Below are 227603 nucleotides of genomic sequence, written 5' to 3'. Positions count from 1 at the left end.
TATACCAAGCTGGCCAGCGATAGCAATCCGCAACTGGCCTCGGTCTCTGCCGGCGAGTTGATGCGGGTGACACCGCGGCTGATCCACGAGCCGGACCAGCCGGAAAGGGTATTGCTGACGTTGAATATCCAGGACGGTCGGCAAGCGCCGCCGGTCAGCGAGGTCGAGTCTCTGCCCCAGGTGCAGAATGCCGAGATCAGTACCCAGGCCACGCTGCAAACCGGCCAGGCGCTGTTGTTGGGCGGCTTTGTCGAAAACGAAGCGGTGCAGGGGGAGCGCAAGGTGCCACTGCTGGGCGACCTGCCGCTGTTGGGGGGCCTGTTCCGCAGCAAAGCGACCAGCGGACGCAGCATGCTGCGCCTGTTCCTGATCCGTGCCGAACCACGCGCGGTCTAGCCCGAGATGGATCCACGACCCGCCTGTCCTTACCAACTCCTGCTGCTGAGCGGCCCGCTGGCCGGTCGTACCCTGCCGCTGGCGATTGGCACCCTGACCGTGGGCGATGAGGCGTCCGATCTTGCCCTGGGCCTGGAGGGCGGGTGCCAGGCACACTTGCAGATCGATGAGGCAGGCATCGCGCTGTCAAACGCCATTCCTTGCTGGGTGAATGGCCTGCCCCAGCCGCCCGGACTGCTTCCCCTGGGCAGCCTGATTGATCTGGCGGGCCTGCACTTTGTACTGGCGGCGGAGGGCGAGACGGTACAAGCCCTGCCGCTGCTGCCCAGAGCGGTCCGGGCAGCGTCCCGGCCGCACTGGTCCCTCTGGCTGGGGCTGAGTCTGCTGCCACTGCTCATCGGCAGCGCATGGCTGCTGTTCGCGCCGCCGCCGGCATCGGATCTGCGCTGGCTGCAGCAAGCCAGTGCGCACTGGCCAGGTCTGCAATGGCAGACCATGGCGGATGGCAGTCTGCAAATTACCGGGCAGTGCACAGACAGTCGCTCTCTGGCCGGTTTGCGGCAGCAACTGGCTCGGCACGGTGTTCGCTACCGCTGGCAGGTCTCCTGCCAGGATGAATGGATGGCCAGTGTGCGGGCGCTGCTGCAAAACCATGGCTATGCCCAGGCTCAGCTGACGATCACGGCCGACGGCATTCTGCAGATTGCTGCCCCCTGGCGCCAGGGAGGGCCCCTGGCAAGTCTCATGGCGGGGCTGGATCAAATACCGGGCTTGCCTCACTGGCAATTGCAGCCACCGGATGGCGTTCCGCTGGCGAGCATCGTGGCAGCCCTGCAGCAACTTGGCCAACTCGATGGCCTGAGTGCCCGGCATGGCGTACAGGGCTGGTTACTTTCCGGTGCCCTGTCGCCAGGGCGCTGGCAACGACTGCGACAAGCCATGACCGATCCGCAGTCCCCTTTGTACGCCAGTCGCTTGCTCGATGCGCCCGAGGCGCCGACCTACGTCGAGGGCTTGTCAGATCAGATGGCCGCCATCGGCGGCAGCCGAGAATCCCCATTCCTGATCATGCGTAACGGCCTGCGGCTGCAAGTAGGTAGTCAACTGGCGGGCGACTGGCAGATTCTGGCCATTTTTCCCGATGGGGTGTCCCTGCTCGGGGGTGACAGCCTGCTGTTCTGGCGTGTCGATGGCTGAGTGCGATGCCGTTTGCCTGACTGCGCTGGAGACACGGCTGGCCGGGGATGTCTCGGGGCGGGTTTGTGCTGAATGGCTGCGCCTGCTGGAGGGGGCGTCGCTGGCCTGCCGGCGCCAGATGCGTCAGGGGATGAACGCCAGTGCACTGGCGGCCTGCCAGCGGCGCTGCCAGTCGCTGGAGGCGGCGATGTCGGTGATTCGTGCTTTGTGGGCCCGTCACCATGGTGCAGCGCGCTAATCAGGTGATGACCCGATAGGGGGGCGCCGGGCATGTCGCCATGATGTTGCCCATGCAGATCATCAAGGAGCCGACATGCTCAATGTCTATATCATTCTGGCCAACGACAGTGGCTTTATCCGACATGAAGCGCTTCGTCAGCCGGTTCAGCCGGGTTACGTTTACTGGCTGCTTGACCGGGATACCGCGCTGACGGTCAGCGCCCAATGTCAGTGCTATGTCTTTTCCTCCCTGGAGTTGCAGACGATCTACCGGGACATTCGTCACCTGATTCGTACCCCGGCGCAAAGTTACACGCGGCTGCCCAAGGTGCATGCGGTGGCCGTGGACGCCGGCATGCAGCGGGCTATCAGCCAGATGGCCGGACTGAGCAAGACGGCGATGCTGCATTTCCTCTGCATGTACTGTCTGCTGGCGGACAAGGGGCAATGGGCCGGACTGTTGCAACGTGCCATCGCCGCCGATGGCGATATGTTCGAGTTCATCCACCAGCATCGACTCGAGTCCTGGCCGGTACAGCGTTACGCCGATGAGATGGGCTTGTCGCTGCGAAAATTTAATCAGCTCTTTCGCGAGAAGTTCGGCCAGTCGGCCAAACAATGGCTGACTGTCCAGCGTCTGGAGCATGCCCATCATCTGCTGCAAAGCACAGACAAAAAGGTGATTGATGTGGCGGTAGAGTGCGGTTTCTGTAACCACGCGCACTTCTCCGACAGTTTCAGGCGCCACTTCCAGATGTCGCCGAGCGCGGTCCGGCGTCAGTCGGTCTTGCCCCGCCTGGCCGCCACCGTGCCGATGGGGTGTGCCGCATGAATATCGATGCCATCGTTTCCAGCCTGAACGCCCAATTGGCACAGGCGGCCAGCCAGATGGCCGCGGTGACCGCCAGCGATGTCACCGAGAATCCGGCCGCCATGCTGCAGATGCAATATGCCATGCAGCAGTACAGCACCATGATCAACTACGAAAGCTCGGTGATGAAGGCCTTCAAGGACATGATGGCCGGCATCATCGCCAAATTGTGAGCCAGGCACCCCTGCCCGGCGAGACGGGTCTGCTGCGCAAGCTGGTTGTCGAGGCAGGGTTTGCCGCGGTACAGCATGGAATGCGATGCGAAATGCGCCAGATTGAGCAGGCCTTGGCCGACTGGCTGGACGATGCAGATCTTTTGGCACTCTGTCGCGCCATCCTGTTGTTTGGCCTGGGTGAGTATGGCCAGGTCGAATCGTTGATCGCCGGGCTGGATCCTGCCCTCTGTGCCCCCTTGCGAGCGGTGTTGCCGCTCGCTACCGATGAAGGAGAACGCCATGACCATCGAACCTCTGGCGGGTGCCCGCCCCCTCTCCGCCCTGGATCGCCCCCTGCCACCGCCACCGTCGGCACAAGCCGTGGATCGCTTTGCCGCCCTGTTGTCGGCCGAGGCGCCGGGCTCGCCGGAGGGCATGCTGCAGGCACAGGGTGCGTTGACGCAACTGACGCTGGGCAGTGATCTGACGGCCAAAGTTGCCGGGGCGCTGACGCAGGCCATCAACAAGCTGGTCAACCTGCAATGAGACAGATGCGTCTGGGCGTCGTCTGTCTGACCTTGCTGCTCACGGCCTGCAAGGCCGATCTGTATGGACAGCTGGGCGAGGTGGAGGCCAACCGAATGCTGGCACTGTTGTTATTCCATCAGATTCCCGCTGAGAAGGTGCGCGACAAAGAGGGCTATTTGCTGCGGGTCGATCCCTCGCGCTTTGTCGAGGCAGAAGAGTTGCTGCGGCAAAGCGGAATGCCTCACCGGCAGCGAGTCGGCATTGCCGATCTGTTTCCGGCCGGGCAACTCGTGTCGTCACCCGAGCAGGAAGCGGCCAAGCTGCGATTCATCAAAGGGCAGGAGATGGAAAATCTGCTCAGTCGCATCGAGGGTGTGATCAGTGCTGACGTCTCCGTGGCCGAAAGCGTGGCGCGAGAGGGAGAACCGGCGACCTCGGCCAGTGCCGCGGTGTACATCCAGTACAGCCCGGCATTCAACCTCGCGCCACGCGAGGCTGAGCTGCGCGCTCTGGTCAGTCACGGCATTCCGGGGCTGAGCCCGGAGCAGGTCAGCCTGGTCATGCAGCAGGCCGACCTGCCTCTGACCGATCCGCCTCCCCCCGCCTGGCGCGAGCGTGTGCTGCTCTGGGGCGGCGTGGGGGGAGTGTTGTCTGTGGTACTGGCCCTCACGGGCTGGTGGTTCTGGCGCAAGCGCCGTTGAGCATGCTGCCCGAACCGCTCTATCTGACACTCTGGTTCCAGCCCGGTGCCTGCATGGACAGCTCATGGTGGCATCACCTGGGTCTGCAGGCCTGGCAGACGGCCTATGAGCAACATGCCGGGCTGCGACCGGTGCTGGATCAGCGCCTGGGCAACCTGCTGGCACAGCAGGGCCCGCCGCCTGAAGTGGGGGATGCTGTCCTGTTGTCCAGGCTGTGTGCGGCCAACAGTCGTCAGCGCTGTGTGACGGCGTTGGGCCTGCAGGCGCTTGGCTGTGCTGATTATCTGCTGCGCAAACCCTGGCGCCAGGCCCTGGCCGGCGTGTTCACCGGTGACGAACTCTCCCGACTGCAGTTGCTGTTGCCGCCCGGCACCCGTGCCATGCCGACATTGGCGCCAAGTGAACTGGCCGAGGTGGCTGAGCGCCTGGGGGCGGGCCGTCTCGCGGCGGCCAGCGAGCCTTTTCTGTCGCTGTTTCGCCTGCTGTGGCCGTTGCCTGACATGCTGCCGGCCAGACAGTCCCTGCAACCGCTGCTGACGAGGATCGTGCGTTGGATGTGATGGCCAATCCCCTGATGCTGCACTGGGAGAGTGTGCCCTTGCCCTGCCCGGCGCAGGGGGTGCTGCGCGCCAGTGAGCTGGCGAGTGTACGTTCGCTGGTCCGGGCCATCGACATGGCGCAGCAGCAGCTGACGGATTTGCAGCAGGCTGTCGAACAGCTGCAGCATGAGGCCGAAGTCCGGCAACAGCGCTGGCAGCAGCAGGCGGTGGCACGAGTCCGGGCCGAATGTGCCGCTTTGCGGCAGGAAGCCCGTGATGCGGCGGTGGCCGAGACCGTGCATTGGATGCAGGCGGAAATGGCGCTGGAACAGCAAGTGGCCCGGCAACTGCTGGCACGATGGCGACCGACGTTGGCGGCAGGACTGCACGCGCTGCTGGGACAGCAGGATCAGGTGAACTGGCTGTTGCAGCAATTGGATCAACAGATGCCGGCTTTGCTGGCACAGGGCCGCCTGTTGCTGAGTGTGTCGCCGGAGCAGGTCGATCAGATTCGGTGCGCGCTGGCTGGTGAGCCGTTGCTCAGAGTCGCGGCAGATGTCAGCTTGCAGCCTGGTCAGGCGGTTCTGGATAACGGATTGGTACGCGTGACGCTGGATGTGCCGGCCCAGCTGACCTGGTTGCTGCAGCAACTCGCCGGCTGTGATGAGGAAGGCCGCCATGCTGGATAGCCTGCGTGGCACGAGCGGGCCGTCCTTGCCATCCCCCATGCCGACGGTGTCGCTTCCCGCCGGCGTGGTGGCTGTTGCCAGCGATTCGGTGTGGTTACAGGCGGGGGCGACGCTGGCGGAGGATCAGACCGATGCCCTGTCGGAAACCTTTGAGGATCTGGGCTTTGCGCTCGGTTCGCAACGCAGTGGCGAGGCCGCCCGGCGCAGCGGCAAAGAGCCGGGGCGGGTGCTGGCCCAAAAACTGATACTGGAAATTCAGGCCATTGAGGCCCTGACGCTGGAAAGTGCGCTGCAGGACATGGGCAACTGGCAGGCTGCCTTGCACTCCCGTCAGGCCCTGGCTCAGTTTGTGCAGCAGGATCCGGTGCGCATGGCGCTGTTGTTGTCGCTGGTGCTGGCGCGTACGCGTCAGGATCCGGCGCAGCGTGCCCGTCTGGAGGCTTTGTTGGCCAGCTTGCTGGACGGCGAAGAGATGAGCTTGTCGCTGTTTGGCCTGCTGATCCTCGGGCCTCGCACCAGTGCCTGGCGTGATGGATTGCGGCGACTGTATCACCGTGCAAGCGAACAGCGGCCGCGTCTGTCTCAATGGCTGGCGGATCTCGGTCCGCGTCCGCAGCGACGGCCGATGCTTGTGTCCATGATCCGTGTGCTGTCCTTCGAATTGTCGGCCAGCGGCAAACCGATCGCCGGCAGCCACCTGGCAGCGGTGATCGGTGATCTGCAGCGCCTGCTGGGCATCCTCGGCCTGAGCGGCGCGTGTGATGAGCGTGCTGCCGCCCTGTCGGGATGGGATGATGGTGAGCCCTTGCTGTATGCCCTGGTGCAGATGCTGGAACAGCTCTGGCCCGATGCGGCGTTGATCGAGCCCCTGTTGCCGGAAGGGATGCCGACGCAGCGTTATGCGCTCTGCCAGTGCTTTTACCGTCTGGTGCAGGCCTTGCCCTGGCACTGCTTTGTGGATGCCGAGCACAAGGAACGTCTGCAGGGTGTTCTGTCGGTCTTGCGTGATCAGGCCGCGGAGATGTAGGCGGACGCAGCATGGCTGAAGGGGAGGTCTGGCACGTGAGCCTGGTTTAGGAATGGTCGTAATCGTAGCCTGTTGAGGGCTGGTTAGAATCCGCTGAGATGCCTGCTCAAGGAGGGTGTGGATGAAGAGTCCCGGGATACGCCTGCTGATCGTCGAGGATCATGCCCTGATGGCAGACGGTATCTGCCAGCTATTGCGCGCCCTGCCTCATGTGCAAGTGCTCGGGGTGGTGGCGGACGGGCTGGTCGTTTACGAGCAATGTCTGCGCCTGCAGCCGGATGTGTTGCTGCTTGATCTCGGTCTGCCCGGCATGGATGGTCTGGATGTCATCCTGCATTTGCGTCGTCGCTGGGCAGCCATGCCCATCCTGATTTTCTCTTCCTGCCGCGAGTCGCAGCGCATTCAACGGTGTCTGGCCGCCGGTGCAACCGGCTATGTGCTCAAGCAGAGCCAGCCAAAGGTCTTGTTGGCAGGATTGTCCGAGCTGCTCGCCGGCAAGTGTTTTGTCGATCCGGCGATCAGCATTGCCCCGGTGTCGTCCCGTCGTGCTTCCCTGCCTGCCGAGCATGGCCTGACGCCCAGAGAGCGGCAAGTGCTCAAGCTGATTGCCGAGGGGCGTCGCAACCGCGAAATTGCCCAACTGCTGCTGTTGAGTGTCAAGACCGTGGAGACCCATCGCCTGAACCTGATGCGCAAGCTGGATGCCCACAATGCCGCGACCTTAAGTACCTGGGCGCATCGACTGGGGCTGGTCGGTCACCAGGGGTAAGGCGGGTGGATCGCCAGTGGTCTGCATCAGCCAGCGCAACACTTCGGCGACGGCGGCGAACAGGGATTCCGGGATGTAATCGCCAGGTTTGCAGTCCGCAAACAGCGCCCGGGCCAGCGGCACGCGCTCCACGACCGGGATGCCATGGCGTTCGGCCAGGCGGAGGATATGCCGTGCACGATGATCTCGTCCCATCGCCGTGATCTGAGGCAGCGGTGTATCTCCTGGCACGAAACGCAGGCAGACGGCCAGACGGGTCGGGTTGCGCACCACGACCGAGGCGGCGGCGACTTTGCCAGCCAGCGAGCCGCTCAGCAGCTCCTGATGCAGGTCCTTGCGGCGCTGCCGGATCTCCGGATCCCCTTCGGTGTGCTTGTACTCCTGCTGCAGATCCTTGTGCGACATGCGCAACTGCTTCAGCCACATGAAGCGTTGATAGCCGTAGTCGGCGATGGCGAATACCATGCCGGTGGCCAGCTGAATGCCCCACATCCACAGCAGTAGTCTGGCGCCGACCAGCAAGCCGGCCTGAACACTGGCGCCGGGCAGGTAGGCGAGCGAGGGGCCGTATTGGCGAATCAGATAGGCAAAGGTCAGCCCGAGAATCAGCACCTTGCACAGCGACTTGAACAGCTCGATCAGATTTTTCATCGACAGCAGGTTTTTGGCATTGCTCAGCGGGTTAATGCGCTGGCCGGAGAGCTTGAGCGCCTTGGGGGCGAACAGAAAACCGGTCTGCAGCAGGCCGCCCGAGATCAGACACAGCACCAGCACCAGGGCAAGGCCGCCGCAAAAGCGCAGCCAGAGCCAGCCCAGATGAGGCAGATAGCGTGCCAGTGCGCCGCCCAGATCTTGCTGCCCGACCGCGATGACCAGCCAGAGATCCTCGGCCAGGGCGTCGTAAAGCGCCTTGCCTTCCAGCATCAGCCATAGCAATACCACGCCACTCTGTATCACCAGACCGACATCCTGGCTGCGTGCGATTTGCCCCTCCTTGCGCGCGTCGCGGAGGCGCTTGGCGGTTGGTTTTTCCTTCTTTTCTTCGCTCATGGAGACGTGAGCAGTCCCTGCAACAGCGGCGCGTCAAAATGGACAAACCGGTCGTCGACCTGTTGCAGGCCGTACTGCAGCGCCAGCAGCAGCATCAACAGGACGGCCAGGCTCTTGATCGGCATCGACAGCGAAAAGACATTGAGCTGCTGCACCGTGCGGTTGATCAGACCGAGACCCAGATCGATCAGCACCATGATGACCACGCCCGGCATGGCAAAGCGCAGCGCCAGCGCATACATCATTTGCCAGGAGGTATCGAGTAGTCGCAGAAAGCCGGGACCAAACTGCCAGTGGCCCCCCGGCGGCAACTGCCGATAGGAGTCGAGCAAGGCATTGATCAGCGCATGAAAGCCGCCACTGACCAGAAACACGGTGGCCAGCAACTGGGCGAACAAGATGCCGAGCGCCGAGGACTGGCTGCCCAGCAAGGGGTTGAGCACGCTGGCCATGGATGCACCGCGCATGGTGTCGAGCACGAAGCCGGCCATGTCGAGGGCCCAGAACGGCAGCGCTGCCGCAAACCCCAGCAACAGCCCAATGGTCAGCTCGCCGGCCAGCAGCAGAGCATAAGCCAGGGGCTGCGTCCCCGGATCGGGCAAGGAAACGTCCCAAAAAAAGGGCAGCGACATGAATGCGGCCATCAGGGCCAGGGTGTTGCGGATCAGGCTGCCCCCCAGCATGCCGGGGGCGAATAGTGGCACCAGCAGCATGGCGCCCAGCGGTCGCATGGCAGCCAGCAGGGTCAGTGCCACCAGGGCTGTCAGTGGTGGCATGTTCATCTCATGCGTCCGATCAGCGACAGGCAGTGATCGGCGTAACGCATCAGAACATTGCCCATCCAGTGGTAGCTGATGGCCAGGGTCAGGCTGGCCGCCACCAGCTTGATCAGGAACGGCACAGTCTGGTCCTGAATCTGGGTCAGTGCCTGAAACAGGCTGACCAGCATGCCGACCAGCGCGGCGACCAGAATGACTGGCAGAGACAGAATCAGCACCAGCCACATGAGTTCGCGTGCCAGCTGAATGATCAGGGACAGGGCCATGGTCGCTATCACTGATACGACAGCAACAGCTGATCGAGTAGCTTTCCCCAGCCGCCAATCAGCACGAAGATCAGTAATTTGAACGGCATCGATACCGTCATGGGAGACACCATCATCATGCCCATGGCCAGCAAGATGTTGGACACGATCAGATCGATGGCGATGAAGGGCAGAAACAGCAGCAGGCCGATCTTGAAGGCCTCGATCAACTGACTGACGGCAAAGGCCGGCATCAGGATCAGCAGGGAGTCGTCGCTGAGCTGCGCCCGCAGAGAGGCTGGCCAGGTACGCCGGGTGGCATCGCGAAAATAGCGCAGTTGTTCTGCCGCGGTGTACTTGCGCAGGAACTGGCGGTAGGGGTCGAGGGTGTCGTCCTGCAGCCTTTCCCAGCGCAGGCCCTGCTTGTCGGGATGTGCAGCGAGACGTTGCTGCACCGCCTGTCCGACCGGCGCCATGATGAACAGCGTCAGGACCAGTGCAAGGCCGTACAGCGCCATATTGGGCGGGATTTGCTGGATGCCCAGGGCATTGCGCAGCAGCGAAAAGACCACTGCCAGCTTGAGAAAGCAGGTGCCCATGACGACCAGCAGCGGCAACAGGGACAGCAGGGACAACAGCAAGATCAATTGCTCGGAAGATGGGGGCAGGGCGATGGTCGGCATCGGCGCTTTCTCTCGGTCAGGTGAGGCATTGTTGTCGCTGCGCCGCGCCAGGGGTATCAGGTGTGTACCTGATGTGAGCGAGGCCGTCGCTGCGGCATCATCCAGGCTCCGCGAGCTGAGCTGGGTGTGAGATGGATCTGCAATGGCAACGAGAGATGGAAGTCTGGCAGCGTTTGTGGGGCTGTCAGCAGATTGTGCAGGCCGAGTGTCTGTCCCTGTCTCTGAGTGAGGGCGAGCGGCTGCAGGTCGAGCCGTTGCAGGACCGGGCGCTGATCAGCTGCGCGCGTCGTGTCTCGCCTGTCTCGCAGATGACGATGCTCGGGCATGTGCTGAGTTTGCTGACGCCGGAGGCCGCGGCCGGTTTGCCCCTGCGTGCCTGGCTGGGGCAGGGCAGTCTGTGGCTGGCCGTGACCATGCCCCCCGGCGCTGGCGCCGAAGCCTGGTATGGACTGGCCCGCCAGATGAAAAGTCTGCTGGATCGCGCCATACGGATGTCGGCATGAGGGCGCTGCATGCCTGGCTGAGCCAGCTCAGGGGCCGGCAGGATATGGCCCTGGCCGCGGTGCTGTTGCTGGCCGTATTCATGATGATCCTGCCTTTGCCGACCCCGCTGGTGGATCTGTTGATTGCCATCAATCTCGGTTTGTCGATTCTGCTACTGATGGTGGCGCTGTATCTGCGCGAGCCGATGGAGTTCTCGGCGTTCCCTTCTGTGTTGCTGATCACCACGCTGTACCGGCTGGCGCTGACCATCAGTACCAGTCGTCTGATTCTGTTGCAGCATGATGCCGGCGAGATCGTGCAGACCTTTGGCAATTTCGCCATTGGCGGCAATCTGGCGGTCGGTCTGATCGTGTTTGCCATCATTACCGTGGTTCAGTTCATTGTCATTACCAAGGGGTCGGAGCGCGTGGCCGAAGTGGGCGCCCGCTTTTCTCTCGATGCCATGCCGGGCAAGCAGATGAGCATCGATGGTGATTTGCGCAATGGTGCCATCGATGCGGCGGAGGCACGGCGCCTGCGGGCGCAGGTGCAGAAGGAGAGCCAGCTGTATGGCGCCATGGATGGCGCGATGAAGTTCGTCAAGGGCGATGCCATTGCTTCGATTGTGGTGATCCTGGTGAATATTCTCGGCGGGATCACCATCGGGGTGTTCCGCGAAGGCATGAGTGCCGGTGAGGCGGCGGCGACTTACGCCATTCTGTCCGTGGGCGATGGGCTGATCGCCCAGATTCCGGCCCTGCTGATTTCGATTGCCGCCGGCATCATCGTGACCCGTGTGCCGGGAGAGACACGCCGCAATCTCGCCGTGGAGTTGTCCGGCCAGATTGCGCGCCATCACAGTGCCTTGTGGCTGGTCGCCGGGGTGCTGGTGTTGTTTTCCCTGTTGCCCGGTTTCCCGACCTTGATCTTCCTGCTGCTGGCGGCCGGTGTCGGCGGTGTGGCGTATTCCGTGCCGCGTCAGCCCGCGCCCGAGGCCGCCGGTGTCGCCGATCGCGCCAGTGCCGCTACGGGCGAAGCCAGCGACCATCTGGTGGTGGGCGCCGTGCCTTTATTGCTGCGGGTGGATGTCCGGCTGGGACAGGACGAGGGGCTGCGCCAGCGTCTGCAGGCCTTGCCACAAGGGTGGTTCGAGCGTACTGGCCTGCCGCTGCCCGAGATTGAGTTGCGCGGAGAGGCGACACTGGCCCCAGGCGAGATCGATGTGCAGTTGTTTCAGGAGTCCCTGTTGCGCCTGATATTGCCGGATCTGGCCTTGCTGGATCCCCGGCAACAGGATGTCCCTGATGACCCCGTGATGACGACGCCCTTGCCGCAGTATGGCGCGATGCGGCTGCACTGGTATGCCCCCTCCGCGCAGCCTGGCTTGCTGCAGGGCCATGAGCGCATCACCGGCTTGCTGAGCTGGTTGCTGTCGCGGCATGGGGCGGAGCTGATTGGCGTGCAGGAGGCGCGTTTCCTCATGGATCGGATGGAGCAGCGCTATCCGGAGCTGGTCAAGGAGCTGCAGCGTCATCTGCCGGTGGTGCGGGTGGCCGATGTCTTGCGGCGCCTGGTGGCGGAAGAGGTGGGGATTCGCGATCTGCGCGCGGTCTTCCAGGCGCTGGTCGAGTGGGCGCCGATTGAGAAGGATCCGGTGATGCTGGCCGAGTATGCCCGGCTCGGGCTGGCCCGCCACATTCTGGGGCGATATCGCCAGGATACGGCGGTGATTCAGGCCTGGCTCATCGGCAGTCAGATCGAAGAGCAACTGCGCGAGTCGGTGCGTCAGACCTCCGCTGGCTCGTATTCGGCGCTGTCGGCTGAAGAGAACGAACGCATTCTTGCGCAGATACGGGCCGCGCTGTCGCCTGCCTGCCCGCCCGGTACGCTGCTGGTGACCGCCATTGATGTGCGCCGCTTCGTACGCAAACTGATCGAGCGTGAACTGAGCCATGTGCCGGTACTGTCGTTTCAGGAGATCGGCAACGAGGTGGAGATGCAGGTATTGGGCCATATCGAGTTAAAGGATGAGGTGGATGCGTTTACCGGATATTGAGGCGGTGCTGTCGCATCTGTCGCTGCCGGACTTGCCGCTGGCGTGGTCGTGCCGGCGCGAGGGGCGCCTGACCGAGGTGGGGGCGGCATGTCTGCAGGCGCCATTGCCGGGGGCGAAGCTGGGGGAGTTGTGTCGCTTCGGTGAGCGGCATCTGGCCGAGGTGATTGCCCTGCGTGGCGAGCAGGCGCTGCTCTCGCCGTTTTGTGAACCGCTGGGTGTGGGGCTGGGCGATTGGGTGCTGGCCACCGGCCAGACATTACAGGTGCCGGTCGGCGAAGCCTTGCTCGGCAGGGTACTGGATGCCCTGGGCGAGCCGCTGGATGGTCAGCCGCTGCATCCGCAGGCATGGCGTGCGGCGGAGGCCGACCCGCCGTCCCCCTTGCAACGTGCGGTGATTTCCCGGCCCTTGCCGGTCGGGGTGCGCGCCATTGATGCGGCGCTGACCGTCGGTGAGGGCCAGCGCATGGGAATCTTTGCACCGCCAGGCTGTGGCAAGAGCACGCTGCTGGGCATGTTGAGTACCGGGGCCGAGGTGGACGTGGTGGTGCTGGCACTGATCGGTGAACGGGGCCGGGAGGTGCGCGAGTTTTTGCAGCATGTCCTGAGCCCGGCTGTGCGCGCACGCAGTGTGCTGGTGGTGGCCACCTCGGATCGCCCTGCACTGGAGCGTATCAAGGCCGCCGCCACGGCGACCACCATGGCCGAGGCATTTCGTGAGGCCGGCATGAAGGTGTTGCTGCTGGTGGACTCGCTGACGCGCTATGCACGCGCGGTGCGCGAGGTGGCGCTGGCGGCAGGGGAGCCGCTGGTAGCCGGCGGGTATCCCCCCAGTCTGTATGCGCGTCTGCCTCGTTTGCTGGAGAGACCCGGCTGTCTGGCTCAGGGCAGTATCAGCGCCTTTTATACCGTGCTGATGGAGGACCGGGCCGATCCGCTGGCCGAGGAGGTGCGTTCGCTGCTGGATGGGCACATTGTCCTGTCGCGCAAGCTGGCCGAAGCCAATCACTATCCGGCGATTGATCTTCTGGCCAGTATCAGCCGGGTGATGCCGCTGGTGACCTCGCCAGCGCAGCGCGAGCAGGCGGCCAGGGTGCGCCAGTGGCTGGCGACCTGGCAGGAGATCGAGTTGTTGTTGCGCATCGGGGAATACCAGCCAGGTCAGGATGCCCTGGCGGACGAGGCGGTGGCTCGCCGCGAAGCGATTCGGGATTTGCTGTGTCAGCCGGTGACACTGCATTGCGGATTTGACGAGACACTGGCCATGCTGGATGAGGTGGCGAGCGGCGCATGCTGAACCAGCTGCAAGCCATCAAGCTGCGGCGTGCTCAGGGGGTGCGGCGTGCCATGGCGCAGACCCAGCAGCGTCAGCAGAACCTGCTGGTGCAGCAGGCGGCGCTGCAGCAGGAGATCGGTCAGCAGCGCCATGTCTTGTTGCATTTGCTGGGCGAGCAGGGCACTTACAGTCAGGGGGCGCTGGCGCGGCTGCGCGCTCGCATCGTCAGCACGCAGCAGACTTTGCAGGGCCTGCGGCAGACGCGGCAGCGTCTGCAAGCAGAGATGGCAGCCCTTGAGCGGACGCTGGCGGAGCAAACAGGACACTGGCGACAGTTGCAGCGTCAGCTGGAAAAACTGCTGTGGATGAAAGAGAGGGAATGATGGCGTACTGGCACCGAACATCGCTGCTGCCGGCGACCGTCCATGCTGTCGAGACCGAGGCGCCGGCCCGCTCCGGCATGACGGCGCGGCAGGCGGCTTTTCAGCGCGAAATGCTTGCTGGGGGCGCGGCCGGACCGGCGGATGACTTGCTGCCGGGGCTGGTGAGCGATGCCGAACCTCTGCGCTGTATGGTGAGCGATGGCCCGCTGGCGGGACTGCAACTGGTGCTGGCATGGCGTCATCCTCGCCTGTGTCTGTCTCTGAGCTCGCCGGACCCGGCGTTGCGCCGCCGGCTGCGGCAGCAGCGCGATGGGCTGCGCACGGCACTCGAACAGGGGTTGGGCGTGCCGGTCGAGTTGCAGGTGGCGGGGGAATCCAGTGATTGAGTTGCCCAGGCTGCTGGCACTGAGCCGCCAGGGCGCTTCTGCCCCCTGGCGCGACGGCTTGCAGCATGCCCATTACCGCCAGGCTCAGGGGCCGGGTGTGCGGTTGCGCGCTTCCTGTGAAGGGGTGCCGGTGGCCTTCTGGGTGCCAGAGCCAGAGTGGTGTCACTGGTTGTCTCCGCTTCTTCCCGTGCCGAACCTGTCGGCGCTGGCGCCTGACTGGCAGGCCGCGGCGGCCGCCTGGACACTGGCGGTTCTGGAGCCGGTCTGGCAGGCGCTGGCGCTGCCGCTGTGTCGCGAGGCGCAACTGGACGCGGCGCCGGCGCCAGACAGTGCCTGCTGGTGTTTGTGCTTCGAGGCGGCAGGCAGACGATTGCCGCTCTATATCGAGGTGCTGCCGGGGGAGTGGCTGATGCGCTGGCTGAGTACCATGTCGCCGCCGGACATCGGGCTGAATTTGCCGCTTGGCATAGGCTGGTGTGCCTGGCCACCGGGGGGGGCTCAGCTTGGCGATGCCTTGCCGGTGCAGGCTGCGGCCGAGGCACTGGATGTGTTCTGGCTCGATCCGCTGGCTTCGCCGGGGCGGGTGCAGTTGTTATCGCCGGATCGACTGCAGGTCGTGGATTCGATGGTGCCGGCCATGCCGGACGATGAGAGAGCGGGCTGGCTGGCGGTCGAAGTGGGGCAGGTGCAGCTGGCGGCGCAGGATGTCTGGCCCTGGCAAGCCGGAAAGATCATGGCGGTGCAGTCTGCCGCCAATCCGCTGGTGCGTCTGAGTAGCGCGCGCGGGGTGGTGGCACAGGGGGGGCTGCTGCAATGGCAGCAGGGCTGGGCGGTCTGCCTGGCGGAGACGCCGGCGGCGCCAGACTGAGTCCGGCTCAGGGCCCTGGCGGTACCAGGCGGGCGTTTGACAACGAGGCCACTTCGGGGTGATCCGGCTCGATCTGTCCGTCTTCATCCACCAGCCGCAAGGGCAGACGCGCCAAGTCGGCCATGACGTCGCCCTCCTTGCCGGTTTCCGGGTCGCCGAGCAAGGCCAGCAGCGACAGGCGGTAGGCGGTTTCGTTATAGGTTTCCGCCAGCACCGCCTCGCTGAGCGGTGTGGCCTCGCGCAGTCCGGCCAGCGCTTCGTACAGCGACTCGGCCGCCAGCAGGCGCTCGATCTCCACGCCTTCGGACGCCGGGGCCGCCGCTGCACCGGGCAGGACGGCCTCTTCGGCCCGGGCGCGTTCACGCGCCAGCAGTTCAAACTCGGCGACATCGGCCATTTCTGCCCCGGAGAGGAAGGCCGGTTCGGGGCAGAAGGACAGCCGTTCGGCCAGCAGGGTGGCCAATTGCTCGGCGGACAGGTGGCGCAGATAGTCGGCGATGTCGGTCGAGGTCAGCCCCGAGGTGCCCAGATGAACACGTTGGGCCGATAGTTGTGCCAGCCGCCGCTCGAAGGTGCCGGCCAGCGCCAGCATGCGGCTTTGGGCCAGGGCAATGGCCTGGGCCTGATTCAGCGTGGCGAGGCTGAGGTCTTCGCTGGCGGTCAGTGAGCGGATGACTTCGGTGGACTTGCCGACCCAGCGCCAGACCGCCTCCAGCCGATGCTGGGCGGCACGAATGCGGAATTCAGAGCGGGACTCGAGGGCATCCTCGAATTCGGCATACAGCTCGTTCAGGCGGGCCAGCAGATGTTTGAGCGCTTCGTCAGAAACCTGGCCGACGGCCTGGCCTGCGGCGACCTGGCTGGTGAGGTACCCCAGCTCGACGTCGTCACCGGCGAAGTCGATCATGGTCGACAGCGCGGCCAGCGCCACGCGGGCGCCCTCCGAGAGCTGGTACAGTCCGGTGTCGGACTGCCAGATCAGCAGTTCGCCTTCACGCAGGCGTTTGAGGATGGTGTCGAGCTTGACCGGCTGCAGATAGGCAAAGCGTTGTGCCAGTTCTTGCGGACTCCAGAACGGCGTGTCGGTCTGGGCTCCCAGTTCGCGCAGGACCAGCAGGCGCATCAGCACCTCTTCGTCTCCGCCGCGGAACAGGGTAATGAAAACCGACAGGTAGGGCCAGGCACCGGTCAGCCGGGCGACCGTGGACAGCTCGGCGGGCTGGATGCCCGCCTGAAAAAATTCTTCCAGAGAGTTCACGGTCAATCCGCTGCGGTCATCAGAAAAACCGGATTTTCCCGGTTATGCCGTCTTGTCGTCAACGTTGGTCGCCGGCTGGATCAGGCTGCTGCGTTGCGCTTTGGCCAGGGCCTTGGCTTCCGCTTCGGCCTGGCGTGCCTGTTCGGCCGCTTCTCGTGCGGCAGCACGAACGACTTCCAGGTAGTCCATGATGGCGCGGGTCAGCTCACGCGTCCCTTCGCCGGTGATGGCGGAAATGCAGAACACGCGGTGAGCCGTGATGTCGAAGCCGTCGCGGTCATCCGGAACATCCCGCGGCCAGTCAAAGCCGTTCAGGAAGGCTTCGGTTCTTTCGCGGCGCTCGTCCTCGTCCAGCATGTCCAGCTTGTTGAGCACCAGCCAGCGGGGCTTCTGGTACAGCTCTTCGTCGTATTTGCGCAGCTCTTCGACAATCGCCTTTGCTTCGCGCACCGGGTCGACTTCCGGATCGAACGGCGCCAGATCGACCACATGCAGCAGCAGACCGGTACGGCTCAGGTGCTTGAGGAAACGGTGGCCCAGGCCGGCGCCTTCTGCCGCCCCTTCGATCAGGCCGGGAATGTCAGCGATCACGAAGCTTTGCGCATCGTTCATGCGCACGACACCGAGGTTGGGGTGCAGGGTGGTGAACGGATAGTCGGCGACCTTGGGCTTGGCTGCCGATACCGAGCGGATCAGTGTCGACTTGCCGGCGTTCGGCATGCCGAGCAGGCCGACGTCGGCCAGCACTTTCAGCTCCAGGCGCAGCATGCGCTTTTCGCCTTCTTCTCCCGGGGTGCACTGACGCGGGGCGCGGTTGGTCGAGGACTTGAAGTGCAGGTTGCCAAGCCCGCCCTTGCCGCCACGAGCCAGCAGAATGCGCTGGCCGTTTTGCGTCAGGTCGGCGATCACTTCTTCGGTGTCGGTGTCGATCACCTGGGTGCCGACCGGCATGCGCAGTTCGATATCGTCGCCGCCCTTGCCGTAGCAGTCGGAACTTTGTCCCCGCTCGCCGTGCTGCGCCTGGTAGCGCTTGACGAAGCGGTACTCGACCAGGGTGTTGATGTTTTCATCGGCCACGGCATAGACGCTGCCGCCCTTGCCGCCGTCACCACCGTCCGGCCCGCCGAACGGTACGTACTTTTCGCGGCGGAAACTGGCTGCGCCATTGCCACCCTTGCCGCCGGCGACTTCGATGCGTGCTTCGTCAATAAATTTCATCTTCAATTCCTCCCGGAATGTATCGAGCGAGGAGTCAGGCGCAATGGCTGTCCGAAAACAGCCATTGCGCCTTGCCCCTCGGCCATCTGCGCCGGATCGTTGATCCGCGCTAAGAAAAAAGCCCTACCACCAAGGATAGGGCTTTTTCAGGGCGGCTCAAGCGCTCAACCTTGCGGGCTGTCACGCCGGCCCCCTGCCGGTTGCACCGATTACTCGGCGTCGACGCCGGTGTACGGTACCACGGTGACGTACTTGCGTTGCTGAGCACCCTTGACGGTGAACTGCACGTAGCCATCAACCTTGGCGAACAGGGTGTGGTCCTTGCCGCAGCCGACGTTTTCACCAGCGTGGAAACGGGTGCCGCGCTGACGCACGATGATGGAACCGGCCGGAATCAGTTCGCTGCCGTATACCTTCACGCCCAGGCGCTTCGATTCGGAATCGCGACCGTTGCGGGAGCTACCGCCTGCTTTTTTATGTGCCATGACTGTTTACTCCTTACTTGGCAATCGCGTCGATACGGATTTCGGTGTAGTTCTGACGATGACCCTGATGCTTCTGGTAGTGCTTGCGGCGACGCATCTTGAAGATGCGGATCTTTTCGCCACGGCCATGTGCCACGACGGTTGCCGTCACGGTTGCACCAGCAATGCGGGGGGTCCCCACGGTGACCTGATCACCATCAGCAACCATCAATACTTCTTCAAGTACGATTTGGCTGTCGATGTCTGCAGGTATCTGTTCTACTTTGAGTTTTTCGCCAACGGCAACTTTGTACTGTTTGCCGCCAGTTTTTACGACCGCATACATTCGTATAGCTCCTAAAGTTCATATCCTCCCGCCGGAAAGACGGGAAGCCGGTCATTCTATTCGGCAGTTTGCAAACTTGTCAAATATTTCATGAGCTTAGCCTGACATCCTGATGGCATGGCGGCTTGGGCGGCTTTTCTGCTAGAATCGAGCGGATTTCCCGGCATAACCCAATCACTGGTCCTATAAAAACGTGTCCGAGACCCCGCTTTTCCGCTCCCTGATCGCCGACGACATGCTGGCGGTCGATCGTGTCATCCGTACACGCCTGCACTCTGATGTGGTTCTGATCCGTCAGGTATCCGAATACATCATCTCTGCCGGCGGCAAGCGGCTGCGTCCCGCCCTGACCCTGCTGTCTGGCCAGGCCTGTGGCTATCGCGGCGCCCATCTGTTCGAACTGGCGGCCATGGTCGAGTGCATTCATACGGCCACCTTGCTGCACGACGATGTGGTGGATGAGTCCGAACTGCGCCGCGGCCGCGAAACCGCCAATGCCCTGTTCGGCAATGCCGCCAGTGTGCTGGTGGGTGACTTCCTTTATACCCGTGCCTTCCAGATGATGGTCACCACGCACAATATGCGCATTCTGGAAGTCATGGCCGAAGCCACCAACATCATCGCCGAGGGCGAGGTGCTGCAGTTGCTGAACATCGGTAACGCCGAGGTAGACGAAGCCTCCTATCTGCAGGTGATCGAGTTCAAGACCGCCAAGCTGTTCGAGGCGGCCTGTCGCGTCGGCGCCCTGATTGCCGGTGCCGATCTGCAGACCGAGACTGCTATGGCCGATTACGGCCGCTATCTTGGCTGTGCCTTCCAGATTATCGATGACGTGCTGGATTACAGCGGTGATGCCGACACCATCGGCAAGAGCCTGGGGGACGATCTGGCTGAAGGCAAGCCGACCCTGCCGCTGATCTACACCATGCAGCATGGCACGCCGGAACAATCCGAATGTGTGCGTCAGGCGATTACCAACGCCAGTCGCGATCATTTCCAGCCGGTACTGGCTGCGGTACAATCCTGCGGCGCGTTGGGCTATGCCCGCGCCGCCGCGGTGCAAGCCTCGCAAAAGGCCATTGCAGCCATTGCCGGCCTGCCGGCGTCCGACGCCACCCGCGCCATGCGCGAACTGGCCGATTACGCCGTCAACCGTCAGTCCTGATAGACCGTCTCCGTAGTTAAATGGATATAACAGCCCCCTCCTAAGGGGCAGTTACAGGTTCGATTCCTGTCGGGGGCGCCAGACCAGCCTTCGGGGCGCGCCGGTCGTTATCATGGAACCCGCTGGCCAGAGGCCCGGCGGGTTTTTTGTTGCCTGAGTCGGCGGCAGAAGCGGGGTTGAAACGGTTGTCCCATGCGGTGCACAATGCGGTTATTCTTTTCAAATCGTGCCGCATGGCACGGATACCCGCCGATGCCTTCCTCCCTTTCTCAGGCTGAAGTTCTCGCCCAGGCCCAACTTGACGCCTATAACGCCCATGACCTGGAGCCCTTTCTGGCATGCTTCGCCGAGCAGGTCCAGGTCTTTGTCTTCCCGTCCACACTACAATTTTCCGGCAAGGCCGCCATGCGTGAGCGATATGCCCAGCGATTTACCGACGAAACGCTGCATGCGCGTTTGTTAAATCGTATGGTTCAGGGGCAGACGGTGATTGATCAGGAGTTAGTGAGCCTGCGTTTGCCAGAGGGGCCAGGCACCATGGAGGCCATCGCCATCTACGACGTGCAGGACGGGCTGATTGCCCGCGTGACTTTCATCCTTGGCGTACAGCGTTTGCTGGCTGCCTGATGCGGGAGAACCCTTCTTGATGACCGAACTGAGCGCCGACGAACGCTACTGGCTGCAGCGGGTGCTCGACGACACGCTGGGTGACGAGGCGATGCCCGCCGAGATTGCCGACAGCCTGCAGGCACAGCAGTTGATTGCCTGGTCGCACGCTGCGGCTTGCTACGTGCGCGGGATCCGCGCCAGCGCGGCGGATCCCGGCTGAGTGGCGACACCTTACAGGTGGCAGACCTCTGTCGGTACCTCCGGCAAGGCCGCAAGCTGTTCGTCCGACTTGCTTTTCAGGGCGGCAAACATATCGCTGGTGATATCCATGCCTCTGGATGCGGCGGAGAGTATCGGTGTCACGATCCCGCCGAGGACCGCCACGGCCTGACTGCTGCTGTTGGCCGGATGAACGAAAGGCAGGCAGCCGGAAGCGATCATCAAACTGACCCGAGAGATCAGCGAAGCGGCCGTACCCAGCTCGATTGCCGTTTTATCTTTTGTTCCCAGCGCATGACACAGGCCGTAAATGCCGTTGGCCACAAGATCGTTGCCCATCGGCAGCGGGGGCTGTTGACGGCGGGTCTGGCGGAAATTGTAGAGTGCACAGCAGGCGTCCCCGATCATGATGGTGGCCAGCACGCCACCGACCACGGCGGCCGCGATACCGCCACTGGCCGCAATGGTCAGCCCAAGCCCAAGCAGGCTGATGCCGGCAAAGCCGACTTTGCCCAGCGCGGCATACCAGGCTCTTTTGACCCCCAGCTGTTCCGAACGCCGGGTGGCTTGCGCCAGCGCCTGCTCCCGCTGTACCGGGTCGGTGGTGGTCGTGTGCCGGACACTGCCGGGGCATGGTGGCCGGCAGTCCAGGGGGGGTAAGTCGTCCTTGGACGTGGGCGGGATCACCGCGAGGGGCGGTGTCGGTGCGTAGCTCCTGATTGCATGATCACGCATTGGTCAGGCTCCTGAGTTTGTCAGTAATGCAGCGTTTGCAGTTTGGCCCGGGCTTGCTGTGCCAGCTCGGGGTAACCTTCGTTGCCGCGCCGGCCTTCGCACAGGCAGAGCACATCCTGCAGGGCCGCTCGCGCCGCATCGAGGTCATGCAGCTGGGCCAGACAGGTCGCGATCTGCCAGATGGCGTGTGGGTCATCCGGCTGCAGGGCGTGGGCGTAGTGGCAAAACGAGAGCGCCAGCATGGCTTGTGCATTGGCCTGCAGGGTGGCGCTCAGCGCCAGGTGATATTGGGGGTTGAAGGGCTGTTGCATCACCAGCCAGGCAAACTCCATGCAGGCGCTGTCCAGGTCGCCCTGCAACCAGGCTGCATGGCCGCGTTCGTAGGCCGCGGCGAGCTGTGCGCTGTCCAGACCATTGAGCTGCGCCGGCGTGGTGTGTCCCAGACACAACGCCGCTGCCTGTTGACGCACCCGGTGCTGTGTGGCCGCGGACATCCGGCCGGCTTGCCAATGAGGGAGATCAATCATCGCGACCCTCTTTTCTGCAGGTGATACGCAGCCAGGGGGCACCATCCATCAAGACGGTTTCTGCCCCTTCCTGTTGCATGAGCCTCACCAGCCGCTGACGTTGCTGTGCCAGCAGCGGGTCGGGCTCTTCGACAAAAATCATGGCATCGACCGTGTGGACCGCCTCGACCTCGGCCATGATCCGGTGCATCAGCGTCCGCAGAGATTGGACGGCGAGCCCGTCGTGAGACACCGCACGGAAGTCACACAGAATCAGCCTGTTGCCGTCCAGTCGGTAGGTCAGCTGAAATGACCGGCACGCCAGACGTTGTCCGAGCAGATAGTGACTGCCCAGGAAATACTCAGGCTGGACAGGCTGGCCGTGTCGGTGCAGGTAGGCGCTGACAGGATCCATGTTCACGGTCCTCAGTCGGTTTTCATGCTGTTGCTTTGCTGGATGTTGGCATCGGCCTGCACCAGCGCCTGGCTGAACTGCTGCAGATTGCTGAGTACCTGGCGGGCATCATTGGCCGAGCCCTCGGCATTTTTTTCCGATTGCTCACTCAGTCCGCGCTGGAACTCGGCATCCGCCATATTCTGCTGGCCGTCCAGCTCAAACTCGGCTGCCTTCAGTTCGGCCGAGCCGGTGGCGATCTGGTTGAAGCTGTTGACCATTTTGCCCAGCGGGCTTTTCTCGGGCAGCAGCGCGGTAAACACCGAGGTCACCCCGGTAGCGATTTTGGCGGAGGCCTTGGTGATTTCGGCCTGGTAATTGTTCTGCGCCGCTTCGCTGCGCGTGTTGTAGCTCAACCTGGCCATGGCGGTGGCGGTGACCTGATTGTTCTGGTCGATCAATTTGAGGATGCTGTGAATTTCCATCATCGATTGCATGACGACACGCATCAGCAGCGCAATGGACGGGACATCGCCCTGGCGAATGTCGACATTGTCGACTGCGCCGGGTCGCGTGGATGAGGTAACGTTCATAATTGGGCTCCGGATACTCAGATCGGATTGATGATCAATCGTTGGCTTTGGTGCAGGACGTTCAGACTGTCATTGCCACGGCGCATGCTGTTGGCCGCTTCTGTCATGTAATCGCTTGCCTCGGATTGCAGGTCTCTGGCCTTGGCGTCCAGCTGTGAAATCAGAAATTGCAGGAACATCGAATCGTTGATGTCATCCTGGATCTGTTTACGTGTTTTGGCGCTGTTGAGATCGATCACCCCACTGGTGATCTGCTCGGCGGCAGGGGTCACGGCAAAAGTCGTGAACTTGGCCGCTTCCAGGTATGTCATGTTCTTGTCGATGCCGCGTAGCAGCTTGGCGAACTTGCCATCGCCCTGCATGAGTTTGGATCCCGTGCCGGCGCCCATGCCGGTGATGGCGCTGCCCAGGCTGAACAATTCAGAAAAGAGCGCAATCTTGCCGGCAATATCGGCGACCTTGTCATAGGTGGATTTATGGTTGGGGTCCACCAGCGCCAGGGTTTTCATCAATGACTTGACCAGCAGGGCGCCGGCAGTGACCAGGTCCGCAACCCCGCCGACAACATTGCCCACCAGAATCTTGGCGACGCCGATAATGGCGTGAACTGCGGTATTGATCCAGTTCAGGATGGCGCCGAAAATCCCACCCTTCTTGGCTTTTTTCTGATCGGCCAGCGCTTTGTCGATCTGATCACGCAGATCATCACACTGCTTGTAGCGCAGGCTGGCGATAACATCGTTGGATTTGTTCATGCCATCGATGTCAATCGCCGCCAATTCCATACTGTTGTCGTACATATTGCAGGAGATGGCCACCATCACCTTGTCGACGGGCATGAGCTGAATATCGTCGACACTGATCTTCTTGCCTTTGCCCTGAGCCTGCATTTTCTCCAGCAGCCCTTGCAGCAGACTGCGCAGATCGCTCAGCCGTGTACCGGTTTTCGGTGGCGGTAATTGATGCCAGCCCGGGCTGTCTGTCTTGCCCGTTGCGGCGGGTGGTGCGGGCGGTTCGGCGTCCTTGGGCGTATCAAGCCGGGATGGTTGAGACGGCAGGGCCTGATCCAGGACCGCGCCCAGGGCCAGATAGGCGTCTTCTACCGGATCAAAGTACTGCGACCGGATCTCCTGGCCGATCGGGGCGGTCTGGTCTGCAGATTCACTCTTGGGCAGAGCAGTGGTGCCGAGAGACGGCAAGTAAGCAATCGTGGTCATGTCGAGGTCTCCTTGGACGAGGCGCAAGCGCGCAATGCTTGCTCGATGTGTTGCCGCAGGGCGCGGTGTTCCGAGCGGTCCGCGCAACAACTCAGGGCGGCCTGATAGGCCTCGGCGGCGGCGTCAAACTGCTGTCTTCGCTGCAGGCATTCCCCGCTCAGCGCCGGCGGACGCGGATCGTCCAGCCGCAATGGCGCCGCCTGACTGAAGCTGTGTACCGCTTCTTCCAGCCGGTCCAGGCGCATGCAGGTCTGTCCCAGTGCCAGCCAATAGTCAAATTGCCAATGACTGAGACGGGTCAGCAGCGTCAGCCATTTGTAGGCGCTGGCATAGTCCTGTTGCCCAAACGCATTGCAGGCATGCAGATACAACTGGTCCAGCTCGCCTGGGTCGATATCCATCAGCGCTTGCAGGGTGACGCCGTTTTGCAGCAGATGTTGCAAGACTGCGGCACGGGAGTGATCAGGCATGCCGGCTCTCCTTGAAAGGCCAGGCATGCCAGAGCATGCCTGGCGCCATTACACGCCCATGTTGCGCACGATGGCGTCGAGCATGGTCTTGACGTTGTTCAGTGCCGTGGTCATGTTGCTGGAGGCCGTGGCATAGGTCTGCATCTGTTGCTGAGTCTTCATCTGGTCTTGCGAAGACAGGCTGCTGTACTGGTCCGAAGTGTTGTCCAGTGCCGACTGGATGCGGGTCAGCTGCTCCTTGTCGAGGTCCTTGCCATCCTCCTTGCCAATGGCTTTCAGATAGTCATCGATGGAGCCCGAGCCGCCGTCCCAGGTGATGACAACATCGTACTGCTCGTAGGTGTTCTTGACGTCAGAAGGCAGGTCAGCCGTGCTGTTGGCGTCAGTCATGCCATTGATGGTCGCGCCTAGGTTGGCCGAGGCCTGTTTGGTATTGGCGGCTTCCTGATTGTGTTGCTGGATCAGTTGCGATTGCAGGATGACCATCTGGCCGGCAAATTCCAGTACCGAGTTCATGGCTTCATAGAAGGCCATGACCGGGTTGAAGCTCTGGGCATTGATCAGGTCGGCCAGCGACGCATACTTCGTATCCTGTGCCGCTGAGACATCAGCGGTGTTGGTCGTGGGAGGATTGAACTGGCTGTCGCTGTAATACGGGGGAGTGACTTGCATGGCATAACTCCTGGTGGGTCAAATAAAAGAGCGGCGCGGCTTGTTTTTGCCGCTGGTGGCCGCCGTTGGGGAATCGGTGCCCGAAAGGGCGGACTTCATGGCCTGTGCCCGGGCGGTCAGCTTCTGCTGCTTGGGGCCAATTTCTTCCTTCATCAGCGAGCCCAGACGAACCAGGGTGTCGCGAGCCTTGGCGTCGGCCGGGGCTCGTTGTTCCAGCAGGCCGATTTCCTCCTTGATGCGTCTGGTCAGCGCCATTTGTTCGGCGAGCTGGGCCTTGAGTTGCAGCATCAGCTCGGTCATCTGCTCGAAAGGATTCGTTGTCGTTTTCATGAGATATCCGCCTCTGTTGATGTCATGCATCGTAGGCAGGTCGACCGGACCAAGCTGTTGTCTTTCCCCTTTGGCTTTGCGGAATCGACAACAGGCAGCCGGCCGGCCGGGAGGGGAAATTTCGGGATACACGCAAGCTGTGAAATAATTGCGCTTTCTATGAAGCGGCCGGCCTCTCTGCCCGCCGCCTCGCGGGCATCTGACGCCTTTTCATTCCTGCCCTGGATCACATGGATATCGAACTTAAAACCCTGACTGCGCGCCTGCTGGCGCATCGCGTGGTGAGTCGCAGCGATCCGCTGGCGCGCCGAGCGCTGCTGGATGACATTTTTCGCAACGAGCTGGATCGCCGTCTGGCCGAGGTCGGCTTGCGGCTGGTCGAGAACCCCTATGCCGAGCATATTGCGGTCGCCTTGCTGCCGCCGATGATCGAACCGGTATTCGGCGCCGGCGACAGTTGGGTCAATAACAATCTGGGTTTGCCGCGCGATGGCGTGGCCCTGCTGGTCATCCTGTGGGCACAGATCATCCTGCCCAAGCGCGAGCGACAAATTGCCCGGGTTGAAGCCGGCCGCGAAGGGCAGGGTGATATGTTCGGTGCGCAGAAGCCGGTGGAAACCGGCGAGACCGTTTCTACCGGGGTGTCGGAGGATGCGCTTTATGCCGACTTCGGCAAGGCGCTGGGCGGACGGACCCGTTTCAATGCCAACCTGGGGCGTCTGGCCAACCTGGGCTTTGTCATCCGGCGCAATCGCATGCTGCTGGAAGGGCCGATGCTGGATTTGATGATCGATTACAGCCAGATGGCGCCACGCATCATCGAAGGGGCGCTGGCCGATGTGCTTGGTCGCCGTCAGGCGCTGACGCCGCAGGCTGCAGATGACTCGGTGGAGGGCGACTGATGTTCCAGATGAAATCGGTAGAAATGGTGCACTGGGACTTCTGGCAGCGGCTGTCTGTGCCGCTCGATGCCCAGATTGTCACCATCATCGGGCCCAACGGCTCGGGCAAGACCACCCTGCTGGATGCCATGCGTACCCTGCTGGCGATCAAGTGTTCCGGCAAGCGCGACTACAAACGCTATGTGCGCAACAACCGCGAAGCCTTCGCCTTTCTGCGCGGGGTGGTGGATAACCCGCGCCGGTTGTCCGGCGGCCTTTATCCGACGCCCTTCTTTCCGATCGTCAGCGAGACCGTCACGCTGTTGTGCCGCATCCGCAAGCAGGGTGGCGACTGGGTGCGCCATTACGCCATCCTCGAGGGCGATGTGTCACTGGAGGAGGCCGAAGGGCGTGCGCAATGGCTGGGGGTGCAGGAATACCGACGCCAGCTGGAAGTCGCCGGTCTGACCTCGGCGGTGGCCGAGGTGCTGGCGCTGGAGCAGGGCGATACCGACAAGCTGACCGAGTACTCGCCGCGGCAACTGCTGGACCTGGTGTTTCAGGTGTTCGGCGACAAGGACGTGCTGGACAACTATCAGCGTGCCCGCGACGAGCAAAAAGCCACCGAGCTGGAACTGGAGGCCCTGACCCGTCAGGAGGAGGCGCTGGAGGCCCGGGCGGAAACCATGCGTGCCCGCGCCAACCGCTATGTCGAGTGGCGGCAGCTGGCCGAACGCATCGAGCTGATCCGCGATCAGGCGCTGCCGGTGCTGAGCCATCTGGACGCCCGGGCTGGCTTTGCCTCGCTGTGGCAGGGCTACCGCAGCCAGCTGCGCGCTCTGCGCGTGGCGGAGAAGGAGCACGGCGACAGTCTGGATCTGGTACAGAAGCTGCTGCAGGCCGAGCAAAGCGCTGCCGAAGCCCGCGAGGCGGCTGAAACGCAGCGTCAGCACCTGCAGGATCAGTTTGTCGCCCTGAAGGCCGAGGTGGCCGCGGTGCAGGGGCAGTTGAAAGAGCGTGACCGACTGCAGGCCCTGGCCGGCAAGCAGTATGGTGAAGATGCCGGCGCCCTGGCGCAGAAACTGGCGGCCTTGCGTGCTGACAGTGAAGCGGTGCGGGATGCCCTGCGTGCCATGAAGCAGCAGCGCAGCGAGATGAGCCAGCATGTCGAGGCGCTGGAGATCGGCCGCGGCCGGGCGCCGGATGAGGTGCGGCAGTTCCGCGCGGCATTGGATGAAGCCAATATCCGCCATTGCATGCTGTCGGAGATTGTCGAGGTGCTGGATGCCGGCTGGCAGGGCGCGGTCGAGGCGCTGCTGCGTCCCTACCGCCATGTGGTGTTGCTGGAGCGGGCAGAAGACCGGCGTGCCGCCTGGCAGCTGGCAGAGCGTTTGCGCTACCGTCACTTCCTGGTCCATGAGCGCGAGCAGGCCCCGAAGGCAAGGCCGGGCAGTGTGCTGGAAGTGCTGCGTTTTTCGGCGGCGGCGCCGGACTGGCTGTATCGCCAGCTGGGGCAGGTGACCAGGGTGGAGAACGTCGCGGCGGCCGAACAGGTCGACGGCGACTGGATTACCCGCGAAGGTTATTTCCGCGAGCGGCGCGGCGCACGGCATATCGGTGTGGCGCCGCACGAGTACGCGTTTGGCGAGGGGGCGCGTCAGTCGCGTCTGCTGGCGCTGCGCGAGTCGCTGCGGCAGCTCAACCAGCAGGTGCTGGCTCACGAGGAGCGGCTGGTGGCGCTGAGTGCCGAAGCGGCGGCGCTGGCCGAGTATCTCGGCGGCATGGATGCCATTGCCGCCCTGGATGCCCGCAGCGAAGAGTTTGCGGCCCTGGCGCAGCAATTGCTCGGCCTGCAGGAGGCCGTGGCAAGGTTGGGCGGACAGCTGGCAGAGGCCCAGCAGGAAAAATCGGCCGCCGACCAGCGCTATAGCGATGCCCGTCTGGCGCATGACCGGGTGTGCCAGCGCGAGCAGGATGGCCTGGCGCAACTGGCCGCATTGCGCGGCCAGGTCGATGGCAGCCGTCGTCAGGTCCGCCGCCTGCTGCTGGAGTTGCGCGAGGGGGCGGCCCGCCTGCCGGATGGGGCGCTGGCGCCCGCACGGGTCGAGGCCCTGCTGGACGAGTACGACAGTGCCGCCGATGCCCGTCATCAGCTCAACTATCTGCAGGAGCGTCTGCAAAGTGGTGACTGGGAAACCGACGAGACGGTGTTGTCGCTCAAGGACAAGCTGCTTGACGACCTGGCACAGCTGGCACGTGAGCATCAGCGCCGTCAGCAGGAAGTGGATCGTGCCAGTGCGCTGACCGGTGACGCCCGCGCCGCCTATATCAACAAGCTGCGTGCCACGGTGCGGGCCTATGGCCAGAATGTCCGCCGTCTGGGCGAGTTGGCCGGCATCGGCGTCGAGGTGGAGCTGCCGCAACTGGAGAATGACGATGCCGTGCTGGCACAGGCTGGTCTGGCCTTGCGCTTCAATTTCGACCAGAAGGGCATGATGGGCATGAATGACGGCGAGGCCTCCGGTGGTCAGCAGGTGATGAAATCGCTGATCCTGCTGATCGCCCTGATGATGGATGAAGCCAATCCGTCCGGCTTCGTGTTCATCGATGAGCCCTTCGCCCATCTGGATATCTTCAATATCGACCGGGTGGCGGGTTTCCTCAAGGCGACCGAGGCGCAGTATCTGATCACCACGCCGAACACCCACAATATCAATATTTTTGCGCCGTCCGAGCTGACGCTGGCGACGCGCAAGAAGCGGCCGGGCGAAGTCTGGGCCCCGCCGATCCTGCAGACCCGCCGCCGGGTGGATGGTCGCAGTGAGCACGCCGAAGGAGAGCGCTGATGGGGTATTCGATGCTGGCCATCGCGCTGGGTGGTTCGTTCGGGTGTCTGCTGCGCTGGGGGCTGGGGCTGCAGCTCAATCACCTGTTTCCGACTTTGCCGCTGGGGACGCTGGCGGCGAATTTGCTCGGCGGCTATCTGATCGGGGTGGCGGTCGCTTTCTTTGCCGGCCATCCCGAGTTGCCGCCGCAGTGGCGGCTGATGGTGATCACCGGCTTTCTCGGTGGCCTGACGACGTTTTCCACCTTTTCAGCCGAAACCACGACGCTGTTGCAACAGGGGCGACTCTGGTGGGCTTTCGGCGCCATCGCCTTGCATGTCAGCGGTTCGCTGCTCATGACGCTGCTGGGCATGGCCACGGTTCAGTCGCTGAAATAGTTTTTTGCGATAACCGTATTGGATAAAGGGTTGCTTTTTGCCGGGGGCGGCGCAAACTTCAGCAGATCACCACAACAAACTGAAGGATTGCGCAATGTCTACTGTTACGTTGAAGGGAAACCCGGTTGAAGTGGCGGGCTCCTTGCCGGCCAAGGGCCAGGCGGCGCCGGATTTCTCGCTGACGGCGGCTGATCTGTCCGATGTGTCGCTGGCGGCCTTTGCCGGCAAGAAGAAAATCCTCAATATCTTCCCCAGTGTCGATACCCCGACCTGCGCCACCTCGGTGCGCAAGTTCAATCAGCAAGCCTCGGATCGTGCCGATACCGTGGTGCTGTGCATTTCGGCCGACCTGCCGTTCGCCCAGCAACGTTTCTGCGGTGCCGAGGGACTGGAAAACGTCAAGAATCTGTCGACCTTCCGTCACCCTGAATTCCTGCAGAACTACGGTGTCAAGCTGGCCCAGGGGCCGCTGGCCGGGCTGTGTGCCCGTGCCGTGGTGGTGCTGGATGCCGATAACCGCGTGCTGCATGCCGAGCTGGTGAGCGAAATCGCCAATGAGCCGGACTATGCCGCTGCGCTGGCCGTGCTGTAAGGACTGACTGACTGTATCAGGCCGCTCACCGGGTCACCGTGAGCGGCTTTGTCATTGGCGGCGGCGAATGACCACCGTGCCGGCAAGTTTGTCATGCAGGGATTGTTTGCGCCGGTCAATGATCACCCAGGCGTGGCCCAGACCGAGCGTCAGATAGGACAGGAGGCAGGCCAGGGTCCGCAGCCAGGCCTGGCGCTGGGTCAGGGTGGCGCCGGTGCGGGCGTCCACGACTTCGGCGCGCAGCAGGTATTTGCCTGGCGTGGCCCGGATGCGGGTCAGAAAAAACACCGTCAGAACGGCGGGCAACAACCAGCGAGCGACCGCCATGACCAGCAAGGGTAACTGATGACGCCAGCAGGCCAGCTCGCTGCCACAGGCCAGCAGCCCGTGCCAGCTCAGCCCGGCGACCGGCCAGGCCCAGGCCATCAGACTGGTCAGCGCCAGCACCAGCAGCTTGTCGACAGACCAGGCGCAGGCTCGCGGCACAAAACCGACGTATTCAACTTCTTGTGTCATCGGAGGTTCGCCAGGGAGAGGGAAGGCCGGGTCAGCCTACCCGGCCTGTGTTGCAGGATTATTCAGTCCGGTCGGCAGCCAGGCTGGCCTGATGCTTGGCGGCCAGGCGCTGATAGTGCTCCGCCGAGTAGCGGAAATAGGCGATCTCTTCGGCGCTGAGCGGGCGTACGGCCTTGACCGGGTTGCCCAGGTAGAGATAGCCGGACTTGAGATGCTTGCCGGGCGGAACCAGTGAGCCGGCGCCGATCAGCACATGTTTTTCAATCACAGCCCGGTCGAGGACGATGCTGCCGATGCCGATCAGCACCTCGTCACCGATGGTGCAGCCATGCAGCGTGACGTGATGGCCGATGGTGACGTGCTCGCCAATGATCAGCGGGGCACCCTCGGGATCATCGCTGCGTTTGTGGGTGACGTGCAGCATGGCGAAATCCTGGATATTGCTGCCGGTACCGATGCGGATGTGATTGACGTCACCGCGCAGCACCGCGCAGGGCCAGACCGAGCTGCCCGCCGCGAGGCTGACATCGCCGATGACCACGGCGGCCGGATCAATGTGACTGCTGGGATCAATCTGCGGCCGGATGCCGTCGTAAGATCGGATATTGTGATTCATGGCCTCGGTCCTCATATTCGCTGATAGTGCCAAGCGGCATATCATACCCAAATCATGGTAAAAGGAATGCCAAAACAATGACAGCCAATCCGCTTCTTGATTTCACCGATCTGCCACGCTTCGGCGAGATCAAGCCCGAACACGTGACGCCCGCCGTGGAAGCCCTGCTGGCCGAGGCGCGCGAAACGGTGGCACGTCTGACCGCTGATGCCCAGTCCCCGACCTGGGAGAACTTTGTCGAGCCGCTTGATGAAGTCATCGAACGCCTGTCGCGCTGCTGGGGGGTGGTCGGCCATCTGAATGCCGTGGTGAATACCCCGGCACTGCGCGAAGTGTATAACGCCAATATTCCGCAGTTGTCGGCGTTCTGGACCGAGCTGGGGCAGAACCTGGCCCTGTATGCCCGCTTCAAGGCACTGTGCGACCAGCCTGCCTATGCCGCCTACAACCCGGCGCGCAAGCGCATCATCGAAAACAATCTGCGTGACTTCAAGCTGTCCGGTGCCGAGCTGCCGGATGCCGACAAGGTCCGCTTTGCCGGGGTGCAAAGCCGCCTGGCCGAGCTGTCGGCCCGCTTTGAAGAGAACGTGCTGGATGCCACCGACGGATTCAGTCTCTATCTGGACGATGCCAGCCAGCTGGCCGGCCTGCCCGAGGATGTTTGCGCCATGCTGGCGGCCTGGGCTGCCCAGGAGGGCAAGACCGGTTACAAACTGACCTTGCAGTTCCCCTGCTATCTGCCGGTGATGCAGTATGCCGAGGACGGCGCCTTGCGCCATGCACTCTACGATGCCTATGTGCAGCGCGCCTCCGAGTTCGGTCCGGCCGAACAGGACAATACCCCGGTGATGCGCGAGAAACTGCAGCTCAATCGCGAAGAGGCGCAGCTGCTGGGCTTTGCCAATTACGCCGAACTGTCGCTTTACACCAAGATGGCGGAGAGCCCGGCTCAGGTGATTGCCTTCCTGCGTGACCTGGCGTCGCGTGCCCGGCCGTTCGCCCTGCGCGATCGTGCCGAGCTGGAAGCCTTTGCCCGCGAGGAACTGGGCATGGATCACCTGGAAGCCTGGGACCTGGCCTATGTCTCCGAGAAGTTGCGCGTGGCGCGTTACGCCTTCTCCGACCAGGAGGTGAAGCAGTACTTCCCCGAGCCCAAGGTGCTGTCCGGTCTGTTCCGGGTGGTGAATACCCTGTTTGGCATTGAGGTGCGTCAGGCCTCGGCCGAGGTGTGGCATCCGGAGGTGCGCTATTACGAGATCCTGCGTCAGGGCCGGGTGATCGGCAGCTTCTACTTTGATCTGTATGCCCGCGAAGGCAAGCGGCCGGGTGCCTGGATGGACGATGCCCGGGCGCGCTGCGTCAAGGCGGGGGTCGTGCAGACCCCGGTCGCCTTCCTGACCTGCAACTTCAGCAGCCCGATCGGCGACAAGCCTGCCCTGTTTACCCACGATGAGGTGATCACGCTGTTCCACGAGTTTGGTCATGGCCTGCACCATATGCTGACCGAGGTCGATGAGTTATCGGTCTCGGGCATCAAGGGCGTGGAGTGGGATGCGGTCGAGCTGCCCTCGCAGTTCATGGAGAACTTCTGCTGGGAGTGGGAGGTGCTGGGCGGGATGAGTGCCCATGTTGACACGGGCGAGCCGCTGCCGCGGGCCCTGTTTGACAAAATGCTGGCCGCACGCAACTTCCAGTCCGGCATGCAGACGGTGCGACAACTCGAGTTCTCGCTGTTCGACATGCTGCTCTATAGCGATTTTGATGCCGACCAGGGGGACTGGCTGGCCCTGCTGGATCAGGTCCGCCAGGAGGTGGCGGTTAACTTTCCGCCGGCCTACAACCGCTTCCCCAACAGCTTCAGCCATATCTTTGCCGGGGGTTACGCTGCAGGCTACTACAGCTATAAGTGGGCCGAAGTGCTGTCGGCGGATGCCTACAGTGCCTTTGAGGAGGCCGGGGGTGCCAATGCGGTCACCGGGGCGCATTTCTGGCGTGAAATCCTGTCGGTAGGCGGCTCCCGCCCGGCGATGGAGTCGTTCCGGGCGTTCCGCGGCCGTGATCCGCAGATCGATGCCCTGCTGCGTCATTCCGGCATGGTGGAAGATTTGCTCAGAACCGGGAACTAATCTTGATCAGAAATTTCAAACTATCTGTTGTGTAACCAACAGCAGCGAGCTTGGACGTAAAAGTCTTCCCAAGGACTCAGACCGTCGCCCCCGTGTCATGCGGGGGCATTTTTTTTGCGCATGGCTGGTAACGTGATCCAACAGCGTGCAGGCAGGGGGAGCGTGGGCGTCCACCGCGCTGTCCGCAGCCAGGGATCAACCGTCATGAAGTACGGCGATACCCACTGGCCAGGACGCGCAGGTGCGTTGATGCAGTGCTAGTCTTTACGGTTTGTGGGAAGCGGTGCGCCACGATCCGGGCGCGAATTGAACGACGGGGTGCGAACCGAGAACTCCGGCATGATCGGCGCCAGGGTGGAACGCGAAGAACGAGTGGTAGAGCTTTGGGTCTTGCTGGTATCGCGGGATCTAAGGGGAACAGACATGATGGTTCTCTGGTTACGAAGACAATTTCATTGTATGAACCGCCGGATTGTCTGACAACAACTATCCGTGATTTTTATGCAAAAGTAGTTTTGTATACAAAATACAAAACATATTTCATGCCTTTTGTTTCTGCAAGTAAATGAAAAACAAGGTAAAAATGAAATATCATTACAATTGGCTAATATACAATCGGCCAAATTTTTGTGTGGTGAAAATGTGCGCAGAGTGCACTTGCGCCGGCGTTTCTCAAGCGGTTCAGGCTTGCTTCCGGTCAAATCCGGACAGCATTTAGTCTGTATAATCAAACAATTATATTTTCGGTCATTGTGATGCTTTCCCTTGCGGTCCCTGCGCCATCGTCCCGTGCCCTGTTCCAGCTGGTCGTGGGTATCTTCTGCCTCGCCTTTTCGCCCATCCTGGTGCGCCTGACCGACGTTGGGCCGGTCGCGGCCGCCTTTTTCCGCTTGTTGCTGGCGCAGCCAGTGTTGCTGCTGTTGCTGATTCCGCGCATCACCAGCGGCGAATCGCTGGATTGCCCCTGGTGTGCGCGTTGGTGGGCATGGCTGTCCGGGGTGTTTCTGGCGCTGAATCTGGTGCTGTGGAACCAGTCGCTGACCATGATCAGCATCGCCAATGCCTCGCTGGTCGATAGTCTGGCGCCGCTGTTTATCACCTTGTTTGCGTGGTGGGGCATGGGAGAGCGCCCTTCGCGCCAGCTCGGCGTGGGCATGCTGCTGGCGGTGATCGGTACGGTGCTGCTGATTCTCGGCGAGGGCGGCGGCCTGTCGGGTCTGCAGGATCGTCATCTGCTGGCCGGCCATTTGGTCGCCTTGCTCGGCGCGCTGCTGTATGCCGCCTATTTCCTGGCGCTCAAGCAGGCCTTGCGCCGTGGGGCTTTTCCGCGAGTCATGCTGGCCAGCTGCATGGCGGCCACAGCCACACTGATTCCGCTGATGCTGTGGCGCGGCGGCAGTTGGTGGCCGCATGGCTGGGTGGCCTGGAGTGTGCTAGGGGCGATGGCCCTGCTCGTGCACTGTGCCGGCCAGGGACTGGTAGGCAAGGGGTTTGACCGCTTGCCGGCGGCAACAGCCTCGCTGATGTTGCTCACGCAACCGGTGGTCTCTGCCATCCTGGCCTGGGGCCTGTTCAGCGAGGCGCTGGGTGTGCTGCAGATTGCCGGTGCCGGTACGGTACTGGCCGGTGTCTGGTGGGGGGGCAAGAAGTCGGGCTGAGTCTGGCATTTTGCTTGAGCCAGCCCGCCTGGTTCATGCATCATGCCAGAGTCAATCGATTGCACATGGAGTTGTCTTGAAGCTTGCCACCTGGAACGTCAATTCTCTGAAAGTCCGTTTGCCGCATGTCCTGGAATGGCTCGCTGCCAATCCGGTGGATGTGCTGTGTCTGCAGGAGCTCAAGCTCGAGCAGGGGGCTTTTCCGCAGGCCGAGATCGAAGCGGCCGGCTACCGTGCCGCCTGGTTCGGTCAGAAGACCTATAACGGCGTTGCCATCCTGACAAGGCTGCCGCATGAGCCGCTGGCGGTGGTGTGCGGCATACCGGATTATCCGGACGTACAAAGTCGGGTCATTGCCGCCACGGTGGGTGAGGTGCGCGTGATCTGCGCCTATTTCGTCAATGGCGAATCGGTCGAGTCGGACAAATACCAGTACAAGCTTGCCTGGCTGGCGGCGCTGCAGCGTTATGTCGCCAGTGAAATGCAGGCCCATGCCGGCCGGGTCGTCTTGCTGGGCGACTTCAACATTGCCCCGGCGGATGCCGATGTGCATGATCCTGCCGCCTGGCAGGACAAGGTGCTGTGCTCTGAACCGGAACGTGCTGCCTTCGCGTCGCTGATCGCGCTGGGCATGACCGATGCCTTCCGGCATTTCCACCCGCAGGAGGTAGCCTATAGCTGGTGGGATTACCGTGCCGCCATGTTCCGCCGCAATCTCGGACTGCGTATCGACCACATTCTCTACGGGCAGGCGCTGGCGCAGAGGGCCAGGGATGCCGGCATCGACAAGACCCCGCGCGGCTGGGAGCGTCCCTCGGACCATGCGCCGGTCTGGCTGACGCTCGACGACGCTCATTGAACCAGGATCGACATGACGAAAAATCCCCCCGAGCTGCACGACGACTTCTATTACCGTGATGTGCCGCAGTACATGACGGAAGTCTATGACTGGGCTTACGTCAATCCGCGCCATGCCGCCTGGCTGGACCGTAATCTGGTGGTGCGGGTCCTGTTGTTTGGCAATGACCGGCGCCTGATGCAGGCCTATCTGGACCGGGTCCGTCCGGGCATGAAGGTCTGGCAGGTGGCCCATGTCTATGGCGATCTGGTGCAGCGTGTAGCGCGCAAGGTGGGGCCGCAGGGGGGCTTTGATCTGACCGACGTGACGCCGGTGCAGATTGCCCATGCCTCGCGCAAGCTGAGTCAAATGCCGCAAGCCAGGGTGGTGCAGGCGGACGCCGCCGATTTTCGCGGCGAGCCCGACTATGACCTGATCGTCAGTTTTTTCCTGCTGCACGAAGTGCCGGACAACAAGAAGCGCGAGATTGTGGACAATATGCTCGATCAGTTGCCGCGCGGCGCCCGGGCCCTGTTTGTCGATTATCACCGGCCGGCCGCCTGGCAGCCGATCGGCTGGCTGCTGCGTTGGGTTAATCGTTGTCTCGAGCCTTTTGCCATGGCCCTCTGGCAGCATGAGATTCAGGAATATGCCCGCGAAGCGGGACGCTTTGACTGGCGCAAGCGGACGGTTTTTGGCGGGGTGTATCAGATTGTGGAAGTGACGCACAAGGCGTGATGCTGGCGCCGTCAAGAAAAAAGCAGCCGTCAGGCTGCTTTTTCTCATCCCGGCGGCATGCTTATTTTTCGACGAAGGCTCGCTCGATCGCGTAGTGACCCGGTTCGCCCATGCGCGGCGATTCGACAAAACCCATGTCGTCGAGGATCTGGCAGCTGTCTTTCAGCATGTTGGGGCTGCCGCAGATCAGAACGCGGTCATTGGCCGGATCCAGTTGCGGCAGGCCGATATCGGCTGCCAGCTTGCCACTGACGATCAGATCGGTCAGACGACCCTGGTTGCGGAACGGCTCGCGCGTCACGGTCGGGTAGTAGATCAGCTTGTCGCGGACCACGTCGCCGAAGAATTCGTTCTGCGGCAGTTCGCGCGTGATGTAATCCTCGTAGGCCAGTTCACTGACCCAGCGCACGCCGTGCACCAGCACGATCTTCTCGTAGCGGTCGTAGACTTCCGGATCCTTGATGATGCTCATGAACGGCGCCAGACCGGTACCGGTCGACAGCAGGTACAAATGCTTGCCCGGCAACAGGTTGTCCTGCACCAGGGTGCCGGTCGGTTTGCCGCTGACGATGATCTCATCGCCGACCTTCAGATGCTGCAGGCGCGAGGTGAGCGGACCATCCTGCACCTTGATGCTGAAAAACTCGAGGTTTTCTTCCCAGTTGGCGCTGACAATGCTGTAGGCACGGATCAGCGGCCGGCCATTGACCTCCAGACCGATCATGACGAACTGACCGTTGATGAAGCGCAGGCCCGGGTCGCGGGTGGTGGTGAAGCTGAACAGGGTGTCGTTCCAGTGGTGAACGCTGAGGACGCGTTCCGAGGTCAAGGTTGCCATATGCAGAATCTGATATTGAACTAGGAATCGGGCCATTCTACCGGCGAATAAAGCGCTGCGATAGAACAGTTGCAACCGTTGGCTGTGTCACGGCGGTATATGCGACCGCAATGCCCATCATGCCATAAGGGTTGCAAGCAGTTGAAAACACGGCATTTTACATGAATTGTGGTGGGCTGGCGACTGGTTGGATTGCCTGACAGTAAAAACGGCAGGGTGGGAGGGGTGATTTATGACGGATGGAAATGAACGAGGGCGGACCAAATTGGCGCGCCCCCGGGTCGGTACTGCTCACTCATCCGCTTCATGTGTCCTGCATGCCTACCACGCATGCAATGAAGCGCCAACAACGTCATGAAAAGACCGATGCTGCATTGCGCAGCGACATCATCACAACCACATCACACTGCTACTGCTGGCGCTCCACATTGGCTTGGCGCCCTGGAGCCGCGAGCCCATCACGGGCTTGGTACGGGTTTCCCCGAAACAGGATGCATGTTACGACTGCTCGGCATTTTTCGCGTTATCTGGCCTATCGGCTGCCAGGTGACCTGCATCGTCAGCGATGCCTCAAACGTCAATGAAACGGCGTGTTATCCCAACACAGAAGCAACGGTCTGCAGCCGAAAATTCTCCCAGATGCATTCATTACCTCCTTGCCATGACCTGATTGGAGTATAGAACCCCCTTCTCAGGGTGCAAGATTTTTTATCGTGCGCCCTGGGTGGAATCTGACAGCCCTCCCTCGGGGGTGAGCTGGCTGGCGTTGGGATGCAGATGATGCTCGAACTGTCGTGCTGCGGCCTGCCAGGAGAAACGCTCGGCGACCGAACGCACATGCTGGCGATCCAGCGCCAGGGCGTTCAGGCAAGCTTGACGCAGGTCCTGGTCCAGAACGCCGGCGCCGCTGTCGCCGACCACATCCAGTGGCCCGGCCACCGGGTAGGCGGCCACCGGGGTGCCGCAGGCCATGGCCTCCAGCAGCACCAGGCCAAAGGTGTCGGTCAGGCTGGGAAAGACGAATACATCGGCCGCACGGTAAAAGCGCACCAGTTCCGGCTGCGGGAAAATGCCGGCGAAATGCACCTCCGGATAATGCTTCTTCAGCCTGGCGAGCAGCGGCCCGTCGCCAACTACCCACTTGCTGCCCGGCAGGTCGAGCTTGAGAAAAGCCTCGATATTTTTTTCCACGGCGACACGACCGATATACACAAAGCGTGGCGGCTGACTTTCCTCCAGCCGGTCGCGCGGGCCGGGGGAGAACAGCTCGGTATCCACCCCGCGACTCCACAACACCACATTGTTGAAGCCCCGTGCCTTCAGATCATTGACGATCGATTGAGTCGGCGCCATCACCGCGCTGGAGGCATTGTGAAAGCGGCGCATCCAGGCATAGCTGATGGAGAGCGGCAGCCGGGTGCGGGCCTGGATGTACTCCGGGAAACGGGTGTGATAGGCGGTGGTGAAGGCCCGGCCATGGCGCAGGCAGTGACGCCGAGCCGCCAGCCCCAGCGGCCCCTCGGTGGCAATGTGGATGGCATCCGGCTGGAAGCTGTCGATCATCCTGGCGACCTTGCGATAGGGGAACAGGGACAGACGAATGTCCGGGTAGGTCGGGCAGGGCAGGGTGGTGAAGGTTTCCGGGGTGATCATCGAGACTTCGTGGCCGAAGCCCTGCAATTCGCGAATCGTTTCGGTCAGCGTGCGAACCACGCCATTGACCTGGGGGCGCCAGGCGTCGGTGACGATCAGGATGCGCATACATTCTCCTGTACAGGCTCAAGGATGGGTTCCTGCGCAGAGGATTCGCTCAGGATGTGGGTCCAGTACACCACCGACAGGGTGCCGTCGGCTGTTTCCACCAGGGCAGAAAGACTTTCGACCCAGTCGCCGCTGTTGCCATACAGCGTGCCGTCCAGGTCGCGTACTTCCGGCTGGTGAATGTGGCCGCAGATGACGCCATCGTAACCACGATGACGGGCTTCCGTTGCCAGCATCTTTTCGAAGTTGCTGATGAAATTGACAGCGTTTTTCACCTTGTGCTTCAGATACTGCGACAGCGACCAATAGGGCAGGCCCAGTTTCATCCGGCACCAGTTGTAGCCGCGATTGAGCTGCAGGATGAGGGTGTAGAGGCTGTCGCCGAGATAGGCCAGCCATTTGGCGTACTGAATCACACCGTCGAATTCGTCGCCGTGAATCACCAGCAGCCGTTTGCCGTCGGCGGTGATGTGGTCGGCCTCCATGCGGATGGCAATGCCGCCAAAATCCAGCCCGGCAAACTGCCGGGCCATCTCGTCATGATTGCCGGGGATGTAGATCACCCGTGTCCCTTTGCGCGCTTTGCGCAACACCTTCTGCACCACGTCATTGTGGCTTTGCTTCCAGTACCAGGACTTGCGCAGTTGCCAGCCGTCAACGATGTCTCCCACCAGATAGAGGGTGTCCGATTCATGATGGCGCAGGAAATCCAGCAAATGATCTGCCCGGCAGCCCGCTGTTCCGAGGTGAACGTCGGAGATCCAGATACTGCGGAAATGGCGCTTTTCCAGCTTGATCTGCTCACGTTGCATGGTGGCCTCCGGGAGATGTCACGCGCTCATGCTGCCTATGGCTAATGACAGAAAAATGAGCATTTGATGACGGGAAAATGAATTTACCGCCATGTCGTTTCGATGCCATTTAAGCGTCTGTTAACCCGGGGCTGCTTCAATCCGGGCAGAAAGCTTCGGGCGAAAGGGGTAGCATGCCAAGCAGGGCAGGTAAGAATCCAAGGAGAGGGCAATGCGTATACTGGTAGTCGAGGATGATCCCCTGATCGGCGACGGTCTGAAGGCTGGCTTGAGTCAGCTCGACTTTGCCGTGGACTGGCTGACCTCCGGCAAGGAGGCACTGCTGGCCATGGATGCCGCGCCCTATGATGCCGCCGTGCTGGATCTGGGCTTGCCGGGCTGTGATGGCATGGACGTGCTGGCCAGCTGGCGGCGTCAGGGCCACAGCCTGCCGGTGCTGGTGCTCACGGCGCGGGATGCCATCAGCGACCGGGTGGCCGGACTGGATGCCGGCGCTGACGATTATCTGGTCAAGCCCTTTGCGCTTGTCGAGGTGGCTGCCCGCCTGCGGGCCATGCTCCGGCGCAGCAACGGCGAGAGCCGCCAGTTGCTCAGTCACGGCGCCGTCAGTTTTGACCCGGCGGCACGTACTACCTACCTGAACGGTGAGCCCCTGGAGTTGACCGCGCGGGAAATGGCCATTCTCGAGGTGCTGATGCTGAACAAGGGCCGGGTGCTGCCCCGCGAGCTGATCGAAGAGAAGCTCTATAGCTGGGAGCAGGATCTGGAAAGTAATGCCATCGAAGTCCATATCCATCACCTGCGCAAGAAACTCGGTCGCCATGTGATTCGTACGGTGCGCGGCATCGGCTACACCCTGGGGAATGTCGAGTGAAGCCGGCCAGTCTGCAGCGCCGCATCGTGCTGGCCCTCTTGTTGATTGCGCCGCTGATGTGGTTGCTGTCGGCCGGGGTGGCCCTGTATCAGACCCATGAAGAGATCAATGAGCTCTATGATGCCCAGCTGCAGTTGCTGGCTCGTCAGTTGCTGACCAGTGGACGCGGGCTGCAAAGTGATGACGGCAGTATGCGGCATGGTCATGACGATGAGGCCGATGCGTTGTCCCAGGCTATCTGGCGTCGCGACGGCCGCCTGATCTGGGCTGATGGTGCCGGTGCCGACTGGCAGCTGCCGCCCGGAGAGGGAGGCTTTTTCCTGCGGGTCAGTCATCATGGTCCCTGGCGTATCTATGCGCTGCGCAGTGCTGATGGCGAGCATGTCGTGGCGGTCGGGCAGCGTTTGCGTGCCCGCAACGAGGCGGCGCTCAAGGTGGTCAGCAGTCAGTTGCTGGCGTGGATCCTGCCCCTGCCCATTCTGCTGCTGGCGCTGGTGCTGGCCGTGCGGCGCGGGCTGATGCCTTTGAACCGCCTGGCGGCGGAGCTGGCCGGACGGCGTCCGGATGATCTCAGTCCGCTCAGTCAGGCGGTGCCGGCGGAAGCGCAGCCACTGATCAAGGCGCTCAATCAGCTGTTTGACCGTGTCGGACAGAATATCGAACATGAACGGCGTTTCACCGCCGATGCCGCACACGAACTGCGTTCCCCCCTGGCGGCCTTGCGGGTGCAGACCGAAGTGGCGCAGCTGGCCCACGATCCCGACGTGCAGCAACACGCACTGACCAACCTGGGCATCGGCATCGAGCGGGCTACTCGTCTGGTCGATCAGTTGCTTGCCCTCTCCCGTCTCGACCCGATGCAGGGCCTGACCCAGGCCCAACCCGTCGACTGGTCGCGCCTGATCGACAGCCTGCAGCGTGATCTGGCGCCACTGCTGTCGCGACGCGGCAGCCAGCTCGCGCTGGATTGGCAGGTGCCGGCCGAGCAAGTGCTGCCACTGCAGGGTGACAGCACTTTATTGACACTCATGCTGCGCAATCTGCTGGAAAATGCCCTGCGCTATAGCCCGGCCGGGGCCATCGTGCGGCTGTCCGGCTCGGCGGATCGCCTGGTGGTCGAGGACAATGGGCCGGGCATCGACCCGGCGTGGCTGGACAAAATTCGTCAGCGCTTCGTGCGCATGCCCGGGCAGAGTGAGCCCGGCAGTGGTCTGGGCCTGTCGATCGTCGAACGGATTGCTGAACTGCATGGTCTGCAATTGCAGCTATCGAACCGCGCGGAAGGGGGATTGAGCGCGGCGGTGGTGCGCATCGCCAGGACTGACTGACAGCGCATCGGATGATAGAGTAGCGGGCATGCCGATCGCCTCTTCTCTGTTTGCCTCCGAAAGCAACGATCTGGCCCGGGCGCAGCGGCGTCTGGGGCTGTTGCGCTGGGGGATGCTGGGCCTGTGTGCCCTGATGCTGCTGCTGGTCTCCCGTTATCCCGTGCAGCTGGCCTGGGTCCCGGTTCTCCAGGCCATGCTGACCCTGGTACTGGTCAATGCGGTGTTGCCCCTGCTGGCCCGGCGCGGCGTGTCTGCGCTCTGGCTGATTCGCTTCGGTTTGCTGGCCGATGTGGTGGCCCTGAGTGAAATCCTGGCCTTCAGCGGCGGCGCCGCCAATCCGCTGGCCTCCCTGTATCTGCCGCCTGTCCTGTTCGCCGCCCTGCTCAGTCCGGGGGTATTCTCCTGGTGCCTCTCTGCGCTGGCCCTGACTGCCTACGGGGTGTTGTTTGTCTGGCACCTGCCCTGGCCGCTGGCCGACTCCGATGCCGCCTATGCCTTCCAGGCCCACCAATTGGGCATGTGGTTTACCTTTGCCCTGTCTGCCCTGCTGATGACCGGTTTCATCTCCTGGCTGGCCCGACAACTGGCCGATCGCGAACATGAGCTGGCGATTGCCCGCGAAAGCCAGCTGCGCGACGAGCAGCTGGTCGGACTCGGCATGCAGGCGGCGATGGCGGCCCACGCGCTGTCGACACCGCTCAACACCCTGACGCTGCTGGTGGATGACTGGCATGACCTGCCCCCCGGCGGTCTGCCCGTGGATGAGCTGGCACTGATGAAAAGCCAGCTTGCCGTTTGTCGTGCGGCCCTGACCCGCCTCAAGTCCCAGGCCCGGACCGGTCCCGTCATCCTGCCGCTGTTCAGCGCCATGACCGAGCGACTGGAGGGGTGGCGTGCCCTGCGTCCGGATGTCACCCTGCAGTGGCAGCCATCAGGGGAGGGCGATCCGCAGGTTGAACTGGACAGTGCCTTCTGGCCCGCGCTGTTTAACCTGATCAACAATGCCGCCGAGGCCGGTGGCGGTCAGGTGAACATCACCGCCACTTTCCGCCAGGGGGTGCTCAGCGTGGATATCGTCAATCGTGAAGGCTGCCTCAGCGAGGCACAGTTACGGGCGGCCGGGCTGGGGCAGATGCAGTCCGGCAAGCCTGCCGGGCTGGGGCTGGGCGTGATGTTGTCGCATGCCACGCTTGCCAGACTGGGGGGCAGCCTGACCCTGGATAACCGCGCGAGCGGTGGTGTGCATGCGCACATCACCCTGCCCTTGAAAGAGATGTCACCATGACTTTTCTGCTGATTGATGACGATGATGTCTTTGCCGGCGTGCTGGCTCGTTCGCTGATGCGCCGCGGCCATCAGGTCGAGCGCGCAGCCAGTGAGGCCGAGGCGCTGCAATGTCTTCCCCGTGGCTTCGAACGTATCATCCTGGACCTCAATCTGGGGGGCGACAGTGGTCTGAAGCTGTTGCCGCAGCTGCGACGCCTCAGTCCCGACAGTGCCGTGCTGGTCCTGACCGGCTATGCCAGCATCGCCACTGCCGTCGAGGCCACCAAGCTGGGGGCCGTGCAATACCTTGCCAAGCCGGCCTCGGTCGATGAGATCCTGCAGGCTTTTCAGCAGATCGAGCCGGATGCTGCCATGCCGGTCAATGCCCGGCCGATGTCGGTACGTCGTCTGACCTGGGAGCATGTGCAGCGTGTGCTGGCCGAGCACGAAGGCAATATTTCCGCGACGGCTCGTGCCCTCAACATGCATCGGCGCACCTTGCAGCGCATGCTGGCCAAGAAGCCGGTCAGCGACTGAGTCTCCCGGTACGGCTGCTTCTCCCAAAAAACATTTGAGTAATGACTCTATTCAATCTAGGGTTATTTAATGACGCAGTCATTTTTGCGTCCTCAACAGGGAGAAGGAGACAGATGCAATACGGTCAGATGATGGATCAGCCTCTGCTGATCTCCAGCCTGCTGCAGCATGCAGAACAAAATCATGCCGATGCAGAAATCGTGTCACGGTTGTTCGATGGCACGATCCATCGCTACAGCTGGGCCGATACCGCCCGCCGTGCCCGTCAATTGGCCAATGCGCTGCAATCACTGGGTGTCGAGCCCGGGCAGTGCATCGGTACCATGGCCTGGAATACCTATCGCCATCTTGAGGCGTACTTTGCCATTTCCGGTATCGGTGCCATCTGCCATACCGTGAATCACCGTCTGTTTGCCGATCAGATCAGCTACATCATCAATCATGCCGAAGACCGGGTTTTGATGTTTGATGCCTGTTTCCTGCCGCAGGTCGAGCAATTGGCACCTGATCTGCCGCATGTGCGTCACTGGATCCTGCTGGGGGGGCGGGAGCACATGCCGACAGATAGCCGACTCGGGAATCTGTTGTGCTATGAAGATCTCGTCGGCAGCCATAGCGATAGCTTCGACTGGCCCCAGTTTGACGAACAAACCGCTTCCAGCCTCTGTTATACCTCGGGCACCACCGGTCACCCCAAGGGGGTGCTGTATGCCCATCGCTCGACCGTACTGCATGCCCTGGCCAGCTCGCTGCCTGATGCCTTCGGCCTGTCGGCGCAGAGCTGCATCCTGCCGGTCGTGCCGATGTTCCACGTCAACGGCTGGGGGCTGCCCTACAGTGCGGCGCTCAACGGGGCCAAGCTGGTTCTGCCGGGATCGCGGCTGGATGCCGTCAGTGTGTATCAGCTGATCGAAGAAGAAGAGGTCAATCTGGCTGCCGGCGTGCCGACCGTGTGGCTGAATCTGTTGCAGCACTGCGAGACCAATCGTCTGCGTCTGCATCATCTGAAGCGTGTTGTGGTGGGGGGCTCGGCCGTACCGGATTCGATGATCGAGCACATGGCCGAGCAGGGGGTCGAACTGCGCCAGCTGTGGGGCATGACTGAAATGTCGCCCTGCGGCACCATGAGCACACCGAAATTCAAGCATCGCCACGATGGCGTGGCGGGGCTGCGCCGGATCCAGGGGACGCAGGGACGGCCGTTGTTCGGCGTGCAGATGCGCATTGTGGATGGCGCCGGCCAGCCGCTGCCGCACGATGGCGTGGCGTTTGGCAACCTGCAGGTGCGCGGCCCCTGGGTGTTGTCGCAGTATTTCAAGCGCGAGCGCGATGCCAGTCATACCGACGACGGCTGGTTCAATACCGGGGATGTGGCCAAGCTGGATGCCGATGGCTATATGCGCATCACCGACCGTACCAAGGATGTCATCAAGTCCGGCGGCGAGTGGATCAGTTCGATCGAGCTGGAAAACATCATCATGGGCCATCCGGCGGTTGCCGAAGCGGCTGCCATCGGCGTGGTTCACCCCAAGTGGGACGAGCGGCCGGTGATGGTGGTGGTGCTCAAACCGGACAGCCGGGTGACACGCGAAGAGCTGCTGCAGTTCTACGAAGGCAAGGTGGCCAAATGGTGGACGCCCGATGACGTGATCTTTGTCGACGAATTGCCCCACACCGCCACAGGCAAACTGCAAAAACTCAAGTTACGGGAAAAAATGCGCGATTATCAGTGGCCACAATAAGCGATCTTGTCGAGCCGTCGAACTGTTGGACAAACTTGAGTTTTTGCACTAAATTACATGCTGTTTGCAATATTCATGCAGGGCATGGCGGTGAGCGACCTCATGTCCTGTTGAATTCACAATGGCTGAGAAGCTGTTGTGATGTTAGCCCCTCGAAGCATCGCAAGATGCTTCTTCCTCGTGTTGACCCCCGTCGCGACAGCGGCGGGGGGCTTTTACTTCTGCGCATGCTTTTGTCTGTCTGACGCATATCAAATTTGACTTTCAGGCGGCGAAACTGCTTCTAGAATAAAAAATGATTTGATTATTGTTTAAATAGTCCAGTTACAAGGGGCATTGCATGCTGAAATCACTCAGAAGCCGCCTGATCGTGCTGAATGCGTTCCTGTTGGCCATTTTCGGTCTGGTGCTGGTCACCATCGCTTATTCCCAGATGCGCAACGAGATCATGAATGATCTCAACAATGAGTTTGCCGCGCTGCTGTATGGCGAACGCACCGTGGCGCAGAACTGGATTGACGGCAAGGTCAGTCTGATCACCGCCCAGGCGACCAACGTCAATCGGCCGGATGCGGTGTCGTATCTGGCACAGACGGCCGCAGGCGGTCACTTTGGCGGGGGGGTCTATGCCGGATTCGAGGATGGTCGCAAGCCCATTTTTCATGACAACTGGCAGCCGCCGGCCGACTACAAGGCCGCCGATCGTCCCTGGTATTCGCAGACCAAGAGCAATAACCGGGTGACCCTGACCGATCCCTATCTCGATGCCCAGACCAAGAAGATGACCATGACGGTCGCTGTGCCGTTTACCACCAATGGCCAGTTCGCCGGTGTGGTCGGTGGTGATGTGTTTGTCGAGGATCTGGTGCGCTCGGTGCTCAGTGCCAAAATCCGCGCCGGGGGCTACATGTTCATCGTCAATGGTGCCGGCAATCTGATCGGTCATCCGAAAACGGAATTGACCATGAAGCCTCTGACGAGCATCGCCCCTGATCTGACGCCGGAAACCGTGGCGAATATCGCCAAACTGGATTCCGTGCAGGCGGCGCAGATCGACGGACAGGACGTGTTGTGGCAGACGGTGCAGGTGCCGGGTACCAACTGGTATATCTGTGCCGCCGTCGACAAGGCGCAGGTGCTGGCGCCGCTGCATACCCTGCTGTATACCCTGATCGCGCTGACCGCTCTGGTACTGGTATTGATGGTGCCTCTGGCCAGCTATGTGATTGCCCGCATGTTCGGTGGCTTGATGCACCTGAAGAGCGCCATGATTGAGGTCTCGCGCGGCGAGGGGGATCTGACCCTGCGTCTGGATGAAGACGGGGCGGAAGAAATTGCCGAGACCGCCCATGCCTTCAACCAGTTTGTGGCCCGTTTGCAAGGCATGTTCAGCACGCTGCGCAACGATGCCACCACCCTGATCGGTGGTGTGCAGCAGGTGAGCCAGCTGGTGGGCGGTGTGGCGACCAGTTCGCGAGAAATGTCCGATGTGTCGTCCTCCAATGCCGCGACACTGGAGGAGATCACGGTCAGCATTTCGCATATTGCCGAAAGTGCACACCAGGCCGACGAACTGGTCAACCAGACCGAACAGCGCCTGGGTGAAAGTGCGCAGAGCATCAGTCGCCTCTCGTCCGGCATGGAAAGCACGGTGACCTCGGTGCGCGGGCTGGAGAGCATGCTGGCGTCGCTCGACAAGCGCTCGGAAGAAATCAGCGGCATTACCAATGTGATCCGCGACATTGCCGACCAGACCAACCTGCTGGCCCTGAATGCCGCCATCGAGGCCGCCCGTGCCGGTGAGCAGGGCCGTGGCTTTGCCGTGGTGGCCGACGAAGTGCGCAAGCTGGCCGAACGTACCGCCCAGGCGACACTGGGTATCAGCAGCATGGTGGATGCCATCCGGCAGGAGACCAGCCGCGCGGTGGGTGACATGAACCAGACGGTCAGTTCAGTGGACGACGGCGTGCAGCTGACGCGCGCAGCGGTGGAGGGGATTGGCAACATCCGCCAGTCGATGGATGTGGTGGTGGACAAGATGAGTGAAATCGCCCATTCGACCAATGAACAGCACAATGCCACCACGCTGATTGCCCAGAGTACCGAGAGCATCAACGGTCGCATCCTGGAAAACGACGACCGGCTGCAAAGTGTCAGCGAAGAGCTGCAGCGCCTGGCGGCAGCGGCCAAGCAGATGCAGGATGCCTTCGGCCGCTTCAAGCTGTAACGACGGCGGTAGGAAAAACCAACGGCTCGTGCCATGCACGAGCCGTTTTTTTGCATCAGTGATCCGTGCTAAATCAACTTTATATGATCAATGTCTTATTAATAATCGTTCTGGAAATGATATTCTAACGGTTTAGAACCAAACCCGGGTGTGTCCGGCAGGTAGTCGCCGCAGGCATTTCCGTCCTACTACCGGAGGAAAGACTCTTTATGCTGAAATCACTGAGAAGCCGGCTCATTGTCTTCAATGCGTTCATGCTGGCCGTTTTCGGTCTGATTCTGGTATCGATCAGCTATATCCAGATGCGCAGCGAGATCATGTCCGATCTCGACAATGAATTCAATGCGCTGCTCTATGGTCAACAGACCGTGGCCAAGAACTGGATTGACGACAAGGTCAGCCTGATCACTGCCCAGGTCAACAACGTCAATCGCCCGGATGCCATTCCCTTCCTGGCCCAGACCGCTGCTGGCGGCCATTTCGGTGGTGGGGTCTATGCCGGGTTCGAAGATGGCCGCAAGCCGATCTTCAATGACAACTGGCAGCCGCCGGCCGACTACAAGGCCGCTGACCGCCCGTGGTACTCGCAGACCAAGAGCAATAACCGGATCACCCTGACCGAGCCCTATGTCGATGCCCAGACCAAAAAGATGACCATGACGGTTGCCGTGCCGTTTACCACCGGTGGCAAGTTTGCCGGCGTGGTTGCCGGTGACGTGTTTGTCGAGGATCTGGTACATACCGTGCTCAGCGCCAAGATTCGTGCCGGCGGTTACATGTTCATCATCAACCGCGCAGGCAAGCTGATCGGCCATCCCAAGCCCGATCTGACCATGAAGCCGATTACCAGCATTGCACCGACTCTGACGCCGGATGAAATCGACCGAGCCTCCAAGCTGGACCCGGTGCAGGAAACCACCATTGATAATGAAGTGATGCTGTGGCAGACCGTGCCGGTGCCGGGGACCGACTGGTATATCTGCGCCGCCGTCGACAAGGCGCAGGTGCTGGCGCCGCTGCATACCTTGCTGTACACCCTGATTGCCCTGACGGCGCTGGTGCTGATCCTGATGGTGCCGGTGGCCAGCTTTGTGATTGCCCGCATGTTCGGTGGTCTGATGGCGCTGAAAGCCGCCATGGTGGAAGTGTCGCGCGGCGAGGGGGATCTGACCCTGCGTCTGGCTGAGGACGGTGCGGAAGAAATTGCCGAAACCGCCCATGCCTTCAACCAGTTTGTGGCCCGTCTGCAAGGCATGTTCAGCACGCTGCGCAACGATGCTACCACCCTGATCGGTGGTGTGCAGCAGGTGAGCCAGCTGGTGGGCGGCGTGGCCAACAGCTCGCGTGAAATGTCCGATGTGTCGTCCTCCAATGCCGCGACACTGGAAGAGATCACGGTCAGCATTTCGCATATTGCCGAAAGTGCACACCAGGCCGACGAACTGGTCAACCAGACCGAACAGCGCCTGGGTGAAAGTGCGCAGAGCATCAGTCGCCTCTCGTCCGGCATGGAAAGCACGGTGACCTCGGTGCGCGGGCTGGAGAGCATGCTGGCGTCGCTCGACAAGCGCTCGGAAGAAATCAGCGGCATTACCAATGTGATCCGCGACATTGCCGACCAGACCAACCTGCTGGCCCTGAATGCCGCCATCGAGGCCGCCCGTGCCGGTGAGCAGGGCCGTGGCTTTGCCGTGGTGGCCGACGAAGTGCGCAAGCTGGCCGAACGTACCGCCCAGGCGACACTGGGTATCAGCAGCATGGTGGATGCCATCCGGCAGGAGACCAGCCGCGCGGTGGGGGACATGAACCAGACGGTCGGTTCGGTCGACGAAGGCGTGCAATTGACGCGAGTCGCCGTCGACAGTATTGGCAGCATCCGTCAGTCGATGGATGTGGTGGTGGAAAAAATGAGCGAGATTTCCCACTCGACCAATGAACAGCACAATGCCACCACGCTGATTGCCCAGAGTACCGAGAGCATCAACGGTCGCATCCTGGAAAACGACGACCGGCTGCAAAGTGTCAGCGAAGAGCTGCAGCGCCTGTCTGCGGCTGCCAAGCAGATGCAGGATGCCTTCGGCCGCTTCAAGCTGTAACGACGGCGGTAGGAAAAACCAACGGCTCGTGCCATGCACGAGCCGTTTTTTTATGCCTGTTCTCCGGGCTGGCGTACCTACGGGGAAAACAGTTCCGCTGCGTTCAGCAGGGCGGGCAATCGCTGTTCCCGCAGCAGGGCGATTTGCTGCCACAGGCAATTCGACTCCTGCGGATGCTGTTTCAGCCAGCCATGACTGATGACGGCAAAGTAGTCTTTGCGTAAAAGCGGAGGTTGCAGTTTGACAAAGGTGGTGAGCTTGCTGGCATTCAGATAATGGTCGGCGACATTGTCCTGGGTGGCATAGGCGGCGATGCGGCCTGCCTGCAGCTTGCGGAAGTTGATTTCGGTGGTGGGGGCTTCTTCGACGTTTTGTCCGCGATTGCGCAAGTCTTCGACAATCGACCAGCCGGTATTGGCGCCGATCAGGCCGTTATTCAGGTTCAGGATCTGCTGGCCATCGAATTGCACCGGACTGTTGCGCAGCACATAGAGCGAGTAGACCAGACTCGTGATGCGATAACGCCGGTCCGGTTGCGTGCCGCTCATCGGGTAGGCGAACAGCGCCATGCGATCTTCGTGAAAGGAATACATGAAGGAAATGTCGATCTGGTCCGCCTGCAGCATGGCGAATAGCCGCTTGTTCGGCCAGCGCGACAGCTGCGGCTTGAGGTGGCAGGCGGCAGCCGCTTCGCGCATCAGGTCGACGGCTGCGCCGGGATGCTCGGGAATCAGGCTGCCATTGCCCCAGAAATACGGCGGGGAGGCGACATCGGCATAGGCCATGCGCACCGACAGATCGGCCGCGACAGCCCCCGAGGCCATCAGAGCGGCAAACAGCAACAAGAGGGGCTTGCGCATAGCAGGTCCTTCCAATGGCCGGGTTGAGCGCTGCGGCGCTTGCAGGTCAGACCTCAGTCAGAAAGCCATTTTCCCGGATTCATCCGATTCTCAGGATCCAGCAGCTTCTTGACCGAGCGCATCAGCGACAAGGCCAGCGGATCCTTGTAAGTCTCCAGCCAGTGGGTTTTCAGCTGCCCGATGCCATGCTCTGCAGCCAGGGTGCCGTTCAGCCGGTATACCGTATCGTAGACAATCCGGTTGACGTTTTCTTCGTCGGCAAACAGCTCGGCATTGTCTGGCCGGGTGTAGGACACGTTGTAGTGCAGGTTGCCATCGCCCGCGTGACCGAATGCCATGATGCTGCAGCCCGGATAAGCGCGTTGCAGTGCCTCGCCGCACTGCGTCAGAAAGGCCGGAATGGCGCTGCTTGGCAGACCGATATCATGCTTGATACTCGGGCCGCGCCGTTTCTGGGTTTCCGACATGTCTTCACGTAGCTGCCACAGCGCCAGACGCTCGGTTTCGCTCTGGGCAATTACCCCATCCAGCATGTCCCGTTCAGACAGCCATTGCACCAGCTGATCTTCCAGCGCCTGCTGCCCCTCGCTGTCGGAGAGTTCGATCAGCAGGGTCCACGGTGCGATGAATGGCACCTTGTCGCCCTGGTACTGCTGCAACAGCGCCATGCAGTCGCCGGACATCATTTCAAAGGTGGTCAGCCTGTCGGCAAAACGGTCGCGCAAGGCCGCCAGCCAGTCGATGGCGGTCTGGGCATCGGCGACGCCCACCATGGCCGTCGCCCGAGCGCGGGGCATGGGGAAAACTTTGAGCGTGGCCGCGGTGATCAGACCCAGCTGGCCTTCCGAGCCGATGAACAGTTGCTTGAGATCCAGACCGCTGGTGTCCTTGCGCAGGCCGGAGAGCTGGTTGAGTACCCGGCCATCCGGCAACACGACTTCCAGCCCCAGTGCCAGATCGCGCATGGTGCCGTAACGCAAGACCGCCAGCCCGCCGGCATTGGTCGCCAGATTGCCGCCGATCTGACAACTGCCTTCACTGGCCAGAGACAGCGGAAACAGCCGATCAGCTTCGGCGGCGATCTGCTGGGCGCGCGCCAGCGTGACACCGGCTTCCAGGGTCATGCTGTTGTTGGCGGCGTCCACCTCAATCACCCGATCCAGCCGGCGCAGCCCCACTACCAGTGTCCGACCGCTGTCATCCGGTGTGGCGGCGCCGCAGGTGGAGGTATTGCCCCCTTGCGGCAGCAGGGCGATGCCGGCCTGGCTGGCCAGACGGACCAGTGCCGCCACCTCTTGCCGGCTGCCGGGCAAGGCCACTGCCAGAGGCCGGCCATGATAGCGCTGGCGCAGGTCCAGGCAGAATGGCTCGATATCGATCGGGGCTTGCAGGACATGGCTGGGGCCGATCAATTGGCTCAGCGCAGTCAGGAATTCGGCAGTTTGCATCAGACAGTCACTCCGGGGTGCCGGGCAGGCGCGAGACCAGCCAGGCGGTCAGGAAGGCCAGCGGTACCGAGCACAGCGCCGGGCTGGCCAGCGGAAACAAGGGGCGGGCATGGCCGAGTACTGCGACCCAGACTGCCGGGCCGGCAATGATCAGCAGGGTGGCGCTGAGCAGTCCGACCAGTCCGCCGGCAATCGCGCCGCGGGCCGTCAGCCCGGGCCAGAACAGGGTCAACAGCAGAATCGGGAACGGGCCGCTGGCCGCCATGCCGAAGGCCAGGCCAAACAGAATGGCAATGTTCTGGTTCTGGAAGCCGCAGGACAGCAGCACGGCCAACAGGACCAGCAGCAGCACCGAGCCGCGCGAGACCTGCAATTCACGCCGTTCATCCGGTTTGCCGCGACACAGCAGGCCGCCGTAAATGTCGTGGCTCAGCGCACTGGAGCCGGCGACGGTCAGGCCGGCCACCACGGCCATGATGGTGGCAAACACCACGGCGGCCACCACGTCACGCAGCGCAGCACCGCCCAGCGCCTGTGCCAGGTGCAAGACGGCCATATTGCCGCCGCCGAGCAGTTTGCCGTGCGCATCAAGGAAGGCCGGGGTCTTGCTGACGAAGACAATGCTGCCAACGCCGATCAGCACATTCAGGGTAAAGAACAAGGCGACGATGGCGGTCGCCCAGCAGGCCGAGGCGCGTGCGGCGCGGGCATCGGGGACGGTAAAGAAGCGCATCAGCACATGCGGCAGTCCGAGCAGGCCGAGTACCAGCCCGAGACCGAGCGACAAGACTTCCCACGGGTTGTGCATGGCCTGGCTGGGCAGCCAGATGCCGTGGCCTGCCGGGTGGATGGCCTCTGCCTGCGTGATCAGCCAGTCGGTACTGAACCCGCTCTTGATCAGTACGCCCAATGCCAGCGTGAGCCCGCAGGCCAGCAGCAGGCAGGCTTTGACGATCTGTACCCAGGTAGTGGCCAGCATGCCGCCGAGTGCAACATAGAGCATGGTCAGGGCCGCCACGGTCAGTACGGCAGGCAGGTAGGCCAGGCCGAACAGCAGACCGAGCAACTTGCCGGCACCGACCAGTTGTACCACCAGATAGAACAGCACGATCAGCAAGGTGCTGAAGGCGGCCATGGCTCGCACCGGCCGGCCGCCAAAGCGCTCGGCCAGCACATCACCGAGGGTGAAACGGGCGCGCTCGCGCAGTTTTTCCGCAAACAGCAGCAACAACAGCGGCCAGCCGGCCAGTGTGCCGACTGCATAGATCAGCGAGTCGTAGCCCTGGCTCATGAACAGCCCTGCCGCGCCCAGAAAGGCGGCGGCAGAAAGGTAGTCGCCGGCCAGCGCGAGGCCATTCTGCCAGGCACGGATCCGGCCGCCGGCGGTATAAAACTCGGCACGTGTATGGGTGCGCCGCGAGGCCCAGAGCGTCAGCGACAGGCTGATGACCAACAGCAGGAGAACACAGAACTGGGCCAGATTCATGTGCGATCCTCACGCCGGTTGGCCTGGCGCACGTACAGCAGACTCACGATCACACCCAGCCAGATCAGTCCCAGTGCCAGTAGCATGGACAGCGGCAAGCGGCCGCAGGGTATGGCCAGCAGCGCCGGAAAAAAGGCAATCGCCCCGTAAAAGGCGGCGATTGGCAGGAGCAGCAGTAACAGCAATGACTTCATGGACTCACTTTTGCCAATAGGTTTTGACGTTGACGAATTCGTACAGGCCGAATTCGGACAATTCACGACCGTAACCGGAATCCTTGACGCCACCAAACGGCAGACGCAGGTCGGAGCTGGTGTGTCGATTGATGAAGACACTACCCGCCTGCAGCTGACGTGCCAGTTCCCAGGCCCGGGCCGTATCGTTGCTGTAGATGGACGCCCCCAGACCAAAGGGGGTGTCATTCGCCAGTCGGACGGCATCCTGTTCGTCGCGTGCGCGCAGAATGCTGGCGACCGGACCAAATACCTCTTCACGATAGACCCGGCAGCCCGGATTGACATGATCGAGTACCGTGGCCGGGTAGAAGAAGCCGGGCCCCGTCGGCATCTCGCCGCCCAGGCGCAAGGTGGCGCCGTTGGCCAGCGCATCCAGCACCTGGGCGTGCAGGCCGGCGCGTAAATCGCTGCGGGTCAGCGGCGACAGTGTCGTGTCCGGGTCGGTGGGGGCGCCTGCCCGGAGGGCGGCCGCCTCGGCCACAAAGGTGGTCATGAAGCGTTCGGCCACCTCGGGTACCACGATCATGCGCTTGGCGGCATTACAGGACTGCCCGGCGTCGCGGAAGCGCGAGTGTACGGCTTCGCGCGCGGCCGCATCGACATCGGCATCGGCCAGCACGATGAAGGGGTTGCTGCCGCCCAGCTCCAGGACGGTCTTCTTCAGATGTCGGCCGGCCAGTGAGGCCAGATGTCGGCCGGTGGCTGTCGAACCGGTGAAGGCGACCGCATCGGACAGGCGGATGGCCTGCTCGACCTGATCATGGTCGATCCAGGCAATATCCAGTACGGCCAGTCCGGCCTGATGGACACAGTCCAGCAGCAACTGGGTGGACTGTGGTACCACGGGCGCCGGTTTGACCAGACAGGCGTTGCCGGCCATCAGTGCCGGCACGGCAAATCGCAGTACCTGCCAGATCGGATAATTCCACGGCATCACTGCCAGGACGGTGCCCAGCGGTTCGAAAGCAACACCACTGCGACTGCCATTGGTCGGAATCATCAGCGGTTGCAGCAGGCTGGGCGCCAGACTGGCGTAATAGCGAATCAGCTTTTCCGATTTGTCGATTTCGGCCAGGCATTCCGCGGTGCGCTTGCCGACCTCCAGGGTGACCAGGTCGGCCAGTGCCTGGCGGTGCTGCATCAATTGATCCGCCAGGCGCATCATGCGCCCGGCACGCTCCTCGATGTCGAGCCGGGCCCATTCGGCCTGCGCCTGGCGCAGTCGGGCCAGGCAGCCGGGAAGTTGATCGTGCGGCCAGGCGGCCCGGGTAAAGACCACCTCGCCCGTGGCCGGATTGCAGGAAGTAAATGCTGTCATAGCCAGATTGGCTTTATTAGTTGGAAGTAATAGAGTACTTTAACAAAAAGCCCCGCTGCCGGACAGCAGCGAGGCTTGATCAGAGACGGGAAAAGCTCAAACAGCGGGCTTGAAATTCAGTTCCTGCGGCATGGTGCCGGTCAGCAGGTAATCGATGGTTTCACGCACGCTGCGCATGGCGGAACCGAATGGCAGCGGTTCCGAGCCGCGGAAGAACAGGCCCTTGCTGACTTCGCCGCGGAAGGCGGCTGCCAGCTTGAGATCGATGCAGAACTGCCCGACCTTCGACAGACCATCGCGCAAACCACATACCGACAGGCAGTTGAGGCCCTGGGTGCAGCGGCGCGGATCGGCCTTGGCATTGGCCTGCAGCTTGGCTTCGCGGTTCAGGTAGCTCTTCAGGAACGGCGTCAGCACGCCACGTGCCGGCAGGCCGGCCACGCTCATGAACTCGGCGATGTCTTCCGGCCGGGCTTCGGCCAGGGTGCGCTTGAAGTTGTCGTGCGCATCCCCCTCACGGGTGACGGCAAAGGCGGTGCCGACCTGTACGGCCGTGGCGCCCAGTTCGGAGATGAAGGTGCGTACCTTGTCAAAACTGTTGATGCCACCGGCAACGATCAGCGGAATCTTCTCGCGCTCCAGCCCCAGTGAACGGAAGGTTTCGAAGGTTTCTTCCAGTACACGGCGGAAATCGAAACGCTCCTGGCCGAGATCCTGGATCTGGGCCGCGCCCAGGTGACCACCGGCATGTTTCGGATGTTCGATCACGATGGCGTCCGGCAGGCAGTTCTTTTTCATCCAGCGCTTGAGCACGATGCTGATGCCGCGCGATTCGGACAGGATCGGAATCAGGGCGACGTCCGGGTGATCGGCTGTCATTTCCGGCAGGTCCAGCGGCAGACCGGCCCCCATCACCACGGCATGGGCGCCCGACTCGCAGGCCTGGCGAACATAGGCGGCGTGCGAATCCACGGCCTTCATGACGTTGACCGCCACCATGCCATGACCTTCCGAGCGGCTCAGCGCGCCTTTGACCTCGCGATCCAGCGCGATGAGGTTCAGTGCATCCAGTTCGGCCTGGCCCTGGGCCGTGGCCGAACGTGCCATCAGGTCTTCGTGCAGATGGCGCAGGTCGACACTGGCGACCGTGCCGACACCGCCCTCATGTGCCACGCTGCCGGCAAGCCGCTGCGCGGAGATGCCGACGCCCATGCCGCCCTGAACGATAGGCAGCAAGGAGCGACCGCGGATGACGAGGGGGGGGAAAGCATGTTTCATAGGGATGACCCTGTGTCGAGCAAAAACACTAGTTTACAGGAAAATTCCGGCACGTCGGTATTTCTGCCGTGTCAAATTGATGAATCTCAAGGAGAAGTTGGGAAAACGGGCGGGCAGGGAACCTTTGGCTTCGTTCCAGAGGAAGGAAGTAGGGTATTGGCTAAATCCTTGATGATAACGTGTTTTTTCTGAAAAAGATGCCCGTATATGGCTGTCCTAAAGGACAGATTATCAGATTTTTTCCCCTCTCTTACAGTGCGGCTTTCTGCAATCACCGACAGGAGAGAGGACATGATGAACAGCATGACCGTATTGGCTTCCCGCGAGGGTTTTCGTCTGGAACGGGTGCTTGGCGGGCGCAAGGAAACCGAGTTGTTGCGGTTCCGGCACCGGATTTTCCGCGAGCAGCTGCGCTGGGTGCCTTTGTCGGTGGATGGTCTGGATCGGGATGAATACGATGATTTTTCTGACAATCTCGGCGTGTTCATCCAGCAACGGGTGGTGGGGTCGGTACGCATGACCCCAGGGCATCAGCCTTTCATGCTGGAAAAGGAATTCTCGGCGCTGCTGCCTGACGGCTGGTGTCTGCACAAAGGTGCCGCCAGCGCCGAGATTACCCGTTTTGCCGTGGAGACGGATGCGCAGGGCCGGCGCATTGAGCCCGCCGCCATGCTGCTTTACTACTGTCTGTTCCGCTGGGCCGAGCTACACCAGGTGCGCTGGATGTACTTTGTGGTCGAGCCGGCATTTTACCGGCGTCTGGACCGGCTGGGCTTTCCCATCCGGCCCATCGGCCCGGCGCGGCCGCTCGATGGCGGGGTGGTGTCGCAAGCGGCCTATTTCGACTGGCAGGCCGCCGAGCCGGCGTTCATCCGTTGGCTGCGACAGGCGGTCGAATCCCCTGCTGCAGCCCCAGCACAATCGCATGTGTCCGGTTATTGGCATTGAGCTTGCGGATAATGTTGGCGACATGAAATTTGACCGTGCGCTCGCTGATATCCAGGATGGTCGCGATTTCCCAGTTGGTCTTGCCCCGGCTCATCCAGTGGAAGATGTCGTACTCGCGATTGGACAGCAGCATCGCCGAGGCAGACATCGGCGCCAGGTCGGTGACTCGGCTCATGGCCTGGTGCAGATGGGGCACCAGGCAGTTGAGCATCTCGATCAGTTGGGTATCGCGGGTAATGTCCTCGCCGGTCACCGAGATCACGCAGGCCATGTTCTGCCGGGTGGAGGCGGCGCTGAAGGTGACGCCGGTGCCAAGACCGACCGAGGCGGCTTCGGCGATGAAGCGCTTGGCCAGCGGGCTGCGCGCGCTGGAAAAGGAGTCCTGCCAGAAGATCGGATTGCTGCCCATCGGGTTGTGCAGGATGGGGTCGCAGCTGGCGAGGTTCTCCTGCATGTAATGGTCCAGCCAGCCCAGCGGGTAGCTGACATCAATCAGTTTTTCGACTTTCTGCATGTGCTGCTGGGCATTCAGTCTGCCCAGAGCCAGCACCATGTGTTCCGCCGGCAGCTGACTTTGCAGTCGGTCGAGGAAATCCTTCAGGCCCTGCTCTTCCTCGATGTGTCCAAGAGCATGAATCCACTCCAGTAGCATCCATTGCCGGGAAGCCGGCAGATCTGCAGGCAACGGTCTGGTATTGAGTGTATGAACAGATGTCATGGGCGGTGTAAGCACTGGTAATGAGTATGTTCAAAAATCATAGCAGAGCCGTCTGTCGGACGCAGGGTCTATCGGTCGCCTAAGACGATGATTCTCCCGGCTTTTAGACCAGTTTTGGCCTTGGCTAACACGATTGCTTTGCCTTGGCTGCTGGCCGCAGAGGCAGGATCGGGCTGGCCGCCCGGGCAGGTACGTCGTGGGGTAAGCGAGACTGGCTGAATTCATATGGCAAGCAGATCTGGCAAGCTTCATGTCTTCGACATTTATTTCCAATGCATGCCGAGGGCGCTGGCATCCCTGCAGTTGCAAGCCAAAATGCGGGAAAATTGTCAGAAACTACGTATTTTTGCTATTAACTTTTTACTTTAATAACTACAAATATTGGTGTAACCTTTTTTAAGAATATACATTTAATAATGACTTTGGCAATGCTTATGTCATGCGATCGACGTCGCATGTCAGGGGCTTTGCTGAAACACGGACCATCGCTGAGTTATGGATACCCTGAAAGCCCTAATGGTCTTCATGACCACTGCCGAAAACGGCAGCTTTTCCGACGCCGCCCGCAAGCTGGGCGTGTCGCCGGCCGCCATCAGTCAGAGCATCGCCCGACTGGAGCAGGAGCTGGAAGTCCGGCTGTTTAACCGCACCACGCGTCAACTGACCCTGACCGAAGATGGCCGGCGCTTTTATGCGCAATGTCGCGGCCCGGTCAACAATCTGGACTCGGCGATCAACCAGCTCAAGGCGAGCCGTGATGAGCCGGCCGGACACCTGCGTGTCAGCATGCCCAATTCGTTTGGCCGTCGCTTCATCCTGCCGCTGATGGAAGAGTTCTGCGATCTGTATCCGAAGATCAAGGTGTTTTTCGGTCTGGACGATAACTTCAGCGATCTGGTCGAGGACGGTTACGATGTCGGCGTACGTACCGGCATGATGCCTGACTCGCGCATGGTGGCGCGCAACCTGGCGCAGATGCCGCTCTATGTCGTAGCCTCGCCTTCCTACTGGAAGCGATTCGGTCGCCCTGAAAAGCCGGAAGATCTCGCCAATCACGACTGCATCAACTTCCAGTTCCCGACGTCGGGACGGCTGTTCAAGTGGGAGTTTGATCGCTCCGGCGAGCGCATCCCGCTGGAAGTCACCGGTACCTATACCCTGAATGAGATGGAGGCCGTATGCGAACTGGCCCGCCTCGGTATGGGTGTGGCGCAACTGCCGGGTCATGAGGTGGTGCATTACATCCGCACCGGCGAACTGGAAGCCGTTTTGACCGACATGGTCTCTCTGGAGCGCTCGATCTATATCTGTTTCCCGCACCGCGATCACATTGCCCCGCGCACGCGGGTCTTTGTCGATTTCGTCGTGGAGAAACTGGCGGATCATCCGGACATCATTGCCGATCTGCCCGGACTGGACCTGACGGCCAAGCGTTCGGCCCTGCGCCAGCAGGTCGACCTGTGATTCGCGGGCACTGAGGGCGCGGCGCGCCCGACCTCCGATACTGCAGTACCGACGGGGTCAGGTCTTGTATTTTGCATCTGGATGCAAAATTCAAGACCTGACCCCTTGTTTTTGATCCCTTCTCCTGTTTGATACTGTCAGATTTTGTACTCACTTTTCCCTTCTGAAGGCGATGCCGCTGGGCAGATGGCGTGTCATGCGTTAAACATATTAAACATGAGGATAATATTTTAATCGCCGCCAGAGGGGACTTCTTATGCGCTCAGCCGTCAACCATCCGGCTTCTTACTACGCTGCCTCGGCCAATCCGTCACCTGCTCGTGCCGAGTTGCAGGGGAGCGAGCAGGCGGATGTCTGCATCATTGGGGCAGGCTATACCGGCCTGTCGGCCGGGCTGGCACTGGCTGAGGCCGGTTACCGTGTCATTGTGCTCGAGGCTGCGCGGGTTGGTTATGGTGCCTCCGGACGCAACGGAGGGCAGATCGTCAACAGCTACAGCCGCGATCTGGATGTGATCGAGCGCCGCTATGGCCGGGCCCAGGCCCAGGCACTGGGAGCGATGGCTTTTGAGGGCGGGCGCATCATTCGCGAGCGGGTGGCGCGCTACAACATTCAGTGTGATCTGAAACCGGGCAATATTTTTGCCGCGCTGACCAGCAAGCAGCTGGATGAGCTGGCTGCCAAGAAGGCGCTGTGGGAGCGCTATGGTCATCGCGGACTGCATTTGTTGCAGGCTGACGGCATTCGCGAGCATATCGGCAGTGAGCGTTATGTCGGCGGTCTGCTGGATGACTGGGGTGGGCATCTCCATCCGCTGAATCTGGCGCTGGGCGAGGCGGCGGCGTTCGAGTCACTCGGTGGGCGGATTTTTGAGCAAAGTGCCGTGACGCGACTGCAGCAGGGTGATCCGGCGATCGTGCATACCGCCCGGGGGCAGGTGACGGCCCGCTTTGTCATTGTGGCCGGCAATGCCTATCTGGGGGATCTGATTCCGGCCCTGGCGGAAAAAAGCCTGCCCTGCGGTACCCAGGTCATTGCCACCGAGCCTTTGTCGGCGGCTGAGGCCGCGCGCCTGTTGCCCACCGATCACTGTGTGGAGGATTGCAACTTCATGCTGGACTACTTCCGGCTCAGTGCGGACCGGCGCCTGCTGTATGGTGGCGGCACGGTCTATGGGGCCAGGGACAGTGCGCGCATTGAGGCACAGATCCGGCACAATTTGAGCAAGACCTTCCCGCATCTGTCCGATGTGCGCATCGCTTATAGCTGGACCGGCAATTTCCTGCTGACCCTGTCGCGTCTGCCGCAAGCCGGTCGCCTGGGCAGTAATCTTTATTTCTCACAGGGGTGCAGCGGACACGGCGTGACCTACACCCATCTGGCTGGGTGTCTGCTGGCCGAGGCGATACAGGGGCAAAGTCAGCGACTGGATGCCTTTGCTGCGCTGCCTCATCACAACTTCCCGGGAGGACGCCTGTTGCGCGTGCCGATGCTGACACTGGGGGCCTGGTATTACGGCTGGCGCGACCGTCTGGGGATTTGACCGTCCGGGCAGGGCCAGGGCCCTGCCGAGACTCAGGCGGCCATGAAGCGGCCGAGCGGGGTACTGCTCCAGTCGACACTGTCGAGCAGGTTTTTGACGATCAGTCCCAGCTCGGTGTCGCCTTCAATCACCAGTTTGCGATTGAAGAACAAGGTGTCCGGGTCTTCTTCGCGTAGCATCATGCGGGCAAAGTCGGCGGCATTGGCAGCAAAGCGCAGATCTGCGGCCTCGCCGGACTTGTCGACCTTGAAGCCTTGCTCATCGGCACAAAAGCGCAGGCTGATGCCGGCATCCAGTACCTGGACCTCAAAGCGGCGCCCGGCCAGCAGACTCATGTCGGCGGGCAGTACCCCGCGCTTGACCAGCTGGTTCAGACCGGCCGCCAGGACAAAGGCCGGCGGCGTGGCCGGCAGCCGGGTCAGCAGTTTGCCCAGTCGGCTGGGCAGGACGAAATCAGGCACATGCATGAGCTTCTCCTTGCTGGGCAATCCCGGCGGTGCCTCGCCAGTAGCCATCGACACGTATTCCCCCGGCCTGCGATGCCGCTTGCGTCAGCAGGGCGGTGTCGGCGGGGGCGCCTTGCAGCAGGGCAGCCACATGGGTCACCAGCTCGGCGCAGCCCTCCGCCTGAGGGCTTAGTCGCACGGCATCAACGCCGATGCTGCGGATATCGTCCAGATACGGCCAGAGCGACTGACAACCGGCAGACATGGTCTGAATGCCATTGATCGTCAGGAAGTCCTGGCTTTCGCGGGTGGCGAGGGTCAGTCCCTGCGGGTGTTCCAGACAGCGGAATTCGCAGCTGTCTTTCTTCAGGTTGTAATGCCGGGCTGTGAAGCAGCGCGACGACAAGGCCAGCGGCAGCTTGCCCCAGGCAAACAGCTCGGTTTCCACTTCGGGCTGTGTGGCCAGAATGGCCGCCAGGGTGTCACGGTCCATTTCCACCGGCGGTACCCAGCGGGTGGCGCCGAGGCGGTGATAGAGTGCGAGCGTCTCGGCGTTGTAGATGTTCATGTGCGGGCCGGCGACGAAGGGCAGTCCGGCCTGGTGCGCCAGTCGCGCCGCGCCCATGTCATTGGCCTCGATGGCCAGGTCGCCCTGTTCGACCAGCTTGCGCACCCGTTTGAGATCAGATTCGCTTTCGATCAGGGCCAGGCAGGACAGCACACAGCGCTTGCCGGCAGCCTGCAGGTCTTGTGCCAGGCCAATCCAGTCGTCCGAGCGCAGTTGCTGGCGGCGGCTGCACACGACTTCACCCAGATAAATGGTATCGACCGGCCATTGTGCCGCTTCGGCATAAAACGACATGACGGTATCGCGCGGCCAGAAGAACAGGATCGGGCCGAGGGTCAGTTGCATTGCTTGATTGTTCATGGCGGTGTGCTTCTCACTTCCACGGGCGGCTATAGGCGCCCAGTGTTTGCTGATGACCTTCCGAGACCTTGCCCAAGGCCTGTTGCCAGGCAGGCTTGACGCTGAAACGCTGGCTGTCGCGTGCGGCATCGAGGGCTTCGCGCAGTGTACGCGTCACCTGCGCCACATAGGCCGGGCTGCGCTGGCGTCCCTCCACCTTGATGGCGGCCACGCCGATGTCGATCAGTTCGGGCAACATCGGCAGTACGTTGAGGCTGGTGGGCTCTTCCAGGGCGTAATAAGTATCGCCATTGACGTCAAAACGACCTTTGCACAGGGTGGGATAGCCGGCCGGGTCGGTCTTGCCGTACTGGTCGATCAGAATCTCGTTCAGTCTGGCATTCAGGTGTTCCGGACCATGTTCCCAGCGCACGAAACGGGCCGGCGAGCAGACGCCGTGGGTATTGGGGGATTCGCCAGTGGCATAGGAGGACAGCAGGCAGCGCCCTTCGACCATGACACACAGACTGCCGAAGCCGAAAACTTCGATTTCTACATCGGTCTTGTCGATGACCTGACGCACCTGATCGAGTGTCAGCACGCGCGGCAGGACTGCACGCCGGATGCCGAACAGGTCGCGCGCCAGATTAATGGCTTCGTAATTAGTGGCTGAGCCCTGTACTGACAGGTGCAGGCGCAGATCCGGGTGGGTGCGTACGGCGTAATCCATCAGGCCCGGGTCGGCCAGGATGACCGCATCCACGCCGAGGGAAGCGGCTTCGTCAATGGCCCGTTTCCATTGGCTGATGTCGGCGCCCTGGGCGTAGGTGTTGATGGCCATCAGCACCTTGCGCTTGCGGTCATGGGCATAGCGAATGCCTTCACGCGCCGTTTTGTCATCAAAATTGAGGCCGGCAAAATTGCGGGCATTGGTGCCATTTTTCAGGCCGAAATACACGGTATCGGCGCCATGGTCGACAGCGGCTTTCATGGCCGGCAGGCTGCCGGCCGGACATACCAGTTCCGGCAAAGGGCGAGGGGTCGTCATGACGGGAGTAACGGATCTTGTGGGAAACCGCCCAAGCCTAGCAGAGGCGGGCGTACCGGCTTTTGCGTTGCGTCAAGCGCTCGCCCGGGGACGTGGGTCTTTCTCCGCCAACCCCGGCCCTGCTGCTAAACTGATGCCATTCAAATCACCCTGAACGCTTGCTCATGCTGCATCTCTATCAGTCCAACCGTCTGGAGCATCTCGGTACCCTGTTTACCGGGATGGTGCAGGCGGTGCCTTTGTCCGATCCGTTTCAACCCGAGGTGGTGATGGTGCAAAGTCGCGGCATGGGGCGCTGGCTGACGCTGGCGACAGCCAGCGCCAGCGGCATTGCCGCGCATCTGCAGTTCGTGCTGCCGGCGGGCTATGCCTGGCGTCTGATGCGCCAGGCTCTGGGGGATTTGCCCGAGCAATCGGCCTTTGCGCCAGAGGTGCTGACCTGGCGGCTGACAGCCTTGCTGCCCCAGTTGCAGGAGCCGGTCTTTGCGCCGGTCCAGCACTATCTGCAGGGGGGGGAGCGGGCGGTGTTTGAGTTGGCCGGCTGCGTGGCCGATATTTTTGACCAATACCTGGTGTTTCGCCCGGACTGGATTCGCGCCTGGGAACGGGGCGAATTGCAGGGGCTGGGGCCGGACGAGGCATGGCAGGCGGCTTTGTGGCGCCGGCTGGCTGACGAAGTGCCGGGCATGCACCGGGTGCGCATGAGCGATGCCTTTCTGGCCGCGCTGACATCCGACATGCTGCCGGAGCGCATCACCCTGTTCGGCATTGCCAGTCTGGCGCCGATGTATCTGGCACTGGTGCGGCGACTGGCCGAGCTGACCGATGTCTGCCTGTTCCTGCTCAATCCCTGTCAGGAGTACTGGGGCAATATTGTCGATGCCCGCGGCCAGCTGCGCCTGAGCGGTCAGGGGCTGGATGTGGCACCGGACCATCCGCTGCTGGCTTCGCTGGGTAAGCAGGGCCGGGATTTCTTCGATCTGGTGTCGGAGAGCATGCATGAGTCGTTGCCGGCATTCGCGGCACCGCAAGGCAATCGTCTGCTCAATCGCCTGCAGCGCGACATGCTGACCTTGCAGATGCCGGCGCCCGAGGCCGTGGCTGCGGATGACTCCATCGAGATTCATGCCACCCATGGCGCCATGCGCGAACTGGAAGTGCTGAAAGACCGCCTGCTGGCGCGTTTTGCTGCCGATCCGACCCTTACGCCGGCGGATGTCGCCGTTCTGACGCCGGATATCAATCAGTACGCCCCCTATATCGATGCGGTGTTCGGGGCCCGTCCCGATGCCCCGGGGATTCCCTACAGCATTGCCGACCGGCGTATCGAGCGTGATGTGCCGCTGCTGTCGACCCTGTCGGGGGTGCTGACCTTGCTGGACAGCCGTTTCCCGGCCGATCGGGTCATGGCGTTGCTGGATTGTCCCGCCTTGCTGCGCCGCTTCGGGCTGACGCCGGCCGATGTACCCCTGATCCAGGGCTGGGTCGAGCAGGCTGCCATTCGCTGGGGGCGCGATGCGAATCACAAGGCCGAGCTGGGTTTGCCGGCCGATCCGCTGTTTACCTGGCGCTGGGGGCTGGATCGTCTGCTGCTGGGCTGTGCTCTGCCGCCCGCCATGGCCGGCAGGGAGAGTCCCCTCTGGCAGGACCTGCTGCCACTGCCCCTGGCGAGCGGTGGCGACAGCGAGGTACTGGCACGCTTCTCCGCCCTGTACGACACGCTGGATGGTTGGGCGCGACAATGTGCCGAGCCTGCGGATGCCGAGGGCTGGCAACAGCGCCTTCAGGCCTTGGCGGCGGATCTGTTGCTGGTCGATGAAACAGAAGAAGACGCCCTGCAGATCTGGCGCGAAGCACTGACCGCCCTGGTGCAGGAGGCGCTGGCCGCCGATTTTGCCCGGCCATTTGGCCTGGCGGTACTGCGCGACTGGCTGTCGCGCCGCTTGAGCCAGCCTTCGGCGGGGGGCTTTCTGACCGGCGGAGTGACCTTTTGCGCCATGGTGCCGATGCGTTCCATTCCTTTCCGTGTGCTGTGTCTGATCGGGATGAATGACGGCGCCTATCCGCGCGATGAGCGGCCGGTGAGTTTTGACCTGATCGCCCAGCATCCGCGGCGTGGAGACCGATCACGGCGCTTTGATGACCGCTATCTGTTCCTGGAGGCCCTGCTGTCGGCCAGGGAAACGCTGTACCTGTCTTATGTCGGTTTGTCGGCTCGCAGCAACGAAGCACTCCCTCCCTCTGCCCTGGTATCCGAACTGCTGGATACGCTGCTGGCCATGGGGGCGACGCCGCAGATGCTGTGTGTGGCCCACCCGCTGCAGCCTTTCTCGCCGACTTGCTATGACGGCCGGGATGAGCGCCTGCGCAGCTTCGAGCCGGCCTTTGCCCAGGCCCTGATTGCGCCCCCTGCGCAGCCGCAACCCTTTGCGGCGCCACTCGACGTGCCCGCCTCCACGGTGCTGGAGGTGGCGTCCTGGCTGCGCTTCTGGCGCATGCCCTGCCGGGCCTGGCTGTCGGAGTGTCTTGGCATCCGCGTGGCGTCGGCGCAGGAGGCGCCGGCGGTCCGTGAACCTTTTGTGCTGGAACGGGAGTATGCGCAGTCGGTCGTGGAGCGGGTGGTGGAGGCCAGCATGCAGGGGCGGCCGCTGGCGCGGGTCGGCGAGCTGGCACGTGGCAGTGGCTGGTTGCCACCCGGGGCACTGGGAGAGGCGGTTCTGTCGCGCCAGATTGGTCAGGGACGACGCTTTGCGGCGGCTTTGCCGCCCGAACTGGCGGATCCGCCGCTTCCGCCGGTGGTGCTGAATTTGCAGATCGATGCGCTGACGCTGGTCGGGACGCTGTCCGGCCTGCGGCCACAGGGGCGGCTGCTGATGTGCGCACGCCCTGCCTTTGCCACCGAGCTGCTCGATCTGTGGCTGGGGCATCTGTTGCTGTGCGCTGCCCGGCCGCAGGGTGTGGCGCCGGTATCGATGCTGTTTGCCGTGGACGGTACCCGGATACTCGGGCCGCAGGAGGATGCTGTCGAACAGCTGCGCCCCTGGCTGGCCTTCTGGCAGGCCGGCCAACGCTCGCCGCTGCCGTTCTTTGCCCGCACCAGCCTGGCCTATGCCCGGCATCGCCATGACAAACCGGATGATCTTGCCGGGGCGATGGTCAGGGCCCTCGGCGAGTGGGCGCCGGCCTTTGAAGACAAATTTGCCCAGAAGGATGACCCCGCCGTGGCACTGGCTTTCCGACATCAGGACCCCTTGGCCGATCCCTTGTTCATCCAGTTGGCCGAAGTGTTGCTATTGCCGATGTTGCAGGCCATGTCGGCCGGGGAGGAGACGGCATGAATCCGCTCAATGCGCTGGATTGCCCGCTCAGTGGCGTCAATCTGATTGAAGCGTCGGCCGGTACCGGCAAGACCTGGACCATTGCCGCGCTGTACACGCGTCTGTTGCTGGAAGCGGACGCCGAAGGTCAGGTGCCTGCCATCGAACAGCTGCTGGTGGTGACCTATACCAAGGCTGCGACCGCCGAGCTGCGCAGCCGTCTGCGCGCCCGCTTGCACGCCCTGGCTGATTTGCTGGCTGGTGGCCACAGTGAGGATCCCTTCCTGCTGGCCATGGCCGAGCGCCATCCGCCCGGACCCGCCCGCCAGCAGGCCCTGTCGCGCCTTAATGCTGCGATTGTCGGTTTTGATACCGCGGCGATCTATACCATTCACGGGTTTTGCCAGCGTGCGCTGACCGATGCCGCCTTTGCCTCCGGCCAGAGCTTTCGTGCCGAACTGATTCAGGATGACAGCCAGCGCTTACTGGAAGCGGTGGATGACTTCTGGCGCCGACATGTGCTGCATGACCCTCTGCTGGCCGGCTTGCTGGCCGATGGCGGCGAGTCGCCGGAGCGCTGGCTGGCGGCGATCCGGCCCTACCTGGCCAAGCCCTACCTGGTCATGGACCGGCCGCCTGGCTCGGGGCTGGCGACCGCGCGCGCGGAACTGGATGCCGGCTGGCAGGCCCTGTTGCAGCAGCGCGAGGCTTGCATGGCGGCCCTGGCCTTGCTGCAGCAGGCCGAAGGGCTGAATGGACGCAGCTACAGTGCTGCCGTACGCGCTCAGCTTAGTGAATGGATGACGCGCTGGCTGGCGGTGGACGGTGTGCCGCCACTACTTGGCAGCGCCGAGCGCAAGTTGCTTGACAAGCTGACGCCGGCAGCCCTGGCCAAGGCGGCTAACAAGGGGCATGTTCCCCCCTCGCATGCAGCGTTCGATGCCATTGGCGTCTGGCTGGACGCCTGGGATCGTTACCAGCAGGCGGCCGTGCTGGAGGTGACCCGGCTCAAGCTGGATCTGATTGACTGGCTGGCCGAGGAATTGGCGCAACGGCGCCGGGAGGAACGCACGCGCAGCTTTGATGATTTGCTGACGGATTTATATGACGCGCTGCGCGATCCGGCACGCGGTGCGACGCTGGCGGCTCAGCTGGCCGGCAGCTTCCGGGTGGCACTGATCGATGAGTTTCAGGATACCGATCCGGTGCAGTACCACATTTTCAAACACTGCTTTATCGATGCCGGTCGCCCGGTGTTCCTGGTGGGGGATCCGAAGCAGGCGATCTACAGTTTTCGCGGCGCGGATGTCTTTGCCTATCTGCAGGCCCGCAACGATACCCTGCCGGCCAACCGCTACACGCTGGATGTGAACCGCCGTTCGCAGGGCGATCTGGTGGCTGCGGTCAATGCCCTGTTTTCCCGGCCTGCTCCCTTTGTGCTGTCCGAGATCGGCTATCAGCCTGTGGCGGCGGCCGGGCCGGCTACCCGGCTGGTCATCGACGATGGCCGTGCGCCGTGCCAGTGGCAATGGCTGGACTTCAGCGAAACCACCAAGGGAGCCAGCAAGACCCTGGCGGCAGCCCAGGCGGCACAGGGGGCTGCCGCGGAAATCGCCCACCTGTTGTCCCTGGCGGCCGAGGGGCGTGCCCGGCTGTGTGGTGAGCGTGGCGAACGTCCCTTGTCCGGCGGGGATATTGCCGTGCTGGTCAGTACCCATCGTCAGGGTGAAATGATGCGCAGCGCACTGGCCGAACTGAATATTCCCAGCGTGGCGCTGACCCAGCAGAGCGTGTATGCCAGTCATGAGGCACGCGAGTTGCTGGTGTTGCTGTCTGCCTGGGCGCATCCGGCCGATGAGCCGCGCCTGCGCCATGCGCTGGCGACCGAGCTGGTCGGTTTCAATGCCGCCGACCTGGCGGCCTGCCTGCAGGATGAAAGTCGCTGGGAGGCCCTGCTGGCCTTGCATGCCGCGGATCATCAGCGCTGGCTGCAGCACGGTCTGATGGCGGCATGGCGCCACTTCTTTGCCCGCTGTTCTCTGGCCGAGCGGTTGTTGCCCTTGCCGGATGGCGAGCGGCGCCTGACCAATCTGTCGCATCTGATCGAGTTGCTGCAAAACGCCAGCGACACCCAGCAGGGCATGTTGCCGCTGCTGGACTGGTTCGAGCTGCAGGTCCATCAGGCTCAGGGGGGCGAGGCGGCATTGCTGCGGCTGGAAAGTGATGCTTCGCTGGTCAAGATCGCCACTGTTCACAGTGCCAAGGGCCTGCAGTATCCGGTGGTGTTTTGTCCCTTCCTGTGGGATGGCACGCTGGAGCGGCGCGACATGCCGTTCTGGCGTAGTCATGGCGAGCAGGGCAGCCGTCTGACGCCGGAGGTGCTGCTGGACGATGCCACGCGCGCCGCGGCCCGGCGCGAGTTGCTGGCCGAAAAGTTGCGATTGGCCTATGTGGCGCTGACCCGGGCCGAACACCGGCAGTACATCAGTTGGGGCTGGGTGCAGCAGATGGAAACCTCGGCGCTGGCCTGGCTGCTGCATGCGTCTGCGGAGACTGCGCTTGAGCAGTTGCCTGCCCTGAGCGGGGCTCAGGTATGGGGGGATTTGCAGCGCTGGACGGCCAGCCAGTCTCCACGCATGGCCCTGCAGGGCGTCGAACTGGTGCCCGCCTTGCCGCGCCGCCCGGACGAGGCGACAGGGGATTATCACGCGGCCCGTATTGAGCGGCCGATCTACACCCCCTGGCGGGTGGCCAGTTTCAGTGGGCTGGTGCAGCACCATGGCGGGGCGGAGCGGGAGCGTCCCGATCATGATCGGGGAGAATTGCAGCTCGGGCTGGAGGCAGAAAGCCCGCAACTGATCTTCCCGCGCGGTGCTCGCGCCGGGACGTGCCTGCATGCGGTACTGGAGCAGATCGACTTCGCCGCGCCCGCGCTGGAACAGGTGCGCGAGATCGTGCTGGCGCATGGTTTTACTGCCGAGTATGCCGAAGCAGCGCATGCGCTGGTGTGTCGTACCCTGGCCGCGCCACTGGATCCGGGGGTGTCGCTGGCGCAGGTTGAGCCTGGGCGGCGCCTGATCGAGCTGGAGTTCACCCTGCCTGTCGGTCGCCTGCGTCCCGAGACACTGCAGGCTTTGCTCGGCGATGCCCGTCATGGTTTGCATCCTGCCCTGCGTGCCGCTGCGGCCACGCTCGACTTCGGTCAGGTACGCGGGTTTCTCAAGGGGTTTATTGATCTGGTCTGCGAAATCGACGGCCGTTTTTATCTGATCGATTACAAGTCGAATGATCTGGGGCCACAGCTTGCGGATTATCACGCTGAGCGGCTGGCGCAATCGATTGCACGCGAGCACTATTATCTTCAGTACCTGTTTTATTGCGTTGCCATACGAAGATATTTACGCAGCCGCGGTATCGACTTTGCCGCACGCTTTGCCGGTGTGCGCTATCTCTATATGAGGGGCGTCGATTTGCAAGGTCATGGCGTCTGGTGCGACCGGCCTGCAGAGGGCCTGCTTGATGCGCTGGATGCCCTGTTTGCCGCCTGATTATCCAAGGGGAGCCTGATGTTTGAATCAGCCGAAATCGAACACCGTGTCGACAAGGAAACCTTCCGAGAGCAGGCACCGCTGCTGCGCAAGGCCTTGCTGGATGCGCAATATGATCTGAAAGAGAAGCCGGACTTTCCGGTGCTGATCCTGATTCACGGTTTTGATGGTGCCGGACGTGGCGAAACCATGAATCTGATTAACGAGTGGATGGATCCGCGCCTGATCCGCACCGTGGCCTTCGACGCCCCCAACGACGAGGCGCGTGCCCGTCCGTGGATGTGGCGTTTCTGGCGCGAATTGCCCGGCAAGGGGCGGCTCGGGATGTTCTTCGGTTCCTACTATTCGGACACGCTGTTCGACCGGGTGAAGGGGCAGAGTGACTGGGATGCCTTCGATCTGCAGATCCAGGAGATCCAGCATTTCGAGCACATGCTGGCGCAGGACGGTGCACTGGTGATCAAGTTCTGGTTCCACCTGTCGCGCGAGAAGCAGAAGAAACGCCTCAAGACGCTGGAGAAGGACCCGGCCACCCGCTGGCGGGTGACCAAGACCGACTGGGAGCACTTCGAGCAGTACGAGGTGATCCGCAAGTACGCCGAGCACATGATCCGGCTGACCAATACTGCCGATGCGCCCTGGGTGATTGTCGATGGCGAGGATGCCAATTACCGCAGCCTGACGGTCGGCAATACCATTCTGAATGCGCTGCGCGGGCGCCTGTCCGAAGAAGCGGCCCGCGACAAGCGCAAGCCCAATGCGCCGCCGCTGATGGCGCCGATCGACAACAAGCTGATTCTGGATGCGCTGGTGCTGGATCAGCCGACCACGCGTGACGCATACCGCGCACAGATCGACAAGCTGCAGGGGCGGCTGTATCACCTGACCCGCCATCCGCGCTTTGCCGAGCATGCGCTGGTGCTGGCGTTTGAAGGTAATGATGCCGCCGGCAAGGGCGGCGCCATCCGCCGTATCACCCAGGCGCTGGATGCCCGGACCTATCATGTGGTGCCGATTGCTGCGCCGACGGAAGAGGAGCGCGCCCAGCCCTGGCTGTGGCGCTTCTGGCGTTATGTGCCGGCCAAGGGGCGGGTGAGCATCTTTGACCGGACCTGGTATGGCCGGGTGCTGGTGGAGCGGGTGGAGGGCTTCGCCTGCGAGGCCGACTGGATGCGGGCCTATTACGAGATCAATGATTTCGAGCATCAGTTGAGCGAGAACGGCATCATCGTCATCAAGTTCTGGCTGGCGATCAGCAAGGAGGAGCAGTACACCCGTTTCAAGGCGCGCGAAGAGACCGGGTTCAAGCGCTTCAAGATTACCGATGAGGACTGGCGCAATCGCGACAAGTGGGATGACTACCGCCTGGCGGTGAGCGATATGGTGGATCGCACCAGCACGACGCGTATTCCCTGGGTGCTGGTCGAAGCCAACAATAAGTACTACGCCCGGCTGAAGATTCTGCAGACGATCTGCGAAACGCTGGAAGCCCGCTTGCACGCCGACTAGCGCCGGCCAGTAAAAAGCCCGCATGGAATGACCATGCGGGCTTTTTTTTGTTGTCGGATCAGCTGTTCTGGCGTGCCAGGGTGGCGCTTTCGCCCCGGCTGCGCAGACGGTGGACCAGCCACATGAGGGCAATCCACACTGGCATGGCATAAGCACTGATCGCCATGCCCGGGGTCATCAGCAGGATGCCGAGAATCATCAGCATGAAGGCCAGACACAGATAGTTGGAGAATGGCGACCACAGGGACGGGAATACGCGCGGCTGTCCTTGCTTGGCCTGGCGGAACTTCAGGTGGGTCAGGCTGATCATTGCCCAGTTGATGACCAGGGTGGCTACCACCAGCGACATCAGAATGCCCAGGGCTTCTCCTGGCAGGACATAGTTGAGGATGACGCAGGCGAAGGTGGCGGCAGCCGAGAACAGTGTCGCCTTGACCGGTACGCCGCGACGGTCGGTCTGCTGGAAGGCGCGCGGGGCGTTGCCTTGCTGGGCCAGGCCGAACAACATGCGGCTGGTGGCATAGACACAGCTGTTGTAGACCGAGAGTGCCGCGGTCAGTACCACGAAGTTCAGTACCTGGGCCGTTGCATTGGCGCCGATCTGCTCGAAAATCATCACGAAGGGGCTGCCACCTGCGGCGACCTTGCTCCACGGGTAGAGCGACAGCAGGACGGTCAGCGAACCGATGTAGAACACCAGAATACGCACGATCACCTGATTGACGGCGCGCGGGATGGCTTTCTGCGGATTGTCGGCTTCCGCCGCGGTCATGCCGATCAGCTCCAGCCCGCCAAAGGAGAACATGATGATGGCCATCATCATGAACAGGCCGCTGCCGCCATGCGGGAAGAAGCCGCCATCAGCCCAGAGGTTACGCACCGTGGCCTGCGGGCCGCCGGCGCCGGAAACCAGCAGATAGCCGCCGAAGCAGATCATGGCCAGCACGGCGACCACCTTGATCAGCGCAAACCAGAACTCGGTTTCACCGTAGGATTTCACGCTGGCCAGATTGATGCCGTTGATCGCCACGAAGCACAGCAGGGTGGTGGCCCAGGTCGGGAATTGTGGCCACCAGAACTGCACATAGGCCCCGACCGCCGTCAGTTCGGCCATGCTCACCAGGACATACAGCAACCAGTAGGACCAGCCGGACAGAAAGCCGGCGAAGTTGCCCCAGTAGCGATAGGCAAAGTGGCTGAATGAGCCGGCGACCGGCTCTTCGGCCACCATGTCGCCCAGCTGGCGCATGATCAGAAAGGCAATGAAACCGGCAATGGCATAGCCGAGGATCATCGACGGGCCGGCGGCCTTGAGCACGCTGGCCGAGCCGAGAAACAGGCCGGTACCGACTGCGCCACCGAGGGCGATCAGTTGGATATGGCGGTTTTTCAGCTCGCGTTTCAGTTCGGTTTGGGGACGATGGGTACTCACGTGACGATTCCTTGTGCGAGTGCCGCCAGGGCCGGATGGCGCCTGGCGGTAAAGAAACTCAAACCTGCTGGCTGGCCAGTTCCGCGGCGCTGTCGGTCTTGCGCATGCGGAAACCAAGCCACAGAACACCGACCCAGACTGGCAGCAGATAGACCGAGATGGCGCCACCCGGCGTAAAGAGCAGGATGCCGAGGATCATCACCATGAAGGCCAGACACAGGTAATTGGCGGCCGGGAACCAGATCGAGGGGAACACCAGTTGCTGGCCGGCCTTGGCGCGGCGGAACTTGAGGTGTGCCAGGCTGATCATGGCCCAGTTGGTGACGATGGTCATGACCACCATCGACATCAGGATGCCGAAGGCCTCTTCCGGCAGGACATAGTTCAGTACCACGCCGAGGAAGGTGCAGGCAGCCGAGAACAGGGTGGCCTTGACCGGCACGCCGCGACGGTCGAGATCCTTCAGCGCACGCGGGGCATTGCCTTGTTCGGCCAGGCTGTAGAGCATGCGGCTGTTGGCATAGACGCCGCTGTTGTAGACCGACAGTGCCGCCGTCATGACCACGAAGTTCAGTACATGTGCGGTGGCGCCGGCGCCAATCTGCTGGAAGATCATCACGAAGGGGCTGCCGCCACTGGCCACCTCGCTCCACGGGTAGAGGGACAGCAGGACGGTCAGCGAGCCAATGTAGAACACCAGGATGCGGACGATGATCTGGTTGACGGCGCGCGGGATGACTTTCTGCGGGTTGGCCGCTTCGCCTGCCGTCATGCCGATCAGCTCCAGACCGCCGAAGGAGAACATGATCGGGGCCATCATCATGAACAGACCGGTAAAGCCATGCGGGAAGAAACCGCCGTGGCTCCACAGATTATGTACCCCGGCCTGCGGGCCGCCGCTGCCGGTCGCCAGCAGGTAGCCACCGAACAGGATCATGGCGATCACGGCGACGATCTTGATCAGGCCAAACCAGAATTCGGTTTCACCGTAAGACTTGACGCTCGCCAGATTGAGGCCGTTGATGGCAAGGAAGCAGACCAGGGCAGTCAGCCAGGTCGGCACGTGCGGCCACCAGTACTGCACATAGGCCCCCACTGCGGTCAGTTCGGCCATGCCGGCCAGCACATACAGCAGCCAGTAGGTCCAGCCGGCGACCATGGCCGGAAACGGCCCCCAGTATTTGAAGGCGAAATGGCTGAAGGAGCCGGCGACCGGTTCTTCGGCAATCATTTCTCCCAGTTGGCGCATGATCAGGAAGGCGATGAAGCCGGCAATGGCATAGCCGAGAATCATCGACGGACCGGCGGCCTTGAGGACGCTGGCCGAGCCGAGGAACAGACCGGTACCGACCGCGCCGCCCAGCGCAATCAGTTGAATATGACGATTTTTGAGCTCTCGTTTGAGCTCGCCGCCTTGAGTGGCATGACTCATCGGGGACTCCTTTCGGGAATTGCTGTCAGGTATGCAAGTAAGACTTTTCGCAGACCATCAGACCATTGACCGGCGATAGCGTCAAACCACTGGATACAATATATATTCTACCGAAATGCCTATGGCATGGATTGCTGCCAAAAAATGTCGCCAATCAGGGCTGTTAACGCCAAAAATTGCTCATCTATGACAAGTAATCACCCATTTTGGGACATTCTCTGGTTTCGGATGGTTCTTAGTTTGATTGCAGTGCAGTGCTTTGCGCTGCTGTTGTGGTCATTGCTTGTGAAATCCAAAGCGACAGGCCGTCATTTCAGGGTTTTCCACGCTGAATGTGCTGGCGTCTTCTGTCGGCAGACGCGCTTGCCTTGCCCCGAAATTGGTGCGACAGTCTGCCAGCCTGAAGAACTGACGGATCACTATGGATACCCCGCTTTATCCTGCCCTGAATGATTTGTTCCGCCGACTGGACCCGCAATGGGATGAGGTGTGTGCCGAATGGTTGCTGGCCCTGATCCAGGCACAGAGCCAGGGGCATGTGTGCCTGCCCGTTCACGTTCCGGGCGGGCGCCGCCGTCTTGCCGCCAGTCCGCTGGTCGGTTCGCCCGGGCAGTATGTGCCTCTGATCCTGGAGCCCGGCGGCAATTTGTACTTCGCGCGCCAGTGGTTTGATGAGGTCCGGCTGGCGGCGGCCATCCGTGCCCGGGCCGCGCGCTTGCCTGTCGCCGATCCGGACCGGGCCGCACATTGGCTGGCGACCTTGTTTCCTGCGACCTCCCCGGGCCTTGATCGGCAAAAGCTGGCCGCTGCCCTGGCCCTGCGCCAACAGCTGCTGGTGATATCCGGGGGGCCGGGAACCGGCAAGACCACCACGGTCATCCGTCTGCTGGCACTGCTGGCGGTCTTGTCCGACCGCCCGCTGGTGATGGCTCTGGCCGCGCCGACCGGCAAGGCGGCGGCGCGTTTGTCCGATGCCATCCGCTCGGCCATTGATCGTCTGCCGCTGGCGCAGGCCGTCAAGGATGGGCTGCCGAAAAGTGCCCAGACCCTGCATCGCCTGTTGGGTCTGCGGCCGGGAGGGCATCGTCCGCGACATCATGCTGAGCACACTTTGCCGCTCGACGTGCTGGTGATTGATGAGGCGTCGATGATTGATCTGGATTTGATGGCGCGGACATTCGATGCCTTGCCGCCGCATGCGCGGGTCATCCTGCTGGGGGATCGCGATCAGTTGGCCTCGGTCGAGGCCGGGGCGGTGCTGGCCGAGCTGTGTCGCGATATCGGCTATCGCGAGGACACCTTGAATTGGCTGGCTCAATTGGGCTTCCCATCCACCGAGTTGCCCAGGGCGGTGACGGATGCGGCGCCGATGGCCGATGCCGTGGTGCTGTTGACCCACAGCCATCGTTTTTCGGCTGACGGGGGGATCGGGGCACTGAGCCGTCTGGTCAATGATAATCAGCCCGATGCGGCCAGTGCCCTGCTGCTGGATGAACGGCAGGATGTGCTGGGCTGTCTGCCGGCGCTGGATGTCGACCGGCTGCAGGCCGGACGGACGGCTTACTGGCAGGCGCTGGATCAGCAGGCGGATCTGGATGTTTTACAGGCAGGCTTTGTCGCGTTTATGCCACTGGCCGCCGAGCGACGCCAGGTGGCTCAGATCAATCAGCTGGTCGAAGCCCGGCTGGAGGCCGAGGGGCGCAAGAGCCCCGGTCAGGTCTGGTATCCGGGGCGGCCGGTCATGATCAGCAGCAATGATTATGGGGTCGGGCTGTTCAATGGTGATATCGGCTTTACCATCGCGCGGCCGGAAGGGTTGCGGGTGGCCTTTCCTTCTGCGGATGGCAGTTGGCGTGAGTTGGCGCCGGCGCGGCTGCCGGAGCATGACACGGTCTATGCCATGACCGTGCACAAGAGCCAGGGCTCCGAGTTTGCCGAGGTCTGGCTGGTGTTGCCGGAGGACACGACCAATCTGCCTGACCGGGCGCTGGTGTATACCGCCATTACCCGGGCGCGCGAACGCTTCCGGCTGGTGGGCTCGGTGGCGATGTTGTGCGCTGCCATGGGTAATACCCTGCAACGTCATTGTGGTTTGGCGGATAAAATCCGCTCAACATAGTCAAAGTCAGGTACTTCACCGTAAGATGCTGGTTTGTCGATCATTTTTGGGTTGTCTGGAGCGCTAATGCCTTTGCACCGTGTCCTTGACTATCTCGCGCGCGTGACGCGGGTTGATTTGTCCGCTTTTACCCCTCTGTACTTTGGCGCCACCCGCCTGGGCTGGGTGAATGCCGACTGGCGCCAGCGATTGCTCAATGAGGCGACGCCGCTTTTTGCCGTCGGGGAGGCGGGCATGGTCTGTCTGGCGACGGGCGACTACCAGGCCGTCAGCGCCCAGCTGGCAGAGGCGGCGGAGCGCTGGCATGCCGCTGGCTGGCTCAATGGCTGGCGCAACGAAAATTTCCAGGCCTGTCTGCCGGACGGCACGCCGCTGTTCGAGCTGGAACGTGCGGCCTTTCGCCCTCTCGGCCTGACCAGCCATGCGGTACATCTCAACGGATTGTGTCGCATGCCTGATGGCGAAGTACGCATGTGGCTGGGACGACGCAGCCCGCACAAGGCGGTCGACCCGAACCGCATGGATAATATGGTCGGCGGCGGGGTTGCGGCCGGTGAGTCGATCGAGCTGGCAAGAGAGCGTGAGGGCTGGGAGGAGGCTGGGCTGTCGGCCGAGCGCTTGCGTGATGTGCCGCGACATTCCCTGCTGCTGGCAGAAAGGCCGGTGCAGCGCGGGCTGCATCGTGAGTGGCTGCATGTTTTCGATATCTGGCTGCCGCCGGAAATTCAGCCCTGTAATCAGGATGGCGAGGTGGCCGAGCACGTGCTGCTGTCGCTGTCCGAGGTTGAGTCCCTGCTGATCGAAGAGCGCTTCATGATTGATGCCGCACTGGTGGCGGCGGAATGCCTGGGGCGTCTGGGGTATTGGGGGCCGGAAAGCCGGCATGTCCTGGAGGCCTTGCAGGCCCGGCCCTGATTCTGCACGTCGGCGTTGCCTGATCTGGCAACGCCGTTTTGTTTCTCGTCCGCGCCGGGCGGGGAATCACTTCAGTCTCTGCAGCTATTTTCTCCGTCAGTGCCTAAACTGAATCACGGCTTCTACTTCCCGGATCCCGTGGCTTACGCATTTACCCGAATGGTGCCAGCCAGACATTCAGAATACTTTATAACGCTGGTATCATCAGCATTTGATATGCTGTAGGCATGATTGCTGTTTTTGTGGTTTCGCCGCGAGGTTTTTGCAGTGTTTCGTCTGAAATTGATCTCCAACACATTCGGTATCGATGACAAGAGCCCGATCTATCCGACGGTAGAGGCCGCGCGCGCCGCGGCACAAGTCATGCTGCGTCTCTATCGCGGCAAGGTGAAAGTCGAGATTTATCAAGTGATCGATCTGCGGACCCACCAAAAGCGCGTGATCGAGACCATCGGTTCTCCTGACTGATTTTCTTTCGCCTGCACTCAGGCGACTCTCCCTTTTGTATTGGTTCCCAGGCACCTGGCTTTTCTTCGCTTTCATCCCATCGCTGACGTGCGGGCACGGCCTGGCAGTTTGGGCCTGGATGGTGAGTCGGTGAGGGGGGGCGAAGTGTCGGCGCAGAGGCCGGAAAAGAGGGTATGGCGTGGCGTTGCAGTGACTGGCGCACCCGACAGGGATCGAACCTGTGACCTTCGGCTTCGGAAACCGACACTCTATCCAACTGAGCTACGGGTGCGCTGATCGTGAAGCAGGCGGATCATATCGCAAAGCGCGCCCACAAGTCCAGTAGGGGTTTTGCCTTGCGGAAATGCTTCTCGTATAATCGGCTAATTATTAAATGTCATTATTTTTCAGGCGAGGCGCGAATGAGCAATGAAAACGGAATGGCCACGGGGCAGATCGTCAAAGTCCTGGTCGGCGTCGTCGTATTCCTTGTCGTAGCAATCACTCTGCTGGCCAAGTTGGCCACCAGCGGTTTCAACGTGGACGCCGAGGTCATGACCAATGAGGCCGTTGCCGCTCGCCTGAAGCCGGTAGGGGACTCGGTGGCCAGTGATGGCCAGCCGGGCAGCCGCAGCGGACAGCAGGTTTATCAGGCCGTCTGTATCAGTTGTCACGGCGCTGGTTTGCTTGGCTCGCCGAAGTTTGGGGATGCCGGGGCCTGGGGGGCGCGTATCGCCAAGGGCTATGACACGCTGCTGAAGCATGCGCTGGGAGGGTTTAATGCCATGCCGGCCAAGGGCGGCAACACCACGCTGACCGATGACGAGGTGGGCCGTGCCGTGGCTTATATGGCCAATGCCGGCGGTGCCAAGTTTGCCGAGCCGAAGTCGGATGCCAGTGGCGCCGCAGCGACGGCCGCCATCGATCCGAATGTGACCGGCAAGAAAATCTATGAGTCGGTTTGTATCGCCTGTCATCAGGCCGGGGTCTCCGGTGCACCGAAGTTCGGCGACAAGGCTGCCTGGGCGGTTCGTCTGAAGCCGGGTCTGGATGAAGTGCAGAAGATCGCCACCAAGGGTCTGAATGCCATGCCGCCGAAGGGGGGCTATACCGGCAGCGATGCCGAGTTCCGTTCGGCCATCGAATACATGGTGAACAATTCGAAGTAATCTGGCCTGCTGTTCGGCGCCTGTCTGAAAGGACAGGTGTCGGGACAGGGGGCATCCGGCATCATGGGTACGTATGACTGGCCTGAATGACGCAGGAACCGCCGTTTCGCTCCCAGGTTTCCTGTCTAGTTCGGCTAGGGTGATTCCCGGTGGACTTACCCTACCCAGAGATGTTCCTCATTCTTGTACTGGCGTCCGCACGGACGCCATTTTTTTTGTCTCGCGGACAGGATTCGATCAAATCGTGCTTCAGCAAGACGCCAGGGGCTTCGATTCTAGGACTGACAGACGCGAACAGCCATCATTTCGTTCAAGTTTCATGACTTAAATTAAGTATCTGCTTATTTGTTAATGATTGTCGGCCGGACGGGATTATGCTTGATCGTCCAATCGTTTGGGAGCGAATTTGTCATGATGTTGAAGAAAATTGCCCTGGCCGTTATCGGTCTGTCCTGCGCTTCGACCTTTGCTTGTACCACGATCATTGTCGGCAAGAATGCCTCTGCCGATGGTTCGATCCTGATCGGGCGCAACGTGGATTCCGGCGCGGGTAACCACCCTATCCACTTCATCAAGCACGAAGCACTGAAGAAGGGCTTCCTGTTCAAGTCGGTACAATCCCAATTCACCTATCAGATGCCGGATCATCTGATGAGCTACACCGGTCTGCCCGACTTTGACGGCAAGAGCCAGTCTTATGAAGAAGCCGGTTTCAATTCGGCCGGCGTGTCGATGTCCGCCACCGAAACCATCTACAGCAATGAGGCGACGCTGAAGGTCGACCCCTATCTGGACAAGACCGGCCTGACGGAAAGTGAAGTGACCAGCATCCTGCTGCCGCAGATCAAATCGGCCCGTCAGGGTGTCGAGCTGCTGGGCAAGATCATTGAAACCCAGGGTTCTGGCGAGGGCTTCGGCATTGCGTTTGCCGATCAGAAGGAAGCCTGGTATCTCGAGAACGCTGGCGGTCACCAGTGGGTGGCGGTACGCATTCCGGACAATATGTACTTCGTGTCGGCCAATCAGGGCCGTCTGCGTGAAATCGACCTGAACGACAAGGCCAACGTGATGTCCTCCAAGGGGCTGGCGGACTTTGCCGTGAAGAATGGTCTGGCCAAGCCGCGTACCGATGGCAAGTTCGACTTCTTCGCCGCCTTCACTGAAGATGGTCCGAGCAACGTCTACTACAACTACAACCGTGTGTGGACGGTACAGGGCATCTACAACCCGAGCCTGAAGAATGAAAGCTTCAAGGATGGCAAGGCACCGGTGTTCCTGACGCCTGAGCACAAGCTGTCGGTGACGGATGTGGAAAGCGCGCTGCAGAACCATTATCAGGGCACGCCGAACGAGCCGTACATGACGCAGAATCCGAAGTCGAAGTATCGTCCGATCTCGGTATTCCGTGCCCAGGAATCGCATGTGCTGCAACAACGGGCCAATCTGCCGCTGCCGATTGCCAACGTTGAGTATCTGGCGCTGGGCATGACCACGCTGAGCATCTATGTCCCGTTCTATCAAGGGGCCAAGATTCCGGCCGCTTATCAGGACAATACCGACCATGCTGACAGCAAGTCGGCCTGGTGGAAGCTCCACAAGCTGCAAACGCTGGCCATGCAGAACTTCCCGAAGTATGGGCCGATGGTGGAAAGCGCCTTTGCCAAGCTGAATACTTCCATTCAGCAACAACAGGTGGCGTTCGAGAAGGAGTACGTGAAGGCTTATGCCAAGAGCCCGAAACAGGCTCAGAAGCTGCTGGACGCCTTTACCGACAAGACCGTCAGCCAGGTGGATGCATTGACCGAGCAATTGAGCAACGACATCCTGACGCAAATGGCCATCGACGTGAACGCCATGTATCTGTTCCACGGTGCCTGATCAAGCAGGTTCAGCAGGTTGAAAAGCCGCCTTCGGGCGGCTTTTTGTTTGTGCAGGATTATTCCTTGCTGGTCTTGGCGCCCAGCATGGCGCTGAGGTTGGCCAGTCTGGCCTTGCCCTCGCTGCGGCTGACCAGTGGTTCGGCCCCCGGCCGGCCGAAGTGCTTGATGTCTTGCGGATCAATTTCGTCGATGAAGCGTGAGGGATCGACGAACAGCCACTCCCCCGCACGGCGGCGCTTGACGCAGTAGCTGAGGGTCAGGCTGCGCTGCGCCCGGGTAATGCCGACGTACATCAGCCGGCGTTCTTCTTCGATCATGCCGTTATCCACGGACTCCTGGTGCGGCAGGATGCCTTCTTCCACCCCGACCAGAAACACATGCGGATACTCCAGGCCTTTGGAGGCGTGCAGGGTGGACATCTTGACCGCATCCACCTCGCCTTCTTCGCGGCCTTCCAGCATGGTGATCAGCGCAATGGTCTGGGTCAGGTCGATGAGCGACTTGCCGTCCTCTTCCCCTTTTTTGGTAAGCCAGGCCACCATGTCCATGACGTTTTTCCATTTGCTTTCCGCCGGACGGGGTTCTTCACTGTCATAGAGCCAGGCCTCATAGCCAATGGCCTGCAGCATTTCCTGTGCCAGCGGGCCGGCCGGCTCGCGGCTGGCCCGATACTGCAGATTGACGATGAAGCGACAGAAATCGAGCAAGGGGTCGAGCTGGGCCGCCTGCACCTGATGCTGGAAGCCTTCTTCATGGGCCGCGGCAAACAGGCTCTTCTGACGCTGTCCGGCATAGCTGCCGAGTTTTTCCAGCGTACCGGCACCGACGCCGCGCCGCGGGGTGGTGAGGGCGCGGATGAAGGCCGGATCGTCATCCGGGTTGGTGATCAGCCGCATGTAGGCGATCACATCCTTGATTTCCGGCTTGTCGAAGAAGGACTGGCCGCCCGACATCTGATAAGGGATGCGCTGGTTGCGCAGTGCCTGTTCGAAGATGCGTGCCTGATAGTTGCCGCGGTACAGGATGGCATAGTCCTTGAACGACGTACGGTGCTCGAACTTGTGTGCCAGCAGGCGCTGTACCACCACTTCGGCTTCGTGCTCTTCATCCTTGCACTGCACGACATGGATCGGCTCGCCCAGGCCCAGTTCGCTCCACAATTGCTTCTCGAACAGCTTGGGGTTGTTGGCGATCACACTGTTGGCCGCGCGCAGGATGCGCGCGGTAGAGCGGTAGTTTTGCTCCAGCTTGATGATGTTCAGGCGCGGGAAATCGTGCTGCAGCAGCCGCAGGTTTTCCATGTTGGCGCCGCGCCAGGCGTAGATGGACTGATCGTCGTCCCCCACGGCAGTGAACATGCCGCGCACGCCGGTGAGCAGCTTGACCATCTGGTACTGGCAGGTATTGGTGTCCTGGTATTCGTCGATCAGCAAGTAGCGCAGCTTGTTTTGCCAGCGCTCCAGGACTTCCGGGTTGGTGCGCAACAACTGGACCGGCAGGCGGATCAGGTCGTCGAAGTCCATCGCCTGGTAGGCGGCCAGCGTGTCCTGATAGGCGAGGTAAGTCCTGGCACAGACGTTGTCGAATTCGGTCTCTGCCGCGAACAGCACTTCCTGCGGGTCCTTGAAATCGTTTTTCCACAGGGAGATCTGGGTCTGCACCTTGCGCACTTCTTCTTTGTGCGTGGTGAGCAGGATGTCCGAGATGATCTTGCCGGCATCGAAGGCGTCGAGGATGGAAAACTGTGGCTTGTAGCCGAGGTGCGGTGCTTCCTGGCGCAACATCTGCATGCCGAGCGAGTGGAAGGTCGAGACGGTCAGGCCGCGGATTTCGCCAGGGTTCATCAGCTTGCCGATGCGCTCCAGCATTTCGCGCGCGGCTTTGTTGGTGAAGGTGATGGCCGCAATATTGCGCGCGCTGATGCCGGCATGACGGATCAAGTGCGCAATCTTGAAGGTGATGACGCGGGTCTTGCCGCTGCCGGCTCCCGCCAGGACCAGCAGGGGGCCGTCAAGGTAATGAATCGCATCGCGTTGCGGCGTGTTCAGTTGGGTCAGGGACATGGTCTCTCGGTCGAAGCCAGACGGACGATGACTGGCAGGCTGGCCAGCTCCGGGCGCCTAAGCGCAAGCCCGGGAATTATTTTGCTTGCTGGAATAAATCGGTAACGCAGAAAGTCCATTGTAGCATGGGGTATCATGTCACTTCGTACGGTTCGCGCGGCAGCGAGCCGCCAGAATGAGGAGCTTGACCATGGCCAGCTATGCAATCGGTGATATCCAGGGCTGTTTTGCGCCCTTTCAGCAACTGCTGCGCAAGATCGACTTTAATCCGGGCAAAGACACCTTGTGGCTGACGGGCGATCTGGTCAACCGCGGTCCGGAATCTCTCGAGGTGCTGCGCTGGGTCTATCGTCATCAGGATTGCGTGCAGACGGTGCTGGGCAATCATGATCTGCATCTGCTGGCGGTCTCGGAAGGGTTTGGCAAGGTGCATGCCAGCGACACCATTCTGGATATCCTGCATGCGGCAGACGGCAAGGTCCTGCTCGACTGGCTGCGTTGCCAGCCGCTGATGATTGCCGGCGACGGCTATGCCATGGTGCATGCCGGCCTGCTGCCGGAGTGGACCATCGATCGGGCGCTGGATCTGGCCGAAGAGGTGGAGAACGAGCTGGCCGGCCCGGGGTATCGCGAGTTCCTCGCCAGACTCTACGGCAACAAGCCGACGCGCTGGAGTGAGGAGTTGCGCGGTGTCGAACGCCTGCGGCTGATCGTCAATGCCATGACGCGCATGCGTCTGGTGACGCGGGATGGGGAAATCGACTTGTCATTCAAGGGTGAACTGGCCGATGCACCGGCCAACCTGATGCCCTGGTTTGCCGTAGAGCGACGCCGCAGCCAGGGGACGCCGATCATCTGTGGACACTGGTCTGCGCTGGGGCTGTTCGTGACCGACGAGATCCTGGCGATCGATACTGGCTGCCTGTGGGGGGGCAGCCTTACCGCACTTCGACTTGAGGATCGTCAGCTGTTTTCGCTTGAGTGTCAGGCGTATCAGGCAATTGCTTGAGGTTCGCGGCAATGTCGTGACGGGCCGCTTCGGCCAGCTCGAAACGGGTCAGCAGCGGCTCCTGACCGCTGACCAGGGGCTGGCCGTAGTGCAGCTCGACCGTGATCCGGCGCAGCTTCAGCATGCGGCACAGGCTCTGCCAGAAGGTGGTATCGCCGGCATAGGCCGGTGCGCTGGTGAGATTGCCCTGTTCGTCCAGGTAGCGCAGCGACACGGGTTGTACCGTGCTGCCGGCCAGGATGGCGGATTCGAACAGCGAGGACTTGAACGGCAGCATGTGATGTCCGGTGGTGGTCGTCCCTTCCGGGAAAACGCACAGGCAGTCACCCTGACGGAGGGACGCCGCCATGATCTGGTTCACCCTGCCGGCATCGCGCCGGTTGCTGCGATCAATGAACAGGGTGCCGCCCCGGGCGACCATCCAGCCGACGATCGGCCAGTGGCGGATTTCCATCTTGGCGACGAAGCGCGGCGGGGTACAGGCGGCCAGGGCAATGATGTCCAGCCAGGAAACATGGTTGGAGACCAGCAGGGTATTGCCCGGAAAACCCTGCGGCACCTGCCCGCTGACTTTCAGTTCCAGCCCGAGTGCACGCAGGAACTGTCGGCACCAACGGCGGGTAATCAGGGTTTGCTGCTCGCGTGACAGGCTTTGATAGCGGAAGGTCAGCAGCGAGAAACCGGTGAGAAAACGCCAGGCCATGCAGCTCAGGCGCAGCAGCCGGGTCGGAAGGGCGGTGTGGGGCAGGGTGGTCTTCAAGGCAGTACGATCAGTTGGTTCGGCAAATGATGCGCCACTCTAGCATGGTTGGCATTGTGGGCAATAGTACGAACTTCTTTGCCCTTGCCGGATATGGCAAATGGGTGTTGCGCAGTGCGGGCAGGGCAGACCGGCCCGATCATAAACCTGGTAGGTCTGCTGAAAATACCCCGGCTTGCCTTCGGCACTGACAAAATCGCGCAGGGTGCTGCCGCCGGCCTGAATGGCGCGCGCCAGCGTCTGCTTGATGATGGCGGCCAGGCTGTCGCATTCGGCACGCGACAGGCCACCGGCCTGGCGGGCGGGATGGATACCTGCGCTGAACAGGGCCTCGTTGGCGTAGATGTTGCCCACACCGACCACCACGTGATTGTTCATCAACATCAGTTTGATGGCCGTGCGTTTGCCGCGGGTGGCAGCAAACAGGGCGGCACCGTCAAAGCCGTCACCGAGTGGCTCCGGCCCCAGATCCCTGAGCAGCGGGTGGAATTCGAGCGGGCCGACATGCCACAACACGGCCCCGAAGCGGCGAGGGTCGCGGTAGCGCATCAGGCGCTCATCGAGAATGAAGTCCAGATGGTCATGCTTGCCGGGTGGCGCATCGGGGTCGACGATGCGCAGACTGCCGGACATGCCCAGGTGGATCAGCAGGCAGCCGGTATCAAAGTGCAGCAACAGGTATTTTGCCCGTCGCTCGACGGCACGCACACGCAGGCCGCGCAGGGTCTCGGCAAGATGTGGTGGCACCCGCCAGCGCAGGCGGTCTTCCCTTACCACGACATCGTGGATGGTTCGGTCTAGCAGCCAGGGCTCGACGCCGCGGCGGGTGGTCTCGACTTCCGGTAATTCGGGCATGGCTGAAGTGGCCCCAGAAAATGAAATGTTGGTCGTTACGCATGTTATTCTACCCATTCGCCAGAAAATGATTCCATGCTGATGAAATCGCTAAAACGCCCCCTGTTGCTGATTCTGCTTTCTTCGTTGACGGCTTGTGCCGTCAACCAGCCCCCCGCGCCCGCGCCCATGGCCCGCTCCGCGGCATCGGCATCTGCCGGTGTCCCGGACAGCGAGGTGGCGCGTTATCCGAAAATGGACCTGAGCCCCGAGTTGCTGTTTGGTGTCCTGGCCAGTGAAATTGCCGCCCAGCGCGGCGCCGTAGCCTCTGCCTCCGTGACTGAACTGACACTGGCGAAACAGACCCGGGATCCGCGTCTGGCAGAGCGGGCGGCGCAATTTGCCCTGGTGGCCGGCAATATGGATACCGCCAGCGAAGCCCTGCAACTGTGGTTGCAGATAGATCCGGACTCGCTGCGTGCGCGGGAGCAACTGATCGTGGTGACCCTGCGTACCGGCAAGCTGACTGAGTCTCAGCGGCTGATCGACGAGTTGCTGGCCAGGCAGCCGGACATGGCTTCGCCGGTTTTCCAGCAATTGGTACGTATGGTGCCGGGGCAGAAAGACAAGGCAGCGGCTTATGCCATGGTCGATACGCTGGCCAAGAACTATCCCGACCTGCCCGAAGCACGGTTTGCCCTGCTGACTGCGGCGGCAGACAGCGGCAAGACAGAGGTCGTTGATCAGGAGCTGGATCGGCTTGCGACGCTGGCGCCCAAATGGGATTTGCCCGTCGCCTGGCTGGCCGACCGGCTGCGCAAGGATCAGCCTCTCGCGGCCCTGGCCCTGCTGAAGAAGGAACTGGCCCGTCGCCCGGAGGCCTCCTTCGAAATGAAAATGGCCTATCCGCGCCTGCTGGTGTCGCAGAAGCAGTTTGTCGAGGCCCGGGCGGCTTTCGAGCGATTGTTGCCGCAATACCCGCGCCAGCCGGAGCTGCTGTATGCGACCGGTCTGCTTGCTTTCGAGCTGAATGACCTGCCGGCTGCCCGGCGCGATCTGGAGGCCGCGTTGGCAGAGCACTATCCGGATACCGGCTTTCTGACCTATTCGCTCGGGCAGATCGCTGAAGCCCAGGGGGATAATGCGGCCGCTTCGCGCTGGTATCTGCAAGTCCCGAAGGGCAGTCAGTACATGGCGGCCCAGGTCAGGCAGGCTTATCTGGAGGCCCAGGCCGGCCAGACCGACCAGGCCATCGCCCGACTGGGGCGGCTGGGCAGTTCGGCGGAGGAACGGCTGCAACTGACGCTGGCCAGCGCCGAGATTGCCCGTGAGGCCAAGCGCTACGATCTTGCCTATGCCATGCTCAGCGATGCCTTGAAACAGAGTGGTAAGCGGCCTGACCTGCTGTATGAGCGGGCGCTGATCTCGGATGCCCGTCAGGATACGGCCGCCGCCGAGCGCGATCTGCGCCAGGTGTTGAAACTGCAGCCGGAAAACCAGCAGGCCCTCAATGCCCTGGGCTATATCCTGACAACGCGCACCAACCGTTACCAGGAGGCTTATGGTCTGATCAACCGTGCGCTGCGTATCGAGCCCAACAACGCCATGATCATCGACAGCATGGGCTGGGTACTGTTCAAGCTGGGGCGCAGCGAAGAGTCACTGCAGTATCTGTCCCGTGCTTACAGTCTGCTGCCTGATCAGGAGGTGGCGGCCCACTATGGCGAGGTGCTCTGGTCGCTCGGTCGCCAGGATGAGGCGCGTGCGCTGTGGAACAAGGCCTTGCAGGCCGCTGGAACCCACCCGGCACTGGACGAGACCATGAAGCGTCTGACGGTGCAGCAATGAGGCACTGGTGGATACTCTGCCTGCTGGCGCTGCTGTCTGCCTGCGCCAGCAAGGAAGCCTTGTTCCGCCCGACCGCCGGCCAGCAGTCGTCGGTCGACAGTCCGTTCAGCGTCTCCGGGCGTCTGGCCGTGGATATGGCCGGGCGCGGGCACACCGCCAATTTCGAGTGGACGCACAGCGTGGCCAGTGATGAGCTGTCGGTCAATACCCCGGTTGGCACCACCGTCGCGCGTCTGCAGCGCGATGCCGCGGGCGTGACGTTGCAGGCCGATGGCAAGACCTGGCAGGCCCCTGACGTGGAGAGCCTGACCCAGGCACGTCTGGGCTGGCCGCTGCCGCTGGGCAATCTTGTTTGGTGGATTCGCGGGCGCCCGGCGCCGGGGGAGACCGAAGCCTACGATGCCGAAGGCAATCTGCTGCAGCAGGGCTGGCGTATCCGTTTCCTGAGTGACCCTGATGCGGCCAGTCCCTATCCGAAACGTGTTGACCTGAGCCGCGATGATCTGACCATCCGGCTGGTGACCTACCGCTGGCAATAATCTTTTGTACGTCATGCCCATGAATGCCTTTCAATCTTATCCGGCTCCGGCCAAGCTCAACCTGATGCTCAAGGTGGTGGGGCGCCGCAGTGACGGCTACCACCTGCTGGAAACCGTCTTTCGCTTTGTGGACTATGGCGATGACGTCCTGGTGGCGTTGCGCGACGATGGGCGCATCGTGCTGCACGACCCGATTCCCGGCGTGGCAGCGGAAGCGGATCTGACCGTGCGTGCGGCGCGCCTGCTGCAGAAGGAGACCGGCTGTCAGGCGGGGGCCGATCTGCGCGTCAGCAAGCGTATCCCCATGGGTGGGGGGCTGGGTGGCGGCAGCTCGGATGCCGCGACGGTGCTGATGGTGCTGAATCGTTTGTGGGAAACCGGTCTGTCTCGCGAGCGACTGATGGAAATCGGGTTGTCACTCGGTGCTGATGTGCCTGTCTTTATTTTCGGACAGAACGCTTTTGCGCGTGGCGTGGGTGAAGAACTCACCGCGCTCAGCCTGCCGGAAAAATGGTATGTCGTCCTGCATCCTGGTGTGCATGTGCCGACCGCTGAAATTTTTTCATCGCCCCTGTTGACAAGGGATTCCAAGCCAAGCATAATGCCAATCCTCGAAACGACGCAGCAAGCAGGAAACGATCTGCAAGGCGTTGTAATCAAGCTGTATCCGGCGGTAAAAAATGCGCTGGACGAACTAGGAAAATTCGGTTCGCCGTTGATGACAGGCTCGGGAAGTTGTGTTTTCCTAGAGTGTGGCAGCGAAAACGAGGCAGCAAGAATTTTTCGGCTAGTGTCAGAAAAGTACAACGGCTTTGTGGCCAAGGGGTTGGATCACCACCCGCTGTACGACACGGTCTGAGCAGATTACTGGGGAGTCGCCAAGTGGTAAGGCACCGGATTTTGATTCCGGCATTCGTAGGTTCGATCCCTACCTCCCCAGCCACAGTTTTCTCTATGCTAGAGAACCAGAATAAAAGCGTGTAAGTTTCCTTACACGCTTTTTCTTTATTCCAGTTGGGGCGACGACATGGCGGCATACGACAGTTTGATGGTTTTCACCGGTACGGCAAATCCGGAACTCGCACAAAATGTGGTAAAGCACCTCGATATCTCGCTCGGCAGAGCGGATGTCGGCCGCTTCAGCGACGGGGAGGTTGCCCTCGAGTTGCTGGAAAATGTCCGCGGTCGAGATGTGTTCATCCTGCAGTCCACCTGTGCCCCCACCAATGACAATCTGATGGAAATCCTGGCGATGGCCGATGCGCTGCGCCGGGCCTCTGCCGGTCGCATCACCGCCGCCATCCCCTATTTCGGCTATGCCCGCCAGGACCGTCGCCCGCGTTCGGCCCGCGTACCGATCTCGGCCAAGCTGGTGGCCAACATGCTGACCTCTGCCGGCATCGACCGCGTGCTGACCGTTGACCTGCATGCCGACCAGATCCAGGGTTTCTTCGACATGCCGGTGGACAACGTCTATGCCACCCCGGTGCTGCTGAAGGACATGCGCGCCCAGCGCATCGAAGACCTGATCGTGGTCAGCCCGGATGTCGGCGGTGTGGTCCGTGCCCGTGCCATGGCCAAGGCCCTGAACACCGACCTGGCCATCATCGACAAACGTCGTCCCAAGGCCAACGTGGCGGAAGTCATGAACATCATCGGTGACGTTTCCGGCCGTACCTGCCTGATCGTCGACGACATGATCGATACCGCCAACACGCTGTGCAAAGCGGCTTCCGCGCTGAAAGAGCGCGGCGCCCAGCGCGTGCTGGCCTATGCCACCCACCCGGTATTCTCGGGCCAGGCGGTGGACCGCATCAGCCACTCGGACATCGACCAGGTCGTGATCACCGATACCATCCCGCTGACCGCCCAGGCGCTGCAGTGCGAGAAGATCCGTGTGGTCTCCATTGCCGGTCTGCTGGCTGAAACGCTGCGCAGGATCAACAACGAAGAGTCGGTTTCCTATCTCTTCAACGAAGAATTGGTTTCGTCGGGCGCCTGCCTGCCGTAACATGGCGGCCTGCGGGCATGCCGCGAATTTCCGGGCAACCGGAAAAACATTCCTCCAGCTGGTCGCGGCAGGGGGAATGCCTTTAACTTGAATGGAGTATTTCAATGTCTTACGAACTGATTGCTGCCAAGCGTGAAGAGATGGGTACGGGTGCGAGCCGCCGCCTGCGTCATGCTGGCAAATTGCCGGGCGTTATCTACGGTGGCGACAAGGCTGCCGAATCCATCGTCCTGGAACACAACCCGGTGTTCTATGCGCTGAAGGAAGAAGATTTCCACAGCGGCATCCTGACCCTGGTCGTGGATGGTCAGAAGGAATCCGTGCTGCTGCGCGACTTCCAGATGCACCCGTACAAGCAGCAAGTGCTGCACATCGATTTCCAGCGCGTTGACCTGAACGCCCCGATGCACGTACGTGTTCCGCTGCACTTCGTGAACGCCGATGCATCGCCGGCCGTCAAGGTTCAAGGCGCCAAGATCACCCACGTGGTGAACGATGTTGACGTTCGTGCCCTGCCGAACCAGATCCCGCACTTCATCGAAGTCGACCTGTCGACCATCGAAGCAGGCGCCTCCGTGCACCTGAGCGATCTGAAGCTGCCGGCTGGCGTCGAAATCACCCTGCTGGCCCGTGGCGACAACGCCGTGGTTGCCCAGGCTGTTGTGCCGCGCGGCGTGATTGAAGCGGCTGCTGCCGGTGAAGGCGAGGCTGCTGCCGAGTAATTTCGGCGACGGTCAAAGCCCGCTGCGTGCCCTTGCGGTTCGCCGCGGGCTTTTTACTGTATGGGGTTTTCCCCTGTTTGCGTGTTGAAGACACACCATGACAGCGATCAAACTGGTTGTCGGTCTGGGCAACCCCGGGCCTGAATATCAACGTACCCGCCACAATGCGGGCTTTTGGCTGTTGGACGAGCTGGCCTGGGACTACAAGCAGACCTTCCGTGCGGAGAGCAAGTTCTTCGGCGAGGCGGCGCGAGCCAGCCTGCCGGGTGGTGGCGATCTGTGGCTGCTCAAACCGGCCACCTTCATGAATCTCTCGGGCCAGGCCGTCGTGGCGCTGGCGCGATTCTACAAAATCCTGCCCAATGAAATCCTGGTGGTGCATGATGAACTCGACCTGCCGCCCGGTAGTGCCCGCTTCAAGCAGGGCGGTGGCCACGGCGGTCATAATGGGCTGCGCGACATCATCGCCAAGCTGGGAACTCAGGACTTCTGGCGCTTGCGCCTGGGGATCGGTCATCCGGGCGATCGCAACGAAGTGGTCAACTTCGTGCTGAAAAAGCCGCGGGCAGAAGAGCAGACGGCCATCGATGAGGCCATCGTGGCGTCCTTGCGCGTCCTGCCGCAGGCCCTGGCCGGTGACATGGCCGGTGCCATGAAAACGCTGCACACCGCAGCCAAATGAATCTCGCGGGCAGTGAGTACACTGCCCGACAACGAAAGGAAAGCGCTCATGAGTCTCAAGTGCGGCATCGTCGGTCTGCCCAATGTCGGCAAGTCCACCCTGTTCAATGCCCTGACCAAGGCCGGCATTGAAGCGGCCAACTACCCGTTCTGCACCATCGAGCCGAACGTCGGCATCGTCGAAGTGCCGGATACGCGCATGGCGCAACTGGCGGCCATCGTCAATCCGCAGCGCATGCAGCCGGCCATCGTCGAATTCGTCGACATCGCCGGTCTGGTCGCCGGTGCCTCGCGCGGCGAAGGGCTGGGCAACCAGTTCCTGGCCAACATTCGCGAAACAGACGCCATCGTCAACGTCGTTCGCTGCTTCGATGACGAAAACGTGGTGCATGTTGCCGGCCGCGTCGACCCGATCTCGGACATCGAGACCATCGGCACCGAGCTGGCGCTGGCGGACCTGGCCACCGTCGAAAAAGCCATCCAGCGCGATGGCAAAAAAGCCAAGTCGGGCGACAAGGAAGCCATCAAGGCCATCGCCCTGCTGGAAAAGCTGCGCAGCCACCTTGATCAGGGCAAGCCGGCACGCAGCATGGGCCTGGATGTGGAAGAAATCGAGCTGCTCAAGCCCTACTGCCTGCTGACCATCAAGCCGGCCATGTATGTGGCCAACGTGGCGGAAGACGGCTTCCACAACAACCCGCACCTGGATGCATTGCAAAAGCTGGCTGATGCCGAAGGCGCTCCGGTCGTGGCGCTGTGTGCCGCCATCGAATCGGAAATTGCCGATCTGGATGATGCCGACAAGACCGAATTCCTCGCCGACATGGGCCTGGAAGAGCCGGGTCTGAATCGACTGATCCGTGCTGGCTACAAGCTGCTGGGCCTGCAGACCTACTTCACCGCCGGGGTGAAGGAAGTGCGCGCCTGGACCGTGGCCGTGGGCGCCACCGCCCCGCAGGCAGCCGGGGTGATCCACACCGACTTCGAGCGCGGCTTCATCCGCGCCCAGGTGATCAGCTTCGAGGACTTCGTGGCACTGGGCGGTGAAGCCAAGGCCAAGGAAGCCGGCAAGATGCGCGTCGAAGGCAAGGAATACATCGTCAAGGACGGCGATGTAATGCACTTCCTGTTCAACGTCTGACCCCTCGCCGTCCTCCGGGGCCGCGGTCGCACCTTGCTGTGTGTGGCCGCGGCCCTGTGCTTTCATGGCCGCACGTCATCGTGCAGATGCCAAAATCCTGGCCATAATTCCAAAGCCTCTGCTGCTCGCCGTGTGGACACTCTGATTTTCAATCAGATAAAGGCGAAAAAATGCTTTCAGTCTCTACCACTTTGAGTACTGCCGGTCTCCCTCAATCCGCTGCCGTTGCGCCGGACGTGGCTATCGCCCGCTATCGCTCTCATACCCTGACCATGCGCCCCGTTGCGGCCGCCGGCGATTTTGTGCGCGAGACATCGCTGCCCGATGAGACGGTCTGCCTGCGTTCGAACCCGGTCCGGCGGGCTCGCCCTGAGGGCATTCGCCAGTCGGCGGACTTGTCCACGGGCGTGGAGAGGAGGCCGGTTGGATCGAGGCTTGCCCCGCGCGCCAGACCGGGCGCGATTTGTATTGATGGACCATCCGGGAGCGTGACGCCGACGGAGGCCAGCAAGCAGATATTTAATGCGATGCTGGCCATGGCCATGGCCATGGCCATGTCGCCGGTCACGGTGCGGTTTTCCCGTCTGTGGGACGCGTGTGCGCTTAACACGGACATGCGTCTCGCCTGTGCCCGGATGTTCGATGCCTTCCCGGACAAAGTCATGCGTTCTGCCACGGGAGAGGGCGTGTTTCGCACTTCGTTAGATCGTACCGCAGAAGTGTTCCGTGCATTCGCCAGCCCAGCAGTGGCTGCACCGTCGTCCGGACCCGCATCTGACCCAAATCCGGCATTGCTGGCAAAAGCCACGTTGCTGGAACAGTCGCATTTCATGAAGGATCTGTTGCAACAGGTGATCGGCAAGGTGCTGGGCAAACTGGACGACACGGCGGACCTGGGGCTGTGCATGCAATGGACTCGCGAGCTGGATGACTATCTGCGGTCGGAGGGTGGTGCACATGAACGAAGTGCCGTGGATGGCTTTTCCCGACTGCTGGCGCAATTGAAGCACGATGGCCGGGGAAAGGCAGAACTCACGGTGCAATCGATGTGGACCAGCTCGGCGCTGATTCAGCCGGAACTGCAGTTTCAGCGTGCGGCGTTGAGCCCCGCCCTGGAGCAGGCCCTGACGCTACGGGGCGCGCTGCAACTGAACGTTAGGCCAGCGGGGTGAGCACAGGACAGCGGTTGAGGCAGCGCGCCTGTCAACGCCTGCCAGGACGCAGCCCTTCGCCAAAGTGGCGCCGATAGCTCTGAGCCAGTTGTCCGGCATGCCAGAAATCGTGCCGGGAGGCCAGCTCCGCCAGCGGGATGGCAGCCTGTGCCGGATCGCGCAGATCGCGGCGCAACGCCTGCAGCCGGATGGCATGAATCAGTGCCAGCGGCGTGATGCCCAGCGTTTCCTGTGTCAGGTTCTGCAGCGTGCGTCGTGTCAGGTAAAGACGCCGCGCCAGTGTCTGTACGTCATGGACGCCGTGCTGCTCATCGGCAATCAGCGCGCGCGCCCGCTCCATGACGGCCCAGTGGCGGGTGGGCGCCGGCAGGCTGGGCAGCCTGGTACTGGCCAGCAGACGCAACAGGCTCACCAGCAGGGGCTCGGTCTGGATTTCCAGTGGCGCGTGCTGCCGGTCGGGTGGCTGTGCCAGTAGCAGGCGCAGATGATGACCGAGATGCCAGTAGGCCTGCCCGGACAAGGGCAGGGCTGCCGGCGCGGCCGGCAGCTGACAGGGCAGGCCGTGACGTGCCGCGACCTCGCCCAGCCATGCCTGATCGACCACCAGCCCGAAAATGCCGAAGTCGCCCGGTGTGCGCAAATCGAAATCCTGCCCTGCCGGGCAGATCAGTAAAGGCTGCCCGCTCATGGGGCGCCCGGCATAGTGCAGTCCCACTACCTCGGGGTCCGAGGGCAGGCCGAACCAGATGGCCGTTCGCCAGGGCTGACACTGTTGCCAGGTGGCCAGGCTGGTGTATTCATGAAATAACTGCACCTGTCCGCTGCAGATTTCGTCCAGCTGACCGTGGAAGGGGCCATCACTCAGTTGCAGGTAGGCCTGTTGCCAGGCGCTGATACTGTTGGCCTGCTCATCCACGTCATCGAGCCGACGCTGTTGAAAGCGATTCATGTCTCACCCCAAATGACACGGTTTGGCTTCTGCCTTGCAAGCATCATGCCTGCAGCCATGCCCGGAGAGACCGCTCAGAGCGGGGGGTCTCCGCGGACCGTGACCGATTTCGGTGCATGCTGCCTTTTTGCGGTGCAGCATATTTTCCGATTTCTGATAACGTTGCCCGTCCGGCCATGCCTATGCTCATTGCGTCATTAACCTGTATGGGAGCAAGCAGATGAGTTCAGCACAAGGAGGACTGGCGCAGCGCCTCGGCCCCTGGCAGCTTTGGGGCATTGCCGTCGGGCTGGTGATTTCCGGTGAGTACTTCGGCTGGAGCTATGGCTGGGCCAGCGCCGGTACGATGGGATTCATGGTGGCGGCACTGGTGGTGGCCATCATGTATACCGCATTCATTTTCAGCTTTACTGAGCTGACGACCTCGATTCCGCATGCCGGTGGTCCCTTCGCCTATGCCCGGCGGGCCTTCGGTCCCCTGGGGGGCTTCATCGCCGGCCTGGCGACCTTGTGCGAGTTCGTCTTCGCACCGCCGGCCATTGCCCTGGCCATCGGCGCCTATCTGAACGTCCAGTTCCCCGAGCTGAGCCCCAAGTGGGTGGCCGTCGGCTGCTACGGGGTGTTCATGACACTGAATATCCTTGGCGTGAGCATTGCCGCGACCTTCGAGCTGCTGGTCACCGTGCTGGCGATTATCGAGCTGCTGGTGTTCATGGGCGTGGTGGCCCCCGGCTTTTCCTGGGCGCACTTTACCCAGGCGGGCTGGGCCGGACAGGATCAGTTTCATCCCGGCGCGCTGGCCGGCATGCTGGCTGCCGTGCCGTTTGCCATCTGGTTCTTTCTGGCCATCGAGGGCGCTGCCATGGCCGCCGAGGAGGCCAAAGATCCGCAGCGCACCATTCCGGTGGCCTATATCGCCGGCATCCTGACGCTGGTGGTGCTGGCGCTGGGCGTCATGGTGTTTGCCGGCGGCGTCGGTGACTGGCGCACCCTGGCGAATATCAACGACCCGCTGCCTCAGGCCATGAAGCGCATCGTCGGCAGCCACAGCGGCTGGCTGCACATGCTGGTCTGGCTCGGGCTGTTCGGCCTGATCGCCTCGTTCCACGGCATCATCATGGGGTACTCGCGCCAGATCTTTGCCCTGGCCCGTGCCGGCTTCCTGCCGCCCTGGCTGGCCGCCGTGCATCCACGTTTCAAGACCCCGCACCGCGCCATTCTGGCCGGTGGCGTGATCGGCATCGCCGCGATCTTCAGCGACAACCTGATTGTGATTGCCGGGCAGCCGCTGACGGCCAATATCGTCACGCTGTCGGTCTTTGGCGCCATCGTGATGTACATCGTCTCCATGCTGGCGCTGTTCAAGCTGCGCCGCAGCGAACCGCTGCTGCCGCGCCCCTTCCGTGCACCGGCCTATCCGCTGGTACCGGCGATTGCCCTCAGCCTGTCCGTCGGCTGTCTGCTGGCCATGGTGTACTACAATCAGCTTCTGGCGGCGATTTTCGCCGTGATGTTGCTGGCCGGCTATGTTTACTATCGCCTGACTTCGCACCATCGTGCCGCCGCCGCACCGGATGCCTTGCTGGAAGGGAATCTGGCACCGGCAGAAACCCGTTAACTGCACAGGGCGGGCGTTACGGCGCCCGCAACCGTCATGGCTTATACCTCTACCGTTGGCGTGCGTCGCTACCAGTTTGCCGACCTGAAAACCTTGATGGCGAAAGCCACGCCATTGCGCGCGGGTGACTGCCTGGCCGGCGTGGCGGCTGAGACGGCTCAGGAACGCATTGTGGCGCGCATGTTGCTGGCGGATCTGCCGCTGGTCACCTTCCTCGAGCAGGCCCTGATTCCCTATGAGGCCGATGAGGTCACACGGCTGATCATCGACCGGCATGATGCCGTCGCCTTTGCCCCGCTGCGTCATCTGACCGTGGGTGATTTTCGCGACTGGCTGCTTTCCGAGCAGGCTGATGGCGACACGCTGGCCCGGGTGGCACCGGGGATCACGCCGGAGATGGCAGCGGCGGTCAGCAAGCTGATGCGTAACCAGGATCTGATTCTGGTGGCCAAAAAGTGCCGGGTGGTGACACGCTTTCGCAATACCCTCGGCCTGCCGGGCCATCTGGCGGTGCGGCTACAGCCTAACCATCCGACCGATGATGCCCGTGGCATCGCTGCCTCGATCCTGGACGGACTGATGTATGGCGCCGGCGACGCGGTCATCGGCGTCAATCCGGCCAGCGACAGTCTGAGCGCGATTCACGACCTGCTGTACCTGATGGACGGTATTCGCGCGCGTTTCGAGATCCCGACCCAGACCTGTGTGCTGACCCATGTGACCAATACCCTGGAACTGATCCGTCGCGGTGCGCCGGTCGATCTGGTTTTCCAGTCCATCGCCGGCACCGAGGCGGCCAATGCCGGATTCGGCGTCAATCTGGCCTTGCTGGGCGAGGCGCGCGAAGCTGCCTTGTCGCTGCAACGCGGAACGCTGGGCAATAACGTCATGTATTTCGAGACCGGGCAGGGCAGTGCCCTGTCGGCCAATGCACATCATGGTGTCGATCAACAGACCTGCGAGGCCCGTGCCTATGCGGTTGCTCGCCATTTCCAGCCGCTGCTGGTGAATACCGTGGTCGGCTTCATCGGCCCGGAATATCTGTACGACGGCAAGCAGATCATTCGTGCCGGGCTGGAGGATCACTTCTGCGGCAAGCTGATGGGACTGCCCATGGGCTGTGACATTTGCTACACCAATCACGCCGAGGCCGATCAGGACGATATGGATACCCTGTTGACCTTGCTCGCCACGGCCGGGATCAATTTCATCATCGGTGTGCCGGGGGCTGATGACATCATGCTCAATTATCAGAGTACCTCGTTCCATGATGCGCTCTACGTGCGTCAGCTGCTCGGCTTGCAGCGTGCCCCCGAGTTCGAGGCCTGGTTGCAGCGAATGCAGATTGCGCGCGCGGATGGCTCCCTGTTGCCCCCCGACAATGGCATCCCCTTGCTGGCGATGAGCCGGGAGCTGGCATGAGCGACAAGGCCATCCAGCCAACGGCCAGCCGCCAGGACCCCTGGCAGGCGCTGAGCAGTTTGACGCCGGCACGGATTGCGCTGGGGCGCAGTGGCGGCAGCCTGCCAAGTCGTGAAGTGCTGCGCTTTACCCTGGCCCACGCCGAGGCCCGTGACGCGGTTCATGCTGAGGCCGACTGGGCCGCCATCGCCAAGGCGCTGTCATCGCATGGTTTTGCCTCGGTGCCGGTTTGCAGTCAGGCCGGTGACAGAAGGATCTATCTGCAACGGCCCGATCTCGGTCGGCGCCTGTCGGCGGACAGTCTGCAGACATTGCAGCGTTTGCCGCAGGCTGAACTGGTGTTTGTCATTGCCGATGGTCTGTCGGCGCAGGCGGTCGAGCGGCATGCGGTCCCCTTGCTGTGCGAGGCAAGACCGTTGTGGCAGGATGCCGGCTGGCGGTCCGGTCCTGTGGTGTTGGCCAGCCAGGCGCGGGTGGCGCTGGGGGACGAGGTGGGGCAGGCGCTCGGCGCTCGCATGGTGGTGCTGCTGGTCGGGGAGCGGCCGGGCCTGTCTTCTCCTGACAGCCTGGGCATCTACCTGACGTATGCGCCGCAAGTCGGTCGACTCGATGCTGAGCGCAACTGTCTGTCCAATGTCCGCCCCGAAGGCCTGCCGGTCGGTCTGGCAGCCAGGAAGCTGGCCTGGATGCTGACGAGGGCACGGGAGCTGGCGCTGACCGGCGTCGGGCTGAAGGACGAGAGCGATGTGCTGGTGGTCCGCGCGGATGGCGGCTGAAGACGGCAGAAAAGCAAAACCGGCCATCAGGCCGGTTTTGCTTTGATCACGCCAGTTCGGGCTGGTGAGCGTACATGCGTTCGATCATGTCGCGGCAGCGCTCGGTAATGACCTTGCGGCGCAGTTTGAGGGTCGGCGCCAGTTCGCCCTGATCAACGCACCAGGCACGGTCCAGCAGGGTGAACTTGCGGATATGCTCCCAGCTGCCGAAGTAATGATTGAACCGCTTGATTTCGCGGTCAATCAGGTCATGCACCTTCGGATGCAGCGTCATGTCATGATCGGAGGTATAGCAGATACCCTGATCGGCGCACCATTCGCGCAGCTTGTCGAACAGCGGCACAATCAGCGCGCTGGGGTATTTCTCCCCGTCGCCCACCACCATCACCTGATCGATGAAGGCCGACTCCTTCAGCTTGTTTTCGATCGCCTGCGGGGCGATGTACTTGCCGTTGGAAGTCTTGAACATTTCTTTCTTGCGATCGGTGATGCGGATATAGCCCTGTTCCATGACACCGATGTCACCCGTGTGCAGCCAGCCACCGCGCAAGACCTCGGCGGTCAGTTCCGGCTCCTTGTAATAGCCTTCCATGACGTTGTCGCCACGCACCAGGATCTCGCCATCGTCGGCAAAGCGCACTTCCACGCCCGGCATCGGGATGCCGACGGTACCAATGCGCACGCCCGCGGCATTGAACGGGTTGGCGGCAATCACCGGCGCCGATTCCGTCATGCCATACCCTTCGCTGACCACCACACCGCACGCCCAGAACAGACGTGCCAGCCGGGGTTGCAGCGCAGCGGAACCGACGTTGATCCAGCGCAGTTCGCCGCCCATGGCCTGGTACCACTTGTTGAATACCAGCTGACGGGCAATGGCGTAGCGGGCCTTGTCGAACAGCGAGTAACGCGCATTCGGTTCGTAGTGTTCGGCCAGGTGCAGTGCCCAGATATACAGCTTGCGGGTGACACCGCTCAGCGTGCGCGCCTTGCCGGCCAGCTTCTCGTAGACCTTTTCCAGTACGCGCGGGACCGCGCTGAAGGTATGCGGCCGAACCTCGGATAGCGTCGAGGACAGTTGCTCGACCGTACTGAAGTACACCCCGGTGCCGGTGTGCAGATAGTAGTGTACGCAGGCACGCTCGAAGATATGCGACAAGGGCAGGAAGCTGATGGCGCGGCAGGTTCCGCGTGGCAGGCCGGTGTGTGCCGCTGATGAGCGTACGGTCGAAACCACGTTGCGGTGCGAGAGCATGACGCCCTTCGAGCGACCGGTGGTTCCGGAGGTGTAAATGATGGTGAAGATCTCGTCTTCGGTGATGGCATCGCGGCGGCGGCTCAGTTCGTCCTGGTCGCCCTCCCTGCCGGCTTCCAGCAACTGGCGCCAGGAGGGGGCGCCGGCTACCTTGCCAAAGGCGAAGATCGGCAGGGCGGCAGGCTCGGTGGCTGCGACCAGCTTGTCATGCTGGGCCGTATTGCCGGCAAAAGCCAGTTTGACCTCGGCGTGGGCAAGGATATATCTTGCATCATCAAGCGTGCAGGTAGGATACAGCGGTACGCTCACGGCGCCGATCTGCTGCAGGGCCAGGTCAACCAGCGCCCACTCCAGACAGTTTTCCGCTGCGATCGCGACACGGTCGCCCGGTTCGATGCCATGGTGCATCAGGCCAAGGCTGAGCAGGTCCACGGTTTTCACCGTTTCTGCGGTCGACATCACCGTCCAGGATTTGCCATTCTTGCCACACAGGCAATCCTTGCGGGGAAAGCGGTCGAGCTGTTGCTGCAGAAAGTCAAAAGCGCGGGTTTGCGTCATGCCGGCGGTACTTGATTTTGGAAACGCCGCACATTAACGCGAAAGTGATTCAGTGTAAAGAAATCTTCATGATTAAATTGCCTGAAATCAACATCCTGCCTCTGTTTGATGCGTTGTGCATGGTAATTGCATGGCACAAATGCATTATGCAAAATGATTGGGCTGGCCGGTGTCTGACCGTCCTGCCCGGCAACCTCCAGGTGAAATCATCATGAAATTTGCCACCAAGGCGATCCACATCGGTTATGACAGTGAAGAGCATGGCCATGCCGTCATGCCGCCCATTTATCAGACCTCGGCCTTTGCCCATCCCGCGCTGGACAGCAAGCTGCCCTTTTCCTACGCCCGTACCGGTACGCCGACCCGGGCGGCGCTGGAGGCCAATCTGGCTGCACTGGAAAATGCGGCGCATGGTCTGGCTTTCGCCAGTGGCATGGCCGCCATCGATGCCGTGATGCGTGCAGTGCTCAAGCCCGGAGACGAAGTGATTGCCCAGCAGGACGTGTACGGCGGCGCCTACCGGCTGTTGACCAAGGTGCTGGCGCCGGCCGGCATCAAGGTGCATTTTGTTGATCTGTCCGATCCGGCCGCCCTGAGCGCCGCGCTGACGCCGGCGGTCAAACTGCTGTGGCTGGAAACGCCGAGCAATCCCTTGCTCAAGCTGGTCGACATCCAGGCGCTCAGTGCCCTGGCGCATCGGCAGAATGTGGTGGTGGCCGTCGACAACACCTTTGCCACACCTTATCTGCAGAACCCGCTGGATCAGGGCGCCGATGTGGTGGTCCATTCGGCGACCAAATACCTGGCCGGCCATTCCGACGTGCTGCTCGGACTGGTGGCCGTCAATGACAGCGAGCTGTTTCAGGCCATCCGGTTTATCCAGAGTGCCTCGGGCGGCGTACCCGGGCCGCAGGATTGCTTCCTGACTCTGCGCGGCATCAAGACGCTCGCCCTGCGCATGGAGCGCCATTGCGACAATGCCGAGGTGGTCGCCCGCTGGCTGTGCCAGCAAGCCTCGGTGGAGAAGGTCTTCTTCCCCGGGCTGCCGGCGCACCCCGGCCATGCACTGGCCGCCAGGCAGATGAAGCGCTTTGGTGGCGTCATTACCATCTACCTGAAAGACAACACCCGCGAGGCGGCCGGTCGGGTGGCCCAGCGTCTGCAGTTGTTTGCCCTGGCCGAATCACTGGGGGGCGTGGAGTCGCTGGTCAATCACTCCGCCAGCATGTCGCACGGCGCCATGCCGGCCGAGCTCAAGCAGCAGCTTGGTGTGCGCGAGGGGCAGTTGCGTCTGTCCATCGGCATCGAGGATATCGACGACATCCTGGCGGATCTGGCGCAGGCGCTGGCTGAATAATCCAGCCATTGGCGTTATGATCTCGGCTTGATCTGCTTTCAGGTGATGCAGCATGACGATTCTGGTGACCGGCGGAGCCGGCTTTATCGGTGGCAATTTTGTGCTCGACTGGCTGGCCGGCAGCGATGAGCCGGTGGTCAATCTCGACAAGCTGACCTATGCCGGCAATCTCGAGACCCTGTCCTCGCTGCGCCATGATGCGCGTCATGTCTTCGTGCAGGGTGATATTGGTGACCGCTCGCTGGTCGCGGCGCTGCTGGCGCAGCATCAGCCGCGTGCGGTGCTCAATTTTGCCGCCGAATCGCATGTCGATCGTTCTATCCATGGTCCGGGTGAATTCATTCAGACCAATGTTGTCGGTACCTTCAATCTGCTGGAGGCGGTTCGTGCCTACTGGCAGGACCTGCCGGCCGGCGAACGGGAGGCATTCCGCTTCCTGCACGTTTCCACCGACGAGGTCTATGGCTCGCTGGCGCCGGAAGATGCGGCCTTTGTCGAAAGCAGCCGCTACGAGCCAAACAGCCCTTATTCCGCCAGCAAGGCCGCCTCGGATCACCTGGTGCGCGCCTGGCACCATACCTATGGCCTGCCGGTACTGACCACCAATTGCAGCAATAACTACGGCCCCTTCCATTTTCCGGAAAAGCTGATTCCGCTGGTGATCCTCAACGCCCTGGCCGGCAAGCCGTTGCCGATTTATGGCGATGGCCGGCAAGTGCGCGACTGGCTGTACGTCAAGGACCACTGCAGCGCCATTCGCCGTGTGCTGGCCGCAGGCAAACTGGGGGAAACCTATAACGTCGGTGGCTGGAACGAAAAAACCAATCTGGAGGTGGTGCATACCTTGTGTGCCACGCTGGATGCGCTCAGTCCCCGTGCCGATGGCCAGTCCTATGCCAGCCAGATCACCTTCGTGCAGGATCGCCCCGGTCATGACCGCCGCTATGCCATTGATGCGCGCAAGCTGGAAAGCGAGCTGGGCTGGAAACCGCAGCAGACCTTTGACAGCGGTATCCGTCAGACGGTGCAGTGGTACCTGTCCAACCAGGACTGGGTGCAGAACGTGGTGAGCGGGCACTATCGCGACTGGGTGGCAAAGCAGTACGGGGATCGCGCATGAGCCGGATCCTGCTGACCGGTGTCAGTGGCCAGCTGGGGCATGTCCTGCAGACAGCGCTGGCTCCGCTGGGTGAGGTACATGCCGTGAGCCGGGCCGAGATGGACCTGGCCGATGCATCATCGATCCAGGCCCGGCTCGACCAGTGGCAGCCGGCCATTATCATCAATCCGGCGGCCTATACGGCAGTCGATCGAGCAGAAAGCGAAGAGGCTCAGGCCATGGCGGTCAATGCGCACGCCCCGGCAGCCATGGCGCACTGGGCGGCCCGCCATGAGGCGCTGCTGATGCATTACTCCACTGATTATGTGTTTGATGGTCAGCTGGACAGGCCATACCGCGAGGAGGATGCCACGGCTCCGCAGTCGGCCTATGGCCGCAGCAAATGCCGGGGAGAGGAAGCGATTCGGGCCAGTGGCTGCCGTCATCTGATTCTGCGTACCAGCTGGGTGTTTGGCGCGCATGGTGGCAACTTCCTCAAGACCATGCTGCGACTCGGCGCCGAACGCGAGCAGCTGCGCATCGTGGCGGATCAGTTCGGCGCCCCGACCTCCACGGCGCTGATCGCCGAGGTGAGCGCGGCCATGCTGCAGCAAGCCATCGCCGCAGCGGATTCGCTGCCTCTGGGGACCTATCATCTGACGGCGCAGGGACGCACCAGCTGGTGTGACTATGCCCGTTTCATTTTTGCCGAAGCCCGTCTGCGCGGGGCCCCGCTCATGGTGCGCGAGGTCGAAGGCATTCCGGCATCGGCCTATCCACTGCCGGCGCCCCGTCCGGCCAACTCCTCGCTGGATTGCCACAAGCTGATGCAGGATTACCGCCTGACGCTGCCGGACTGGCAGGCAGGGGTGCGCCAGGTGCTGGATCAGTTGCTGCCATCCCGGCGCTAAAGCATTTCAGCCGTTCTTGTCCCGAGGAGGCTCATGTCTGGGCGGCAGATCCCCCTGCCGGCGATGTCGCTGCCACATCAGGCCGAGCGAGCGCAGGGCGATGCCGCCGCCGCTGATGACCAGCGCCAGCACCAGCGGTGCGGCCACCAGATAGGGAAAGAAACCGACCAGCAACGCCGTGGCCAGCAACGCCAGTCCGATCGACAGGAACGAGGCGGCCTCACTGCTCTCCACCGGGCGGGTGCCGCGCACCACGGCGCCCAGTGCGTCACTGATGCGTGCCGCCTGGCGCGCGGCGGCCGAGGCACGCCGGGCGTTGGTGCCCGGATGCATCAGTTCAAGGACAGACTGTGCCAGGTCCACTTCACGTGGTGCCGACAACTGAGGCCGGCGCCGCGAGCCTTTCAGCACGATCTCGGTCGATTGCGCCAGATCCTCGATAAACTTCACGGCCATGGCACTGGCAATGCCCTCGTCCTCAATGGCAACATCCAGCTCGCGATTGGCCAGCCAGCTGGAGAGATTCAGGTTGCTGGAACCGATGCGGGCCCAGCGGCCATCGGCCACTGCCGTTTTGGCATGCACCATCGGCCCGTTCCATTCAAAGACCCTGACCCCGGCTTCGAGCAGCGGACGGTACAGCGTGCGCGACACCGTGGCGATCCAGCCGATGTCGCTGGAGCGCGGTACCAGCAGGCGCACGTCCACCCCGTCCTTGGCCGCCTGTTTCAGTGCCGACAGATACAGGCTGGTGCCCATGAAGTAGGCATCAGTCAGCCACAGCGTCTTGCGTGCGAAGCTGGTGATCAGCAGGTCCAGCCGCATCATGTGTGCCGTGCTGGGGGTGGTGGCGATCAGGCGCACGGCAACCGGTGCCGGCTGGTGCGCGATGGGCGCAGGGGGGAGCGGGGGAAGCTGAAGGGCGGGGCCACAGCTGACCCAGCTGTCGGCAAAGGCGGCGACGGCCTCATCCACCACCGGTCCCCTGAGCGCCACGCCAGTGTCGCGCCAGGGCTGCAGGTGGCGCCGGGCATCTCCCTCCCAGCGTGAGCTGATGCACAGGCCGGAAACAAAGGCCAGCTGACGGTCGACCACGATCAGCTTGCGATGATTGCGCCCCAGCAAACCCAGTCCGCGCAGCGGATTGATCGGGTTATAGGCGCGCACCTGGGCGCCGGCCAGACGCAGTGGCTTGAAAAAACCGCGCCAATGCTCGCGCCAGCAGCCCAGTGCATCGTAGAGCAGATACACCGCCACGCCGTTCATCGCTTTGTCGATCAGCGCCGAACGCACGCGCCGGCCATAGTCGTCATCCGCGAACAAATACATCTCGATCAGGATCGACTCGCTGGCCGACTCGATGGCCTGCAGCCAGGCGGGGAAGTTCTGCGTGCTGTCGAACAGCAACTCAACCTGATTGCCATTGATTAAAGGCGCACCGGCCGAGCGGGCAAAAGCCTGGTCGGCCAGCAGGCGAATCGAACGTTGGTCGGTCTCGGTGCTCGGCGGATGAGTCATGAAATTGGCGAATTGTTAAACAATATTCAAGTCTGACAGCGAACTGCCCCGTAGCCTGATGCTATCTGCATGAGTATGCAATGTTTTTATGATTTAACTTTAGCGTAAGTTCAGGTGGAAATATGGCCAAATTTTGTGCGAATGCCATGCAAAAAATGCGCCAAACCAGGGCTTAGCTAAATGATTTTAAATAATTAATGCACCGCACAAATAATGTGTTGCGACGGTCAAATGTTGCACTTAGAATCGATGTCATTACATCTGGATAATAACGGGGCAATCACCATGGACAGACAACGTTGGCTGGAGGGTACTTTATACCAACCCGACTTTGAACAGGACAGTTGCGGTTTCGGCCTGATCACCCAGCTGGATGACAAACCCAGCCACTGGATCGTCAAGACCGCCATTGAATCACTGGCCAAACTGACGCACCGCGGTGCCGTGGCCGCCGATGGCAAATCCGGTGACGGCTGTGGCCTGCTGTTCAAGAAGCCGGATGGCTTCCTGCGCGAGGTGGCCGCGGCAGAGGGCATCACCCTCAAGGCGGTGTATGCCGCCGGCCTGGTGTTCCATCATCCGGACACGGCGCAGGGGCTGGCCAGCATCGCCGCCCTGCGTGGCGCCATCGAGGGCCAGGAACTGGAGTACGCCGGCCTGCGCCAGGTGCCGGTCGATCCCGCCGCCTGTGGTGAGTATGCCCTGCAAACCCTGCCGTCCATCGGTCAGGTGTTCGTCAACTGCCCCTTCGGCATGGACGAGCTCACCTTCCAGCGCCGTTTGTACATGGCACGCCGGCAGGCCGAAAAGGCCAACAAGGCACAAGACAGCTATTTCTACATTCCGACCCTGTCGCCGCACACCCTGTCTTACAAGGGGCTGGTGACACCGGACAATCTGACCCGCTTCTTCCTCGACCTGCAGGACGAGCGTTTCGAATCCAGCCTGGCGGTGTTCCACCAGCGCTTCTCGACCAATACCTGGCCGCAGTGGAAGCTGGCACAGCCTTTCCGCTATCTGGCGCACAACGGCGAAATCAATACCGTACAGGGCAATCGCAACTGGGCCCGGGCACGCGAACGCATCATGGCTTCGCCCCACCTCGACATGGAACAGGTGCGTCCGATCGTGCAGACCGACGGTTCGGACTCGATGAGTCTGGACAATATGCTGGAAGGCCTGCTGATGGGGGGGATCGGCCTGTTCCGTGCCCTGCGTCTGTTGGTGCCGCCGGCCTGGCAGAATGGCGACAGCACCGACAAGGATCTGCGCGCCTTCTACGAATTCAACTCCATGCATATGGAGCCCTGGGACGGTCCGGCCGGCATCGTGCTGACCGATGGCCGCTATGCCGCCTGTATTCTCGACCGTAATGGCCTGCGTCCGGCACGCTGGGTGCTGACCCGCGACAACATCCTGACCATTGCCTCCGAAGTCGGTGTCTGGGACTACAAGCCGGAAGACGTGGTTCGCAAGGGGCGTGTCAAGCCCGGCCAGCTGTTTGCGGCCGATCTGCAAACCGGCGAACTGCTGATGCCGGAAGAGATCGACGCCCAGCTCAAGAGTGCCAAGCCCTATCGCCAGTGGATCAAGGACAATGCCAAGTATCTTGAATTGTCGATTGACGACGACTCCACGCTGGAGCCGATGCCGGCTGATGAGCTCGCCACCTTCCAGAAACTGTACAACCTGACACGCGAAGAGCGAGACCAGATCCTGCGCGTGCTGGCCGATGATGCCCAGGAACCGGTCGGCTCGATGGGCGACGATACCCCGATGGCGGTCCTGTCCGGCCAGGTGCGTTCGCCCTTTGACTACCTGCGCCAGCAATTCGCCCAGGTGACCAATCCGCCGATCGACCCGATCCGCGAAGCCGTGGTGATGTCGCTCAATTCGGTGTTCGGTCCCGAGCGCAATATGTTCGACGAGAGCGCCGAGCACGCCAAGCGACTGGAAGTCCGCTCGCCAGTGCTGTCGCACGAGAAGTTCCAGCGTGTTACCACCCGCCCCGAGCCCTATCTCAAGGCGACCTCGTTCGATCTGTGCTACGACCCGGCCGAGACCGATCTCAAAACCGCCATCGAGCAACTGGCCCAGCACGTGGTCGAGGCCGTGCGCGAAGGGACGGTGATCGTGGTGCTGTCCGACCGCCACATTACTCCGCAGCGCTTGCCGATCCATGCCCTGTTTGCCACCGGTGCGGTACACCATGCCCTGATCGACAGTGGCCTGCGCTGCAAGACCAATATCGTGGTCGAGACCGCCACGGTGCGTGACGCGCACCAGATGGCCTGTCTGATCGGCTTCGGTGCCACGGCGGTCTACCCCTATCTGGCCTACCAGTCGATCATCGACCTGGTGCATCGCGGCGACCTGCAGCTCAAGGTCAACGAGGCGCTGCAGCACTATCGGCGCGGCATCAACAAGGGCTTGCTCAAGGTGCTGTCCAAGATGGGGATTTCCACCATCGCCTCCTACCGCGGCGCCCAGCTGTTCGAAGCCGTCGGCCTGAACGACGAAGTGATCGCCCTGTGCATGAAGGGCACGGTCAGCCGCATTGGCGGTGCCGATTTCGCCGACTTTGCCGACGACCAGAAAAAGCTGGCCCGTCAGGCTTTCAATCCGCTGCGCGATATCAAGCAGGGTGGTCTGCTCAAGTACGTGCATGGCGAGGAATATCACGCCTACAACCCGGACGTGGTGATGACCCTGCAGGAGGCCGTGCAGAACGACGACTACAACGCCTATCTGCGCTATGCCGAACTGGTCAACCAGCGGCCGGCGGCCATGTTCCGCGATTTGATGCAACTGAAGCTGGCCGATCAGCCGGTCAGCCTTGACGACGTTGAACCGGTGGAAAGCCTGCTCAAGCGCTTCGACTCGGCCGGTATGTCACTGGGTGCGCTGTCACCCGAGGCCCATGAGGCGCTGGCCATTGCCATGAACCGCCTCGGCGGTCGCTCCAACTCCGGCGAAGGCGGCGAAGACCCTGAGCGCTACGGCACCGAGAAGATGTCGCGCATCAAGCAGGTGGCCTCGGGCCGCTTTGGCGTGACCCCGCACTACCTGGTCAATGCTGACGTGCTGCAGATCAAAGTGGCGCAGGGTGCCAAGCCGGGTGAAGGCGGCCAGCTGCCGGGCGACAAGGTCTCGCCGCTGATCGCCCGTCTGCGCTGCTCCAAGCCGGGAATCAGCCTGATCTCGCCGCCGCCGCATCACGACATCTACTCGATCGAAGACCTGGCCCAGCTGATTTTTGACCTGAAACAGGTCAATCCGCAGGCGCTGGTGTCGGTCAAGCTGGTGGCCGAGCCGGGGGTCGGCACCGTGGCCGCCGGGGTGGCCAAGGCCTATGCCGATCTGATCACCATCTCCGGTTACGACGGTGGGACTGGCGCCTCGCCGCTGACCTCGGTCAAGTACGCCGGTTCGCCCTGGGAACTGGGCCTGACCGAAGCCCAGCAGGTGCTGCGCGCCAATGGCCTGCGCGGCCGGGTGCGCGTGCAGACCGACGGTGGCCTGAAGACCGGTCTGGACGTGGTCAAGGCTGCCATCATGGGCGCCGAAAGCTTCGGCTTCGGGACCGGCCCGATGATTGCCCTGGGCTGCAAATATCTGCGCATCTGCCACCTCAACAACTGCGCGACCGGTGTCGCTACCCAGGAACTCAAGCTGCGTTCGAAGTACTTCACCGGCCTGCCTGAGCGGGTGATGAACTACTTCCTGTTCGTGGCGCGTGAAACCCGTGAATGGATGGCCCGCCTCGGTGTGACCCGCATGGAAGACCTGATCGGCCGCTTCGATCTGCTGGAACTGCTGCCCGGTGAAACCGCCCGACAGCAGAAGCTGCAGCTTGGTGCGCTGCTGAGTCAGGGCAGTATCCCGGCCGATGTGCCGCGTTACTGTACCGAAGCCTCTAATCCCTCCTTCGACAAGGGCGAGCTGGCGGAGGAGGTGCTGCGTGCCGCGGCACCGGCCATCGAGCAACGTCAGATGCTGCGTCTCGAATTCCCGATCGACAACGTCAACCGCTCCATGGGGGCGCGCCTGTCGGGTGAGATCGCCCGCAAGCATGGTGCCGCCGGCTTGCCGGATGGCTGCCTGACGGTAAAGTTCACCGGCTCCGCCGGCCAGAGCTTTGGTGTGTGGAACGCCCCCGGCCTGCATCTGGAGCTGGAAGGCGACGCCAACGACTACGTCGGCAAGGGCATGGCCGGTGGCCGGGTGGTGATCTACCCGCCCAAAAACGCTGCCTATGTGGCGCATGAATCGATCATCATCGGCAATACCTGCCTGTATGGCGCCACCGGTGGCCAGCTGTACGCGGCCGGCGTGGCCGGCGAGCGCTTCGGCGTGCGCAACTCGGGGGCGCTGGCGGTGATCGAAGGTGCCGGCGACCATTGCTGCGAGTACATGACCGGTGGTTGTGTCATCGTGCTGGGCGAGGCCGGCTATAACTTCGGTGCCGGCATGACCGGCGGCTTTGCCTTCGTCTACGACCCGACGGAGAAGTTCGCCTACCGCTACAACAACGAACTGATCGACATTCACCTGATCAACGGCGAAGCCATGGGCACCTACCGTGCCTTCCTGCTGGAGAAGCTTGCCCGCCACGTCGAACTGACCGGTTCGGAGATGGGGCGCAAGATGCTGCAGGACTTTGACGACTACGTGGATGACTTCTGGCTGGTGAAGCCCAAGGCGGCCAAGCTCGACAGCCTGCTGAAAGATTGATGAGGTGAATCATGGGTGACGTATTCCAATTTATGAATCTCGCACGCAATCCGGGCGAGAAGGTGGACGCCGAAGTCCGCAAGATCGAGTTCAAGGAAATTTACCAGCCGCTGAACCGGGAAGATGCCGGCGAGCAGGCCGGGCGCTGCCTGTCCTGTGGTAATCCGTATTGCGAATGGGAGTGTCCGGTACACAACTACATTCCCAACTGGCTGGAGCTGGTCAAGCAGGGGCGTCTGTTCGATGCGGCCGAGCTGTCGCACAAGACCAACTCGCTGCCGGAAATCTGCGGACGCGTCTGCCCGCAGGACCGTCTGTGTGAAGGCGCCTGCACGCTGAACCAGGGCGGCTTCGGGGCCGTCACCATCGGTTCGGTGGAGAAGTACATTACCGACGAGGCCTTCAAGGCCGGCTGGCGACCGGACATGAGTCGCGTCTCCTTCTGCAATAAGAAAGTGGCCATCATTGGCGCCGGCCCGGCCGGCCTGGCCTGTGCCGATGTGCTGGTGCGCAATGGGGTGCGGCCGGTGGTGTTTGACCGCTATGAAGAAATTGGCGGCCTGCTGACCTTCGGTATTCCGGAGTTCAAGCTGGAAAAGGCCGTGGTACGCCGCCGGCGCGAGATCATGGAGGGCATGGGTGTCGAGTTTTGCCTGAACACCGAAATCGGCCGTGACATCAAGATTGAGCCGCTGCTGCAAGAGTACGATGCGGTGTTCATGGGCATGGGCGCCTATCAGTATATGAAGGGCGGCTTCCCCGGCGAGGATCTGCCGGGCGTGCTGGAGGCCTTGCCCTACCTGATCAACAACGTGCGCCAGAGCATGGGCACCCTGCCGGCCGGCGAGGCGCCGCTCAATATGCAGGGCAAGCGTGTGGTGGTGCTGGGTGGTGGTGACACGGCGATGGACTGCAACCGGACTGCCATCCGCCAGGGCGCGGAGAGTGTGATCTGTGCTTATCGTCGAGACGAAGCCAACATGCCGGGCTCGCGCCGTGAAGTGGCCAACGCCAAGGAAGAAGGTGTCGAGTTCCTCTGGCAACGGCAACCGCTGGGCATTGAGCGTGCTGCAGACGGCAGCTTGCGGGTAAAACTGGCTGAAACCCGCCTGGGCGAGCCGGATGCCAAGGGGCGGCGCAATGCCGAGATCGTGCCCGGCTCGGAAGAGATCCTCGAATGTGACCACGTGCTGATTGCCTTCGGCTTCCAGGCCGAGGCGGCCTCCTGGTTTGAGGCACAAGGTGTCAAGGTGGATGGTCGTGGCCGGACGGTGGTGTCGTCACGTGGCGAGTTTAAGTACCAGACCGCCAATCCAAAGATCTTCGCCGGCGGGGACATGGTGCGCGGGGCCGATCTGGTCGTGCGTGCGGTGTTTGAGGGCCGGGAGGCGGCGGAGGGGATTTTGGGGTGGCTGGGGAGGTGAATTGATTTTGACAGGGAGGGGAGGGTGACAACAAGGCTCCCCTCTGATTAAGTATCCTTCGATAGATTCATCAGGTAGAGAGACTGCTCATGTTGTTGAGCGGTGACGGATGATCATAGAATCCCCCCCACGCATCTGTCATCCGTGGAGTTCGATACAGTCTTATTTGTGTTTCAAACGAATTTGGGTGTTTGTCGTTTTGAACGTTATATATCTTATCGTCTTCTAGCTTCGGAAAAGACAGTCCACGCCTTCCTCATATTGTAGTACATTAGGCTAAAATTTTTGTTCTGTAAGTGCATCTGTTAGACTCTGTTCGACAGCGCTATGCACTCATGAAATGAGATGTGTGTCGGTGTCACGGCTTTTTCATCAGTTTAGTAGTTTATTGATTATTATTGGATAATTTGGCGGGGTTTACCACCGCTTTTGGGCGGACAGCATTGTTTCCATTGAATTTTCGTTTCGGGGTAAAACTTGATGCATCTACAAGATGTTAAGCTTGCTGTTGTTGGACTTGGTTATGTTGGGTTGCCCTTGGCAGTAGAGTTTGGTCGGAAACGCTCCGTTGTAGGGTTCGACATCAACCAGCGGCGTATTAATGATCTGAAATGTGGCTCGGATTATACTCTGGAAACTACGTCGGATGAGCTAGCAGCAGCAAAACTCCTCACTTATACCGCAGAAATCGATGATCTTCGTGCATGTAACTGTTACATCATAACGGTCCCTACTCCCATTGACGAATACAAGCGGCCAGACCTAACTCCTTTGATCAAGGCTAGCGAAACTGTCGGGAAGGTACTTGCAAAGGGAGACATCGTTATTTATGAGTCTACAGTCTATCCTGGGTGTACTGAAGAGGACTGTGCCCCTGTTCTTGAAAAGTTTTCTGGGTTGAAGCTGAATCAAGATTTCTACTGCGGCTATAGCCCAGAACGAATTAATCCTGGTGACAAAGAACACCGCGTCACAACTATTAAAAAAATCACGTCTGGCTCAACGCCTGAAATTGCAGACTTGATCGATGCTTTATATAACGAAATTATTACAGTCGGTACACATAAAGCTGAAAGTATCAAAGTGGCCGAGGCTGCCAAAGTTATTGAAAACACTCAGCGTGATCTCAATATCGCCCTCGTGAATGAACTGGCCCTGATTTTTAATAAAATGGATATCGATACGGAAGCTGTGCTAAAGGCAGCTGGGAGCAAGTGGAACTTTCTTCCTTTCCGCCCAGGTTTGGTTGGTGGTCACTGTATTGGTGTCGATCCTTATTATTTAACTCATAAAGCACAAGCTATTGGTTACCATCCAGAAATTATTCTGGCCGGCCGGCGTCTGAATGACAGCATGGGTGCCTATGTGGCGGCTCAGCTGGTCAAATCAATGATCAAGAAGCGTATCCAAGTAGAGGGTGCCAAGGTATTGATCATGGGACTCTCATTCAAAGAGAACTGTCCGGATTTACGTAACACGCGTGTGGTCGATATCGTTGCTGAACTTAAAGACTACAACTGTGTTGTGGAAGTCTACGATCCCTGGGTGTCCGTTGATGAGGCCCGGCACGAATACAACATCTCGCCAATTCCTGAGCCGCATTCCGGTAGCTACGATGCCATCGTTTTGGCCGTATCTCATTATCAGTTCAAAAGCATGGGGGCTGCTGCAATCCGTGCACTTGGTAAGCCCAATTCAGTTTTGTATGATCTGAAATACGTTCTGACTGCTCAGGAGTCAGATTTGAGACTCTGAATTTCACTGAGTTTTCTGCGCGCGGCGGATAAAAATTTGCGTTGTCAATTTGGCGATAAATTTCATTGTGTTTGAGAAACGTTAATATGATTATTACCAGAACGCCCTTCAGAATTTCGTTTTTTGGAGGTGGGAGTGATTATCCTGCCTGGTATAGAGAGCATGGCGGCTCTGTTTTGGCAACCTCCATCAATAAATATTGCTATATTTCGTGCAGACGGCTCCCTCCTTTCTTTGAACACAAACACCGTATTGTTTATTCGCAAATTGAAAATGTCCAGACAATCGATGCGATTCAACACCCTGCGGTACGCGCCATTTTGCAATGGATGAATGTAGACGATGGCTTGGAGATTCACCATGATGGCGACCTTCCCGCCCGCTCTGGCTTGGGTTCTAGCTCTTCGTTTACTGTTGGTTTATTACATGCGCTATATGGAATGCAAGGAAAGATGGTCAGTCAGGAAAAACTGGCGGCTGATGCTATCCATGTAGAGCAAAACGTGATTGGGGAAAATGTAGGATCACAGGATCAAATCTCTGCTGCAATCGGGGGATTTAATAGAATTGAGTTTCACAAGAATGACTCCTTCGATGCTTCGCCAGTAATTTTGCCGGCAAATCGCAAAGAAGAACTGCGTTCTCACTTGATGTTGTTCTTTACTGGATTCTCTCGTATTGCTTCTGAAGTTGCTAAATCTAAGGTTGAGAATTTAAAAAACCGAGAAAAAGAATTGAACCATATGCGCGCCATGGTGGATGAGGCCATTGGATTGCTGCAAGATTCACGCGAGCCAATTGAACGGTTTGGCCAATTGTTGCATACGAGCTGGTTATATAAGCGTAGTTTGTCGGATCGCGTCTCTACGCCTGAAATTGATGAAATTTATCAATCTGCACTTGATGCGGGGGCTCTTGGAGGTAAAATTCTTGGTGCTGGTGGGGGGGGGTTCCTTCTCTTATTTGCTAAGCCAGAACGACAACAAGCAATTCGTGAAAGGTTGCATAAGCTTATTCACGTTCCTTTTGATTTTGAGGACTCGGGAAGCCGCGTCGTTTTATACCAGCCGAATGGGTTCTGAAAATGGATAAGCAAGCAAAAATTTACGTGGCCGGCCACACCGGCTTAATTGGTTCAGCCGTGCTGCGCAGATTAGAGCGTGAAGGATTTCGCCAGATTTTGGTCAAATCCCATCGAGATCTGGAGTTGACGGATACTGCGGCTGTAGAACGTTTTTTTGATGAGCACAAGCCAGACTACGTAGTTTTGGCTGCGGGAAAAGTTGGTGGCATCGTTGAGAATCAAACGCATCCTGCCGATTTCATGGATAAGAATTTGTCAATCCAGCTCAATGTCATGCGGGCGGCGCGTCGTTCTAAAGTTCGTAAATTGCTATTTTTTGCATCCTCATGCATGTACCCAAAAGTTTGTCCTCAGCCAATGAGCGAAGCAGCTTTGCTTTCCGGCTACCCGGAGCCAACCAGCATGGCGTACGCCATATCAAAGTTGGCAGGAGTTCAAATGTGCCTAGCTTATAATCAGCAGGATGGGGAAAATCGGTTCATTCCTGTCATTCCTAATAGTGCTTATGGACCGAATGATAATTTTGACCCCAAGTCGGGACATGTGTTATCTGCCTTGATCCGAAGGTTTCACGAGGCAAAACTCGCTGGAGCCGCCAGTGTGACTTTGTGGGGGAGTGGCCAACCTCGCCGAGAGTTTATCCATGTTGACGATATTGCTGATGCTTGTCTCTCATTGTTGGTACAAGATACTTCGCAGTTATCATTGCCTGTGAATGTGGGTAGTGGACTGGACTTCTCGATTAAGGAGCTTGCGGAGAAAATTGCCTCCGTTGTTGGCTATGATGGAGCGCTGGAGTGGGATACCAGCAAACCTGATGGTGCTCAAAGAAAACTGTTGGATAGTTCTCGTCTGAGGGAGTTTGGTTGGCGTCCAACTGTCGATTTCTACGATGGTCTGAAGTCAACGTACCAATGGTATGTTGGTCAGCAAACGAAGTGAGGATACCCTGTGCGAAATGAGCCTGTAGATTTATTACAAAAAGCCCACTGGGTTTGGCGCGAAACGCTGGCAATTCATCGGCGTGCGCCAGAGACTCGCTTGGCATCTTCTTTGTCTTCTATCGAGATCTTTGTAGCGCTTTACTATGGTGGGGTTCTCCGCTACGACGCGAAAAACCCCAGGGCGAAGCAGCGGGATCGGTGCATTATCAGCAAGGGGCATGGCTCGATTTGCATGTATCCAATCCTGGCTGACTTGGGCTTTTTTGCCATGGAGGCGCTGCAGCATGTCTGCGAGCCCGGCGGCTTTCTTGGCGGAATTCCTGATCCAGTGATTCCCGGCTACGAGACGGTCAATGGTTCGTTGGGCCATGGCTTGGGGGTGGGGACAGGATCGGCGTTTGGGCTGAAAAGACAATCAGAGGATATGAGCGTGTTTGTCGTTGCAGGTGATGGTGAATTGCATGAAGGGGCGAACTGGGAGGCGATCATGTTTGCCGCGCAGCACCAATTGGACAATCTGCACCTTATTGTAGACGACAACCGAATCAGCATGCTTGGCCATACAGATACCATCGTATCTCATGGCCAATTGAGTGCTCGCTTGGCCGCATTTGGCTGGGATTGCCAGGAAGTTGATGGTCATAATGTTCTTGAGGTGCAAAATGCCCTCTTGCTGGCCAAGCAATGCAGGGAAGGCAAGCCTAAGGCAATTATCGCCCATACGACTAAAGGGCGAGGCATACCAGGCCTTGAGGATGCACCCTTATCTCATATCATCAATCCCAAGCCGGAGTTGATCGATAGCTTGTTGGAGCAAACGAAATGAATGCGCCCGTGAAGACGCTAGCAATGCGTGATGCCTTATTGCAGCGTATTTGGCTTGCAATGGGTGAAGATCCCAAAATTTTCTTTGCCTGCGCGGACTTTGGCTCCCCCGTGCTTGATAAAATTCGTGCTGACTACCCAGATCGTTTCGTAAACGTCGGTATTGCGGAACAGAATCTCATCAATGTTTCTGCAGGTTTAGCTCTTGAGGGTTATACGGTTTTTGCTTATGCGATTGCGCCATTCATTACAATGCGCTGCTACGAGCAAATCCGCGTCAATCTTGCGCTGTTGTCTCAGGTACGACCAATGAATGTGAATCTCATTGGTGTCGGTGCAGGATACAGCTACGTAGTATCCGGTCCGACACATCAGTGCTACGAGGATATTACACTGATGCGTGCAATGCCAAATATGCGCGTGTTGTCGCCGGCGGATCAGGTTGTGGCCGGGGGGCTGTTCGATCTGTGTATACAAAAGAATGGACCAAAATATCTCCGATTGGACGCTCAGGTTTTGCCCATGATCTATACCTCTGAGCCTGATTTACATATGGGATTCCACGTTCATCGTCAGGGTAAAAAGGTTGCTCTGATTGCGACGGGTTACATGGTGCATACGGCATTGCAAGTGGCCGAAGCATTAACAGCTGAGGGGGTAAATGTTGGCGTGATCGATCTGTTCGATTTGTCTGAATTTGATCGGATAGGTCTGAATAATGAGTTGGCACGATACGAAGGTGCCGTGTCTCTTGAAGAAGGGTTCCATGGACGTGGCGGCATGGATGCAATGCTATTCGAGTTTATTCAGCGTGAAAATTTGCCGACACGGCTTTTGAATCTTGGTGTGGAAGGTGGGTATAGCTTTGAACTCGGGACACGCTCCAGTCTTCATGAAGAAGTGGGTATTGGCCCCCACGCTGTCATGTCAAAAGTTCAGAATTTCTTAAATGTCCTCTAAATTGGATCATAGAAAACTTGTTGGGAGAACTAATGAAATTTCCATTGATGCGCAATAATATTGCTCGAGAAGATTTGGATGCTGTTATTGAGCATCTGAAGCAAGATGATCCAATTCTGACTCATTCGGTTAATGTCCGTAAATTTGAGGCGGAATGGTCCAAATGGCTTGGCGTAAAATACAGCGTTTTTGTCAATTCCGGTGCCTCTGCTAACCTGTTGTCAATGGCCATTTTGCGTTTGAATCATCCTGATGGCGGTGAGGTGATTGTCCCCCCCCTGACATGGATTTCAGACATTGCTTCCGTTTTGCAAAATGGGTTTACCCCGGTTTTTGTTGATATTGATCCGCGTACATTAGGGATGGATAGCGCTCAAATCATCGCCAAGCTGAGTGAAAAAACCCGGGCTGTGTTCTTAAGTCATATTCAGGGTTTCGATGCACTGACGGATGAGCTGATTGTCGAACTGGAGCGTCGCAATATTCCGCTTATCGAGGATGTTTGTGAGTCGCACGGTGCCATGCATAATCATCGGAAAGCCGGCAGTATCGGCTGGATGTCCAACTTCTCCTTCTACTATGCCCATCATATGAGCACGATTGAGGGGGGGATGGTCTGCACCAATGATGAGTCTGTGTATCAACAAGCACGCATGCTTCGTTCGCATGGAATGGTCCGAGAAGCCAATAACGATCAACTCAAGGCATCGTATTTGGAGCAATATCCTGAATTGAATCCGGATTTCATCTTTGCTTATCCCGCTTATAACGTGCGTAATACCGAGATTGGCGGCATCATGGGGCTCAGTCAACTGAAGCGTCTTGACCAGAATGTTGCAAGGCGAACGGCGAATCTGGAGCGGTTCTTGAGTAAGATTGATCCTGTAAGATACCGCACAGATTTTAAGCTCGAAGGGTCGAGCAACTATGCCTTTAATCTTATCTTGCAACAACCTGATGACGATTTTGTCCAGCACTTAATGGTTCGGATGAGAGAATGCGGTATCGAGTTCCGTCGTGGAAGTGCAGGGGGCGGAAATCAGCTGCGACAGCCCTACTTAAAGGGTATTGTGCCGCACGATTATCACCTTCAGTTCCCTCAGACTGAGCACATCCACTTCTACGGCTTCTATATTGGCAATTTCCCGGATCTTCATGATGAAGAAGTCGATGAGTTGTGCCGAATCTTGAATGCGGTCTGATTTGCCATGATTCGAGGAGATGACTTGACAGACGGGGAGCCAACGACAGCAATTATTCTTGCTGGAGGCTTAGGAACACGGTTGCGGAGTGTTGTCGCCGATGTACCGAAACCAATGGCTCCTATCGATGGGCGCCCTTTCCTTGAGTATCAGCTTGATTATTGGATTGATCAGGGCATCCGCTCTTTCATCCTATCCGTTGGCTATCGCTATGAAGTGATAATTGACCACTTTGGCGCCAATTATCATGGGGCAATGCTTCAGTATGCGGTTGAAGAGCAGCCGTTGGGAACCGGGGGTGGGCTTTTGATGGCTGCCACCCTTGCTCCGCCGCATTCAACGCTCCTTGTTTTAAACGGCGATACGTTTTTTGATGTGTCACTGTCTGAGCTGATTGCCTTTCATCGACAGAGAAAGTCGGATTGGACGTTTGCCTTGTTTAATACATGTGATGCCAATCGCTATATGGGTGTCATTACTGATGATGATTGTCGCATTGTTTCTCTTCGATCGGCAATGAGTGATAAAAAGCCTTTTCTGGGGAATGGTGGCGTATACATCATACAGTCTGACGTTTTGGCTGACTGTGGATATGCTCAGGGAGAGAAGGTCTCACTGGAGGAGGGTATCCTGAGCACGATCCAGAATGCTGGCCGAGCATTGTATGGTTTGGCCTGCCCCGGGAAGTTTATCGATATTGGTGTTCCCCATGATTACCATCGTGCGAGTGAATTTTTGCGTACATGACGGGAAAAGAAATGAAACCATCCGAAATTTTGCAGGCTAACTTGCTCCGGTCGATTGCTGCTAAGCAGGCACTTTTGGCTGATGCTGCGCAATGTCTTTCTTTCGAGCAGGCGGCTCTGGATGTAGCCAGACAATATCGCAATGGTGGCAGACTCTACATTGCTGGAAATGGTGGGTCTGCTGCGGATGCCCAGCATTTGGCTGCCGAGTTTGTCAGCAAGCTGGCAAGGGACAGAAAACCCCTCCCGGCAGAAGCATTAACAGTTGATACTTCTATTTTGACGGCCATTGGTAATGACTATGGCTATGATGAGGTTTTCTCTCGTCAGGTAGAAGGAAAAATGTCCCCTCAGGATATTTTCCTCGGGATCACTACATCGGGTAATTCGAAGAATATCATACGTGCGCTTGAAGCATGTAAAAGAATGGATATTCCTAGTATCGTTTTTGCTGGCCGTGATGGCGGACTTTCTAAAGAACTGGCTACCCACTGCATTGTTTCCCCGGGTGAATATACCGCAACAATTCAAGAAGTACATATAGTGCTTGCTCATACGCTGTGTGAGTATATCGAGCAGCTGATGTTTAATTAACGCAACTTTAGAAGGAAAAAAAATGGCTTTTAATATTCTAGTCACTGGTGGCGCCGGTTACCTTGGCTCTGTTATGGTTCCCGACTTGCTAGCTGCAGGCCATAAAGTGACCGTGATTGATAATTTTATGTATAAGCAAGCAAGTCTCAACCATTGCTGCTATCACCCGAATTTCTCTGTTGTCAAAGGTGATATTCGTGTTGAGTCGACTATCGCACCACTGTTGAAAAAAAATGATGTCGTAATTCCTCTGGCTGCCTTGGTCGGTGCGCCTCTTTGCAGCATGGATCCCGTTGGGGCGACAACGACGAACCATGATGCGATTGAGATGATGCTTAAGCTGATGTCGAAAGAGCAAATGGTACTGATGCCAACGACCAATAGTGCATACGGTACTGGCGATGAGAATAACTTCTGCACCGAGGAGTCTCCGCTTAATCCTATTTCGCAATATGCTATCGAAAAGGTTAAGGTTGAGAAAAAGCTCATGGAGCACCCGAATGCGATTAGCTTCCGACTGGCTACGGTGTTTGGTATGTCTCCCCGCATGCGAATCGACCTGCTGGTGAATGACTTCACCTACCGAGCTGTTCATGACCGTTTTGTAGTTCTTTTCGAAGGACAATTCAAACGAAACTATATCCATGTGCGAGATGTGTCACGGGCATTCCAGCACGCTCTGAATAATCATGAGAAAATGAAGGGCCAAATCTATAACGTCGGCCTGTCTGATGCAAACGTGTCGAAAACAGAACTTTGCGAACATATTCAAAAACAATTGCCTAATTTCGTTTTCATTGACGCCCCGGTTGGTAAAGATCCGGACCAGCGTAATTATATTGTTTCTAATGAAAAATTGGAGTCCACTGGATTTAAACCAGAGTTCTCTCTTGATCGTGGTATTTCCGAGCTAATTACCGGGTTTACTATGATTCGCAATGCCCGTTTTGGTAACGTGTAAAAATATTATGGCTCAAACCTGTGATTACTTGATTGTCGGTGCTGGTATTGTTGGCTTGACGGTTGCAAGAGAACTGAAACGGCGTAATCCAGCTGCAAAAATTATTGTGCTGGAGAAAGATGTTGAAGTTGGAAAGCATGCCAGTGGGCGTAACAGTGGCGTATTACATTCTGGTGTTTACTACGGAAGCACGACGCTCAAAGCGAAGGTGTGCTCTTCGGGCGCAACTAAAATGCGCTTGTTTGCCGAAGAGCACAACATTCCTTGCCGCCGTTCTGGGAAAGTTATCATTGCAACATCTGAGCGGGATTTGCCAACAGTCGAGCGTTTATTAAAAAATGCGAAAGAGAATGGCATAGTTGCCGAACGCTTGGATGAGGACGGTATTCGCAGGCTTGAGCCGCATGCGACAGCGTATCAAACGGGCATATATTGTCCAGATACTGCTGTAATAGATAGTAAAGCAGTTGTCTGTAAGCTACGGACGTTGCTAGAGCAAGAAGGAGTAGAGATTGTTTTCGAATCTCCTCTTGTGTCGGCTTTGCCCCGTGAAAAAATTGCGCAGACCCCAAAGGAAACATTTTCCTATGGATATCTTTTTAATTGCGCGGGGGCTGGAGCAGATATAGTAGCCAAAAAGTTTGGATTAGCGAAGGACTATACATTAGTACCTTTCAAGGGTATTTACTACAAATTGCGACCAGAGCGCAGAGATCTCGTACTTGGCAATATTTATCCTGTGCCCGATGTTGATCTACCTTTCCTCGGCGTCCATCTCACGCGAGGCATCAGCGGAGATGTCTACGTTGGTCCAACCGCAATACCAGCCCTTGGCCGCGAGAATTATGGCATCCTCAAGGGGCTGGAGCTGTTCGAAAGCATGAAGATTGGCGTAGAACTTTTTGGTATGTACTGTGCCAATAAGCAAAATTTCAGGTTGCTGGTGCATACAGAAGCAAAAAAATATTTAAAAAGCTCCTTTTTGGCATCTGCGCAAAAACTGATGAAAGAGCTGACTGCTTCTGACTTGATTCCCTGTGATAAGGTGGGTATACGACCTCAGCTAATCAATGTCAAAACCAAAACGCTTGAGATGGATTATATTATCGAGAGAACTGATAGTACGCTGCATGTACTTAATTCTATTTCTCCTGCATTTACGAGCTCAATGGCATTTGCTGAGTGGCTGGTGGATAGAGTGGAGGAGGCGCGTTGACGGGCATGGACTTGACTGATTTTTCTTCCAGCAACTTAAAATGATGGAAAGTTTATGACCCAAAGTGCTCCCAAAATATCTGAATTTGTTGGCCAAAAAGCTGTATTTTTGGATCGAGATGGTACGATTAACATTGAAAAAGAGTATCTGTACAAGTTCGAGGATTGGGAGTGGATTCCTGGTGCAATTGATGCAATCGGATTGCTAAATCGATTAGGTTATCTTGTCATTGTGGTAACTAATCAAGCCGGCGTTGCGCGTGGCTATTATAACGAGGCAGATATCCTGAACTTGCATGCTAGGGTTGATGAAGAGCTGGCCAGGGCAGGGGCAAAAATTGATGCCTTTTACTACTGCCCGCACCATCCTCAATTCGGATTAGACCGTGCATGCTCATGCCGCAAACCGGATACCGGCATGCTACTGGCTGCACAGCAATCGTTTAATATCGCGCTACACAGATCCTGGATCGTTGGCGATAAGCAGTCGGATATTGCCGCAGGTATGAAGTGTGGTGTGTCTCCGATCCTGGTTCAGACGGGATATGGGTTGAGGGAGTCTGCTGCAGTATCGCCAGAAATCCCTCTTGCCGAGAACCTGCTTTCTGCAGTGCACTACATTGCTAAGTCCGGAGCAAGGTAGGCACATTACCATCTTCTAGGTTGATCCATTTATTTTCAGCGAGTGTTGAGATTAGCGAATGCCGCAGATAGCGTCCCCAAATCGTGCATTGAATGTTCTTAAGCAACTACAGCGGTTATGGCATCATCTTGCGCCTAATCGCCGGTGGCAATTCGGGTGGTTGCTGCTTCTTATGCTAGCAAGTGCAATTTCCGAGATTGCATCATTGGGAGCTGTCTTACCTTTCCTTGGCGCCCTTGCTGCACCTGATGGACATACAACACGCGCCGTGTTGCAGAGGTTGGAACCAATCCTAGGTTTTCTTGGATTGGGACCATTCGCAATGTTGACTTTAGTATTTGTAGTCTTGTCATTGATCGCCGGTGTATTGAGGCTGGTGTTACTGCGCGCGACTACCTGGCTGACGTTCAGTGCAGGCGCGGATTTGAGTATGAATATTTACGAGCGTACGCTGTATCAGCCGTACGCAGTGCATATAGCCAGAAACAGCGCTGAGATCGTTAGCGGCATCACAACCAAGACAAATGCGGTGATGTTCGATGTATTGCTGCCGAGTCTTACCATTGTGAACTCGACGATTGTTTTGGTATTCATTTTTACAGCGCTAGTTGTCATCGACCCTGTCGTTGCACTTGGTACTTCCGCTTTTTTTGCTGCATGTTACTTAGGTTTGGCACGAATGACATATGCTCAGCTCTCTGCAGACAGCAAGATCATTGCTCGTGCGCAGACGAGCACAATCAAGGCGCTGCAGGAGGGGTTGGGCGGGATTAGAGAAGTACTTGTTAACGGTACCCAGCATATTTTTTGTGAGCAGTACAGCAAAGCGGATTTGGCGATGAGACGTGCACAGGGCCGGAATCTATTCACATCCGGGTGTCCGCGCTATGTCATGGAGGCACTTGGTGCTGTAACTATTGCGCTGCTAGCATTTGTGCTCCAGAAGCAGGGGGGGTTGGCTAATGCACTACCAACGCTCGGCGCGCTCACCCTTGGCGTTCAGCGCTTACTGCCCGCCTTTCAACAAGCATATAACTCATGGTCATTAATCATGGGGAGTAAGTCTTCCCTTGAAGATTCCTTGCTGCTGCTTGACCAAGTTAGGCCCGTGCAAGGAAAGCAAGATACTCCTCTAGTTTTACGTGAGGCGGTGACACTAGAAGGCGTGAAATTTCGTTATCAGACTGCCGGCTCTTGGATTGTTGATATCGAACAGTTACGTATTCCAGCCGGCTCACGAGTAGGAATTATCGGGCCCACCGGGAGTGGGAAAAGTACTCTGCTTGATATTGTCATGGGACTGCTGCTGCCGACAGAGGGCAAGATATACATTGATGACACCCAGCTCTGCCAACAAAACCTCGGTTGTTGGCAGAGAACTGTGTCGCATGTGTCGCAAAGTCTTTATCTTGCCGACACGACCATTGCAGAAAACATTGCATTTGGTGTCGAACGTAAATCCATTGATATTGATCTGGTCCATAAGGCCGCAAAAATGGCCCAGATCGATCAGTATGTGATGAGCCTTTCTCATGGTTATGACACTCTGGTCGGTGAACGAGGAGTACGTTTGTCTGGTGGCCAGCGGCAACGTATTGGTGTTGCACGCGCACTGTATAAACAAGCTTCTGTACTGGTGTTGGATGAGGCCACTAGTGCATTGGATACCGAGACTGAGAGAGCGGTTATGCAATCCATCACGATGCTGGATCGCAGTATCACGCTTCTGATCATCGCACATCGGCTTAGTACCTTGCGCACGTGCGATTTTATTTTAAATCTAGAGGCCGGGAAAATTGTACGAGTTCTCGATGACCCCAATATCATTGCTAATCTTGCCTAAAGGCACCTATACGCATGACTGCTATCAGTATTCTTCTTCCGTCGATCAGGCCTGAGCTCGCGAAGCAACGTATAAGCGAGTTTGCCGAACATATCCATCAAATTGACTATGAAGTGGTTCTCGTTAGTCCTTTTAGTGTTGATTTGCCAAGAGTTGTTCATATACAGGAAAACGAACGTCGTGGAGTCATTCACGCCATGAACGAGGCTTATAAGGCAGCTTCTGGCGAGATGGTTGTGCTTTGGTCCGATGATGCAAAAATACAGCCACAAGCCCTTGAAAATATAGTGAAATTTACTAAGAGTCAGGATGGGCTTTTCGCTGCAGGCTTCCGAAAAAAAGATGAAACAGGCAGAGAGTCGGAGCAGTGGTCGGTTTATGGGAAGCTTTATGTAGGTTGGCTATGCGCCACAAAGAAAACGATTGATGCCGCCGGTGGATTGTTTGATCCGGTTTTCCGTAATTATTGGGCGGATCCTGATCTTTCTCTCAGAATTCATGCCATGGGCGGGAGTGTTCAAGTGTGTCAGAATGCTTGGATTGAAATTGCTCAAGCAGAAGATGTAGTGAAGCAGGCCAATTTGGCGAGTTCATTTGAGAAGGATACCGAGACTTTTTTTGCAAAATGGCACCCTTTTTTGGGCAAGAAAAGACGGTGTGAATGGTGGGAAATCAATACCCCTATTCCATACGATTTTAAAGGTCGAGTAAAAAGTGTTTTGCGAAAAATCCCTTTTTTGAAGAAACTTAAAGACGCGTGCAGTGGATTATAGAGTTTTGTAAAACTCATTGGTTAATGTTCTAGCAAGGCTGGGGGCGGGGGATGAACGAGATTGGAGCTTTACGAGAAAAATGTATACGATTTATGACAATGGGGGCGATTTTACTTGCGCCCTTTTATTACCTTCGCTGGTATGGTGATGATTTTTCTCGTGGGGTCAGCCTAAGCTTAGTAGATATTTTTTTGTTTGTGTTATTTGGAATCGTCGTTTACGAGGAGCGTCATCATATGATGACTCGGCTTCGGGGGAATCAATTGTCATCACTAGGGGCAATTTTTGTTGCCCTGCTGATTTTGGGGTCGTTGACAGGACGAGTATACGCCTCAGAAACCTATCCATTTCATTTTTACTCTTTTTTAGTTGCGCTATGTCAGTATGGTTTTGTCATGGTTGCGCTACCGCTTATCGCTGAGCGCTTCTTTAGCATGAGAGTACATACATTAATTAGATGGCTGGCTGTCGGATACCTTGTGCCGATGATGATTGGACTTGTTCTATTGAATCATGCCATTCCGGAGTTTATTCGAAGCCATTTTTATTCAGTACACAGGGCGATAGGCACTTATGGCAATGCAAACGGATTTGCAAATGTTATTATTTTGATGTTGCCATTTTATACCTATCTTGCTTCATGTGATTTCGGTCGGTGGAGAATTGTAGGGTTTCTGGGGCAAACACTATCCATTGTTTCTCTGGTTTTGACTGTCTCGTTTAGCGGATGGCTTGGTCTGCTGATGCTCTGTGTGCTAGCTGTTTATCCTCTGTCACAACTAGTGCGCAGCCGGCATATTGAAATTAAGCAAATTTTTTTATTTTTCTTAAAGAGTTTTCTCTGGGTGTTGATGACAAGTTGTCTTGTTTATTTTTATGCCAAAACAGTTACAACTGACTTGTCACCGAGAGTCGACAGCGCCGCAATAAAACTCACTGAAATGGTCAGAACTGTGGTTGGCCCGGACGTGGCCTCTGCCCACGTTTCAGAATCCTTCGATCAGGTGCCAGCAACCTCCGATCAAGTGCCAGCAACCTCCGATCAAGTGCCAGTAACCTCGCACGGAGAAGTCGGCAGTGCTATTCAGCGAATGCAGCTAATTCGTATGGGCTTTCATGAGATTCGTCATTACGGTGGAAATATTGTTTGGGGGGTAGGGTTAGGTAATTCTGTATATTCCTCGAATTTCAAGTTTTTTGGTGTGCAACTGGATATTCATAACACCTATATGCTTCTCTGGTTGGAATGTGGGTTATTGTCTGCTATCGCCTTTTTTTGCTACTTTTGGACTGGTGCGCGGACATTATTCCTTGGTAACTCATCCCTTGAGCGTATACCGGCTGCGTTGGCATGTTTTATGTTTTTATTTATAGCGCTTGTTAATCCGCACTTGTATCTCCGGTATCTTTGGGTTCCGCTTTTCCCTATTTTTGCCATGTATGGGCGCTGCTCGAAAAAATCGACATGATAGAAAACTCTAACCGTGTTTTGGTTCTTAGTCATTTTAATGATGGAATCAATAGGGTCTTTGAAGATTACTGTAATGGAATTCGGCGTAATGCTGGCGTATATAGATATATAGATTATATAGAGACTTACCACCAGCTTGGACGAAGGAGGCTTGAGAGCCTGATTGACGAGGAGGTGGAAAAGTATGCCATTACCCATGTTTTTTTTGTATGGTGGTCATGCGACCTGACGTTCAGTCTTGATTATTTGTCTAGATTGTCAAGTAAGGCCAAAATAGTCATTAACTACTTTGATACAGAGTATTTTTTTGAGGGCGTAGATCGATATTATGCTCAAGTGGCAAGTCTTGTTCTGCTGCCTGATTGGCTGTCAAGATATCGGTATGAGCATTTAAATATACCTGCACATACAAGCTTTGCATTGTATGATAAATCGGCATATAAAAAACTTGACAGCATAGAGAAGGATATTGATGTCTCCTTTGTGGGCAACTTGAAACAGTCAAATCGCGCTGAATATATTGATTACCTCCGAAGTAATGGCGTTAATGTTCAAACATATGGCGTGGGGAGCGAGAATGGATTTGCTTCTTTCGAAAAAATGATTGAAGTATTTAATAGAAGCAAGATCAATCTGAATTTTACGGGAACGGCTGATTTTTCAGGCTATGCAATTCGACTTCCATCCATTAATCAACGAATAAAACAGTCAAAGGGAAGGCCAATCGAGATCGCGCTATGTGGTGGTTTTGTTTTATCGCAGCATGCGGCTGGGATTGAAAACATGTTTGCTCTGGGAGATGAATTTGATGTATTTCATACCCGAGAAGAACTTCTTGAGAAGGTGCGGCTGTATTTGTCAGAAAACAATCGCAGAGAGGCGATGGCACAGCAGGCATATGAAAGAGCGATCAAAACCTATGATATCGACTCTGGCTTTAAGCTTGTATTTGATAAATTGAATGGTGGCAATTTAATAAATAATAGCGTGCCTGTTTGTCAGGATGTGGAGTTCAGAAGAAATTATGCGGCATTCAGGTTTTTTTATGTGATGTTGTTTTTGCTGCAGTTCAAAATTAAGCTTGCCTTTGAAGAGGTTTGGGTTGTAATAAAAACAAGGCGTATTAATTTTTCAGCAGCTTACCACTTTTCTATTCGAGGGCTGCTTCACTATTTGAGGGCGCGGCCAAAGCTTGAGCAGTTTTTTAAAAATATAAGAAAAGTGGTGCCGGTTAAGCTCAAATATTAACCGATGTTTTGATGGCTTAGAGAGTAATTTCCGCAATCATTGCCATGTATTTTTTGATGATAATCTCTTCATCAAATTTCTCTTCAATAAATGACCGAGCCATCGTCCCCATGCGTGCTCGGTCTTCTTTTTCCAACGAAAGAAACTCTTTCATGCAATCAGCCAGTGCATGTGCATCTTTTACTGGGCACAGCCAGCCTGTTTTGCCAGCTATGACAACGTCCCGACAACCTTGAGTGTCCGTCGTGATGACTGGCTTACCCATCGCTGCGGCCTCTAAGAGCGAGCGAGGAACTCCCTCTCGGTATGATGGCAAGACAACACAGTCCGCATTGGCAATTAGACTACGGATGTCGTTTTGGTAGCCAAGATAATTGATCAGCCCTTGTTCTTGCCAGTGGTTGATTTGTTCAATAGGGATTGCACTGGGGTTTGGGACGTTGCTTGCTCCTGCCATCTGCAGTTCAATGTCTGGATATCCTTCTTTTAGGATTTTTGCTGCTTCAACATATTCGCCAATCCCCTTGTCCCAAAGCATTCTGGCAACCAGGAGGAAAGTCGTTTTATCTCTCTCACTAGATGGTTGTGGGGTGTAAAAGTGAAGATCTACACCTGAGCCGGGAACATGCTCAGATAGCTTGGAATCTAATAGCTTATAGGAGATGAACTCTCGACGATCATCAAGATTTTGAAAAACAATCTTCGCTGGGTATCGAAAAGCAATGCGATATAAGAGCCGTGCTACTTTTGAAAGCCAAGTGTCTGAAGTGAAAGTAAATCCTGCGCCAGTTACAGTCGCTATATTTTTTATTTTTGCTAATCCTGCAGCCATTGATCCATAAATGTTGGGTTTTATTGTGTAATGCAGGATCACATCTGGCTTGAGGCGTTTGTATGTTTTAAATAAATTGTAAATTAATTTTACATCTTTAATCGGGTTGGTGCCTTGAGCCGAGATGCTGATATCAATGAATTGGCAACCTAATTGTATTAGTTTTTCTGATGTTTGATCGTGTGGGGCCAGAACAATAACGGTGTGGCCTTGTTCTAATAGTCTAGATACAAGGGTTCTGCGGAAGTTGTAGATGGACCAGGCTGTGTTAGAACATAGAAGTATTATTTTCATATGATACGAAATCACAAAACAGAGTTTAGTTGTTGTGTTCTAGCCAGTTCTGAAACATCAAAACGGCCCATATCTGATGTTGCCAGTTGCGCTTCCCTGATAGATGTTCCTGCCAGTAGCGGTGAACCATCTCTGTGTTGAATATGCCCTCTTGTTGTAATCGGGGGCGATCCAGAAGGCGTTCTGCCCAGGCTTTGAGCGGACCACGAAGCCAGGTGCCGATTGGTATTGCAAACCCTTGCTTCGGCCGTTCGATTAATGAGGCAGGTACATATTTATATAGAACCTGGCGAAGAAGCCACTTTCCCTGCTGATTTCTAATCTTCATGTCGCCAGGGAGAGACCAGGCAAACTCAACGATTCTGTGGTCTAGTAGTGGAACTCGTGTTTCAAGGCTATTCGCCATCGCGGCCCGGTCGACTTTGACGAGAATATCATCAGTCAGGTATGACTTGGTGTCCTGAGCCATCATCCAACTGGTAAAATCCAAGTTCATTTGATTATTCGGATCAAATGCTTGGTGAACTTGTGCAGCATTCGCTGCATTCAATAGAATCGACGCTGGATTTCCCCAGTATGTGATTAATGATTGATAGAGTGCTTTATCGCTGGTAGCAGCGAGTAGTGCCGAAAACTTGTGGAGTTTGTCTCCAAATTGGGCCAGCTGATATTTTTTTGGCAATATCTGGGAGGTATTTTTATACAGCTTATCCCATTGCTCCGGTGCGACAGCTGTCAGTCCTGAAGACATGGCTCTTCGCACGGTCTGTGGCAGAGGAGAAATTCTACGCCAGACTGCTTGTGCAAGAAGGTATCGATTGTAGCCAGCAAACACCTCATCTCCAGCATCACCAGACAATGCAACGGTTACCTGCCTCTTTGCCAATTCGGCAACGAGGTAGGTTGGCATCTGTGATGAGTCGGCAAATGGCTCATCCCAGATTTGTGCTAGTTTCGGCACTAAATCAATGACTTCCTGTGGTGTGACATACAGTTCGGTATGATCGGTTTTAAGATGTTGGGCTACGGCCTTGGCATATCCGGCCTCGTTGTAGCCTGATTCATTGAATCCAATTGAAAAGGTTTTGACGGGCTGGGATGACTCTGCCTGCATGAGTGCAACGATGGTGCTGGAGTCCACTCCGCCCGAAAGAAAGGCGCCCAGGGGAACATCGGCGACCTGTTGTTGCCGGATTGTTTGTCTGAGCAAGCTATCGAGCTGCTCAATGGCTTCCCCTTCTGTGCCACTGAATGGAGAGTGGGCCGCCTGTTCAATGACGTTCTCAAGAGACCAATATGGTGAAGAGGTGGCTGCCTGTGCCAGGGCAACGCCTTGATTAAGGGGGATTGTGATGTAATGTCCCGGCGAAAGTTTTTTTGTTTTCTTATAAATAGAGTGCGGCGTGGGAACGTAGCCATACCGCAACATGAGCGTCAATGCGTAGTGATCGATTTCGCGGTCAAAGGATGGATGCTGCTTTAATGCTTTGAGTTCGGAGCCGAAGAGGAGCATTCCGTCATTCCAGCCATAATACAATGGCTTCTCGCCAAACCTGTCTCGCGCTAGCGTTAAAGTATGTTCCGCTTTGTCCCAAAGGGCGAAAGAAAACATGCCAACACTGCGTTGCAATGTTCCAATAATCCCCCACGTTTCAAAACCGGCCAGCAGTACCTCCGTATCTGAGTGCCCTCGCCACTGCCACGAAGCAATCTTTTCCAGCTCGAGACGTAACTCTTGGTAGTTGTAAACTTCTCCGTTATAGACAATGACGAATCTGTCGCTGGCAGAGTGCATGGGCTGGTGCCCGGCGGTTGACAGATCGACAATGGCCAATCGCCGATGGGCGAGCGCAACGTTTGCTTGTCTATCCAACCATATATCTTCATCATCTGGCCCCCGATGGGACAGGGCACTGGCCATCATTTGCAGTATCTTGGCTGCATCCAAGGCCCCCCATGAGCGTGGGGTGGCGAATCCAGTGAAGCCACACATTTATAGTTGTCTACCTATAGGATGGCGCTGTGCAGTTTCTGAAAATAGCGATGCAAAGCGTTTCTGGGTTGAGCTGATTTCAAAGTTTTCTGCAATTCTTGCTCTTGCACGTAAACCGATCTGCCTACGATGGTCAGGGCCTAATTCTAATAGCTGTTGCCAGGCATGGGATAACGCCTCTATATCACCTGCTGGGACCACTATGCCAGTATCCCCTACGATATGGGCGGCATCGCCTGCATCGGTAACGACACATGGCACTGCACAAGCCATTGCCTCTCCAACGACTGTGGGAAATGCTTCGCTCCAGGACGTAAGGGTAGCAATGTCGAAGGCAGGGTATAGCGATGCTGTATCTCGCCGAAGCCCCAGCAGATGAACCCGATTCTGTAGATTGAGCGATGTAATTAAATCTGAAAGTTGTTGGTTATTATGATCTATCCCTTGGCCAACAAGAATAAAATGCACATTTTCTCGATGTGCACTTAGAATTGCTGCGGCTTTAAGAAAGCCTTCATGGTTTTTAATTGGATCATAGCGTGCAACCATGCCAATTAACTGGACTGTCGGCGAGATACCAAGGCTGTCGCGTAATTCTGATCCGGCATTAGGGATTATCTTGAACTTGGTCAGGTCAAATCCATTGGGGATGACTGAGAATTTTCTAGGGTCATACCCCATTTTGATGTGCACTTGTTGAGCTTTTTGTGAGCACGAGATGATCTTTGCTGGTATCCAGCGCGAGCAGATTGCACATATCTTTGCCGTGAGACGCGTAGTGCGCTTGGTGGCATGCCGGGGGAGTTCCCCATTCCTGATTCCCCAGACGACAGCATTGATGCCGGCCAAGCGTGCTGCGAGCCCTCCGATGAGATCCGCATGATAGAGCCAGGTCGAGACTATGTCTGGCTGACTTTTCTGAATAAGCCGGATAAGATTGTACAGCGACTTAATCCCTCCAATGCCAGGCTTGAGCTGTATCGCCTTCACCGTGTATCCCGCTTTTGTCAGTTCGTTGCCGACCTCCCCTTGGCTTGTCAGGGAAACGACAAGAACATCCTGAGGGTTCATGCTGAGTACAAGCTTTTTTAAGGAGATCTCAGCGCCACCAGTCGACAGCGAGGTAATGATAAAAAGAACACGCATTCGATATTGGCAATCTTAATCGTTATGAAGTCTGCAGAAGCATCCGGCCCCACCATCATGGGGGATGGGGGTGTTTCATTCTTGATCCTGCAAGGGGTAAACCAGTTAAACATCAGGACAATTTAGTACCCTCGCGAGGGAGGCTGCTTGTTGTCAAGGCTCAACAAGCCGGTCGGGCCGGATAACGAAACAGCAGGGACAGTCATTCATCCAGGTAATCAATGTACCATTTCATCGCCTCGTTGAGGCCATCTTCTACCTTGTATGACGGTTGGTACCCCAAGAGCATTTTTGCTTTTTCAACGGATGCCAATGAGTGACGGACATCTCCTGCTCGAAAATTTCGATAAACAGGCTGGATAGCTGCTACATGGTCAAAATGATTCGATAGGTTTTTTTGCAATAAATTGAATAGTTGATTTAGCGAGGTAGAATCGCCCACTGCAACATTATAAATTTGATTCTGGGCTGCCTGTGTGGTTGTAGTTGCTGCCAAGATATTAGCTTGGATGCAGTTCTCAATATAACAAAAGTCGCGGCTAGTCTCTCCATCACCATTGATATATACAGGCTCGTTTTTAATAAGAGATGAAATCCACTTTGGAATCACTGCTGCATATGCGCCATTTGGATCCTGGCGCTTTCCAAATACGTTGAAGTAACGTAATCCAATGGAGTGAAATCCATAGCAACGCGCAAATATATCTGCATAGAGTTCATTAACATATTTGGTAATTGCATAGGGAGATAGCGGGGATCCAATCAAATCTTCAACTTTAGGTAGCCCCGGATGGTCGCCGTACGTAGAGCTACTTGCAGCAAAGACAAAATGCGAAACACCTGAGTCTCTCGCTGCAACGAGCATGTTCAGGAAGCCATCAATATTGTTCGCATTGGTTAAAATGGGGTCATTTATGCTGCGCGGCACAGAGCCGAGGGCTGCTTGGTGGAGTACATGCTGCACCCCAGAACACGCACGCATGCAATCATCAAGGTTTCTAATATCGCCCTCGAAGAATTTAAATCGAGCCCACTGAGCCTCCGAGACTTGTGATTTAACTTCTTCCAGATTGTGGCGAAAACCTGTGGAGAAGTTGTCCAGACCAACTACTCGTTGGTTGAGCTTAAGCAGGGTCTCGACCAGGTTGCTGCCGATGAAGCCAGCCGAGCCGGTTACCAACCAGTCGCGGGGACTCTCAGCAATTTCTTCACAGATACGTTGATAGGATGTTGTCGGCTTCATGAACAGGGGCTTAGTGTTTTTACAAGTTGGATGCTACAGGATGTGAAATGGCTTACCAAGCCCCTCGGTGAGCAAATCAACGATGAGGTAATGCCTGACGTTGGACTTTCTTCTGGTAATGGCTTTGTTGCACAAATCATGGCTTGCGTCTGTCAGGTTGAGTGATTGCATGATCTAGCTCCTTCGTGCCAAGTGACAAAGGTTTTGCTGGCGGGTTTACAACCAGTCCCTCGAACAGAGTGGGTAGCACCTTCTTTGGCTGGACAATGACATGCACGAGGTGGTCCCATCCTCTGCAGCCGGCAAAGGCAGCCCACTTTCTGCGAAGTGGCTATCCAGTTATGCCCTACCATACCATGACCTGTTTGGTCAGGCGATACGCTAAGCCACAGGCATGAGCGAAGGTATGTTATGCCTAGCCGGACTTAACTGGTTCGTTTCTGACCTTGGTGCGATTGCCCGCCCCCAGACAGACCTGCAGGTTTTCATCTCTGTATGGAAGAAGCCGGCTGCCTACAGCTCCTGGTAGATAACATAGGCATCAAGTATGGTGGAAAAGGGTGTGTGGAGGGTAAAACGCATGGCGCAGACTACCGCCGCCAATGACGCAAGCTACATCTGGGCATTAACGCGCAGATACAGGAAATCCGAGCAATGAAAGTTACCAACGCTCTAAATTGGCGATGCCACGATGCAGCCAGAGCGGCTATCACAAATTCCGGAGGCTGATGGACTTGAGATGGTTGCCACGGAGGGGCGTACGACACTTCTATGTCAAATAGCGATTGTAGATCGCGCGGCAGCCGCCATCATGCCGCCGTGTCGAAACGGCCGACGCTGGAAAGGGCATTCACAGGACAATCGGGCTCGCAATGAGTCGCTGCGCCAAAAGTATCTGGGACGAAAGCTTAGGAAAAAGTGGAGTGAGTACCATCGCCGCAACCTGGTCGAAACAGAGATGCACGGTTCCAAATTCCTGGCTGAACGAGGCAAGTCGCGCGACTTTGACTGACAGGTGGTGGTGCTTGGATTTGCCCCCGTATAACAGGACACCGATCAACGCTTAAGTTGATGAAGCCGCCAGGCGTCGAAACTCTCGTGGAGAGCGGTATTTCAACGCACTATGCGGGTGAAACTCGTTGTAGTGCTCAATGGCAATCGCCAGATTCCGGTAGGCCGTGTGGGCATCCGGTTTCGGCATATGGCCGACGTAGTCCCGCTTCAGCGTCTTGACCATGCTTTCCGCCATGCCGTTACTCTGCGGGCTGCAGACGGGCGTGGTTAACGGCTTGAGGCCGATTTCTCGCGCAAACAGCCGCGTGTCGGCGGCAATATAACTCGAACCATTGTCGCTCAGCCATTCCACCTCGGGCGAGATGCCCAACTGAATGCCGCGTTTCTCAACAGCTTCCAACATGACATCTCGAACCATGTCGCCCGTGTAGCCCCCGGTCGAGGCTGTCCAACTGATGATTTCACGGTCGCAGCAGTCCTCCGCAAACACGACACGCAGCTTTTCGCCGTTATCGCAGCGAAATTCGAAGCCGTCAGAGCACCAGCGGCGATTACTGTCGGCAACAGCAACCCTACCATCATGGCGCCGCGGGGTGCCTGGTTGCTTGATCCGCCGCTGAAGCAGCAGACCATGCTGGCGCATGACGCGATAAACGCGCTTCACGTTGACCGGCGGCAAGTGACCGGCCTCTCGCTGCCGGCGAATCACCCCCCAAGTCCGGCGGTAGCCGTAGCTGGGCAGCGGCGAAATCGCGGCCCGAATTGCCTCGACCAGCTCACTATCGTCGGTCGAGCGACAGGAACGCCCATCCCGCCAATCGGCAGAACGCGACACACGGCGAATCACATTCGAACGCGCCAACCCCAGCGAGGTACAGACCGGTGCTACTGGTCTTCCCCCGGCAATAAGGGTGAGCGCGCAATCCACTTTTTTGCGCGGGCGATTTCCACGGCTTCTTTGAGGATTTCGTTCTCCATCGTCTTCTTGCCGAGGAGTCGCTGTAGTTCGCGTATTTGCTTGATGGCAGAAGCCAATTCAGAGGCGGGCACGACTTCTTCTCCCGCGGCAATCGCCGATAGGCTGCCTTCCTGATAAAGCTTGCGCCACTTGAACAGCTGATTGGGATTGAGCCCATGACGGCGGGCAACGAGGGAAACCGACTGGCCGGGCATGAAGCTCTCGGCAACGATGGCCTGCTTCTCCTCGATGCTCCAGCGGCGACGACGCTCGGGTCCGAGCACGTCTGTCTTGTTGTTGGTGTTAGTCATAAACATAGCCTTAAACCTATCCCTTATTCTAAGCGGGAATCGGTGTCCTATGTTTCAGGGGGCTCGTCCAGTGCTTCAAATCTGGGTTGCGACTTTGAATTGTTATACAGCCTTGGGCAGGACGCAGACGGTCCGCATGGTATCAGGCCCTCCGGGGGGGGGGGGCAGTTTGCCCTTTTTATGATTTATACAATTAAGTCCTCTCGCTGTGACATTGGCCTTCTCTTTGGGCCGTTAGATAGTGTCATGGGATGAAAGGGGCTTGGTGCGGTGATTTATTTACAGCCGTGCTTCATTATTAGATGACTCACTACGGGGCTCGTGTTGCTCCACGTGACCCTTCTCCTGATCGGGCGGACGAATCTGTGAGGCCCACTTTTTGAAAGTGATGACGTTCTATGAGTTGGAGGTGGTCGATCTGATAATTTCTTTCAGACGGATACCCTGCTGGTCTTTAATCGATAAAATGGGTGCTTCGGTTAGTGGCCATTCAACACAAATGTCTGAATCTTTCCAATGTATTGTTTTTTCTGCCGTATTGACCCAGTAATTGGTGGTTTTATATATGAGCTCAACGGTTTCTGTTAGGGCTAAGAAGCCGTGGGCGAAGCCCTCTGGTATCCATAGTTGTAGCTTGTTTTTTTCGGAGAGATTTAGCCCATACCATCGGCCAAAAGTTTTCGAGTCAGGTCTAATGTCAACAGCAACATCAAATGCCTCTCCCTCGATGACGCGTACTAGCTTACCCTGTGCAAAGGGGGGGGTCTGGAAATGCAAACCACGCAATACCCCTTTTTTTGACTTAGAATGATTATCTTGGACGAAGGTAATTTCCCTGTTTATGGCATTGCAAAAATCTTTTTGATTAAAACTTTCAAAGAAAAATCCACGATCATCTTCAAAGATAACGGGTTCAATAATTTTCAAACCATCCAAGGGGGTGTCAATGGCTCGCATTGTCATTCTTCTAGCATTCTAAGCAGATATTGTCCATAGTTGTTTTTTTTCATTGTGCTTGCCAACGCAGAAACTTGTTCTGCTGATATATAGCCCATGCGGTAGGATATTTCTTCTGGGCAGGCAACTTTTAATCCCTGGCGTTTTTCGATGGTTGCAATAAATTGGCTGGCGTCCAGCATTGATTCATGAGTTCCAGTGTCTAGCCACGCATAACCACGTCCCATTGTTGTTACTTCCAATGAACCGGCAGCAAGATAGGCAAGATTGACATCAGTGATTTCAAGTTCGCCGCGCGCAGAGGGACGAATGGATTTAGCAATGTCTGAAACGTGCTCGTCATAGAAATACAAACCGGTTATGGCATAGTTTGATTTGGGAAATTGTGGTTTTTCTTCTATTGAAACGGCCTTGCCATTTTCGTCGAACTGGATCACGCCGTAACGTTCGGGATCTTGCACACGATAGGCGAAAACTGTTGCTCCGCTCGTCTGACGATTGGTGTGTTGCAAGAGAGTGGCAAAATCATCGCCATAAAAAATGTTATCACCCAATACGAGCGCAGATGGCGCTCCAGCGAGATACTGCTCACCGAGCAGGAATGCCTGTGCGATACCATCAGGCGATGGTTGCACTTTGTACTGGATGTCTAATCCCCAACGAGCCCCGTCTCCGAGTAATGCCTCAAACCGAGGTAGATCCTGTGGTGTTGAAATGACGAGTATTTCTCGTATGCCGGCAAGCATCAGTGTGCTGAGCGGGTAATAGATCATGGGTTTGTCGTAGATGGGTATCAACTGCTTGCTGAGTGCCAGGGTCGCAGGATATAGGCGTGTGCCAGACCCGCCGGCCAGGATGATGCCTTTACGTATATTACTCATCAGCGGTGGAACTCCCTTGAGTCGGACTCTCTAGAATAGACAAGTTCATGCTTAGAGGGACTTTATCATTATACAAGAACCCGGTTGTCCATGTTTTTCTTATGTATAACGACGTCCCTCTGACCTGTCATGGGTTTTTCCGACCAATCGAATCTAGAGATAATGGCTCCTCAGATCTGAGGTGCGGCAATGAAGAAGAGCCGGTACAGCGACGAACAAATCGTCAGGATCTTGCGTGAAGCGGATCGTGCTCCGATCACCGAAGTGGCCAAGCGCCATGGCGTCAGCGAGGCATCGATCTACGCCTGGCGTAAACGGTTTGACGAGATGGTCAGCGACGACGTCAAACGATTGAAGGCGCTCGAAGCCGAGAATACCCGCCTGAAGAAGTTGGTGGCGGAACGCGATCTCGAAATCGAAGTGATGAAGGAAATTGTCGCAAAAAAATGGTGAGCGCACAGGTCCGCCGGACCCAAGCTCACTATGCCATTGAGCGAGGGCTCAGCCAGCGGCAGGCGTGTGCGCTGATGCAGATCAGCCGTTCGACCTTGCACTACGAGCCCAAGATGCGGCGCAAGAACGCGCCGGTCATCGAATCGATGCGGTTGTTAGCGGGGCAGTACCCCCGCTTTGGTTCGCGGCGCATTCGTGTCTTCCTGCAAAGAGAAGGGATCGTGATTGGCCGGGATCGCTGTGTCGCGCTATGGGCGCAGGCCGGACTGCAAGTGCCCAGGAAACGGCGTCGGCGCCGCGTAGCCGGCAGCCGGCCACGGCCCCATGCGCCCGCCAGTAGAAACAGCGTGTGGTGCTATGACTTTGTGTTTGATGCCTGTGCCAATGGTCAGCAGATCAAATGCCTGACGGTGATCGACGAATACACGCGGGAATGTCTGGCCATTGATGTCGCCGGATCGATCCGGTCAAAACGTGTCATCGACGTACTGAGCCGGTTGATCAGTATCCATGGCGCGCCACGCTACATCCGATCAGACAATGGCCCTGAATTTGTCAGTGAGGCGTTATTGAAATGGGCGATGGAGGAGCGGATTGAATCGACGCTCATTGAACCCGGCAAACCGTGGCAAAACGGTACGAATGAAAGCTTCAACGGGAAATTTCGCGATGAGTGTCTGGCGATGGAGTGGTTCCGGAACCGAATTGAAGCCAGAATCGTGATCGAAGACTGGCGCGTTCATTACAATGAAGTGCGCCCGCATTCGAGTTTGCAGTACCTGACACCGATGGAGTTTCGTCGGAAGTCGGAGATGACTACGCAACCTTGGGGCATGAATTTCTAGAGGCGAGTGGTCCGATAAAAGCAGTCAGGTCAGCATGCAACTGACGTCCATCCTGGAGCAGCTGGCGACGACATGGGGGGCAAAGCGATTCTGACGGATAACGGCAAGGAGTTCTGTAGTCGAGCCATGTTGACCTGGGTGCATGCTCGTGGCGTGCAACTGTTTCTGATCGAGCCCGGCAAGCCCAATCAGAACGCGTATATCGAATCGTTTAACGGGCGTTTCCGCGATGAATGCCTAAACGAACACTGGTTCACTAGCCTACGCCATGCCCAGGTCGTTATCGAAGCCTGGCGCAGGGAATGCAACGATGAAAGGCCCAAGAAAGTCCTTGGTGGATTGACCCCAGCAGCTTACGCCAAGTCACTCACCGGAAAATCAGTTAAATTACCCTCGGACTCTAAAGCCCTCTGCTACTGAATACAGGGGGATGTCGGTGGGATGGTATGCATTGCTTGGGTTTGACGGTCTCCTCTAGTTTCTCTTTCCGCAACGGCTACAGACCGGCCTGTGGTACAGGCTATTTTCCGATATGGCATGCGACTTCCTGATGGAGAGATTGATCTGTAATGCGCTGTGAGCGTGGTTTTGGGGCCCACGTATGCCGGGTGATCCTCATTTCACCTTGGCGTCATACCATAAATCAATGACAATGGAGTATCTTTGCTGTGAAGGAAGCAATCCAGAGGGGCTTTAATGAGGGCATCTCGTTGCTGGTTGGAGCATTGTGAGGTAGGCTTTGATAGTCGTCTGTGCCTCTCAAGTATCTGTTTTTCGCCTGGATGAAAACACTACTCTATGTTGCTTATTTTATTGATGTCGATGTTGTGTGCTTTTATTTCTGCTGTCTTGTTAATCCGCTATCAGCATCTGCATGCTCAGTTTTCTGCTGATAATGATTTACAGGGCGTCCAGAAATTCCATGCAACCCCAGTGCCTAGAATTGGTGGCGTGCCAATTTTTCTCGGGCTGTTGGTCGGTAGTGGCTTAATGTTCTGGCTGCAAAGAGATCTGCTTGGTATAGAAATTCTTCTAGTGGCCTTGCCTGCTTTTGTGGCGGGTCTCGTCGAAGATATCACTAAAGGGGTGGGTGTGAAGACCAGGCTAGGTGCAACCTTGGCCGCAGCTTTGCTTGGAATTCTGGTTTTTCATGCGGTGATTGGACGCCTTGGATTGCCATTGGTTGACGGGCTCTTATTGAAGTTCCCGATCGTCGCAATTCTGTTTACTATGATTGCTGTAGGCGGTGTAGCACATTCAATAAATATCATTGATGGCTATAATGGTTTGTCTGGTATGGTTTCAATGTTGATCTTCATTGCACTGGGTTATGTCTCATTTAAGGTAGGTGACTCTCTCCTCTTATCAATCAGTGCTTCTGCTTGTGGCGCTTTACTGGGATTCTTGCTGTTGAATTACCCGCGTGGATTGATCTTTGCGGGTGATGGTGGTGCTTATTTAGTAGGCTTCCTGATTGCGGAAGTTTCGGTTCTGCTTGTGGCTCGCAATGCACAAGTCTCTCCATGGTTTCCTTTGCTATGTGTTGTGTATCCGGTTTTTGAGACGTTGTACTCTATTTACCGCAAAAAAGTGTTGCGTGGCATGTCCCCTGGCGTACCTGATGGCTTGCATTTACATATGCTCGTGTACAAACGATTGGTACTGTGGATGGTCGGCTCCCGCGAAGCCGAGCACCTCACTCGCCGTAATAGCATGACCGCTCCTTATCTGTGGGGTCTGACCGCATTGTCGATTGCGCCTGCCATGCTGTTCTGGCAGAGCACACCGGTTTTGATGGTGTGTGTGCTGCTGTTTGTCCTGCTTTACCTCGCACTCTATCGCATGATCATTCGATTTAAAACGCCGCGCTGGCTGGTGCGCGCTTCGTGCAAGCGTGATGGGGACGCTTGATTCACGCTCGCCAGGCATTTAGGAATGATCTTACCTGTCTTTCAGAGCCGGCCGTGACGCCGGCTCTTTTCATCTGATAGCCCTGCCATCCTTGTGTACCCCATAGTTCCCGCGGGGATAACAGCGGACGATTGCGCCGCAAGGGTATGCATATGAAAAAAATCATTGTGATCGACGATCATCCGGTGATCGTGCTGGCCTTGAAGACCTGCCTGGAGCAGGTAGGGGATCTGTCTGTCGTCGATGTGTCGGACAGTGGGCAGGACGGGCTGGAAAAAGTGAAGCGCCATGTGCCGGATCTGGTGATTCTGGATCTGTTTTTGCCGAAGACGGATGGCCTGGGCATGATTCGCCGCATCAAGGCGGTGAGTGACAAGATCCGCATCCTGGTGCTGACGGGGCATGAAGAAGGTTTGTACGCCGCCAAGGCCGCCGAGGAGGGGGCCAATGGTTTTGTCACCAAGTCCAAGGACATGACCGAAATTGCCAATACGGTGCGTGCGCTGCTGGCGGGCTATAACTGCTTTCCGGCCGCCCATCTGATTGCCGCGCAGGGGATCAATCCTCAGGCCTTGAAGGCCAGCGATGCCCTGACCGCCCTGACGGTCCGGGAGCTGGCCATCATGCGCTACATCGCCAAGGGCTTCAGCAACAAGGAAATTGCCGCCATGTTCTTCATCAGCCAGAAGACGGTCAGTACCTATAAGGCCCGGGTGCTGACCAAGCTCAAGCTGAAGAATTCGATCGCCATTGCCGAGTATGCAAGAGAAATGGGGGTGGTCTGATTTGCCGGTTTCTATTGATTGCTTTGCGTCTATAGAAATAATTTTTGTTCTCCGTGCCCTTGAAAGGGGTTTGATGCGCCCATATCATTAGCACTCGCTAGGGTCGAGTGCTAGGCGCTCGAACAAAATGCTGATTTGATTGGTATTTCAACTTTCAACAGCCACTGGATATCAGGAGAAATCAATGGCTATTCGTCCTTTGCATGACCGTGTTGTGATCAAGCGCCTTGAGGCAGAAGAAAAAACTGCGTCCGGTATCGTGCTGCCGGGTGCAGCTGCCGAAAAGCCGGATATGGGTGAAGTGATTGCCGTCGGCAATGGCAAGATCCTGGAAAACGGCGAACGTCGTCCGCTGGAATTGAAAGTCGGCAACAAGGTGATCTTCGGCAAGTACTCCGGCCAGACCGTCAAGATCGACGGTGACGAAGTCCTCGTGATGCGCGAGGAAGACGTGATGGCCATCGTTGAATAATGCTGTCGCTGACTGAACAGATTACTGGAGAGTTTGAGAATGGCTGCTAAAGACGTACGTTTTGGTGAATCCGCCCGTGCCAAGATGGTAGTGGGTGTCAATGTCCTGGCCGATGCGGTCAAGGTCACCCTGGGCCCGAAGGGTCGTAATGTGGTCCTGGACCGTTCCTTCGGTGCTCCGACCATCACCAAGGATGGTGTTTCGGTTGCCAAGGAAATCGAACTGAAGGACAAGTTCGAGAACATGGGCGCTCAAATGGTCAAGGAAGTGGCTTCCAAGACCTCCGACGTGGCCGGTGACGGTACCACGACGGCGACCGTGCTGGCTCAGGCCATCGTTCAGGAAGGCATGAAGTTCGTCGCTGCCGGCATGAACCCGATGGATCTGAAGCGTGGTATCGACAAGGCTGTGATCGCCCTGGTTGGCGAACTGGCCAAGCTGTCGCGTCCGTGCTCCAACTCCAAGGAAATCGCTCAGGTGGGCTCGATCTCCGCCAACTCTGACTCCGACATCGGCGAAATCATCGCCAATGCCATGGAAAAGGTTGGCAAGGAAGGCGTGATCACCGTTGAAGACGGCAAGTCGCTGAACAACGAACTGGAAGTTGTGGAAGGTATGCAGTTTGACCGCGGCTACCTGTCCCCGTACTTCATCAATAATCAGGACAAGCAAATCGCTGCCCTGGACAACCCGTTCGTCCTGCTGTTCGACAAGAAGATCTCGAACATCCGCGACCTGCTGCCGGTTCTGGAACAGGTGGCCAAGTCGGGCCGTCCGCTGCTGATCATCGCCGAAGATGTTGAAGGCGAAGCCCTGGCGACCCTGGTGGTCAACAACATTCGCGGCATCCTGAAGACCGTTGCCGTCAAGGCTCCGGGCTTTGGCGACCGTCGCAAGGCCATGCTGCAGGATATCGCCGTTCTGTCCGGTGGTACCGTGATTGCCGAAGAAGTGGGTCTGACCCTGGAAAAGGTCACCCTCGACATGCTGGGCCAAGCCAAGCGTATCGAAGTGGGCAAGGAAAACACCACCATCATCGACGGTGCTGGTGATGCCGCCTCGATCCAGGCGCGCGTGGGTGAAATCCGCAAGCAGATCGAAGAAGCCACTTCCGATTACGACCGTGAAAAACTGCAAGAGCGCGTTGCCAAGCTGGCAGGCGGTGTTGCTGTGATCAAGGTTGGCGCTGCCACCGAAGTTGAAATGAAGGAAAAGAAGGCACGCGTCGAAGACGCCCTGCACGCTACCCGTGCAGCCGTTGAAGAAGGCGTGGTGCCTGGCGGTGGCGTTGCCATCCTGCGCGCTCGTGCATCGCTGGAAACCCTGAAGGGCGACAACGCTGATCAAGATGCCGGTATCAAGATCGTGCTGCGTGCCATCGAGGCGCCGCTGCGTCAGATCGTTGCCAACGCCGGTGGCGAACCGTCCGTTGTGGTGAATCGCGTGCTGGAAGGCAAGGGCAACTTTGGCTTCAACGCTGCAACCGACGAGTACGGCGATATGCTGGAAATGGGCGTGCTGGATCCGGCCAAGGTGACCCGCACTGCGCTGCAACACGCCGCTTCGGTCGCCAGCCTGATGCTGACCACCGACTGCATGATCGCTGAACTGCCGGAAGACAAGGCTGCTGCTGGCGGCATGGGCGGTATGGGCGGCATGGGCGGTATGGGCATGGACGGCATGATGTAATCGCCGACAGACCATCTGTCATCTGTCATGAAAAACGCCACGAGCTTGCTCGTGGCGTTTTTTTATTGTTTCCAGCCGGGTGGCTGGGCTTTTGTTTCTTGCTGCGGTAGGCTTTAATGACAGAGATTTTCAATTATTGGATGTGATATGCAGTTAGCAGATTTGCTGAATCATCTGGATCAGGTGCTGGAGCCGTGGCGTTTCAAGGATTATTGCCCCAATGGTTTGCAGGTGGCCGGGCGCGAGGAGGTGAGGCGGGTTGTGTGTGGCGTGACCGCCTCGCAGGCACTGATTGATGAGGCGGTAGCGCGCCAGGCTGACGCGGTGCTGGTGCATCATGGCTTTTTCTGGAAGGGTGAGGACCAGCGCATTATCGGCATGAAAAAGCGTCGTCTGCAGGCCCTGCTGCAGCATGACATCAGCTTGCTGGCCTATCACTTGCCGCTGGATGCCCATCCGCAGTATGGCAATAACGCCCAGCTGGCCAAAGTGCTGGGGTTGCTGCCGCAAGGTCAGACGGGAGAGCAGGATCTGCTGTGGCATGGCCACTTGCCAGAGGCCCTGTCGGCGGAGGCCTGGCGCCAGGCGGTGTCTGCCCGTCTGCACCGCGAGGTCCTGATGCTCGGCGAGGCCTCAAGGCCGATTCGTCGTGTGGCCTGGTGTACTGGCGGTGCGCAGGGCTTTTTTGATGCCGCCATTGCCCTCGGTGTAGATGCCTTTCTGACGGGGGAAGCTTCTGAACAAAATCAGCATATGGCCATGGAGTCTGGCTGTGTGTTTATGGCGGCCGGCCATCATGCCACGGAACGCTATGGTATCGCGGCTTTGGGGGGCTCGCTGGCTGATGCCTTTGGCATTGAGGTGGATTTTGTTGATCTGCCAAACCCTGTTTAAGCATAAATGTAGCGGGCATAATCAATTTATTTGCATAAACCCTTCAGATTTGTAGGGGTAATCAGGTAAAATCCGTTGGGATAAACGCTCGAGTTTCCATGATTGAGGATGACTGTAATGAGTGAACAACAAGTCGATGCAGGGCGCCGTCGCTTCCTGACGGTGGCAACCAGCGCGGTCGGGGGAGTGGCGGTGGCCGGGGTGGCCACGCCGTTTGTGCTGAGTTTCCTGCCGTCAGAACGTGCCAAGGCCGCCGGCGCGCCGGTCGAGGTGGATATCAGCAAGATCGAACCTGGCCAGATGGTCAACGTCGAGTGGCAGGGCAAGCCGGTCTGGCTGCTGTCGCGCACGCCGACGCAAGTGGCGAATCTGGCCAAGCTGGATGATCAGATGGCCGATCCGACGTCCGACATGGATCAGCAACCGGAGTACTGCAAAAACCGTCATCGCTCGATCAAGCCTGGCTTGCTGGTGACTGTGGGTATCTGTACGCATCTGGGCTGTTCGCCGACTTTCCGGCCTGACCTGGCGCCGGCAGATCTGGGCCCGGACTGGCTGGGTGGTTTCTACTGTCCTTGCCACGGTTCGAAGTATGATCTGGCCGCACGCGTCTACAAGAGCATGCCGGCACCGAAGAATCTGCTGATTCCCCCACACAAATACCTGTCCGACACGCGCATCCTGGTCGGCGACGATAAATAAGCTGAGGGCGAAACCATGAGCAAGGGACAAAAACTGCTGAACTGGATCGACGCACGCTTTCCGCTGACGTCGATGCTCAAGGAGCACGTAATCGAGTATTACGCGCCCAAGAATTTCAATTTCTGGTATTTCTTCGGTTCGCTGGCGCTGCTGGTGCTGGTCATGCAGCTGCTGACCGGTATCTTCCTGACCATGAACTACATGCCGGATGCCACCCTGGTGCCCGGTACCAAGATGTCGGTGGCCTTCGCCTCGGTCGAGTACATCATGCGTGACGTCAGCGGTGGCTGGATCATCCGCTACATGCACTCCACCGGCGCCTCGATGTTCTTCGTCGTGGTGTATCTGCACATGTTCCGTGGCCTGATCTATGGCTCCTACAAGCAGCCGCGCGAGCTGGTGTGGATCTTCGGCATGCTGATCTTCCTGTGCCTGATGGCCGAGGCCTTCCTGGGGTATCTGCTGCCATGGGGCCAGATGTCGTTCTGGGGGGCTCAGGTGATCGTCAACCTGTTCAGCTCGATCCCGGTCATCGGTCCTGACCTGTCGGTCTTTATCCGTGGTGACTATGTCGTGTCGGGCGCCACGCTGAACCGCTTCTTTGCCCTGCACGTGATTGCCGTGCCGCTGGTGCTGCTGGCACTGGTCGTGGCGCACCTGATGGCGCTGCATGAGGTCGGTTCCAATAACCCCGATGGCGTGGAAATCAAGGAGCACAAGGATCCGCAAACCCATCTGCCGCTGGATGGCATTCCGTTCCACCCCTACTACACCGTCAAGGATGTGCTGGGCGTGGCCGTGTTCCTGATTGTGTTCTCCTGCATCGTGTTCTTCATGCCGACCATGGGGGGGTACTTCCTGGAAGCGAATAACTTCTTCCCGGCCGACCCGCTCAAGACGCCGCCGCATATTGCGCCGGTATGGTACTTCACGCCGTTCTACGCCATCTTGCGCGCCGTGCCGTCCTTCCTCGGGACTCAGGTCTGGGGCGTGCTGGCCATGGGCGCCGCGGTGGTGCTGATTGTGTTCCTGCCCTGGCTGGATCGTTCGCCGATCAAGTCGGTGCGCTATCGTGGGCCGAAGTTCAAGTTCATGCTGACGCTGTTCGTGATTGCCTTTGTCGGTCTCGGCATCCTGGGCGCCTTGCCGCCGACGGATGTTCGTACGCTGGTGGCGCGCACGCTGTCGGTCATTTACTTTGCCTTCTTCCTCGGCATGCCGTTCTATACCAAGAACGATGCCGGCAAGGTGCCGGTACCGACACGGGTGACCGAGTCGACGACGCGCGGCAAGGTGATGTTCTTCGTGCTGTGGGCGCTGCTGATCGTGGCCGCCGCCCTGTTCGCCAACCATATCTGACCGAAGGGATGACCATCATGAAAAAGCCAATTCGTCATCTGCTCGCGGCGCTGGCACTGCTGCTGCCGTTGGCAGCAGCGGCCGAAGAAGGTCCGGTGCTGCCGAAGGCACCGATTGATATTCAGGACACCGAGTCGTTGCAGCGCGGTGCGCAGATCTTCGTCAACTACTGTCTGTCCTGCCATTCGGCCAATGCCATGCGCTACAACCGGCTGACCGATATTGGTCTGTCGGAAGATCAGATCAAGAAGAACCTGATGTTCGCCAGTGACAAGATCGGCGACACCATGCATGTGGCCATGGATCCGCAGGATGCCAAGAAGTGGTTGAGCAACAACCCGCCGGATTTGTCGGTTGAGGCGCGTGCTCGTGGCGCCGACTGGCTGTATGCCTACCTGCGCGGTTTCTACCGGGACGATACCCGTCCGACCGGCTGGAACAACCTGGTGTTCGACAAGGTGGCCATGCCGCATGTGCTGTGGCAATGGCAGGGTGACCAGCAGCTGAAAACCGTGAAGAACAGTGACGGCACCGAAGAGAAACAACTGGTGCTGGTCAAGGCAGGCAGCATGACCAAGCTGGAAAACGGTCACGCCAATACGGCCGAGTTCGACCAGCGTATGGCCGACCTGACCAACTACCTGGTCTTCATGGCCGAGCCGGCTCAGGTCAAGCGACTGCAGATCGGTTATGTCGTGCTGATGTTCCTCGGCCTGTTGCTGTTGCCGCTGGCCTACTTCCTCAAGAAGGAATACTGGCGCGACGTGCACTGAGACGAGTGAACTTCGGGATAAAAGGCAAGGTGCGAACCTTGCTTTTTTTCTTTTTTAATCATGCGCTTACGCATAAAAACTGGTAATGGCAGGGTGGAAAATGCTAGAATCGTGGCAATTTTCCAACCTGAACCGTCAAGGATGAGTGCCTGCCATGATGACCCTGTACTCCGGCATTACCTGCCCCTTCAGCCACCGTTGCCGTATCGTGCTGTACGAAAAGGGCATGGATTTCGAGATCATCGACGTGGATCTCCACAACAAGCCGGAAGACCTCGCGGTAATGAATCCGTACAACGAGGTGCCGGTGTTGATCGAGCGTGATCTGATCCTGCATGAATCCGACATCATCAACGAATACATCGACGAGCGCTTCCCGCACCCGCAACTGATGCCGGCCGATCCGGTGATGCGTGCCCGTGCCCGTCTGTTCCTGTTCCGTTTCGAAAAGGAACTGTTCAACCACGTCAAGACACTGGAATCCGGTGCGACCGGCAAGGAAGCCACCAAGGCCCGTGAAGCCATCCGTGACGGCCTGACCACCATCGCCCCGATCTTTGCCAAGCAGAAGTTCATGCTGGCCGATGATTTCTCGATGATCGATGTGGCCATCGCGCCGCTGATGTGGCGTCTGGAACACTACAACATCGATCTGGGCAAGAGTGCCGCGCCGATTCTCAAGTACGCCGAGCGTATTTTCCAGCGCCAGTCGTTCATCGATTCGCTGACGCCGTCCGAAAAGGCCATGCGTAAATAAGGGGTTCCCATGACCACCAGCACCAAACCCTATCTGCTCCGTGCCCTGCATCAGTGGTGCACCGACAACGGTCATACGCCGTATATCGTCGTATGGGTCAATGAGCGTACCGATGTGCCGCGCGAGTATGTGCAGAACAACGAGATTGTGCTGAACATCAGTGCCGATGCCACCAAGGAGCTGCGCATCGATAATGACCTGATCACCTTCTCGGCGCGTTTTGCCGGTGTGGCCCGTCAGGTCTTCGTGCCGATTGGCAACGTGATGTCGATCTTCGCCCGCGAAACCGGTGAGGGGATGGGGTTTGATGTCGAGCTGGCCAATACCGAGCACCTGCATGCCGTTGATCATGCACCGGCGGCGATTCCGGGCGAGAAGGGCAATCAGTCTGCTTCGCCTGCCGCCCCCGAGGGCGACAAGCCCAAGGGGCCGCCCAACCTGCGCATCGTCAAGTAAGCCGGATCGAATCATCACGGGCGCTGCGGCGCCCGTTTTTCTTTGTCCGCCCGGCAGACAAAAAAAGGGGGCGCCGAAGCGCCCCAAAGTCCCTTACCACGAATTCTGTGCTTATTCGATGCGTTCACCGTGCAGAACCACGTCCAGCCCTTCGCGTTCTTCTTCTTCGGCGACACGCAGACCGACAACCAGATCGATGACTTTCAGCAGGATGAAGGTCACGATCGCGCAGTACACCGCCGTGACGCCAACCCCCAGCGCCTGAGTGGCCAGACTGCCATCGGCGCCGCCGATATGCTTGACGGCGAAGACACCGGTCAGCAGGGCGCCGAGAATGCCGCCGACGCCGTGAACACCGAAGGCATCCAGCGAGTCGTCATAGCCCAGCATGTGCTTCAGGCCGGTGGCACCCCAGAAGCAGACCACCCCGGCAGCGATGCCGATGATCAGGGCACCCTGTACATCGACGAAACCGGAGGCCGGCGTGATGGCCACCAGGCCGGCGACGGCGCCGGAGGCGATGCCGAGCACGGACGGCTTTTTCTTGGTCAGCCATTCGGCAAACATCCAGGCCAGTGCCGCCGCGGCAGTGGCGATCTGGGTGGTGACCATGGCCATGGCGGCGCGCCCATCGGCGACGACCGCGGAGCCGGCGTTGAAGCCGAACCAGCCTACCCACAGCATCGAAGCGCCAATCAGCGTCAGGACCAGGTTATGCGGCGGCATGGCTTCCTTGCCGAAGCCGACACGCTTGCCCATCACCAGGGCACAGACCAGACCGGCGATACCGGCATTGATGTGCACCACTGTGCCGCCGGCAAAATCCAGGACCCCCTTGCCGGCCATCCATCCGCCCGGTGCCCACACCCAGTGGGCGACCGGCGCGTAGACCAGAATCGACCACAGGGTCATGAAGATCAGCATGGCGGAGAACTTCATCCGCTCGGCAAAGGCACCGGTGATCAGTGCCGGCGTGATGATGGCAAAGGTCATCTGGAACATCATGAAGACTGCTTCAGGAATGGTGCCGGCGCTCGGGTGGACGCTGATCTTCTTGACGTCACTGAGGTAGTCCATGCCCTGCAGGAAGGCGCGGCTGAGGTCGCCGATGTACGGCGAGCCGACCGTAAAGGCCAGGCTGTACCCGATGACCGTCCAGATGATCGTGACCAGTGCGGTAATGGCAAAGCTCTGCATCAGGGTCGCCAGGACGTTCTTCTTGCGTACCATGCCACCGTAGAACAGCGCCAGACCCGGGATGGTCATGAACAGAACCAGCGCGGTCGAGGTCATCATCCAGGCCGTGTCACCGGAGTTGATGACCTTGAAGTCTTGCAGTGCCGGACCTGCCGGCGCATCGGCCAAAGCCGGCAGGGCAAGAAACAGCCCGACCAGACCCAGCGCAGTGATGGTTTTCTTCATCTCTATTCCCCCCTGTCCAATGATCAAACTGCGTCCACGCCGGTTTCGCCCGTCCGGATACGGACAACCTGCAGCAGATCCACGACAAAAATCTTGCCGTCACCGATCTTGCCGGTACGCGCCGATTTCTCGATGGCTTCGACGACCTGATCAAGCAGGGCATCGTCGATGGCGATTTCCAGTTTGACCTTGGGCAGGAAGTCCACCACATACTCTGCGCCGCGATAGAGTTCGGTGTGTCCCTTCTGGCGCCCGAAGCCTTTGACTTCCGAGACGGTGATACCTTGTACGCCGATGGCCGAGAGGGCCTCGCGTACTTCGTCAAGCTTGAACGGCTTGATAATCGCTGTGACCAATTTCATGACCTCTCCTTTGCTGTCCCTGATCCTGCTGATGTTTTGTAGACTTCATATGCTGCATTGCAGAAAACATGCCAGCCTCACACTGTTGTGAGAAAAAAATTCCGCGAGCAGACTGAATGCCTTATCCAGCCAGCATTTCGGCCGCTTGAAAAAAGCAGGCTGTCTGTTCGTCCGCGTTGTTGTCTGAACGAGGGCAGGGCGGTGATGCGGGGGCGCAGGTCCGGCTCGTCTGTTCATGCACCATGCTGGTGCGTTGGCTGGCAAGTCTGGTGCATGCCACGGACACTGCGGGAGCTGGGGCTTTTTGCTACACTCAAGCCGGATTTCAATCAGACCGAATACGAACGGAGTATTGCCATGCTTAGTCAGAAACTGTTCGAGGAATTGAGCAGCAAAATCAGTGAGACCATCGCCGCTAGCCCGGTTCGGGATGTGGAGAAAAACCTCAAGGCCATGATGGCCGCGACTTTCAGCAAGCTGGATCTGGTTACCCGCGAGGAGTTCGAGGTGCAGCAGGAGGTACTGGTTCGCACCCGCGAGCAGCTGGCTCGGCTGGAGGAGCGTCTGGCGCGTCTGGAAGGGGCGTCGGATGAGGCTGCGGAACACGGCCACGCCTGATTGCGGCGATGAAGCTCGCCGTGGTGCATAGTCGGGCGCTGGATGGTGCGGATGCGCCCGACGTGGAAGTGGAAGTGCATCTTTCAGCGGGGTTGCCCGCTTTTCATATCGTTGGTTTGCCTGATACCGAGGTCAAGGAGAGTCGCGACAGGGTCCGCAGCGCGATTCAGACCTCCGGCTTTGAATTTCCCGCCAGCAAGATCATCGTCAGCCTGGCGCCGGCTGACCTGCCCAAGGCCTCCGGCCGTTTCGATCTGCCGATTGCGCTGGGCATCCTGGCCGCTTCCGGCCAACTGCTGGCAGCGCCACTTGCCCGGCATGAGTTCGCCGGCGAGCTGGGGCTGTCCGGGCAGTTGCGGCCGGTGCGCGGTGCGCTGGCGATGGCCTGTCATGCGGCCCGTGCTGAACGTTGCCTGGTGCTGCCCACGGCCAGTGCGGCCGAGGCGGCGCTGGTGCCCGGCGTGCAGGTTTTGCAGGCAGACAGCCTGCTGCAGGTCTGTGCGCATCTCAATGGTGTGCAGGCGCTGAGTATCGCCGAGGCGAAGTCTCCGCCGTGTGGTCGTTTGCTGCCGGATCTTGCCGAGGTGCGCGGGCAGGGCGTTGCCCGTCATGCTCTCGAACTGGCGGCGGCTGGGGGCCACAGCCTGCTGATGATCGGGGCGCCGGGCTGTGGCAAGAGCATGCTGGCGGCGCGTCTGCCCGGTATTCTGCCCGTGATGAGCGAAGCGGAGGCGCTGGAGTGTGCTGCGCTGCATTCCCTCAGCTCGCAGGGCTTCGATCCGGCGGACTGGCGCCAGCGTCCCTTTCGCGCCCCGCATCATGGCAGTTCGGTCGCGGCGCTGGTGGGGGGCGGCAGCGTGCCCAGACCGGGGGAAATCACGCTGGCGCATCATGGGGTGCTGTTCCTGGATGAAATGCCCGAGTTCGAACGACGGGCTCTGGAGGCGCTGCGCGAGCCCATGGAGACCGGGGTGGTCCATCTGGCGCGCGCCGCACGCCGTTTCTCCTTCCCGGCCCGTTTTCAGCTGGTGGCGGCCATGAATCCCTGCCCCTGTGGCTATGCCGGGGATGTCTCGGGAAGATGTCTGTGTTCGCCTGAGCAAATTTCGCGTTATCGCGGTAAAATCTCCGGCCCCCTGCTGGATCGTATCGACATGCAGGTGGAAATGGCGGGGCACACGCCTGCCGAGCTGTTGCAAAACGGCCCGGGAGAAGGGTCCGCCCTCGTGCTGCAGCGTGTGCAGATGGCGCGTGAGCGTCAACTGCATCGCCAGGGCAAGGTGAATGCTTTTTTGACGGCAGGTGAACTTGAGCGCTATTGCCGTGTCGAAACCGGTTTGCTTGAGTTTCTTGCTGAGTTGTTGGGGCGACTGCATCTGTCTGCACGCGCCTTGCATCGAACCTTGCGTCTGGCGCTGACCCTGGCCGATCTGGCCGGGTTGGCAAAGGTTGGTCGCGCGCAGGTGTTGCAGGCCGTGCAACTGAGGAGGCAGACCTTCGCGCGGCAGTAGTCCTCTTCTGTTTTAGGCGGGATAATGCCTGAATCAATCAACTTGGTATGTCATTGATGGGTCATCGTGATTTGAAGAATTCTTCTCGGCCGGCACGCAGTCATGCGACCAGCAAACGTAGTGGCGGTGGTGGTGGGGTGATGATGGGCGTCATCATCGGCCTGATCGTGGGCGTGGCGGCCGTGGTCGGCGTGGTGATGTATTTCAGCAAGGCGGGTACGCCGTTCACCAACCTGCAGAAGATGGAGCACACGGCCAGCCAGGGGGCGGCTTCCACCCCGACGCAGATCCTGTCGCCAGGGATAACCCTGAGCAATGCCAGTGCCAATGACAAGGGCCCGGTCGAGGCGCCGCCCGCGCCGTCCGCTGCGGCATCGCAGCCGGCAACCGCCCCGCAGCCTGCTGCCGGCGGCCAGGTCGCCAAGCCGCAGCCGGCGGACAAGGACAAGAACAGCCAGCGTTTCGATTTCTACAAGATCCTGCCGGGGCAGGTCGATGCCGTCGTCAAGGATGGCGCTGCACCGGCCGCCGCCCATGCGGACAATGTCGGCAAGAAGCCCTATCTGCAGCTGGGCGCCTTCCAGGATCAGGATGATGCCGACAATCTCAAGGCCAAGCTGGCCCTGATTGGCGTCGAAGCCACCATTCAGTCTGCCGATGTGCCGGGCAAGGGGATCGTGCACCGAGTCCGGGTCGGCCCGTTTGCCACCCAGGCAGATATTGACCGGGTTCGTAGTCTGCTCAAGCAAAACGGCATCGATCTGGCGGGGCGTCCCGCGAATTGATGCACACGGGCACGGTCTCGAAGGCCGGCCTGTCAATCAAAAGCACAGAGTGAGGAGAAAGCATGAAGAAGTGGCTTTTCGCAGTACTGATGGTGGTCACCGGTCTGGCGCACGCCGCACTGGTTGAGGGCGAGGGCAAGGACTATACCCGTCTGATGACACCGCAACCGGTTGCCAATCCCAAGAAGGTCGAGGTAATCGAGTTCTTCTCTTATACCTGCATCCATTGCTATGACCTGGATGTCAGCATGAGCAACTGGGTCAAGACCAAGCCGTCCTACGTTGATTTCAAGCGTGTGCAGATTGTCTGGGGTTCGCAGTTCGAGCCGTTTGCCAAACTGTTCGCCACCATGAACGCCCTGAACCTGACCGAGAAGTTGCATCATCCGGTGTTTGTGGCCATGGTCGAAAAGCGTATCAATCTGGGCGATCCGGCCAAGCTGACTGCCTGGCTCAAGACCCAGCCCGGGGTTGATGTGAACAAGTTCATGCAGACCTACAACTCCTTCGGCATCAATGCCCAGGTGGCCAGTGCCAAGCAGATGACACAGAATTATGCCATTCAGGGCACGCCGACCCTGGTGGTCAATGGCAAAAATGCCCTGCAGCCGGCTACCCCGGATGTGCTGCTCAAACACCTGAATGAAATGGTGGCCATGGCGAAGAAAGAGATCAAATAACCCTTCGGAAGGGTTAGAATAACGGGCGCATTGTGCGCCCGTTTTTTTATGGGGAAATGATGGATCTGATTCTTCTGGGCAAGGCTCTGCTATTGGGTGTCGTCGAGGGCATCACGGAGTTTTTTCCAATCTCGAGTACCGGGCATTTGATTGTCGCCGCCGACTTGATCGGCTTTGATGGTGCCACCGCCAAAGTCTTTGAGGTCGTGATTCAGCTGGGGGCCATCCTGGCTGTTCTGTGGATCTACCGCCAGCGTTTCTGGGACCTGGCCTGCGGGATTGTCGCCAAGCGCGAGCAACAGCAGTTTGCCGGCCACTTGCTGCTGGCTTTTCTGCCCGCGGCCGTGGTGGGGGTGTTGACGGCGGGCTTCATCAAGGCCCGCTTGTTTAATGCGCCCAGCGTGGCCATGGCGCTGGTGGTCGGGGGACTGATCATTCTGTGGGTGGAACGACGTCCGAGACGGGGCCGGGTGCTCGATGTGGATGCCATGAGCTGGCAGGATGCCCTGAAGGTCGGCTGTGCCCAGGTGCTGGCGCTGGTGCCGGGAACGTCTCGTTCCGGGGCGACCATCATTGGCGGCATGTTGTTCGGGCTGGACCGGCGTGTCGCCACCGAGTTCTCGTTCTTCCTCGCCGTGCCGACCATGTTTGCCGCGACGCTTTACGATGTCTACAAGCACCATGCCTTGTTTTCGATATCGGATCTGCCGGTGTTTGCGCTGGGGTTCATCGCGGCGTTCTTTAGTGCCCTGGTGGCGGTTCGCGGCTTGATCCGCTATGTCTCGAACCATTCCTTCGCTGTGTTCGCCTGGTACCGAATCGCATTTGGTTTACTGATTCTGGCCAGCTGGAAGCTGGGCTGGGTCGCTTGGTCTTCCTGAGGCCTTGACAGCAAGGTATTCGTTCTGTAATATACTTTTCTCTAACGGACGCGGGGTGGAGCAGTCTGGTAGCTCGTCGGGCTCATAACCCGAAGGTCGTAGGTTCAAATCCTGCCCCCGCAACCAAGTATTCCGAAGCCAGAGCATTCCTTGTCAAAGGTGCTCTGGCTCCTTCGCGTTTAGCTTGGCGTTAGTTCGCGTTCATTCTTTTTTGGGCGCGTTCCCCTCGAGTCATGTTTTTATACGGCCATGCCTGCGCATGGCCGTTCTTTTATGTTCCGCGGCAATGTTTGCTAACAAAAAAGGCGATCGGATGATCGCCTTTTTGCGTTGTCCAGTGCGGACCGCTCAGATGCGCTTGGCCAGGTCGGTCGCCTTGCCAGTGTAGCTGGCCGGTGTCAGAGCCAGCAGGCGTGCCTTTTCCGCTTCCGGGATGGCCAGGCTGCGGATGAACGAGGCCAGGGTTTCCCGGGTGATGCCGTCCTTGCCACGGGTCAGCTCTTTCAGTTGCTCGTAGGGGTTGGCGACACCGTACCGGCGCATCACGGTCTGGATCGGCTCTGCCAGCAGCTCCCAGGTGCTGTCCAGATCCTGCTGCATGGCCGGCAGGTTGGCTTCCAGCTTGTTCAGGCCGCGCAGGCAGGCCGAGTAGCCCAGCAGGGTGTAGCCCATGGCTACGCCCATGTTGCGCAGCACCGTCGAGTCGGTCAGGTCGCGCTGCCAGCGCGAAATCGGCAGCTTTTCCGCCAGGTGCGTCAGCAGGGCATTGGCCAGACCGAAGTTGCCTTCGGCGTTCTCAAAGTCGATCGGGTTAACCTTGTGCGGCATGGTGGAGCTGCCCACTTCGCCTGCCTTGACCTTCTGCTTGAAGTAGCCCAGCGAGATATAGCCCCAGATGTCGCGGTTCAGGTCGATCAGCACGGTATTGATGCGCGACAGGGTCTGGAACAGCTCCGCCATGTAGTCGTGCGGTTCGATCTGGATGGTGTAGGGGTTGAAGGTCAGGCCGAGGCTGGCGACAAAACGGCCGCACAGACTTTCCCAGTCGATTTCCGGATAGGCGACCAGGTGGGCGTTGTAATTGCCGACGGCACCGTTGATCTTGCCCAGCATTTCCTGGCCCATCAGCTGTTCACGCTGGCGTTGCAGGCGATAGATGACGTTGGCCAGCTCCTTGCCCATGGTGGACGGCGTTGCCGGCTGCCCGTGGGTACGGCACATCATGGGGGCCGGTGCCAGCTCGTGGGCCAGTTCGGTCAGACGCGAGATCAGTCCATCCAGTGCCGGCAGCATGACCGTGTTGCGCGCGGTTTTGAGCATCAGGGCGTGCGACAAGTTGTTGATGTCTTCCGAAGTGCAGGCGAAGTGGATGAATTCGCTGGCGTTCATGACCTCGGGGTTGTCGGACAGGCGTTCTTTCAGCCAGTACTCGATCGCCTTGACGTCGTGGTTGGTGCGCGCTTCGATCGCCTTGACGGCCTGGGCATGCTCTTCGCTGAAGTGCAGGATGATGTCGTCGATTTCAGCGATGGTGGTGGCCGAGAACGGCGGCACTTCTTCGATGCCTGGTTCGGCAGCCAGCATCTTGAGCCATTCCAGCTCGACCTTGATGCGGGCTTTCATCAGTCCGTATTCGGAGAACAGGTTTCGCAGCGGCTCGGTTTGTCCGGCGTAGCGGCCGTCCAGCGGGCTCAGTGCGGTCATCGTCGACAAGTTCATGGCTTGCTTCCAGTCAGAGATTTGAATCCGGGCGCGCCAGCGCCCATGTGTTGCGATGGCTTACATGCCGGGCATCATGCCCTTCATGCCGCGCATCATCTTCATCAAGCCGCCCTTGGAGAACTGCTTCATGAGTTTTTGCGTCTGCTCGAACTGATTGAGCAGTTTGTTGACTTCCTGCACCGAGGTGCCAGAACCGGCAGCGATCCGTCGCTTGCGGCTGGCTTTGATCAGTTCCGGCTTGCGGCGTTCGAGCGGGGTCATCGAATTGATGATGGCTTCAATGCGCGCCATGCTCTTTTCTGCCTCGGCACCCTGAATGCCCTTGGCCATCTGGCCCAGCTGGCCCGGCATTTTTTCCATCAGGTTGCTCATGCCGCCCATCTTTTTCATCTGCTGCATCTGGGCCTTGAAGTCTTCCAGGTCGAAACCCTTGCCGCTCTTGAGCTTTTTCGCCACACGGGCGGCTTCTTCCTGATCGATGCCCTTCTGGACATCCTCGATCAGCGACAGTACGTCGCCCATGCCGAGGATGCGGCTGGCCATGCGGTCCGGATGGAAGGGCTCGAGGCCGTTGATCTTTTCGCCGACACCGATGAACTTGATCGGTTTGCCGGTGACATGGCGTACCGACAGGGCGGCACCACCACGCGCGTCACCGTCCATCTTGGTGAGGATCACGCCGGTCAGGGGCAGGGCTTCGTTGAAGGCCTGGGCCGTATGGACGGCATCCTGGCCCTGCATGGCGTCGACCACGAACAGGGTTTCAATCGGATTGAGCGCGGCATGCAGGGACTTGATTTCCTGCATCATGGCATCGTCGATGGCCAGGCGGCCGGCGGTGTCGACCATCAGGACGTCAAAGTAGTGACGCTTGGCATGGTCGAGCGCCGCGCGCGCGATGGCTTCAGGTTGCTGACCGGCATCCGACGGGAACCACTCCACGCCGACCTGGCTCGCCAGCAGCTTCAACTGCTCGATAGCCGCAGGACGGTAAACGTCCGCCGAGACCACCAGAACCTTTTTCTTTTGCGTTTCCTTGAGCAGTTTGGCCAGCTTGCCCACGGTGGTGGTCTTGCCGGCGCCCTGCAGACCGGCCATCAGGATGATGGCGGGCGGGACCGCAGCCAGATTGAGCGCGTCATTCTGGGCGCCCATCAGGCGGGTAAGTTCTTCGTTGACCACGCCGATCAGCGCCTGGCCGGGGGTCAGGCTGCCGATGACTTCCTGACCGAGGGCGCGTTGCTTGACGTCGGCGATGAAACTTTTGACCACCGGCAGCGCCACATCCGCCTCCAGCAGTGCCATGCGCACCTCACGCAGTGCGTCGGTGATATTGGTTTCCGACAGACGGGCCTGGCCGCGCAGGGTTTTGATGACGCCGGAGAGGCGATTGGAAAGGTTGTCGAGCATGGAACTTCCTCGTGTCTGCCATCAAACGGCAGCTTGGTGTAGACTCTCAAACAGTCCATTTTACACTAGCGGCCGACCCTGTGTCCGGCTGCCGACGAAATTACCACGATGACCGGTTTTCTGCCCGCACTCAGCCTGATCCTGATTGTCGCCTATGCGGCATTGTCCTGGCATGTCATCCGCCATTGGGGCGGTCCTCAGAGCGGAACGCGCAATGTACGGCGCGAGCACTCCGCGCTGGGGATGCTGTTGCTGTTGCACGCCATTGCCGTGTTCGCTCCCATGATGCAGGGGCAGATGGTGGCGCTTGGTGTCGGGCATGCCATGGCGGCCGTCGTGTGGCTGATGCTGACCATCTACTGGACCAGCGGCTTTTTCTATCGCGTCGATGGTCTGCAACTGTTCATGATGCCGCTGGCCAGCCTGACGCTGGCCTTTGCCCTGTTGTTCCCTGGCAGCCATGCGGTGCACGATCTGTTCAACCCCGCCTTTGCCTTCCACATACTGGTCTCGATGCTGGCCTACAGCCTGTTCGCTATCGGCGCCATGCTGGCCATCCTGATGTTGTGGCTGGAGCGGGCCCTGCATGCCCGTCGTGCCGCACCGCTGCTCAGTCGTCTGCCGCCGCTGCTCTCGCTCGAGCGCATGATGTTCCAGGTGCTGTCGGTGGGCTTTGTGCTGCTCACCGCTACACTGGTCAGCGGGGTGGTGTTTTCCGAAGAAGTGCTGGGACGGCCTGCGGCCTTTACCCATAAAACCGTGTTCGGCGCCATTTCCTGGCTGCTGTTCGGTGCGCTGCTGGCTGGGCGCTGGCGTTACGGTTGGCGGGGCCGGGTGGCTATCCGCTGGACCCTGGCCGGTTTTGTCGCTTTGTTATTGGCATACCTCGGCAGCAAGATTGTTCTCGAGTTGATTCTCCACCGCGGCTAGGGGCTGCCGACTGGCCGCGCTCTTGAAAGGAGCAGGCCATGCAGCAACTGGTTTTGTCGTTTTTTCTGATGTGTCTGTCAGCGCTGGCGCTGGCAGCCGTCAATATCAATACCGCCAGCCGGCAGGAACTTGAAACACTTCAGGGGGTAGGCCCCGCCAAGGCCCGTGCCATTATCGAGTTTCGCGAAAAGCATGGGCCTTTTGCTGCGGTGCAGGATCTGCGCCGCGTGCCGGGCTTTGGCGACAAGACGGTGCGCAAGCTCGCCGACAAACTGAGCGTCAGCGGGCCGACCGTGATCGAAGCAGAGCAAGCCAAGCGGTAAGTAATATATAAGGAGTGCGGGTCGGGCCGCCTGCCGGCGGCCCGATGTTACGTCTGGCCGAACAGAGCCAGCGCCGCGGCTCTTTGAACGGCATGGTCGATCAGCGGGGGCGGGTAGTCTCCATGGCGGAGTTTTTCGCCGGCCTGCCAGGGGGCATGGATGTCTCGATCACTCATCCCGGTCAGCTCCGGCACAAACTGGCGGATGAAGCGGCCTTGCGGATCAAACTTCTTTGACTGGGTGACCGGATTGAAAATGCGGAACCACGGCTGCGCATCACAGCCCGTCGAGGCGGCCCACTGCCAGCCACCATTGTTGGAGGCCAGTTCGTAGTCGAGCAGATGTTCGGCAAAAAACTGCTCCCCCCAGCGCCAGTCCACCAGCAAATCCTTGACCAGAAAGCTGGCGACCAGCATGCGCAGGCGATTGTGCATCCAGCCGGTCTGACGCAATTGCCGCATCGCCGCATCCACCAGCGGGTAGCCTGTGCGCCCTTCGCACCAGGCCTCGAACCAGTCCTGGCGATTGCCAAAGGCCAGATGGCGGTACTGAGGGCGGAAGCTTTGTTCCACGACGTGGGGGAAATGCCACAGTAGTTGCTGGTAGAACTCGCGCCAGATCAGTTCATTGAGCCAGGTGCTGGCGCCCGGGGAGGGGCGAGAGGTGGTCAGTGCGACCGCCTGACGAACGGACACCGTACCAAAACGCAGGTGCGGCGACAGCCGTGAAGTGCCATCCACCGCAGGAAAATCCCGCTCCTCGTGATAACGATCCAGTCGGTCGGCAAAGCGCTGCAGCAAGGTCTGCGCGGCGAATTCACCGGGTTGCCAGCCCAGAGAGCACAAATCAGTCGGCATAAAGCCGATCTCTTCCAGCGATGGCAAAGTTTGCGGGGCGATCGGGCAAAGCTTGTGCAGCAGTGTCTCGCTGGGATAGGGCTGCCAGTCGGCGGACGTCAGGCGCGCCAGCCAGGCTTGTTTGTAGGGAGTGAATACGGTGTAGGGCGTACCGGCTTTGCTCAGAATCGCATCGCGGGCGAAGATGACCTGGTCTTGCACCAGCTCCAGGCGGCAGCCTTGCTGCTGCAGCGCCTGGGCCACCTGTTGGTCGCGGCTGATTGCCTGTGGCTCCACATCGCTGGCGGCATAGACGGCGACAGCCTGATGGCGCGCCGCCAGGCGGCAGATCTCTTCTTGCGGATGTCCCATGGCCACCAGCAGGTCACTGCCACGCTGCTGCAACTGCTGTTTCAGCACCTGCAGACTGTGCCAGATGAAGTCTACCCGGCGATCGTGTCGAGGCAAATGCTCCAGAATGCCCCGGTCGAAAACAAAGACACACAAGGTGTGCGGATGGTTTTTCAACGCAGAATAGAGCGCGGCGTGATCCTGCAGGCGAAGGTCGCGGCGGAGCCAGCAAAGGGCGGTTTCGGTGCTCATGATGGGCAAATCTCTCTGTTCTGAAGCGCGGTTCAGGTCTGGTTAGACCACTTTTGTTGTGTTTTTTACAACACTATATGTGTGTTGCGATTGTTTTGTTGTGATTTGACAACAAAGCGACAAACTTAAAATATCTATTAAAAACATATGCTTGTGATGTTTTGCTGTGATTTTGTCTAGCGGCGTGCGCCGACAGCTCGCGACGGTTTTGTATTTTAGCAACGGGCGATTTATATTCCGGACACAAACCACCGCACAGTAACGGTGGTGACAAAATGTTCGGACAATTCAGCGTTACGGACAAATTTAACTGACTTCGAAAGGAATGAGCGATGAACAAAAAGCTGATCGCTGTTGCACTGGCTGCTCTGCCGGTCGCCGCTATGGCTGACGTAACCATCTATGGTGACCTGAGCGTTGCTGTACAGCATGACTCGGTTTCCAACCAGGCTTCGCAAAACCGCGTGCAAGATACCACCTCCAAGGTTGGTTTCAAGGGCACCGAAGACCTGGGCAACGGCCTGAAGACCGTATGGCAAGTTGAAACCCGCGCTCACGCTGATGGCACCGGTTCCGACGGCTTCGCTTCGCGTCAGACCTTCGTTGGTCTGGACGGCGGCAACCTGGGTCTGGTCCGCATTGGTTACATCAACAACTTCCAGAACGATCTGGGCGCGGTTGACCAGTGGCAATATAACAGCAACTACGGTTATGGCTCTAAGGCTTCCAGCGGTTCTGTTGCCAGCCTGTCGGGCGCTAATGGTCTGGGTATCTTCACCAATACCGGTGCCCGCCTGACCAACGCCATCCGTTACGACAGCGCTACCTTCGCCGGCTTCAACTTCGGCCTGGTGTACAGCGCTGGTGAAAACGCCGTTCAAAACCAACGTGCTGACGGCACCACTAGCTCCTCCAACATCTGGGGTGCTGGCCTGAACTACACCTACGGCCCGGTTGCTGCTCACTACGCTTACCAGCAAGAAAGCAATCCGTCGAACGTCGTTGGCTCCACTGGCAACCATTCGGCTTCCAAGCACTACGTAGAAGTTGACTACAACCAAGACAACCTGTTTGTTGGCCTGGCTTACGCTTCTTCGACCGGTTACGACTGGCAAGACGGCTTCGCTGGCGACAACGGCGGCTTCGACATCACCAAGAAGTGGAACGGTAATGTTGTTGGCGCTACCGGTAACAACTCGGTTCAAGCTCAGCTGAAGGCCCGTCAGGCTGCTCTGTCCGCTTCCTACGCTTTCGGCGCCATCGTACCGAAGATCACCTACGCCAAGGGCTGGGATCAAAGCGCCAACGGTTCGAGCGTGAACAACTCGGGCTACACCCAGTATGTTCTGGGCGTTGACTACCTGCTGTCCAAGCGCACCACCGCTGGTCTGTCCTACGGTCGTGTAAACTTCGACAAGAACACCACCCTGGCTCAAGGCTGGAACTCTGGTTCCGACCTGACCGTCAAGACCCTGGCGTTCACCCTGCAACACAACTTCTAATCTGATTCCGATCAGTTAGAACTGTGATGGAAAGGGCTGCTTCGGCAGCCCTTTTTCCATTTGCGCTTTTCCCTTTGCCACGCTCCCTGTTCTTTCTCCACGTACTTGCCTAGTCTTGGCAGCTTTCCACCCACGGAGAGCTGAGTCATGTTCGAACACGAACCCAGCAGCGCTTACCTGCAATCTCTGATTGAAGCCGCCATCGGCGAGCGGGCATCCGATATTCATCTCGAACCCGGGCATGTGCACAGTGTCATCCGCTGGCGTATCGACGGGCAGCTGCGACCGGCTACGCTGTCCTCTCCCGTCGGGCATGACCGCCTGGTGTCGTGCGCCAAGGTGCTGGCCCAGATGGACATTGCCGAGCGGCGGCTGCCTCAGGATGGCCGCTTTGACTTCACGCTGCCGGATGGCGTCGTGCGCGATATCCGTGTCAGCAGTCTGCCGACGCTGGCAGGCGAAAAACTGGTGATGCGTATCCTGAGTCAGCCGCAGGCCCTGCCATTGAGTGCACTCGGGCTGGCGTCCGCGCAATTGCAGCGCCTGCAGCAGGGACTGGCCCGGCCGCATGGCATGTTGCTGATGACCGGTCCGACCGGCAGTGGCAAAACCACAACGCTGTATGCCTGCCTGCAATCACTCTCGGTACAGACGCTGAATGTCAGTACGGTGGAAGACCCGGTTGAAATGGCGCTGGAGGGCGTACATCAGGTGGCGGTGTGTGAGCGGAGTGGACTGGACTTCCCACTGGCGCTGCGCGCGCTGCTACGGCAGGACCCGGATGTCATCATGGTCGGTGAGATGCGCGATGGCCTTACGGCCGACATCGCCATCAAGGCGGCGCAAACGGGTCATCTGGTGCTGTCCAGTCTGCATACTGCCAGTGCCCGTGCGTCTATTGCCCGTTTGTTGAATATGGGCGTCTCCGCCGTCAACCTGGCCTCGGCCAGACCGCTGATTGTGTCGCAGCGCTTGCTGCGCAGGCTATGCCGACAGTGTCGCCAGCCAGTGCATCTGTCGCCGGGTGGCTGGCGAGAGCTGGGGTGGCCGCAGGCCCTGCCGGAACAGATGGATTGTCATGATGCTGCAGGCTGCCCGGCGTGCCAGTTCAGTGGCTATCACGGGCGCATTGGCATCTTCGAATTGCTGCAGTTTTCCGAGGAGGGACGGGGGGCCGAGATGCAGGAAACCGGTCCCAATTTGCGCCAGGCCGCCTTGCTCAAGGTGATGCAGGGGGAAACCAGTCTGGCTGAAGCGTTGGCGCAGACAGAGGCCTGAGTCCATGCTGCGTCAGTCATCACACGCACAACAGCTGGGCTGGGTGTTGCGTCAGCTGGCAACCTTGCTGCAGGCCGGTGTGCCACTGAGTCAGGCGCTGGAAATCCTGGTCCAGGGGCCATTGTCGGCTAATATGCATCAGGCACTGCAGGGGGTGAGTTATGCCCTGAGTGAAGGCGAGGCATTGCATCGGGCGCTGCAGCGCTTTCCGCGGCTGTTTCCTGCCAGGGTCTGCGTGGCCATCATGGCCGCCGAGGCCGGCGGCCAGTTGGCCAGGACGCTGATGCAGCTGGCGCTGGAGCAGGAGGGGCGAAATCGTCTGGCTGCCAGGGTTCGTCAGGCACTGTTTTACCCGGTCCTGGTGATGCTGACCGGGTTGGGGGTAATGCTCGGCGTCTGTCTGACGGTGGTGCCGGTGTTTCGCGAGCACTATCTGGCCGCCGGACGTGACTTGCCCCTGGTGACGCGGGGGCTGCTCGCGCTGACCGACGCCCTCACCAGCCCCCTGGGCGCCTTGTTGCCGATCTGTGCTGTCCTGCTGGTTTGGCTTCTCCGTCGGCGGGCCTGGTTCGGGCGCAGCTGGCTGCTGGCGCGGCTGGCGGACCGGCTGCCGCTGTGGGGGGCGCTGAGACGCGAGGCGGCCCTGGCGCGCTGGACCCGGACACTGTCCCTGCTGCTCGAGGCCGGGGTGCCCCTGATGGTGGCATTGCCGGCGGCTTCGCAGGCGGCCGGTCATCATGTTCTGGATCATCTTTCGCGCACAATGCTGCAGTTGGTCAGTGCGGGCAGCAGCCTGCACCAGACCGTGGCGGGCATGCCCTGGTTTCCGCCGATTCTGGTCCAGCTGCTGCGTGTCGGCGAACAGAGCGGGGCACTGGCCGGCATGTGTGCGCGGGCTGCCGAGTATTTTGCGGCGGAGGTGGAGCAAAGGGTGGCCGTGCTGACTGGCTTGCTGGAGCCCTTTGCCATGCTGCTGCTGGGGCTGATGTGTGCCGGCCTGATCTGGGCACTTTATCTGCCGATCTTTGAATTGGGTGAAACGGTGATGTGATGATGATTTCCTTGCTTCCCTGGTGGCTGGTCGGCCTGTTTGGCCTGCTGATCGGCAGTTTTCTGAATGTACTGATCCACCGCCTGCCGCGCATGGTGCGAGGGGAGGTCAGCGGGGTGTACAACCCGGTCTGGCCGCGTTCGCATTGTCCGGCTTGTCGCCATGTCCTGCGTGCTCGTGACCTGGTTCCGGTGCTCTCCTGGCTGTGCCTGCGCGGACGTTGTGCCTTTTGCCAGGCCGGCATTTCCGCACGCTACCCCCTGGTCGAGCTGCTGACGGGGAGTTGTTTTGCCTTGCTGGCCTGGCGCGCGGGGGATGCTTACTGGCTGCTTGGCGGGCTGTGGCTGACGGCCTGCCTGATCGCCCTGCTGGTCATCGATGCCGAAACCGGGCTGTTGCCGGACAGCCTGACGCTGCCCCTGCTGTGGGCCGGGCTGCTGTTCAACCTGAACGGCGCCCGTGTCCCGCTCTCGCAGGCTGTGCTCGGGGCGGTGGCTGGTTATCTGGTGCTGTGGCTGTTGTACTGGTGCTTCCGGCTGCTGACCGGGCGTGAAGGCCTGGGGTATGGCGATTTCAAGCTGCTGGCGGCGCTGGGCGCCTGGCTGGGCTGGCAGGCGTTGCCGCCGCTGCTGCTGCTGTCTTCGCTGACAGGTTTGGTTGCGGCGGGTATCCTTATGCTTTTGCGGCGCATGTCGCGCCGTGATGCATTGCCCTTCGGACCATTTCTGGCGCTGGCTGGCTGGATGTACTGGCTGTGGGGGGCTGCTTGAAGAGACGTTGAACCATGGCAATCAAGGTAGTGGGCCTGACCGGCGGTATCGGTTCAGGCAAGAGCGCGGCGGCTGATCTGTTCGCCGGGCTGGGGGTGGTGGTCGTCGACACTGATGTCATCTCGCGCCGTCTGACCGGGCCCGATGGCGAGGCCATGGCGCCGTTGCGCCAGGCGTTTGGTGCCGAGTGTGTGTTGCCGGATGGTTCCCTGAACCGGGTGGCGATGCGGCAGCAGGTGTTTGCCGATCCGCAGGCGCGTGCACGGCTGGAGGCGATCCTGCACCCCATGATCATGGTGCACGGCATGCGTCAGCTGCAGCAGGCACAGGGGGCTTACGCGCTGCTGGTGGTGCCGCTGCTGTTTGAAAGCCAGCGCTATCTGACCCTGATTTCACGCAGTTTGCTGATTGATTGTGACGAGTCGCTGCAGGTGGCGCGCGTGGCGCAACGCAGTGGATTGTCCGATACGGAGGTGCGCGCCATCATGGCGGCGCAGATGTCTCGGGCAGAAAGACAGGCCCGCGCGGACGATATTATCCACAATAACGGCTCATTGGATGATTTGAGGCTTCAAGTTGAGGAGAAACATCGTTATTATCATGCCATTCTCAGCTAGATTAACCATCCTGAATCAAAGCCACCAAGAAGGGCGGACGCGTCGTGATCAGTTTTGAATTCCCTGTCACCGAGCGGACTCGGATCCTGCTCAGACTGGAACAGCTCTATGGACGGCTCGGCTTTTTCATCGAGCGTGAGCATTGCTACGAGCATCATGCTGCGCTGCTGGTGCTGTTCGAGCTGATGGAAACCGCGTCCAGGGCCGATCTGAAGGCGGATCTGCTGCAGGAACTCGAGCGACAGAAGCAAATGCTCGAGGCCTTGCGCGACAACCCGAATGTGGCGGAAGAAACCCTGGAAGGGGTGCTGGAGTCGATCGAGGCGACCTCGACCGATCTGCTGGCCCTGACCGGCAAATTCGGCCAGCATCTGCGCGAAAACGAATGGCTGATGGCCATCAAACAGCGGGCAGGCATTCCGGGCGGGACTTGCCAGTTCGATTTGCCCTCCTACCATCTGTGGCAGGAAAAAACCTCCGATGAGCGACGCATCGACCTGAAACGCTGGGTTGCCCCGCTGATGCCGACTGCCGAAGCCACGCGCATCCTGCTGCAAATCCTGCGCGACAGTGGTAAAACCCACCACTACGTGGCCCGCCACGGTGCATTCCAGCAAATGTCTGGCGGCAAGGTGGTTCAGCTGATCCGGGTGAATTACGATGAAACGCTGGGCATCCTGCCTGAGCTGTCCGCCAACAAATACGCGCTGAACATCCGCTTCATCGAGGCCGGCACCGGCGAGTCGCGTGCCCGCCAGACCGAGAGCGACATCGAGTTCGGCCTGACCCACTGCAAATTTTAACTTTGAAAATGTCTGAATCTGTCACTGTCGTCCGTTGTCCGACCTGTCGCACCAAGGTGCGCTGGGTGGCTGCCAGCACCTGGCGGCCGTTTTGCTCCGAGCGCTGCAAGCTGATTGATCTCGGCCAGTGGGCCGAAGAGGGCTATCGCCTGCCGGCCGTTGAGACCGAGCCGATGGAAAATGAAATCTGACCGCCGGACAGCCGAAAGAAAAAACGGGGCGATTCGCCCCGTTTTTTCTTTCGCTGGCCACCCTGCTCAGACCCGGGCCAGCGCAGCACCCTGGGCGAAGTAGGCTTTGATGCCATCATAAATCGCCTGCGCCATTTTCTGCTGGAACTCCCCGCTGATCAGCCGCTGTTCTTCATCCGGATTACTGATGAAGGCGGTCTCGACCAGGATAGAAGGAATGTCCGGTGCCTTGAGCACCGCAAACCCGGCCTGCTCGACCTTGCCCTTGTGCAGGCGATTGAGCGAACCGGCCTGGTTGAGCACCAGACGGCCCAGCTTCAAGCTGTCATTGATGGTGGCGGTCTGCGTCAGGTCGAACAGGGTATTGGCCAGATATTTGTCGCGCGTATTGGCAATCTTTACCCCGCCGATCAAGTCGGCCTCGTTCTGGCTTTGTGCCAGGAAGCGTGCTGCCGCACTGGTCGCGCCTTTTTCCGACAAGGCAAAAACCGATGTCCCGCTGGCTTGCGGCGTGGTGAAGGCATCGGCATGAATCGAGATGAACAGATCGGCGTTCAGCTTGCGCGCCTTGGCCACCCGTACACCGAGCGGAATAAAGACATCATCTTCGCGCGTCATGTAAGCCTTCATCTTGCCATCGGCGTTGATCAGGGACTTGAGCAGCGAAGCGATTTTCAGCACGACATGCTTTTCGTGATTGCCGGCGGGGCCGGTGGCACCGGGATCCTCGCCACCATGGCCGGGGTCGAGCATGATCACGATCGGGCGGCCCTGGCTGGGGGAGGGCTTGTTGCGGGTGCGCACGTCCGGCTGCGTCATGGTGCCCTTGTTGTAATCCTCCAGCAGCCCCAGCAGAGGGTCATCCTGTGCCGCTGCGGCCCCGCCCGGATACAGGTCGACCACCAGGCGGTTCTTGAAGTCCGCCACCGGCGCCAGGGTAAACACCTGCGGCTTGATCGGTGTTTTCAGCTCCAGTACCAGACGCACCGTGTCCGGAGAGTACTGGCCTGCGCGTGCCGACTTGATATACGGGTCACTGGCGCTGATCTGACTGCCGATATCCTTGAGGATGCCATTCAGGCTGATGCCCTGCAGATCCACCACCAGACGGTCAGGGTTGGCCAGGGTGAAGGTCTTGAACTGTACGGCCGCGCTGGTTTCCAGCGTGACCCGGGTATAGGTCGAAGACGGCCAGACGCGGACGGCGACCAACTGGCTTTCGGCTGCACGGCTGACCCGGCTGACCGACAGGATCAGCGTGGCTGCCGCCAGATTCAGCAATCGGCGGCGGGTGGGGTCGAATGGCGTGTCAGACATGTTTTTCCTGCCTCGCTCAATGCGGTGAATCGGTAATGACGGCCGCTGTCGGCCACCTCCAGTGCCAGGATCAGGTCCGGTGGCGGCAACAGCCCCTGTGCCTTGTCCGGCCATTCCACCAGACAGACCGTGTCTGCCGCGAAATAATCGCGAAAGCCCGCGTCTTCCCACTCCTCGGGATCGGCAAAGCGATAGAGGTCGAAGTGGTGTAGTGTCAAAGCGGGCAGGGAATAAGTTTCCACCAGGGTATAGGTCGGACTCTTGACCTTGCCCTGATAGCCCAGTCCTTGCAGCAGGCCGCGAGTGAAGGTGGTCTTGCCGGCACCCAGATCGCCATGGAGATGAATTACCAGCCCCGGCGTCAGTGCGCGTGCAAACCGCCCGGCGAGCGCCAGCGTAGCGGCCTCGTCTGGCAGATAACATAGGCTGGTATCATGTGAGTCCATGAGCGAAATATCCTTTCAAACACCGGATTATCCCGAATTGGCGCGGCAAATCAAAGCCTGGAGCCATGAATTGGGGTTTGCCGACGCCCGTATTACCCGCCCGTCATTGCCGGCGGCCGCCGAGGCACGGCTGAATGACTGGCTGAGCAAGGGCCATCATGGCGAGATGGACTATATGTCGCGCCACGGCGTGCTGCGCGTGCAGCCCGTCGCGCTGGTCCCCGGGACCTTGTCGGTCATCAGCGTGCGCATGAACTACTGGCCGCAGACGGCGGCCGATGCCATGACGCAGTTGCAGGATGGTCAGCAGGCCTATCTGTCGCGCTATGCCCTGGGGCGCGACTATCACAAGGTGCTGCGCAACCGCCTGCAGAAACTGGCGGAGCGCATTCAGACCCACATCGGTCCTTACGGCCACCGGGCCTTTACCGACAGCGCCCCGGTGGCGGAAGTGTCGCTGGCCAGCCAGGCCGGGCTGGGCTGGCGCGGCAAACATACGCTGCTGCTGACCCGGGAGCAGGGTTCGCTGTTTTTCCTCGGCGAACTGTTTACCACCTTGCCCTTGCCGGAAGATGCCGCGCAGCAAGGGCATTGTGGCCGTTGCTCGCGCTGCATCAGCGCCTGCCCCACCGGTGCCATCGTGGCGCCGTATGAGGTCGATGCACGCCGCTGCATCTCTTATCTGACCATCGAGCTGGCCGGTCCCATCCCCGAAACGTTGCGGCCATTAATCGGCAATCGTGTCTATGGCTGTGATGACTGCCAGCTGGCCTGTCCGTGGAATCGCTTTGCCGTGCCGGCGAGTGAGGCCGATTTCGCGGTCCGGCACGGGCTGGACCGGGTCAGTCTGGTGGATTTGTTTGCCTGGAGTGAAGCAGATTTTCATGCCCGCTTGGCCGGCAGTCCGATCTATCGCATCGGGTTCGAACGCTGGTTGCGCAATCTGGCCGTGGGCCTGGGGAATGCGCCGGGCAGCCCCGCGGTGATCGCGGCCCTGCAGGCGCGGGCCGATCATCCCTCCGCGCTGGTGCGCGAGCATGTGGCCTGGGCGCTGGCCCGGCACGGCGTGCCGGACCGGTCTTGAATCAGCTGCGGCTGGGGGCAATCACCAGCGACTCGCCTTCCATCACCACCTTGTCGCCGACCAGGCATTGCGTGGCCAGCGTCACCCGCTTCTTCGCCTCGTCCAGCGCAATCACCGTGGCACGAGCGATCACGGTTTCACCCAGCTTCACCGGCGCCTTGAATTTGGCCGATTGCGACAGATAGATCGTGCCTTCGCCCGGCAGCTTGGTGCCGAGAATGGTCGAGATCAGGCTGGCCGTCAGCATGCCGTGGGCAATGCGGGTTTTGAACGGTGTGGTTTCGGCATAGGCCTGGTTGAAGTGCACCGGATTGGTGTCGCCACTGGCGGCGGCAAACATCAGCACATCGGCTTCGGTGATGGTTTTGCCGAACTCGGCAACATCGCCCACTTTCAACTCTTCGAAGTAAACGGTCATGGTGTGCTTCCTGGCTATGACAAAGAAATGGACGTCCATACTACCGCAGTTTGACGCCATGCAAATTATCGTCAGATGACGTAGTATCTGGATTTGGTTGCATTTTTGCGACGATATGCTGATGTCACTCCAAACAAACGCTTGTTTGAAATGGATGATCATGCATAATCAGGACGTCTTCACCGTTCGCCCAGCCGGCACCCAGACCGGACGCGACGGCGAACGCCGATACGCACCGCCTTTGATACAACTCAATATGGTGAACCAGAACGATGAAAGCCCTTGTAGCTGTAAAGCGCGTTGTTGATTACAACGTCAAAGTCCGTGTCAAAGCCGATGGTTCCGGCGTTGACATCGCCAATGTCAAAATGTCGATGAATCCGTTCGACGAAATCGCGGTGGAAGAGGCCGTCCGGCTGAAAGAGGCGGGCAAGATCTCGGAAATCGTGGTGGTGTCGCTCGGGGTCAAGCAGTGTGAAGAAACCTTGCGTACTGCGCTGGCCATGGGGGCCGACCGCGCCATTCTGGTGGAAACCGAGGTCGAACTGCAGCCGCTGGCCGTGGCCAAGCTGCTCAAGAGCGTGGCCGAGCGCGAACAGCCGCAACTGATCATCCTCGGCAAACAGGCCATCGATGACGATGCCAATCAGACCGGCCAGATGCTGTCCGCCCTGCTGGGCTGGGCGCAAGGCACGTTTGCCTCCAAGGTCGAGCTGGGCAGTGAAACCATCAAGGTGACACGTGAAATCGACGGCGGCATGGAGACCGTGGATCTGCGTCTGCCGGCCATCGTGACCACCGACCTGCGTCTGAACGAGCCGCGCTACGTCAAGCTGCCGAACATCATGGCCGCCAAGAAGAAGCCGCTGGACAAACTCACCCCGGCCGAGCTGGGGGTGGATCCGGCGCCGCGTCTCAAGACCGTGAAAGTCGCCGAGCCGGGCAGCCGTGCTGCCGGCATCAAGGTGGCCAACGCAGCCGAGCTGGTGGCCAAACTCAAGAACGAAGCAAAGGTGCTGTGACATGGCCATTCTTGTTATTGCTGAACACGATCATCACAGCCTGAAAGCAGGCACCCTGAACACCGTTGCTGCGGCCGGCAAGATCGGCGGCGAGATTCACCTGCTGGTGGCCGGCCAGGGTTGCGCCGCCGTTGCCGAAGCGGCCCGTCAGGTCGCCGGCGTGAGCAAGGTGTTGCTGGCCGACGATGCGCTGTATGCCCACGGTCTGGCTGAAAATCTGGCCAATCTGGTGCTGGGTCTGGCCAAGGGCTACAGCCATGTGCTGGCGCCGGCCACCGCCAGCGGCAAGAACTTCCTGCCGCGCGTCGCCGCCCTGTTGGACGTGGCGCAGATCTCCGACATCGTGGCCGTCGAATCGCCCAATGTCTTCGTGCGCCCGATCTACGCCGGTAACGTGCTGGCTACGGTCGAGTCTGCCGACAGCGTCAAGGTGATCACCGTGCGTACCACGGCCTTTGATCCCGTGGCTGCCAGCGGCGGCAGCGCTGCCGTGGAGAACATTGCCGCTGCCGCGGATGCCGGTGTGTCGCGCTTTGTCTCGCAGGAGCTGACCAAGTCGGATCGTCCCGAACTGGCCGCCGCCAGCATCATCGTGTCGGGCGGGCGTGCCCTGGGTTCGGCCGATCAGTTCCAGGCCGTCCTGGCGCCGCTGGCCGACAAGCTGGGCGCGGCACTCGGGGCCTCGCGCGCCGCCGTGGATGCCGGTTATGCGCCCAATGACCTGCAGGTCGGTCAGACCGGCAAGGTGGTGGCGCCGCAGCTGTATGTTGCCGTCGGGATCTCCGGTGCCATTCAGCATCTGGCCGGCATGAAGGATTCCAAGGTCATCGTGGCCATCAACAAGGACGAAGAGGCACCGATTTTCCAGGTGGCGGATTACGGCATTGTCGGCGATCTGTTCACCGTGGTGCCCGAGCTGCTGGCTGAACTGTCCAAGGGCTGAGCAGGCATGTCGCAGTAAACAGACCGGCAAACGCACGAGGGGCGCGTTTGCCGGTTTTTTCATATAAAAACACAGCAACACGGGAGAAACAGCATGAACTACAAGGCACCGCTGAAAGAGCTCAATTTCGTGCTCAACCAGATTGCCGAGCTGCCATCGGTCTGCAGCCTGCCGGGCTATGAGGATTGCAGCGTTGAACTGGTGGAGGCCATCCTGGAGGAGGGCGCCAAGTTCGCCGAACAGGAATTGGCACCGATCAACCGCCAGGGAGATCAGGGGGCACGCTGGCACGATGGCGAGGTGACCGCCGCCCCGGGCTTCAAGCAGGCCTGGAAGGGCTATGTCGAGTCCGGCTGGGTCGGCCTGCGCGCCCCGGCAGCCTATGGCGGCCAGGGCCTGCCGGCCCTGGTGGCGCTGGCGGCCGAAGAAATGTGGTGTTCGGCCAACCTGGCTTTTTCCCTGGCACCGATGCTGACCCTGGGGGCCATCGAAGCGATCGAACACCATGCCAGCGAGGCCCTCAAGGACCTCTACCTGCCGCGCATGGCGACCGGCGAATGGACCGGCACCATGAACCTGACCGAACCGCAGGCCGGTTCCGATCTGGCGCAGGTCCGCACTCGGGCCGAAGCCCAGGCCGACGGCAGCTACCGCATCAGTGGCCAGAAGATCTTCATCACCTGGGGCGAGCATGACATGGCGGACAACATCGTCCATCTGGTGCTGGCCCGACTGCCGGATGCCCCGGCCGGCGTCAAGGGCATCTCGCTGTTCATCGTGCCCAAGTTCCTGGTCAATGCCGATGGCAGCCTCGGCGCCCGCAACGATGTGCGCTGCGTGTCGATCGAACACAAGCTGGGCATTCACGGCAGCCCGACTGCCGTGATGAGTTTTGGCGATCAGGGCGGCGCCGTCGGCTATCTGGTGGGCGAGCTGAACAAAGGCCTGGCCTATATGTTCACCATGATGAACCATGCCCGTCTCGGCGTCGGGGTAGAGGGGCTGGCAGTGTCCGAGCGCGCCTATCAGGCCGCGGTCAACTATGCCCGCGAGCGCGTGCAAAGCCGTGCCGTCGGCGCCGCCGATGCCGCAGGCGTACCGATCATTCGCCATCCAGATATCCGCCGCATGCTGATGACCATGCGGGCGCAGATCGAGGCGCAACGGGCACTGGCCTGCTATGCCGCCGCCGCACTGGATCGTGCCGGCCATCATCCGGTACCGGAAGAGCGTGCACGCAACCAGGCACTGCTGAATTTCCTCATCCCCATCGTCAAAGGCTGGAATACCGAACAGGCCAATGAGATCACCTCGATGGCCATCCAGGTACACGGTGGCATGGGCTATATCGAGGAGACCGGCGTGGCGCAGTACTACCGCGACGCGCGCATCACGGCGATTTACGAAGGCACGACCGGTATCCAGGCGCTGGATCTGATCGGCCGCAAGACTGCCGGTGACCAGGGCGCCGTGGCGCAGGGGCTGCTGGAAGAGGTTCTGGTGACGGTGCGCGAGCTGGAGGCTGCCGGGCAGAGCGGTCTGGCGCGCAATTTGCGTCGTGCCGCAGCAGACGCCAGTCGCGCCATCGGTTTCGTGCTCGAACATTTCACTACCCGGCCGGAATGGCCGGCAGCCGGCTCGGTACCCTTCCTCAAGCTGATGGGTATCGTACTCGGCGGCTGGCAAATGGGACGGGCAGCGCTGATTGCCCAGCGTGGCTTGACCGAGGAGGGCGCCGATCAGGATTTCCTGCAGTCCAAGCTGGTCACCGCGCGCTTTTATGGCGAACACCTGCTGCCGCAGACCGCCGGCCTGGCGCATGCCATCGTCGAAGGGGCCGAAAGCGTGCTGGAGCTGGGCGAAGCCAGCTTCTGAGCGGCTTCCCCGCCTGCCACCGCCGTGCCGTCCCAAGGGACCGCACGGCGGTTTTTTTTGGCCGGCCGCCATGGATCGACCGCGCCGCCTTGCCATTTGAAAGCAGCTATTAATAATTGTCCGATTGATTATCAGCCTGAATCAGTGTTCTGCTCGTGCCGCCTCCCGTTCCTCCGGTCAGGTGAAGGGCGAGGCCACGATCAGTACGCTCGGACACAATGAACGTCATCGATATTTCCCGCTTCCCCTTTCGTCGCCATTGGGCGCTGCTGTGTCTCTGCCTGGTCTGGTCCGGCTGGCGGCTGCTGACTTTGCCGACGCTGCCTGTCGTGATGGCAAAGCCCGCGGCCGCACCGGACTTGCAGCAGGCCGCCAGCCGTCTGGCGTCGGCACACTGGTTCGGCCCGCTTGTGCCCCCCGACCCGCCTGGTCTGGTCGTGCTCGGCGTCTTTGCGCCCGGCCACGGGGCGCATCAGCCCGGCTTTGCCATTGCCCGCCGTGATGGCGCCAGCCTGGCGCTGCTGGCCGGTCAGCAACTGGAACAATGGCGCGTGCAGGCGATTGCGCCGGATGGCCTGATTCTGGCTCAGGGACGCCATCAGCACTTTTATCCCCTCAGCCGGCAGACGACCCCGGCGGGGGAGGGGGGCGGTCAGGATGCCCTGCCGCTGCCGGGAGACGACGAGTGATGCCGCGCCACCACCTGGCGGGGCTGCTGTTCCTGCTGGCCGCACTGAACACGCCGCTTGGCGCCACGCCGGCGGGCAGGGAGAGTGTCACGCTCAATTTTGCCAATGCCGATATCGAGACCGTGGTGCGCGCCATCGGCGAGATGACCGGGCACAACTTCCTGCTCGACCCGCGCATCAAAGGTACCGTCAACATCATCTCCTCCCAGCCGGTGTCAAGGGCGCTGGCCTACCAGATCCTGCTGTCCTCACTGCGTCTGCAGGGCTTCAGCGCGGTCGAGGGGGAGGGGGTGGTCAAGATCGTGCCCGAGTCGGATGCCAAGCTGCACGCCCGTGTCGCGACCCGGGGCGGTCAGGGCGGCGAGCGACTGATCACCCGGGTCTTCACCCTGAAAAACAGCAATGCGGCACAGTTGCTGCCGGTCATCCGGCCGATCGTGTCTCCCAACAATGCCTTGTCCGCCTTTGCCCAGGCCAATGCGCTGGTGGTGACGGACTACGCCGACAACCTGCGCCGCATCGAAAGCATCGTGGCCAGCCTGGAGGGCGTGGCCGACAGTCAGACGGCCGTGGTTCCCTTGCTTTATGCCTCGGCCAGTGAGCTGGCGACGACGCTGGGCAAGCTGCTGCAGGATGCCGGCAGTGAGGGCAGCCGGCTGATCATCAATGCCGACAGCCGGGCCAATGTGTTGCTGGTGCGTGCCGACCTGCCGGGGCGGCTTAACCAGGTGCGGCAACTGGTGCAGATGCTGGATCAGCCCAGCCAGGCCGGTGCCAATGTACGGGTGGTGTACCTGAAAAACGCCGATGCCGCCCGCGTGGCGCAAACCTTGCGAGCCCTGCTGAGCAGCAGTGCCGCCCCGCTGGCCGAAACGCGCAAGAGCAGCCTGCCCTCATCCCCCGCCGCCAGCGGGATCGGCCAGGGGCAGGTCGCCGGCAATCAGGACGCCGGCAGCAGCAATGCCGCACCCCTGGCGGCCGATCCGGCGGCAGCGCCCGACGGATCCGCCGCCGGCAACACCCCGGCCAGTACGCTGGTGCAGGCTGATACCGCCAGCAATGCCCTGATTCTCAATGTGCCGGACAGCATGTATCGCAACCTGCGCAATGTGATCGACCTGCTGGATCGCCGGCGCGCTCAGGTCCATGTCGAGACCCTGGTCATGGAGGTCTCGGCACAGCGTCTGCAGGAGTTGGGCGTGCGCTGGCAGGCGCTGCAGACACAGCCCGGCAGTGGGTCGGCCGGCGGCAATACGCTGGCGCTGCAGTTGGGCAGTCAGGGGCTGGGACTCACGGCCGGAAGCGGGGCTGGTGTCTTGCACGTCAAGGGGCTGGGCAATGTGCTGGACCTGACGGTGCTGGCCCGCGCACTCGAGACCGAGGCTCAGGGCAATATCCTCTCCAACCCGACGCTGATGGCAACCGACAATGAACCGGCGCGCATCGAGGTCGGCCAGGAAATCGCGGTACAGACCGGTCAGTACAGCAATCTCGGCTCAGGCAGCAATACGGCCTCGCCCTTTACCACCTATGACCGCAAGACGGTCGGCCTCAAGCTGGCCATCGTGCCGCAGATCTCCGAGGGCGGCAGCATTCGCATGAAGATCCTGCAGACGGCCTCCTCCATTGATCCGGCCAGTGCCAACTCCACTCTCCCGACCTTCAACATCCGCTCGGTGGAAACCTCGGTCACGGTCGAGGATGGCGGCATCATCGCCATCGGCGGGCTGATCCAGGAGACCGTCAGCAACAATCAGGACAAGATCCCGCTGCTGGGCGACATCCCCGGTCTGGGCTGGCTGTTCCGGCATCAGGTGAAGGCCCGCAACAAAACCAATCTGCTGGTGTTCCTCAAACCGACCATCGTGCGGGATGACGGCGGTGCGCGCGCCATCGCCGAAGAGCGCTATCGCTACATTCTGGGCGACAGCTATGCGCGCCGGACGAGCCCGCTGGCGCTGGATGCCCGCAGCGCGCTGGAAGCGCTGCCCAGCGGCATCAAGTCGCTGCAGGGGGAGGGCGGCGCACCATGAGCCGTCGTCTGCCCTTTGCCTTTGCCCGTGATCAGGGCGTGCTGCTGCTGCCGGATGGCAGCTGGCAGGTGCGCGAGGATGCGGCGCCGGAGGGATGGAGTGAGGTGCTGCGCCTGTTCGGCCCACCGGCACAGGTCGTCCTGCTGACGGAGACGGCCTTCGGCCAGGCCCTGGCGGCGCACTATGCCGAGCATGACGGGGCGGCCGGCGTGGTCGAGGACATCGGCCAGACCCTGGATATTGCCCGGCTGATCGAGTCCCTGCCCACGGTGGAAGATCTGCTGGAGAGCGAGGGCGATGCCCCGATCATCCGCATGATCAATGCGCTGCTGGCGCAGGCCTTGCGCGAGCAGGCCTCCGACATCCACATCGAGCCCTTCGAGGGGTATTCGGTGGTGCGCTTTCGCCTGGACGGCACGCTGCGCGACATTGCCCGTCCGCACCGGGCATTGCATGCCGCCATGGTGTCGCGCATCAAGATCATGGCCAGCCTGGATATTGCCGAGCGGCGCCTGCCGCAGGATGGCCGCATCTCGCTGCGCCTTGGGGGGCGGCCGGTCGACGTCCGGGTCTCGACCCTGCCGACCGGCTTTGGCGAGCGGGTGGTGCTGCGTCTGCTGGACAAAGAGGCCGCCCGCCTGGACCTGGGCGCGCTGGGCATGCCGCCCGACACCCTGGCGGCCGTCGACCGGGTGATTCGTCAGCCGCACGGCATCCTGCTGGTGACCGGGCCGACCGGCTCGGGCAAGACCACCACCCTGTATGCAGCCCTGTCGCGGCTGGATGCCGATCAGACCAACATCATGACCGTCGAGGACCCGGTGGAGTACCACCTGCCGGGTATTGGCCAGACCCAGGTGAATGCCCGCATCGACATGAGCTTTGCCCGTGCCCTGCGCGCCATCCTGCGCCAGGACCCGGATGTCATCATGATCGGCGAGATCCGCGATCTGGAAACCGCCCAGATCGCCATTCAGGCCTCGCTGACCGGCCATCTGGTGCTGGCTACCCTGCATACCAATGATGCCGTCAGTGCCGTGACGCGGCTGGTGGACATGGGGGTGGAGCCATTTCTGCTGGCCTCGTCGCTGCTGGCGGTCATGGCGCAACGGCTGGTGCGACGCTGTTGCCCGGATTGCCGCACCACACGGGCGGGGCCGGTGAGGCATGCCTGCCAGACCTGCGGTGGTAGTGGCTACCGTGGTCGTACCGGTCTGTACGAGTTGTTGCTGGTTGATGCCGAATTGCAGCGGCTGATCCACGGCGCGGCCTCGGAACAGCAACTGCGGCAGCACGCGCAGACGCAGGGAATGCGCAGTCTGCGCGATGATGGTCTGCGGCTTGTCGAGCGCGGCGAGACCACTCAGGAAGAAGTCTTGCGTGTGACCCGGACCTGAGATGGCCAGCTATCGCTATCAGGCACTCGACAAGGACGGACGGCGCCTCCGTGGAACACTGCAGGCCGAAAGTGCGCGCCAGGCACGCAGCCGCCTGCGCGAACAGGGGCTGATGCCGCTGACGTTGCAGTTGCCAGGCCGGCAGCGGCGCCTGCGCCTGCCGGCCGGCAGTCTGGTGTTGCTGACCCAGCAGTTGTCCACCTTGCTGGAGGCCGGGTTGCCGCTGGAACGAGCGCTCAGCGCCGTCATCGAGCAGACCGGTCAGGGCCCGGCACGGCAGGTGCTGGAAGCGCTGCGCACGGACATTCTGCAGGGGCAAAGTCTGGCCGGGGCGCTGTCCCAGCGTCCCGGCGTGTTTTCGCCGCTGTACCGTGCGCTGATCGAGGCCGGGGAACAGAGTGGCCGTCTGGACAGCGTGCTGGTCCGGCTGGCCGACTATCTGGCCCGGCGTGCCAGCGCAAGGCAGAAACTGATTCAGGCGCTGGCCTATCCGCTGGCCGTCATGCTGGTTGCTTTGCTGGTGGTCAGCGGCCTGATGACCTGGGTGGTGCCGCAGGTTGTCGGGGTGTTTGTCCAGAGCCATCAGACGCTGCCGTGGCTGACGCGGGCCCTGATGGCCCTGTCCGCCGGCTTGCGTGAATGGGGCTGGCTGCTGTTGCCTGGCCTGCTGAGTGTGGTGCTGTGCCTGCGCCGCCTGTTATCGCGGCCGGCATGGCGCCGGCGCAGCGAGTCCCTGCTGCTCGCCCTGCCATTGTTTGGCAGTCTGCTGCTGGCCATCAACACGGCCCGCATGGCCAGCACGCTGGCGATCCTGGTGTCCAGCGGCGTGCCGTTGTTGTCTGCTCTGGCCACCGTCCAGCCGCTGCTCGGCTGTCTGCTGCTGCGTGACGCCATGGACGAGGTCATGACCCAGGTGCGCGAAGGGCAGCCGCTGTCGCGTGCCCTGGCGGCACGCGGCTGTTTTCCCCCGGTGCTGGTGCACCTGGTGGGCAGCGGAGAGTCCAGCGGGACCCTGGCGCTGATGCTGGAGCGGGCCGCCCTGCAGCAGCAACAGGAGGTCGAGCGACGGCTGGGCACCATGAGCGCACTGATGGAACCGCTGCTGATTCTGTGCATGGGGGGCGTGGTGCTGGTGATCGTGCTGGCCATCATGCTGCCGATCATCGACATGAACCAGATGGTGCACTGAGTGCAGCCACCCGATTTCCGGTTTTGCCATCAACCTGCCTTCACGGCGTTTCAAGGAGTTTTCATGCAGTCATCGGCCAAGATGCAGCGCGGCTTCACCCTGATCGAAATCATGGTGGTCATCGTCATCCTCGGGGTATTGGGCGCCCTGGTGGTGCCCAAGGTCATGAGCCGCCCGGATGAGGCCCGGGTGGTGGCGGCACGCCAGGACATCAATGCCCTGATGCAGGCGCTCAAACTGTACCGCCTGGACAACGGTCGTTACCCGACCACGGTCCAGGGCTTGCAGGCGCTGATCCAGCAGCCGGCCACGCCGCCGCTGCCGCGCAACTGGAAACCCGGCGGTTATCTCGAGCGACTGCCGCTTGATCCCTGGGGGACGCCGTATCGTTATCTCAATCCCGGGGCGCATGGCGAGATCGATCTGTGGAGTCTGGGGGCCGATGGCCAGCCGGGCGGCAGCGGGGTCAATGGCGATATCGGCAACTGGATGCAGTGAGGCACGATGCGCGGCTTCACCCTGCTTGAGGTGCTGGTGGTCATGGCCATCATCGGCATCCTGACCACCACCCTGACCCTGTCGATCAGCCCGGACACGCATCGCCAATTGCAGGAAGAAAGCTATCGTCTGGCGCGGATGCTGGAGCAGGGCGTCGCCATGGCAGAGGAGGGCGACCCGCTGGCGCTGCGCTGGCAACCGGCCGGCTATGCCTTCGTGCGGCGCGATGTCGCCGGGCGCTGGCAGCCGGCCGGCGATGACTTCTTTGCGGCGCATGCCTGGCCGGAAGGGGTTCAGGCGCAGATTCTGCGTGCCCCTGCCGCGCAGCCCTGGCCGCTGTGGCAGCAAGGGCAGAGCCCCTGGCTGGTTTTGCGTCTGACCGGCGGCGGGCATCAGGTGGATTTGAGTCTGTCGCCGCTGGGTCGGGTCTCGCTGGACGGCGCGGCGCCATGAGGCAGCAAGGCTTTACCCTGCTGGAGGTACTGGTGGCACTGGCGATTACCGCCATTGCCCTGTCGGCCCTGCTGCGAGTCAGCGGTCTGGCCGCCGAGAACAGTATGGTACTGCGCGAGCGCATGCTGGCAGGCTGGGTGGCCGAAGATCATCTCGCCCTGCTGCAGACGGCAGGGACGCCACCGGTCCCTGGTCTGCAGCAAGGTAGTGTCGAGCTGGACGAGCGGCGCTGGTATTGGCGCCAGCAGGTTTCTCCTTTGTTCGAAGGCAGCTTGCTGCGGATCGAGGTCAGCGTGCAGGCCGATGCCGGGCGGGATTATCCCCTGGCACGGTTAGTGGCCTATTTGCCGGGGGCGCGCTCATGACGGCGCCATCGGCCAGGCAGCAGGGCATGACCCTGATCGAGTTGCTGGTGGCCATGAGCCTGATGGCCATCCTGTCCGTGCTGGGTTACCAGGGCTTCAGTGCCCTGCTGATCGCCCGTGAACGGTTGCTGTCGGTCTCGGCGCAATGGGTCGATCTGGCCCGGGTGTTCGCCCGCGTGGGTCATGATCTTGATCGCCTGCCCCCCCTGGATGGCGCGGATCCCCGGCCCCGCCTGCTGCTGCAGGGCGAACCCACGAATCAGGTGCTGAGCGTCTGGCTGCCCGGCACGCCCTCGCCCGGCAGCCTGGACCAGGTACGCTATCGCGCCGGTCAGGAAGGCCTGGCCTGGTCCAGCAGCCGTGCCGACGGCCAGTTCTTTCCCCTGTTGTCTTCCGGCGCCCGGGTGCAGTGGCGCCTGCAACTGGATGACGGGCGCTGGGTCGAGCAGTGGCACGGCGCTTCGGCCAACCGGCCTCGTTTGCTGGAAATGCAGGTGCGCGACCGTGCCCTGGGCAGCGTGACACGCTTCTGGCGGTTGCCATGAGGCGTCAGTCCGGCATGGCGGTGATCATGGCGCTGTTACTGGTGGCGCTGGCCGCTTCGGCCGCCAGTCTGGTGTTGTGGCAACAGGGGCTGTGGTGGCAGCAGGTGGAAGTGGATCGTCAGCGGGCTCAGATGCGCTTGCTGCTGGATGCCCAGCTGGCCTGGGCGGCAACCCGTCTGCATAGTCGTGCCATCGTGGCGCTGAACCAGTCCTGGGCCCGTCCCTGGCAGGGTAGTGAGGGTGACTATCACTGGCAGGCCCGGCTGCATGACTTGCAGTCAAGGTTGAACCTCAATGCACTGGGTCTGCCGGACGGGCGAGTCAATCAGGACATGCTCGAGGCCTATCAGCGGCTGTTGCAGTCCTTGCAGCTGCCGGGGACGCTGGCCGATCAACTGGTGCGCTGGCAGGGGCTGCGCCCGGCTGATGGCCAGGGCGGCAGTGGTCAAGCGGTACGCGGATTGCGCGACTGGCGGCAACTGGCCGAGGTCAGTGGCTACACCCCGGCCGTCATGCAGCGTTTGGGTCCGCTGGTAAGTCTGCTGCCGAGCTCCTTCAGCCGAATCAATCTGAACACGGCGCCCTTGCCGCTGTTGCAGGCCTTGTTGCCGGAGGTGGCGCCGGCTGCGCTGGCGCGTGTCTTGCAGCAGCGTCGTACCTTGCCGTTTCGTGATCAGGCGGATTTTGCCAGTCGGGTCGGGGCTGCTGCCGTGTTGCGCCCCAGCTTGTTTGCGACCAGCTCGGTGCTGTTTCAGTTGCATGGTGTCGTCCGGCATCAGCGTGCCGAGCGCCATGTCGAGGCCATCCTGCAAGTGGAGGCCGGGCGGGTGCGCCTGCTTCGGCGGGCAGAACCGGGGGCCTTGCCCCCTCTTGCGGAGTGAGATAGCCGATGTCGGTGTTGCGCGTGTATCTGTCGGCCACGACGGCCGAATCGGAAGTGCTCTGGAGCCTGAGCGATGCCCAGGGCCGGACGCTGAGTAGCGGACAGGGAGGGGTGCTGCCCCGGGGGGCTGATCAATGCCTGCTGGTGCTGGCCGCCGGGACGAGTCGCTGCGCGCGCGTGGCACTGCCCGGCGGTACCCGGCGGCAGACCTCGGCCCTGATCGCTTATGCGCTGGAAGAGGGCCTGCTCAATGAGGCGGAGGACAATCGTTATGCCAGCCTGCCGGACAGGACGGATCTGCGGGTGTGTCTGACCGCACAGGCGCCGCTGCAGGCGGTGCTGGGCTGGCTCGGGCGGCAGGGCGTCGCTGTCAGCGCCATCGTGCCTGAGGAGCAGTGCCTGCCCTTGCCGCCTGCTGACACCTGGGTCGTGGCCCGGCGAGAGGCTGTCTGGGCGGTGCGTTTTGCCGACGGGCAGACACTGTGCGTGCCGCATCAGGGGGACGCGCTGTGGGCGACGCTGCGCCGCCGGGGAGAACCTCAGCAACTGTGGCTGTGCGGTGACAGTGCTCTGCCGGATGCGCTGGCGGATCTGCCCTGGCGGCGGCAGCCGGACTGCCGCTGGCAGCAGGCGCAGCCGGTCTGCGCTCATGACTTTTCCCCCCCTCTGGCGCGCTGGTGGCGCACCCTGCGCCGTGTCCCAGCGCTGTGCCGCGAGGGGGTCGTGCTGTTATCGCTGCTGTCGCTGCTGGAGGGGGGCTGGTTGATGGCGCAGTGGGGCTGGCTCAGCTGGCAGCGTGCACAGCTGGTGGCTCAGATGCAGCAGTTGGCGCAGCCTATGGGGGTGACGCCGCGGCCCGCTGGTGCCGAAGTGCTGGACCAGGCCCGCCAGCAGCTGGCACAGCGACGGCTGCAGCATGGGCTGGCACAGGACGGCGACTTGCTGCCGATGCTGGCCGCCCTGCCTTCCGGGCTGGCCGAGGCCGGGGCATTGCAGGGACTGCACTATCGGCAAGGTTTGCTGACCCTGCAGGGCAGCCGACCCTTCCCGCGCCTGAGCCGTGAACAATCCCGACTGTTGGCGCAGGGGGGCTGGCACGTGGCGCAGGCCGATGCCCTGCAACTGACGCTGCGCTTTGCCGCCCGCCCCGACGCGGAGGGGGCATGGTGAGCCGCCTGGTCTGGCGTCGACCGCGCTGGCTGTCGCGGGCTGTGCGTCCGTGGCGATTGCTCTGGCCGCCGCTGGCGCTGCTGCTCCTGCTTGGCCTGCAATACGGCGTGTGGCGCGGGCCACTGTGGCAGGCGGTGCAGACCTCGCGTCAGGTTCTGATCGAAGTGCAGGGCGACGCAGCCCGTCTGCAGGCCGTCGCGCAGGACTGGCAGGCGCTGCGCGGGCAAAGTGTCCAACCGTCGCTGCCCCTGGCGCAGCTTCCCGAGCGTCTGGCGCAACTGGCCGAGGCGCAGGGGCTGGATCATCACGATTGGCAGTGGTCCCGGCAGGCTGACGGCGTGCGGCTGGCGGGGCGGGTTGCCTTTGATGGCTGGCTGCACCTGCTGGCCGAGCTGCAGCAGCGCCATGCAGTGCGCGTCAGCCAGCTGCGCGTGCAGGCCGTGGGGTCTGGGCTGGTCGAGGTTGATGCGGTATTCAGCGGTGCCCGGCCCTGAGCGCGATCTGTCAGGTGGTCAGTACTTATCTTCACGTCGTCTTTGTTTACGTTCATGTCGCAAAAATATAAGTTTCTGTTGCCAGAAAAGGCTGATGATCATATGATGAGAAGGTTTGGCAAAACGGGACGAGCGCGTGGCGCCAGTCCCGTTATTCACGTCAGACAATCATAAAAAGACTCACCAGGAGCCAGCCGTGTCAGCAACAGCCGCTATTCTCGCACTGGCCGACGGCAGCCTTTTCACGGGGCACGCCATCGGCGCCACCGGCCTGTCGGTCGGTGAGGTGGTATTCAATACTGCCATCACGGGGTATCAGGAAATCCTCAGCGATCCCTCATACTGCAAGCAACTCGTCACCTTGACGTATCCCCATATCGGAAACGTCGGCGCGAATTCGGAAGACAACGAATCTCGCGCCGTTTTTGCATCTGGGCTCATCGTGCGCGATGTCCCGCTGCGACACAGCAACTTCCGGGCCGGACAATCGCTGTCCGACTACCTGCGCGAACACAAGGTGGTGGCGATTGGCGGCATCGACACCCGACGATTGACGCGTATCCTGCGCGAAGGCGGGGCCCAGGCCGGCACCATCATGGCCGGGGACATCGACCCTGCGCGCGCCGTGGCACTGGCACAGGCCTTCGGTTCGATGGCCGGCCAGGATCTGGCGCGCGAAGTCAGCTGCACCTCCCCTTATGAATGGCAGGAGGGCGAATGGCGTCTCGGCCAGGGCTTCGTGCCGCGCCGCGATGTGGCGCGCCATGTGGTGGCCTACGACTTTGGCGTCAAGCACAACATTCTGCGCATGCTGGCCGAACGCGGCTGCCGCCTGACCGTGGTGCCGGCTACCACGCCGGCCGACGAAGTGCTGGCGCTGCAACCTGACGGGGTCTTCCTGTCCAATGGCCCCGGGGATCCGGAGCCTTGTGACTACGCCATTCGTGCTATCCGCCAGTTACTGGATCTGCGCATGCCGCTGTTCGGTATCTGCCTTGGCCACCAGTTGCTGGCGTTGGCAAGCGGCGCCCGAACCGGCAAGATGAAGTTCGGCCATCATGGCGCCAATCACCCGGTGCAGGATCTCGACAGCGGGCGGGTGATGATCACCAGCCAGAACCATGGTTTTCATGTCGATGAAACCTCGTTGCCGGCCAATGTGCGCGTGACGCACCGCAGCCTGTTCGACGGCACGGTGCAGGGCATCAGCCTGACCGACCGTCTGGCCTTCGGTTTTCAAGGTCACCCGGAAGCCAGTCCGGGACCTCAGGATGTGGCCTATCTGTTCGATCGCTTCACTGTGGCCATCGACCAGCAACGTGCCCGTACCCGCGCCTGAGCCAACGACTAAGGAGAACCGGATGCTGGGGATTACCGACCTGACTACCTACGTGCTTGGTGTGATCGTGATTGTGCTGTTGCCCGGACCGAATTCGCTGTATGTGCTGTCCGTGGCGGCACAGCGCGGTATCGGCCAGGGCTTTCGCGGCGCCTGTGGCATTTTCGTCGGGGACTCGGTGCTGATGACGCTGGCGGCCACCGGGGCGGCCTCGCTGCTCAAGACCAATCCGCTGCTGTTTGCCGGCATCAAGTATGCCGGCGGGGCATATCTGGCCTGGCTGGGTATCGCCATGCTGCGCGGCAGCGTGCGCTCCTGGCGGCTGCGCGGCCAGGACGTGCCGGAGGCCAGTGTGCCGGCCATCGCCCTGTCGCGACCGTTCAGCCGTTCGCTCGGTATCAGCCTGATGAATCCCAAGGCCATCCTGTTCTTCGTGTCGTTCTTCGTGCAATTCGTCGATCCGGCCTACCCGCATCCGGCCCTGACCTTCCTGGCGCTCGGCGCCATCCTGCAATGTTTCAGCGCGCTCTATCTGTCGACGCTGATCTTTGCCGGTACGCGACTGGCGCATGCCTTCCGACGACGTCAGGGGCTGTCGTCGGTGCTCAAGGGCGGGGTCGGGGCCATGTTCCTCGGCTTCGGCGCCAAGCTCGCCATGGCGAGCCTGGGCTAGCAAAAACAAAGACATCCATGATGAGCGTGCAATATGCCAAAACGTACTGACATCAAGAGCATCCTGATTATCGGCGCCGGCCCGATCGTGATCGGCCAGGCGTGCGAATTCGACTATTCCGGCGCACAAGCCTGCAAGGCCCTGCGCGAAGAGGGCTACAAGATCGTCCTGGTCAACTCCAATCCGGCCACCATCATGACCGACCCGGAAATGGCCGACGTGACCTATATCGAGCCGATCAACTGGCAGGTGCTGGAAAAGATCATCGCCAAGGAACGGCCCGATGCCCTGCTGCCGACCATGGGCGGTCAGACCGCCCTGAACTGCGCGCTCGACCTGGCGCGACATGGCGTGCTCGAGCGCTATGGCGTCGAACTGATCGGCGCCTCCGAAGAGGCCATCGACAAGGCAGAAGACCGTGGCCGCTTCAAGGAGGCCATGGAAAAGATCGGCCTGTCCTGCCCGCTGTCCTTTGTGGCGCAAAGCATGGAGGAGGCCCTGGCCGCCCAGAGCCAGGTCGGCTTCCCGACCCTGATCCGTCCCAGCTTCACCATGGGCGGTTCCGGCGGCGGCATTGCCTACAACCGCGAGGAGTTTGCCGCCATCTGCGAGCGTGGTTTTGAGGCCTCGCCCACCCACGAGCTGCTGATCGAGCAGTCGGTACTGGGCTGGAAAGAGTACGAGATGGAGGTGGTGCGCGATTGCAAGGACAACTGCATCATCATCTGCTCGATCGAGAACTTCGACCCGATGGGGGTGCATACCGGTGACTCGGTCACCGTGGCGCCGGCGCAGACGCTGACCGACAAGGAATACCAGCTGATGCGCAATGCCTCGATCGCGGTACTGCGCGAGATCGGCGTCGATACCGGCGGCTCCAACGTGCAGTTCGCCATCAACCCCGAAGACGGCCGCATGATCGTCATCGAGATGAACCCGCGGGTCTCGCGCTCCTCGGCGCTGGCTTCCAAGGCGACCGGCTTCCCGATTGCCAAGGTGGCGGCCAAGCTGGCCGTTGGCTACACCCTGGACGAGCTGAAGAACGACATTACCGGCGGCGCTACCCCGGCGTCGTTCGAGCCGTCCATCGACTACGTGGTCACCAAGATCCCGCGCTTTGCCTTCGAGAAATTCCCGCTGGCCGACGACCGTCTCACCACCCAGATGAAATCGGTGGGCGAAGTCATGGCCATCGGCCGCAGCCTGCAGGAGTCGATGCAGAAGGCCCTGCGCGGACTGGAGACCGGTCTGAGCGGTTTTGATCCGCGCTCGACCGACCCGGAGGAAATCCGCCACGAACTGGGTGCGCCCGGCCCGGAGCGGATCCTGTACGTGGCCGATGCCTTCCGCGTCGGCATGAGTCTGGACGAAGTGTTCGAAGAGTCGCACATCGACCCCTGGTTCCTGGCGCAGATCGAGGACCTGATCCACGAAGAGCAGGCGCTCGGCGGCCAGTCGCTGGCGGCGCTGGACCATGACGCGCTGTTCCGTCTCAAGCGCAAGGGGTTCTCCGATGCCCGGCTGGCCACCCTGCTGGGCGTCCCGGCTGCCGAAGTACGTGCACGGCGCTGGGCGCTGAAGGTGCGTCCGGTCTACAAGCGTGTTGACACCTGCGCGGCCGAGTTCGCGACCTCGACGGCCTATCTGTACTCCACCTACGAGGAGGAGTGCGAGGCCGCGCCTTCGGCGCGCAAGAAAATCATGGTGCTGGGCGGCGGGCCGAACCGCATCGGCCAGGGCATCGAATTCGACTACTGCTGCGTGCATGCGGCCCTGAGTCTGCGCGAGTCCGGTTTCGAGACCATCATGGTCAACTGCAACCCGGAAACCGTTTCCACCGACTACGACACCTCGGACCGTCTGTACTTCGAGCCGCTGACGCTGGAAGACGTGCTGGAGATCGTGCATGTCGAGCAGCCGTTCGGCGTGATCGTGCAGTATGGCGGGCAGACGCCGCTCAAGCTGGCGCGTGCGCTGGAAAGCTATGGCGTCCCGATCATCGGCACCTCGCCGGACATGATCGATGCCGCCGAAGACCGCGAGCGTTTTCAGAAGATGCTGCAGTCGCTCGGACTCAAACAGCCGGAAAACCGCACCGCCAGGAGCCCGGAAGAGGCCTTGCGCCTGGCGGCCGAGATCGGCTATCCGCTGGTGGTGCGTCCGTCCTATGTGCTGGGGGGGCGGGCGATGGAGATTGTCCACGCCGAGGCCGATCTGGAGCGCTACATGCGCGAGGCGGTCAAGGTGTCCAACGACAGTCCGGTGCTGCTCGACAGCTTCCTCAATGACGCCATCGAAGTGGATGTCGACTGCGTGGCCGACGGCAAGCAGGTGGTGATCGGCGGCATCATGGAGCACGTCGAACAGGCCGGGGTGCACTCCGGCGATTCGGCCTGCTCGCTGCCGCCGTTCAGCCTGTTCCCGTCCCTGCGCGATGAAATTCGCCGCCAGACCATCGCCATGGCCCGCGCCCTGAACGTTGTTGGCCTGATGAATGTGCAGTTCGCCATCCAGCGCGACGAGATCTACGTGCTGGAAGTCAATCCGCGGGCCAGCCGGACGGTGCCGTTTGTCTCCAAGGCCACCGGGGTGCCGCTGGCCCGGGTGGCGGCACGCGCCATGGCGGGTATCTCGCTGGCCGAGCAGCGCGTCGAGCGCGAGGTGGTGCCGGCCTACTATTCGGTCAAGGAAGCGGTGTTCCCCTTCATCAAGTTCCCGGGGGTCGATACGGTGCTCGGGCCGGAGATGAAGTCGACCGGCGAAGTGATGGGGGTGGGCAAGAGTTTTGCCGAGGCCTTCGTCAAGAGCCAGCTGGCTGCCGGCGACGTGCTGCCCAAGTCGGGCAAGGTGTTGTTGTCGGTACGCGACACTGACAAGAACGGTGTCATTGAAATCGCCCGCGAGCTGCAGCGGCTGGGTTTTGGCGTTTGCGCCACACGAGGTACCGCCCGCAGTCTGCTCGATGCCGGCATCGTGGTTCAGCGCGTCAACAAGGTCACTGAGGGCCGTCCGCACGTGGTCGACATGATCAAGAACGGCGAGATTGCCCTGGTGGTGAATACGGTGACCGAGAAGCGTCAGGCGCTGCAGGACAGCCGCTCGATCCGTCGCTCTGCCCTGCAGGCGCGCATCCCGCTGCACACCACGCTGGCCGGCGCCAAGGCGGTCTGCCTGGGTCTGGCGCATGCGGCTGACTTCGACGTGTACAGCGTGCAGGAACTCCATGCCTTGCTGGGAGATCAAATCCGCTGATTGACAGGGTGATGCAAGCGTCGGGCTTTGAATGCCGGACAATTTGCCGTTACAATCAGCATTAAAGTTAGCAGCAGCCAAGCCGCCGTCCCGTACGGCGGCTTGTGTTTTTGATGATGGCGGGCATTCCGCCGCTGGAGAGAAAGAATGAGTAAAGTCCCGTTGACCGTGCGTGGCGCAGAAATGCTCAAAGAAGAACTGCAACGCCTGAAGAGCGTTGAGCGTCCCGCCGTGATCGAGGCCATCGCCGAAGCGCGTTCGCACGGCGACTTGTCGGAAAATGCCGAATACGATGCCGCCAAGGAACGCCAGGCCTTCGTCGAAGGGCGTATCGCCGATCTGGAGAGCAAGTTGTCCAACGCCCAGATCATCGATCCGGCCACGCTGGATGCCGAAGGACGCATCGTCTTTGGCACCACTGTCTCGCTGATGGATCTGGAAACCGAAGACAAAGTCACCTACCAGATCGTCGGCGACGATGAGGCCGACATCAAGCTGGGCAAGGTATCGGTCAATTCGCCGATCGCCCGTGCACTGATCGGCAAGGAAGAAGGCGACGTGGCTGAAGTCATGGCGCCGGGCGGTGTGCGCGAATACGAAGTGCTGGAAGTGCAATACATCTGACGCGGGGGATGCCATGGACGGCTTGAAGGCGGTTGCCAAAACCTTCTGGATCGGCGGTATGTGGGCCATCGGCATTCTGGTGACGCCGGTGCTGTTTGCCCTGCTCGATCGCATGTCGGCCGGCATGGTGGCCGGACGGCTGTTCCAGTCTATTGCCTGGGTGGGGCTGGTGTGCGGGACCTTTCTGCTGGTTCACGTCATCTGGAAAGAGGGCGTGCGCGGGCTGAAAACCGCCGCCTTCTGGCTGGTGTTCGGCATGCTGGTGTGCACGGTGATCAACCAGTTCGCCGTCTCGCCAATCATCAGCAATCTGAAGCAGCACATGAACCAGGCGGCAGAAGGCCTGTTTGGCGGCGGTTTTGGCACCTGGCACGCGATCTCCAGCCTGATTTATCTGGTGCAGAGCCTGATGGGGCTGGTGTACGTGATCAAGGTCGACAGCGGGAAATGAAAAACGGGCCGACTGGCCCGTTGCGGATCAAGGCGCTGCTTTCAGCGCCTTCTTGCTTTTTGGCAGCACGATGCGCTGCTTGTCGGACGGTCGCCAGATGACCAGCAGCTTGCCGATATGCTGTACCGGTGCGGCGTCGAGCTGATCACAGATCTGCTCGAACATGGCGATGCGCGCGTCGCGGTCATCGCCCTGCACGCGGATCTTGATCAGTTCGTGAGCGTCCAGGCTGATGGCGATTTCACGCATCACCGACTCGGACAGACCCTGGTTGCCGATCATCACCACCGGATCGACACCATGAGCCAGACCCTTGAGGTACTGGCGCTCAAAGGTAGCAAGTTCAATTTTCATGTATGGGTAAATTCCTGACTAAAAGCGGATTTTACTAGAATTTAGTCATAATCCCAATCACTTGCCAGAAACAACGAGCCATCCAGTATGAAACGAAGCAAATCCAGCAATGCCTGGCTGCAGGAACATGTGAACGATCCTTATGTGCACATGGCACAGAAAGACGGCTATCGCGCCCGTGCGGCGTACAAGCTGCTGGAAATCAACGAGAAAGACAAACTGATTCGCCCGGGTACCGTGCTGGCTGATCTGGGCAGTGCCCCGGGCAGCTGGTCGCAGGTGGCGGCGCGTATCGTCGGCGATCAGGGGCGGGTGTTCGCCCTGGATATCCTGCCGATGGATCCGGTGCCGGGGGTGAACTTCATTCAGGGAGACTTCCGCGAGGAAGAAGTGCTGGAGCAGTTCATCGAGCTGCTCGACGGCCGGGCACTGGATCTGGTGATCTCCGACATGGCGCCGAATATCTCCGGCATGAGCAGTATTGATCAGGCGCGCAGCTTCCTCCTGACCGAGCTGGCTCTGGACTTCGCCCGCGATCACCTCAAGCCGGGCGGGCATTTCCTGGTCAAGGTTTTCCAGGGCAGCGAGTTCCAGGCCTATATGAAAGCCATGCGCGAACTGTTCGGCGAAGTGCTGACACGCAAGCCCAAGGCCTCGCGCGATCGCTCCAGCGAGGTCTATCTGCTGGGTCGTGGCCGGCGCTGAGCTTGCAATTTGCCTACTCAGCCCAATATCTGACAACGGAACGACAATCCGGCATGCCGCGTGAAGTTTTCGCACGTGCCTGTGGCGATGAAAGCCCGGTGGATACTGTCATTGCGCTTGGTCGCATGTGACGACGCTGACATTAAGCGCGCCGGGGGTTACAATCCGAATCAATCGGAAACCAGCAAGTAGGGCACAGAGGAGTCCGCGCGAGTGAACAATATCGGCAAAAATATCGCCATCTGGATCATTATTGGTGTTGTGCTGATGACGGTATTCAATCAGCTCAACAAAAAGCAGGAAACACAGGACCTGGTTGTTTATTCCCAGTTCATTAGCGACGTCGAATCCGGCAAGGTCACCAACCTGACCATCGAGGGCAATCCCCTGCGCGGCCAGTGGCTCAAGGGCAAGCGTGCCGACGGTTCGACCTTCACCACCTACGCGCCCTACGACCCGCAGCTGGTGGATGACCTGATCAAGAACAACGTTCGCTTTGCCGCCAAGCCGGAAGAAGAACCGAGCATGCTGATGAACATCTTCATCAGCTGGTTCCCGATGCTGCTGCTGATCGGCGTCTGGGTCTTCTTCATGCGCCAGATGCAGGGTGGTGGCAAGGGCGGTGCCTTCTCGTTCGGCAAGAGCAAGGCACGCATGCTGGACCAGGACAGCAATACCGTCACCTTCGCCGATGTCGCCGGTTGCGACGAGGCCAAGGAAGAGGTCAAGGAAATCGTCGATTACCTGCGCGACCCGAGTCGTTACCAGAGCCTGGGTGGCCGCATCCCGCGCGGCATCCTGCTGTGCGGTAGCCCGGGTACCGGTAAAACCTTGCTGGCCAAGGCGATTGCCGGTGAGGCCAAGGTCCCGTTCTTCAGCATCTCCGGTTCCGATTTCGTGGAAATGTTCGTCGGTGTCGGTGCCGCCCGTGTGCGCGACATGTTCGAACAGGCGAAGAAGAGCTCGCCCTGCATCATCTTCATTGATGAAATCGACGCTGTCGGTCGTCAGCGTGGCGCCGGTCTCGGCGGTGGCAACGACGAGCGCGAACAGACACTGAACCAGTTGCTGGTGGAGATGGACGGTTTCGATACCAACACGACCGTCATCGTGATTGCCGCCACCAACCGTCCGGACGTGCTGGACCCGGCGCTGCAGCGTCCCGGCCGCTTTGACCGCCAGGTCGTGGTTCCGCTGCCGGATATCCGCGGTCGCGAGCAAATTCTGTCGGTGCACATGCGCAAGGTACCGATTGCCGCCGACGTCGAAGCCACCATCATTGCCCGCGGTACCCCGGGTTTCTCCGGTGCCGATCTGGCCAATCTGGTGAATGAAGCCGCCCTGTTCGCCGCACGCCGCAACAAGCGTCTGGTCGACATGGAAGACTTCGAGGCAGCCAAGGACAAGATCATGATGGGCGCCGAGCGCAAGTCGATGGTCATGAACGAGGACGAGAAGCGCAATACCGCCTATCACGAGTCCGGTCATGCGGTCGTCGCCAAGCTGCTGCCCAAGACTGATCCGGTCCACAAAGTCACCATCATCCCGCGTGGCCGTGCCCTGGGCGTGACCATGCAGCTGCCGGAAGAAGACCGTTACGCCTACGATCGTGAATATCTGCTCAATCGGATTGCCATCCTGTTTGGTGGCCGCATTGCCGAAGAGCTGTTCATGAACCAGATGACCACCGGCGCTTCCAACGACTTCGAGCGCGCCACCCAGATGGCACGCGACATGGTCACCCGTTACGGTATGTCCGATCGCCTCGGTCCGATGGTGTATGGCGAGAACGAGGGCGAGGTCTTCCTCGGCCGCTCGATCACCACCCACAAGAATCTGTCTGAAGCCACCATGCAGCTGGTTGACCAGGAGATCCGCCGCGTGATCGACGAGCAGTACAGCCTGGCCCGTCGCCTGCTGGAGGAAAACCGCGACAAGGTGGAAGCCATGACCGCTGCGCTGCTCGAATGGGAAACCATCGATGCCGGCCAGATCAACCAGATCATGGCAGGCGAAGTGCCGACCGCGCCGCAGGGCATGGCGGCACTGGGCAAGAACGACAATCCTCCGCCGGCCGATCTGGCGCCGGTGGCTTCCTGATCTTCTCATGCAGACTGGCGGGGGTTCCCCGCCAGTCTTTCCATTTTGACTGCCATGATGCAATGCGGCCGTTTCCAGCTTGATCTGTCCCGTCCCCTGGTGATGGGCATTCTCAATGTCACGCCTGATTCGTTTTCCGACGGTGGCCGGTTCGACGCGCCCGATGCGGCACTGGCGCAGGCCGAACGGCTGTTGGCCGAGGGCGCCGACCTGCTGGATATCGGTGGCGAATCGACACGTCCCAATGCGCCCTTTGTCAGCCCGCAGCAGGAGATGGACCGGGTATTGCCGGTTCTGGCACGGCTGCAGGGGTGCGGTGTGCCCCTGTCGCTGGATACCCGGCGCAGCGAGGTGATGCGCGAGGCGCTGACCATCGGCATCGATCTCATCAATGACGTATCGGCGCTGGAAGACGAGGGCGCCGTGGCGCTGATGGCCGACTGCGAGGCCGGGATCTGCCTGATGCACAAGCAGGGCAATCCGGACACCATGCAGCACGATCCGCACTATCAGGATGTGGTGGACGAGGTCGGCAGCTATCTGCAACGGCGCGTGGCGCTGTGCCTGGATGCCGGCATCGCCCGCGAGCGTCTGCTGGTGGACCCGGGCTTCGGCTTCGGCAAGACCCTGGCGCACAACCTGGCGCTGTTGCGCGCCTTGCCGCAGCTGCAGGCGCGCGCCGGTGTGCCCCTGCTGGTCGGCCTGTCGCGCAAGTCGATGCTGGGTGCCATCACCGGAGAGCGCGTGGCCAGCGAGCGTCTCGGGGCCAGCGTGGCCGTCGCGATGGAATCGGCACGCCGCGGTGCCGCGGTGATCCGGGTACATGATGTCAAGGCAACACGCCAGGCACTGCAAGTGCTGGCCGCGTTGCAGCAAGAATAACCTTGAGCAGGATGAATACGATGTCTCGCAAATACTTTGGCACCGATGGGGTGCGTGGCGAAGTCGGCCAGTTTCCGATTACTCCCGAGTTTGTCCTCAAGCTCGGTTATGCCGCCGGCCGCGTGCTGGTCAATCATGATCGCGACCAGCATCCGACGGTCCTGATCGGCAAGGACACCCGCATTTCCGGCTATATGCTGGAAGCGGCTCTGCAGGCCGGCTTTACCGCCGCCGGGGTCAATGTGCTGCTCACCGGGCCGCTGCCGACCCCGGGCATTGCCTACCTGACACGCGCATTGCGTTTGTCGGCCGGGGTCATGATCTCGGCCTCGCACAACCCCTTCCACGATAACGGCATCAAGTTCTTCGCCGAAGGCGGCATCAAGCTGGATGACCGCATTGAGCTGGAAATTGAAGCCATGCTGGACGAGCCGCTGGAAACCAAGCCCTCGACCGGGCTGGGACGTGCCCGTCGCATTGAAGGCGCGGCCGAGCGCTATATCGAATTCTGCAAGAGCAGCTTCCCCAATGATCGCGATCTGAGGGGCCTCAAGCTGGTGGTCGACTGCGCCCATGGCGCGACCTACCACATTGCCCCCAAGGTGTTCCACGAACTGGGCGCCGAGGTCATCGTCATCGGTGGCGAGCCGAACGGCTACAACATTAACGACAAGGTAGGGGCCACCCATACCAAGACCCTGCAGGCGGCCGTGCTGCAGCACGAGGCCGACTTCGGCATCGCGCTGGATGGCGATGGCGACCGCCTGATGATGGTGGACCGCACGGGGCGGGTTTATGACGGCGACCAGCTGATCTATGTGATCGCCAAGGCGCGGGCTGCGCGGGGTGAACTCAAGGGTGGCATTGCCGGTACCGTGATGACCAATCTGGGCATGGAGCTGGCACTGAAGAAGCAGGGCGTCGAATTCGGCCGGGCCAAGGTGGGTGACCGCTACGTGCTGGAGATGCTGCACGCCAATGGCTGGCAGGTCGGCGGCGAAGCTTCCGGTCACATCCTGTGTCTGGACAAGCACAGCACCGGCGATGGCATCATTTCCGCCCTGCAGGTACTCAACAGCCTGCGCGAGCTGTCCGCCGATCTGGCCGGTATCTGTGCCGACTGGCAGCCCTTCCCGCAGACCCTGATCAACGTCCGCCTCAAAGGCCAGGACTGGAAGCAGGCGGCACAGGAGACCTTGGCTCAGGCAGAAACCGCACTGGCCGGTCATGGCCGGGTGGTATTGCGCCCGAGCGGGACCGAACCGGTGGTGCGGGTGATGGTCGAAGCCGATGCCGCCGAACTGGCCGACAAGTGGGCTCGCGCCATCGCCGCCGCCATCGAGGCGGCCGCTGCCTGATCCTGGCCAGCGGTCAGGCCGTTGTCCGCGACGACGGCCTGACTGACGGGCGCTCAGGTGCTCAGACGTAGATCTTGGGAACCCGCAGGGTCACGCCGCACATCAGCTCGTAGGCCAGGGTGCCGACCGCTGCCGCGACGTTTTCCAGCGGAATGTCTTCCCCCCACAACACCACGCGACTGCCGACGCCGGCCTGTTCGATGTGGCTGATGTCCACCGCCAGCATGTCCATCGACACCCGGCCCACTGTGCCGGAGCGAATGCCGTCGATGCTGACCGGTGTGCCGTTCGGTGCAATGCGCGGATAGCCGTCAGCATAGCCGCAGGCGACGATGCCGATGCGCATCGGCTTGTCGGCCGTGAAGCGGCAGCCATAGCCGACATTGTCGCCGGGCTGCAGGTACTGCACGGCGATGATGTCGGCCGAGAGGGTCATGGCCGGAATCAGCCCCAGATCGCGCCCGGTCTGCCCTTCGAACGGCGAGCAGCCATACAGCGTGATGCCGGGACGTACCCGGTCGCAGTGAGTGTGCGGATGATGGAACACGGCAGCGGAGTTGGCGGCACTGACGGCCAGACCCGATTCACGGGCGATGGGCTCGAAGCGCTGCCACTGATCCGCCACGCCGCGTTCGTCATCGGCACTGGCAAAGTGGGTCATGATGGTCGACAGCTGGACATCCGGCATGTTGCGCAGTTGCTGGAGCGCCAGGCGGACCTGGCGCGGCTGGAAGCCAAGGCGGTTCATGCCGCTGTTGACCTTCAGCCAGGCGTCAAACTGGCCATGACGGAAATGGGCATCGGCCAGCCAGGCCAGCTGATGCTCGCTATGGATGGCGCCGGCAATGCCGTGTGCGGCCATCAGAATGGTTTCCTGCTTCTCGAAAGGGCCTTCCAGCAGCGCGAGCGGCTGGCGGATGCCGGCCTTGCGCAGCGCCAGCGCGTCTTCGAGATTCAGCATGGCAAAGCCATCTGCCTCCTCGGCCAGTGCAGTGGCGACCTCCATGGCACCATGGCCATAGGCATTGGCCTTGATGACGGCATAGGCCTGGCTGCCCGGGGCCTGATGGCGGGAATGGCGGTAGTTATGCTTGATGGCGGAGAGGTTGATCTCAACGCGAATGGGGCGAGTCATGTTCGGGGTATCGTCACAGTAGGTGTGTTATTATATTCTCCTCTTGCCTTGCTGGGGCATTGTCCATCAGCACTTTCTTGTCATGAGGGCGGAGTCAGGCAACGGTAGATGGATATTCTTCAGATTCTGATCGACTTCTTCACCGGTTACGGCTATCTGGCCGTGTTCACGGTGTTGCTGCTGTGCGGTTTCGGTGTGCCGATTCCCGAGGATATTACCCTGGTGGCGGGTGGCATCATTTCCGGTCTGGGGTATACCAATGTCCACACGATGTTCTTCGTCGGCATGCTGGGTGTGCTGATCGGTGATGGGGCCATGTTCCTGCTCGGCCGCCGGCTGGGCAAACGGGTGCTGAAGTTCCGGCCGATCGCCCGCATTCTGACCCCGGCGCGTTTCCGTGCCGTCCAGCAGCAGTTCTCCCGCTACGGCCACTGGGTGCTGTTCGTGGCCCGTTTCCTGCCCGGACTGCGCTCACCGATTTTCATCACGGCCGGCATGACCCGCCGTGTGCCTTACTGGCGTTTCCTGCTGCTCGATGGTTTTGCCGCGCTGATCTCGGTCCCCCTGTGGGTGTACATGGGCTATTACGGTGCCGCCAACCGCGACGTGCTGCTGACCTGGATCCACCGCGGTCAGGCCGGCATCCTCACCCTGGCTGTCGGCGGGGTGCTGCTGGGGATCTACCTGATCCGCCGTGCCCGCAAGAAGCGTGCGGCGGCAGAGGCCCGCCTCAAAAACACCTCACCCGCCGAAGCGGGTGATCAGTGAATCGCGCTCAGTCGATTTTCAGCAGCTCGACTTCAAAGACCAGTACGGCGTTCGGCGGAATCACCCCGCCGGCGCCACGTGCCCCATAGCCCAGTTCCGGCGGGATGGTCAGCTTGCGGACGCCGCCGACCTTCATGCCTGCCACGCCCTGATCCCAGCCTTTGATCACATGCCCGGCCCCCAGCGGAAAGCTGAACGGCTGAAAGCGGTCCTTGCTCGAGTCGAATTTCTTGCCATCCGTCAGCCAGCCGGTGTAATGCACGGTGACTTCCTTGCCCGGCGTGGCTTCGGCGCCTTCGCCAACGGTGATGTCTTCGATGATCAGTTCAGTGGTCATGATGTGTTCCGTGGAAATGAATAAGCGAAGCGGATTGTAGCAGGCCATGGCTTACCCTGTTGTATTCGCGGCTTGTTTTTCCGCGGCCAAACCATAACAATCAAATCAGCAGCCATCCTTTTCCGACCGTTCTGGAGGTGCCATGGAGCTGACCCATGATTCCGTCACCGAGCACGTCATCATTCGCGAAGTCCTGCCAGGCCGGATCCGGCACTGGCTGCAGCTGGCGCTGGAGGATCTGCAGCGCGCCTCGGCCGATGCCTTGTTTTATGGGGCGATCTTCGTGCTGATGGGCTATGCCGCTACCGGCTTCTTCTCCGCCACGCCGCTGGTGGTGCTGATTTTGTCTTCGCTGTTCCTGCTGACCGGGCCGTTCATGGCCATCGGCCTGTATGACCTGGCGCGCCAGCGCGAAGGGATCAAGCGGCACGGGCAGGTCTCGCTGTGGCGCAGTCTGCTGGCCTGGCGCCACAATCTGCAGGGCATCTCGCTCTATGCGGCCATGCTGGCGGTGCTGGCCTTCTGCTGGTTCCGGCTGTCGCTGCTGCTGTTTACCCTGTTTTTTGGTGCCGCCATGCTGCCATCCCTTGGCGACATCCTGTTGCACCTGTCGCGCACGCCCAATGCCGCTTTTTTGCTGAGCTACTTTGCCGCCGGCCTGCTGTTTGCCCTGGTGGCTTTCGTCGCCAGTGTCATTGCCGTGCCGATGATGCTGGACAAGGAGGTCGACACCATGACCGCCATGCTCATCAGCCTGCGGGTGGTGCAAAAGAACATCAAGACAATGACATGGTGGGCCGCTATCATCGTGGTATTGACTGGTATCGGCCTGGCGACCTACCTGATCGGTCTGGTGTTCACCATGCCTCTGATCGCTCTCGCCAGCTGGCACGCCTACCGCGATACCGTCTCCTACCAATATTGAGGCAGATCCGCCCGGGCCGGGTCTGCGACCCGACCCGAGGTGCGATGCATGACCGTCCAGATTGTTTTTCCCGATCGTGACAGCCTGCCTGTCGAACTGCCTGCCTTTGCCTTCCCCCACCAGTTGCAGTGTCATGGCGAAACCGCTCCGGCCCAGTTGCTGGAGCGTTGTGCAGACGCCGAGGTGCTGATCGTCAACAAGGTGCCGCTGCGGCGTGAACTGCTGCAGCAATTGCCCAAGCTCAGGCTGATCGCCGTGGCCGCGACCGGGGTGAATAATGTGGATCTGGCTGCCTGCCACGAGCAGGAAATTGCCGTGTGCAACGTCCGCCATTACGGCGACGACACGGTGGCAGAGCATGCCTTCATGCTGATGCTGGCGCTGGCGCGCAATCTGCCCTACTACCGCCAGGCCGTCCTGGCCGGCGAGTGGGCACGTTCGCGCCAGTTCTGCCTGTATGGCGAGCCCGTGCGCGACCTGGCTGGGCGTACGCTGGTCATCATCGGCTCCGGCGGGATCGGTCAGGCGCTGGCCGTCCGCGCCCGGGCGTTTGGCATGCAGGTGGTTTTCGCCGAGCGCCGGGGCGTCTCCACGCCAAGGCCTGGTTACTGTCTGTTTGAGGACGGTTTGCGTCGTGCCGACGTGCTGTCGCTGCACTGTTTGCTGACGCCGGAGACCCGCGGGCTGATCGATGCGGCGGCGCTGTCGCTGATGCGTCGAGATGCGCTGCTGATCAATACCGCCCGCGGCGAACTGGTGGATGAGGCGGCCTTGCTGGCGGCCCTGCAGGGCGGCAGGCTGGGCGGGGCAGGGTTGGACGTGCTGAGTGTCGAGCCGGCGCCGGAAGACCACATTCTGAGCCGCGTCGCGCTGCCCAATCTGATCGTCACGCCGCATGTGGCCTGGGCCAGTCAGCAGGCGATGACACGGCTGGCACAGCAGGTGGTGGACAATGTCAGTTCGTATTACGCCGGCAATTTGCAAAACCGGGTGGTGTGAGGCTGGACCTGTCCACGCAGCGGGGACAGGCGGCTAGAGTTCGTCCAGCGTCGGGCGCGGGGTCTCTTCCGCGCCCATGCCCAGCCTGGCGCGTACTGCGCTCAGGTAGACGTTGACGTCCGGCGGGGTGTGGTTGCGCTGCGACTGCCAGATCATCTCGGCCAGGCAGTCCATCATGGCGTGCTGCGCAGCATGTTCGTCCCCCAGGCGCAGCGCCAGTTGCGCATACAGCGAGCGAATGCCAAACGGCTGATCGATCGAACGCTGCTCCTCGATGGCCATGTGCAGGCTCATGTGCAGGAAAGGATTGGTCTGGCCAAGCTCCGGCGGCCATTCCTGCTCCAGATATTGCTCCGGATTGTCGAGGATCGGGTGATATTCCGGGTGCGCCAGCAGGATTCCCAGGGTCAGGCGTTCGAGATCTGCCAAAGTTTCTTGCGCTTTATGCTTCGACCAGATATCAAAAAAAAAGCGACGCGCGTCCTGACGGCTTGGGTTGAACATGGGGAACGACCTGAGAAAAACGGGAAACCGGATTATACGCGATGGAGAGATGCCATGCCCACGTTCCATGATTTCAGCGCCGAGACCGGAGAGGGTGGCCAGCAGTCCCTGGCGCTTTATGCCGGCAAGGTCGTGCTGGTCGTCAATACCGCCAGCGAGTGCGGCTATACACGGCAATATGCCGGCCTGCAGGAGCTGCAGCAGCACTTCAGTCTGTCGCCGTTTAGCGTGCTGGCCTTTCCCTGCAACCAGTTCGGTGCGCAGGAGCCGGGCAGTCATGCCGACATCGTCTCCTTTTGCCAGACGCGCTTTGCCGTGACGTTCCCGGTGATGGCCAAATGTGAGGTCAACGGCCCGGGGGCCAGCCCCTTGTGGCAATGGCTGACCGGTGCCGCCGGCGACTACCCGCAGCCGGTGAAGTGGAACTTCACCAAATTCCTCATCGATCCGCAGGGGCGGCTGGTCAAGCGCTTCGAGCCAGCGGTCGAGCCCTATGAACTGGTAGAAGATATCCATCGCCTGCTGCGGCGCCCCTGAGGCAAAGGCGTGAAAAATGCCGCTGGCAGTCTGGCTGCGAGCGGCATGGTTTTGCTGGGCAGGACACTCAGCCCTTGCGCTGGAAAATCACATCCCAGACACCATGACCGAGGCGGATGCCGCGCAGCTCGAACTTGGTCAGCGGGCGGTAATCCGGCCGCGGCGAATAGCCTTCGGCGACACTATTGGCCAGCAGCGGCTCAGCGCTGAACACTTCCAGCATTTGCTGGGCATACTCCTCCCAGTCGGTGGCTGCGTGCAGATAGCCGCCGGGACGCAGCTTGGTGGCCAGTTTGGCAATCAGCGGCGACTGGATCAGGCGGCGCTTGTGGTGCCGCTTCTTCGGCCAGGGATCGGGGAAGAAAATATGAATGCCGTCCAGGCAGCCATCGGCCAGCATATTGTCGATGACCTCGACTGCATCGTGGCGGATCAGGCGCAGATTGCTCAGTTGCTTCTCATTGATCAGCTTGAGCAGGTTGCCGACACCGGGGGAGTGTACCTCGATGCCGAGATAATCGCGGTCAGGATTCTGCTCGGCGATCTCCGCCGTGGCCGTGCCCATGCCGAAGCCAATCTCGAGAATCTTGGGCGCGCTGCGTCCGAACGCCTGCGTCAGGTCGAGCACTGCCGGCTGATACTCGATGCCCCAGCGCGGCATGCCTTCGTCCATGGCGCGCTTCTGCGCTGCAGACAGGTGACCTTGCCGCAGGACAAAGCTGCGAATATGCCGTTGAAAATCCGGGTTTTCCATCGTATTGAGCGCCAAAATCGAAAAACAGCTGATGTTACCGAAACTTGGCCTGCAGGGCGAGGGCATCGTCCGCGACCGCCAGAAAATCATGCACCGTGTGGTATTGCAGCACGTCGCCCAGCTCGCGCTTGAGCCGGCCATTGTCCAGTTGCCGCGATTCGGTCAGAAAGGAAGCCTGCATCGGGCTGAGCACCTGCAGCAGTTCGGCCATCGGCAGACGTGTCACCCGCGCCAGGCCGAAGCGGTCGGCCAGCAGATCGAACCAGTCGCCGAAGGGCAGGGGCAGATCGTCGCAGGCGTTATACACCCTGATCCCACCTTCTCGTCGCAGCGCCCGTACACACAGTCGTGCCAGATCATCGGCATGGATGTGATTGCCGAAACCATCCTGTTCGCGAATGGCCGCCGGGGTGCCGGCACGCAGCCGGTCCAGCGGCAGGCGATCCTCGGCATAAATCCCCGGCGCACGCAGCACCGTCACCGTCATCGGCCAATGTGCGGCCTGGCGCAGGGCGGCTTCGGCGGCAATGCGGCGCAGGGCACGCGGCGTGCGGGCGGCCAGCGGCGTACATTCCGTCACCCTTCTGCCTTGCTGGTCGCCGTAGACACCTGAAGTGCTGATGTAGACAAAACGCTGTGGTATGCTGATGGTTTTTCTCAGCGCAGACAATAGCTTAACCAGGCGAGGATCCTGCTGGCCGTGCAGCGGCGGCGGGGCGGTGTACAGTACCGCCTGGGCCAGTCCGGCCAGACGTCGCAGACTGCGGGCATCGTCCAGATCGGCCAGCACCGGCAGGACGCCGAGTTCACGGGCGCGACGTTGTTGATCGGCGCCGCGTACCAGCGCCACGATCCGCCAGTGACCGCGCAGCAGCGGTATGGCACGGCGGGCGACATCGCCCAGGCCGGCTATCAGTAATGTTTGCATGCTCAATATTTTAGCGAATTCAGGGTAAGGGCAAGATGGTATCTCAAGTCAAAGTGCAACCGAGTGGGCATGAGTTTGGTGTCGAAGCGCACGAAACCATTCTTGAGGCGGCATTGCGCCAGAATATCGGCCTGCCGTACGGCTGCCGCAACGGCGCCTGCGGTGCCTGCCGCGGCAAGGTCGTCAGTGGCGAGGTGAGCACCGAAGGATATGCCGATTCGGCGCTGTCGGAGCAGGATCGTGTGCAGGGCTACACGCTGTTTTGCTGTGCCCGTCCGCAAGGCGATCTCACCATCGAGGCCAACGTGCTCAGCAGCGCCGGCCAGATTCAGATCAAGACCCTGCCGTGCCGTGTCGAAACCATCGAAAAAATCCACGACGTGGCAGTGCTGCGCCTGAAATTGCCGGTTTCAGAGCGTCTGCAGTTCATGGCCGGCCAGTACATCGACATCCTGATGAAAGATGGCAAGTCGCGCAGTTTCTCCATCGCCAATGCCCCGCACGATGATGCCTTCATCGAACTGCATATCCGTCACCAGCCTGGCGGTTCTTTCTCCGAGTATGTGTTCAATCAGATGAAGGAGCGCGAAATCATGCGCTTCAAGGGGCCGATGGGCTCGTTCTTCCTGCGCGAAGACTCGGACAAGCCGATCATTCTGGTGGCCAGTGGCACCGGCTTTGCCCCGATCAAGGGGATTGTCGAGCATGCCCTGTTCACCGGCAGCCAGCGTCCGATGGTGCTCTACTGGGGCGCCCGTACCAAGCCGGATCTCTATATGGCATCCCTGGCCGAGCAGTGGCAGGCAGCGCATCCGGACTTGTTCCGCTTTGTGCCGGTGTTGTCGGAAGCCCGTGTCGAAGACGCCTGGACCGGCCGGACCGGCTTCGTGCATCAGGCGGTGCTGGATGACTTTGCCGACCTGTCCGGCCATCAGGTTTACGCTTGCGGCGTGCCGGTGATGGTCGAGGCCGCGCATCGCAGCTTTATCGCCGAGCGCGGCTTGCCGGAGAGCGAGTTCTTCTCCGATGCCTTCTTCCTGGCCAAGGACATGCAGGGCAAATAAAAAGCGGCTTTTTTGTCTTGCCCAAATGCGACCCGGAATATCTGTTTCGGGTCGCTTTTTTTATGCGTCATTCCGGCTGATTGGTGCACTGCAGCGAATGACGGCGTGAATAAGCCTGCCTGTCCCTTTGTGCAGTGTTTGAGTCTTTGGTCTAGCCTAAGTGGATGAAATTCAAGGGTAAATAGACGGTTTCTCTGGTGGGAAACAGGCCGGTTTTTGTACGTGGAAAACAGGCTTTCGCTATCTATATTGAATAAATCTGTGATTGATCAAGTCGTAAAGTCATGATGGTCTGCTATCTTCAAGCTGAGTCACGGCTATCTTAACGTTTCATTATTTAATAATATTGCTGCCATGAGCATGAGCCGGGCCTTCAGGCCAGCCATGTGCGCCGGGAAATGCGGTTTCCTGGCCGCAATCTACACCCCGCAAAGCGGTCGCCGGGCGGTGATCGCCAAAACCAATTTGGATGTAAGTCCAAGGAGTGCAACATGACCAAGTTTGGTGTCCATTCTGAATGCGGCAAGCTGCGAAGTGTTCTCGTCAGCCGTCCTAATCTGGCGCACAAGCGTCTGACCCCGGGCAACTGTGACAGCATGCTGTTTGATGATGTGATCTGGGTTGAGCGTGCGCAGCAAGACCATGCCTTCTTCGTCGAACAAATGCGTTCGCGTGGCATTGAAGTGGTCGAGCTGATGGATGCCCTGGCCAAGGTGATGGATGACAAGGCCGGTCGTGCCTGGGTGCTGGATCGCAAGGTCAAGGCCGACAACGTCGGCATCGGCATGCAAAAGGAACTGCGTGCCTGGCTGGATGAAATGCCGTCTGCTCAACTGGCTGAACACATGATTGGCGGTATCGCCAAGTTCGAACTGCCGTTCGACGCCAAGGGCCTGTTCGGTGGCTATCTGGATCGTTCCGACTTCGTGCTGCCGGCTGTGCCGAACATTCTGTTCCAGCGCGATACCACCTGCTGGATGTACGAAGGTGTGACCCTGAACCCGATGTACTGGCCGGCTCGCCGCCAGGAAACCCTGCTGCTGCAAGCTGTGTACAAGTTCCATCCGTACTTTGCCGGCAAGGTGAACGTATGGTGGGGCGACAGCGACACGGATTATGGCCTGGCCACCCTGGAAGGCGGCGACGTGATGCCGATCGGCAACGGCGTGGTCCTGATCGGCATGGGCGAACGCACCAGCCCGCAAGCCGTGGTACAAGTGGCTCGCAACATTCTGGGCAAGGAAGGCGGCGCGACCCGCGTCATCGCCTGCCAGATGCCGAAGAGCCGTGGTGCCATGCACCTGGATACCGTGTTCAGCTTCCTCGACATCGATCTCATCTCGGTGTTCCCGGACGTGGTCGACGAAATCGTCTGCACCAGCATGTACCAGGGTGACAAGGCCGGTGAAGTCCGCTTCGAGCGTCACGAAGGCAAGCATCTGCTGGAAGTGGTTCGCGAAGCCCTGGGCCTGAGCGAAATCCGCGCCCTGGAAACCGGTGGCGACGCTTACCAGCGCGAACGCGAACAGTGGGATGACGGCAATAACGTCGTGGCCCTGGACCGTCGTGTGGTCGTGGCTTACGACCGCAACACCCATACCAACCGCCTGATGCGCGAGCATGGTGTGGAAGTGATCGAGATCCCGGCCGCCGAACTGGGCCGTGGCCGTGGTGGTGGTCACTGCATGACCTGCCCGCTGATCCGCGACGAAGTAAAAATCTAAATCCGAATAGGGTGCAGGGAGTGGCACTCGGGCAGCAAAAACGCCCGCCACTCCCTTTTGACGCCCGGTAGTCAGCAATCAACAGCTTTAGGAGCGATACATGGCTTTCAATCTGCGCAACCGTCATTTTCTGAAGATGCTGGACTTCACCCCGCGTGAAATCCGCTACATGCTGGACCTGGCCCGTGACCTGAAGCGCGCCAAGTACAACGGTACCGAGCAGCAACACCTGAAGGGCAAGAACGTTGCCCTGATCTTCGAAAAGACCTCGACCCGTACCCGCTGTGCGTTCGAAGTGGCCTGCTATGACCAGGGCGCGCACGTGACCTACCTCGGCCCGTCCGGCTCGCAGATCGGTCACAAGGAATCGATGAAGGATACCGCCCGCGTTCTGGGCCGCATGTACGATGCCATCGAATACCGTGGCTTCAGCCAGGAAATGGTTGAGAAGGAACTGGCTGCCTACGCTGGTGTGCCGGTGTACAACGGTCTGACCGACGAATTCCACCCGACCCAGATGCTGGCCGACGTGCTGACCATGTGGGAAAACAGCGACAAGCCGCTGTCCCAGATCAGCTACACCTACATGGGTGACGCCCGCAACAACATGGGTAACTCGCTGCTGGTGATCGGTTGCAAACTGGGTATGCACGTACGCATCGGTGCGCCGAAGCACCTGTGGCCGACCGACGAACTGGTTGCCGAGTGCAAGAAGATCGCCGCTGAAACCGGCGCCCGCATCACGCTGACCGAAGATCCGGTCGAAGCCGTGAAGGGTACCGACTTCGTTCACACTGACGTCTGGGTGTCGATGGGCGAGCCGGAATCGGCCTGGAAGGAACGTATCGACCTGCTGAAGCCGTATCAGGTCAACATGGCGCTGATGAAGGCCAGCGGCAACCCGAACGTGAAGTTCATGCACTGCCTGCCGGCGTACCACAACAAGGAAACCAAGATCGGTCAGTGGGTCTTCGAGACCTTCGGTCTGGACGGCGTGGAAGTGACCGAAGACGTCTTCGAGTCGCCGATGGCCCTGCAGTTCGAACAAGCTGAAAACCGCATGCACACCATCAAGGCGATCCTGGTCGCCACTTTGGGTGACTGATCGCGGCTGATCGGCAAGATGACAACCCGGACAGATTCTGTCCGGGTTTTTTCATTTACAGCCCCAGCGCTTCGGCATGCTGCTTGCAGAATGCATGGCCGGTTTCATACCCAATGTCGTACAGCCGTGCCAGATTGCTGTGCGACCAGTCCAGTTCGTGCAGGTTGTCGCTGGCACTCATGCGCTCCTCGAAATTGACCCGCAGCAGTTCACAACGTGGTTTGCCAGTGGCCGGATCGACATTGTGCAGCGCCTGGAAAAGCTTCAGGTCATCCCGTGCCAGTTCGGTCAGTGGCACGATGATCGACTGCACCCAGGCGTCGTAAAGGTCGCGCGGCGGATGCAGAATGCGCTCGCTGCCCAGCACGTCAAACACCACGACGCTGTCGATCGGCGCGGTATGACGCTGGAACAGCCCCTTGAAATTCAGTGTGTCGAGTGCGGCGCCTTCGATGTAGTAGTCGCCATTGAGCAGGTAGGGCGGATAGAGGAAGGGGAAGGACATGGCGGCCAGAAACTGTGCCTTGCCGATTTCGGTCTTGTCCCAGCTGTCCATGCGCCGCTGGCTCAGGTTGTAGGCACTGAGATAGAACTGCGGACCGCTGTCGGCCAGGGCGTCGAAGTCCACCACACTGTCGATGAAGGGGACGTGCGCGCACAGGCCGGTGCTGTCTGCGCTCAGATTGCTCGGGCACAGGGAGGCCAGCATCAGTTGCGTCCAGTCGTTCACAAAACGTGCCGCCTCGCTGCTGTCCTGTTGTTGCCTCAGTGCGGCCAGCAGCGGATTGGCCGCGCACAGCTGGCGCCAGAAATCAGCCAGCAGGCCGGGCTTGTTGAACACTTTGTAGTTGACGGGAAACTGCGCATAAATGGCGTCATCCACCCCCATGTCGATCAGGGCCCGCAGGGCGGCGCGCGGATCGCCCGATCTGGGCGCACTGTAGAGCAGGCCAATCAGGGCTCCTGCGCCCGAGGTCGAGATCAGTTCGAAACGTACCTGGCGATCGATAAAGGCTTCCAGCGCGCCTGCCATCAGGGTGGCATTGGGTGCGCCCCCGCCGAGGATCAGGGCGACGGATTTGGGATTGGCGGACGGCTTGCGCACGGGGGTCATGACTTGACTCCTGATTGGAATGAGCTCAAGTCATTATGTAGCAGGGGTGGTTAAAATAACAATGTCATTTGTGCGAGTGCAGCAAGGATTTTTATGGCATGAAAAAAGCCGCCTGGCGGCGGCTCTTTTCCGGCTGGCTCACAGGCCTTCAAATTCGCACACGGTAAATAGCGGCAGCCCTTCCCGACGGATCAGCTGACTGCCCCCCAGTTCCGGCAGATCGATGATCGCCGCGGCTTCCAGGACATCTGCGCCCAGTTTCTTGAGCAGCTTGTAGCCGGCGATCATGGTGCCGCCGGTGGCGACCAGGTCGTCGATCAGCACCACGCGGTCGCCCTGCTTGCAGGCGTCGGTATGCATCTCGACCGTGGCGTTGCCGTATTCCAGCACATATTCTTCGGCCACCGTGGTGTAGGGCAGTTTGCCCTTCTTGCGGATCGGGACGAAGCCGATGTTCAGTTCATAGGCCAGTACCGAGCCGATGATGAAACCACGTGCGTCCAGCCCGGCAATCAGGTCAACCTGTTCGGACATGTAGCGGTGCACGAACAGATCGATCAGCACCCGGAAGGATTTCGGGTTCTGCAGCAGGGGCGTGATGTCGCGGAACATCACGCCTTCGTGCGGCCAATCGGGGACGGTACGGATCCAGCCCTTGAGGTAGCTGGCATAATCCAGGTTGCTTAGATTTTCCATACCGTCATTGTACCCAATCAGAAGAGTGCCAGCTTGAAAATCCACAGGGCGGCGATGATGACCACGGCCGGTTTCAGATCGCGGTAGCGGCCAGCCAGGATCTTGATCACGGCGTAGCTGATGAAACCGAAGGCGATGCCGTCAGCAATCGAGAAGGTGAACGGCATGGCCAGTGCAGTCATCACGGCCGGGGCCGATTCGGTCAGGTCGTGCCACTCGATTTCCGCCAGGCCGCGAGCCATCAGCACGGCGACATAGCACAATGCCGGCGCGGTGGCATAAGCCGGTACCGTCTTGGCCAGCGGCGACAACCACAGGCAGGCCAGGAACAGGATGGCGACCACGGTGGCGGTGAGGCCGGTACGGCCGCCCACGGCAGTGCCTGCCGCCGACTCGATGTAGGCGGTGGTGGACGAGGTGCCCATCACGGCGCCGGCGGTAATGGCGATGGAGTCGGCCAGCAGGGCGCGCTTCAGGCGCGGCAGCTTGCCATCCTTGTCCAGCAGGCCGGCGCGGTGCGAGACGCCGATCAGCGTACCGGTGGTGTCAAACAGGTCGACGAAGAAGAACACGAACACCACGCCCAGCAGGCCGATGTTGGCCGCGCCATGCAGATCCATCTGCATGAAGGTTGGTGCCATGCTCGGTACCGGGGCCACGATGCCTTCGAACTTCGACAGGCCGAACAGGATCGACAGCGCGGTGACGACCAGAATGCCGATGATGATCGAACCGTGAATGCGGCGATATTCCAGGGCCACGATCAGGAAGAAGCCGAAGATGGCCAGCAGGGTGGTCGGATTGTGCATGTCACCCAGCGTCAGATAGGTCACCGGATGAGCGGCGACGACGCCGGCGTTCTTCAGTGCAATGATCGCCAGGAACATGCCGACACCGGCCGAGATGGCAAATTTCAGCGACTGCGGAATGGCGTTGACGATGGCCTCGCGTACCTTGAACAGGCTGACCGCCAGGAAGACCAGGCCGGAGATGAAGACCGCACCGAGGGCGACCTGCCAGTGCACGCCCATCCCCTTGACGACGGTAAAGGTGAAGTAGGCGTTCAGACCCATGCCCGGGGCCAGGGCCATCGGGTAGTTAGCCACCAGGCCCATGATGGCGGTACCCAGCGCGGCAGCCAGGCAGGTGGCGACGAAGACGGCGTTCAGGTCCATGCCGGTCGAGGACAGGATCAGCGGGTTGACCAGGACGATGTAGGCCATGGTCAGGAAAGTGGTAAACCCGGCCAGCACTTCCGTCTTGACCGTGGTATGGTGTTCTTTCAGTTTGAAAAAACTTTCCAGTAACTGCATTGGTATTCGCTCCCTCTACGTCATTGCATAACAACAAAGGGCGTGATTCTAAGCGGTAAGTTGGTGATTTTCCTAAACTTTGACGTGAAAATACCTGCCTGGATTCCATCGGTTAGCGATTTGTGATATCCTGAAAAATTATATTTTTACTGGGTGTTGCGGCTGATCATGACACAGGCAAGCGGCACGATTTTCATCGTTGTGGCCCCTTCCGGGGCAGGAAAGACTTCGCTGGTCGCGGCCCTGCTGGAGGCCGAGCCGAGCGTTTGCCTGTCTGTCTCCCATACCACGCGTGCGGCGCGTGAAGGCGAGATCGACGGCAAGCATTATCACTTCATCTCGCATGCCGAGTTCGAGACCATGATCCGCCAGGGTGATTTCCTCGAGTATGCCGAGGTGTACGGCAATTATTACGGCACCAGTAGCGGCTGGATCCGCTCGCGTCTGGCCGAGGGTCAGGACATCTTGCTGGAAATCGACTGGCAGGGTGCGCGCCAGGTGCGCAAGGTCTTCCCCGAGGCGGTGGGCATCTTCATTGTGCCGCCCTCGATCGAAGAGCTGGAGCGCCGCCTGCGCGGCCGGGCAACCGATAGTCCCGAGGTCATCGAGCGCCGTCTGGCCTCGGCGCGCAACGAGATCGACATGATCCCGGAATACGACTACATGGTGGTCAATGAGAATTTTGAGCGTGCACGGCTGGATCTGATCAGCATCGTGCGTGCCCAGCGGCTGCGCACTCCGGTGCAACGGCTGCGTTTTGCCGACAAACTGGCCCATATGGGAACCCAGCGCTGAGGCGATTGGTTTGCCGCCGGTTTTTCGTTATAGTTTTCATTCATTTTGAGAGAAAGTTCCGACATGGCCCGTATTACTGTAGATGATTGCCTGGACCGTATCACCAACCGCTTCGACCTGACCCTGGCTGCAGCCTACCGCGCCCGTCAGGTCGCTTCCGGTGCCACGGCATTCGTGGATGCCGGTCGTCACAAACCGACCGTGGTTGCCCTGCGCGAAATCGCCGCCGGCCACGTCGGCAAGGAAGTTCTGACCCGTAGCCGCACCTGATCCGGGACGGTAGCACAACCCCATGAATGCCGACGCAGTCTCGCCCATCGATTATCAAGCCATCATCGAGCGCGACGCCGAGGCATTTTTTTCTGCTGCAGCGCGCTATCTGAAACCGGATGATGTCAAGCTGCTGCAGCAGGCCTTCGCCCTCAGTCGCGAGGCGCATGAAGGGCAGACCCGCAAGAGCGGCGAGCCCTACATCACCCATCCGCTGGCCGTGGCCACCATGCTCACCGACTGGCGCATCGACGCCCAGGGGCTGGCCGCCGCGCTGCTGCACGATGTCCTGGAGGACACCGGGGTCAGCAAGCCCACGCTGAGTGAAAAATTCGGTCGTACCATCGCCGATCTGGTCGATGGTCTCTCCAAGCTGGAACGCCTCGAGTATCAGACCCGCGAAACCGCCCAGGCAGAGAATTTCCGCAAGATGGTGCTGGCCATGGCGCGCGATATCCGCGTCATCATCGTCAAGCTGGCCGACCGTCTGCACAATATGCGCACCCTCGATTCGATGCGCGAGGACAAGCGTAAACGCATCGCACTCGAAACCCTGGAGATCTACGCCCCGGTCGCCAACCGCATCGGCCTGAACCGCGTTTACCGCGAGTTGCAGGATCTGGCGTTCAAACATCTGCACTACCACCGCTATCACGTGCTCAACAAGGCTGTGCGGGCCGCGCGCGGCAACCGGCGCGAAGTGGTCAACAAGATCCTGCAGGCGGTGAGCCAGAAGCTGGTGAGCTGTAATATCGAAGCGGTGATCAAGGGGCGCGAGAAAAACCTCTACAGCATCTACAAGAAAATGCAGGAAAAGCACCTGTCGTTTTCCGAGGTGCTGGATATCTACGGCTTCCGCGTGGTGGTCAACGATATTCCGAGCTGCTACCTGGCGCTCGGCGCCCTGCACAGCCTGTACAAACCTATCCCCGGCAAGTTCAAGGATTACATCGCCATTCCCAAGGGCAATGGCTATCAGAGTCTGCATACCACCCTGTTCGGCCCCTATGGCACGCCGGTGGAGATGCAGATCCGTACCCGCGACATGAACCGCGTGGCCGAAGCCGGCGTGGCGTCGCACTGGATGTACAAGAGCGGCGATGCCAGTCTGGATACGGCGCAGCAGCGTACCCATCAGTGGCTGCAGAGCATTCTCGACATCCAGGCGGAAAGCGATGATCCGGTCGAATTTTTCGAACACATCAAGATCGACCTGTTCCCGGACGAAGCCTACGTCTTCACCCCCAAGGGCAAGATCCTGGTGCTGCCGCAAGGCTCGACCCCGGTAGACTTTGCCTATGCGGTTCATACCGATGTCGGTCATCGCTGTATTGCCGCGCGTGTCAACCATGCCCTGGTGCCGCTGCGTACCGTACTGCGCAATGGCGACACGGTGGAAATCATCACCTCGACCCAGGCCAAGCCCAACCCGTCCTGGCTGAGCTTCGTGCAAAGCGGTCGCGCACGCTCCTGCATCCGCAGCTACCTCAAGAGCATGCAGCGCAGCGAGGCCGCCCAGCTGGGCGAGAAAATGCTGCGCCAGGCCGTCGGTGCCCTGGCGGCCGAGCCGCTGCAGATCGACGATGCCCTGCGCGAAGCCTATCTGCGTGAGCACGGCGACAAAATGAGCAGCTTCCAGGACATGCTGGTGGAAATCGGCGTCGGCAAGCTGCTGCCGGTGGTGGCTGCGCGCCGCCTGATCGAACTGGCCGGCGAGCGGCTGGGCGAGGACCTGCACCTGGCGCCGGTCGCCATCCGCGGCAACGAAGGTGGCTCGGTGCAACTGTCCGCCTGCTGCAACCCGATTCCCGGCGATGACATCATCGGCGTGATCACCAAGGGGCAGGGGCTGGTGATTCACCGTTCCGGTTGTCCCAATGCCAAGCGCGCCGATGCCGACAAACTGCTGGCCGTCACCTGGGATGCCCAGAAGGACCGCATGTTCGGCGCGACCATCAGTGTCCTGGCTCGCAAGGAGCGCGGTGCCCTGGCCGAAATCGCCACGGCCATCTCGCTGGCCTCGGCCAATATCGAGGGCGTCGATACCCTCGACACCCATATGGGCGACGACTTCCTGCATATCCACTTCCGCGTGCAGGTCGAAGGGCTGGCACATCTGGAGCGGGTGCTGACCGAAATCGGTCAGGTGAAGTTCGTCCAGCGCGCCGAGAGGAAATGAGTTCGATGCTTGAGTTGAGTATCAATGGCGAAGCCCAGCGCTTCGATAATGTTGCTACCGTGGCCGACCTGATTGCGGCACTGGCACTGGGCGGCAAGCGCATCGCCGTGGAGCTGAACGGTGAAATCGTGCCGCGCAGCCGTCATGCCGAGACCGCGCTGGCGTCGCAGGATGTGCTGGAGATTGTGGTTGCTGTCGGCGGTGGCTGACCGGGAGATCGTGCAAGTGTTGCAAAATGACCAATTGGTGATTGCAGGGAAAAGCTATGATTCCCGCCTGCTGGTAGGGACCGGGAAATACCGTGATTTCCAGCAGACAGCGGACGCTCTGGATGCCTCGGGGTGTGAAATCGTTACGGTGGCCATCCGCCGTGTCAACCTGGGGCAAAACCCTAACGAGCCGAATTTGCTCGACTTTTTGCCTAAAAACCGGTATACATTGCTGCCCAATACGGCGGGCTGCTACAGCGCGGACGAGGCGGTACGTACCCTTCGGCTGGCGCGCGAGCTGCTCGACGATCATCGGTTGGTCAAGCTGGAAGTCCTGGGTGATGCTACCTCGCTGTATCCCAATGTGCGTGAAACGCTGAAGGCTGCCGAAACGCTGGTCAACGAAGGTTTCGACGTGATGGTGTATACCTCCGACGATCCCATTGTGGCCCGCGAACTCGAAGCCATTGGCTGTTGCGCCATCATGCCGCTGGCCAGCCTGATCGGTTCCGGCATGGGAATCATCAACCCGTGGAATCTGGGGTTGATTATTGAATCGGTTAATGTGCCGGTGCTGGTGGATGCCGGTGTCGGTACCGCGTCGGATGCGGCCATTGCCATGGAGCTTGGCTGTGACGGCGTTCTGATGAATACCGCGATCGCGGCAGCAAACGATCCGGTGCTCATGGCGCAAGCCATGAAACAGGCTGTTGAGGCTGGCCGTGCTGCCTTCAGGGCAGGGCGGATGCCTAAACGTTTTTATAGTGCTACACCAAGTTCGCCGAGTCTGGGGGTGATTTCGACCCGCAAGGCATGATGATGTCGCCTTGCACTGTCGTATTCGGGCTTTCATTAAGTCCGTCAATTGGTTACAATATTGGATTATTCGAGCTTTGTGCTCATCTGAATTTTTAAGGATGATGGTTAATGCCTCACATTCGCGTTAAAGAGAATGAGCCGTTTGAAGTTGCAATGCGCCGCTTCAAGCGTTCGGTAGAAAAGACCGGTCTGCTGACCGAACTGCGCGCCCGCGAGTTCTACGAAAAGCCGACCACCGAACGCAAGCGCAAGCATGCTGCTGCCGTAAAGCGCCACTACAAGCGCATCCGCAGCCAAATGCTGCCGCCGAAGCTGTTCTAATCGCTTCGCCATTCGGCAGTCCCGCAGGACCGCAGGTTTAACCTGCGGTTTTGCCGTTTGTACGACCGGTTTTTCGATCCCCCTCATTTGGACAGTCAAGCATGAGTCTCAAAGCCCGTATCCAGGATGATATGAAGGCCGCCATGAAGGCGCGGGAAACCGAGCGCCTGGCGGCCATTCGTTTGCTCATGGCCGCCATGAAGCAGAAAGAAGTCGACGAGCGCATCGAGCTGGACGACGCGGCCATCCTGGCGGTCATCGACAAGATGTGCAAGCAATTGCGCGATTCGATCAGCCAGTACGAAGCCGCGGGTCGCATGGATTTGGTGGAGAAAGAGCGTTTCGAGCTGGAAACCTTGACTACCTATCTGCCGCAGCAACTGAGTGAAGCCGAAATCGATGCCCTGATCGAAGCCGCCGTGCAGCAGTCCGGCGCCGCCTCGATGCAGGACATGGGCAAGGTCATGGGGCTCTTGAAGCCGCAAATGGCCGGCCGCGCCGACATGGGAGCGGTCTCCGCCCGCATCAAGGCCCGGCTGGCGCGCTAAGCGCTGCATGCTGCCGTGATCCCGCAGGATTTCGTCGATCAGTTGCTGACGCGCGTCGACATCGTCGACGTGGTGGATCGCTACGTCCCGCTGAAAAAAGGCGGGCAGAATTACCTGGCGTGCTGCCCCTTCCACAAGGAAAAGTCGCCATCCTTCACCGTCAGCCAGTCCAAGCAGTTCTATCACTGCTTTGGTTGCGGTGCGCACGGCTCCGCCATCGGCTTCGTCATGGAGTATCAGGGGCTGGGCTTTGTCGATGCGGTCAAACTGCTGGCCGAAAGCGTCGGCATGACCGTGCCGCAGGCGGTGCGCAGCCTGGATCCGGTGGCCGAACAGGCCGCCCGCGTACGCCGGCTGTCGCTGGAAGAAGGTCTGCAGCAGGCCGCAGGCTATTACAAGCAGCAACTGAAGTCCTCGCCCAATGCGGTTTCGTACTGCAAGGGCCGCGGCCTGAGCGGCGAAATCGCCGCCCGCTTCGGCCTTGGCTATGCCCCTGATGGCTGGCAGAACCTGGCGGCGATCTTCAGTGACTACCAGGATGAACGCCTGGTGGAGTCCGGACTGGTCATCCAGAACGAAGAAGGACGACGTTACGACCGTTTCCGCGACCGGCTGATGTTCCCGATCCGCAACCAGCGCGGCGGCATCATCGGCTTTGGCGGACGTGTTCTGGGCAAAGGCGAGCCAAAGTACCTCAACTCGCCGGAAACCCCGCTGTTCGAAAAGGGGCGTGAACTCTACGGCCTGTACGAAGCCAGACAGGGCATCCGTGCCCAGAACCGCGTGCTGGTGGTCGAAGGCTATATGGACGTGGTGGCCCTGGCGCAGTACGGCATCGATTACGCCGTCGCGACCCTCGGTACCGCCACCACCGGCGAGCACGTGCGCAAGCTGATGCGCCATGCCGACCACGTGTATTTCTGTTTCGACGGTGACCGCGCCGGCCAGAAAGCGGCCTGGCGTGCGCTGGAAAACAGCCTGCCGCAGCTGCAGGACGGCAAATCGCTACATTTTCTCTTCCTGCCGGAAGAACATGATCCGGACAGTTTTGTCCGAGAACAGGGCAGGGAGAAATTCGAGACACTGTTGCAGGAACAAAGCCTGCCGCTCTCGACCTATTTCACGCGTGAACTGACCACGCGCGTTGACATGAATTCGCCGGAAGGGCGTGCCGACCTGATTCGTCAGGCCATGCCGCTTCTGGCACAGATTGCAGCACCGGCACTTGGCCTGATCATCAAAAAGCGGCTGGCGGAACTCGCCGGCATAGATGTCGATGAATTCGACATGCTGATGGGCAACAAAAAGCCGGAGCGCAAGGGCAAGCGCGAATACCGCTTGCCGGCCGGATCCGTCAGGCCGTCCCAGATGTCCATCGTACGCCGCCAGTTGAAATGGCTGCTGATGAACCCGAACTGGGCCGAAGACGTGCAAATGCCAGACAGCCTGACGCTCTCGGATGACCTGGCCTGTTTTGCCATGCTGGCCGAACGTGCTCGCGAGCACGGAACCGACCTGACCACGGCGCAGCTGATCGAATCCATTCGCGGTACTCCCTGGGAGTCGCTGGTGGATGGTGTGCTGCAGCAGGCCATGCAAGACCCGGAAGAATTCGCTGCACCGGACGACGACGACAGAATGCAGTTTCGCGATGGCAATGAGAAATTGCTGCAACTGCTGCGCGAGGCCGAGCTTGATCGGCTAAAACAGAAGTCCCGGAGCGAGCGATTGACAACGGAAGAATCGAAACTGATGCTCGAATTGCTGAGTCGCAAGACCTGAATTCAACCCATCGGTGCTATACTCAACTGTTTTTTTCGGCTTTTTCAAGCAGGAAGCGAAATGGCGGCCTCTCCCGAAAATCAAAAGGAAGTACAGGAACAGGCGATGAGCCTCGAAGAACAGCGCAAGCGGCTGCGTCAGCTGATTGCCCTGGGCAAAGAGCGCGGTTACCTGACCTACGCGGAAATCAACGACCATCTGCCTGAAGATGTGTCCGATGCCGAGCAGATCGAAAACATCGTGACCATGATCAGCGGTCTCGGTATCCAGGTGTATGACGAAGCCCCGGATGCCGACACGCTGCTGATGTCCGATGCGGCGCCTGCGGTGGCCGACGAGGATGCGGTTGAAGAAGCGGAAGCGGCGCTGTCCTCGGTCGATTCCGAATTCGGCCGTACCACCGACCCGGTGCGCATGTACATGCGCGAAATGGGCTCGGTCGAACTCCTGACGCGCGAAGGCGAAATCGAAATCGCCAAGCGTATCGAGGATGGCCTCAAGTTCATGATCCAGGCCATTTCGGCATGTCCGGGCACCATTGCCGACGTGCTGGAACTGATCGACCGCGTCGAACGCGAAGAAATTCGCGTTGACGAAGTGGTCGACGGCTTCATCGACCCCAACGCCGAAGACACTGAAGAAGTGGCCTTTGCCGAACCGGTGGTCGAAGAAGAAGAGCTGATCGACGACGAAGATGCCGAAGACGCCGACGCCGAAGCCGATGTCGAAGCCGCTGCCAGTGCCAATCTGGAAGAACTCAAGCAGCAGGCGCTGGAGCACTTCCGCGCCGTGCGTGCCCTGTTCGACAAGATGGTCGTGGAGCTCGGCAAGAACGGCTCGCACAGCCCGGCCTATCTGCAGTTGCAGGAAGCCATCTCGGCCGAGTTCATGAAGGTTCGCTTCTCCACCCGTCAGATCGAAAGCCTGTGCGAATCGCTGCGCCGCCGCGTCAACGAAATCCGTACCTTCGAGCGTGACATCCAGGACATCTGCGTGACCCGCGTGCGCATGGATCGTGCCCACTTCATCAAGTGCTTCCCGGGCAACGAATGCAACCTGACCTGGGTGGAAGAAGAAATCAATGCCGGCAAGGCGTGGTCGGAATCCCTGACCCGCTTCAAGTACGCCATCATTGAAAAGCAGTCGAAACTGGCCGAGCTGCAGGAAAAGGCCATGCTGCCGATCAAGGAGCTGAAGGAAATCAACCGGCAGATGTCTTCCGGTGAATCCAAGGCACGGCGCGCCAAGAAGGAAATGATCGAGGCCAACCTGCGTCTGGTGATCTCGATTGCCAAGAAGTACACCAACCGTGGCCTGCAGTTCCTCGACCTGATCCAGGAAGGCAACATCGGGCTGATGAAGGCGGTGGACAAGTTCGAATACCGCCGCGGTTACAAGTTCTCGACCTACGCCACCTGGTGGATTCGCCAGGCCATCACCCGCTCCATCGCGGACCAGGCGCGCACCATCCGTATTCCGGTGCACATGATCGAGACCATCAACAAGATGAACCGCATCAGCCGTCAGATCCTGCAGGAAACCGGTCGCGAGCCCGATCCGGCGGAACTGGCCGAGCGCATGGAAATGCCTGAGGAGAAGATCCGCAAGATCATGAAGATCTCCAAGGAGCCGATCTCCATGGAAACGCCGATCGGCGACGATGACGACAGCCATCTGGGCGACTTCATCGAAGACTCGGTGACCCTGGCGCCGTCCGAAGCGGTGATGTATTCCAGCCTCAAGGACGCCACCAAGGAAGTGCTCGATACCCTGACGCCGCGCGAAGCCAAGGTGCTGCGCATGCGTTTCGGCATCGACATGAACACCGACCACACGCTGGAAGAAGTCGGCAAGCAGTTCGACGTCACCCGCGAACGGATCCGCCAGATCGAAGCCAAGGCACTGCGCAAACTGCGTCACCCGACCCGCTCGGAACGCCTGCGCAGCTTCCTCGACAACGAACCGGGCAATCAGTAAAGGCTAGTGGCACGGCGGTGCGGATTTGTTATAATCCGCACCCCACGGGCCTTTAGCTCAGTTGGTTAGAGCAGAGGACTCATAATCCTTTGGTCGCGGGTTCGAGCCCCGCAGGGCCCACCAAACACATCAAGGCTCTCAGCGCGTTAACCGCTGAGAGCCTTTTCGCTATCCGCTTCAGGCAAGTTGCTGACGCAGGCGTTCTATTACAGAACGAGCGAGTGACCATGCTTGCACCGCCCTGCTAAAATGTCGGCATCCACTCAACACCACCTCCTGACCCGGCACCGGCTACCATGAACACCCATCGCCTCTCTGTACTGCTGAGCATCGCCACCATCATGACCGCTGCTGCCTGCATGGCCAATCCGCTGCCGGGCAGTGTTGTCGCTCCGAAGACCTTCGCTTTCGATGGCAAGTCCTATCGTCTGGCGTTTTCCCACACCGGCGTGATGCGGTCCACCTGGGAGTACGGTCTTGAGGGAGAGGATGTTCAGAACTGGCAGTGGACCAGCCTGGTGACCATCACACAAGTCAACAAGCTGTCGAGCATGGCGCAATGGATGCAGAGCATGGCACAAGCCCTGCAAAAGGAAAATCCGCCGCCGCGCTATGAGATGCGACAAGTCGGGGAAAGTCAGGCGCAATTCAGCATGATCTATCTGCCGGTTGCCGGGAGCGCCAAACTGCAAACCTACGAGTCCGATGTCTGGATTGCCCGCACCGCCTGCGGAGGCATCGTCAACCTGCAATTTGCCCGTCAGTACCCCGCGATCCCGGGTGAAAACCTGCAGGAAAAACTCGCCGCCATCCAGCGGGACAACACGGCGGACATGGCCAGGATCCAGGCTCTGGACTGGCAGGCCGAGTGCCAGTAGCGCCCCCGGGGGGCTTTCACCCCCCGCTGACCATGCCCAGCAACTGCAGACACTGATCGCGCAAACCCTGCAGCAACAATCGGCTCTTTGCCGCATCCATCTCCGGCGAACCACGCACACGGGCATACCAGATCCCTTCCGCCGTCAGTCGCAGCAACAGCAACTGATTGGCCAGCGGCGTGTCACAACCGTCCTCCTCCTCCAGCGCCATCTGCACCAGCCGACATTGCTCGATGCAATAGGGCCAGGCCAGCGACAACAGGGCCAAGGCCTTGGTGGTGTCGGCCGAATCGGTAAAGGCTGTTTGAATATAGGCGCGGGTATAGCGCCCGGGGCCGGGCGGCTCCTGCTGCAAGGCTTGTTCGAAACGGCTGCGAAAACCATCCAGCAAGCTGTCGGTCACGGCATTGAGCAGGCCGGCACGGTTCTCGAAGTGATGAATCAGTGCGCCTTTGCTCACCCCTGCCCGGCGGCAGACGGCATCCAGCGTCACGGCATGCAGGCCCACCCCGACCAGCAGTTCGATGCTGGCGGAAATCAGTCCTGCCTTGACGCGCTCAGGCTGTTTGGGACGATGGTGAAAAAAGGACATGACAACCTGCCACTGCTTGAATGCCGCCATTATCTACGGGATCAAGCAAAAAGCAAGTTGTCATGCAAGCGGGGTCACAATTTGAAGTTCGACAGCGTCTGCAACTGCTGCTGCACCAGCGCATCCAGATGATGTGCGCTGGCGGCGGTATTCTGCGCAGCCGCACTGGATTCTTCCGACATCTGGGCCGTACGTTCTACCTGCATGGCGATATTGTTGCTGGCCACCCCCTGCTGCTGAATGGCCGCAGAGATTTCGCCAATACTGCTGGCCGAGTGCGCCGCATGCTCGCCAATCGTCTCGATGGCCCGGCTGGCCTCATCGGCACGCGACACACTGGTTTCCACCAGCGTGTCGGCCGCTTCCATCGATTCCGCCGTGCGCTTGGCCATGGTGACCATGGACTCGATCGTGGCAGCGATTTCCTGCGTCGACTTGGTGGTACGCTCCGCGAGCTTGCGCACCTCGTCCGCCACCACGGCAAAGCCGCGCCCCTGCTCACCGGCGCGCGCCGCTTCGATGGCGGCATTCAAGGCCAGCAGGTTGGTCTGGTCGGCGATATCGCGAATCACGTTTACCACGGTACCGACCTGGGCACTTTCCTGCTCCAGCTTTTGAATGTCGGTGGCCGAGGATTTCACCATGCTGGAGATTTCGTGAATGTCCAGAATCGTCTGGCGAATGATGGCCGAACCAGACTGCACCAGTTCACGGGCTTCTTCCGTCCCGGCCTTGGTGGTGACTGCCTGCTCGGCGACATGGTTGATGCTGACCGTCATCTGCTCAATGGTGGCCGCCATGCTGGACGCCGCCTCACTTTGCGCTGCCGAGGCCGTGGACACCTGTTGGGCGGTGGCGCTCAGCTCGAGCGAGGCCTTGCCGACATCGTCGGCTACATGGCGCAAGGACTTGAAGCTGGTTTGCAAGGTATCCAGCAGGCGGTTCAGCGCCTGGCAGGCATCGCCGACCTCATCCTGATGGACGATCGCCACGCGCTGGCTGAAGTCGAGGGTATCGCTGATCTGATGCAAGGCCTGGCGAATCTGGCCCAGACCGGTGCGGATGGCACGGTACAGGCTCACGGCCAGCAGGCCGGACACCAGGAAGGCCAGCGCAATGACCGCCAGCGAGATCAGGCGGGAAGTCTCATAGGCCTTGCGGCTTTCAGCGGCATCTTGCTTGGTCAGTACCTTGTTCAGGGTATAGTGGGCATCCATGGCGGCTTCCGTGGCCCGTGCCGCCTTGGTGGCGTTTTTCAGCTGCGCAATCTGCTGCTCATGAGACATGGACGAGGCGTGTTGCACCAGGGGCTGAATCACTTGCCAAAACTGGTTATAGCTGTCTTTGACCTTGTTCAGCGCCTGCTGGTCTTCCTCGTTGTAGATATTCTTCTGCTGGTAATCATCCAGTGCCGAATCAATTTTGGATTTGCCCAGTTCAATTTTGGCCTTGGCATCGGCCAGTTCGGTCTCGTTGGCGGCCAGCGTGATGTCGCGGATACCGACGCGGATATTGGTCAGGCCATGCTGCGCCTTGGTGATATCGTCAATGCTGGGAAAAATATTATCCATCATGGCTTCGTGGCTGGTCTGGCTACGGCCCAGTTCCCAGATGCCATAGCCCCCGACGATCAGCAGGGCGCTGAGCGCCACCAGCAGGGTCAAAACCAGCCGCCTTGAGATAGTCATTCTTTGCTCCGTTTTTTTATAGATTCACGTCAAGAGAGTCTAAAGAATTATGTGTTTTATTCCTACATTAAACCGTAAAATACCAAATGGTATGTTTGTTTTTGACCACATTTTATAAATGCTTAATGTCGATGGCATATTGCCGTCCTGTCTAGCTTATGGATGCCCCTGACGTGAATGACAACACCCTGGCCGGCGGTCACGATGCCGTGATCGGCCTGCTGCAAAACATGGCTTCAAACAAGAAGGATTCTTACAACGGACAGCGCAGCAGCGGTGCCATGGCCTATGCCATCATGCAGGTACAACTGGCGCCCAGAATGACGGCGCAAGAGCGCCACACCATGACGGCGCTGGGCTCGATGCTGTTTGAACGTGCGGAGATCGAAGAGGCTCGCCAACTGCTGGACAGTTTGCCGGACGGGCTGGCCAGCGGCATGTTGCAGGCCTTGCTGCAGGCCTAGGGTCTAATCGTTTGCAGGCAGACCCGGGACGTTGTCGCCGGGCAGGGCGCGGATATAGTCCAGGCAGCGCTCAGCCGGCAGGGGCGGACTGAACAGATAGCCCTGGAAGCAGTCGCAGCCCAGTGCTAGGCACTGCGCCAGCTGGGTCTCATCCTCCACCCCTTCGACGATGGTGGCCATGGCCAGGCTGTGGCTGAGTTCAACGATGCTGCGCACGATCTGGCTGGAGGTTTCCTCGCCGATGCAGCGGGTCAGTGATTTATCGATCTTGATGGTGTCGATGGGCAAATCCCGCAGATAACGCAGCGACGTATGTCCCATGCCGAAATCATCCAGTGCAATCCGCACGCCTGAATGGCGCACGTCCTGCAGGGCGCTCAACGAGAAGTCATCCGGCTCCAGCGCCGTGGTTTCGGTGATCTCCAGCTCCAGCAAGGGCGCGTCCAGCCGGTAACCGGACAGGGTCTGCAATACCTGAGTGGCAAACTCCCGGTTGATCAGCTGTCTGGGCGAGATATTGACCGACATTTTCAGCTGTGCCGGTACCAGGCCGCTCCAGGCGGCCCGTTGCTGACAGGCACTGGACAAGACAAACATGCCCAGCTCATCCAGGCAGCCGATATCTTCCGCCAGCGCAATCACCAGCGGCGGGGGAATGCGGCCGTAAACCGGATGCGCCCAGCGCAGCAGCGCTTCCACCCCGTATACCTCGCGACGGTCGGCCATGATTTGCGGCTGGTACTCGAGAAATAATTCTCCCGGGTGCTGCAGGGCTTTTTGCAAATCGAAAGCCAGCGCCTCGGCCAGCAGGCCAAGCTCACCAGGCAAACTCAACACCTTGCGCTCTGTACCGCCCGCGTCGGTCATTTCCGCCGCACTGGCCAGCGCACGCAGCAACAAACGACTGCGCCGCGCACGCAGGGTATCCGACAACCTGACAAAGGGCAGATAGATCAGCGTCCCCAGCAGCAGACACAAGCCCTGCACCCAGACCGCGGTCAGCGAGTGAGTCATGGCATAGACATTCAGCAGCGGCGGGGTAGTCCAGACAGTCAACTGGGTGGTGCAGGGGATCAGCCCGAGCTGCGTGGCGGCGTAAGCCAGGCAGATCTGCAGCAGCGGCGCGCAGACGAAGGGAATCAGGTAGACCGGGTTGAGAATCAGCGGGATGCCAAACAACAGCGGTTCATTGATGTTGAAGGCCGCCGGGATCAGGGCAAACAGGGCAAATCGGCGTATCCCGCGATCCTGGCAGCCGAGCTGGATGGCGGCAATCAGGCACAGCGTACTGCCCGAGCCGCCCAGACGGGCAAAGGCATCGATGAACTCGCGTGTGACGATGTAATACGAGCCGGCGCCGTGGCCGGCGATCTGGACATTGGCCAGCGAGGACGGAATCAGCAGGGTGTTGGTCACCGGCGCCAGGATGTTCGGGCCATGCAGGCCGAAAAACCACAGCAGCTGCCCGATGGAGACGTAGCTGAGCACAAAGTGCAGCGGGTCCTGATGGCCGGTAAAAATCAGCCCAAGCAGATGGGTCTGGTAGGCATGCAGATCGTCGAATCCCCAGGCCAGCAGGAGGGCACGCAGACCGCAAAACAGCAGGATGGTGCACATGGCCGCCGGGGTCATGGCCACGATATCGCGCACCATGGGGTCGAAGCCCGCCGAGCCGAGCGACAGTTGCAGACGCGGTATGCTCGCCAGACTCAGAAACAGCGGGCTGCCCAGGGCGGCGATGACAATGGCCGCCAGCAAGCCGCGCTCCACCGACAGCACCCCCGACCAGCTGCCGGTGCTGCCCGGCACCGACACAATCAGCAGGCAGGCCATCATCACGACCGAGGTAATCAGCGGGGGGATGGCCGTGCGGCTTTGGTGCTGCTCGTTGAACATCTCGGTCCGGGTACTGGCATAGCCGGCCAGAATCGCCAGCGGGACCATGCTGAAGGCCACCTGGGCCACGTCATCCAGGGTGGCAAACCATTGTTCGCCCAATAGCTGGCTGAAGAAGCGTTGCAGAACCAGCGAGGGAAAGTGGCGCAACAGAATGATCAGGGCACCGACCATGATCGGCGGGAGGGAGAAAGCCAGGCCGCGGCGGATGGCGATGAAGAAAGCTTGCTGTCCGAGGCGCTCAAAAAACCCCAGCAAGGCATCTACCCGCGCATCATCCACTAACGATCCCAGCATCTGGCACCTCGGCAAACCAGTCACCAGGACTGGTGATCGCAACAGGCGGGGCAGGCTGCGGCTGCCCGAATGCCGGTTGCAGATCATTGACTCATGGTTAATGTGTCTGTCCGGGCGAGAAATACCCCGTTGACAGGTGGCACGTCGGCGACACGGCAACCGTCCATGCTTGCTACCGGTCAGATATCAGAATAATAACCATTACGGTTAAATGTTCTAGCTAAAAATAACTATCGACTATCAAATAATCATTGTTTCACGTCAAAAAGAAAGCCGTTTTGATATAGGTCGATATTTACCAAGCAGACCGGATGGTATGTTCCGGTCTGCCCGGGAGAGGTGTCAGTCGTGTTCCTTCAGCCATTCGGCAAAGACCGGATCGGCCAGACGCCAGCCCTGCGCGTCGCGGGTCACCACATCCCGCCGCTCCAGCTTGCGCAGTGCCGTCTGAACCTGAGAGGGCGTCAGCGTCGGCAGGCCCAGCTCGGCCGCCAGTGCCACCCGGCTGCCCTGGCGATACGGGCTGTGCTGGCCGGCGGCAATGGCGCGCAACAGGCTTTGCTCCAGCGGCGCCAGCCCCAGCCAGCGGCTTTCAAAGGCGCTGGTATCCGACAACAGGTTCAGCCGTGCCGTCAGGGCCTCGGTCAGCGTGCGCTCGGGGTTCAATGCCAGCTCTTCCACCAGCGCGCGCAGATGCAGTGGGACCCGACCCAGTTGCAGGAAGGCCTGCCACAACGCGGCCTCATCCAGGGGGCGACGGGTGATGCGCTGGTAGCCTTGCGCCATGTGGCGGGTGAAGCCTTCGTCCAGCGGCGGGAAGTCGATCAGGGTGGCAAAGTGAAAAAACGGGGCACGGGCATCGCCGAACATGGCGCGCAAGCCGGCTTGTGATGAGCCGGTAAAGATCACCTTGACCCGGTCACGATGCAGATCCAGTCCCGTGCGCAGCGAGGCGATCAGCGTCGCGCTGCCACTGCGGCGAGCCAGCTCCTGGATTTCATCCAGCAGCAACAGGACCGGTTTCTTCTGTGCGGCCAGGTCGCCGATCAACTGGCTGACGGCGGGCAGCGGTGCCGTCGGGGATGGCGGACGGTTTTCAATGCTGGCCGGCCCCCACTGGCCACGGATCAGCAGATGACTGCCGATCTTGTCCAGCGTCCGCGCCAGCCAGTGTTCCTCGTCGGCAAAGGCGGCCAGCATGGCCGGAAAGTGGTGAGCCCCGCCATGGCCGTCATCCTCCATGAAACTGTGATAGCCGACGCGCCAGCCATGCTGTTCCGCCAGCGGCAACAGATCCTTGAGCAGGAATTCGGTCTTGCCCATGCGGCGCGGCGCAAACAGCGTCAGGGCAGAAGACAGGCCGCTGTCGAGCATCATCAACACCGATTCGGCCAGTTTCTGACGCGGGTAGTGCAGGGCATCATCCGGCATGTCAGCCACCTTTAGCTATGTGATGGCTAATTATGCATGTGGTGGCTAATAGTGGCTAGCTGGGTGCGGCGCGTCGGCCAGAAACTGCCGGCACAGCGCGCGGTATTGCCGGGTGATGCGCCAGGCCAGCCAGGCCAGACTGCCTGCCAGCAGGGTACTGGATGCCGCAAACACACCTTGCCAGAGTGCGGGGGACAGGCACCAGCCGATCCCGCCTGCCAGCCACAGCGCATGCAGCCAGCCCAGTCGTTGCTGTACCTGCTCGCTCAGGAAGCCGTGCGTGGAGGGCAGGGCACCGCGCGGCGGTTGCAGGGCCTTCAGGTGCAGCCAGCACAGGAAAGGCACGATCTTGCCCAGCATGGCCAGCATGACGCCGAAGCCGAGCCCGCCCAGCCACAGCCACCCCGCCAGCAGCGGCCAGCAAGCAGCTGGGGACCACCAGGCGACGAGGGCCAGCAGTGCCGATGCGGGCAGACACCAGACGGCCCGCTGCCAGCTGCGTCGTGCCGGGTCCTGCGGGCGCCGCGCCTGCTGCAGCAGGCGCAGGGTGAGGGCGCCATAGAGCATGACGGCCAGCCACAGTGCCAGCGCAGAGGGATCCGGCATGGCGGGAGCCAGCAGGCGCCACAGTGTGGCCAGCAGCAAGAGTGGCAGCAGGGCCGCACTCAGCCAGCGCACCGGGCGCGGATAAGCCGGTGTGATCAGGAACATCGGCAACACGGTCTGACTGATCGCGATCAAGAGGCCGAGCAGCCAGCCGATCCCGCCCCACAGCACATGACTGTGCAGCAGGGGCAACAAGGGGAGTGCCACGCTGCCGCGCAGGGTGGCCACCATCGCCAGTCCGAGGAGGGCGGTGACCATCAGTGCCGTCATGGCGCGCAACATGCCGCGGCTGCCGCCATCGCGCGCCGGAGAACGATGCAGTCCGACGATGCCGTGTGTCAGAAACACCGCCAGCGCCAGTGCCAGCCCTATCGCTCCGGCCAGCAGTTCGTCCGGGCTGAAGCCCCGGGCGAAGCCCAGGCACAGCAGCGCGACGCCGGCCTGCCAGGGTAGCCACACTGTCCACAGCAGGCGTATCGGTCGCGTCAGCGCCACGCCGGCCAGCACGGCCAGCAATTGCAGCAAGGCGCCCAGCATGATGTTGCCCAGCACGCCCAGTGCCAGCATGTGGGTCAGGGCGACGACCAGCGGCTGATAGCGATCCGCCGCCAGCGGACTGGCGGCGGCGAGGCTGAGCGCCAGCACCAGCAGCCAGCCAATGGCCGCCAGGAAAAAACCTGTCGGCAGCCAAAGCGGTGGCGCTTTGTCGTAGTCCAGTGTGCTGCCGATCATGTCCGGGTCAGGGTGATCAGCACCCCACCATCCTCGGTCAGACTGCAGTGATGCTGTACTCCGGCCTGGTTCAGCAGCGGGAACAGTGGCACCGGGTGGTGCGGCAGGATATACGCCAGCGCCTGGCCTGCCTGCAGTGACTCAATGTCTTCCAGAATGATCTCCATCGGTTGTGGCGGTACCAGATGACGCAAGTCGCGGGCGTTCATGGCTCGGCCACCATCGACTCCAGCCCGGCCACATGCTGGCCGCACATCGGATAGAGAACGTTTTCTTCTTTCATATTATGTTGCTGCATCAGGATCAGCAGCGTCTCGCCATGGCCGAGAAAGGCGGCGGCAT

At 60.0% G+C, this 227603-nt stretch carries 217 protein-coding genes, 5 tRNA genes and 1 pseudogene (2 of these 223 only partly in view); 150 read left to right on the top strand and 73 right to left on the bottom strand.

Going from position 1 to position 227603, the window contains the following annotated elements; genetic code table 11:
- The 5 genes from JNO51_RS14630 to sctF form a co-directional block, all read left to right on the top strand.
- Window positions 1-396: the end of an EscC/YscC/HrcC family type III secretion system outer membrane ring protein gene (locus JNO51_RS14630; RefSeq protein WP_252346099.1), read on the top strand. The gene continues 1071 nt to the left of window position 1, outside the view; only the last 396 of its 1467 coding nucleotides appear in the window; its start codon lies off the left edge, out of view; the stop codon is at window positions 394-396.
- A gap of 6 nt (window positions 397-402) precedes the next feature.
- Window positions 403-1593 carry a type III secretion system inner membrane ring subunit SctD gene (sctD, locus tag JNO51_RS14625; RefSeq protein ID WP_215778669.1) on the top strand — a complete coding sequence of 397 codons (1191 nt, stop codon included), beginning with the start codon at window positions 403-405 and terminating at the stop codon, window positions 1591-1593.
- Window positions 1586-1831 carry an EscE/YscE/SsaE family type III secretion system needle protein co-chaperone gene (locus JNO51_RS14620; RefSeq protein WP_215778666.1) on the top strand — a complete coding sequence of 82 codons (246 nt, stop codon included), beginning with the start codon at window positions 1586-1588 and terminating at the stop codon, window positions 1829-1831. The genes sctD and JNO51_RS14620 overlap by 8 nt, the downstream gene beginning before the upstream one ends.
- 75 nt (window positions 1832-1906) lie before the next feature.
- Window positions 1907-2644 carry a helix-turn-helix domain-containing protein gene (locus JNO51_RS14615; RefSeq protein ID WP_215778664.1) on the top strand — a complete coding sequence of 246 codons (738 nt, stop codon included), beginning with the start codon at window positions 1907-1909 and terminating at the stop codon, window positions 2642-2644.
- Window positions 2641-2856, top strand: a complete 216-nt coding sequence (gene sctF, locus JNO51_RS14610; RefSeq protein ID WP_215778661.1) for a type III secretion system needle filament subunit SctF — start codon at window positions 2641-2643, stop codon at window positions 2854-2856. The genes JNO51_RS14615 and sctF overlap by 4 nt, the downstream gene beginning before the upstream one ends.
- Here sctF and JNO51_RS17430 read toward each other — a convergent pair.
- The gene (locus JNO51_RS17430) at window positions 2793-3140 is read right to left on the bottom strand and encodes a hypothetical protein (protein WP_252346098.1); all 348 of its coding nucleotides are present in this window, start codon (window positions 3138-3140) and stop codon (window positions 2793-2795) included. The genes sctF and JNO51_RS17430 overlap by 64 nt on opposite strands.
- Here JNO51_RS17430 and sctI point away from each other — a divergent pair.
- The 6 genes from sctI to JNO51_RS14575 all read left to right on the top strand — a co-directional run bounded on the left by sctI (window position 3139) and on the right by JNO51_RS14575 (window position 7091).
- Entirely contained in the window at window positions 3139-3384 is a 246-nt protein-coding gene (gene sctI, locus JNO51_RS17425; RefSeq protein WP_252346097.1) for a type III secretion system inner rod subunit SctI, read from the top strand. The genes JNO51_RS17430 and sctI overlap by 2 nt on opposite strands.
- Window positions 3381-4067 (top strand): type III secretion system inner membrane ring lipoprotein SctJ, encoded by a 687-nt coding sequence (gene sctJ, locus JNO51_RS14595; protein WP_215778654.1) that lies wholly within the window; start codon window positions 3381-3383, stop codon window positions 4065-4067. Before sctI ends, sctJ begins: the two co-directional genes overlap by 4 nt.
- A 2-nt stretch (window positions 4068-4069) precedes the next feature.
- Window positions 4070-4627, top strand: coding sequence for a type III secretion system domain-containing protein (locus tag JNO51_RS14590; RefSeq protein WP_215778651.1), 558 nt, complete (start codon window positions 4070-4072; stop codon window positions 4625-4627).
- A complete protein-coding gene (locus JNO51_RS14585) occupies window positions 4627-5295 on the top strand; it encodes a hypothetical protein (protein WP_215778649.1) in 669 nt (222 codons plus the stop codon). Before JNO51_RS14590 ends, JNO51_RS14585 begins: the two co-directional genes overlap by 1 nt.
- Window positions 5285-6322 carry an HrpJ domain-containing protein gene (locus JNO51_RS14580; RefSeq protein WP_215778647.1) on the top strand — a complete coding sequence of 346 codons (1038 nt, stop codon included), beginning with the start codon at window positions 5285-5287 and terminating at the stop codon, window positions 6320-6322. The genes JNO51_RS14585 and JNO51_RS14580 overlap by 11 nt, the downstream gene beginning before the upstream one ends.
- A gap of 121 nt (window positions 6323-6443) precedes the next feature.
- On the top strand, window positions 6444-7091 hold the full coding sequence (locus JNO51_RS14575; RefSeq protein WP_215778645.1) for a two component system response regulator: 648 nt from the start codon (window positions 6444-6446) through the stop codon (window positions 7089-7091).
- On the opposite strand, the gene JNO51_RS14570 is transcribed toward JNO51_RS14575, so the two are convergent.
- The 4 genes from JNO51_RS14570 to sctR are packed head-to-tail and all read right to left on the bottom strand — an operon-like array spanning window position 7044 to window position 9848.
- On the bottom strand, window positions 7044-8141 hold the full coding sequence (locus tag JNO51_RS14570; protein WP_215778643.1) for an EscU/YscU/HrcU family type III secretion system export apparatus switch protein: 1098 nt from the start codon (window positions 8139-8141) through the stop codon (window positions 7044-7046). The two genes, JNO51_RS14575 and JNO51_RS14570, sit on opposite strands and share 48 nt — an antisense overlap.
- A complete protein-coding gene (sctT, locus tag JNO51_RS14565) occupies window positions 8138-8917 on the bottom strand; it encodes a type III secretion system export apparatus subunit SctT (protein WP_215778640.1) in 780 nt (259 codons plus the stop codon). The genes JNO51_RS14570 and sctT overlap by 4 nt, the downstream gene beginning before the upstream one ends.
- Window positions 8918-8919: 2 nt before the next feature.
- On the bottom strand, window positions 8920-9186 hold the full coding sequence (gene sctS / locus JNO51_RS14560) for a type III secretion system export apparatus subunit SctS (RefSeq protein WP_215778638.1): 267 nt from the start codon (window positions 9184-9186) through the stop codon (window positions 8920-8922).
- 8 nt (window positions 9187-9194) lie between these two features.
- Window positions 9195-9848, bottom strand: coding sequence for a type III secretion system export apparatus subunit SctR (sctR, locus tag JNO51_RS14555; protein ID WP_215778636.1), 654 nt, complete (start codon window positions 9846-9848; stop codon window positions 9195-9197).
- 131 nt (window positions 9849-9979) lie between these two features.
- Here sctR and JNO51_RS14550 point away from each other — a divergent pair, with 131 nt between their 5' ends.
- From JNO51_RS14550 to JNO51_RS14525, 6 genes are read left to right on the top strand one after another with little or no spacing between them, the layout of a single operon-like run.
- The gene (locus JNO51_RS14550) at window positions 9980-10351 is read left to right on the top strand and encodes a hypothetical protein (RefSeq protein WP_215778633.1); all 372 of its coding nucleotides are present in this window, start codon (window positions 9980-9982) and stop codon (window positions 10349-10351) included.
- Window positions 10348-12387 (top strand): type III secretion system export apparatus subunit SctV, encoded by a 2040-nt coding sequence (sctV, locus tag JNO51_RS14545; protein WP_215778631.1) that lies wholly within the window; start codon window positions 10348-10350, stop codon window positions 12385-12387. Before JNO51_RS14550 ends, sctV begins: the two co-directional genes overlap by 4 nt.
- On the top strand, window positions 12368-13681 hold the full coding sequence (locus tag JNO51_RS14540) for a FliI/YscN family ATPase (protein WP_252346096.1): 1314 nt from the start codon (window positions 12368-12370) through the stop codon (window positions 13679-13681). The genes sctV and JNO51_RS14540 overlap by 20 nt, the downstream gene beginning before the upstream one ends.
- Window positions 13675-14043: a hypothetical protein gene (locus JNO51_RS14535; RefSeq protein ID WP_215778625.1), complete on the top strand. Its 369-nt coding sequence runs from the start codon at window positions 13675-13677 to the stop codon at window positions 14041-14043. The genes JNO51_RS14540 and JNO51_RS14535 overlap by 7 nt, the downstream gene beginning before the upstream one ends.
- Window positions 14040-14429 (top strand): hypothetical protein, encoded by a 390-nt coding sequence (locus JNO51_RS14530; protein ID WP_215778623.1) that lies wholly within the window; start codon window positions 14040-14042, stop codon window positions 14427-14429. Before JNO51_RS14535 ends, JNO51_RS14530 begins: the two co-directional genes overlap by 4 nt.
- Window positions 14422-15297, top strand: a complete 876-nt coding sequence (locus JNO51_RS14525) for a hypothetical protein (protein WP_215778621.1) — start codon at window positions 14422-14424, stop codon at window positions 15295-15297. The genes JNO51_RS14530 and JNO51_RS14525 overlap by 8 nt, the downstream gene beginning before the upstream one ends.
- A gap of 7 nt (window positions 15298-15304) precedes the next feature.
- Here JNO51_RS14525 and JNO51_RS14520 read toward each other — a convergent pair whose 3' ends face one another.
- From JNO51_RS14520 to rplU, 4 genes are all read right to left on the bottom strand, one after another.
- Window positions 15305-16555: a hypothetical protein gene (locus JNO51_RS14520; RefSeq protein WP_252346095.1), complete on the bottom strand. Its 1251-nt coding sequence runs from the start codon at window positions 16553-16555 to the stop codon at window positions 15305-15307.
- A gap of 42 nt (window positions 16556-16597) precedes the next feature.
- The gene (gene obgE / locus JNO51_RS14515; RefSeq protein ID WP_215778617.1) at window positions 16598-17773 is read right to left on the bottom strand and encodes a GTPase ObgE; all 1176 of its coding nucleotides are present in this window, start codon (window positions 17771-17773) and stop codon (window positions 16598-16600) included.
- A gap of 209 nt (window positions 17774-17982) precedes the next feature.
- Window positions 17983-18258 carry a 50S ribosomal protein L27 gene (gene rpmA / locus JNO51_RS14510; RefSeq protein ID WP_215778614.1) on the bottom strand — a complete coding sequence of 92 codons (276 nt, stop codon included), beginning with the start codon at window positions 18256-18258 and terminating at the stop codon, window positions 17983-17985.
- A gap of 13 nt (window positions 18259-18271) precedes the next feature.
- On the bottom strand, window positions 18272-18583 hold the full coding sequence (rplU, locus tag JNO51_RS14505) for a 50S ribosomal protein L21 (protein ID WP_133681788.1): 312 nt from the start codon (window positions 18581-18583) through the stop codon (window positions 18272-18274).
- Window positions 18584-18818: 235 nt separating this feature from the next.
- Between rplU and JNO51_RS14500 the strand changes: the two genes are divergently transcribed.
- The 4 genes from JNO51_RS14500 to JNO51_RS14485 all read left to right on the top strand — a co-directional run bounded on the left by JNO51_RS14500 (window position 18819) and on the right by JNO51_RS14485 (window position 20577).
- A complete protein-coding gene (locus JNO51_RS14500; protein WP_215782735.1) occupies window positions 18819-19748 on the top strand; it encodes a polyprenyl synthetase family protein in 930 nt (309 codons plus the stop codon).
- Between the two features lie 6 nt (window positions 19749-19754).
- Window positions 19755-19829: transfer RNA gene (locus tag JNO51_RS14495), tRNA-Arg, on the top strand.
- 171 nt (window positions 19830-20000) lie between these two features.
- Complete coding sequence (locus tag JNO51_RS14490; protein WP_215778611.1) at window positions 20001-20375, top strand: nuclear transport factor 2 family protein; 375 nt, start codon at window positions 20001-20003, stop codon at window positions 20373-20375.
- A gap of 16 nt (window positions 20376-20391) precedes the next feature.
- Window positions 20392-20577 carry a hypothetical protein gene (locus JNO51_RS14485; RefSeq protein ID WP_215778609.1) on the top strand — a complete coding sequence of 62 codons (186 nt, stop codon included), beginning with the start codon at window positions 20392-20394 and terminating at the stop codon, window positions 20575-20577.
- Between the two features lie 11 nt (window positions 20578-20588).
- On the opposite strand, the gene JNO51_RS14480 is transcribed toward JNO51_RS14485, so the two are convergent.
- Genes JNO51_RS14480 through JNO51_RS14445 form a run of 8 tightly spaced genes read right to left on the bottom strand, consistent with a single transcriptional unit; the run spans window position 20589 to window position 25493 of the window.
- Entirely contained in the window at window positions 20589-21311 is a 723-nt protein-coding gene (locus JNO51_RS14480) for a hypothetical protein (protein ID WP_215778606.1), read from the bottom strand.
- A gap of 20 nt (window positions 21312-21331) precedes the next feature.
- The gene (locus JNO51_RS14475; RefSeq protein WP_215778604.1) at window positions 21332-21838 is read right to left on the bottom strand and encodes a hypothetical protein; all 507 of its coding nucleotides are present in this window, start codon (window positions 21836-21838) and stop codon (window positions 21332-21334) included.
- Window positions 21831-22232: a hypothetical protein gene (locus tag JNO51_RS14470; RefSeq protein WP_215778602.1), complete on the bottom strand. Its 402-nt coding sequence runs from the start codon at window positions 22230-22232 to the stop codon at window positions 21831-21833. Before JNO51_RS14470 ends, JNO51_RS14475 begins: the two co-directional genes overlap by 8 nt.
- Window positions 22233-22243: 11 nt before the next feature.
- On the bottom strand, window positions 22244-22804 hold the full coding sequence (locus tag JNO51_RS14465; protein ID WP_215778599.1) for a hypothetical protein: 561 nt from the start codon (window positions 22802-22804) through the stop codon (window positions 22244-22246).
- A 17-nt stretch (window positions 22805-22821) separates the two neighbouring features.
- Window positions 22822-24111 (bottom strand): type III secretion system translocon subunit SctE, encoded by a 1290-nt coding sequence (gene sctE / locus JNO51_RS14460; RefSeq protein WP_215778597.1) that lies wholly within the window; start codon window positions 24109-24111, stop codon window positions 22822-22824.
- Window positions 24018-24491 (bottom strand): hypothetical protein, encoded by a 474-nt coding sequence (locus JNO51_RS14455; protein WP_215778595.1) that lies wholly within the window; start codon window positions 24489-24491, stop codon window positions 24018-24020. Before JNO51_RS14455 ends, sctE begins: the two co-directional genes overlap by 94 nt.
- A gap of 48 nt (window positions 24492-24539) precedes the next feature.
- Window positions 24540-25163 carry a hypothetical protein gene (locus tag JNO51_RS14450; RefSeq protein WP_215778593.1) on the bottom strand — a complete coding sequence of 208 codons (624 nt, stop codon included), beginning with the start codon at window positions 25161-25163 and terminating at the stop codon, window positions 24540-24542.
- An 18-nt stretch (window positions 25164-25181) separates the two neighbouring features.
- A complete protein-coding gene (locus JNO51_RS14445) occupies window positions 25182-25493 on the bottom strand; it encodes a hypothetical protein (protein WP_215778591.1) in 312 nt (103 codons plus the stop codon).
- A gap of 230 nt (window positions 25494-25723) precedes the next feature.
- Between JNO51_RS14445 and JNO51_RS14440 the strand changes: the two genes are divergently transcribed.
- The 4 genes from JNO51_RS14440 to tpx all read left to right on the top strand — a co-directional run bounded on the left by JNO51_RS14440 (window position 25724) and on the right by tpx (window position 30189).
- Window positions 25724-26395, top strand: a complete 672-nt coding sequence (locus tag JNO51_RS14440; RefSeq protein ID WP_252346094.1) for a hypothetical protein — start codon at window positions 25724-25726, stop codon at window positions 26393-26395.
- Window positions 26395-29220: an ATP-binding protein gene (locus JNO51_RS14435; RefSeq protein WP_215778589.1), complete on the top strand. Its 2826-nt coding sequence runs from the start codon at window positions 26395-26397 to the stop codon at window positions 29218-29220. Before JNO51_RS14440 ends, JNO51_RS14435 begins: the two co-directional genes overlap by 1 nt.
- Window positions 29220-29597, top strand: a complete 378-nt coding sequence (gene crcB / locus JNO51_RS14430; protein WP_215778586.1) for a fluoride efflux transporter CrcB — start codon at window positions 29220-29222, stop codon at window positions 29595-29597. The genes JNO51_RS14435 and crcB overlap by 1 nt, the downstream gene beginning before the upstream one ends.
- A gap of 94 nt (window positions 29598-29691) precedes the next feature.
- Window positions 29692-30189, top strand: coding sequence for a thiol peroxidase (tpx, locus tag JNO51_RS14425; protein WP_215778584.1), 498 nt, complete (start codon window positions 29692-29694; stop codon window positions 30187-30189).
- Window positions 30190-30240: 51 nt separating this feature from the next.
- Here tpx and JNO51_RS14420 read toward each other — a convergent pair whose 3' ends face one another.
- Both JNO51_RS14420 and JNO51_RS14415 read right to left on the bottom strand, forming a co-directional pair.
- A complete protein-coding gene (locus JNO51_RS14420) occupies window positions 30241-30705 on the bottom strand; it encodes an RDD family protein (RefSeq protein WP_215778581.1) in 465 nt (154 codons plus the stop codon).
- A 58-nt stretch (window positions 30706-30763) separates the two neighbouring features.
- A complete protein-coding gene (locus tag JNO51_RS14415) occupies window positions 30764-31321 on the bottom strand; it encodes a gamma carbonic anhydrase family protein (protein WP_215778579.1) in 558 nt (185 codons plus the stop codon).
- A gap of 77 nt (window positions 31322-31398) precedes the next feature.
- Between JNO51_RS14415 and JNO51_RS14410 the strand changes: the two genes are divergently transcribed.
- The 4 genes from JNO51_RS14410 (at window position 31399) to rquA (ending at window position 36681) form a co-directional block, all read left to right on the top strand.
- Window positions 31399-33447: a M3 family metallopeptidase gene (locus JNO51_RS14410; RefSeq protein ID WP_215778577.1), complete on the top strand. Its 2049-nt coding sequence runs from the start codon at window positions 31399-31401 to the stop codon at window positions 33445-33447.
- A gap of 755 nt (window positions 33448-34202) precedes the next feature.
- Entirely contained in the window at window positions 34203-35105 is a 903-nt protein-coding gene (locus JNO51_RS14405) for a DMT family transporter (protein WP_215778575.1), read from the top strand.
- Between the two features lie 76 nt (window positions 35106-35181).
- Window positions 35182-35964, top strand: a complete 783-nt coding sequence (xth, locus tag JNO51_RS14400) for an exodeoxyribonuclease III (protein ID WP_215778573.1) — start codon at window positions 35182-35184, stop codon at window positions 35962-35964.
- Window positions 35965-35976: 12 nt separating this feature from the next.
- Window positions 35977-36681 carry a rhodoquinone biosynthesis methyltransferase RquA gene (gene rquA / locus JNO51_RS14395; protein ID WP_215778571.1) on the top strand — a complete coding sequence of 235 codons (705 nt, stop codon included), beginning with the start codon at window positions 35977-35979 and terminating at the stop codon, window positions 36679-36681.
- A gap of 61 nt (window positions 36682-36742) precedes the next feature.
- Here rquA and JNO51_RS14390 read toward each other — a convergent pair whose 3' ends face one another.
- The 3 genes from JNO51_RS14390 to JNO51_RS14380 form a co-directional block, all read right to left on the bottom strand.
- Window positions 36743-37519 carry a ferredoxin--NADP reductase gene (locus JNO51_RS14390; protein WP_215778568.1) on the bottom strand — a complete coding sequence of 259 codons (777 nt, stop codon included), beginning with the start codon at window positions 37517-37519 and terminating at the stop codon, window positions 36743-36745.
- Between the two features lie 708 nt (window positions 37520-38227).
- Entirely contained in the window at window positions 38228-39280 is a 1053-nt protein-coding gene (locus JNO51_RS14385; RefSeq protein WP_215778557.1) for a glycosyltransferase family 1 protein, read from the bottom strand.
- Window positions 39268-40092, bottom strand: a complete 825-nt coding sequence (locus JNO51_RS14380; RefSeq protein WP_215778555.1) for a UDP-2,3-diacylglucosamine diphosphatase — start codon at window positions 40090-40092, stop codon at window positions 39268-39270. The genes JNO51_RS14385 and JNO51_RS14380 overlap by 13 nt, the downstream gene beginning before the upstream one ends.
- 211 nt (window positions 40093-40303) lie before the next feature.
- Between JNO51_RS14380 and JNO51_RS14375 the strand changes: the two genes are divergently transcribed.
- From JNO51_RS14375 to JNO51_RS14345, 7 genes are all read left to right on the top strand, one after another.
- Entirely contained in the window at window positions 40304-40966 is a 663-nt protein-coding gene (locus tag JNO51_RS14375; RefSeq protein WP_215778553.1) for a response regulator, read from the top strand.
- Window positions 40963-42294, top strand: a complete 1332-nt coding sequence (locus tag JNO51_RS14370) for an ATP-binding protein (RefSeq protein WP_215778551.1) — start codon at window positions 40963-40965, stop codon at window positions 42292-42294. The genes JNO51_RS14375 and JNO51_RS14370 overlap by 4 nt, the downstream gene beginning before the upstream one ends.
- Before the next feature lie 28 nt (window positions 42295-42322).
- Window positions 42323-43579, top strand: coding sequence for an ATP-binding protein (locus tag JNO51_RS14365; RefSeq protein WP_215778549.1), 1257 nt, complete (start codon window positions 42323-42325; stop codon window positions 43577-43579).
- Window positions 43576-44097 carry a response regulator transcription factor gene (locus JNO51_RS14360; protein ID WP_215778546.1) on the top strand — a complete coding sequence of 174 codons (522 nt, stop codon included), beginning with the start codon at window positions 43576-43578 and terminating at the stop codon, window positions 44095-44097. Before JNO51_RS14365 ends, JNO51_RS14360 begins: the two co-directional genes overlap by 4 nt.
- A 113-nt stretch (window positions 44098-44210) precedes the next feature.
- Window positions 44211-45839, top strand: coding sequence for a 3-(methylthio)propionyl-CoA ligase (locus tag JNO51_RS14355; protein WP_215778544.1), 1629 nt, complete (start codon window positions 44211-44213; stop codon window positions 45837-45839).
- A 340-nt stretch (window positions 45840-46179) separates the two neighbouring features.
- Window positions 46180-48066: a methyl-accepting chemotaxis protein gene (locus JNO51_RS14350; protein WP_215778542.1), complete on the top strand. Its 1887-nt coding sequence runs from the start codon at window positions 46180-46182 to the stop codon at window positions 48064-48066.
- Between the two features lie 209 nt (window positions 48067-48275).
- Complete coding sequence (locus tag JNO51_RS14345) at window positions 48276-50162, top strand: methyl-accepting chemotaxis protein (protein WP_215778539.1); 1887 nt, start codon at window positions 48276-48278, stop codon at window positions 50160-50162.
- Window positions 50163-50239: 77 nt separating this feature from the next.
- Here JNO51_RS14345 and JNO51_RS14340 read toward each other — a convergent pair whose 3' ends face one another.
- The 6 genes from JNO51_RS14340 to JNO51_RS14315 form a co-directional block, all read right to left on the bottom strand.
- Entirely contained in the window at window positions 50240-51022 is a 783-nt protein-coding gene (locus JNO51_RS14340; protein WP_215778537.1) for an ABC transporter substrate-binding protein, read from the bottom strand.
- Window positions 51023-51075: 53 nt separating this feature from the next.
- On the bottom strand, window positions 51076-52470 hold the full coding sequence (locus tag JNO51_RS14335; RefSeq protein WP_215778535.1) for an FAD-binding oxidoreductase: 1395 nt from the start codon (window positions 52468-52470) through the stop codon (window positions 51076-51078).
- Window positions 52471-52477: 7 nt separating this feature from the next.
- Window positions 52478-53956: a sodium/solute symporter gene (locus JNO51_RS14330; RefSeq protein ID WP_215778532.1), complete on the bottom strand. Its 1479-nt coding sequence runs from the start codon at window positions 53954-53956 to the stop codon at window positions 52478-52480.
- A complete protein-coding gene (locus tag JNO51_RS14325) occupies window positions 53953-54150 on the bottom strand; it encodes a DUF485 domain-containing protein (RefSeq protein ID WP_215778530.1) in 198 nt (65 codons plus the stop codon). Before JNO51_RS14325 ends, JNO51_RS14330 begins: the two co-directional genes overlap by 4 nt.
- 4 nt (window positions 54151-54154) lie before the next feature.
- Window positions 54155-55510 carry an aldehyde dehydrogenase family protein gene (locus JNO51_RS14320; protein WP_215778528.1) on the bottom strand — a complete coding sequence of 452 codons (1356 nt, stop codon included), beginning with the start codon at window positions 55508-55510 and terminating at the stop codon, window positions 54155-54157.
- Window positions 55511-55606: 96 nt separating this feature from the next.
- Window positions 55607-56788, bottom strand: a complete 1182-nt coding sequence (locus tag JNO51_RS14315) for a nitronate monooxygenase family protein (RefSeq protein WP_215778526.1) — start codon at window positions 56786-56788, stop codon at window positions 55607-55609.
- Window positions 56789-57079: 291 nt separating this feature from the next.
- Here JNO51_RS14315 and JNO51_RS14310 point away from each other — a divergent pair, with 291 nt between their 5' ends.
- Window positions 57080-57736 (top strand): acyl-homoserine-lactone synthase, encoded by a 657-nt coding sequence (locus tag JNO51_RS14310; protein WP_215778523.1) that lies wholly within the window; start codon window positions 57080-57082, stop codon window positions 57734-57736.
- Here JNO51_RS14310 and JNO51_RS14305 read toward each other — a convergent pair.
- The gene (locus JNO51_RS14305; RefSeq protein WP_215778521.1) at window positions 57657-58454 is read right to left on the bottom strand and encodes a LuxR family transcriptional regulator; all 798 of its coding nucleotides are present in this window, start codon (window positions 58452-58454) and stop codon (window positions 57657-57659) included. The genes JNO51_RS14310 and JNO51_RS14305 overlap by 80 nt on opposite strands.
- Window positions 58455-58979: 525 nt before the next feature.
- Between JNO51_RS14305 and JNO51_RS14300 the strand changes: the two genes are divergently transcribed.
- Together JNO51_RS14300 and JNO51_RS14295 are read left to right on the top strand one after the other, a co-directional pair.
- Entirely contained in the window at window positions 58980-59918 is a 939-nt protein-coding gene (locus JNO51_RS14300; RefSeq protein ID WP_252346093.1) for a LysR substrate-binding domain-containing protein, read from the top strand.
- A 256-nt stretch (window positions 59919-60174) separates the two neighbouring features.
- The gene (locus JNO51_RS14295; RefSeq protein WP_215778517.1) at window positions 60175-61461 is read left to right on the top strand and encodes an FAD-binding oxidoreductase; all 1287 of its coding nucleotides are present in this window, start codon (window positions 60175-60177) and stop codon (window positions 61459-61461) included.
- A gap of 32 nt (window positions 61462-61493) precedes the next feature.
- Here JNO51_RS14295 and JNO51_RS14290 read toward each other — a convergent pair whose 3' ends face one another.
- From JNO51_RS14290 to JNO51_RS14280, 3 genes are read right to left on the bottom strand one after another with little or no spacing between them, the layout of a single operon-like run.
- Window positions 61494-61928 carry an SCP2 domain-containing protein gene (locus JNO51_RS14290; RefSeq protein ID WP_215778513.1) on the bottom strand — a complete coding sequence of 145 codons (435 nt, stop codon included), beginning with the start codon at window positions 61926-61928 and terminating at the stop codon, window positions 61494-61496.
- On the bottom strand, window positions 61915-62835 hold the full coding sequence (locus JNO51_RS14285; protein WP_215778511.1) for a U32 family peptidase: 921 nt from the start codon (window positions 62833-62835) through the stop codon (window positions 61915-61917). Before JNO51_RS14285 ends, JNO51_RS14290 begins: the two co-directional genes overlap by 14 nt.
- A 13-nt stretch (window positions 62836-62848) precedes the next feature.
- Window positions 62849-63862 (bottom strand): peptidase U32 family protein, encoded by a 1014-nt coding sequence (locus JNO51_RS14280; RefSeq protein ID WP_215778509.1) that lies wholly within the window; start codon window positions 63860-63862, stop codon window positions 62849-62851.
- 164 nt (window positions 63863-64026) lie between these two features.
- On the opposite strand from JNO51_RS14280, the gene recC reads away from it, so the two are divergent.
- The 3 genes from recC to pap are packed head-to-tail and all read left to right on the top strand — an operon-like array spanning window position 64027 to window position 72236.
- Window positions 64027-67200, top strand: a complete 3174-nt coding sequence (recC, locus tag JNO51_RS14275; RefSeq protein ID WP_215778507.1) for an exodeoxyribonuclease V subunit gamma — start codon at window positions 64027-64029, stop codon at window positions 67198-67200.
- Entirely contained in the window at window positions 67197-70727 is a 3531-nt protein-coding gene (recB, locus tag JNO51_RS14270; RefSeq protein ID WP_215778505.1) for an exodeoxyribonuclease V subunit beta, read from the top strand. Before recC ends, recB begins: the two co-directional genes overlap by 4 nt.
- A gap of 18 nt (window positions 70728-70745) precedes the next feature.
- Window positions 70746-72236, top strand: a complete 1491-nt coding sequence (gene pap, locus JNO51_RS14265) for a polyphosphate:AMP phosphotransferase (protein ID WP_215778503.1) — start codon at window positions 70746-70748, stop codon at window positions 72234-72236.
- Window positions 72237-72294: 58 nt separating this feature from the next.
- Here the strand turns inward: pap and JNO51_RS14260 are convergent, their stop codons facing one another.
- Window positions 72295-73668 carry an amino acid permease gene (locus JNO51_RS14260; protein WP_252346092.1) on the bottom strand — a complete coding sequence of 458 codons (1374 nt, stop codon included), beginning with the start codon at window positions 73666-73668 and terminating at the stop codon, window positions 72295-72297.
- Window positions 73669-73726: 58 nt separating this feature from the next.
- Entirely contained in the window at window positions 73727-75100 is a 1374-nt protein-coding gene (locus JNO51_RS14255; RefSeq protein ID WP_215778501.1) for an amino acid permease, read from the bottom strand.
- Between the two features lie 421 nt (window positions 75101-75521).
- Here JNO51_RS14255 and recD point away from each other — a divergent pair, with 421 nt between their 5' ends.
- From recD to JNO51_RS14240, 3 genes are all read left to right on the top strand, one after another.
- Window positions 75522-77219: an exodeoxyribonuclease V subunit alpha gene (gene recD / locus JNO51_RS14250; RefSeq protein WP_215778499.1), complete on the top strand. Its 1698-nt coding sequence runs from the start codon at window positions 75522-75524 to the stop codon at window positions 77217-77219.
- Window positions 77220-77285: 66 nt separating this feature from the next.
- On the top strand, window positions 77286-78134 hold the full coding sequence (locus JNO51_RS14245; protein ID WP_215778497.1) for an NUDIX hydrolase family protein: 849 nt from the start codon (window positions 77286-77288) through the stop codon (window positions 78132-78134).
- A 267-nt stretch (window positions 78135-78401) separates the two neighbouring features.
- On the top strand, window positions 78402-78602 hold the full coding sequence (locus JNO51_RS14240) for a hypothetical protein (protein WP_215778494.1): 201 nt from the start codon (window positions 78402-78404) through the stop codon (window positions 78600-78602).
- Between the two features lie 194 nt (window positions 78603-78796).
- On the opposite strand, the gene JNO51_RS14235 is transcribed toward JNO51_RS14240, so the two are convergent.
- Window positions 78797-78873: transfer RNA gene (locus tag JNO51_RS14235), tRNA-Arg, on the bottom strand.
- A 130-nt stretch (window positions 78874-79003) separates the two neighbouring features.
- Between JNO51_RS14235 and JNO51_RS14230 the strand changes: the two genes are divergently transcribed.
- A complete protein-coding gene (locus JNO51_RS14230; protein ID WP_215778492.1) occupies window positions 79004-79750 on the top strand; it encodes a cytochrome c5 family protein in 747 nt (248 codons plus the stop codon).
- Between the two features lie 411 nt (window positions 79751-80161).
- On the top strand, window positions 80162-81628 hold the full coding sequence (locus JNO51_RS14225) for a C69 family dipeptidase (protein WP_215778490.1): 1467 nt from the start codon (window positions 80162-80164) through the stop codon (window positions 81626-81628).
- A 58-nt stretch (window positions 81629-81686) separates the two neighbouring features.
- Here JNO51_RS14225 and JNO51_RS14220 read toward each other — a convergent pair whose 3' ends face one another.
- On the bottom strand, window positions 81687-83693 hold the full coding sequence (locus JNO51_RS14220) for a UvrD-helicase domain-containing protein (protein WP_215778488.1): 2007 nt from the start codon (window positions 83691-83693) through the stop codon (window positions 81687-81689).
- 190 nt (window positions 83694-83883) lie between these two features.
- Between JNO51_RS14220 and JNO51_RS14215 the strand changes: the two genes are divergently transcribed.
- A complete protein-coding gene (locus JNO51_RS14215; protein WP_215778486.1) occupies window positions 83884-84702 on the top strand; it encodes a symmetrical bis(5'-nucleosyl)-tetraphosphatase in 819 nt (272 codons plus the stop codon).
- Here JNO51_RS14215 and JNO51_RS14210 read toward each other — a convergent pair.
- Together JNO51_RS14210 and mutM are read right to left on the bottom strand one after the other, a co-directional pair.
- Complete coding sequence (locus tag JNO51_RS14210; RefSeq protein ID WP_215778484.1) at window positions 84632-85462, bottom strand: 1-acyl-sn-glycerol-3-phosphate acyltransferase; 831 nt, start codon at window positions 85460-85462, stop codon at window positions 84632-84634. The genes JNO51_RS14215 and JNO51_RS14210 overlap by 71 nt on opposite strands.
- 39 nt (window positions 85463-85501) lie before the next feature.
- A complete protein-coding gene (gene mutM / locus JNO51_RS14205; RefSeq protein ID WP_215778481.1) occupies window positions 85502-86317 on the bottom strand; it encodes a bifunctional DNA-formamidopyrimidine glycosylase/DNA-(apurinic or apyrimidinic site) lyase in 816 nt (271 codons plus the stop codon).
- A 75-nt stretch (window positions 86318-86392) separates the two neighbouring features.
- Here mutM and JNO51_RS14200 point away from each other — a divergent pair, with 75 nt between their 5' ends.
- From JNO51_RS14200 to JNO51_RS14160, 9 genes are all read left to right on the top strand, one after another.
- Window positions 86393-88144 carry a tetratricopeptide repeat protein gene (locus JNO51_RS14200; RefSeq protein ID WP_215778479.1) on the top strand — a complete coding sequence of 584 codons (1752 nt, stop codon included), beginning with the start codon at window positions 86393-86395 and terminating at the stop codon, window positions 88142-88144.
- Window positions 88141-88683, top strand: a complete 543-nt coding sequence (lolB, locus tag JNO51_RS14195) for a lipoprotein insertase outer membrane protein LolB (RefSeq protein ID WP_215778476.1) — start codon at window positions 88141-88143, stop codon at window positions 88681-88683. The genes JNO51_RS14200 and lolB overlap by 4 nt, the downstream gene beginning before the upstream one ends.
- A gap of 19 nt (window positions 88684-88702) precedes the next feature.
- Entirely contained in the window at window positions 88703-89542 is an 840-nt protein-coding gene (gene ispE / locus JNO51_RS14190) for a 4-(cytidine 5'-diphospho)-2-C-methyl-D-erythritol kinase (protein ID WP_215778474.1), read from the top strand.
- A gap of 9 nt (window positions 89543-89551) precedes the next feature.
- Window positions 89552-89626 (top strand) — tRNA-Gln (locus JNO51_RS14185).
- Between the two features lie 84 nt (window positions 89627-89710).
- Window positions 89711-90694 (top strand): ribose-phosphate pyrophosphokinase, encoded by a 984-nt coding sequence (locus tag JNO51_RS14180; protein ID WP_215778472.1) that lies wholly within the window; start codon window positions 89711-89713, stop codon window positions 90692-90694.
- A gap of 104 nt (window positions 90695-90798) precedes the next feature.
- Window positions 90799-91416 carry a 50S ribosomal protein L25/general stress protein Ctc gene (locus JNO51_RS14175; RefSeq protein WP_215778470.1) on the top strand — a complete coding sequence of 206 codons (618 nt, stop codon included), beginning with the start codon at window positions 90799-90801 and terminating at the stop codon, window positions 91414-91416.
- A gap of 97 nt (window positions 91417-91513) precedes the next feature.
- On the top strand, window positions 91514-92098 hold the full coding sequence (gene pth / locus JNO51_RS14170) for an aminoacyl-tRNA hydrolase (protein ID WP_215778468.1): 585 nt from the start codon (window positions 91514-91516) through the stop codon (window positions 92096-92098).
- Window positions 92099-92146: 48 nt separating this feature from the next.
- Complete coding sequence (ychF, locus tag JNO51_RS14165; protein WP_215778466.1) at window positions 92147-93238, top strand: redox-regulated ATPase YchF; 1092 nt, start codon at window positions 92147-92149, stop codon at window positions 93236-93238.
- Window positions 93239-93474: 236 nt separating this feature from the next.
- Entirely contained in the window at window positions 93475-94410 is a 936-nt protein-coding gene (locus tag JNO51_RS14160) for a hypothetical protein (protein WP_215778463.1), read from the top strand.
- Window positions 94411-94441: 31 nt separating this feature from the next.
- Here the strand turns inward: JNO51_RS14160 and JNO51_RS14155 are convergent, their stop codons facing one another.
- Window positions 94442-95359, bottom strand: a complete 918-nt coding sequence (locus JNO51_RS14155; RefSeq protein WP_215778461.1) for a helix-turn-helix domain-containing protein — start codon at window positions 95357-95359, stop codon at window positions 94442-94444.
- A gap of 220 nt (window positions 95360-95579) precedes the next feature.
- Between JNO51_RS14155 and eat the strand changes: the two genes are divergently transcribed.
- Genes eat through eutC form a run of 3 tightly spaced genes read left to right on the top strand, consistent with a single transcriptional unit; the run spans window position 95580 to window position 99175 of the window.
- Window positions 95580-96977 (top strand): ethanolamine permease, encoded by a 1398-nt coding sequence (gene eat, locus JNO51_RS14150; protein ID WP_215778459.1) that lies wholly within the window; start codon window positions 95580-95582, stop codon window positions 96975-96977.
- 36 nt (window positions 96978-97013) lie between these two features.
- On the top strand, window positions 97014-98399 hold the full coding sequence (locus JNO51_RS14145; protein WP_215778447.1) for an ethanolamine ammonia-lyase subunit EutB: 1386 nt from the start codon (window positions 97014-97016) through the stop codon (window positions 98397-98399).
- Window positions 98396-99175, top strand: coding sequence for an ethanolamine ammonia-lyase subunit EutC (gene eutC, locus JNO51_RS14140; protein ID WP_215778445.1), 780 nt, complete (start codon window positions 98396-98398; stop codon window positions 99173-99175). The genes JNO51_RS14145 and eutC overlap by 4 nt, the downstream gene beginning before the upstream one ends.
- Before the next feature lie 46 nt (window positions 99176-99221).
- Here eutC and JNO51_RS14135 read toward each other — a convergent pair whose 3' ends face one another.
- Window positions 99222-100988: a long-chain fatty acid--CoA ligase gene (locus JNO51_RS14135; RefSeq protein ID WP_215778443.1), complete on the bottom strand. Its 1767-nt coding sequence runs from the start codon at window positions 100986-100988 to the stop codon at window positions 99222-99224.
- Window positions 100989-101199: 211 nt separating this feature from the next.
- Between JNO51_RS14135 and JNO51_RS14130 the strand changes: the two genes are divergently transcribed.
- The 3 genes from JNO51_RS14130 to rfbD are packed head-to-tail and all read left to right on the top strand — an operon-like array spanning window position 101200 to window position 104355.
- Window positions 101200-102345, top strand: a complete 1146-nt coding sequence (locus tag JNO51_RS14130) for a PLP-dependent aspartate aminotransferase family protein (RefSeq protein WP_215778441.1) — start codon at window positions 101200-101202, stop codon at window positions 102343-102345.
- 52 nt (window positions 102346-102397) lie between these two features.
- A complete protein-coding gene (gene rfbB, locus JNO51_RS14125; protein ID WP_215778436.1) occupies window positions 102398-103465 on the top strand; it encodes a dTDP-glucose 4,6-dehydratase in 1068 nt (355 codons plus the stop codon).
- Window positions 103462-104355, top strand: coding sequence for a dTDP-4-dehydrorhamnose reductase (gene rfbD / locus JNO51_RS14120; protein ID WP_215778434.1), 894 nt, complete (start codon window positions 103462-103464; stop codon window positions 104353-104355). The genes rfbB and rfbD overlap by 4 nt, the downstream gene beginning before the upstream one ends.
- 6 nt (window positions 104356-104361) lie before the next feature.
- On the opposite strand, the gene JNO51_RS14115 is transcribed toward rfbD, so the two are convergent.
- Window positions 104362-105873, bottom strand: coding sequence for a phosphatidylserine/phosphatidylglycerophosphate/cardiolipin synthase family protein (locus JNO51_RS14115; protein WP_215778432.1), 1512 nt, complete (start codon window positions 105871-105873; stop codon window positions 104362-104364).
- A gap of 285 nt (window positions 105874-106158) precedes the next feature.
- Here JNO51_RS14115 and gltB point away from each other — a divergent pair, with 285 nt between their 5' ends.
- The 17 genes from gltB to JNO51_RS14030 all read left to right on the top strand — a co-directional run bounded on the left by gltB (window position 106159) and on the right by JNO51_RS14030 (window position 128295).
- Window positions 106159-110607, top strand: coding sequence for a glutamate synthase large subunit (gltB, locus tag JNO51_RS14110; protein ID WP_215778430.1), 4449 nt, complete (start codon window positions 106159-106161; stop codon window positions 110605-110607).
- An 11-nt stretch (window positions 110608-110618) separates the two neighbouring features.
- Entirely contained in the window at window positions 110619-112031 is a 1413-nt protein-coding gene (locus tag JNO51_RS14105) for an FAD-dependent oxidoreductase (RefSeq protein WP_305798420.1), read from the top strand.
- A gap of 480 nt (window positions 112032-112511) precedes the next feature.
- On the top strand, window positions 112512-113786 hold the full coding sequence (gene tviB / locus JNO51_RS14100; protein WP_305798419.1) for a Vi polysaccharide biosynthesis UDP-N-acetylglucosamine C-6 dehydrogenase TviB: 1275 nt from the start codon (window positions 112512-112514) through the stop codon (window positions 113784-113786).
- 86 nt (window positions 113787-113872) lie between these two features.
- Window positions 113873-114868 (top strand): hypothetical protein, encoded by a 996-nt coding sequence (locus JNO51_RS14095; protein ID WP_215778424.1) that lies wholly within the window; start codon window positions 113873-113875, stop codon window positions 114866-114868.
- Window positions 114869-114870: 2 nt separating this feature from the next.
- Complete coding sequence (locus tag JNO51_RS14090; RefSeq protein WP_215778422.1) at window positions 114871-115812, top strand: GDP-L-fucose synthase; 942 nt, start codon at window positions 114871-114873, stop codon at window positions 115810-115812.
- 9 nt (window positions 115813-115821) lie between these two features.
- Window positions 115822-116640 (top strand): transketolase, encoded by an 819-nt coding sequence (locus JNO51_RS14085; RefSeq protein WP_215778420.1) that lies wholly within the window; start codon window positions 115822-115824, stop codon window positions 116638-116640.
- Window positions 116637-117599 (top strand): transketolase family protein, encoded by a 963-nt coding sequence (locus tag JNO51_RS14080; RefSeq protein ID WP_215778419.1) that lies wholly within the window; start codon window positions 116637-116639, stop codon window positions 117597-117599. Before JNO51_RS14085 ends, JNO51_RS14080 begins: the two co-directional genes overlap by 4 nt.
- Window positions 117600-117631: 32 nt before the next feature.
- Window positions 117632-118801, top strand: a complete 1170-nt coding sequence (locus JNO51_RS14075) for a DegT/DnrJ/EryC1/StrS aminotransferase family protein (RefSeq protein ID WP_215778418.1) — start codon at window positions 117632-117634, stop codon at window positions 118799-118801.
- 6 nt (window positions 118802-118807) lie between these two features.
- On the top strand, window positions 118808-119548 hold the full coding sequence (locus JNO51_RS14070; protein WP_215778417.1) for a nucleotidyltransferase family protein: 741 nt from the start codon (window positions 118808-118810) through the stop codon (window positions 119546-119548).
- A gap of 11 nt (window positions 119549-119559) precedes the next feature.
- Complete coding sequence (locus tag JNO51_RS14065) at window positions 119560-120141, top strand: SIS domain-containing protein (RefSeq protein ID WP_215778416.1); 582 nt, start codon at window positions 119560-119562, stop codon at window positions 120139-120141.
- Window positions 120142-120163: 22 nt separating this feature from the next.
- Window positions 120164-121102: an NAD(P)-dependent oxidoreductase gene (locus tag JNO51_RS14060; protein WP_215778415.1), complete on the top strand. Its 939-nt coding sequence runs from the start codon at window positions 120164-120166 to the stop codon at window positions 121100-121102.
- Entirely contained in the window at window positions 121080-122318 is a 1239-nt protein-coding gene (gene lhgO / locus JNO51_RS14055; protein ID WP_215778414.1) for an L-2-hydroxyglutarate oxidase, read from the top strand. The genes JNO51_RS14060 and lhgO overlap by 23 nt, the downstream gene beginning before the upstream one ends.
- 54 nt (window positions 122319-122372) lie before the next feature.
- Window positions 122373-122960: a D-glycero-beta-D-manno-heptose 1,7-bisphosphate 7-phosphatase gene (gene gmhB, locus JNO51_RS14050; protein WP_215778412.1), complete on the top strand. Its 588-nt coding sequence runs from the start codon at window positions 122373-122375 to the stop codon at window positions 122958-122960.
- Window positions 122961-123282: 322 nt separating this feature from the next.
- A complete protein-coding gene (locus tag JNO51_RS14045) occupies window positions 123283-124803 on the top strand; it encodes an ABC transporter ATP-binding protein (RefSeq protein ID WP_215778410.1) in 1521 nt (506 codons plus the stop codon).
- A 14-nt stretch (window positions 124804-124817) separates the two neighbouring features.
- Window positions 124818-125576, top strand: a complete 759-nt coding sequence (locus tag JNO51_RS14040; RefSeq protein ID WP_215778408.1) for a glycosyltransferase family 2 protein — start codon at window positions 124818-124820, stop codon at window positions 125574-125576.
- Window positions 125577-125626: 50 nt separating this feature from the next.
- Window positions 125627-127045, top strand: coding sequence for a hypothetical protein (locus JNO51_RS14035; RefSeq protein WP_215778406.1), 1419 nt, complete (start codon window positions 125627-125629; stop codon window positions 127043-127045).
- Entirely contained in the window at window positions 127042-128295 is a 1254-nt protein-coding gene (locus JNO51_RS14030; RefSeq protein ID WP_215778404.1) for a glycosyltransferase, read from the top strand. The genes JNO51_RS14035 and JNO51_RS14030 overlap by 4 nt, the downstream gene beginning before the upstream one ends.
- A gap of 16 nt (window positions 128296-128311) precedes the next feature.
- Here JNO51_RS14030 and JNO51_RS14025 read toward each other — a convergent pair whose 3' ends face one another.
- From JNO51_RS14025 to rfbA, 8 genes are all read right to left on the bottom strand, one after another.
- Window positions 128312-129421 carry a glycosyltransferase family 4 protein gene (locus tag JNO51_RS14025; protein WP_215778402.1) on the bottom strand — a complete coding sequence of 370 codons (1110 nt, stop codon included), beginning with the start codon at window positions 129419-129421 and terminating at the stop codon, window positions 128312-128314.
- Between the two features lie 25 nt (window positions 129422-129446).
- Window positions 129447-131414, bottom strand: coding sequence for an asparagine synthase (glutamine-hydrolyzing) (gene asnB / locus JNO51_RS14020; RefSeq protein ID WP_215778400.1), 1968 nt, complete (start codon window positions 131412-131414; stop codon window positions 129447-129449).
- Window positions 131415-132560 carry a glycosyltransferase gene (locus JNO51_RS14015; protein WP_215778397.1) on the bottom strand — a complete coding sequence of 382 codons (1146 nt, stop codon included), beginning with the start codon at window positions 132558-132560 and terminating at the stop codon, window positions 131415-131417.
- Window positions 132561-132762: 202 nt separating this feature from the next.
- Complete coding sequence (locus tag JNO51_RS14010) at window positions 132763-133803, bottom strand: NAD-dependent epimerase/dehydratase family protein (protein ID WP_215778395.1); 1041 nt, start codon at window positions 133801-133803, stop codon at window positions 132763-132765.
- A 33-nt stretch (window positions 133804-133836) separates the two neighbouring features.
- Window positions 133837-133974 carry a hypothetical protein gene (locus tag JNO51_RS14005; RefSeq protein WP_215778393.1) on the bottom strand — a complete coding sequence of 46 codons (138 nt, stop codon included), beginning with the start codon at window positions 133972-133974 and terminating at the stop codon, window positions 133837-133839.
- Between the two features lie 892 nt (window positions 133975-134866).
- Window positions 134867-136086, bottom strand: a protein-coding gene (locus JNO51_RS14000; RefSeq protein WP_215777831.1) for an IS3 family transposase whose coding sequence is annotated in 2 segments (ribosomal slippage) — window positions 134867-135744 and window positions 135744-136086 — 1221 coding nt in all. Because the reading frame shifts where the segments join, the coding sequence is not laid out codon by codon here.
- Window positions 136087-136482: 396 nt separating this feature from the next.
- On the bottom strand, window positions 136483-137043 hold the full coding sequence (rfbC, locus tag JNO51_RS13995) for a dTDP-4-dehydrorhamnose 3,5-epimerase (RefSeq protein WP_215778390.1): 561 nt from the start codon (window positions 137041-137043) through the stop codon (window positions 136483-136485).
- A gap of 2 nt (window positions 137044-137045) precedes the next feature.
- A complete protein-coding gene (rfbA, locus tag JNO51_RS13990) occupies window positions 137046-137924 on the bottom strand; it encodes a glucose-1-phosphate thymidylyltransferase RfbA (protein WP_215778388.1) in 879 nt (292 codons plus the stop codon).
- A 189-nt stretch (window positions 137925-138113) separates the two neighbouring features.
- On the opposite strand from rfbA, the gene JNO51_RS13985 reads away from it, so the two are divergent.
- From JNO51_RS13985 to JNO51_RS13930, 12 genes and pseudogenes are all read left to right on the top strand, one after another.
- Window positions 138114-139222, top strand: a protein-coding gene (locus JNO51_RS13985; RefSeq protein ID WP_215778386.1) for an IS3 family transposase whose coding sequence is annotated in 2 segments (ribosomal slippage) — window positions 138114-138372 and window positions 138372-139222 — 1110 coding nt in all. Because the reading frame shifts where the segments join, the coding sequence is not laid out codon by codon here.
- 81 nt (window positions 139223-139303) lie between these two features.
- Window positions 139304-139642: pseudogene (locus JNO51_RS13980) on the top strand (transposase family protein); the annotation flags it as partial.
- 378 nt (window positions 139643-140020) lie between these two features.
- Window positions 140021-141133, top strand: a complete 1113-nt coding sequence (locus JNO51_RS13975; RefSeq protein ID WP_215778384.1) for a glycosyltransferase — start codon at window positions 140021-140023, stop codon at window positions 141131-141133.
- A gap of 152 nt (window positions 141134-141285) precedes the next feature.
- Window positions 141286-141918, top strand: coding sequence for a response regulator transcription factor (locus JNO51_RS13970; protein ID WP_215778382.1), 633 nt, complete (start codon window positions 141286-141288; stop codon window positions 141916-141918).
- Between the two features lie 184 nt (window positions 141919-142102).
- A complete protein-coding gene (gene groES, locus JNO51_RS13965; protein WP_215778379.1) occupies window positions 142103-142390 on the top strand; it encodes a co-chaperone GroES in 288 nt (95 codons plus the stop codon).
- A gap of 39 nt (window positions 142391-142429) precedes the next feature.
- The gene (gene groL, locus JNO51_RS13960) at window positions 142430-144079 is read left to right on the top strand and encodes a chaperonin GroEL (protein ID WP_215778377.1); all 1650 of its coding nucleotides are present in this window, start codon (window positions 142430-142432) and stop codon (window positions 144077-144079) included.
- A 147-nt stretch (window positions 144080-144226) separates the two neighbouring features.
- Complete coding sequence (locus JNO51_RS13955) at window positions 144227-144973, top strand: Nif3-like dinuclear metal center hexameric protein (protein ID WP_215778374.1); 747 nt, start codon at window positions 144227-144229, stop codon at window positions 144971-144973.
- A gap of 117 nt (window positions 144974-145090) precedes the next feature.
- On the top strand, window positions 145091-145675 hold the full coding sequence (gene petA, locus JNO51_RS13950) for a ubiquinol-cytochrome c reductase iron-sulfur subunit (protein ID WP_215778371.1): 585 nt from the start codon (window positions 145091-145093) through the stop codon (window positions 145673-145675).
- A 15-nt stretch (window positions 145676-145690) separates the two neighbouring features.
- Window positions 145691-147034 carry a cytochrome bc complex cytochrome b subunit gene (locus JNO51_RS13945; RefSeq protein WP_215778359.1) on the top strand — a complete coding sequence of 448 codons (1344 nt, stop codon included), beginning with the start codon at window positions 145691-145693 and terminating at the stop codon, window positions 147032-147034.
- A gap of 17 nt (window positions 147035-147051) precedes the next feature.
- On the top strand, window positions 147052-147807 hold the full coding sequence (locus JNO51_RS13940) for a cytochrome c1 (RefSeq protein ID WP_215778357.1): 756 nt from the start codon (window positions 147052-147054) through the stop codon (window positions 147805-147807).
- Between the two features lie 154 nt (window positions 147808-147961).
- Complete coding sequence (locus tag JNO51_RS13935) at window positions 147962-148564, top strand: glutathione S-transferase N-terminal domain-containing protein (protein WP_215778355.1); 603 nt, start codon at window positions 147962-147964, stop codon at window positions 148562-148564.
- 9 nt (window positions 148565-148573) lie between these two features.
- Window positions 148574-149020: a ClpXP protease specificity-enhancing factor gene (locus tag JNO51_RS13930; RefSeq protein WP_215778352.1), complete on the top strand. Its 447-nt coding sequence runs from the start codon at window positions 148574-148576 to the stop codon at window positions 149018-149020.
- Between the two features lie 111 nt (window positions 149021-149131).
- Here the strand turns inward: JNO51_RS13930 and JNO51_RS13925 are convergent, their stop codons facing one another.
- A complete protein-coding gene (locus tag JNO51_RS13925) occupies window positions 149132-150442 on the bottom strand; it encodes an ammonium transporter (protein ID WP_215778350.1) in 1311 nt (436 codons plus the stop codon).
- Between the two features lie 23 nt (window positions 150443-150465).
- Window positions 150466-150804 (bottom strand): P-II family nitrogen regulator, encoded by a 339-nt coding sequence (gene glnK, locus JNO51_RS13920; protein ID WP_133679525.1) that lies wholly within the window; start codon window positions 150802-150804, stop codon window positions 150466-150468.
- 357 nt (window positions 150805-151161) lie between these two features.
- On the opposite strand from glnK, the gene JNO51_RS13915 reads away from it, so the two are divergent.
- From JNO51_RS13915 to JNO51_RS13890, 6 genes are all read left to right on the top strand, one after another.
- Window positions 151162-151422 carry an accessory factor UbiK family protein gene (locus JNO51_RS13915; protein WP_215778348.1) on the top strand — a complete coding sequence of 87 codons (261 nt, stop codon included), beginning with the start codon at window positions 151162-151164 and terminating at the stop codon, window positions 151420-151422.
- A gap of 8 nt (window positions 151423-151430) precedes the next feature.
- On the top strand, window positions 151431-152933 hold the full coding sequence (locus JNO51_RS13910; RefSeq protein ID WP_215778346.1) for a YifB family Mg chelatase-like AAA ATPase: 1503 nt from the start codon (window positions 151431-151433) through the stop codon (window positions 152931-152933).
- Window positions 152934-153004: 71 nt separating this feature from the next.
- Entirely contained in the window at window positions 153005-153718 is a 714-nt protein-coding gene (locus JNO51_RS13905) for an SPOR domain-containing protein (protein ID WP_252346091.1), read from the top strand.
- A gap of 62 nt (window positions 153719-153780) precedes the next feature.
- Window positions 153781-154398 (top strand): thiol:disulfide interchange protein DsbA/DsbL, encoded by a 618-nt coding sequence (locus JNO51_RS13900; RefSeq protein ID WP_215778341.1) that lies wholly within the window; start codon window positions 153781-153783, stop codon window positions 154396-154398.
- A 59-nt stretch (window positions 154399-154457) separates the two neighbouring features.
- Window positions 154458-155279 carry an undecaprenyl-diphosphate phosphatase gene (locus JNO51_RS13895; RefSeq protein WP_215778339.1) on the top strand — a complete coding sequence of 274 codons (822 nt, stop codon included), beginning with the start codon at window positions 154458-154460 and terminating at the stop codon, window positions 155277-155279.
- A 49-nt stretch (window positions 155280-155328) separates the two neighbouring features.
- A tRNA-Met gene (locus JNO51_RS13890) sits at window positions 155329-155405 on the top strand.
- Window positions 155406-155627: 222 nt separating this feature from the next.
- Here the strand turns inward: JNO51_RS13890 and purB are convergent.
- Both purB and ffh read right to left on the bottom strand, forming a co-directional pair.
- Window positions 155628-156998 carry an adenylosuccinate lyase gene (gene purB / locus JNO51_RS13885; RefSeq protein WP_215778337.1) on the bottom strand — a complete coding sequence of 457 codons (1371 nt, stop codon included), beginning with the start codon at window positions 156996-156998 and terminating at the stop codon, window positions 155628-155630.
- Between the two features lie 60 nt (window positions 156999-157058).
- Window positions 157059-158411, bottom strand: coding sequence for a signal recognition particle protein (gene ffh, locus JNO51_RS13880; RefSeq protein ID WP_215778335.1), 1353 nt, complete (start codon window positions 158409-158411; stop codon window positions 157059-157061).
- A 108-nt stretch (window positions 158412-158519) separates the two neighbouring features.
- Here ffh and JNO51_RS13875 point away from each other — a divergent pair, with 108 nt between their 5' ends.
- The gene (locus tag JNO51_RS13875) at window positions 158520-159341 is read left to right on the top strand and encodes an inner membrane protein YpjD (RefSeq protein WP_215778324.1); all 822 of its coding nucleotides are present in this window, start codon (window positions 158520-158522) and stop codon (window positions 159339-159341) included.
- 38 nt (window positions 159342-159379) lie between these two features.
- Window positions 159380-159664 carry a ComEA family DNA-binding protein gene (locus tag JNO51_RS13870; RefSeq protein WP_215778322.1) on the top strand — a complete coding sequence of 95 codons (285 nt, stop codon included), beginning with the start codon at window positions 159380-159382 and terminating at the stop codon, window positions 159662-159664.
- 47 nt (window positions 159665-159711) lie between these two features.
- Here JNO51_RS13870 and JNO51_RS13865 read toward each other — a convergent pair whose 3' ends face one another.
- Window positions 159712-161103: a deoxyribodipyrimidine photo-lyase gene (locus JNO51_RS13865; RefSeq protein ID WP_215778319.1), complete on the bottom strand. Its 1392-nt coding sequence runs from the start codon at window positions 161101-161103 to the stop codon at window positions 159712-159714.
- Between the two features lie 332 nt (window positions 161104-161435).
- Here JNO51_RS13865 and JNO51_RS13860 point away from each other — a divergent pair, with 332 nt between their 5' ends.
- The 7 genes from JNO51_RS13860 to JNO51_RS13830 all read left to right on the top strand — a co-directional run bounded on the left by JNO51_RS13860 (window position 161436) and on the right by JNO51_RS13830 (window position 167315).
- On the top strand, window positions 161436-162605 hold the full coding sequence (locus tag JNO51_RS13860) for a porin (protein WP_215778317.1): 1170 nt from the start codon (window positions 161436-161438) through the stop codon (window positions 162603-162605).
- Window positions 162606-162752: 147 nt separating this feature from the next.
- Window positions 162753-163883, top strand: a complete 1131-nt coding sequence (locus tag JNO51_RS13855; RefSeq protein ID WP_215778315.1) for a GspE/PulE family protein — start codon at window positions 162753-162755, stop codon at window positions 163881-163883.
- Between the two features lie 4 nt (window positions 163884-163887).
- The gene (locus tag JNO51_RS13850) at window positions 163888-164934 is read left to right on the top strand and encodes a type II secretion system F family protein (RefSeq protein ID WP_215778313.1); all 1047 of its coding nucleotides are present in this window, start codon (window positions 163888-163890) and stop codon (window positions 164932-164934) included.
- Window positions 164934-165704 (top strand): A24 family peptidase, encoded by a 771-nt coding sequence (locus tag JNO51_RS13845; protein WP_215778310.1) that lies wholly within the window; start codon window positions 164934-164936, stop codon window positions 165702-165704. The genes JNO51_RS13850 and JNO51_RS13845 overlap by 1 nt, the downstream gene beginning before the upstream one ends.
- 14 nt (window positions 165705-165718) lie before the next feature.
- Complete coding sequence (gene coaE, locus JNO51_RS13840) at window positions 165719-166321, top strand: dephospho-CoA kinase (RefSeq protein ID WP_215778308.1); 603 nt, start codon at window positions 165719-165721, stop codon at window positions 166319-166321.
- Window positions 166322-166365: 44 nt separating this feature from the next.
- A complete protein-coding gene (gene zapD, locus JNO51_RS13835) occupies window positions 166366-167124 on the top strand; it encodes a cell division protein ZapD (protein ID WP_215778306.1) in 759 nt (252 codons plus the stop codon).
- Between the two features lie 8 nt (window positions 167125-167132).
- Window positions 167133-167315 (top strand): DNA gyrase inhibitor YacG, encoded by a 183-nt coding sequence (locus tag JNO51_RS13830; protein ID WP_215778304.1) that lies wholly within the window; start codon window positions 167133-167135, stop codon window positions 167313-167315.
- 66 nt (window positions 167316-167381) lie between these two features.
- Here JNO51_RS13830 and JNO51_RS13825 read toward each other — a convergent pair whose 3' ends face one another.
- Window positions 167382-168632, bottom strand: a complete 1251-nt coding sequence (locus tag JNO51_RS13825; RefSeq protein ID WP_215778301.1) for an N-acetylmuramoyl-L-alanine amidase — start codon at window positions 168630-168632, stop codon at window positions 167382-167384.
- Window positions 168590-169078 carry a tRNA (adenosine(37)-N6)-threonylcarbamoyltransferase complex ATPase subunit type 1 TsaE gene (gene tsaE / locus JNO51_RS13820; protein WP_215778299.1) on the bottom strand — a complete coding sequence of 163 codons (489 nt, stop codon included), beginning with the start codon at window positions 169076-169078 and terminating at the stop codon, window positions 168590-168592. The genes JNO51_RS13825 and tsaE overlap by 43 nt, the downstream gene beginning before the upstream one ends.
- Between tsaE and queG the strand changes: the two genes are divergently transcribed.
- Entirely contained in the window at window positions 169077-170162 is a 1086-nt protein-coding gene (gene queG, locus JNO51_RS13815) for a tRNA epoxyqueuosine(34) reductase QueG (protein WP_215778297.1), read from the top strand. The genes tsaE and queG overlap by 2 nt on opposite strands.
- 1 nt (window position 170163) lies before the next feature.
- Here the strand turns inward: queG and JNO51_RS13810 are convergent, their stop codons facing one another.
- A complete protein-coding gene (locus tag JNO51_RS13810) occupies window positions 170164-170580 on the bottom strand; it encodes a MaoC family dehydratase (RefSeq protein ID WP_215778295.1) in 417 nt (138 codons plus the stop codon).
- 272 nt (window positions 170581-170852) lie between these two features.
- On the opposite strand from JNO51_RS13810, the gene JNO51_RS13805 reads away from it, so the two are divergent.
- From JNO51_RS13805 to JNO51_RS13715, 19 genes are all read left to right on the top strand, one after another.
- Window positions 170853-171602 (top strand): electron transfer flavoprotein subunit beta/FixA family protein, encoded by a 750-nt coding sequence (locus tag JNO51_RS13805; RefSeq protein ID WP_215778293.1) that lies wholly within the window; start codon window positions 170853-170855, stop codon window positions 171600-171602.
- A gap of 1 nt (window position 171603) precedes the next feature.
- Window positions 171604-172545: an electron transfer flavoprotein subunit alpha/FixB family protein gene (locus JNO51_RS13800; RefSeq protein WP_215778290.1), complete on the top strand. Its 942-nt coding sequence runs from the start codon at window positions 171604-171606 to the stop codon at window positions 172543-172545.
- 93 nt (window positions 172546-172638) lie between these two features.
- The gene (locus JNO51_RS13795) at window positions 172639-174420 is read left to right on the top strand and encodes an acyl-CoA dehydrogenase (RefSeq protein WP_215778288.1); all 1782 of its coding nucleotides are present in this window, start codon (window positions 172639-172641) and stop codon (window positions 174418-174420) included.
- Between the two features lie 218 nt (window positions 174421-174638).
- Window positions 174639-175109, top strand: coding sequence for a hypothetical protein (locus JNO51_RS13790; RefSeq protein WP_215778286.1), 471 nt, complete (start codon window positions 174639-174641; stop codon window positions 175107-175109).
- Window positions 175109-177142, top strand: a complete 2034-nt coding sequence (gene gspD / locus JNO51_RS13785) for a type II secretion system secretin GspD (protein WP_215778283.1) — start codon at window positions 175109-175111, stop codon at window positions 177140-177142. Before JNO51_RS13790 ends, gspD begins: the two co-directional genes overlap by 1 nt.
- Window positions 177139-178539, top strand: a complete 1401-nt coding sequence (gspE, locus tag JNO51_RS13780) for a type II secretion system ATPase GspE (protein ID WP_215778281.1) — start codon at window positions 177139-177141, stop codon at window positions 178537-178539. Before gspD ends, gspE begins: the two co-directional genes overlap by 4 nt.
- A 1-nt stretch (window position 178540) precedes the next feature.
- Window positions 178541-179728 carry a type II secretion system inner membrane protein GspF gene (gene gspF / locus JNO51_RS13775; RefSeq protein WP_215778278.1) on the top strand — a complete coding sequence of 396 codons (1188 nt, stop codon included), beginning with the start codon at window positions 178541-178543 and terminating at the stop codon, window positions 179726-179728.
- 63 nt (window positions 179729-179791) lie between these two features.
- The gene (gene gspG / locus JNO51_RS13770) at window positions 179792-180226 is read left to right on the top strand and encodes a type II secretion system major pseudopilin GspG (protein ID WP_215778276.1); all 435 of its coding nucleotides are present in this window, start codon (window positions 179792-179794) and stop codon (window positions 180224-180226) included.
- Window positions 180227-180232: 6 nt separating this feature from the next.
- Entirely contained in the window at window positions 180233-180679 is a 447-nt protein-coding gene (locus JNO51_RS13765; protein ID WP_215778273.1) for a prepilin-type N-terminal cleavage/methylation domain-containing protein, read from the top strand.
- Window positions 180676-181044 carry a type II secretion system minor pseudopilin GspI gene (gspI, locus tag JNO51_RS13760; RefSeq protein WP_215778271.1) on the top strand — a complete coding sequence of 123 codons (369 nt, stop codon included), beginning with the start codon at window positions 180676-180678 and terminating at the stop codon, window positions 181042-181044. Before JNO51_RS13765 ends, gspI begins: the two co-directional genes overlap by 4 nt.
- A complete protein-coding gene (locus tag JNO51_RS13755; RefSeq protein WP_215778269.1) occupies window positions 181041-181589 on the top strand; it encodes a type II secretion system protein J in 549 nt (182 codons plus the stop codon). Before gspI ends, JNO51_RS13755 begins: the two co-directional genes overlap by 4 nt.
- Complete coding sequence (gene gspK / locus JNO51_RS13750; protein ID WP_215778267.1) at window positions 181586-182470, top strand: type II secretion system minor pseudopilin GspK; 885 nt, start codon at window positions 181586-181588, stop codon at window positions 182468-182470. The genes JNO51_RS13755 and gspK overlap by 4 nt, the downstream gene beginning before the upstream one ends.
- Before the next feature lie 8 nt (window positions 182471-182478).
- Window positions 182479-183642: a type II secretion system protein GspL gene (gene gspL, locus JNO51_RS13745; protein WP_215778265.1), complete on the top strand. Its 1164-nt coding sequence runs from the start codon at window positions 182479-182481 to the stop codon at window positions 183640-183642.
- The gene (gene gspM, locus JNO51_RS13740; protein ID WP_215778263.1) at window positions 183636-184136 is read left to right on the top strand and encodes a type II secretion system protein GspM; all 501 of its coding nucleotides are present in this window, start codon (window positions 183636-183638) and stop codon (window positions 184134-184136) included. The genes gspL and gspM overlap by 7 nt, the downstream gene beginning before the upstream one ends.
- A 196-nt stretch (window positions 184137-184332) precedes the next feature.
- Window positions 184333-185475: a glutamine-hydrolyzing carbamoyl-phosphate synthase small subunit gene (gene carA / locus JNO51_RS13735; protein WP_215778260.1), complete on the top strand. Its 1143-nt coding sequence runs from the start codon at window positions 184333-184335 to the stop codon at window positions 185473-185475.
- A 22-nt stretch (window positions 185476-185497) separates the two neighbouring features.
- Complete coding sequence (gene leuE, locus JNO51_RS13730) at window positions 185498-186148, top strand: leucine efflux protein LeuE (protein WP_215778258.1); 651 nt, start codon at window positions 185498-185500, stop codon at window positions 186146-186148.
- A gap of 33 nt (window positions 186149-186181) precedes the next feature.
- Window positions 186182-189400: a carbamoyl-phosphate synthase large subunit gene (gene carB / locus JNO51_RS13725; protein ID WP_215778256.1), complete on the top strand. Its 3219-nt coding sequence runs from the start codon at window positions 186182-186184 to the stop codon at window positions 189398-189400.
- A gap of 147 nt (window positions 189401-189547) precedes the next feature.
- Window positions 189548-190024, top strand: coding sequence for a transcription elongation factor GreA (greA, locus tag JNO51_RS13720; RefSeq protein ID WP_215778254.1), 477 nt, complete (start codon window positions 189548-189550; stop codon window positions 190022-190024).
- A gap of 13 nt (window positions 190025-190037) precedes the next feature.
- A complete protein-coding gene (locus tag JNO51_RS13715; RefSeq protein WP_215778252.1) occupies window positions 190038-190475 on the top strand; it encodes a DUF4149 domain-containing protein in 438 nt (145 codons plus the stop codon).
- A 27-nt stretch (window positions 190476-190502) separates the two neighbouring features.
- Here the strand turns inward: JNO51_RS13715 and JNO51_RS13710 are convergent, their stop codons facing one another.
- Window positions 190503-190829, bottom strand: coding sequence for a YhbY family RNA-binding protein (locus JNO51_RS13710; RefSeq protein ID WP_215778249.1), 327 nt, complete (start codon window positions 190827-190829; stop codon window positions 190503-190505).
- Between the two features lie 87 nt (window positions 190830-190916).
- Here JNO51_RS13710 and rlmE point away from each other — a divergent pair, with 87 nt between their 5' ends.
- From rlmE to glmM, 4 genes are all read left to right on the top strand, one after another.
- Complete coding sequence (gene rlmE, locus JNO51_RS13705) at window positions 190917-191534, top strand: 23S rRNA (uridine(2552)-2'-O)-methyltransferase RlmE (protein ID WP_215778247.1); 618 nt, start codon at window positions 190917-190919, stop codon at window positions 191532-191534.
- 213 nt (window positions 191535-191747) lie between these two features.
- Entirely contained in the window at window positions 191748-193634 is a 1887-nt protein-coding gene (ftsH, locus tag JNO51_RS13700) for an ATP-dependent zinc metalloprotease FtsH (protein ID WP_215778245.1), read from the top strand.
- Between the two features lie 54 nt (window positions 193635-193688).
- The gene (gene folP / locus JNO51_RS13695; protein WP_371822844.1) at window positions 193689-194516 is read left to right on the top strand and encodes a dihydropteroate synthase; all 828 of its coding nucleotides are present in this window, start codon (window positions 193689-193691) and stop codon (window positions 194514-194516) included.
- Between the two features lie 20 nt (window positions 194517-194536).
- Window positions 194537-195874, top strand: coding sequence for a phosphoglucosamine mutase (glmM, locus tag JNO51_RS13690; RefSeq protein ID WP_215778243.1), 1338 nt, complete (start codon window positions 194537-194539; stop codon window positions 195872-195874).
- Window positions 195875-195935: 61 nt separating this feature from the next.
- On the opposite strand, the gene alr is transcribed toward glmM, so the two are convergent.
- On the bottom strand, window positions 195936-197009 hold the full coding sequence (alr, locus tag JNO51_RS13685) for an alanine racemase (RefSeq protein ID WP_215778241.1): 1074 nt from the start codon (window positions 197007-197009) through the stop codon (window positions 195936-195938).
- Window positions 197010-197117: 108 nt separating this feature from the next.
- Between alr and JNO51_RS13680 the strand changes: the two genes are divergently transcribed.
- Window positions 197118-197777, top strand: a complete 660-nt coding sequence (locus JNO51_RS13680) for a DedA family protein (RefSeq protein ID WP_215778238.1) — start codon at window positions 197118-197120, stop codon at window positions 197775-197777.
- A gap of 7 nt (window positions 197778-197784) precedes the next feature.
- Here JNO51_RS13680 and JNO51_RS13675 read toward each other — a convergent pair whose 3' ends face one another.
- Complete coding sequence (locus JNO51_RS13675; protein ID WP_215778236.1) at window positions 197785-198114, bottom strand: FKBP-type peptidyl-prolyl cis-trans isomerase; 330 nt, start codon at window positions 198112-198114, stop codon at window positions 197785-197787.
- Window positions 198115-198256: 142 nt separating this feature from the next.
- Between JNO51_RS13675 and JNO51_RS13670 the strand changes: the two genes are divergently transcribed.
- The gene (locus tag JNO51_RS13670) at window positions 198257-199039 is read left to right on the top strand and encodes a DUF2189 domain-containing protein (protein ID WP_215778233.1); all 783 of its coding nucleotides are present in this window, start codon (window positions 198257-198259) and stop codon (window positions 199037-199039) included.
- A 48-nt stretch (window positions 199040-199087) separates the two neighbouring features.
- The gene (locus JNO51_RS13665; RefSeq protein ID WP_215778213.1) at window positions 199088-200038 is read left to right on the top strand and encodes a D-2-hydroxyacid dehydrogenase; all 951 of its coding nucleotides are present in this window, start codon (window positions 199088-199090) and stop codon (window positions 200036-200038) included.
- A 33-nt stretch (window positions 200039-200071) separates the two neighbouring features.
- On the opposite strand, the gene JNO51_RS13660 is transcribed toward JNO51_RS13665, so the two are convergent.
- Window positions 200072-200542, bottom strand: coding sequence for a DUF1841 family protein (locus tag JNO51_RS13660; protein ID WP_215778211.1), 471 nt, complete (start codon window positions 200540-200542; stop codon window positions 200072-200074).
- 54 nt (window positions 200543-200596) lie between these two features.
- Here JNO51_RS13660 and JNO51_RS13655 point away from each other — a divergent pair, with 54 nt between their 5' ends.
- The gene (locus JNO51_RS13655; RefSeq protein WP_215778208.1) at window positions 200597-201079 is read left to right on the top strand and encodes a glutathione peroxidase; all 483 of its coding nucleotides are present in this window, start codon (window positions 200597-200599) and stop codon (window positions 201077-201079) included.
- A 67-nt stretch (window positions 201080-201146) separates the two neighbouring features.
- Here the strand turns inward: JNO51_RS13655 and trmB are convergent, their stop codons facing one another.
- Together trmB and JNO51_RS13645 are read right to left on the bottom strand one after the other, a co-directional pair.
- Window positions 201147-201833: a tRNA (guanosine(46)-N7)-methyltransferase TrmB gene (gene trmB, locus JNO51_RS13650; protein WP_215778205.1), complete on the bottom strand. Its 687-nt coding sequence runs from the start codon at window positions 201831-201833 to the stop codon at window positions 201147-201149.
- 34 nt (window positions 201834-201867) lie between these two features.
- Window positions 201868-202761, bottom strand: a complete 894-nt coding sequence (locus tag JNO51_RS13645) for an NAD-dependent epimerase/dehydratase family protein (RefSeq protein ID WP_215778203.1) — start codon at window positions 202759-202761, stop codon at window positions 201868-201870.
- Window positions 202762-202796: 35 nt separating this feature from the next.
- Between JNO51_RS13645 and JNO51_RS13640 the strand changes: the two genes are divergently transcribed.
- From JNO51_RS13640 to JNO51_RS13630, 3 genes are all read left to right on the top strand, one after another.
- On the top strand, window positions 202797-203825 hold the full coding sequence (locus JNO51_RS13640) for a CDP-6-deoxy-delta-3,4-glucoseen reductase (protein ID WP_215778200.1): 1029 nt from the start codon (window positions 202797-202799) through the stop codon (window positions 203823-203825).
- A 491-nt stretch (window positions 203826-204316) separates the two neighbouring features.
- Complete coding sequence (locus JNO51_RS13635; protein WP_215778198.1) at window positions 204317-205549, top strand: arginine deiminase; 1233 nt, start codon at window positions 204317-204319, stop codon at window positions 205547-205549.
- Between the two features lie 100 nt (window positions 205550-205649).
- Window positions 205650-206654 (top strand): ornithine carbamoyltransferase, encoded by a 1005-nt coding sequence (locus JNO51_RS13630; protein ID WP_215778195.1) that lies wholly within the window; start codon window positions 205650-205652, stop codon window positions 206652-206654.
- 55 nt (window positions 206655-206709) lie between these two features.
- Here JNO51_RS13630 and JNO51_RS13625 read toward each other — a convergent pair whose 3' ends face one another.
- From JNO51_RS13625 to JNO51_RS13615, 3 genes are all read right to left on the bottom strand, one after another.
- A complete protein-coding gene (locus tag JNO51_RS13625) occupies window positions 206710-207768 on the bottom strand; it encodes a patatin-like phospholipase family protein (protein ID WP_215778192.1) in 1059 nt (352 codons plus the stop codon).
- Between the two features lie 138 nt (window positions 207769-207906).
- On the bottom strand, window positions 207907-208464 hold the full coding sequence (locus tag JNO51_RS13620; RefSeq protein ID WP_215778188.1) for an adenine phosphoribosyltransferase: 558 nt from the start codon (window positions 208462-208464) through the stop codon (window positions 207907-207909).
- Between the two features lie 17 nt (window positions 208465-208481).
- Window positions 208482-209777 carry an NCS2 family permease gene (locus JNO51_RS13615; protein ID WP_215778185.1) on the bottom strand — a complete coding sequence of 432 codons (1296 nt, stop codon included), beginning with the start codon at window positions 209775-209777 and terminating at the stop codon, window positions 208482-208484.
- A gap of 168 nt (window positions 209778-209945) precedes the next feature.
- Here JNO51_RS13615 and gmk point away from each other — a divergent pair, with 168 nt between their 5' ends.
- The 11 genes from gmk (at window position 209946) to JNO51_RS13560 (ending at window position 219555) form a co-directional block, all read left to right on the top strand.
- Window positions 209946-210572: a guanylate kinase gene (gene gmk, locus JNO51_RS13610; RefSeq protein WP_215778183.1), complete on the top strand. Its 627-nt coding sequence runs from the start codon at window positions 209946-209948 to the stop codon at window positions 210570-210572.
- Between the two features lie 63 nt (window positions 210573-210635).
- The gene (gene rpoZ / locus JNO51_RS13605; RefSeq protein ID WP_215778180.1) at window positions 210636-210842 is read left to right on the top strand and encodes a DNA-directed RNA polymerase subunit omega; all 207 of its coding nucleotides are present in this window, start codon (window positions 210636-210638) and stop codon (window positions 210840-210842) included.
- Between the two features lie 22 nt (window positions 210843-210864).
- The gene (locus JNO51_RS13600) at window positions 210865-213021 is read left to right on the top strand and encodes a bifunctional (p)ppGpp synthetase/guanosine-3',5'-bis(diphosphate) 3'-pyrophosphohydrolase (RefSeq protein ID WP_215778177.1); all 2157 of its coding nucleotides are present in this window, start codon (window positions 210865-210867) and stop codon (window positions 213019-213021) included.
- Window positions 213022-213026: 5 nt separating this feature from the next.
- Window positions 213027-213230 carry a sulfur carrier protein ThiS gene (gene thiS / locus JNO51_RS13595; protein ID WP_215778174.1) on the top strand — a complete coding sequence of 68 codons (204 nt, stop codon included), beginning with the start codon at window positions 213027-213029 and terminating at the stop codon, window positions 213228-213230.
- A gap of 7 nt (window positions 213231-213237) precedes the next feature.
- Window positions 213238-214047, top strand: a complete 810-nt coding sequence (locus JNO51_RS13590; protein WP_371822934.1) for a thiazole synthase — start codon at window positions 213238-213240, stop codon at window positions 214045-214047.
- Window positions 214048-214157: 110 nt separating this feature from the next.
- Window positions 214158-214370, top strand: a complete 213-nt coding sequence (gene rpsU, locus JNO51_RS13585; RefSeq protein ID WP_133678739.1) for a 30S ribosomal protein S21 — start codon at window positions 214158-214160, stop codon at window positions 214368-214370.
- A gap of 101 nt (window positions 214371-214471) precedes the next feature.
- Window positions 214472-214918, top strand: a complete 447-nt coding sequence (locus JNO51_RS13580; protein WP_215778171.1) for a GatB/YqeY domain-containing protein — start codon at window positions 214472-214474, stop codon at window positions 214916-214918.
- 15 nt (window positions 214919-214933) lie between these two features.
- Entirely contained in the window at window positions 214934-216700 is a 1767-nt protein-coding gene (dnaG, locus tag JNO51_RS13575) for a DNA primase (RefSeq protein ID WP_215778170.1), read from the top strand.
- A gap of 60 nt (window positions 216701-216760) precedes the next feature.
- Window positions 216761-218677 (top strand): RNA polymerase sigma factor RpoD, encoded by a 1917-nt coding sequence (rpoD, locus tag JNO51_RS13570; protein WP_215778168.1) that lies wholly within the window; start codon window positions 216761-216763, stop codon window positions 218675-218677.
- A 46-nt stretch (window positions 218678-218723) separates the two neighbouring features.
- A tRNA-Ile gene (locus JNO51_RS13565) sits at window positions 218724-218800 on the top strand.
- Window positions 218801-218973: 173 nt separating this feature from the next.
- Entirely contained in the window at window positions 218974-219555 is a 582-nt protein-coding gene (locus JNO51_RS13560; protein WP_215778166.1) for a hypothetical protein, read from the top strand.
- 16 nt (window positions 219556-219571) lie between these two features.
- Here JNO51_RS13560 and JNO51_RS13555 read toward each other — a convergent pair whose 3' ends face one another.
- Entirely contained in the window at window positions 219572-220147 is a 576-nt protein-coding gene (locus tag JNO51_RS13555; RefSeq protein ID WP_215778164.1) for a TetR/AcrR family transcriptional regulator, read from the bottom strand.
- A 74-nt stretch (window positions 220148-220221) separates the two neighbouring features.
- The gene (locus tag JNO51_RS13550) at window positions 220222-221835 is read right to left on the bottom strand and encodes a methyl-accepting chemotaxis protein (RefSeq protein ID WP_215778161.1); all 1614 of its coding nucleotides are present in this window, start codon (window positions 221833-221835) and stop codon (window positions 220222-220224) included.
- Window positions 221836-222008: 173 nt separating this feature from the next.
- Here JNO51_RS13550 and JNO51_RS13545 point away from each other — a divergent pair, with 173 nt between their 5' ends.
- Entirely contained in the window at window positions 222009-222299 is a 291-nt protein-coding gene (locus tag JNO51_RS13545) for a hypothetical protein (RefSeq protein ID WP_215778158.1), read from the top strand.
- A 3-nt stretch (window positions 222300-222302) separates the two neighbouring features.
- Here the strand turns inward: JNO51_RS13545 and JNO51_RS13540 are convergent, their stop codons facing one another.
- From JNO51_RS13540 to JNO51_RS13520, 5 genes are all read right to left on the bottom strand, one after another.
- Window positions 222303-224492 carry a PTS sugar transporter subunit IIC/EAL domain-containing protein gene (locus JNO51_RS13540; RefSeq protein ID WP_215778156.1) on the bottom strand — a complete coding sequence of 730 codons (2190 nt, stop codon included), beginning with the start codon at window positions 224490-224492 and terminating at the stop codon, window positions 222303-222305.
- Between the two features lie 342 nt (window positions 224493-224834).
- Window positions 224835-225923 carry an ATP-binding protein gene (locus tag JNO51_RS13535; protein WP_215778152.1) on the bottom strand — a complete coding sequence of 363 codons (1089 nt, stop codon included), beginning with the start codon at window positions 225921-225923 and terminating at the stop codon, window positions 224835-224837.
- A 45-nt stretch (window positions 225924-225968) separates the two neighbouring features.
- Window positions 225969-227261, bottom strand: a complete 1293-nt coding sequence (locus JNO51_RS13530) for a hypothetical protein (RefSeq protein WP_215778148.1) — start codon at window positions 227259-227261, stop codon at window positions 225969-225971.
- Window positions 227258-227470 (bottom strand): DUF2249 domain-containing protein, encoded by a 213-nt coding sequence (locus JNO51_RS13525; RefSeq protein ID WP_215778145.1) that lies wholly within the window; start codon window positions 227468-227470, stop codon window positions 227258-227260. Before JNO51_RS13525 ends, JNO51_RS13530 begins: the two co-directional genes overlap by 4 nt.
- Window positions 227467-227603: the 3' portion of a hemerythrin domain-containing protein gene (locus JNO51_RS13520; RefSeq protein ID WP_215778142.1), read on the bottom strand. Its footprint extends 283 nt past the window's final position; 137 of the gene's 420 nt are visible here — the last part of the coding sequence; its start codon lies beyond the right edge, outside the window — the gene reads right to left on this strand; it ends in the stop codon at window positions 227467-227469. The genes JNO51_RS13525 and JNO51_RS13520 overlap by 4 nt, the downstream gene beginning before the upstream one ends.

It is taken from the genome of Paludibacterium sp. B53371, from assembly GCF_018802765.1.
Lineage (GTDB): Bacteria > Pseudomonadota > Gammaproteobacteria > Burkholderiales > Chromobacteriaceae > Paludibacterium.
The sequence above is the reverse complement of the archived record's forward strand: the minus strand, read 5'-3'. Positions and strand labels throughout refer to the sequence as shown.

Bases quoted from the DNA above. Each gene is read 5' to 3' on its own strand.
- ychF (WP_215778466.1), top strand. From the start codon at position 92,147: ATGAGTCTCAAGTGCGGCATCGTCGGTCTGCCCAATGTCGGCAAGTCC.
- JNO51_RS14245 (WP_215778497.1), top strand. From the start codon at position 77,286: ATGCCTTTGCACCGTGTCCTTGACTATCTCGCGCGCGTGACGCGGGTT.
- JNO51_RS13845 (WP_215778310.1), top strand. From the start codon at position 164,934: ATGATGATTTCCTTGCTTCCCTGGTGGCTGGTCGGCCTGTTTGGCCTG.
- sctS (WP_215778638.1), bottom strand. From the start codon at position 9,186: ATGGCCCTGTCCCTGATCATTCAGCTGGCACGCGAACTCATGTGGCTG.
- leuE (WP_215778258.1), top strand. From the start codon at position 185,498: ATGCTGGGGATTACCGACCTGACTACCTACGTGCTTGGTGTGATCGTG.
- thiS (WP_215778174.1), top strand. From the start codon at position 213,027: ATGCTTGAGTTGAGTATCAATGGCGAAGCCCAGCGCTTCGATAATGTT.
- folP (WP_371822844.1), top strand. From the start codon at position 193,689: ATGATGCAATGCGGCCGTTTCCAGCTTGATCTGTCCCGTCCCCTGGTG.
- JNO51_RS13910 (WP_215778346.1), top strand. From the start codon at position 151,431: ATGAAGCTCGCCGTGGTGCATAGTCGGGCGCTGGATGGTGCGGATGCG.
- JNO51_RS13805 (WP_215778293.1), top strand. From the start codon at position 170,853: ATGAAAGCCCTTGTAGCTGTAAAGCGCGTTGTTGATTACAACGTCAAA.
- mutM (WP_215778481.1), bottom strand. From the start codon at position 86,317: ATGCCCGAATTACCGGAAGTCGAGACCACCCGCCGCGGCGTCGAGCCC.
- purB (WP_215778337.1), bottom strand. From the start codon at position 156,998: ATGAACTTGTCGACGATGACCGCACTGAGCCCGCTGGACGGCCGCTAC.
- JNO51_RS14325 (WP_215778530.1), bottom strand. From the start codon at position 54,150: ATGAAGTCATTGCTGTTACTGCTGCTCCTGCCAATCGCCGCCTTTTAC.
- JNO51_RS14465 (WP_215778599.1), bottom strand. From the start codon at position 22,804: ATGAACGTTACCTCATCCACGCGACCCGGCGCAGTCGACAATGTCGAC.
- JNO51_RS13830 (WP_215778304.1), top strand. From the start codon at position 167,133: ATGTCTGAATCTGTCACTGTCGTCCGTTGTCCGACCTGTCGCACCAAG.
- JNO51_RS13795 (WP_215778288.1), top strand. From the start codon at position 172,639: ATGAACTACAAGGCACCGCTGAAAGAGCTCAATTTCGTGCTCAACCAG.
- JNO51_RS13945 (WP_215778359.1), top strand. From the start codon at position 145,691: ATGAGCAAGGGACAAAAACTGCTGAACTGGATCGACGCACGCTTTCCG.
- JNO51_RS13655 (WP_215778208.1), top strand. From the start codon at position 200,597: ATGCCCACGTTCCATGATTTCAGCGCCGAGACCGGAGAGGGTGGCCAG.
- JNO51_RS14280 (WP_215778509.1), bottom strand. From the start codon at position 63,862: ATGACGACCCCTCGCCCTTTGCCGGAACTGGTATGTCCGGCCGGCAGC.
- JNO51_RS14215 (WP_215778486.1), top strand. From the start codon at position 83,884: ATGGCCAGCTATGCAATCGGTGATATCCAGGGCTGTTTTGCGCCCTTT.
- sctD (WP_215778669.1), top strand. From the start codon at position 403: ATGGATCCACGACCCGCCTGTCCTTACCAACTCCTGCTGCTGAGCGGC.
- eat (WP_215778459.1), top strand. From the start codon at position 95,580: ATGAGTTCAGCACAAGGAGGACTGGCGCAGCGCCTCGGCCCCTGGCAG.
- JNO51_RS13680 (WP_215778238.1), top strand. From the start codon at position 197,118: ATGGATATTCTTCAGATTCTGATCGACTTCTTCACCGGTTACGGCTAT.
- JNO51_RS14615 (WP_215778664.1), top strand. From the start codon at position 1,907: ATGCTCAATGTCTATATCATTCTGGCCAACGACAGTGGCTTTATCCGA.
- JNO51_RS14025 (WP_215778402.1), bottom strand. From the start codon at position 129,421: ATGAAAATAATACTTCTATGTTCTAACACAGCCTGGTCCATCTACAAC.
- rfbB (WP_215778436.1), top strand. From the start codon at position 102,398: ATGACGATTCTGGTGACCGGCGGAGCCGGCTTTATCGGTGGCAATTTT.
- recB (WP_215778505.1), top strand. From the start codon at position 67,197: ATGAATCCGCTCAATGCGCTGGATTGCCCGCTCAGTGGCGTCAATCTG.
- JNO51_RS14200 (WP_215778479.1), top strand. From the start codon at position 86,393: ATGCTGATGAAATCGCTAAAACGCCCCCTGTTGCTGATTCTGCTTTCT.
- groES (WP_215778379.1), top strand. From the start codon at position 142,103: ATGGCTATTCGTCCTTTGCATGACCGTGTTGTGATCAAGCGCCTTGAG.
- JNO51_RS14500 (WP_215782735.1), top strand. From the start codon at position 18,819: ATGCTGGCGGTCGATCGTGTCATCCGTACACGCCTGCACTCTGATGTG.
- JNO51_RS14335 (WP_215778535.1), bottom strand. From the start codon at position 52,470: ATGCAAACTGCCGAATTCCTGACTGCGCTGAGCCAATTGATCGGCCCC.
- crcB (WP_215778586.1), top strand. From the start codon at position 29,220: ATGGGGTATTCGATGCTGGCCATCGCGCTGGGTGGTTCGTTCGGGTGT.
- JNO51_RS14075 (WP_215778418.1), top strand. From the start codon at position 117,632: ATGAAATTTCCATTGATGCGCAATAATATTGCTCGAGAAGATTTGGAT.
- JNO51_RS14435 (WP_215778589.1), top strand. From the start codon at position 26,395: ATGTTCCAGATGAAATCGGTAGAAATGGTGCACTGGGACTTCTGGCAG.
- JNO51_RS13855 (WP_215778315.1), top strand. From the start codon at position 162,753: ATGTTCGAACACGAACCCAGCAGCGCTTACCTGCAATCTCTGATTGAA.
- JNO51_RS14105 (WP_305798420.1), top strand. From the start codon at position 110,619: ATGGGTGACGTATTCCAATTTATGAATCTCGCACGCAATCCGGGCGAG.
- JNO51_RS14620 (WP_215778666.1), top strand. From the start codon at position 1,586: ATGGCTGAGTGCGATGCCGTTTGCCTGACTGCGCTGGAGACACGGCTG.
- JNO51_RS13630 (WP_215778195.1), top strand. From the start codon at position 205,650: ATGGCTTTCAATCTGCGCAACCGTCATTTTCTGAAGATGCTGGACTTC.
- JNO51_RS14455 (WP_215778595.1), bottom strand. From the start codon at position 24,491: ATGCCTGATCACTCCCGTGCCGCAGTCTTGCAACATCTGCTGCAAAAC.
- queG (WP_215778297.1), top strand. From the start codon at position 169,077: ATGAGCGAAATATCCTTTCAAACACCGGATTATCCCGAATTGGCGCGG.
- sctI (WP_252346097.1), top strand. From the start codon at position 3,139: ATGACCATCGAACCTCTGGCGGGTGCCCGCCCCCTCTCCGCCCTGGAT.
- JNO51_RS13875 (WP_215778324.1), top strand. From the start codon at position 158,520: ATGACCGGTTTTCTGCCCGCACTCAGCCTGATCCTGATTGTCGCCTAT.
- JNO51_RS13860 (WP_215778317.1), top strand. From the start codon at position 161,436: ATGAACAAAAAGCTGATCGCTGTTGCACTGGCTGCTCTGCCGGTCGCC.
- JNO51_RS13635 (WP_215778198.1), top strand. From the start codon at position 204,317: ATGACCAAGTTTGGTGTCCATTCTGAATGCGGCAAGCTGCGAAGTGTT.
- JNO51_RS14540 (WP_252346096.1), top strand. From the start codon at position 12,368: ATGCGTTTACCGGATATTGAGGCGGTGCTGTCGCATCTGTCGCTGCCG.
- JNO51_RS14070 (WP_215778417.1), top strand. From the start codon at position 118,808: ATGATTCGAGGAGATGACTTGACAGACGGGGAGCCAACGACAGCAATT.
- JNO51_RS13550 (WP_215778161.1), bottom strand. From the start codon at position 221,835: ATGACTATCTCAAGGCGGCTGGTTTTGACCCTGCTGGTGGCGCTCAGC.
- JNO51_RS14470 (WP_215778602.1), bottom strand. From the start codon at position 22,232: ATGGATCCTGTCAGCGCCTACCTGCACCGACACGGCCAGCCTGTCCAG.
- JNO51_RS13525 (WP_215778145.1), bottom strand. From the start codon at position 227,470: ATGAACGCCCGCGACTTGCGTCATCTGGTACCGCCACAACCGATGGAG.
- JNO51_RS14375 (WP_215778553.1), top strand. From the start codon at position 40,304: ATGCGTATACTGGTAGTCGAGGATGATCCCCTGATCGGCGACGGTCTG.
- rplU (WP_133681788.1), bottom strand. From the start codon at position 18,583: ATGTATGCGGTCGTAAAAACTGGCGGCAAACAGTACAAAGTTGCCGTT.
- JNO51_RS13790 (WP_215778286.1), top strand. From the start codon at position 174,639: ATGAACGTCATCGATATTTCCCGCTTCCCCTTTCGTCGCCATTGGGCG.
- JNO51_RS13600 (WP_215778177.1), top strand. From the start codon at position 210,865: ATGAATGCCGACGCAGTCTCGCCCATCGATTATCAAGCCATCATCGAG.
- JNO51_RS14095 (WP_215778424.1), top strand. From the start codon at position 113,873: ATGATTATTACCAGAACGCCCTTCAGAATTTCGTTTTTTGGAGGTGGG.
- tviB (WP_305798419.1), top strand. From the start codon at position 112,512: ATGCATCTACAAGATGTTAAGCTTGCTGTTGTTGGACTTGGTTATGTT.
- rfbD (WP_215778434.1), top strand. From the start codon at position 103,462: ATGAGCCGGATCCTGCTGACCGGTGTCAGTGGCCAGCTGGGGCATGTC.
- JNO51_RS14015 (WP_215778397.1), bottom strand. From the start codon at position 132,560: ATGCGTGTTCTTTTTATCATTACCTCGCTGTCGACTGGTGGCGCTGAG.
- sctF (WP_215778661.1), top strand. From the start codon at position 2,641: ATGAATATCGATGCCATCGTTTCCAGCCTGAACGCCCAATTGGCACAG.
- gspG (WP_215778276.1), top strand. From the start codon at position 179,792: ATGCAGTCATCGGCCAAGATGCAGCGCGGCTTCACCCTGATCGAAATC.
- gspL (WP_215778265.1), top strand. From the start codon at position 182,479: ATGTCGGTGTTGCGCGTGTATCTGTCGGCCACGACGGCCGAATCGGAA.
- JNO51_RS14175 (WP_215778470.1), top strand. From the start codon at position 90,799: ATGTCTTACGAACTGATTGCTGCCAAGCGTGAAGAGATGGGTACGGGT.
- JNO51_RS14575 (WP_215778645.1), top strand. From the start codon at position 6,444: ATGAAGAGTCCCGGGATACGCCTGCTGATCGTCGAGGATCATGCCCTG.
- JNO51_RS14145 (WP_215778447.1), top strand. From the start codon at position 97,014: ATGGCTTATACCTCTACCGTTGGCGTGCGTCGCTACCAGTTTGCCGAC.
- JNO51_RS14230 (WP_215778492.1), top strand. From the start codon at position 79,004: ATGAGCAATGAAAACGGAATGGCCACGGGGCAGATCGTCAAAGTCCTG.
- JNO51_RS14480 (WP_215778606.1), bottom strand. From the start codon at position 21,311: ATGCGTGATCATGCAATCAGGAGCTACGCACCGACACCGCCCCTCGCG.
- JNO51_RS13800 (WP_215778290.1), top strand. From the start codon at position 171,604: ATGGCCATTCTTGTTATTGCTGAACACGATCATCACAGCCTGAAAGCA.
- ffh (WP_215778335.1), bottom strand. From the start codon at position 158,411: ATGCTCGACAACCTTTCCAATCGCCTCTCCGGCGTCATCAAAACCCTG.
- JNO51_RS13870 (WP_215778322.1), top strand. From the start codon at position 159,380: ATGCAGCAACTGGTTTTGTCGTTTTTTCTGATGTGTCTGTCAGCGCTG.
- sctV (WP_215778631.1), top strand. From the start codon at position 10,348: ATGAGGGCGCTGCATGCCTGGCTGAGCCAGCTCAGGGGCCGGCAGGAT.
- JNO51_RS14155 (WP_215778461.1), bottom strand. From the start codon at position 95,359: ATGAATCGCTTTCAACAGCGTCGGCTCGATGACGTGGATGAGCAGGCC.
- JNO51_RS14320 (WP_215778528.1), bottom strand. From the start codon at position 55,510: ATGACAGCATTTACTTCCTGCAATCCGGCCACGGGCGAGGTGGTCTTT.
- JNO51_RS14040 (WP_215778408.1), top strand. From the start codon at position 124,818: ATGACTGCTATCAGTATTCTTCTTCCGTCGATCAGGCCTGAGCTCGCG.
- ispE (WP_215778474.1), top strand. From the start codon at position 88,703: ATGAATGCCTTTCAATCTTATCCGGCTCCGGCCAAGCTCAACCTGATG.
- JNO51_RS14255 (WP_215778501.1), bottom strand. From the start codon at position 75,100: ATGAGTCATGCCACTCAAGGCGGCGAGCTCAAACGAGAGCTCAAAAAT.
- gltB (WP_215778430.1), top strand. From the start codon at position 106,159: ATGGACAGACAACGTTGGCTGGAGGGTACTTTATACCAACCCGACTTT.
- JNO51_RS13970 (WP_215778382.1), top strand. From the start codon at position 141,286: ATGAAAAAAATCATTGTGATCGACGATCATCCGGTGATCGTGCTGGCC.
- JNO51_RS14360 (WP_215778546.1), top strand. From the start codon at position 43,576: ATGACTTTTCTGCTGATTGATGACGATGATGTCTTTGCCGGCGTGCTG.
- JNO51_RS13895 (WP_215778339.1), top strand. From the start codon at position 154,458: ATGGATCTGATTCTTCTGGGCAAGGCTCTGCTATTGGGTGTCGTCGAG.
- JNO51_RS13530 (WP_215778148.1), bottom strand. From the start codon at position 227,261: ATGATCGGCAGCACACTGGACTACGACAAAGCGCCACCGCTTTGGCTG.
- JNO51_RS14380 (WP_215778555.1), bottom strand. From the start codon at position 40,092: ATGCAACGTGAGCAGATCAAGCTGGAAAAGCGCCATTTCCGCAGTATC.
- JNO51_RS14405 (WP_215778575.1), top strand. From the start codon at position 34,203: ATGCTTTCCCTTGCGGTCCCTGCGCCATCGTCCCGTGCCCTGTTCCAG.
- JNO51_RS14365 (WP_215778549.1), top strand. From the start codon at position 42,323: ATGCCGATCGCCTCTTCTCTGTTTGCCTCCGAAAGCAACGATCTGGCC.
- greA (WP_215778254.1), top strand. From the start codon at position 189,548: ATGAGTAAAGTCCCGTTGACCGTGCGTGGCGCAGAAATGCTCAAAGAA.
- JNO51_RS13670 (WP_215778233.1), top strand. From the start codon at position 198,257: ATGGAGCTGACCCATGATTCCGTCACCGAGCACGTCATCATTCGCGAA.
- JNO51_RS13615 (WP_215778185.1), bottom strand. From the start codon at position 209,777: ATGCAGTTACTGGAAAGTTTTTTCAAACTGAAAGAACACCATACCACG.
- gspI (WP_215778271.1), top strand. From the start codon at position 180,676: ATGAGGCAGCAAGGCTTTACCCTGCTGGAGGTACTGGTGGCACTGGCG.
- JNO51_RS13675 (WP_215778236.1), bottom strand. From the start codon at position 198,114: ATGACCACTGAACTGATCATCGAAGACATCACCGTTGGCGAAGGCGCC.
- JNO51_RS14530 (WP_215778623.1), top strand. From the start codon at position 14,040: ATGATGGCGTACTGGCACCGAACATCGCTGCTGCCGGCGACCGTCCAT.
- JNO51_RS14570 (WP_215778643.1), bottom strand. From the start codon at position 8,141: ATGAGCGAAGAAAAGAAGGAAAAACCAACCGCCAAGCGCCTCCGCGAC.
- JNO51_RS14350 (WP_215778542.1), top strand. From the start codon at position 46,180: ATGCTGAAATCACTCAGAAGCCGCCTGATCGTGCTGAATGCGTTCCTG.
- tpx (WP_215778584.1), top strand. From the start codon at position 29,692: ATGTCTACTGTTACGTTGAAGGGAAACCCGGTTGAAGTGGCGGGCTCC.
- JNO51_RS13580 (WP_215778171.1), top strand. From the start codon at position 214,472: ATGAGTCTCAAAGCCCGTATCCAGGATGATATGAAGGCCGCCATGAAG.
- rlmE (WP_215778247.1), top strand. From the start codon at position 190,917: ATGAAACGAAGCAAATCCAGCAATGCCTGGCTGCAGGAACATGTGAAC.
- rfbA (WP_215778388.1), bottom strand. From the start codon at position 137,924: ATGAGTAATATACGTAAAGGCATCATCCTGGCCGGCGGGTCTGGCACA.
- JNO51_RS13660 (WP_215778211.1), bottom strand. From the start codon at position 200,542: ATGTTCAACCCAAGCCGTCAGGACGCGCGTCGCTTTTTTTTTGATATC.
- lhgO (WP_215778414.1), top strand. From the start codon at position 121,080: ATGCCCGTTTTGGTAACGTGTAAAAATATTATGGCTCAAACCTGTGAT.
- eutC (WP_215778445.1), top strand. From the start codon at position 98,396: ATGAGCGACAAGGCCATCCAGCCAACGGCCAGCCGCCAGGACCCCTGG.
- JNO51_RS13955 (WP_215778374.1), top strand. From the start codon at position 144,227: ATGCAGTTAGCAGATTTGCTGAATCATCTGGATCAGGTGCTGGAGCCG.
- JNO51_RS14035 (WP_215778406.1), top strand. From the start codon at position 125,627: ATGAACGAGATTGGAGCTTTACGAGAAAAATGTATACGATTTATGACA.
- JNO51_RS13755 (WP_215778269.1), top strand. From the start codon at position 181,041: ATGACGGCGCCATCGGCCAGGCAGCAGGGCATGACCCTGATCGAGTTG.
- pap (WP_215778503.1), top strand. From the start codon at position 70,746: ATGTTTGAATCAGCCGAAATCGAACACCGTGTCGACAAGGAAACCTTC.
- JNO51_RS14090 (WP_215778422.1), top strand. From the start codon at position 114,871: ATGGATAAGCAAGCAAAAATTTACGTGGCCGGCCACACCGGCTTAATT.
- sctJ (WP_215778654.1), top strand. From the start codon at position 3,381: ATGAGACAGATGCGTCTGGGCGTCGTCTGTCTGACCTTGCTGCTCACG.
- gspM (WP_215778263.1), top strand. From the start codon at position 183,636: ATGGTGAGCCGCCTGGTCTGGCGTCGACCGCGCTGGCTGTCGCGGGCT.
- rfbC (WP_215778390.1), bottom strand. From the start codon at position 137,043: ATGCGAGCCATTGACACCCCCTTGGATGGTTTGAAAATTATTGAACCC.
- JNO51_RS14355 (WP_215778544.1), top strand. From the start codon at position 44,211: ATGCAATACGGTCAGATGATGGATCAGCCTCTGCTGATCTCCAGCCTG.
- JNO51_RS14285 (WP_215778511.1), bottom strand. From the start codon at position 62,835: ATGAACAATCAAGCAATGCAACTGACCCTCGGCCCGATCCTGTTCTTC.
- JNO51_RS13665 (WP_215778213.1), top strand. From the start codon at position 199,088: ATGACCGTCCAGATTGTTTTTCCCGATCGTGACAGCCTGCCTGTCGAA.
- JNO51_RS13825 (WP_215778301.1), bottom strand. From the start codon at position 168,632: ATGTCTGACACGCCATTCGACCCCACCCGCCGCCGATTGCTGAATCTG.
- JNO51_RS14065 (WP_215778416.1), top strand. From the start codon at position 119,560: ATGAAACCATCCGAAATTTTGCAGGCTAACTTGCTCCGGTCGATTGCT.
- JNO51_RS13765 (WP_215778273.1), top strand. From the start codon at position 180,233: ATGCGCGGCTTCACCCTGCTTGAGGTGCTGGTGGTCATGGCCATCATC.
- JNO51_RS14295 (WP_215778517.1), top strand. From the start codon at position 60,175: ATGCGCTCAGCCGTCAACCATCCGGCTTCTTACTACGCTGCCTCGGCC.
- asnB (WP_215778400.1), bottom strand. From the start codon at position 131,414: ATGTGTGGCTTCACTGGATTCGCCACCCCACGCTCATGGGGGGCCTTG.
- JNO51_RS13710 (WP_215778249.1), bottom strand. From the start codon at position 190,829: ATGAAAATTGAACTTGCTACCTTTGAGCGCCAGTACCTCAAGGGTCTG.
- glnK (WP_133679525.1), bottom strand. From the start codon at position 150,804: ATGAAATTGGTCACAGCGATTATCAAGCCGTTCAAGCTTGACGAAGTA.
- JNO51_RS13560 (WP_215778166.1), top strand. From the start codon at position 218,974: ATGAACACCCATCGCCTCTCTGTACTGCTGAGCATCGCCACCATCATG.
- JNO51_RS13925 (WP_215778350.1), bottom strand. From the start codon at position 150,442: ATGAAGAAAACCATCACTGCGCTGGGTCTGGTCGGGCTGTTTCTTGCC.
- JNO51_RS14420 (WP_215778581.1), bottom strand. From the start codon at position 30,705: ATGACACAAGAAGTTGAATACGTCGGTTTTGTGCCGCGAGCCTGCGCC.
- JNO51_RS14330 (WP_215778532.1), bottom strand. From the start codon at position 53,956: ATGAATCTGGCCCAGTTCTGTGTTCTCCTGCTGTTGGTCATCAGCCTG.
- JNO51_RS14180 (WP_215778472.1), top strand. From the start codon at position 89,711: ATGGCGGCATACGACAGTTTGATGGTTTTCACCGGTACGGCAAATCCG.
- alr (WP_215778241.1), bottom strand. From the start codon at position 197,009: ATGACTCGCCCCATTCGCGTTGAGATCAACCTCTCCGCCATCAAGCAT.
- JNO51_RS13535 (WP_215778152.1), bottom strand. From the start codon at position 225,923: ATGCCGGATGATGCCCTGCACTACCCGCGTCAGAAACTGGCCGAATCG.
- JNO51_RS14315 (WP_215778526.1), bottom strand. From the start codon at position 56,788: ATGAAACATGCTTTCCCCCCCCTCGTCATCCGCGGTCGCTCCTTGCTG.
- JNO51_RS13810 (WP_215778295.1), bottom strand. From the start codon at position 170,580: ATGACCGTTTACTTCGAAGAGTTGAAAGTGGGCGATGTTGCCGAGTTC.
- JNO51_RS14010 (WP_215778395.1), bottom strand. From the start codon at position 133,803: ATGAAGCCGACAACATCCTATCAACGTATCTGTGAAGAAATTGCTGAG.
- JNO51_RS14115 (WP_215778432.1), bottom strand. From the start codon at position 105,873: ATGACTCATCCGCCGAGCACCGAGACCGACCAACGTTCGATTCGCCTG.
- tsaE (WP_215778299.1), bottom strand. From the start codon at position 169,078: ATGGACTCACATGATACCAGCCTATGTTATCTGCCAGACGAGGCCGCT.
- rpoZ (WP_215778180.1), top strand. From the start codon at position 210,636: ATGGCCCGTATTACTGTAGATGATTGCCTGGACCGTATCACCAACCGC.
- JNO51_RS14580 (WP_215778647.1), top strand. From the start codon at position 5,285: ATGCTGGATAGCCTGCGTGGCACGAGCGGGCCGTCCTTGCCATCCCCC.
- gmk (WP_215778183.1), top strand. From the start codon at position 209,946: ATGACACAGGCAAGCGGCACGATTTTCATCGTTGTGGCCCCTTCCGGG.
- rpsU (WP_133678739.1), top strand. From the start codon at position 214,158: ATGCCTCACATTCGCGTTAAAGAGAATGAGCCGTTTGAAGTTGCAATG.
- JNO51_RS14390 (WP_215778568.1), bottom strand. From the start codon at position 37,519: ATGGCAACCTTGACCTCGGAACGCGTCCTCAGCGTTCACCACTGGAAC.
- JNO51_RS14310 (WP_215778523.1), top strand. From the start codon at position 57,080: ATGATGAACAGCATGACCGTATTGGCTTCCCGCGAGGGTTTTCGTCTG.
- JNO51_RS14060 (WP_215778415.1), top strand. From the start codon at position 120,164: ATGGCTTTTAATATTCTAGTCACTGGTGGCGCCGGTTACCTTGGCTCT.
- JNO51_RS13715 (WP_215778252.1), top strand. From the start codon at position 190,038: ATGGACGGCTTGAAGGCGGTTGCCAAAACCTTCTGGATCGGCGGTATG.
- JNO51_RS14385 (WP_215778557.1), bottom strand. From the start codon at position 39,280: ATGCGCATCCTGATCGTCACCGACGCCTGGCGCCCCCAGGTCAATGGC.
- JNO51_RS14030 (WP_215778404.1), top strand. From the start codon at position 127,042: ATGATAGAAAACTCTAACCGTGTTTTGGTTCTTAGTCATTTTAATGAT.
- JNO51_RS13865 (WP_215778319.1), bottom strand. From the start codon at position 161,103: ATGAGCACCGAAACCGCCCTTTGCTGGCTCCGCCGCGACCTTCGCCTG.
- JNO51_RS14220 (WP_215778488.1), bottom strand. From the start codon at position 83,693: ATGTCCCTGACCCAACTGAACACGCCGCAACGCGATGCGATTCATTAC.
- JNO51_RS14550 (WP_215778633.1), top strand. From the start codon at position 9,980: ATGGATCTGCAATGGCAACGAGAGATGGAAGTCTGGCAGCGTTTGTGG.
- gspD (WP_215778283.1), top strand. From the start codon at position 175,109: ATGCCGCGCCACCACCTGGCGGGGCTGCTGTTCCTGCTGGCCGCACTG.
- JNO51_RS14410 (WP_215778577.1), top strand. From the start codon at position 31,399: ATGACAGCCAATCCGCTTCTTGATTTCACCGATCTGCCACGCTTCGGC.
- groL (WP_215778377.1), top strand. From the start codon at position 142,430: ATGGCTGCTAAAGACGTACGTTTTGGTGAATCCGCCCGTGCCAAGATG.
- JNO51_RS14475 (WP_215778604.1), bottom strand. From the start codon at position 21,838: ATGATTGATCTCCCTCATTGGCAAGCCGGCCGGATGTCCGCGGCCACA.
- coaE (WP_215778308.1), top strand. From the start codon at position 165,719: ATGGCAATCAAGGTAGTGGGCCTGACCGGCGGTATCGGTTCAGGCAAG.
- JNO51_RS13645 (WP_215778203.1), bottom strand. From the start codon at position 202,761: ATGCAAACATTACTGATAGCCGGCCTGGGCGATGTCGCCCGCCGTGCC.
- JNO51_RS14535 (WP_215778625.1), top strand. From the start codon at position 13,675: ATGCTGAACCAGCTGCAAGCCATCAAGCTGCGGCGTGCTCAGGGGGTG.
- JNO51_RS14225 (WP_215778490.1), top strand. From the start codon at position 80,162: ATGATGTTGAAGAAAATTGCCCTGGCCGTTATCGGTCTGTCCTGCGCT.
- JNO51_RS14080 (WP_215778419.1), top strand. From the start codon at position 116,637: ATGAATGCGCCCGTGAAGACGCTAGCAATGCGTGATGCCTTATTGCAG.
- JNO51_RS13915 (WP_215778348.1), top strand. From the start codon at position 151,162: ATGCTTAGTCAGAAACTGTTCGAGGAATTGAGCAGCAAAATCAGTGAG.
- JNO51_RS14300 (WP_252346093.1), top strand. From the start codon at position 58,980: ATGACCACTGCCGAAAACGGCAGCTTTTCCGACGCCGCCCGCAAGCTG.
- JNO51_RS14135 (WP_215778443.1), bottom strand. From the start codon at position 100,988: ATGACGCAAACCCGCGCTTTTGACTTTCTGCAGCAACAGCTCGACCGC.
- JNO51_RS14290 (WP_215778513.1), bottom strand. From the start codon at position 61,928: ATGCATGTGCCTGATTTCGTCCTGCCCAGCCGACTGGGCAAACTGCTG.
- JNO51_RS14590 (WP_215778651.1), top strand. From the start codon at position 4,070: ATGCTGCCCGAACCGCTCTATCTGACACTCTGGTTCCAGCCCGGTGCC.
- JNO51_RS14490 (WP_215778611.1), top strand. From the start codon at position 20,001: ATGCCTTCCTCCCTTTCTCAGGCTGAAGTTCTCGCCCAGGCCCAACTT.
- gspF (WP_215778278.1), top strand. From the start codon at position 178,541: ATGGCCAGCTATCGCTATCAGGCACTCGACAAGGACGGACGGCGCCTC.
- gmhB (WP_215778412.1), top strand. From the start codon at position 122,373: ATGACCCAAAGTGCTCCCAAAATATCTGAATTTGTTGGCCAAAAAGCT.
- glmM (WP_215778243.1), top strand. From the start codon at position 194,537: ATGTCTCGCAAATACTTTGGCACCGATGGGGTGCGTGGCGAAGTCGGC.
- rpmA (WP_215778614.1), bottom strand. From the start codon at position 18,258: ATGGCACATAAAAAAGCAGGCGGTAGCTCCCGCAACGGTCGCGATTCC.
- JNO51_RS14450 (WP_215778593.1), bottom strand. From the start codon at position 25,163: ATGCAAGTCACTCCCCCGTATTACAGCGACAGCCAGTTCAATCCTCCC.
- JNO51_RS14340 (WP_215778537.1), bottom strand. From the start codon at position 51,022: ATGCGCAAGCCCCTCTTGTTGCTGTTTGCCGCTCTGATGGCCTCGGGG.
- JNO51_RS14130 (WP_215778441.1), top strand. From the start codon at position 101,200: ATGAAATTTGCCACCAAGGCGATCCACATCGGTTATGACAGTGAAGAG.
- lolB (WP_215778476.1), top strand. From the start codon at position 88,141: ATGAGGCACTGGTGGATACTCTGCCTGCTGGCGCTGCTGTCTGCCTGC.
- recC (WP_215778507.1), top strand. From the start codon at position 64,027: ATGCTGCATCTCTATCAGTCCAACCGTCTGGAGCATCTCGGTACCCTG.
- JNO51_RS14445 (WP_215778591.1), bottom strand. From the start codon at position 25,493: ATGAAAACGACAACGAATCCTTTCGAGCAGATGACCGAGCTGATGCTG.
- trmB (WP_215778205.1), bottom strand. From the start codon at position 201,833: ATGGAAAACCCGGATTTTCAACGGCATATTCGCAGCTTTGTCCTGCGG.
- rquA (WP_215778571.1), top strand. From the start codon at position 35,977: ATGACGAAAAATCCCCCCGAGCTGCACGACGACTTCTATTACCGTGAT.
- JNO51_RS14585 (WP_215778649.1), top strand. From the start codon at position 4,627: ATGGCCAATCCCCTGATGCTGCACTGGGAGAGTGTGCCCTTGCCCTGC.
- JNO51_RS14345 (WP_215778539.1), top strand. From the start codon at position 48,276: ATGCTGAAATCACTGAGAAGCCGGCTCATTGTCTTCAATGCGTTCATG.
- JNO51_RS13625 (WP_215778192.1), bottom strand. From the start codon at position 207,768: ATGACCCCCGTGCGCAAGCCGTCCGCCAATCCCAAATCCGTCGCCCTG.
- carB (WP_215778256.1), top strand. From the start codon at position 186,182: ATGCCAAAACGTACTGACATCAAGAGCATCCTGATTATCGGCGCCGGC.
- petA (WP_215778371.1), top strand. From the start codon at position 145,091: ATGAGTGAACAACAAGTCGATGCAGGGCGCCGTCGCTTCCTGACGGTG.
- sctR (WP_215778636.1), bottom strand. From the start codon at position 9,848: ATGCCGACCATCGCCCTGCCCCCATCTTCCGAGCAATTGATCTTGCTG.
- JNO51_RS13940 (WP_215778357.1), top strand. From the start codon at position 147,052: ATGAAAAAGCCAATTCGTCATCTGCTCGCGGCGCTGGCACTGCTGCTG.
- rpoD (WP_215778168.1), top strand. From the start codon at position 216,761: ATGGCGGCCTCTCCCGAAAATCAAAAGGAAGTACAGGAACAGGCGATG.
- JNO51_RS13555 (WP_215778164.1), bottom strand. From the start codon at position 220,147: ATGTCCTTTTTTCACCATCGTCCCAAACAGCCTGAGCGCGTCAAGGCA.
- sctT (WP_215778640.1), bottom strand. From the start codon at position 8,917: ATGCCACCACTGACAGCCCTGGTGGCACTGACCCTGCTGGCTGCCATG.
- obgE (WP_215778617.1), bottom strand. From the start codon at position 17,773: ATGAAATTTATTGACGAAGCACGCATCGAAGTCGCCGGCGGCAAGGGT.
- pth (WP_215778468.1), top strand. From the start codon at position 91,514: ATGACAGCGATCAAACTGGTTGTCGGTCTGGGCAACCCCGGGCCTGAA.
- recD (WP_215778499.1), top strand. From the start codon at position 75,522: ATGGATACCCCGCTTTATCCTGCCCTGAATGATTTGTTCCGCCGACTG.
- JNO51_RS14415 (WP_215778579.1), bottom strand. From the start codon at position 31,321: ATGAATCACAATATCCGATCTTACGACGGCATCCGGCCGCAGATTGAT.
- JNO51_RS13620 (WP_215778188.1), bottom strand. From the start codon at position 208,464: ATGGAAAATCTAAGCAACCTGGATTATGCCAGCTACCTCAAGGGCTGG.
- JNO51_RS13540 (WP_215778156.1), bottom strand. From the start codon at position 224,492: ATGCTGGGATCGTTAGTGGATGATGCGCGGGTAGATGCCTTGCTGGGG.
- JNO51_RS13935 (WP_215778355.1), top strand. From the start codon at position 147,962: ATGATGACCCTGTACTCCGGCATTACCTGCCCCTTCAGCCACCGTTGC.
- gspK (WP_215778267.1), top strand. From the start codon at position 181,586: ATGAGGCGTCAGTCCGGCATGGCGGTGATCATGGCGCTGTTACTGGTG.
- JNO51_RS14005 (WP_215778393.1), bottom strand. From the start codon at position 133,974: ATGCAATCACTCAACCTGACAGACGCAAGCCATGATTTGTGCAACAAA.
- gspE (WP_215778281.1), top strand. From the start codon at position 177,139: ATGAGCCGTCGTCTGCCCTTTGCCTTTGCCCGTGATCAGGGCGTGCTG.
- JNO51_RS14305 (WP_215778521.1), bottom strand. From the start codon at position 58,454: ATGACATCTGTTCATACACTCAATACCAGACCGTTGCCTGCAGATCTG.
- JNO51_RS13930 (WP_215778352.1), top strand. From the start codon at position 148,574: ATGACCACCAGCACCAAACCCTATCTGCTCCGTGCCCTGCATCAGTGG.
- JNO51_RS17430 (WP_252346098.1), bottom strand. From the start codon at position 3,140: ATGGCGTTCTCCTTCATCGGTAGCGAGCGGCAACACCGCTCGCAAGGG.
- JNO51_RS13975 (WP_215778384.1), top strand. From the start codon at position 140,021: ATGTTGCTTATTTTATTGATGTCGATGTTGTGTGCTTTTATTTCTGCT.
- JNO51_RS13850 (WP_215778313.1), top strand. From the start codon at position 163,888: ATGCTGCGTCAGTCATCACACGCACAACAGCTGGGCTGGGTGTTGCGT.
- JNO51_RS13640 (WP_215778200.1), top strand. From the start codon at position 202,797: ATGGTATCTCAAGTCAAAGTGCAACCGAGTGGGCATGAGTTTGGTGTC.
- JNO51_RS13900 (WP_215778341.1), top strand. From the start codon at position 153,781: ATGAAGAAGTGGCTTTTCGCAGTACTGATGGTGGTCACCGGTCTGGCG.
- JNO51_RS14440 (WP_252346094.1), top strand. From the start codon at position 25,724: ATGGATATCGAACTTAAAACCCTGACTGCGCGCCTGCTGGCGCATCGC.
- JNO51_RS14045 (WP_215778410.1), top strand. From the start codon at position 123,283: ATGTTGACTTTAGTATTTGTAGTCTTGTCATTGATCGCCGGTGTATTG.